This window comes from Massilia endophytica, assembly GCF_021165955.1.
GTDB classification, from domain to species: Bacteria; Pseudomonadota; Gammaproteobacteria; order Burkholderiales; family Burkholderiaceae_D; genus Rugamonas; species Rugamonas endophytica.
The window spans coordinates 3,671,185-3,896,137 of record NZ_CP088952.1; the positions used below are offsets into that span (position 1 = coordinate 3,671,185).

At 64.7% G+C, this 224,953-nt stretch carries 207 protein-coding genes, 3 tRNA genes and 2 pseudogenes (2 of these 212 running past the window's edge); 102 read left to right on the forward strand and 110 right to left on the reverse strand.

Annotated features, from left to right (window positions below):
• The 3 genes in view from LSQ66_RS16770 to LSQ66_RS16780 are tightly spaced (at most 25 nt apart) and all read right to left on the reverse strand, a layout consistent with a single transcriptional unit that may run on beyond the window.
• On the reverse strand, nt 1-1,670 hold the 5' portion of the coding sequence (locus LSQ66_RS16770) for an FtsX-like permease family protein (protein ID WP_231766333.1). Its footprint begins 772 nt before the window's first position; only the first 1,670 of its 2,442 coding nucleotides appear in the window; the start codon lies at nt 1,668-1,670; its stop codon lies beyond the left edge, outside the window.
• A gap of 7 nt (nt 1,671-1,677) precedes the next feature.
• Nucleotides 1,678-2,358 carry an ABC transporter ATP-binding protein gene (locus tag LSQ66_RS16775; RefSeq protein WP_231766334.1) on the reverse strand — a complete coding sequence of 227 codons (681 nt, stop codon included), beginning with the start codon at nt 2,356-2,358 and terminating at the stop codon, nt 1,678-1,680.
• Between the two features lie 25 nt (nt 2,359-2,383).
• Nucleotides 2,384-3,664 carry an efflux RND transporter periplasmic adaptor subunit gene (locus tag LSQ66_RS16780; RefSeq protein WP_231766335.1) on the reverse strand — a complete coding sequence of 427 codons (1,281 nt, stop codon included), beginning with the start codon at nt 3,662-3,664 and terminating at the stop codon, nt 2,384-2,386.
• A 172-nt stretch (nt 3,665-3,836) separates the two neighbouring features.
• Here LSQ66_RS16780 and LSQ66_RS16785 point away from each other — a divergent pair, with 172 nt between their 5' ends.
• A complete protein-coding gene (locus tag LSQ66_RS16785) occupies nt 3,837-5,162 on the forward strand; it encodes a sigma-54-dependent transcriptional regulator (RefSeq protein WP_231766336.1) in 1,326 nt (441 codons plus the stop codon).
• Nucleotides 5,152-6,354, forward strand: coding sequence for a sensor histidine kinase (locus LSQ66_RS16790; RefSeq protein ID WP_231766337.1), 1,203 nt, complete (start codon nt 5,152-5,154; stop codon nt 6,352-6,354). Before LSQ66_RS16785 ends, LSQ66_RS16790 begins: the two co-directional genes overlap by 11 nt.
• A gap of 937 nt (nt 6,355-7,291) precedes the next feature.
• Here the strand turns inward: LSQ66_RS16790 and LSQ66_RS16795 are convergent.
• The 4 genes from LSQ66_RS16795 to pepN form a co-directional block, all read right to left on the reverse strand.
• The gene (locus LSQ66_RS16795; RefSeq protein WP_231766338.1) at nt 7,292-8,608 is read right to left on the reverse strand and encodes an ATP-dependent Clp protease proteolytic subunit; all 1,317 of its coding nucleotides are present in this window, start codon (nt 8,606-8,608) and stop codon (nt 7,292-7,294) included.
• A gap of 140 nt (nt 8,609-8,748) precedes the next feature.
• A tRNA-Thr gene (locus tag LSQ66_RS16800) sits at nt 8,749-8,824 on the reverse strand.
• A 124-nt stretch (nt 8,825-8,948) separates the two neighbouring features.
• On the reverse strand, nt 8,949-9,950 hold the full coding sequence (locus LSQ66_RS16805; protein ID WP_231766339.1) for a class 1 fructose-bisphosphatase: 1,002 nt from the start codon (nt 9,948-9,950) through the stop codon (nt 8,949-8,951).
• A 30-nt stretch (nt 9,951-9,980) separates the two neighbouring features.
• Nucleotides 9,981-12,596, reverse strand: coding sequence for an aminopeptidase N (gene pepN, locus LSQ66_RS16810; RefSeq protein WP_231766340.1), 2,616 nt, complete (start codon nt 12,594-12,596; stop codon nt 9,981-9,983).
• 195 nt (nt 12,597-12,791) lie between these two features.
• Here pepN and LSQ66_RS16815 point away from each other — a divergent pair, with 195 nt between their 5' ends.
• From LSQ66_RS16815 to LSQ66_RS24820, 4 genes and pseudogenes are all read left to right on the forward strand, one after another.
• Nucleotides 12,792-13,448, forward strand: coding sequence for a DUF4136 domain-containing protein (locus LSQ66_RS16815; RefSeq protein ID WP_231766341.1), 657 nt, complete (start codon nt 12,792-12,794; stop codon nt 13,446-13,448).
• A 162-nt stretch (nt 13,449-13,610) separates the two neighbouring features.
• Nucleotides 13,611-14,105, forward strand: a pseudogene (locus LSQ66_RS16820) (Hcp family type VI secretion system effector).
• A 9-nt stretch (nt 14,106-14,114) separates the two neighbouring features.
• The gene (locus LSQ66_RS16825) at nt 14,115-14,531 is read left to right on the forward strand and encodes a BPSL0067 family protein (RefSeq protein WP_231766342.1); all 417 of its coding nucleotides are present in this window, start codon (nt 14,115-14,117) and stop codon (nt 14,529-14,531) included.
• Nucleotides 14,528-14,965 carry an STY0301 family protein gene (locus LSQ66_RS24820; protein WP_407659532.1) on the forward strand — a complete coding sequence of 146 codons (438 nt, stop codon included), beginning with the start codon at nt 14,528-14,530 and terminating at the stop codon, nt 14,963-14,965. The genes LSQ66_RS16825 and LSQ66_RS24820 overlap by 4 nt, the downstream gene beginning before the upstream one ends.
• Nucleotides 14,966-15,119: 154 nt before the next feature.
• On the opposite strand, the gene LSQ66_RS16830 is transcribed toward LSQ66_RS24820, so the two are convergent.
• From LSQ66_RS16830 to LSQ66_RS16850, 6 genes are all read right to left on the reverse strand, one after another.
• On the reverse strand, nt 15,120-16,061 hold the full coding sequence (locus tag LSQ66_RS16830) for an RES domain-containing protein (RefSeq protein ID WP_231766343.1): 942 nt from the start codon (nt 16,059-16,061) through the stop codon (nt 15,120-15,122).
• A 141-nt stretch (nt 16,062-16,202) separates the two neighbouring features.
• Entirely contained in the window at nt 16,203-17,687 is a 1,485-nt protein-coding gene (locus LSQ66_RS16835; protein ID WP_231766344.1) for a S41 family peptidase, read from the reverse strand.
• Complete coding sequence (locus LSQ66_RS24730; RefSeq protein WP_269449094.1) at nt 17,684-17,812, reverse strand: hypothetical protein; 129 nt, start codon at nt 17,810-17,812, stop codon at nt 17,684-17,686. The genes LSQ66_RS16835 and LSQ66_RS24730 overlap by 4 nt, the downstream gene beginning before the upstream one ends.
• A 2-nt stretch (nt 17,813-17,814) precedes the next feature.
• A complete protein-coding gene (locus LSQ66_RS16840; protein ID WP_231766345.1) occupies nt 17,815-18,792 on the reverse strand; it encodes a quinone oxidoreductase family protein in 978 nt (325 codons plus the stop codon).
• 10 nt (nt 18,793-18,802) lie between these two features.
• Nucleotides 18,803-19,192 (reverse strand): methylglyoxal synthase, encoded by a 390-nt coding sequence (locus LSQ66_RS16845; RefSeq protein WP_231766346.1) that lies wholly within the window; start codon nt 19,190-19,192, stop codon nt 18,803-18,805.
• Nucleotides 19,189-20,115 (reverse strand): DMT family transporter, encoded by a 927-nt coding sequence (locus LSQ66_RS16850; RefSeq protein WP_231766347.1) that lies wholly within the window; start codon nt 20,113-20,115, stop codon nt 19,189-19,191. Before LSQ66_RS16850 ends, LSQ66_RS16845 begins: the two co-directional genes overlap by 4 nt.
• A gap of 167 nt (nt 20,116-20,282) precedes the next feature.
• On the opposite strand from LSQ66_RS16850, the gene LSQ66_RS16855 reads away from it, so the two are divergent.
• The 15 genes from LSQ66_RS16855 (at nt 20,283) to LSQ66_RS16925 (ending at nt 33,334) form a co-directional block, all read left to right on the forward strand.
• Nucleotides 20,283-21,167 (forward strand): DUF4214 domain-containing protein, encoded by an 885-nt coding sequence (locus tag LSQ66_RS16855; RefSeq protein ID WP_269449096.1) that lies wholly within the window; start codon nt 20,283-20,285, stop codon nt 21,165-21,167.
• Between the two features lie 85 nt (nt 21,168-21,252).
• Nucleotides 21,253-21,978: a YebC/PmpR family DNA-binding transcriptional regulator gene (locus LSQ66_RS16860; RefSeq protein ID WP_231766349.1), complete on the forward strand. Its 726-nt coding sequence runs from the start codon at nt 21,253-21,255 to the stop codon at nt 21,976-21,978.
• 24 nt (nt 21,979-22,002) lie between these two features.
• The gene (purD, locus tag LSQ66_RS16865; RefSeq protein WP_231766350.1) at nt 22,003-23,271 is read left to right on the forward strand and encodes a phosphoribosylamine--glycine ligase; all 1,269 of its coding nucleotides are present in this window, start codon (nt 22,003-22,005) and stop codon (nt 23,269-23,271) included.
• 5 nt (nt 23,272-23,276) lie between these two features.
• Nucleotides 23,277-24,185, forward strand: a complete 909-nt coding sequence (gene hemF / locus LSQ66_RS16870; RefSeq protein ID WP_231766351.1) for an oxygen-dependent coproporphyrinogen oxidase — start codon at nt 23,277-23,279, stop codon at nt 24,183-24,185.
• Complete coding sequence (gene nadD / locus LSQ66_RS16875) at nt 24,182-24,829, forward strand: nicotinate-nucleotide adenylyltransferase (protein WP_231766352.1); 648 nt, start codon at nt 24,182-24,184, stop codon at nt 24,827-24,829. The genes hemF and nadD overlap by 4 nt, the downstream gene beginning before the upstream one ends.
• The gene (gene rsfS, locus LSQ66_RS16880) at nt 24,830-25,546 is read left to right on the forward strand and encodes a ribosome silencing factor (RefSeq protein WP_231766353.1); all 717 of its coding nucleotides are present in this window, start codon (nt 24,830-24,832) and stop codon (nt 25,544-25,546) included.
• Nucleotides 25,547-26,017, forward strand: coding sequence for a 23S rRNA (pseudouridine(1915)-N(3))-methyltransferase RlmH (gene rlmH, locus LSQ66_RS16885; RefSeq protein WP_231766354.1), 471 nt, complete (start codon nt 25,547-25,549; stop codon nt 26,015-26,017).
• 21 nt (nt 26,018-26,038) lie between these two features.
• A complete protein-coding gene (locus LSQ66_RS16890) occupies nt 26,039-26,656 on the forward strand; it encodes a Maf family protein (protein WP_231770137.1) in 618 nt (205 codons plus the stop codon).
• The gene (gene rng / locus LSQ66_RS16895) at nt 26,653-28,116 is read left to right on the forward strand and encodes a ribonuclease G (protein ID WP_231766355.1); all 1,464 of its coding nucleotides are present in this window, start codon (nt 26,653-26,655) and stop codon (nt 28,114-28,116) included. The genes LSQ66_RS16890 and rng overlap by 4 nt, the downstream gene beginning before the upstream one ends.
• A 73-nt stretch (nt 28,117-28,189) precedes the next feature.
• Nucleotides 28,190-28,948 (forward strand): c-type cytochrome, encoded by a 759-nt coding sequence (locus LSQ66_RS16900; RefSeq protein WP_407659533.1) that lies wholly within the window; start codon nt 28,190-28,192, stop codon nt 28,946-28,948.
• A 10-nt stretch (nt 28,949-28,958) separates the two neighbouring features.
• Nucleotides 28,959-30,200: a c-type cytochrome gene (locus LSQ66_RS16905; RefSeq protein ID WP_231766356.1), complete on the forward strand. Its 1,242-nt coding sequence runs from the start codon at nt 28,959-28,961 to the stop codon at nt 30,198-30,200.
• Nucleotides 30,201-30,208: 8 nt separating this feature from the next.
• Complete coding sequence (locus LSQ66_RS16910) at nt 30,209-30,382, forward strand: hypothetical protein (protein WP_231766357.1); 174 nt, start codon at nt 30,209-30,211, stop codon at nt 30,380-30,382.
• A gap of 3 nt (nt 30,383-30,385) precedes the next feature.
• Nucleotides 30,386-30,934: a cupredoxin domain-containing protein gene (locus LSQ66_RS16915; protein WP_231766358.1), complete on the forward strand. Its 549-nt coding sequence runs from the start codon at nt 30,386-30,388 to the stop codon at nt 30,932-30,934.
• Nucleotides 30,935-30,947: 13 nt separating this feature from the next.
• Nucleotides 30,948-32,549, forward strand: a complete 1,602-nt coding sequence (locus LSQ66_RS16920) for a cbb3-type cytochrome c oxidase subunit I (RefSeq protein WP_231770139.1) — start codon at nt 30,948-30,950, stop codon at nt 32,547-32,549.
• Entirely contained in the window at nt 32,546-33,334 is a 789-nt protein-coding gene (locus LSQ66_RS16925) for a c-type cytochrome (protein ID WP_231766359.1), read from the forward strand. Before LSQ66_RS16920 ends, LSQ66_RS16925 begins: the two co-directional genes overlap by 4 nt.
• On the opposite strand, the gene waaF is transcribed toward LSQ66_RS16925, so the two are convergent.
• Nucleotides 33,331-34,371, reverse strand: a complete 1,041-nt coding sequence (gene waaF / locus LSQ66_RS16930) for a lipopolysaccharide heptosyltransferase II (RefSeq protein ID WP_231766360.1) — start codon at nt 34,369-34,371, stop codon at nt 33,331-33,333. The two genes, LSQ66_RS16925 and waaF, sit on opposite strands and share 4 nt — an antisense overlap.
• A complete protein-coding gene (locus LSQ66_RS16935; protein WP_231766361.1) occupies nt 34,361-35,608 on the reverse strand; it encodes an O-antigen ligase family protein in 1,248 nt (415 codons plus the stop codon). The genes waaF and LSQ66_RS16935 overlap by 11 nt, the downstream gene beginning before the upstream one ends.
• A 52-nt stretch (nt 35,609-35,660) precedes the next feature.
• On the opposite strand from LSQ66_RS16935, the gene LSQ66_RS16940 reads away from it, so the two are divergent.
• Nucleotides 35,661-36,506, forward strand: a complete 846-nt coding sequence (locus tag LSQ66_RS16940; protein ID WP_231766362.1) for a glycosyltransferase family 2 protein — start codon at nt 35,661-35,663, stop codon at nt 36,504-36,506.
• 124 nt (nt 36,507-36,630) lie between these two features.
• Nucleotides 36,631-36,861, forward strand: a complete 231-nt coding sequence (locus tag LSQ66_RS16945; protein ID WP_231766363.1) for a DUF6139 family protein — start codon at nt 36,631-36,633, stop codon at nt 36,859-36,861.
• Between the two features lie 6 nt (nt 36,862-36,867).
• Here the strand turns inward: LSQ66_RS16945 and LSQ66_RS16950 are convergent, their stop codons facing one another.
• The 5 genes from LSQ66_RS16950 to LSQ66_RS16980 all read right to left on the reverse strand — a co-directional run bounded on the left by LSQ66_RS16950 (nt 36,868) and on the right by LSQ66_RS16980 (nt 44,912).
• Nucleotides 36,868-38,211 (reverse strand): DUF4214 domain-containing protein, encoded by a 1,344-nt coding sequence (locus LSQ66_RS16950; RefSeq protein ID WP_231766364.1) that lies wholly within the window; start codon nt 38,209-38,211, stop codon nt 36,868-36,870.
• A gap of 61 nt (nt 38,212-38,272) precedes the next feature.
• Nucleotides 38,273-39,613 (reverse strand): DUF4214 domain-containing protein, encoded by a 1,341-nt coding sequence (locus LSQ66_RS24735; RefSeq protein WP_269449097.1) that lies wholly within the window; start codon nt 39,611-39,613, stop codon nt 38,273-38,275.
• Nucleotides 39,614-39,728: 115 nt separating this feature from the next.
• The gene (gene dnaE / locus LSQ66_RS16970) at nt 39,729-43,271 is read right to left on the reverse strand and encodes a DNA polymerase III subunit alpha (protein WP_407659534.1); all 3,543 of its coding nucleotides are present in this window, start codon (nt 43,269-43,271) and stop codon (nt 39,729-39,731) included.
• 48 nt (nt 43,272-43,319) lie between these two features.
• Nucleotides 43,320-43,604 (reverse strand): colicin immunity domain-containing protein, encoded by a 285-nt coding sequence (locus LSQ66_RS16975; RefSeq protein ID WP_231766366.1) that lies wholly within the window; start codon nt 43,602-43,604, stop codon nt 43,320-43,322.
• Between the two features lie 213 nt (nt 43,605-43,817).
• On the reverse strand, nt 43,818-44,912 hold the full coding sequence (locus tag LSQ66_RS16980; RefSeq protein WP_231766367.1) for an acyltransferase family protein: 1,095 nt from the start codon (nt 44,910-44,912) through the stop codon (nt 43,818-43,820).
• Nucleotides 44,913-44,992: 80 nt separating this feature from the next.
• Between LSQ66_RS16980 and LSQ66_RS16985 the strand changes: the two genes are divergently transcribed.
• Nucleotides 44,993-45,841 carry a sulfurtransferase gene (locus LSQ66_RS16985; protein ID WP_231766368.1) on the forward strand — a complete coding sequence of 283 codons (849 nt, stop codon included), beginning with the start codon at nt 44,993-44,995 and terminating at the stop codon, nt 45,839-45,841.
• Nucleotides 45,841-46,941 (forward strand): acyltransferase family protein, encoded by a 1,101-nt coding sequence (locus tag LSQ66_RS16990; protein ID WP_231766369.1) that lies wholly within the window; start codon nt 45,841-45,843, stop codon nt 46,939-46,941. The genes LSQ66_RS16985 and LSQ66_RS16990 overlap by 1 nt, the downstream gene beginning before the upstream one ends.
• Nucleotides 46,942-46,948: 7 nt before the next feature.
• Here the strand turns inward: LSQ66_RS16990 and LSQ66_RS16995 are convergent, their stop codons facing one another.
• From LSQ66_RS16995 to LSQ66_RS17020, 6 genes are all read right to left on the reverse strand, one after another.
• Nucleotides 46,949-48,310 carry a TolC family outer membrane protein gene (locus tag LSQ66_RS16995; RefSeq protein WP_231766370.1) on the reverse strand — a complete coding sequence of 454 codons (1,362 nt, stop codon included), beginning with the start codon at nt 48,308-48,310 and terminating at the stop codon, nt 46,949-46,951.
• 2 nt (nt 48,311-48,312) lie between these two features.
• The gene (locus LSQ66_RS17000; protein WP_231766371.1) at nt 48,313-49,677 is read right to left on the reverse strand and encodes an HlyD family type I secretion periplasmic adaptor subunit; all 1,365 of its coding nucleotides are present in this window, start codon (nt 49,675-49,677) and stop codon (nt 48,313-48,315) included.
• Nucleotides 49,674-51,464 carry a type I secretion system permease/ATPase gene (locus LSQ66_RS17005; protein WP_231766372.1) on the reverse strand — a complete coding sequence of 597 codons (1,791 nt, stop codon included), beginning with the start codon at nt 51,462-51,464 and terminating at the stop codon, nt 49,674-49,676. Before LSQ66_RS17005 ends, LSQ66_RS17000 begins: the two co-directional genes overlap by 4 nt.
• A gap of 135 nt (nt 51,465-51,599) precedes the next feature.
• On the reverse strand, nt 51,600-53,138 hold the full coding sequence (locus LSQ66_RS17010; RefSeq protein WP_231766373.1) for a class I SAM-dependent methyltransferase: 1,539 nt from the start codon (nt 53,136-53,138) through the stop codon (nt 51,600-51,602).
• A gap of 157 nt (nt 53,139-53,295) precedes the next feature.
• Nucleotides 53,296-56,565 carry a DUF4214 domain-containing protein gene (locus tag LSQ66_RS17015; RefSeq protein ID WP_231766374.1) on the reverse strand — a complete coding sequence of 1,090 codons (3,270 nt, stop codon included), beginning with the start codon at nt 56,563-56,565 and terminating at the stop codon, nt 53,296-53,298.
• Between the two features lie 345 nt (nt 56,566-56,910).
• The gene (locus LSQ66_RS17020) at nt 56,911-58,275 is read right to left on the reverse strand and encodes a FecR family protein (protein ID WP_231766375.1); all 1,365 of its coding nucleotides are present in this window, start codon (nt 58,273-58,275) and stop codon (nt 56,911-56,913) included.
• 298 nt (nt 58,276-58,573) lie between these two features.
• Here LSQ66_RS17020 and LSQ66_RS17025 point away from each other — a divergent pair, with 298 nt between their 5' ends.
• The 15 genes from LSQ66_RS17025 (at nt 58,574) to LSQ66_RS17095 (ending at nt 77,285) form a co-directional block, all read left to right on the forward strand.
• Entirely contained in the window at nt 58,574-60,445 is a 1,872-nt protein-coding gene (locus LSQ66_RS17025; protein ID WP_231766376.1) for a CHASE2 domain-containing protein, read from the forward strand.
• Nucleotides 60,442-61,656 (forward strand): tetratricopeptide repeat protein, encoded by a 1,215-nt coding sequence (locus LSQ66_RS17030; RefSeq protein WP_231766377.1) that lies wholly within the window; start codon nt 60,442-60,444, stop codon nt 61,654-61,656. The genes LSQ66_RS17025 and LSQ66_RS17030 overlap by 4 nt, the downstream gene beginning before the upstream one ends.
• A gap of 36 nt (nt 61,657-61,692) precedes the next feature.
• Complete coding sequence (locus tag LSQ66_RS17035; protein WP_231766378.1) at nt 61,693-61,998, forward strand: hypothetical protein; 306 nt, start codon at nt 61,693-61,695, stop codon at nt 61,996-61,998.
• A 34-nt stretch (nt 61,999-62,032) separates the two neighbouring features.
• Nucleotides 62,033-62,788: a Crp/Fnr family transcriptional regulator gene (locus tag LSQ66_RS17040; protein WP_231766379.1), complete on the forward strand. Its 756-nt coding sequence runs from the start codon at nt 62,033-62,035 to the stop codon at nt 62,786-62,788.
• 133 nt (nt 62,789-62,921) lie between these two features.
• A complete protein-coding gene (locus LSQ66_RS17045) occupies nt 62,922-63,722 on the forward strand; it encodes an ABC transporter permease (RefSeq protein WP_231766380.1) in 801 nt (266 codons plus the stop codon).
• Entirely contained in the window at nt 63,719-64,954 is a 1,236-nt protein-coding gene (locus LSQ66_RS17050) for an ABC transporter ATP-binding protein (protein WP_231766381.1), read from the forward strand. Before LSQ66_RS17045 ends, LSQ66_RS17050 begins: the two co-directional genes overlap by 4 nt.
• A complete protein-coding gene (locus LSQ66_RS17055; RefSeq protein WP_231766382.1) occupies nt 64,951-66,252 on the forward strand; it encodes an FkbM family methyltransferase in 1,302 nt (433 codons plus the stop codon). The genes LSQ66_RS17050 and LSQ66_RS17055 overlap by 4 nt, the downstream gene beginning before the upstream one ends.
• A 22-nt stretch (nt 66,253-66,274) precedes the next feature.
• Nucleotides 66,275-69,292 carry a glycosyltransferase gene (locus LSQ66_RS17060; RefSeq protein WP_231766383.1) on the forward strand — a complete coding sequence of 1,006 codons (3,018 nt, stop codon included), beginning with the start codon at nt 66,275-66,277 and terminating at the stop codon, nt 69,290-69,292.
• Nucleotides 69,282-70,454 carry a glycosyltransferase gene (locus tag LSQ66_RS17065; protein WP_231766384.1) on the forward strand — a complete coding sequence of 391 codons (1,173 nt, stop codon included), beginning with the start codon at nt 69,282-69,284 and terminating at the stop codon, nt 70,452-70,454. The genes LSQ66_RS17060 and LSQ66_RS17065 overlap by 11 nt, the downstream gene beginning before the upstream one ends.
• Nucleotides 70,455-70,579: 125 nt before the next feature.
• Nucleotides 70,580-72,616 carry a hypothetical protein gene (locus LSQ66_RS17070; RefSeq protein ID WP_231766385.1) on the forward strand — a complete coding sequence of 679 codons (2,037 nt, stop codon included), beginning with the start codon at nt 70,580-70,582 and terminating at the stop codon, nt 72,614-72,616.
• 11 nt (nt 72,617-72,627) lie between these two features.
• Nucleotides 72,628-73,605, forward strand: coding sequence for a glycosyltransferase family 2 protein (locus LSQ66_RS17075; RefSeq protein WP_231766386.1), 978 nt, complete (start codon nt 72,628-72,630; stop codon nt 73,603-73,605).
• 10 nt (nt 73,606-73,615) lie between these two features.
• Complete coding sequence (locus LSQ66_RS17080; RefSeq protein WP_231766387.1) at nt 73,616-74,338, forward strand: GNAT family N-acetyltransferase; 723 nt, start codon at nt 73,616-73,618, stop codon at nt 74,336-74,338.
• A 3-nt stretch (nt 74,339-74,341) separates the two neighbouring features.
• The gene (locus LSQ66_RS17085) at nt 74,342-74,704 is read left to right on the forward strand and encodes an EamA family transporter (RefSeq protein ID WP_231766388.1); all 363 of its coding nucleotides are present in this window, start codon (nt 74,342-74,344) and stop codon (nt 74,702-74,704) included.
• A gap of 5 nt (nt 74,705-74,709) precedes the next feature.
• Entirely contained in the window at nt 74,710-75,837 is a 1,128-nt protein-coding gene (gene rffA / locus LSQ66_RS17090; RefSeq protein ID WP_231766389.1) for a dTDP-4-amino-4,6-dideoxygalactose transaminase, read from the forward strand.
• A complete protein-coding gene (locus tag LSQ66_RS17095) occupies nt 75,834-77,285 on the forward strand; it encodes a UbiA family prenyltransferase (protein ID WP_231766390.1) in 1,452 nt (483 codons plus the stop codon). Before rffA ends, LSQ66_RS17095 begins: the two co-directional genes overlap by 4 nt.
• Nucleotide 77,286: 1 nt before the next feature.
• Here LSQ66_RS17095 and LSQ66_RS17100 read toward each other — a convergent pair whose 3' ends face one another.
• From LSQ66_RS17100 to LSQ66_RS17120, 5 genes are read right to left on the reverse strand one after another with little or no spacing between them, the layout of a single operon-like run.
• Nucleotides 77,287-78,807: a hypothetical protein gene (locus tag LSQ66_RS17100; RefSeq protein WP_231766391.1), complete on the reverse strand. Its 1,521-nt coding sequence runs from the start codon at nt 78,805-78,807 to the stop codon at nt 77,287-77,289.
• Nucleotides 78,808-78,809: 2 nt separating this feature from the next.
• Nucleotides 78,810-79,547 carry an SDR family oxidoreductase gene (locus tag LSQ66_RS17105; protein WP_231766392.1) on the reverse strand — a complete coding sequence of 246 codons (738 nt, stop codon included), beginning with the start codon at nt 79,545-79,547 and terminating at the stop codon, nt 78,810-78,812.
• 2 nt (nt 79,548-79,549) lie between these two features.
• A complete protein-coding gene (locus tag LSQ66_RS17110) occupies nt 79,550-80,854 on the reverse strand; it encodes an FAD-binding oxidoreductase (RefSeq protein WP_231766393.1) in 1,305 nt (434 codons plus the stop codon).
• Complete coding sequence (locus LSQ66_RS17115) at nt 80,851-81,252, reverse strand: GtrA family protein (RefSeq protein WP_231766394.1); 402 nt, start codon at nt 81,250-81,252, stop codon at nt 80,851-80,853. The genes LSQ66_RS17110 and LSQ66_RS17115 overlap by 4 nt, the downstream gene beginning before the upstream one ends.
• 17 nt (nt 81,253-81,269) lie before the next feature.
• Complete coding sequence (locus LSQ66_RS17120; protein ID WP_231766395.1) at nt 81,270-82,739, reverse strand: DEAD/DEAH box helicase; 1,470 nt, start codon at nt 82,737-82,739, stop codon at nt 81,270-81,272.
• Nucleotides 82,740-82,881: 142 nt separating this feature from the next.
• Between LSQ66_RS17120 and LSQ66_RS17125 the strand changes: the two genes are divergently transcribed.
• The 5 genes from LSQ66_RS17125 (at nt 82,882) to LSQ66_RS17145 (ending at nt 88,584) form a co-directional block, all read left to right on the forward strand.
• The gene (locus LSQ66_RS17125; protein WP_231766396.1) at nt 82,882-85,974 is read left to right on the forward strand and encodes a ligand-binding sensor domain-containing diguanylate cyclase; all 3,093 of its coding nucleotides are present in this window, start codon (nt 82,882-82,884) and stop codon (nt 85,972-85,974) included.
• A complete protein-coding gene (locus LSQ66_RS17130) occupies nt 85,967-86,140 on the forward strand; it encodes an oxidoreductase-like domain-containing protein (RefSeq protein ID WP_231766397.1) in 174 nt (57 codons plus the stop codon). The genes LSQ66_RS17125 and LSQ66_RS17130 overlap by 8 nt, the downstream gene beginning before the upstream one ends.
• Before the next feature lie 47 nt (nt 86,141-86,187).
• On the forward strand, nt 86,188-87,495 hold the full coding sequence (locus LSQ66_RS17135; RefSeq protein ID WP_231766398.1) for an NRAMP family divalent metal transporter: 1,308 nt from the start codon (nt 86,188-86,190) through the stop codon (nt 87,493-87,495).
• Between the two features lie 28 nt (nt 87,496-87,523).
• A complete protein-coding gene (locus tag LSQ66_RS17140; RefSeq protein WP_231766399.1) occupies nt 87,524-87,844 on the forward strand; it encodes a hypothetical protein in 321 nt (106 codons plus the stop codon).
• An 89-nt stretch (nt 87,845-87,933) separates the two neighbouring features.
• On the forward strand, nt 87,934-88,584 hold the full coding sequence (locus tag LSQ66_RS17145) for a PEP-CTERM sorting domain-containing protein (RefSeq protein ID WP_231766400.1): 651 nt from the start codon (nt 87,934-87,936) through the stop codon (nt 88,582-88,584).
• Here the strand turns inward: LSQ66_RS17145 and lpxO are convergent.
• Nucleotides 88,575-89,474, reverse strand: a complete 900-nt coding sequence (gene lpxO, locus LSQ66_RS17150; RefSeq protein WP_231766401.1) for a lipid A hydroxylase LpxO — start codon at nt 89,472-89,474, stop codon at nt 88,575-88,577. The genes LSQ66_RS17145 and lpxO overlap by 10 nt on opposite strands.
• A 196-nt stretch (nt 89,475-89,670) precedes the next feature.
• On the opposite strand from lpxO, the gene LSQ66_RS17155 reads away from it, so the two are divergent.
• Nucleotides 89,671-90,597: a PLP-dependent cysteine synthase family protein gene (locus LSQ66_RS17155; RefSeq protein ID WP_231766402.1), complete on the forward strand. Its 927-nt coding sequence runs from the start codon at nt 89,671-89,673 to the stop codon at nt 90,595-90,597.
• A 3-nt stretch (nt 90,598-90,600) separates the two neighbouring features.
• Here the strand turns inward: LSQ66_RS17155 and LSQ66_RS17160 are convergent, their stop codons facing one another.
• The 3 genes from LSQ66_RS17160 to LSQ66_RS17170 all read right to left on the reverse strand — a co-directional run bounded on the left by LSQ66_RS17160 (nt 90,601) and on the right by LSQ66_RS17170 (nt 93,068).
• Nucleotides 90,601-91,101, reverse strand: coding sequence for a methyl-accepting chemotaxis protein (locus LSQ66_RS17160; RefSeq protein ID WP_231766403.1), 501 nt, complete (start codon nt 91,099-91,101; stop codon nt 90,601-90,603).
• Complete coding sequence (locus LSQ66_RS17165) at nt 90,986-92,011, reverse strand: MCP four helix bundle domain-containing protein (protein WP_231766404.1); 1,026 nt, start codon at nt 92,009-92,011, stop codon at nt 90,986-90,988. The genes LSQ66_RS17160 and LSQ66_RS17165 overlap by 116 nt, the downstream gene beginning before the upstream one ends.
• A gap of 103 nt (nt 92,012-92,114) precedes the next feature.
• Complete coding sequence (locus LSQ66_RS17170; protein ID WP_231766405.1) at nt 92,115-93,068, reverse strand: alpha/beta fold hydrolase; 954 nt, start codon at nt 93,066-93,068, stop codon at nt 92,115-92,117.
• A 135-nt stretch (nt 93,069-93,203) separates the two neighbouring features.
• Between LSQ66_RS17170 and LSQ66_RS17175 the strand changes: the two genes are divergently transcribed.
• The 4 genes from LSQ66_RS17175 to LSQ66_RS17190 all read left to right on the forward strand — a co-directional run bounded on the left by LSQ66_RS17175 (nt 93,204) and on the right by LSQ66_RS17190 (nt 95,820).
• Nucleotides 93,204-94,028, forward strand: coding sequence for a helix-turn-helix domain-containing protein (locus LSQ66_RS17175; RefSeq protein WP_231766406.1), 825 nt, complete (start codon nt 93,204-93,206; stop codon nt 94,026-94,028).
• A gap of 2 nt (nt 94,029-94,030) precedes the next feature.
• Nucleotides 94,031-94,954: an alginate lyase family protein gene (locus LSQ66_RS17180; RefSeq protein ID WP_231766407.1), complete on the forward strand. Its 924-nt coding sequence runs from the start codon at nt 94,031-94,033 to the stop codon at nt 94,952-94,954.
• A complete protein-coding gene (locus LSQ66_RS17185; RefSeq protein WP_231766408.1) occupies nt 94,951-95,406 on the forward strand; it encodes a GNAT family N-acetyltransferase in 456 nt (151 codons plus the stop codon). Before LSQ66_RS17180 ends, LSQ66_RS17185 begins: the two co-directional genes overlap by 4 nt.
• Nucleotides 95,407-95,553: 147 nt before the next feature.
• Nucleotides 95,554-95,820 carry a hypothetical protein gene (locus LSQ66_RS17190; protein ID WP_231766409.1) on the forward strand — a complete coding sequence of 89 codons (267 nt, stop codon included), beginning with the start codon at nt 95,554-95,556 and terminating at the stop codon, nt 95,818-95,820.
• A gap of 15 nt (nt 95,821-95,835) precedes the next feature.
• On the opposite strand, the gene LSQ66_RS17195 is transcribed toward LSQ66_RS17190, so the two are convergent.
• On the reverse strand, nt 95,836-96,987 hold the full coding sequence (locus LSQ66_RS17195) for an alpha/beta hydrolase (protein ID WP_231766410.1): 1,152 nt from the start codon (nt 96,985-96,987) through the stop codon (nt 95,836-95,838).
• A gap of 132 nt (nt 96,988-97,119) precedes the next feature.
• Here LSQ66_RS17195 and LSQ66_RS17200 point away from each other — a divergent pair, with 132 nt between their 5' ends.
• Nucleotides 97,120-97,443 carry an ArsR/SmtB family transcription factor gene (locus LSQ66_RS17200; RefSeq protein WP_231766411.1) on the forward strand — a complete coding sequence of 108 codons (324 nt, stop codon included), beginning with the start codon at nt 97,120-97,122 and terminating at the stop codon, nt 97,441-97,443.
• Here the strand turns inward: LSQ66_RS17200 and LSQ66_RS17205 are convergent.
• A complete protein-coding gene (locus LSQ66_RS17205) occupies nt 97,424-98,503 on the reverse strand; it encodes an RNA-guided endonuclease InsQ/TnpB family protein (protein ID WP_231766412.1) in 1,080 nt (359 codons plus the stop codon). The genes LSQ66_RS17200 and LSQ66_RS17205 overlap by 20 nt on opposite strands.
• Nucleotides 98,504-98,610: 107 nt before the next feature.
• Between LSQ66_RS17205 and LSQ66_RS17210 the strand changes: the two genes are divergently transcribed.
• The 5 genes from LSQ66_RS17210 to LSQ66_RS17230 all read left to right on the forward strand — a co-directional run bounded on the left by LSQ66_RS17210 (nt 98,611) and on the right by LSQ66_RS17230 (nt 105,097).
• On the forward strand, nt 98,611-99,051 hold the full coding sequence (locus tag LSQ66_RS17210; RefSeq protein WP_231766413.1) for an SRPBCC family protein: 441 nt from the start codon (nt 98,611-98,613) through the stop codon (nt 99,049-99,051).
• Nucleotides 99,052-99,095: 44 nt separating this feature from the next.
• Nucleotides 99,096-99,692: a DJ-1/PfpI family protein gene (locus tag LSQ66_RS17215; RefSeq protein WP_231766414.1), complete on the forward strand. Its 597-nt coding sequence runs from the start codon at nt 99,096-99,098 to the stop codon at nt 99,690-99,692.
• Nucleotides 99,693-99,885: 193 nt separating this feature from the next.
• Entirely contained in the window at nt 99,886-102,654 is a 2,769-nt protein-coding gene (locus tag LSQ66_RS17220; protein WP_231766415.1) for a TonB-dependent receptor, read from the forward strand.
• 377 nt (nt 102,655-103,031) lie between these two features.
• Entirely contained in the window at nt 103,032-103,685 is a 654-nt protein-coding gene (locus tag LSQ66_RS17225; protein ID WP_231766416.1) for a response regulator, read from the forward strand.
• Between the two features lie 8 nt (nt 103,686-103,693).
• Nucleotides 103,694-105,097 carry a sensor histidine kinase gene (locus LSQ66_RS17230; RefSeq protein WP_231766417.1) on the forward strand — a complete coding sequence of 468 codons (1,404 nt, stop codon included), beginning with the start codon at nt 103,694-103,696 and terminating at the stop codon, nt 105,095-105,097.
• On the opposite strand, the gene LSQ66_RS17235 is transcribed toward LSQ66_RS17230, so the two are convergent.
• Nucleotides 105,070-105,537: a hypothetical protein gene (locus LSQ66_RS17235; RefSeq protein WP_231766418.1), complete on the reverse strand. Its 468-nt coding sequence runs from the start codon at nt 105,535-105,537 to the stop codon at nt 105,070-105,072. The genes LSQ66_RS17230 and LSQ66_RS17235 overlap by 28 nt on opposite strands.
• Nucleotides 105,538-105,663: 126 nt before the next feature.
• Here LSQ66_RS17235 and LSQ66_RS17240 point away from each other — a divergent pair, with 126 nt between their 5' ends.
• Entirely contained in the window at nt 105,664-106,452 is a 789-nt protein-coding gene (locus LSQ66_RS17240; RefSeq protein ID WP_231766419.1) for an AraC family transcriptional regulator, read from the forward strand.
• On the opposite strand, the gene LSQ66_RS17245 is transcribed toward LSQ66_RS17240, so the two are convergent.
• The 4 genes from LSQ66_RS17245 to LSQ66_RS17260 form a co-directional block, all read right to left on the reverse strand.
• Nucleotides 106,449-107,333 carry a DMT family transporter gene (locus LSQ66_RS17245; protein ID WP_231766420.1) on the reverse strand — a complete coding sequence of 295 codons (885 nt, stop codon included), beginning with the start codon at nt 107,331-107,333 and terminating at the stop codon, nt 106,449-106,451. The genes LSQ66_RS17240 and LSQ66_RS17245 overlap by 4 nt on opposite strands.
• A 63-nt stretch (nt 107,334-107,396) precedes the next feature.
• Entirely contained in the window at nt 107,397-107,858 is a 462-nt protein-coding gene (locus LSQ66_RS17250; RefSeq protein WP_231766421.1) for an SRPBCC family protein, read from the reverse strand.
• 56 nt (nt 107,859-107,914) lie between these two features.
• The gene (gene aac(3), locus LSQ66_RS17255; protein WP_231766422.1) at nt 107,915-108,730 is read right to left on the reverse strand and encodes an aminoglycoside 3-N-acetyltransferase; all 816 of its coding nucleotides are present in this window, start codon (nt 108,728-108,730) and stop codon (nt 107,915-107,917) included.
• 16 nt (nt 108,731-108,746) lie between these two features.
• Nucleotides 108,747-109,070, reverse strand: coding sequence for a winged helix-turn-helix transcriptional regulator (locus LSQ66_RS17260; RefSeq protein ID WP_231766423.1), 324 nt, complete (start codon nt 109,068-109,070; stop codon nt 108,747-108,749).
• 102 nt (nt 109,071-109,172) lie between these two features.
• Here LSQ66_RS17260 and LSQ66_RS17265 point away from each other — a divergent pair, with 102 nt between their 5' ends.
• Genes LSQ66_RS17265 through LSQ66_RS17275 form a run of 3 tightly spaced genes read left to right on the forward strand, consistent with a single transcriptional unit; the run spans nt 109,173 to nt 111,157 of the window.
• The gene (locus LSQ66_RS17265; protein WP_269449183.1) at nt 109,173-110,048 is read left to right on the forward strand and encodes an NAD(P)-dependent oxidoreductase; all 876 of its coding nucleotides are present in this window, start codon (nt 109,173-109,175) and stop codon (nt 110,046-110,048) included.
• Between the two features lie 60 nt (nt 110,049-110,108).
• Nucleotides 110,109-110,585 carry a DUF3016 domain-containing protein gene (locus LSQ66_RS17270; RefSeq protein ID WP_231766425.1) on the forward strand — a complete coding sequence of 159 codons (477 nt, stop codon included), beginning with the start codon at nt 110,109-110,111 and terminating at the stop codon, nt 110,583-110,585.
• Nucleotides 110,586-110,602: 17 nt separating this feature from the next.
• Nucleotides 110,603-111,157 carry a dihydrofolate reductase family protein gene (locus LSQ66_RS17275; protein WP_231766426.1) on the forward strand — a complete coding sequence of 185 codons (555 nt, stop codon included), beginning with the start codon at nt 110,603-110,605 and terminating at the stop codon, nt 111,155-111,157.
• 18 nt (nt 111,158-111,175) lie between these two features.
• Here LSQ66_RS17275 and LSQ66_RS17280 read toward each other — a convergent pair whose 3' ends face one another.
• From LSQ66_RS17280 to ybiB, 8 genes are all read right to left on the reverse strand, one after another.
• The gene (locus LSQ66_RS17280; protein WP_231766427.1) at nt 111,176-111,895 is read right to left on the reverse strand and encodes an NYN domain-containing protein; all 720 of its coding nucleotides are present in this window, start codon (nt 111,893-111,895) and stop codon (nt 111,176-111,178) included.
• A gap of 140 nt (nt 111,896-112,035) precedes the next feature.
• Nucleotides 112,036-112,114 (reverse strand) — tRNA-Ile (locus LSQ66_RS17285).
• A 44-nt stretch (nt 112,115-112,158) separates the two neighbouring features.
• Entirely contained in the window at nt 112,159-114,390 is a 2,232-nt protein-coding gene (gene rpoD, locus LSQ66_RS17290) for an RNA polymerase sigma factor RpoD (RefSeq protein ID WP_231766428.1), read from the reverse strand.
• Nucleotides 114,391-114,806: 416 nt separating this feature from the next.
• Complete coding sequence (gene dnaG / locus LSQ66_RS17295) at nt 114,807-116,603, reverse strand: DNA primase (protein WP_231766429.1); 1,797 nt, start codon at nt 116,601-116,603, stop codon at nt 114,807-114,809.
• Between the two features lie 85 nt (nt 116,604-116,688).
• A complete protein-coding gene (locus tag LSQ66_RS17300) occupies nt 116,689-117,138 on the reverse strand; it encodes a GatB/YqeY domain-containing protein (protein ID WP_231766430.1) in 450 nt (149 codons plus the stop codon).
• A 124-nt stretch (nt 117,139-117,262) separates the two neighbouring features.
• Nucleotides 117,263-117,475, reverse strand: coding sequence for a 30S ribosomal protein S21 (gene rpsU, locus LSQ66_RS17305; RefSeq protein WP_005665410.1), 213 nt, complete (start codon nt 117,473-117,475; stop codon nt 117,263-117,265).
• A 178-nt stretch (nt 117,476-117,653) separates the two neighbouring features.
• Entirely contained in the window at nt 117,654-118,862 is a 1,209-nt protein-coding gene (locus tag LSQ66_RS17310; protein WP_231766431.1) for a BaiN/RdsA family NAD(P)/FAD-dependent oxidoreductase, read from the reverse strand.
• Between the two features lie 162 nt (nt 118,863-119,024).
• Entirely contained in the window at nt 119,025-119,990 is a 966-nt protein-coding gene (gene ybiB, locus LSQ66_RS17315; protein ID WP_231766432.1) for a DNA-binding protein YbiB, read from the reverse strand.
• A 65-nt stretch (nt 119,991-120,055) separates the two neighbouring features.
• On the opposite strand from ybiB, the gene LSQ66_RS17320 reads away from it, so the two are divergent.
• A complete protein-coding gene (locus tag LSQ66_RS17320; protein WP_231766433.1) occupies nt 120,056-121,114 on the forward strand; it encodes a 3-deoxy-7-phosphoheptulonate synthase in 1,059 nt (352 codons plus the stop codon).
• A gap of 98 nt (nt 121,115-121,212) precedes the next feature.
• On the forward strand, nt 121,213-122,238 hold the full coding sequence (gene tsaD, locus LSQ66_RS17325) for a tRNA (adenosine(37)-N6)-threonylcarbamoyltransferase complex transferase subunit TsaD (RefSeq protein WP_231766434.1): 1,026 nt from the start codon (nt 121,213-121,215) through the stop codon (nt 122,236-122,238).
• Here the strand turns inward: tsaD and LSQ66_RS17330 are convergent, their stop codons facing one another.
• The 3 genes from LSQ66_RS17330 to LSQ66_RS17340 all read right to left on the reverse strand — a co-directional run bounded on the left by LSQ66_RS17330 (nt 122,239) and on the right by LSQ66_RS17340 (nt 124,332).
• A complete protein-coding gene (locus LSQ66_RS17330) occupies nt 122,239-122,433 on the reverse strand; it encodes a hypothetical protein (RefSeq protein WP_231766435.1) in 195 nt (64 codons plus the stop codon).
• Nucleotides 122,434-122,514: 81 nt separating this feature from the next.
• Nucleotides 122,515-123,414 (reverse strand): LysR family transcriptional regulator, encoded by a 900-nt coding sequence (locus LSQ66_RS17335; protein ID WP_231766436.1) that lies wholly within the window; start codon nt 123,412-123,414, stop codon nt 122,515-122,517.
• Nucleotides 123,415-124,332: a LysR family transcriptional regulator gene (locus LSQ66_RS17340; protein WP_231766437.1), complete on the reverse strand. Its 918-nt coding sequence runs from the start codon at nt 124,330-124,332 to the stop codon at nt 123,415-123,417.
• A 109-nt stretch (nt 124,333-124,441) separates the two neighbouring features.
• Here LSQ66_RS17340 and LSQ66_RS17345 point away from each other — a divergent pair, with 109 nt between their 5' ends.
• Complete coding sequence (locus LSQ66_RS17345; RefSeq protein ID WP_231766438.1) at nt 124,442-125,290, forward strand: oxidoreductase; 849 nt, start codon at nt 124,442-124,444, stop codon at nt 125,288-125,290.
• Here LSQ66_RS17345 and LSQ66_RS17350 read toward each other — a convergent pair.
• From LSQ66_RS17350 to ybaK, 7 genes are all read right to left on the reverse strand, one after another.
• On the reverse strand, nt 125,287-126,192 hold the full coding sequence (locus LSQ66_RS17350) for an ion transporter (protein ID WP_231766439.1): 906 nt from the start codon (nt 126,190-126,192) through the stop codon (nt 125,287-125,289). The two genes, LSQ66_RS17345 and LSQ66_RS17350, sit on opposite strands and share 4 nt — an antisense overlap.
• Nucleotides 126,193-126,201: 9 nt before the next feature.
• Nucleotides 126,202-127,434 carry a metal-dependent hydrolase gene (locus LSQ66_RS17355; RefSeq protein ID WP_231766440.1) on the reverse strand — a complete coding sequence of 411 codons (1,233 nt, stop codon included), beginning with the start codon at nt 127,432-127,434 and terminating at the stop codon, nt 126,202-126,204.
• 15 nt (nt 127,435-127,449) lie between these two features.
• A complete protein-coding gene (locus LSQ66_RS17360; protein WP_231766441.1) occupies nt 127,450-127,740 on the reverse strand; it encodes a DUF427 domain-containing protein in 291 nt (96 codons plus the stop codon).
• 20 nt (nt 127,741-127,760) lie between these two features.
• A complete protein-coding gene (locus tag LSQ66_RS17365; protein ID WP_231766442.1) occupies nt 127,761-128,801 on the reverse strand; it encodes a sensor domain-containing diguanylate cyclase in 1,041 nt (346 codons plus the stop codon).
• Between the two features lie 82 nt (nt 128,802-128,883).
• On the reverse strand, nt 128,884-129,531 hold the full coding sequence (locus tag LSQ66_RS17370) for a DsbA family oxidoreductase (protein WP_231766443.1): 648 nt from the start codon (nt 129,529-129,531) through the stop codon (nt 128,884-128,886).
• Between the two features lie 10 nt (nt 129,532-129,541).
• Nucleotides 129,542-130,162 carry a glycerol-3-phosphate 1-O-acyltransferase PlsY gene (gene plsY, locus LSQ66_RS17375; RefSeq protein ID WP_231766444.1) on the reverse strand — a complete coding sequence of 207 codons (621 nt, stop codon included), beginning with the start codon at nt 130,160-130,162 and terminating at the stop codon, nt 129,542-129,544.
• Nucleotides 130,163-130,190: 28 nt separating this feature from the next.
• Complete coding sequence (ybaK, locus tag LSQ66_RS17380) at nt 130,191-130,682, reverse strand: Cys-tRNA(Pro) deacylase (protein WP_231766445.1); 492 nt, start codon at nt 130,680-130,682, stop codon at nt 130,191-130,193.
• Between the two features lie 39 nt (nt 130,683-130,721).
• Here ybaK and LSQ66_RS17385 point away from each other — a divergent pair, with 39 nt between their 5' ends.
• Nucleotides 130,722-131,681, forward strand: a complete 960-nt coding sequence (locus LSQ66_RS17385) for an endonuclease/exonuclease/phosphatase family protein (protein WP_231766446.1) — start codon at nt 130,722-130,724, stop codon at nt 131,679-131,681.
• On the opposite strand, the gene LSQ66_RS17390 is transcribed toward LSQ66_RS17385, so the two are convergent.
• From LSQ66_RS17390 to LSQ66_RS17420, 7 genes are all read right to left on the reverse strand, one after another.
• Entirely contained in the window at nt 131,678-134,131 is a 2,454-nt protein-coding gene (locus LSQ66_RS17390) for a sensor domain-containing protein (RefSeq protein ID WP_231766447.1), read from the reverse strand. The genes LSQ66_RS17385 and LSQ66_RS17390 overlap by 4 nt on opposite strands.
• 84 nt (nt 134,132-134,215) lie before the next feature.
• Nucleotides 134,216-134,398, reverse strand: coding sequence for a hypothetical protein (locus tag LSQ66_RS17395; protein WP_231766448.1), 183 nt, complete (start codon nt 134,396-134,398; stop codon nt 134,216-134,218).
• A gap of 54 nt (nt 134,399-134,452) precedes the next feature.
• Nucleotides 134,453-135,355 (reverse strand): site-specific tyrosine recombinase XerD, encoded by a 903-nt coding sequence (gene xerD, locus LSQ66_RS17400; RefSeq protein WP_231766449.1) that lies wholly within the window; start codon nt 135,353-135,355, stop codon nt 134,453-134,455.
• Nucleotides 135,331-135,855, reverse strand: coding sequence for a methylated-DNA--[protein]-cysteine S-methyltransferase (locus LSQ66_RS17405; RefSeq protein WP_231766450.1), 525 nt, complete (start codon nt 135,853-135,855; stop codon nt 135,331-135,333). Before LSQ66_RS17405 ends, xerD begins: the two co-directional genes overlap by 25 nt.
• Nucleotides 135,856-136,213: 358 nt before the next feature.
• Nucleotides 136,214-137,494: a TRAP transporter large permease gene (locus tag LSQ66_RS17410; RefSeq protein ID WP_231766451.1), complete on the reverse strand. Its 1,281-nt coding sequence runs from the start codon at nt 137,492-137,494 to the stop codon at nt 136,214-136,216.
• Nucleotides 137,491-138,060, reverse strand: coding sequence for a TRAP transporter small permease (locus LSQ66_RS17415; RefSeq protein WP_231766452.1), 570 nt, complete (start codon nt 138,058-138,060; stop codon nt 137,491-137,493). The genes LSQ66_RS17410 and LSQ66_RS17415 overlap by 4 nt, the downstream gene beginning before the upstream one ends.
• Before the next feature lie 73 nt (nt 138,061-138,133).
• The gene (locus LSQ66_RS17420) at nt 138,134-139,126 is read right to left on the reverse strand and encodes a TRAP transporter substrate-binding protein (protein WP_231766453.1); all 993 of its coding nucleotides are present in this window, start codon (nt 139,124-139,126) and stop codon (nt 138,134-138,136) included.
• A gap of 122 nt (nt 139,127-139,248) precedes the next feature.
• On the opposite strand from LSQ66_RS17420, the gene LSQ66_RS17425 reads away from it, so the two are divergent.
• From LSQ66_RS17425 to LSQ66_RS17445, 5 genes are read left to right on the forward strand one after another with little or no spacing between them, the layout of a single operon-like run.
• Nucleotides 139,249-141,255, forward strand: coding sequence for a sensor histidine kinase (locus LSQ66_RS17425; RefSeq protein ID WP_231766454.1), 2,007 nt, complete (start codon nt 139,249-139,251; stop codon nt 141,253-141,255).
• Nucleotides 141,256-141,269: 14 nt separating this feature from the next.
• Entirely contained in the window at nt 141,270-141,857 is a 588-nt protein-coding gene (locus tag LSQ66_RS17430) for a response regulator transcription factor (RefSeq protein WP_231766455.1), read from the forward strand.
• An 8-nt stretch (nt 141,858-141,865) separates the two neighbouring features.
• Nucleotides 141,866-142,240 carry a DUF3052 family protein gene (locus tag LSQ66_RS17435; RefSeq protein ID WP_231766456.1) on the forward strand — a complete coding sequence of 125 codons (375 nt, stop codon included), beginning with the start codon at nt 141,866-141,868 and terminating at the stop codon, nt 142,238-142,240.
• A 33-nt stretch (nt 142,241-142,273) separates the two neighbouring features.
• Nucleotides 142,274-142,744 (forward strand): MarR family winged helix-turn-helix transcriptional regulator, encoded by a 471-nt coding sequence (locus LSQ66_RS17440; protein WP_231766457.1) that lies wholly within the window; start codon nt 142,274-142,276, stop codon nt 142,742-142,744.
• 8 nt (nt 142,745-142,752) lie between these two features.
• Nucleotides 142,753-143,601, forward strand: coding sequence for a CPBP family intramembrane glutamic endopeptidase (locus tag LSQ66_RS17445; protein ID WP_231766458.1), 849 nt, complete (start codon nt 142,753-142,755; stop codon nt 143,599-143,601).
• On the opposite strand, the gene queG is transcribed toward LSQ66_RS17445, so the two are convergent.
• Nucleotides 143,554-144,645 (reverse strand): tRNA epoxyqueuosine(34) reductase QueG, encoded by a 1,092-nt coding sequence (gene queG, locus LSQ66_RS17450; RefSeq protein ID WP_231766459.1) that lies wholly within the window; start codon nt 144,643-144,645, stop codon nt 143,554-143,556. The two genes, LSQ66_RS17445 and queG, sit on opposite strands and share 48 nt — an antisense overlap.
• Nucleotides 144,646-144,685: 40 nt before the next feature.
• Between queG and tsaE the strand changes: the two genes are divergently transcribed.
• Genes tsaE through LSQ66_RS17465 form a run of 3 tightly spaced genes read left to right on the forward strand, consistent with a single transcriptional unit; the run spans nt 144,686 to nt 147,307 of the window.
• Complete coding sequence (tsaE, locus tag LSQ66_RS17455) at nt 144,686-145,171, forward strand: tRNA (adenosine(37)-N6)-threonylcarbamoyltransferase complex ATPase subunit type 1 TsaE (protein WP_231766460.1); 486 nt, start codon at nt 144,686-144,688, stop codon at nt 145,169-145,171.
• A complete protein-coding gene (locus LSQ66_RS17460; protein WP_231766461.1) occupies nt 145,135-146,496 on the forward strand; it encodes an N-acetylmuramoyl-L-alanine amidase in 1,362 nt (453 codons plus the stop codon). The genes tsaE and LSQ66_RS17460 overlap by 37 nt, the downstream gene beginning before the upstream one ends.
• Before the next feature lie 13 nt (nt 146,497-146,509).
• Nucleotides 146,510-147,307, forward strand: coding sequence for a D-hexose-6-phosphate mutarotase (locus tag LSQ66_RS17465; protein ID WP_231766462.1), 798 nt, complete (start codon nt 146,510-146,512; stop codon nt 147,305-147,307).
• Here the strand turns inward: LSQ66_RS17465 and LSQ66_RS17470 are convergent.
• Nucleotides 147,291-148,340 carry a carbonic anhydrase gene (locus LSQ66_RS17470; RefSeq protein ID WP_231766463.1) on the reverse strand — a complete coding sequence of 350 codons (1,050 nt, stop codon included), beginning with the start codon at nt 148,338-148,340 and terminating at the stop codon, nt 147,291-147,293. The two genes, LSQ66_RS17465 and LSQ66_RS17470, sit on opposite strands and share 17 nt — an antisense overlap.
• A gap of 66 nt (nt 148,341-148,406) precedes the next feature.
• Nucleotides 148,407-149,051, reverse strand: a complete 645-nt coding sequence (locus LSQ66_RS17475) for a VTT domain-containing protein (protein ID WP_231766464.1) — start codon at nt 149,049-149,051, stop codon at nt 148,407-148,409.
• 137 nt (nt 149,052-149,188) lie between these two features.
• On the opposite strand from LSQ66_RS17475, the gene LSQ66_RS17480 reads away from it, so the two are divergent.
• From LSQ66_RS17480 to LSQ66_RS17525, 10 genes are all read left to right on the forward strand, one after another.
• On the forward strand, nt 149,189-150,091 hold the full coding sequence (locus LSQ66_RS17480) for a peptidylprolyl isomerase (protein ID WP_231766465.1): 903 nt from the start codon (nt 149,189-149,191) through the stop codon (nt 150,089-150,091).
• Between the two features lie 20 nt (nt 150,092-150,111).
• Nucleotides 150,112-152,007, forward strand: coding sequence for a DNA mismatch repair endonuclease MutL (gene mutL / locus LSQ66_RS17485; RefSeq protein ID WP_231766466.1), 1,896 nt, complete (start codon nt 150,112-150,114; stop codon nt 152,005-152,007).
• A 6-nt stretch (nt 152,008-152,013) separates the two neighbouring features.
• A complete protein-coding gene (miaA, locus tag LSQ66_RS17490; RefSeq protein WP_231766467.1) occupies nt 152,014-152,958 on the forward strand; it encodes a tRNA (adenosine(37)-N6)-dimethylallyltransferase MiaA in 945 nt (314 codons plus the stop codon).
• Nucleotides 152,959-153,035: 77 nt separating this feature from the next.
• Nucleotides 153,036-153,112, forward strand: a tRNA-Met gene (locus LSQ66_RS17495).
• Nucleotides 153,113-153,479: 367 nt separating this feature from the next.
• Complete coding sequence (locus LSQ66_RS17500; RefSeq protein ID WP_231766468.1) at nt 153,480-154,466, forward strand: LacI family DNA-binding transcriptional regulator; 987 nt, start codon at nt 153,480-153,482, stop codon at nt 154,464-154,466.
• Nucleotides 154,467-154,490: 24 nt separating this feature from the next.
• Entirely contained in the window at nt 154,491-155,708 is a 1,218-nt protein-coding gene (locus LSQ66_RS17505) for an AGE family epimerase/isomerase (protein ID WP_231766469.1), read from the forward strand.
• Nucleotides 155,701-156,624: a carbohydrate kinase family protein gene (locus LSQ66_RS17510; RefSeq protein ID WP_231766470.1), complete on the forward strand. Its 924-nt coding sequence runs from the start codon at nt 155,701-155,703 to the stop codon at nt 156,622-156,624. Before LSQ66_RS17505 ends, LSQ66_RS17510 begins: the two co-directional genes overlap by 8 nt.
• A gap of 30 nt (nt 156,625-156,654) precedes the next feature.
• Nucleotides 156,655-157,920, forward strand: a complete 1,266-nt coding sequence (locus LSQ66_RS17515; protein WP_231766471.1) for a sugar MFS transporter — start codon at nt 156,655-156,657, stop codon at nt 157,918-157,920.
• 11 nt (nt 157,921-157,931) lie between these two features.
• The gene (locus LSQ66_RS17520) at nt 157,932-160,430 is read left to right on the forward strand and encodes a TonB-dependent receptor (protein ID WP_231766472.1); all 2,499 of its coding nucleotides are present in this window, start codon (nt 157,932-157,934) and stop codon (nt 160,428-160,430) included.
• A gap of 26 nt (nt 160,431-160,456) precedes the next feature.
• Nucleotides 160,457-161,605 (forward strand): ElyC/SanA/YdcF family protein, encoded by a 1,149-nt coding sequence (locus LSQ66_RS17525; protein WP_231766473.1) that lies wholly within the window; start codon nt 160,457-160,459, stop codon nt 161,603-161,605.
• A 49-nt stretch (nt 161,606-161,654) separates the two neighbouring features.
• Here LSQ66_RS17525 and LSQ66_RS17530 read toward each other — a convergent pair whose 3' ends face one another.
• Complete coding sequence (locus LSQ66_RS17530) at nt 161,655-162,359, reverse strand: aspartate/glutamate racemase family protein (protein ID WP_231766474.1); 705 nt, start codon at nt 162,357-162,359, stop codon at nt 161,655-161,657.
• A 90-nt stretch (nt 162,360-162,449) separates the two neighbouring features.
• Here LSQ66_RS17530 and LSQ66_RS17535 point away from each other — a divergent pair, with 90 nt between their 5' ends.
• Nucleotides 162,450-162,842 carry a VOC family protein gene (locus LSQ66_RS17535; protein ID WP_231766475.1) on the forward strand — a complete coding sequence of 131 codons (393 nt, stop codon included), beginning with the start codon at nt 162,450-162,452 and terminating at the stop codon, nt 162,840-162,842.
• Between the two features lie 6 nt (nt 162,843-162,848).
• Here the strand turns inward: LSQ66_RS17535 and LSQ66_RS17540 are convergent, their stop codons facing one another.
• The 10 genes from LSQ66_RS17540 to LSQ66_RS17585 form a co-directional block, all read right to left on the reverse strand.
• Nucleotides 162,849-163,220: a hypothetical protein gene (locus LSQ66_RS17540; protein WP_231766476.1), complete on the reverse strand. Its 372-nt coding sequence runs from the start codon at nt 163,218-163,220 to the stop codon at nt 162,849-162,851.
• Nucleotides 163,217-163,726 carry a penicillin-insensitive murein endopeptidase gene (locus tag LSQ66_RS17545; protein WP_231766477.1) on the reverse strand — a complete coding sequence of 170 codons (510 nt, stop codon included), beginning with the start codon at nt 163,724-163,726 and terminating at the stop codon, nt 163,217-163,219. Before LSQ66_RS17545 ends, LSQ66_RS17540 begins: the two co-directional genes overlap by 4 nt.
• A gap of 11 nt (nt 163,727-163,737) precedes the next feature.
• Complete coding sequence (locus LSQ66_RS17550; protein WP_231766478.1) at nt 163,738-164,229, reverse strand: Hcp family type VI secretion system effector; 492 nt, start codon at nt 164,227-164,229, stop codon at nt 163,738-163,740.
• A 92-nt stretch (nt 164,230-164,321) separates the two neighbouring features.
• Nucleotides 164,322-166,148: an amidohydrolase gene (locus LSQ66_RS17555; protein ID WP_231766479.1), complete on the reverse strand. Its 1,827-nt coding sequence runs from the start codon at nt 166,146-166,148 to the stop codon at nt 164,322-164,324.
• Nucleotides 166,149-166,235: 87 nt separating this feature from the next.
• Entirely contained in the window at nt 166,236-166,556 is a 321-nt protein-coding gene (locus LSQ66_RS17560; protein WP_231766480.1) for a thioredoxin family protein, read from the reverse strand.
• 80 nt (nt 166,557-166,636) lie between these two features.
• Nucleotides 166,637-168,478 (reverse strand): glycoside hydrolase family 28 protein, encoded by a 1,842-nt coding sequence (locus tag LSQ66_RS17565; protein WP_231766481.1) that lies wholly within the window; start codon nt 168,476-168,478, stop codon nt 166,637-166,639.
• Nucleotides 168,479-168,490: 12 nt separating this feature from the next.
• Complete coding sequence (locus LSQ66_RS17570; RefSeq protein WP_231766482.1) at nt 168,491-171,118, reverse strand: pectinesterase family protein; 2,628 nt, start codon at nt 171,116-171,118, stop codon at nt 168,491-168,493.
• Complete coding sequence (locus LSQ66_RS17575; RefSeq protein ID WP_231766483.1) at nt 171,115-171,897, reverse strand: rhamnogalacturonan acetylesterase; 783 nt, start codon at nt 171,895-171,897, stop codon at nt 171,115-171,117. Before LSQ66_RS17575 ends, LSQ66_RS17570 begins: the two co-directional genes overlap by 4 nt.
• 49 nt (nt 171,898-171,946) lie before the next feature.
• Entirely contained in the window at nt 171,947-174,646 is a 2,700-nt protein-coding gene (locus LSQ66_RS17580) for a TonB-dependent receptor (protein ID WP_231766484.1), read from the reverse strand.
• A 129-nt stretch (nt 174,647-174,775) separates the two neighbouring features.
• Nucleotides 174,776-175,468, reverse strand: coding sequence for a FadR/GntR family transcriptional regulator (locus tag LSQ66_RS17585; protein WP_231766485.1), 693 nt, complete (start codon nt 175,466-175,468; stop codon nt 174,776-174,778).
• Between the two features lie 144 nt (nt 175,469-175,612).
• Between LSQ66_RS17585 and garD the strand changes: the two genes are divergently transcribed.
• Both garD and LSQ66_RS17595 read left to right on the forward strand, forming a co-directional pair.
• Entirely contained in the window at nt 175,613-177,172 is a 1,560-nt protein-coding gene (gene garD, locus LSQ66_RS17590; RefSeq protein WP_231766486.1) for a galactarate dehydratase, read from the forward strand.
• Nucleotides 177,173-177,189: 17 nt separating this feature from the next.
• Nucleotides 177,190-177,996, forward strand: coding sequence for an NAD-dependent epimerase/dehydratase family protein (locus tag LSQ66_RS17595; protein ID WP_231766487.1), 807 nt, complete (start codon nt 177,190-177,192; stop codon nt 177,994-177,996).
• Here the strand turns inward: LSQ66_RS17595 and LSQ66_RS17600 are convergent, their stop codons facing one another.
• The gene (locus LSQ66_RS17600) at nt 177,997-178,815 is read right to left on the reverse strand and encodes a ChaN family lipoprotein (RefSeq protein WP_231766488.1); all 819 of its coding nucleotides are present in this window, start codon (nt 178,813-178,815) and stop codon (nt 177,997-177,999) included. It abuts the gene before it with no gap.
• Between the two features lie 69 nt (nt 178,816-178,884).
• On the opposite strand from LSQ66_RS17600, the gene LSQ66_RS17605 reads away from it, so the two are divergent.
• Entirely contained in the window at nt 178,885-179,397 is a 513-nt protein-coding gene (locus LSQ66_RS17605) for a hypothetical protein (RefSeq protein WP_231766489.1), read from the forward strand.
• Between the two features lie 364 nt (nt 179,398-179,761).
• On the opposite strand, the gene LSQ66_RS17610 is transcribed toward LSQ66_RS17605, so the two are convergent.
• The 3 genes and pseudogenes from LSQ66_RS17610 to LSQ66_RS17620 form a co-directional block, all read right to left on the reverse strand.
• Nucleotides 179,762-180,238, reverse strand: coding sequence for a penicillin-insensitive murein endopeptidase (locus LSQ66_RS17610; RefSeq protein WP_231766490.1), 477 nt, complete (start codon nt 180,236-180,238; stop codon nt 179,762-179,764).
• An 11-nt stretch (nt 180,239-180,249) separates the two neighbouring features.
• Nucleotides 180,250-180,741, reverse strand: a pseudogene (locus tag LSQ66_RS17615) (Hcp family type VI secretion system effector).
• A 161-nt stretch (nt 180,742-180,902) separates the two neighbouring features.
• A complete protein-coding gene (locus LSQ66_RS17620; protein ID WP_231766491.1) occupies nt 180,903-181,817 on the reverse strand; it encodes a LysR family transcriptional regulator in 915 nt (304 codons plus the stop codon).
• A 104-nt stretch (nt 181,818-181,921) separates the two neighbouring features.
• Between LSQ66_RS17620 and LSQ66_RS17625 the strand changes: the two genes are divergently transcribed.
• Complete coding sequence (locus tag LSQ66_RS17625; RefSeq protein ID WP_231766492.1) at nt 181,922-182,662, forward strand: SDR family NAD(P)-dependent oxidoreductase; 741 nt, start codon at nt 181,922-181,924, stop codon at nt 182,660-182,662.
• 11 nt (nt 182,663-182,673) lie between these two features.
• On the forward strand, nt 182,674-182,883 hold the full coding sequence (locus tag LSQ66_RS17630) for a 2-hydroxymuconate tautomerase family protein (protein WP_231766493.1): 210 nt from the start codon (nt 182,674-182,676) through the stop codon (nt 182,881-182,883).
• A 3-nt stretch (nt 182,884-182,886) separates the two neighbouring features.
• Here the strand turns inward: LSQ66_RS17630 and LSQ66_RS17635 are convergent, their stop codons facing one another.
• From LSQ66_RS17635 to LSQ66_RS17650, 4 genes are all read right to left on the reverse strand, one after another.
• Entirely contained in the window at nt 182,887-183,057 is a 171-nt protein-coding gene (locus tag LSQ66_RS17635) for a hypothetical protein (protein WP_231766494.1), read from the reverse strand.
• A gap of 35 nt (nt 183,058-183,092) precedes the next feature.
• Entirely contained in the window at nt 183,093-183,491 is a 399-nt protein-coding gene (locus LSQ66_RS17640; RefSeq protein ID WP_231766495.1) for a DUF3224 domain-containing protein, read from the reverse strand.
• A 16-nt stretch (nt 183,492-183,507) separates the two neighbouring features.
• Nucleotides 183,508-184,056: a DUF1697 domain-containing protein gene (locus tag LSQ66_RS17645; protein WP_231766496.1), complete on the reverse strand. Its 549-nt coding sequence runs from the start codon at nt 184,054-184,056 to the stop codon at nt 183,508-183,510.
• A gap of 67 nt (nt 184,057-184,123) precedes the next feature.
• Nucleotides 184,124-185,707: a sensor histidine kinase gene (locus LSQ66_RS17650; protein WP_231766497.1), complete on the reverse strand. Its 1,584-nt coding sequence runs from the start codon at nt 185,705-185,707 to the stop codon at nt 184,124-184,126.
• Nucleotides 185,708-185,952: 245 nt separating this feature from the next.
• Between LSQ66_RS17650 and LSQ66_RS17655 the strand changes: the two genes are divergently transcribed.
• Both LSQ66_RS17655 and LSQ66_RS17660 read left to right on the forward strand, forming a co-directional pair.
• Nucleotides 185,953-186,201: a hypothetical protein gene (locus LSQ66_RS17655; RefSeq protein ID WP_231766498.1), complete on the forward strand. Its 249-nt coding sequence runs from the start codon at nt 185,953-185,955 to the stop codon at nt 186,199-186,201.
• Nucleotides 186,198-187,043: an HDOD domain-containing protein gene (locus LSQ66_RS17660; protein ID WP_231766499.1), complete on the forward strand. Its 846-nt coding sequence runs from the start codon at nt 186,198-186,200 to the stop codon at nt 187,041-187,043. Before LSQ66_RS17655 ends, LSQ66_RS17660 begins: the two co-directional genes overlap by 4 nt.
• A gap of 21 nt (nt 187,044-187,064) precedes the next feature.
• Here the strand turns inward: LSQ66_RS17660 and LSQ66_RS17665 are convergent, their stop codons facing one another.
• On the reverse strand, nt 187,065-187,442 hold the full coding sequence (locus LSQ66_RS17665) for a hypothetical protein (protein WP_231766500.1): 378 nt from the start codon (nt 187,440-187,442) through the stop codon (nt 187,065-187,067).
• A 419-nt stretch (nt 187,443-187,861) separates the two neighbouring features.
• Here LSQ66_RS17665 and miaB point away from each other — a divergent pair, with 419 nt between their 5' ends.
• From miaB to LSQ66_RS17715, 10 genes are all read left to right on the forward strand, one after another.
• A complete protein-coding gene (gene miaB, locus LSQ66_RS17670; RefSeq protein WP_231766501.1) occupies nt 187,862-189,208 on the forward strand; it encodes a tRNA (N6-isopentenyl adenosine(37)-C2)-methylthiotransferase MiaB in 1,347 nt (448 codons plus the stop codon).
• Nucleotides 189,209-189,211: 3 nt separating this feature from the next.
• On the forward strand, nt 189,212-190,276 hold the full coding sequence (locus tag LSQ66_RS17675) for a PhoH family protein (RefSeq protein ID WP_231766502.1): 1,065 nt from the start codon (nt 189,212-189,214) through the stop codon (nt 190,274-190,276).
• A complete protein-coding gene (ybeY, locus tag LSQ66_RS17680; protein WP_231766503.1) occupies nt 190,257-190,721 on the forward strand; it encodes an rRNA maturation RNase YbeY in 465 nt (154 codons plus the stop codon). The genes LSQ66_RS17675 and ybeY overlap by 20 nt, the downstream gene beginning before the upstream one ends.
• A gap of 68 nt (nt 190,722-190,789) precedes the next feature.
• Nucleotides 190,790-191,668, forward strand: coding sequence for an HlyC/CorC family transporter (locus tag LSQ66_RS17685; protein ID WP_231766504.1), 879 nt, complete (start codon nt 190,790-190,792; stop codon nt 191,666-191,668).
• A complete protein-coding gene (gene lnt / locus LSQ66_RS17690) occupies nt 191,668-193,230 on the forward strand; it encodes an apolipoprotein N-acyltransferase (protein ID WP_231766505.1) in 1,563 nt (520 codons plus the stop codon). Before LSQ66_RS17685 ends, lnt begins: the two co-directional genes overlap by 1 nt.
• 60 nt (nt 193,231-193,290) lie before the next feature.
• Entirely contained in the window at nt 193,291-194,190 is a 900-nt protein-coding gene (glyQ, locus tag LSQ66_RS17695) for a glycine--tRNA ligase subunit alpha (RefSeq protein WP_231766506.1), read from the forward strand.
• Nucleotides 194,191-194,202: 12 nt separating this feature from the next.
• Complete coding sequence (gene glyS / locus LSQ66_RS17700) at nt 194,203-196,305, forward strand: glycine--tRNA ligase subunit beta (RefSeq protein ID WP_231766507.1); 2,103 nt, start codon at nt 194,203-194,205, stop codon at nt 196,303-196,305.
• 10 nt (nt 196,306-196,315) lie between these two features.
• Nucleotides 196,316-196,873 carry a D-glycero-beta-D-manno-heptose 1,7-bisphosphate 7-phosphatase gene (gene gmhB / locus LSQ66_RS17705; protein WP_231770141.1) on the forward strand — a complete coding sequence of 186 codons (558 nt, stop codon included), beginning with the start codon at nt 196,316-196,318 and terminating at the stop codon, nt 196,871-196,873.
• A gap of 18 nt (nt 196,874-196,891) precedes the next feature.
• A complete protein-coding gene (locus LSQ66_RS17710; protein ID WP_231766508.1) occupies nt 196,892-197,632 on the forward strand; it encodes a lysophospholipid acyltransferase family protein in 741 nt (246 codons plus the stop codon).
• 20 nt (nt 197,633-197,652) lie between these two features.
• Nucleotides 197,653-198,579 (forward strand): M48 family metallopeptidase, encoded by a 927-nt coding sequence (locus LSQ66_RS17715; protein ID WP_231766509.1) that lies wholly within the window; start codon nt 197,653-197,655, stop codon nt 198,577-198,579.
• On the opposite strand, the gene LSQ66_RS17720 is transcribed toward LSQ66_RS17715, so the two are convergent.
• The 12 genes from LSQ66_RS17720 to rfbB form a co-directional block, all read right to left on the reverse strand.
• Complete coding sequence (locus LSQ66_RS17720; protein ID WP_231766510.1) at nt 198,576-199,181, reverse strand: response regulator transcription factor; 606 nt, start codon at nt 199,179-199,181, stop codon at nt 198,576-198,578. The genes LSQ66_RS17715 and LSQ66_RS17720 overlap by 4 nt on opposite strands.
• Nucleotides 199,178-200,284, reverse strand: a complete 1,107-nt coding sequence (locus LSQ66_RS17725; RefSeq protein WP_231766511.1) for a sensor histidine kinase — start codon at nt 200,282-200,284, stop codon at nt 199,178-199,180. Before LSQ66_RS17725 ends, LSQ66_RS17720 begins: the two co-directional genes overlap by 4 nt.
• Nucleotides 200,285-200,294: 10 nt before the next feature.
• Nucleotides 200,295-202,088, reverse strand: a complete 1,794-nt coding sequence (locus LSQ66_RS17730) for a CIA30 family protein (protein ID WP_231766512.1) — start codon at nt 202,086-202,088, stop codon at nt 200,295-200,297.
• Between the two features lie 89 nt (nt 202,089-202,177).
• Nucleotides 202,178-203,455: a lipid IV(A) 3-deoxy-D-manno-octulosonic acid transferase gene (gene waaA, locus LSQ66_RS17735; protein ID WP_231766513.1), complete on the reverse strand. Its 1,278-nt coding sequence runs from the start codon at nt 203,453-203,455 to the stop codon at nt 202,178-202,180.
• 2 nt (nt 203,456-203,457) lie between these two features.
• Nucleotides 203,458-204,426, reverse strand: a complete 969-nt coding sequence (waaC, locus tag LSQ66_RS17740; RefSeq protein WP_231766514.1) for a lipopolysaccharide heptosyltransferase I — start codon at nt 204,424-204,426, stop codon at nt 203,458-203,460.
• 7 nt (nt 204,427-204,433) lie between these two features.
• The gene (locus LSQ66_RS17745) at nt 204,434-205,816 is read right to left on the reverse strand and encodes a phosphomannomutase/phosphoglucomutase (RefSeq protein WP_231766515.1); all 1,383 of its coding nucleotides are present in this window, start codon (nt 205,814-205,816) and stop codon (nt 204,434-204,436) included.
• 108 nt (nt 205,817-205,924) lie between these two features.
• Nucleotides 205,925-206,230: an H-NS histone family protein gene (locus LSQ66_RS17750; RefSeq protein ID WP_231766516.1), complete on the reverse strand. Its 306-nt coding sequence runs from the start codon at nt 206,228-206,230 to the stop codon at nt 205,925-205,927.
• A 65-nt stretch (nt 206,231-206,295) separates the two neighbouring features.
• A complete protein-coding gene (locus tag LSQ66_RS17755) occupies nt 206,296-207,390 on the reverse strand; it encodes a glycosyltransferase family 4 protein (protein ID WP_231766517.1) in 1,095 nt (364 codons plus the stop codon).
• A gap of 114 nt (nt 207,391-207,504) precedes the next feature.
• The gene (gene rfbD / locus LSQ66_RS17760; protein ID WP_231766518.1) at nt 207,505-208,362 is read right to left on the reverse strand and encodes a dTDP-4-dehydrorhamnose reductase; all 858 of its coding nucleotides are present in this window, start codon (nt 208,360-208,362) and stop codon (nt 207,505-207,507) included.
• A complete protein-coding gene (gene rfbC, locus LSQ66_RS17765) occupies nt 208,359-208,904 on the reverse strand; it encodes a dTDP-4-dehydrorhamnose 3,5-epimerase (protein ID WP_231766519.1) in 546 nt (181 codons plus the stop codon). The genes rfbD and rfbC overlap by 4 nt, the downstream gene beginning before the upstream one ends.
• A complete protein-coding gene (gene rfbA / locus LSQ66_RS17770) occupies nt 208,901-209,794 on the reverse strand; it encodes a glucose-1-phosphate thymidylyltransferase RfbA (protein ID WP_231766520.1) in 894 nt (297 codons plus the stop codon). The genes rfbC and rfbA overlap by 4 nt, the downstream gene beginning before the upstream one ends.
• Complete coding sequence (rfbB, locus tag LSQ66_RS17775; RefSeq protein ID WP_231766521.1) at nt 209,794-210,864, reverse strand: dTDP-glucose 4,6-dehydratase; 1,071 nt, start codon at nt 210,862-210,864, stop codon at nt 209,794-209,796. The genes rfbA and rfbB overlap by 1 nt, the downstream gene beginning before the upstream one ends.
• 101 nt (nt 210,865-210,965) lie before the next feature.
• On the opposite strand from rfbB, the gene LSQ66_RS17780 reads away from it, so the two are divergent.
• Entirely contained in the window at nt 210,966-211,820 is an 855-nt protein-coding gene (locus LSQ66_RS17780; protein ID WP_231766522.1) for a symmetrical bis(5'-nucleosyl)-tetraphosphatase, read from the forward strand.
• 46 nt (nt 211,821-211,866) lie between these two features.
• Here the strand turns inward: LSQ66_RS17780 and LSQ66_RS17785 are convergent, their stop codons facing one another.
• From LSQ66_RS17785 to LSQ66_RS17810, 6 genes are read right to left on the reverse strand one after another with little or no spacing between them, the layout of a single operon-like run.
• On the reverse strand, nt 211,867-212,631 hold the full coding sequence (locus tag LSQ66_RS17785) for a lysophospholipid acyltransferase family protein (protein ID WP_231766523.1): 765 nt from the start codon (nt 212,629-212,631) through the stop codon (nt 211,867-211,869).
• 1 nt (nt 212,632) lies between these two features.
• On the reverse strand, nt 212,633-213,934 hold the full coding sequence (locus LSQ66_RS17790; protein ID WP_231766524.1) for a dihydroorotase: 1,302 nt from the start codon (nt 213,932-213,934) through the stop codon (nt 212,633-212,635).
• Nucleotides 213,931-214,896, reverse strand: coding sequence for an aspartate carbamoyltransferase catalytic subunit (locus LSQ66_RS17795; RefSeq protein ID WP_231766525.1), 966 nt, complete (start codon nt 214,894-214,896; stop codon nt 213,931-213,933). Before LSQ66_RS17795 ends, LSQ66_RS17790 begins: the two co-directional genes overlap by 4 nt.
• Nucleotides 214,889-215,410: a bifunctional pyr operon transcriptional regulator/uracil phosphoribosyltransferase PyrR gene (gene pyrR, locus LSQ66_RS17800; RefSeq protein WP_231766526.1), complete on the reverse strand. Its 522-nt coding sequence runs from the start codon at nt 215,408-215,410 to the stop codon at nt 214,889-214,891. Before pyrR ends, LSQ66_RS17795 begins: the two co-directional genes overlap by 8 nt.
• Nucleotides 215,397-215,795, reverse strand: coding sequence for a Holliday junction resolvase RuvX (gene ruvX, locus LSQ66_RS17805; protein ID WP_231766527.1), 399 nt, complete (start codon nt 215,793-215,795; stop codon nt 215,397-215,399). Before ruvX ends, pyrR begins: the two co-directional genes overlap by 14 nt.
• Complete coding sequence (locus LSQ66_RS17810; protein WP_231770142.1) at nt 215,788-216,402, reverse strand: YqgE/AlgH family protein; 615 nt, start codon at nt 216,400-216,402, stop codon at nt 215,788-215,790. Before LSQ66_RS17810 ends, ruvX begins: the two co-directional genes overlap by 8 nt.
• A 227-nt stretch (nt 216,403-216,629) precedes the next feature.
• Between LSQ66_RS17810 and LSQ66_RS17815 the strand changes: the two genes are divergently transcribed.
• A complete protein-coding gene (locus LSQ66_RS17815) occupies nt 216,630-218,072 on the forward strand; it encodes a cryptochrome/photolyase family protein (RefSeq protein ID WP_231766528.1) in 1,443 nt (480 codons plus the stop codon).
• Here the strand turns inward: LSQ66_RS17815 and LSQ66_RS17820 are convergent.
• Nucleotides 218,059-223,449 (reverse strand): hybrid sensor histidine kinase/response regulator, encoded by a 5,391-nt coding sequence (locus LSQ66_RS17820; protein ID WP_231766529.1) that lies wholly within the window; start codon nt 223,447-223,449, stop codon nt 218,059-218,061. The genes LSQ66_RS17815 and LSQ66_RS17820 overlap by 14 nt on opposite strands.
• 7 nt (nt 223,450-223,456) lie before the next feature.
• Nucleotides 223,457-224,953: the 3' portion of a methyl-accepting chemotaxis protein gene (locus LSQ66_RS17825; protein WP_231766530.1), read on the reverse strand. 765 nt of this gene lie beyond the right edge of the window; 1,497 of the gene's 2,262 nt are visible here — the last part of the coding sequence; the start codon falls outside the window, past its right edge; it ends in the stop codon at nt 223,457-223,459.

A 224,953-nucleotide genomic window follows, 5' to 3' on the forward strand; every position in this document is an offset into this window, starting at 1 on the left:
AGCGGCGCCACGCCGTAAAGGGTAAAGAAGTTGGCGCTGACGGACTTCATGTCCATGACCGCGCTGGCGCCTCCGGGACGCTTCAGGTCACGCACCCAGGAGGTCTTCTGGCGGCCTACCGCGTCCTCCGATATCGCCACTCCCTCGATGCCCGGCTGCGCCCGCAATGCAGCCATGAATCCCTGCGCTGTCTTGCTGTAGCGGACTGCCTCCGGCAGGTCCACGATCAGAAGCCTGGAAGGATCGAATCCGGGCGACGCCTTCAGTGCAAAGGCTGTCTGCCAGACCACCGCCATTGTCACGCCTGCGAGGCCCATTGCCGCAGCCGTCTGGAACACCGTCAGGCTGCGCCGCAAGGATGCACTGTGCGCCATCTCCGCATCCGCCTTGCCCGCCAGCGCCTGCGCGGGCCGAACGCGCAGCGCCAGCCAAGCGGGATAGATAGCGGTGGCAGCGCCGAGCAGAAGTCCAAGGGCGAGTGCGAGGCCAAGGTTCCAGGGAGTCAGCATGCTTTCCAGTTCGCGGTCCATCAGCCGGGCAAACACCGGCGAAGCTGCCCAGGCGAGGAGCAGGCCCGATACCGCGGCGAACATCGCGACGAGCATGGACTCCGCCAGCAGTTGCAGCACGATCTGCCGCACGCTCGCCCCAAGCACCTTGCGCATGGCGATTTCCCGCTGCCGCCGCAGCAGCCTCACTGCAGCCAGATTCGCATAATTGATCGCCGCCAGAACAAGAATCAGCAGGCCCACCGCTCCCAGGCCCGCGACGACGGCGCGGTTGCCGCGCGGACCAGGCTGCGAAATGTAATTGCCGCCGACCTGCTGGTCGAAGTAGGCCTCGCGCAGCGGGGACAGCACCACATCGAGCACTTTGCGCCCCGCGAGCCGCTGCATGACCTCCGGCGGGTGGGTATGCTGCGATGGGTGCCGGTCTACCGCTGCCTGCAAGGCATCGGCGACGGGCTGCAAGGGTGCGTCCGGCCGCGTGCGGACCAGCAGCTTGCCCCACCAGCCTTGTTCACCGGTCACGATTTGCTTGCGCACCTCCTCATCGACGATAAGGGAATTCACCCCTGTGAGCATTTCGAAGGGCACTGTGGTGTTGGACGCTGGTGTTTCGACTATCGCCATCACCTGCAGCAGCTTGCCTTCGACCTGCATGGTGGCGCCCTGTGCATCTACGGTGCCGAACAGGCGCCGCGCCGCTGCTTCCGTCACGGCGATGCCTTCCGGCTTCGCCAGCGCCTCTTCCAGGTCGCCACGGACCGTCCTCAACCCCAGCATCGTTGCGAAGCCAGGCAGCACGGTCAGTCCATTCAGGCGCGAGAGCTGGGCGCCCACCCGTACCGTCAAGCCCATCGCGTCGGGCCGCGCGGGGAGATAGGCGGTGGCGGCCTCGACACCCGGCGTTGCAGCCGCCACTTCCCGCAGGAAGAGCGGAGCCTGGTCGAACCACGGCGACAGCGAATCGACGTTGTAGCGCTGCTTGATGACATAGACCCGGTCCACATCCGGCACCTGTGCGTTGTAGCCCCAGGAGTAGCGCACATAGCTGAAAAGCAGCAGCGCCGCCGCGAGGCCGATGCTCAGCCCTCCCAGCACCACAAGGGAATACACCGGCTCTCCTGCCAGCATGCGCCAGCCAAAACGGAAGTCACGCAGTTTCATGCCCACCTCACGCGGCCTGCAAGGCATCGACGAGGATGCGGCCATCGAGCAGGCGCAAGGTGCGCGAGGCCTGGGCGGCATGCGATGGGGAGTGCGTCACCATGACGATGGTGGTTCCCTCGCCATTGATCTGCCGCAGGATGCGCATGACCTCATCGCCGTGCGCGGAATCGAGGTTGCCGGTCGGTTCGTCCGCCAGCAGCACCGCAGGGCTGGCCACCAATGCGCGCGCAATGGCCACGCGCTGCTGCTGGCCGCCGGAGAGTTGCGATGGCCGGTGTTTCGCGCGGTGGGCGATGCCGAGCTTCTCCAGCATGGCGGCTGCGCGGGCACGGCGCTCCTTCGCCGTCACATCCATGTACTCCAGCGCCAGCTCCACGTTCTCGGTGACGGTCAGTTCGTCGATCAGGTTGAAGTTCTGGAAGATGAAGCCGAGCCGTCCGCGCCGCAGCAGGTTCAGTTCCGGCTCGCGCATGCCCGCCAGGTTGCGGCCCTCGAACCAGTATTCGCCTGTATCTGGAATGTCGAGCAGGCCGAGGATGGAGAGCAGCGTCGACTTGCCGCAGCCGGACGGTCCGGTCACGGCCACGTACTCGCCCGCGTCGACCTCCAGGTCGATGCCGTCCAGCGCACGGGTACGCACCTCCCCTCCCTCGAAGGTCTTGCCGACGTTTTTCAGTTTAAGCATGCCATCTCCTTTTTCAGTCATTGTGTCATTTTCCGGTGAGTTCGATGCGGTCGTTTTTGCCGAAGGCCGCGTACGAGGAAACGATCACGCGTTCGCCCGCGCGCAATCCCTCCAGCACTTCCACCTGCCGGTGGCTGCGGCGTCCAAGCCGGATATTCCTGCGCACGGCCTGTCCCGCCTGCACAACATAGGCGGACGTGCCTCCCGTATCGTTGACGAAGGCGTCATTGGGCAGGACCAGCGCCTGCGCAGGTTCCCCAAGCGTGATGGAAACGTCCACGCTCTGGCCGGGGTGTAGCCCCTGCGGCAGAACATCGGCGAAGGTGAGCTCGGCGTTGAACTTGCCGTCACGGATCTGCGGGAAGATGCGGCTGACGGTAAGCGCATACGTCCGTCCGCCCATCTGCGCACGCGCGGCGCGGCCCGCGACGATGCGGTTCAGGTAGTATTCGTCGATCTGGGCCGTGAGCTTGTAGCGCTCCATGTCGTCAATGCGGCCCAGATGCTGGTCCGCCCTCACCGCCTCTCCCAGCTGGAGGGAGAAGTCGGTCAGCCTGCCGTCAGCGGGCGCACGGACCGCCAGCGCGTCGACCGATTCGCGCACCAGGCGCAAACCGGCGGCCAGCCGCGCCGTCGCCTGCTCCATCTGCTCGATGGCATTGCGCTGGATGCCCGCTTCCACACGGTTGCTCTCCCGCGCCAGATCGAAGAGCCGCTGCTGCTGCACCACGCGGTCCGCCGCTTCCTCCAGAGCACTGGCCGACACAAAACCCTTCGCTGCAAGTGCCCGCTGGCGCTCGTGCTGTTTCCTGGCCTGTTCCAGCGCAAAAGCCAGCTCGGATGCACGGCGCTGCCGTTCCGTGTTCGCCGCTTCGAGCGTAACGCGCATGTTGGTCAGGTTCGAGATCTGCTGCGCATGCTCCGATTCGCGCGCCAGCATTTCGAGCCGCCTTTGCGGATTCGAGAGACGGAAGAGCGCATCGCCCTTCTTCACTTTGGCGCCGTCGCGCACGAAGACCTCCTCCACGCGGCCCGACTCCACAGCATCCAGCATCACCGAATGCAGCGGTGCGGCTGTTGCGCGCACGACGGCATCGTCGCGGAATACGCCTTGCTCCACCACCGCGATCCTAACCTCAGCCAGCGGCACCCGCAGGCCCCTGGGCATGAGACTCCAGGCCAGCATGGCCGCTGCAGCCATCGCCGCCACGGCGGCGATCCATTTCAGCCGCCCGCCACGCCACCTGCGCCGCGGCAGCGCCTGGTCCATGGAATTGCCGGAAATGTTTGCGTTCGAATGTGTCATGCCCGGTATTCAGCAACAAGCGTGCCACCGCCGCCGCAACGGCTACGGCAGGAACCTGGCAATACCGCGCGACCGCTATCGCACACCTGGGTGTCCGATTCCGGACACTTGACCGTGCAGCGAGCTCCGGAGATTGCCCGCGATGAAGCGCCGCTGCTAGAATCGGCCGATCATGCAAGCCCACATTCTCATCCTGGAAGACGACGCCGATGTGGCCTACGCCGCGCAGCTTTCGCTGCGCCGCACAGGCGCGCGCATCACAACGCTGGCGCACCCCGGCCAGCTTGCGAATGCCTTGCAGGAGAGCGCGCCCGATGTCGTGCTCCTCGACCTCAATTTCCAGGCGGGCCGCACGGACGGCAGCGAGGGCATGCAGGCTCTTGCACGCCTGCGCGCGTTGACGAATCCACCCCAGGTCATCGTCATGACAGCCTACGCCGATGTGGCGCTGGCGGTGGAGGCGATGAAGTGCGGCGCCGCCGACTTCATCACCAAGCCATGGGACAACGCGCGCCTTGCCGCCGCCGTCGATGAGGCGATGATCCAACGCACGACGTCCGCCGCGCCGACGCAAAACAGCGCCCTGATGGGTGACTCGCCGCCAATGAAACAGCTGCGCAGGCTGATCGCCAGCGTGGCGCCGACCGAGGCCAATGTACTGGTGCTGGGCGAGAACGGTGTGGGCAAGGAGCTGGCTGCGCGCGCCATTCACGAAGCGTCGCGCCGCGCCACGGGCCAGTTCCTGGCGGTGGACATGGGCAGCCTTCCCGAAACAACGCTGGAGAGCGAGCTTTTCGGCCACCGCAAGGGTTCCTTCACCGATGCGCGCAATGATCGCGCGGGACGCTTCCTGGCTGCCTCCGGCGGCACGCTCTTCCTCGACGAAATCGGCAACATGCCGCTGCCAGCGCAGGCCAAGCTGCTGACCGCACTGGAACGCCGCGAAGTGACGCCGCTCGGCGCCGACCGTCCGCAAACGATCGACGTGCGCATCGTGAGCGCCACCAATCTGGCGGAAGCGTCGCTGTACGACCCGCAGCACTTCCGGCCGGACCTGCTGTTCCGGCTCAACACCATTGTGCTGCGCGTGCCGCCGCTGCGCGAGCGCAGGGAAGACATTCCCCTGCTGCTGAACCACTACCTCGCCCATTACCAGCGGCAGTACGGCAAGCCTGCCCGCCAGCTTTCCCCTTCCGCGCTCGACGCCTTGTGCAGCAACCCATGGCAGGGCAATGTGCGCGCCCTGCGGCACGCCTGCGAGCGCGCCGTGATCCTCTGCGATGGCGAGAACTACGCGCTTGCCGATTTCGGCATGGCGCAGCCGGAAATGGCGCCTGCTGTGAACCGTGCAGCCGACACGATACGCCTGGACGCATTGGAACGCGACGCCATCGCTGCGGCCCTCGCCCAGGTACAGGGCAATATCAGCCGCGCCGCGCGCCTGCTTGGCGTAAGCCGCGCCGCCCTCTACCGCAAGCTGGGCAAATATGGCCTCTGAGGGCGCACCGGCACGCAAGGCCGCCTCTGGTACGCTGCTGCTCGCCGCGGCTTCTGCAGCCGCTGGCATCGGCTGGCATGCTGGCGAGGCTCCCCTGCTTGCCGGCGGAGCGCTTGGCGCCGTCCTCGGCGCAGCGCTGCTGCGGGGAGCAATCCGGCGCTTGCAGGTCAATGCAGAAACGCTGCCGCTGGAAGTGCCGGTTGGCCTGCCGCGCGAGCTCGGAGAGCTGTCCTCCCGCGCCTTGCACTTCGAGACCCAGCTTGAACATGCTCCGGTCGCCATCTTCAGCGCCAACGCACGGGGAGAAGTGACCACGCTGAACACGCGCGCACGCCGCCTGCTCGCGCCCGGCCGCATCATCGAGACAAAGACTTTTCATTCGGTGCTGGCCAGCCTCCCGGTTGGCCAGCGCAAGATCGTCGAGTACGAAACGGAAGCCGGCCCTGAGCGTGCGCTCGCCACATCGAACGCGGTCACGCTCGATGGCGAGCCCCAGCGCCTGATTGCCCTGATACCGGTGGAGGACGAGCTGGAAGCGGAAGCCATGCGCGCCTGGCAGAAGCTGGTACACGTGCTGACCCACGAAATGATGAACTCCCTCACCCCGGTCGCCTCGCTGTCGCAGACGGCCCGCGAGATGCTGCGGGACGCGGAACTGCCTGCCGACCTGCGTGGCGATCTGGGCACAGCCATGGATGCCATCGGCCGCCGCGCGGAAAGCCTGACGCATTTCGTCAGCGGCTACCGCACCCTGGCAAGCGTGCCCGAAGCGCGGCCCCAGCGCATCGTGCTGAGCGAAATGTTCGCGCGGCTGCGCGCCCTGTTCGCCAACGCATCTTTCAGCGTCGAACCGGATTCGCTGGAACTGATGGCCGATTCCGGCCAGCTGGAACAGGCCCTCGTCAATCTGCTGCACAACGCCGAGGAAGCGACAGCGAACGTTTCCCAGCCAATGATCTCGGTGACAGCGCGCCTCACACGCGGCGCCCGCCTGCGCATCGAGGTCTGCGACAATGGCCCCGGTGTACCCGATCACCTGCTGGCCAACATCTTCACGCCCTTCTTCAGCACCAAGGCCAGAGGCAGCGGCATCGGCCTCGCCATGGTCCGCCAGCTCGTCCACCGCAACGGCGGCGCCGTACGCTACGCGAAGTTCGTAGGCCCAGGCGCCTGTTTTGCTATCACTTTGTAGCAGCGCCATCTCGAACGCGCTTCGGTTCGGCGTGACTTATGACAGCAGGTACTTATGGCCACTGCCATAATTGCAACCGATAAGACCTATTGTCTCTTGAGCGTTGGCGCTCCAAAGATATCTGCGAAGTGTCGTACAATCAGCTTTCCTCCTACACGTCTCTTGCTCGATGCTCAAGACAGCGAACACCTCCGCAGACACATACATTCACCTTCGCGCGTTAGCGCGAGAAATGACGCTGCCGCACATTGCGTCGATTGCACCTGAGGGGGTAAGATTGACCGACTTATCGGATGAGGCATTGGCACAAGCGGATACCTGGGGAGGGTTTGAGTGGGGCTACATAGCGCGGAAATTCCGCCGTCGTCCTCGTAGGGTAGAATTGGCTATCTGGCATGGCGACGAACTATGCGGACTTGCTTGTGGGCGAGTGAGTAATCGCCGGGTTGTCGCCTCAATCCATTATCTGGAGGGGAACCCAAGAGCACATCCACTAAAAGGATTGGTTGCTGCGATTGCTACTCGCTTTCTCGACACCTTTGCCATCTTGGCAGAATGCAGTGAGACATCCATACAGAATCCGGTCCAACCACTCGTTTCGATGTACAAGCAGCTGGGCTATGTGAATGAGGTCGTGAAAGGACGTAAAGTCGTACGCCTTCACAAAAAACTGGGGAATCCATGATCGTGTACACTACGGAGTACATAGGAGTGAACATGAAAGTCGCTAAGCATGCCAAGGTTGTTTCGCTAACCAGGAACCATAGCTCGGCTGGGAAACAGAAGACTAGCGTTGTCGCGTCCAAGGCCGCGGTCACGCGAGCAGAGAACTTTCTTTCTGCATCGCAGTCTGACTTTGTTGCAGTTGTGCAGCGGAACAAGCCTTCACTGATAAAAAACGAGGCGGGCATGCTCGCGGGGAAGCCCATCCCTCGATCTAAGCTTCGTTGACTTTTCGTCGGCCTCGTTTCACCTGAGGTGGTTGGAGTTTGGACTTCAACCAATCGCGCAGGGATTCAACAACATTCTCTCCTGGGACTTCATCAATTAGGCCAAGGACTTGCGCGTCCGTGGGGGTAATTTTGTGCTCCCCATTGAACAATTCTCTGCACAATAGGACGCAAAACTGCCAAAACATTTTCCCGCTCGGGAGCGCACGAGCTAACGCATGCCTCTTAGCTTCCTCATCTTTTCCATTTAATGCCCTTAGCGCGTCCCCTGAGAAGAAAATCTCTTTATGCTTGGTGAGGAAACCGATCGTACTGCGTAGATGTCGTGGATCGTCAATGGATCTAATCATTTTAAAATCATCCGACACGACATCTAACAATTTTGCCATCGGCATAGGGCGACCGACGTTTGCACGAGTAGCGTTTGCGACTAGCAATGAGATTACCAACTTCATGTCGGCTTCACTCGCGCTCCATACATCAGATGAATCGGCTATTTTCGTAGCCCTGCTGATAGTTTCGAAGAGTTTCTTGGGGCCGTCCAAAAGACCGGGCCGCGAATGGCGCCCTTTTTGCCTGTAATCTGGGAAGGATTTGGCGAGATTCGTCATAATCCCCCAGTTGTGCAGGTGGCGCATAGCGTTGAGCACTAGACACTCATTTTCCCGAGACACGTTCACCCAAAGACATGTTGCAAAGCTCGCCAGATCAACGCCGTTCTCGCCATCATAGACGGCCTTGCATGCGGCTATAGTTTTGGCGAACTGCGAGTGAACCTTGTCATTTTGCGCAACAATCCCTTCGAAGTCGCCAATGAAGTGAATATAGTTCCAGACGAGGCGACTGAAAATCTGATCAGCTAGTTGTAAGGAGAACGTTTCATTTATCTCCTGTAGTTGACTCACGGCGACTTTGGCGCTGGCCGGTGTGACATCTTCCATGCCGCCATACCTGACATCGTGAAAAAGGATATCCGTGTGTGGCAAAGCCACAGAATAAGAGCTAGAAGCAAGAAGCACGGCCGCAGCGCTATATGCACGCTCAGTAACAACTGCGACAGTTTTGCCTTCTATTCCGTCCTGATCCGGCCCAGTGAGCAACCCAACCAAGGTCTCCATTGCAGAGATAGAACCGCCGGCGCTATTTATGGCGATGGTGATCGGCTGACTGCTTTCCGATCGCAGACGCAGTATTTGAGGCGTGAGTATACGAACCAATTCTTCGTCAATTGTCTGATCCACATAAATACAGCGATTCCAATTTGCTGTTCTATCCTCGACATCTGACTGATGTACGTCGACCATCTTTTTCTCCACAGTTTTTACCACTCTACCAGAAGATTCATACAAATAATCATCTCGACTAGAGCCCAGAGCTGTATCGTCAATTGATCAATTAAAACAAAAAGCCCGCATGCTTGCACATGCGGGCTTTTGCTTGAATCTGGTGCCGGAGATAGGAGTCGAACCTACGACCTTCGCATTACGAATGCGCTGCTCTACCAACTGAGCTACACCGGCAAAGAGCAATATTCTAACAAACAATTCCTGCCGCGGTCTAGTACCCGATGCGTCATTCCCGCGCAGGCGGGAATCCAGGGGTGTATTGGCACACTCCTGGGTTCCCGCCTGCGCGGGAACGACGTTAGGCGTGGTGGTAGCCGGTCACCACCGCCACCTCGTCACGAGAGCCGAGGAAGACCGGGATGCGCTGGTGGAGTTTTTCGGGCTGGATGTCCAGGATGCGGTGCTTGCCGTCCGTGGCCATGCCGCCCGCCTGTTCCACGATGAAGGCCATGGGGTTGGCTTCGTACATGAGGCGCAGCTTGCCCGGCTTGGAGGTGTCGCGCAGGTCGGCCGGGTACATGAAGACGCCGCCGCGGTTCAGGATGCGGTGCACGTCCGCCACCATGGAGGCGATCCAGCGCATGTTGAAATCCGTGCCGCGCGGGCCGGTGCTGCCTGCCAGCAGTTCGTCGATGTAGCGGCGCACAGGCGGGTGCCAGTGGCGCTGGTTGGACATGTTGATGGCGAATTCCTTCGTCTTCGGCGGAATCTGCATATTGCGCTGGGTGAGCACCCAGGAGCCCATTTCGCGGTCCAGGGTGAAGCAGTTGACGCCATTGCCCGTGGTGAGCACCAGCATGGTCTGCGGGCCGTACACGGCGTAGCCTGCGGCCACCTGCTTGCTGCCCGCCTGCATGAAGTCCTTCTCGGTGGGCACGGCCATGCCTTCGGGGGCCTTCAGCACGGAGAAGATGGTGCCGATGGAGACGTTCACGTCGATGTTCGAGGAGCCGTCCAGCGGATCGAAGAGCAGCATGTATTCGCCCTTCGGGTAGCGGTTGGGAATCGGGTGGATGGATTCCATTTCTTCCGATGCCATGGCCGCCAGGTGGCCGCCCCATTCGTTCGCTTCGAGCAGGATCTCGTTGGAGATCACGTCCAGCTTCTTCTGCACTTCGCCCTGCACATTCTCGGATTCGAGCGCGCCCAGCACGTCGCCCAGGGCGCCCTTGCCTACCGAGTGGCTGATGGTCTTGCAGGCGCGCGCCACCACTTCGATCAGCAGCCGCAGCTCGGCGGGGATGTTGTGGTGGAGGCGTTGTTCTTCGACGAGGTGTTGGGTGAGGCTGATGCGTTTCATGAAGTTCCTGTAGTAGTTGTAATCTGTGACTTAGTTCGAGAGCGCCTTGCTGACGACTTCCGTGACGTCGTTGGACAGCGGCGTGGCGGCGGCGACGCGTTCAAGCGCGTGGCGCATGTGCACCTGCAGCTCCGGCGAATAGCGGCGCCAGCGGTCCATGCTGCGCGCCAGGCGCGCGGCGACCTGCGGATTGATCGCGTCGAGCTTGATCACGTGCTCGGCCCAGAAGTCGTAGGCGCTGCCATCCTTCGCATGGAACTGGGCGGGATTGCCGTTGCAGAAGCTGAAGATCAGGCTGCGCGCCCGGTTCGGGTTCTTCAGCGTGAAAGCGGGGTGCCGCATAAGGTCTCGCACAGCTCGCACATCGGTCGACGGCGCCATTGCCTGTATAGAAAACCACTTATCAACGACCAGTGCTTCGCTCTTGAATTCCTGGTAGAAGGCGTCCAGGATACGACTGGGACTCCCGCCGCTGTGCACCAGCGCAATCAGCGCGGCGGAGCGGTCGGTCATGTTGGTGGCTTCGTTGAACTGGCGCTCGGCGAGCTCCAGGGCTTCCGCCTCGCCGCCCAGGGCGAGGTAAGACAGGGCCAGGTTCTTCAGTCCGCGCTTCCCCGCCGACACGGCGTCCGGGCTGTAGGCGCCCGGCGTGGCGTTGGCGCGGTAGGTGTTCAGCAGTTCACTGCGCAGCACCGTGGCAATGGTCTTGCGCATGAACTGGCGCGCGGCGTGGATGGCCTGGGGATCGGCCACTTCCATGTTCTCCGCCACCACGGTCTCCGATGGCAGCATGAGCGCCTGCTCGCGGAAGGCGGCGTCCAGGGACTCGTCCAGCAGCAGGGCGCGCTGGGCGGCGATGAAGGTGTAGTCCAGCTCCAGTTCCTCGCCTGCCTGCACGGCGGCGGTGAGCTTGAGCAGGCGCTCCATGGCCAGGCGCTGGCCGGCTTCCCAGCGGTTCACGGGATCGGAGTCGTGGCGGAACAGGTGGAGCAGTTCTTCGTCCGTGTAGGCATATTCCAGCACCACGGGCGCGGAGAAATCGCGCAGCAGGGATGGCACAGGTTTGGCGGCGATGCCTTCGAAGCGGAAGGTCTGTTCGGCTTCCGTCAGTTCCAGCACGCGCGTGGGAATCAGGTCGCGGCCTTCCGCATCGAGCAGGCCCACGGCCACCGGAATGTGGAAGGGCAGCTTCTTCGCCTGGCCCGGCGTGGCGGGGCAGCGCTGGCTCAGGGTCAGCTCGAACAGCTTCGCCTTCTCGTCGTAGCGCGTGCGCGCCGTGACGATGGGCGTGCCGGCCTGGCTGTACCAGCGTTCGAACTGGCTTAGATCGCGCTGGTTGGCGTCCGCCATGGCGGCGCGGAAGTCGTCGCAGGTCACGGCCTGGCCGTCGTGGCGGGCGAAGTAGAGGTCCATGCCCTTGCGGAAGCCTTCGCGGCCCAGGAGGGTCTGGTACATGCGCACCACCTCGGCGCCCTTTTCGTACACGGTGAGCGTGTAGAAGTTGTTGATCTCCACAAAGGAGTCGGGACGCACGGGGTGGGCCATCGGGCCCGCATCCTCGGGGAACTGGGCCTGGCGCAAGGTGCGCACCTGGTCGATGCGCGTGACAGCGCGGCCCGTATCGGTGCCGATCATGTCGGCCGAGAATTCCTGGTCGCGGAACACCGTGAGGCCTTCCTTCAGCGAGAGCTGGAACCAGTCGCGGCAGGTCACGCGGTTGCCGGTCCAGTTGTGGAAGTACTCGTGGCCCACCACGGCTTCAATGCCCGCGTAGTCGATGTCCGTCGCCACGCGCGGGTTGGCCAGCACGAACTTGGTATTGAAGATGTTCAGGCCCTTGTTTTCCATGGCGCCCATATTGAAGTCGCCCACGGCCACGATCATGAAGCGGTCCAGGTCCAGCTCCAGGCCCCAGCGCTCCTCGTCCCAGCGGATGGAGTTCTTCAGGGACTGCATGGCGTAGTCGGTCTTGTCCAGGTTGCCCTCTTCCACCCATACCTGCAGCAGGGCTTCGCGGCCGGACTGCAGGGTAATGGTCTCTTCCTGGCACACGAGTCGCGCCGCCACCAGGGCGAAGAGGTAGGACGGCTTCTTGAACGGGTCTTCCCACTTGGCGTAGTGGCGGCCGTCCGGCAGCTCGCCCTCTTCCACCAGGTTGCCGTTGGAGAGCAGCACGGGGTACTTGGCCTTGTCCGCGCGCAGCATCACCGTGTACCTGGCCATCACGTCCGGGCGGTCCGGGAAGTAGGTGATGCGGCGGAAGCCTTCGGCCTCGCACTGGGTAAAGAAGTTGCCGTTGGAAACGTAGAGGCCCGAGAGGCTGGTGTTCTTCTCCGGGGCGCACAGGGTCTCGATTTCCAGCACGGCGTTCAGCGGCGCCTTGCGGATGGTGAGCGTGTTGGCGCCCAGAACATACTGGCCTTCGTCCAGGGCCACGCCGTTCAGGCGCAGGGCCACCAGTTCGATTTCCTCCCCCTGCAGCACCAGGTCGCGGTTCTTGCTGTCCGGATTGTGGCGCAGCGTGAGCCGGCTGGACACAATGGTGCGCGCAGGATCGAGGTCGAAGCCGAGTTCAACAGTCTCCACGAGGTAGCTGGGAGGGGTGTAGTCTTTACGATAAATCGTCTGGGGGCTGTCGGTACGCATGGCAGGAGGTGTGGTAAAGACGAAAACCTTATTTTACCAACACGGCCCCTGCCGAGGGGCCGCACCGTAGCGGAACAGGGGGTGAAAGTTTCTGCTGCCACAGCTGCCGTAACATTCTGTAATATTCATGCGTACGAGGAGTGCCAGTCCTAAACTGATGGACAGGAAATACCAATTCAATGTAGGAGCAGAATCATGAGAGCCTTAGCCATCCTTGCTGCCGCAGCCACGCTGCTGCTCGGCGGGTGTGCGACCACCCTGCGCAGCGATGTCACCGTCTTCCATCAGTGGCCGCCGGAGCTGCAGGACAAATCGTATGTCTTCGAGACCCCGCCCCCGGCCGAGGACACCCTGGAATACCGCAGCTACCAGAACCTGGTGAGCGGCGAGCTGGCCAAGCTGGGCTTTACCCAGGCCGGCAGCCCGGACCAGGCCAAGCTGCGCGTGGGCATGCAGTTCAGCACCATCGACCGCCCTACCCGCGTGCTGGAAGCGGCCGATCCCTTCTACATGGGTCCTTACTGGGGTCCCTACGGCTTCGCCCGCTACCACTACTATCCGGGCCGCTACCGCTATCGTTACTACGGCTTCCGTCCGTACTACGATCCCTGGATGTACGGGCCGATGCAGTTCCGCGAGGTCATCCAGCATAACTACGAGCGCAATCTGCGGGTGACGATCAACAATATGTCCGGCAAGAAGCTGTTCGACGTTACGGTGAACAACACCAGCCGCAAGCAGTCCACGCCACTGGTCATGCCCGCCCTGGTGCAGAGCGCCTTCACGGGATTCCCTGGCGAGAGCGGGAAGGCGAAGCGGGTGGAGCTGGAGCTGAAGCCCCAGCAGCAGTAGGCAAAGGAACTCCGATGAAATGCCGTTCAATTAGTTCTGAACGGCATTTTTATTTTGACCGGCGTACCGCTTTGCAGCCTGGGTTAGTTGACGCCCATCAATTCACCGAAAGTCGACCATCACGACAATGGTCTCTCAACCGATTTCTTTGGGGGACACATCATGGCCGTTGACGCATACCTGCAAATTGAGGGCATCAAGGGAGAATCGACCGATGAGAGGCACAGGGACTGGATCGAAATTTCCCATGTTGTCTAGGCTGTCCATCAACCGCGGGCCACGACGATATCGACGGCAGGTGGCCACACCAGTGGCCGTGCCGAGCTTGCCAACATCAAGTTCGACAAGCTTGCGGACCTGGCCTCGCCGATCCTGCTCCAGACCTGCGCCGCTGGCAAGACAATTGCCAAAGCTGTATTCGAGTTCATGCGAGCAGATGGCGACGGCAAACCTATCCCCTATTTTCGAGTGGAGCTGGAGCACGTGATGATTTCGGACGTGGCACCGAATAGTGCTGACGGGGGCATTATCACGGAGCATGTCCAACTGGCGTATTCAAAGATCAAGTGGGCCTATACGAAGCAAAGCATCCAGGGTGGGGTACAAGGTAGCACTACCGGCGGTTGGGATTGCGCGGCTAACAAAATCGCTGCGTGAGGTGCAGGTATGCCATACGTGTACAGCGACGTGAGAAAGTTACAGGACAAACCCAAGGTGGACGGCGGTGAATGCGTCCGGCTGGTGCAGCACTACACTAACGTCGGCCACACCACAACTTGGCGGCAGGGAGAGCGGGTATTGGATGCGACAATCATTGCACCGGGAACCGTGATCGCCAACTTTACAAGAGAAGGGCGTTGGCCGGGCAAGACGAAAGGTAATCACGCTGCATTTTTCGTCGAATTCGGGCCGAGGGGTCCTGACGGCAAACCTACCTCTATCGTGATGATGGACCAATGGACCGGCGATCGGAAAAAGGCCATCAGCGTCCGCAGCGTTCCGCGCCGGGGACAAAAGATGCACAGCGAGGGCAACATCTATGACGACTCCGACAACGCAGAGCATTTCTACGTGGTGAAATGAAAACTATCCTGACTGTGACTGCCATCGCATCTATACCACTTGCAGCTCTCGGGGCCGAATTGCGCATGCAATGTCCTGAACGCTACCTGACCCGAGTTGTGAAACTTGCCGAAGTGCCGCAGGAGTGGCAAGGCGCCATAGCAACTGTTCGACCGGAACTGCTGCTTTCAGGCGGCGGTATGGTGGGAGGCCCCGTCGAACTCTATCCACCGGCAGACCTGCGTGGCAGCGATGTAAAGTCCAAGGTTGGCTGGAGCGAAACGCGATACCCGGTTGGTTCCGACGGGGAGAGCTGGGTCTATTGCGCCTACGGACAGGGCGGCGAAATTCAACTATTCCGTCGTATCGACGGGACCGGAGTGCGAGAGTGCTCGGTAAGAACTTCGCTACCAAAGGCACCAGCGCCGCCGGTGGTCGAGATCGTGTGCAGGTAGTTGCTAAACATCGCACATCAAGGCAGGTATCCCCATACGTACCTTAATTTGTACTGGCTCGAACTTGACCTGACCCACGGCCCGATAACTGGATACATCCGTACCCGTTGCCGCCGTTCGACGGCATCGTAACTATGGCTTTGCCGCGCCCAAATTAAGGCAGCCAGATTATGTTCTCGCCATCCACTATGCCATTGCCGAGACATTGAAGCGAATATCCAAATTCTTCGCTTGTATCCACAACCCTGTACGCCGATGCGGCGACGTAGGTGAGTTTTTCAATAACTGCTTTCGGCTTCAGTGCAACATTGGGGAATTGCTCAGACTTCGTTGATTGATAAAGTATCCCATCGAGAATGGGCGTTGCCAAGAAATCTCTCGCAAGCGCCGACGTAACATCGTATAGCCCCGGCTTTTCTCTGCCATCATTGTCGATGACAGGCGCACATAGAAGCGTGTCCATGAAGTCGTCGCACAAGTGAATTGCGCTCATAGCGACGGGATCAGTCTGTTCGCAAAGAAATTGATGAATCGCCCTGAACGACGGATGCAGGCTAAAAGGAACCGGAACGCCACGCTTGAAATAAGCCATGATACCAATTGGTATTACGTGAAGCGCTCCTGCATGGTCACGGCGAGTTGTCGAGTAAAGGAAATTTACGACATCGCCTGTAACCGCGTTGATCTCTGCCAAAACGGCACTGACACTAGCGCTCTGCGTATCAAGGCTTGCATAGAAAACCGGCTCCTTCGCCGCATTTAACCGTCCCTGCGGAGCACGGTGCGCGAGATCTTCCGGGATATATGAAAGACGTGAGGTCGTTCTATAGAAGCGTCCGTTGTCGCCTTCCGAGTACTTCACGCCTCTTGTGAAATGTGTGTTTGATTCTAGTGGTATGGATACCGGAACCCCAAGAGTGAACCTGGTCAGCTTGCTGACAAGGTCAGCAATTCTCGACTCATCAACCTTTGTTCGCCCATCAACGTGCGCGTCCAACTCTCCCACGATAGCTTGAACGGTTGACAAATGTTCTGAAGCACAACGATTGAGTTCCTGTGCTTTGTGAAGAAGCGCCTTTTTGATATTCCCGTGCATGTTTCGTCCGTTCCGAGAAGGAGCGCGTCAAGGGTTAGGAGGCCGCAAATGATGCCGCCCCCCTCTGCCCAGGGCAATTGCATAGGACTCTAACTTCTCCGGCGTTGATGTCAGGTCTGTCTGGGCTGCTACACTTAACTGTCATTTTCCGGCCAGGTCGCGTTCGACGGTTCTCAGGAAGGTGGACGTGGACCAGTCCACATCCCTCACCATGATGGCGGGCGCATAGCCCACGCCGTTGCCGCGTGGGCGGCCCACGTAGACCTTGTTCGGAATGATGGCGCCCGCCAAGCCCGATTCCAGCATAACGAGGCGCACTTCCATGTAGGTGGAGTCGGCCGAACTGGGCGCGCCGATCAGCTTCGTGTTCGGGAAGCGGGTGAACACGTCCAGCGCGTCGAGGCAGGCGCTTGCGCACTGGCCCGGCACGATGACGTACACCGGCTTCGTGAACGCAGGCGGATCGCCCGCCACGTCCGCCTCGGGATTGGGCACGGGCTTGCCGTCGTCCTCGTCGCGCTTGACCCAGAACTTGTCGCCCTTGGCCAGGGCCGCCTGCATGCCCTTGGAGATGCCGCGCGCCCAGGCTTCCGTGTCCGGCTGCTTCTCGGCGACCATGCGCTCGGCCAGCTCGCCGAAATAGGCGGTGTTGCCGGGCGAGGCGCGATACCAGGTTTCGGTTTTCGCAAAGTAGGCGTCCATGCGGCGCTTGACACGGCCCTCGCCCCACAGCGCCGCCGCAAAATTCCTGCTCCAGGTGGAGGAACCGCCCTGGTTGTGGCGCAGGTCGATCACCACGGCATCCGCGTCGAGGAAGCGGTCGCGCTTCGCGGCCACCTCCCGATTCATGGCGGCGTAGGCGTCGCGGTCGGCCGCTTCCGGAGTGAATGTGGGCATGGCGGCCCAGAACAGCTTCGGACGCGGCTCCGTCAGGCCCACGGGCAGGCGGTCGCCGTTGATGGCTTCGTTGCGCCACTTCACGTACTGGTCGGTCCGCTCCTGCCAGGCCAGCTGCCGCGTGCTGCGCTTGCCTTCGCTCAGGAATTCGCAGCGCTGGGGCAGCTGGATGAAGGGATTGTGGCGGTCCGTAAACAGCCAGCGGCTCATGGACCACCACTGGCCCGGCTCGTCGATGCGGCCGAGGAAGCTGAACAGATTGTCCCGCATCAGCTGCTCTACGGACTTTCCGTCGCAGGACAAAATCTGCGCGCCGCGCGCCGGGCCGCCCGGCTCGGAGGCGTACACATAGATGCCGTCGCCACGCCATACGGCAACGAAGCCGGGCCAGCGCTCCGGCTTGAGATAGGAATCCACTTTCCAGAACAGGCCCGCATGGCCGTCACGCACCAGCACGGTAAAACGCTGGATGGCGGCGGCATAGCCCGCGGCGTCTTCCACCTTGCCGGACAGCGCCAGCGCGCCGTCGCGGGCGGCCTGCAGGTGCTTGAGGAAATCCGTGTTGTGCACATCATGCACGCCGGGGTGGTTCTCCAGGGTGAGCTGGTAGCCCGCCTCGATATCGCGCTGGAGGGCGGCGCGCCATTGCTCGGGCGTTTGCGGTGCGGCGGCATGCGCGCCGCCAGCCGCGCCCAGGACGAGCGCGGCGGCAAGGATACGTCGTGTCATGAAAAATATTTTTCGCTGGCGAAAGTGATGAGGCCCACCAGGGCCACGGCGCAGAGCAGAACGATGAGCAGCCGTCCGAACTTCGGGCTGCCGTCGTCATCGTCCTGCGAATGAGGTTCAGTCATGTTCAGTGCGGTAAAAGGATGGACGAACCGGTGGTCTTGCGCGACTCCAGATCGGTGTGGGCCTGTCCCACATCGGCCAGATTATAGCGTTGATTGATTGCAATTTTGACCTCGCCGCTGGCCACCACGCCGAACAGGGATTTAGCTGACGCTTCCAGGTCTTCGCGTTTGGCCACATAGTGGCCCAGCGTGGGCCGCGTCACGTACAGCGAACCGCGGGACTGCAGCTCGGAAGGCGAGAAGGCGGGCGCTGGTCCGGAGGAATTGCCGAAGCTCACCATCAGGCCCAGGGGCGAGAGGCAGTCCAGGGAGCCGAAGAAGGTGTCCTGGCCGATGGAGTCGTAGACCACGGAAACGCCCTTGCCCTCCGTGAGCTCCTTCACCTTCTCCACGAAATTCTCGCGCTTGTAGTTGATGGCGTGCGCCGCGCCGTTCTCGATGGCGAGGGCCGCCTTCTCTTCCGAACTCACGGTGCCGATCAGGTTCACGCCCATCACGCGCGCCCACTGGCAGGCAATGAGGCCGACGCCGCCCGCGGCAGCATGGAAGAGAATCGTGTCGCCCGGCTTCAGCTGGGCCGTGCGGTGCAGCAGGTACTGCACGGTCATGCCCTGCAGCATCATCGCGGCGGCGGTATCGAAGGCGATCTGCTTTGGCAGTACCACCAGGATGTTCGCAGGCATATTGCGCAGCTGCGCGTAGGCGCCGTTGGGCCGGGCGGCGTAGGCCACGCGGTCGCCTACCTTCACCTCGGTGACCCCTTCGCCCACCGCCTCCACCACGCCCGCACCTTCCTGGCCCAGGCCGTTCGGCAGGGGCTGGGGATAGAGGCCGGTGCGGAAGTAGACGTCGATGAAGTTCACGCCGATGGCCTCGTTGCGCACGGTGGCTTCGCCGGGGCCGGGCGGCCCCACGTCCACGTCCACATACTCCATCACCTCCGGACCGCCGGTCCGGGACATGCGGATTGCCTTGCTCATGGCAGCCTCCTTACTGTTGGGTTGCGAAGCGCGCGCGCAGCTGGTCCAGCACCAGGTGGGCCGTGGCGACGTTGGTGGCGCAAGCCACATTGTGCACGTCGCAGGCGCGCACCAGGGCGTTGATGTCCGGTTCGTGCGGCTGCGGCGTCATGGGGTCGCGCAGGAAGATCACGGCGTCGATCTGGTCCTCCACCAGCAGGGAGCCGATCTGCAGGTCGCCGCCCAGCGGCCCGGAATGCTTGCGGTCCACCGCCAGGCCCAGCTCGTTGGCCAGGCGGCCGCCCGTGGTGCCGGTGGCGGTCAGGGTGCACTGGCGCAGGAACTCCACGTATTCGCCCGCCAGGGCAATCATGTCGTCTTTCTTCTTGTCGTGGGCAATGAGGGCGATACGGGGCTTCATGGACGTAGTTCTCTCTTGGCGTTGGAAAGCAGGTAGATGCCGGACATGACGAGCGCGGTGCCCGCCAGCTGCCAGGCGCTCACGGGTTCGGCCAGTATGACGGCCCCCAGCAGCAGTGTCGACACGGGGCCGATCATTCCTGCCTGGGAAGCCACGCCCGCGCCGATGCGCTGCACGGCGATCATGGTCATGAAGACGGGCATCACGGTGCACAGCAGGCCGTTCATCAGCGAGAGCCAGTAGACGGGCATGGGCTGGACCAGCATGCCTGCTGGCCGCAGCAGGAAGAACTGGCCGATGCAGGCGGCGCTGGACACGCACATGGCATAGGCGACCAGGCGCAGCGAGCCGATGCGCTTGACCATCTCGCCCGAGCCCAGCAGGTACAGGCCATAGCTGACGGCCGAGCCCAGCACCAGCAGCGAGCCCACCAGCACATTGCGGTTGCCGCCCTCCAGGTCATGCAGGAAGACGAGCACGATGCCGCCGTAGGAAACGAACAGCGCCAGCCATTGGGCGCGGCTGATGTGCTTCTTCAGCACCGAAGCGGAAATGAGCAGCACGAAGCTGGGCGTGAGGAAGAGGATCAGGCGCTCCAGGCCCACGGTGATGTATTGCAGACCCAGGAAGTCGAGGAAGCTGGAAAGATAGTAGCCCACCAGGCCCAGGCCCACGATGCGCCAGCGGTCGGCGTTCGACAGCGGCGGGCCGCTGCGCATCTTCCACACGGCCACGGCGGCAAACACGGGCAGGGAAAACAGCATGCGGAAGGCAAGCACCGTGACCGCATCCATGTGATACCGGTACATCAGCTTGGCCAGCACGGCCTTGGTGGAAAACAGCACCGCGCCCCCGATGGCGATCGCGAGCCCGCTCAGATAGGTGGCCCGCGCGGCGGCGGCATCCCTTGTGCTTGTGGTCATTCCTTCATTGTAAGAGAAACAGGCTTTTCCCGCTGGCGGGGCCCATTTTCCAATCTGAAATGTTGCCGCGCGAAATTGCTTGCGCAGACGCGACAGCTCGTCTTTTTAGGCGTACTCTTTCGTTATAAAAATTACATTCTTTTTCGGCAACAAAAAGGAGTGGAATCATGGCGGACACACTCATTTTGGGAGGCACCAACGGGAACGACACACTGACCGGCGGTGATGGTAATGATTACATTTATGGCAATGGAGGAGCAGATATTATGAGTGGTGGAAACGGCGACGATCGTCTGTACAGCGGTGAAATCTATCGTGAGGGCGGCAACCTTCCCGACACTGTTGGCGATGTGTTCCATGGGGGAGCAGGCAACGACATCATGTTCGGCGGCGATGGCAACGACCGCATGGATGGCGAAGCCGGCAACGATCAGGTAAATGGGGGTAAAGGCCACGACTGGCTCGCCGGCGGTCCTGGCAACGATACCCTGGACGGTGGCGCAGGCTTCGACACGGCGGTGTTTGCCGGCGTGCGGGCGGACTACACCGTCGGGCGCGATCCGGCCACAGGCATGCCGGTGGGGGTGCTCACGAGCGCCAGTGGGGAGTCGGATACCCTGGTCGGCATCGAGCGGGTGCAGTTCGCCGACACGGCCGTGGCCTACGACATCAGCGGCGACGCGGGCCAGATCTACCGCCTCTACCAGGCGGTGTTCAACCGCCAGCCCGACCAGGCAGGCATGGGCTTCTGGCTCAGCGTGGCGGAAGACCGGGGCTGGAGCATGCGCGACATCGCCTCCGGCTTCTTCAACAGCGACGAGTTCCGCACCATGTATGCCAGCAATTCGGACGCGGACTTCCTGGCCAAGCTGTACCTGAACGCCCTGCACCGGCCCTATGACCAGGCAGGCCTGGACTCCTGGCTGCATGCCATCAGCCTGGGCGTGACGCGCGAGGAAATCCTGCTGGGCTTTGCGGAAAGCGCGGAGAACCAGGCGCAGGTCATTGGCAGCATCCAGAACGGCATCACCTACACGCCGTTTATCGCCTGAGGCTTCCCCGGCGGGCGCGCAATCCGAGGGGGGCGGTATGCTAGAATACCGCCCTCGATTGCATACCGTCTAAGGAAGACCGAACATGGCTGGACACAGCAAATGGGCCAATATCAAGCATAAAAAGGCTGCAACGGACGCCAAGCGCGGCAAGATCTGGACGCGCCTGATCAAGGAAATCACGGTCGCGGCCCGCATGGGCGGCGGCGACATCAACGCCAACCCCCGCCTGCGTCTGGCGGTGGACAAGGCAGCCGACGCCAACATGCCGAAGGATAACGTGCAACGCGCGATCACGCGCGGCACCGGCGGCGACGAGGGCGCCAACTACGAAGAAGTACGCTACGAGGGCTACGGCATCGGCGGCGCGGCCATTATCGTGGACTGCATGACGGACAACCGCGTGCGCACGGTGGCCGAAGTTCGCCACGCTTTCAGCAAATACGGCGGCAATATGGGCGCCGAGAACAGCGTGTCCTTCCTGTTCAAGCACTGCGGCCAGTTCCTGTTCGCCCCCGGCACCGACGAGGCCAAGCTGATGGACGCGGCCCTGGAGGCGGGCGCCGAGGACGTGGTCGCGGACGAGGAAGGCGGCTTCGAAGTGCTGTGCGCGCCGAACGATTTCGCCGCCGTGAAGGATGCGCTGGAAGCGGCGGGCTTCAAGGCCGAAGTGGCGGAAGTGATCATGAAGCCGTCCACCGAGACCGTGTTCACGGGGGACGACGCCATCAAGATGCAGAAGCTGCTGGACGCGCTGGAAAACCTGGACGACACCCAGGAAGTCTATACCAACGCCGTCATCGAAGACTAAGCTCAACCCACCTCACAAGTCCTTATGAAAATTCTGGTAGTCGGCTCGGGCGGCCGCGAACATGCACTGGCCTGGAAACTGGCGCAATCCGAACGCGTGCAGATGGTGTACGTTGCACCGGGCAACGGCGGCACGGCGCGCGACGTGCGCCTGCAGAATGTCGCCATCACCGACCTGGAACAGCTGGCGGACTTCGTGGTGCAGGAGCATATCGCGCTGACGGTGGTGGGTCCAGAAACCCCGCTGGCGGGCGGCATCGTGGACCTGTTCCGTGCGCGCGGCCTGAAGATCTTCGGCCCCACGAAGGCGGCCGCGCAGCTCGAATCGTCCAAGGATTTCGCCAAGGCCTTCATGAAGCGCCACGGCATTCCCACGGCGGAGTACGAAACCTTCTCCGACGTGCAGAAGGCCCACGACTACGTGAACGCCAAGGGCGCGCCCATCGTGATCAAGGCCGACGGCCTGGCCGCGGGCAAGGGCGTGGTGGTGGCGATGACGCTGGACGAAGCGCACCAGGCAGTGGACCACATGCTGGCCGATAACCGCTTCGGCGACGCGGGCGCGCGCATCGTGATCGAAGAATTCCTGGCGGGCGAAGAAGCCTCCTTCATCGTCATGTGCGACGGGAAGAACGTGCTGCCCCTGGCCACGAGCCAGGACCACAAGCGCCTGCTGGACAACGACCAGGGCCCGAACACGGGCGGCATGGGCGCGTACTCCCCTGCTCCGATCGTGACCCCGGCCATGCATGCGCGCGTGATGCGCGAGATCATCAACCCCACCATCCAGGGCATGGGCAAGGACGGCATTCCCTTCACCGGCTTCCTGTACGCGGGCCTGATGATCGACGCGGCGGGCAATCCGAAGACGCTGGAATTCAACTGCCGCATGGGCGACCCTGAAACCCAGCCCATCATGTCGCGCCTGAAGACGGACCTGGTGGGCGTGATGGAGCACGCCGTGAACGGCACGCTGGACGCCGTGGAACTGGAATGGGACCGCCGCACCGCCGTGGGCGTGGTGCTGGCCGCCGCGGGCTATCCGGACAATCCGGCCAAGGGCGCCGTGATCGAAGGCATTCCGGCCGAAACGCCGGAGTCGGTGACCTTCCACGCGGGCACCACGGAAAAGGACGGCCAGCTGCTGACCAGCGGCGGCCGCGTGCTCTGCGTGGTGGGCCTGGGCGACAGCGTGAAGATGGCGCAGAAGCAGGCTTACGAGACCGTGGACAAGATCTCCTTCGAAGGCATGCAGTACCGCCGCGACATCGGCTGGCGGGGCCTCAAGCACTGAGCTCCATGCAGCCGAATCCGGAACAAGTCAAAGCCTACCTCCTCGGCCTGCAGGAGCGCATCGTGGGTGCGCTGGAGCAGGCCGACGGTTCGCCATTCCTGCGCGATGCCTGGGAACGCCCCGAGGGCGGCGGCGGCATTTCGCGCCTGATCGAGGAAGGCAATGTGCTGGAACGCGGCGGCTGCAATTTCTCGCACGTGACGGGCGCGAAGCTGCCCGCTTCGGCTGCGGCGCATCGCCCCGGCATCGGCGGGCGCGCGTGGGAGGCCATGGGCGTGTCGCTGGTGCTCCATCCGCGCAACCCGTATGCGCCCACGGTGCACATGAACGTGCGCTTCTTCACCACCACCACGGAAGACGGCACGCCGGTGTGGTGGTTCGGCGGAGGCATGGACTTGACGCCCTATTACGGCAACAAGGACGACGCGCGCCACTTCCACCAGAGCTGCCGCGATGCCCTGCAGCCTTTCGGCGAAGAGCTGCACCCGCGCTTCAAGCAGTGGTGCGACGAGTACTTCTACCTGAAGCACCGCAAGGAAGCGCGTGGCGTGGGCGGCATTTTCTTCGACGACTTCAATGCGCTGTGCTTCGAGCAAAGCTTCGCCATGATGCGCAGCGTGGGCGATGCTTTCCTCACCGCCTACCTGCCGATCCTGAACGCGCGCAAGGACACCCCATACGGTGAACGCGAGCGCGATTTCCAGGCCTACCGGCGCGGCCGCTACGTCGAATTCAACCTGGTGTTCGACCGCGGCACGCTCTTCGGCCTGCAATCCGGCGGACGCACCGAGGCGATCCTCATGTCGATGCCGCCAGTCGTCAAATGGCGCTACGACTGGCATCCGGAAGACGGCACGCCGGAAGCGGCGCTGTACACCGACTTCCTTCCGCACCGCGACTGGCTGATTCCGTGACGGCCTGTATCGCACTGCTGGGAGGCAGTTTCGATCCGGTCCACAACGGTCATATCGCGCTCGCGGCGCATTTTGTCCAGTTGCTGCACGCGGACCGGCTGCGCGTGATACCGACCCTGCCCTGGCAGAAGTCGGCCCTCGTGGCCACGCCGGAGCAGCGGGCGGAGATGGCGCGCCTGGCCTTCGCGGGCCAGCCCTTCGCGGCCGAGATCGACCGCCAGGAGATCGAGCGCAACAAGCCGACCTACACCGTCGATACGCTGCGCGCCCTGCGCGCGGAGCTGGGCGAAGCCACCTCGCTCTGCTTCCTGATGGGGGCGGACCAGCTGGAACGTTTCGACACATGGCACGACTGGCAGTCGCTCTTCGGGCTGGCCAACTTCTGCGTGGCGGCGCGGCCCGGCTTCACGCTGGACGGGCCGCAGGTGCCGCGCGCCGTGGCCGCCGAGTTCCGCCAGCGGCTGGCGCCGCCCCATACGGTGCGCGCCACCCCGGCAGGACTGGCCTGCCTGGCGCCGGATCTGGCGGTGGACATCTCGGCCACCCGCATCCGGGCAGCGCTTCAGCAGGGGGGCGAGGCAAACTCGCTTGTCCCGCAGGTAGTGCTAGACTATATTGAACAACACAATCTTTATAAGAACTAAATGGATATCAAAAAACTGCAAGCCCTCGTCGTCGATGCCCTGGAAGACGTGAAAGGCCAGGACATCGTCCTCTTCGACACGACGGGCTTGACCAGCCTGTTCGACCGCATCTGCATCGTTTCCGGCACCTCCAACCGCCAGACCCGCGCCCTCGCCTCGTCCGTACGCGACAAGGTGAAGGAAGCCGGCGGCGACGTGGTGGGCATCGAAGGCGAAGACACCGGCGAATGGGTGCTGGTGGACCTGGGCGACATGATCGTGCACATCATGCAGCAGCCCATCCGCGCCTACTACCGCCTGGAAGAGATCTGGGGCGAGAAGCCCGTGAAGCTGGGCGCGGCCAAGCGCAAGTCCTCGGCCGAAGGCAAGGCCGCCGCCGAGGCGGAAGCGGCGCCGAAGAAGAAGTCCGGCCACCTGGCTGCCTCCAAGGCCGCCAAGGAAGCCGATGCCGTGGTCGAGAAAAAGGCGCCGGCGCGCAAGCCGGGCACCGTGAAGGCCGCCGCCGCCGCGGGCGCCGTGGCCAAGAAGGCCGCCGCGAAGAAAGCCGCACCGGCCATCGAAGCGCCGGAAGGCAAGAAGGTGAAGGTTGCCGCCTCCAAGTCCTCCGTGGCCTCGGCCAAGGCGGCCAAGGAAGCGAAGGCCAAGTCTGCCGCCAAGGCAGCCGAAGCCCCGGCCAAGACCGTCATCAAGCGCATCAAGAAGCCAGCTGCCGAGTAAATGCAGCTGATCATCGCTGCGGTCGGGCACAAGATGCCCGGCTGGATCGAAACCGGCTTCGCCGAATACGTGAAGCGCATGCCGCCGGAGCTGCGCATCGTGCTCAAGGAAATCAAGCCTGTCGAGCGCTCCGGCAGCAAGACCGCCGCCACCGCCATGGCGCTCGAGAAGGAGCGCATCGAGGCGGCCCTGCCCAAGTCCGTGCGCATCATCGCCCTCGACGAGCGCGGCAAGGACCTCACCAGCGTCGGACTTTCCCAGCAATTGCAGCTCTGGCAGCAGGACGGCCGGGATACCGCCTTCCTCATCGGCGGCGCCGACGGCCTCGATCCCGAACTCAAGGCCCGCGCCGAGGGAATGATTCGCATTTCCAGCATGACCCTGCCGCACGGCATGGTGCGCGTGCTGCTGGCGGAACAGTTATACAGGGCGTGGACAATAACGCAGAATCACCCGTATCATCGCGTGTAACAATTCAACCGAACCATGGCGATGAAACCGGTCGACAAGAAAATCTACCTCGCTTCCAAGAGCCCGCGGCGGCGCGAACTGCTGCGGCAGATTGGCGTCGACTTCGAACTGCTGCTGCTGCGCAGCGACGGTCCGCGCGGGCCGGATGTCACCGAGGAAGTGCTGCCCGGCGAAGCGCCAGTGGACTACGTGGCCCGCGTGGCCAATGAAAAGGCGGATTTCGCCTTCGACCTGGTGCACAAGCGCCGCCTCACCCAGCGCGCCGTGCTCTCGGCCGACACCACGGTGGCCATCGGCAGCGAGATTCTCGGCAAGCCCGCCACCAATGCCGAAGCGGTGGCCATGCTGGAAAAGCTCTCGGGCCGCACGCATGAAGTCATGACCGCCATCGCCGTGCGCTACCAGGACTTCTCCGAGCACATTACGCAGGTTTCCGAGGTGCGTTTCGCGGACCTGTCGCCTGCCGCCATCAAGGCCTACTGCGCCACGCAGGAACCGTACGACAAGGCGGGCGGCTACGGCATACAGGGCCTGGCCGCGGTCTTCATCGAGCATATCGAAGGCAGCCACTCGGGCATCATGGGCCTGCCCCTGTTCGAGACAGCGCAGCTCCTGCGCCGGGCAGGCGTGCTGCCATGAACGAAGATATCCTCATCAACATCACGCCCCAGGAAACGCGCGTTGCACTGATACTGCAAGGCGCGGTGCAGGAGCTGCACATCGAGCGCACGCTCACGCGCGGCCTGGCGGGCAACGTCTATTCGGGCAAGGTGGTGCGCGTGCTGCCGGGCATGCAGTCTGCCTTCATCGACATCGGCCTGGAACGCGCAGCCTTCCTGCACGTGGCCGACATCTGGGAAGCGCGCCCGCACGACGGCCAGAACACCAATCCCACCCCCATCGAGAAGCTGCTCTTCGACGGCCAGGTGCTCACCGTGCAGGTGATCAAGGACCCCATCGGCACCAAGGGCGCGCGCCTGTCCACGCAGATCTCCATTGCGGGCCGCATGCTGGTCTACCTGCCGCAGGATTCGCACATTGGCATCTCGCAGAAGATCGAGAAGGAATCGGAGCGCGAGGCGCTGCGCGCCCGCATGCAAAGCCTGCTGCCGCCGGAAGAGAAAGGCGGCTACATCGTGCGCACGCAGGCGGAGGACGCGAGCGACTCCGACCTGCAGGCCGACATCGAATACCTGCGCAAGACCTGGAGCGCCATCTGCCACGGCGCGCGCACGCGGCCGCCCGCCAGCCTGCTGCACCAGGACCTGAGCCTGGCGCAGCGCGTGCTGCGCGACTTCGTCTGCGACGATACGGCCACCATTCAGGTCGACTCGCGCGAGAACTTCCTGAGCCTGACCGAATTCGCGCAGGTCTACACGCCCAGCGTGCAGACCCGCCTGCAGCACTACACGGGAGAGCGCCCCCTCTTCGACCTGTACGGCGTGGAGGAGGAGATCCAGCGCGCGCTGGGGCGCCGCGTCGACCTGAAGTCCGGCGGCTACCTGATTGTGGACCAGACCGAGGCCATGACCACCATCGACGTCAACACGGGCGGCTATGTGGGCGGGCGCAATTTCGCGGACACGATCTTCAAGACCAATCTCGAAGCGGCCCATGCGATTGCAAGGCAGCTGCGGCTGCGCAACCTGGGCGGCATCATCATCCTCGACTTCATCGACATGGAGAACGGGGAGCACCGCAATGCCGTGCTGGCGGAACTGAAGAAGGCCCTGGCGCGCGACCGCACCAAGGTGTCCGTGAGCGGCTTCTCGGCGCTGGGCCTGGTGGAGATGACGCGCAAGCGCACGCGCGAGTCGCTGGCGCATATCCTGTGCGAGCCCTGCCCCGCATGCCAGGGCAAGGGCCAGGTGAAGACCTCGCGCACCATCTGCTACGAGATCCTGCGGGAGCTGCTGCGCGAAGCGAAGCAGTTCAACCCGCGCGAGTTCCGCATCCTCGCCTCGCAGGAAGTGGTGGACATGTTCCTTGAAGAGGAATCGCAGCATCTCGCCATGCTTGGCGACTTCATCGGCAAGAAGATCTCGCTTCAGGTCGAGACCGCCTACCATCAGGAACAGTACGACGTCATCCTGATGTAAGCCGCGCCATTCGTACGCCGTCCGGCGCAGGCGCGTGCTATCGTAGGCCCAACCATTCACGCCAGCTTCAGCAATGGCACCGCCCGGTGCCTGGGGAAGGAGTCGCCGTTTGCGCCGCGTCCATTCGACAGTTGCCAGCTCGCTTGCCCTCGGCGCCGCCCTGCTCGGCGCTCCCTGCGCTCGTGCGCAGGCTCCCGGCGCCGACAGGATCCCCGACACGATGGAGGAGCGCGTGCGCGCCTGCATCGGCTGCCATGGCGTGCAGGGCCGCGGTGTCGAAAACGTCTATTTCCCGCGCCTGGCAGGCAAGCCGGCTGGCTACCTGTACAACCAGCTCGTGGCTTTCCGCGACGGCCGCCGCAAATACCTGCCCATGAACTACATGCTGGCCTACCTGCCGGACGCCTACCTGATGAAGATGGCCCAGCATTTCGCCGAGCTCGACCCGCCGCCCCTGCAGCAGCCCGCCGTCAACCGGCCTGCGCAGCAGCTGATGGAAGGGCGCCGCCTCGTCTTCGAGGGCGTTCCGGCACGCAAGATTCCTGCCTGCGTGCACTGCCATGGCCAGGGCCTGGCGGGCCGCGAGCCCGGCATTCCCGGCCTGCTGGGCCTGCGGGCCGACTACGTGAGCGCGCAGCTGGGCGCCTGGCGCTACGGCCTGCGCACGGCCGTGGCGCCGGACTGCATGCAGGTGATCGCCTCCAGCCTCACCGAGCCGGAGGTGGCGGCCGTGTCGGCATGGCTGGCCTCGCTGCCGGTGGACCCCGGGGTGCGGCCGGCCAAGGAATCCGGCGCCAAGCTGCCGATGGCCTGCGGCAGCCAGGGCCGATAGGGACAATGCCATGCGCCTCGCCTATCTTCCTGTCCTCCTGCTTCCCGTGGCCGCCGTGCTGGCGCAGCCGCGTCCGGCCGCCCAGGCTTCCCTGGTGGAAAGGGGCAAGTACCTGGCGCAGGCGGGCGACTGCATTGCCTGCCACACGGTGCCGGGCGCGAAGATCTTCTCCGGCAACCGGGCCATGCCCACACCCTTCGGCACCCTGTACGCGCCGAATATCACACCCGATCCCGAAACGGGCATTGGCCGCTGGAGCGCGGACGATTTCTACAAGATGATGCACACGGGCCGCGGGCGCGACGGCAAGCTGCTTTATCCAGCCATGCCCTTCGCCAGCTATACCAAGGTGACGCGGGCCGACTGCGACGCCATCTTCGCCTACCTGCGCTCGGTGCCGCCGGTGCGCCAGAAAACGCGCGAGCACGACCTGCGCTTCCCCTACAACAACCGCAACCTGCTGATCGGCTGGCGCACGCTCTACTTCGAGGAGGGCGAGTACCAGCCGGACAAGAGCAAGTCGGCGGAATGGAACCGCGGCGCCTACCTGGTGGCAGGCCTTGGCCACTGCGCCATGTGCCACACCCCCATCAACGCCCTGGGCGGCTCGTCCGAGGCGGAGGCCTTCCGCGGCGGCCTGATTCCCATGCAGAACTGGTACGCCCCTTCGCTCACGTCCAACAAGGAGGCGGGCCTGGGCACATGGCGCATCGAGGACATCATGGCCCTGCTGCAGACCGGCGTGTCGAACCGGGGCACGGTCTACGGGCCCATGGCCGAGGTGACCTATAACAGCCTGCAGTACATGTCCGACGAGGACATCCGCGCCATGGCGGTCTACCTGAAAAGCCTGCCCAGCGACCAGCCGGTGCAGGCCACGCCGCCGAATGCGCCGCAGCGCGCGGACGTGGCCAGGCTGTTCAGCGAAGGCCAGGGCATCTATGCCAGGCAGTGCGCGAGCTGCCACGGCGCGGAGGGGCGCGGCAAGCTGCCCCACTACCCGCCGCTGGCGAACAACCAGTCCATCACCATGACCTCCGCCGTGAACCCGATCCGCATGGTGCTGAACGGCGGCTACCCGCCCGGCACGCGAAAGAATCCCATGCCCTACGGAATGCCGCCTTTCGCGCAGGAGCTGACGGACGCGCAGATTGCGGCCGTTGTCACCTATATCCGGAACGCCTGGGGCAACCGTGCAGGCGCAGTGAACAACCGCGAGGTGAACGCGCTGCGTTCCGCCTCCCTCGACTAGGAGAGCCCATGTTCGCCGAACCCGATGACAGCGACGATCCCGGCCTCCAGACGCGGATCGAAACGATCGTGGCGCAAGGACCGGGCGGCGCCTTCGCCGTGGCCGGAGCCGCCGTCGCGGCGGTGCTGGCGATCTGGCTTGCCTTCTACCTGCTGGTGTTTCTTGCGCGGGGAGGCGCCTGAGCCATGGAAGCGGACGTCCATACCTCCGCAGTGCGGGCCGAGCGGCGCTGGGCGCTGATCGTGGGCGGCATCATCGTCTTCCTGACGGGGATGGTGGTGTATATGAGCCTGCACTGGGCCGCGATGCCGCCGCTGCGCATGGAAACCATCGATCCCGCCACCTTGCACCTCTCCGGCGAGTTCGTGGAATCGAACCTGGGATCGGCCCGCGAGGCGGACGGCTCGGTCACCGTTCGCCTGCTCGGCAGCCAGTATGCCTTCACGCCCCAGTGCGTGCTGGTGCCGCGCGACACGCCTGTGCTGATCCGCGGCACGAGCTCCGACGTCATGCACGGCTTCTCGGTATCGGACACCAACGTCAACGTGATGCTGGCGCCCGGCTATATCTCGCAGTTCCGCACCCGCTTTGCCCGCGCCGGCGAGCACGTGATGCCCTGCCACGAATTCTGCGGCATCGGGCATGCCGCGATGTGGGCGCGGGTGAAGGTGGTGGAGCCGGAAGAATTCGACCGCGCCGCCGCGAACGGGAGGGCAAACTGTGTCAAGCGCTGAGACCCGCCGCCTCGTGCTGTGGCATTTCTGGATCGCCTTCGCGGCCTTCTTCGCGGCCCTGCTGCTGGGAGAATGGCAGATGTACATCCGCAGCCCCCTGCGCGACTGGATCGGCAATCCGGAGCTCTACTACCGCTCCGTCACCGCCCACGGTTCGGCCATGGGCTATGTCTTTCCGACGCTGGTGGCCATGGGCTTCGGCTATGCGATCGTGGAGCTTTCGCTCAAGCAGGCGCTGATCGGCAAGCGCTGGGCATGGGCGGGCCTCGGCCTCGTCGTGCTGGGAACCGTCACCGCGATGGCGCCCGTGTCGATGGGGCTGGCCTCGGTGCTCTACACCTTCTATCCGCCCCTCATCGGCAATGCCTTCTACTATATCGGCATCGTCCTGGTCGTCGTGGGTTCCTGGATCTGGGTGGCGCTGATGTCGGTGAACCTGCATGCGTGGCGCAAGGCGCATCCGGGCGGCGTGGTGCCCCTGCCCATGTTCGCCAACGTGGCGGGCGCCTATCTGTGGGCATGGACCTCGCTCGGCGCCGCCATCGAGCTGCTGTTCCAGATCATTCCCGTGGCGCTGGGCCTGAGGCAGACCATCGATGCGGGCCTCGCGCGCGTGTTCTTCTCCTGGACGCTGCACGCCATCGTGTACTTCTGGCTCATGCCTGCCTATATCGCCTTCTATACCCTGGTGCCGCGCGCCATCGGCGGAAGGCTGTACAGCGACACCATGGCGCGCCTGTCCTTCATCCTCTTCCTGGTGTTCTCCATGCCCATCGGCGTGCACCACCTGTTCCAGGACCCGCAGGTAGGCTCCGGCGTGAAGTTCATGCACGCCGTGTTTACCGGCCTGGTGTCCGTGCCCACCCTGCTCACCATCTTCACCATCACCGCTTCCGTGGAGATTGCGGGCCGCCTGCGCGGCGGCACGGGCGTCCTGGGCTGGGTGAAGCGCCTGCCCTGGCACAACCCCATGATGCTGGCCGTGGCTTTCTCCTTCATCCTCCTCGGCTTCGGGGGCGCGGGCGGCTTGATCAACATGAGCTACCAGCTGGACTTCGCCGTGCACAACACGCAGTGGATCACGGGCCACTTCCACCTGATCTTCGGCGGCGCCATCGTCATCATGTACTTCGCCCTGGCCTACGACCTGTGGCCTCACCTGACGGGCCGCGCGCTGAAGAACGGGCGCGCCATGCGCTGGCAGCTGTGGCTGTGGTTCGTTGGCATGATCGTGCTCACCTTCCCCTGGCACGTGGTCGGCATCATGGGCATGCCGCGCCGCATGGCCTACTTCGATTACAGCGACCCTGCGGTTGCGCCGCAGGCCATTACCGTCATCATCACCTTCATCGGGGGCCTGCTGCTGGTGGTCTCCGGCCTGTTGTTCCTGCTGGTGCTGGCGCGCGGCCACCGCGCGGAGCAGATCAATCTGCCGGAGTTCACCTTCAGCCAGACGGTGCATGCGGAGCGCACGCCTCTGGCCCTCAACGGCTACGGGCTCTGGCTCGCGCTCATGATCGGGCTCTCCGTCGTCAACTACGGCTATCCCATCAGCCAGCTGATCGCATTGCCGCAGACCTCCGTACCCGCCGTGCCCATAGGGAGCCAGCCATGAACGGCGAAAGACTGTTCTCGCTGAAGAACCGCTGGTTCACAGGCAGCGTGCTTGCATTGGCTTGCATCGCCATTGTGGCGGCGCTGATCGGCTTTGTCTGGATACCACGCGCCCATGCGCGGGAGGCGATAGCCAGCCTGTGGGAGTCGATCTGCCGCGCGGCAGGAGCCCCGGGAGCCTATTACAGCGCCGGCCTCGATGTGGATACCGGCAATCGCTCGAGCGACGTGATCGTGATGGCGCAGATGATGGCCACGGCGGACAGCGCCTCAATCGGCCGGGGCGCCACCCTGGCGCTGCGCTGCACCATGTGCCACGGCGCGCGCGGCATGAGCCCCGCCGGTTCGCCCCACCTGGCTGGGCAGGCCGCCAGCGCCACCTACAAGCAGCTGCGCGACTTCCAGACTGGGCACCGTCCGAGCGCCATCATGCAGCCGCTGATGGACGGCCTGTCGGACCAGGACATGCGCGACCTGGCAAGCTACTACGCCTACCTGCCGCGCGAGCGCCTCACCGACCGGATGAACCGTTCCACGCCCCGCCTGGTGCGCAACGGCGCGCCCATGCGAAACATCGGCGCCTGCGCGTCCTGCCATACGCTTGAAATCCACAAGCCCGCCACGCCCTGGCTGGATGGCCTGCCCGAATCCTACCTGCACCAGCAGCTGCTCGCCTTCCGCGACGGAACGCGGCGCAACGACCTGCATGCGCAAATGCGCAATGCGGCGCGCCATCTGACGGATCAGGAAGTGAAGGAGCTGGCCCAGTACTACGCGAGCCGTTAGCGGGCGGCGGGCTGCAGCATGGGCTGCAAGGTCTGCCACACGCTTTGCGGCTCCAGCTGCCGCATGCAAAGGTGATGACCCAGCGGGCATTCGCGCTGGCGGCAGGGCGAGCATTCCAGGCGCAGCGACAGCGCTGCAGCGATATCCGAGAACGGCGGCGCATGGTCCGGGTCCGTAGGCCCATAGATCGCGATCACGGGCCGATTCAGGGCCGAGGCCACGTGCAGCAGGCCGGAATCGTTGCTGACCACCGCCGCGGCCTGGCCGATCAGGGCCACCGCTTCATCCAGTTTGGTACGTCCCGCCAGATTGTGAATGGATGCGGCAGCCGTACCCGCCGCAGCCTGCACTTCTTCGCATACAGGAGCATCCTTCGGGCCGCCAAGCAGTGCGATTCGCGCATCGGGCAGCTGCGCCAGCACCTGAGCTGCAAGCGCAGCAAAGTGCTCAGGCGGCCAGCGCTTGGCGGAACCGAATTCCGCGCCCGGCGCAAACACCACCAGCGGCACGCCGGCAGGCACGCCGGCCTTCCCGCACGCTGCGCGCATCTGCTCCTCGCTGACGGACAGGCGCGGGCGCGGCACGTCTTTTCGCAAAGGCGCGGAAGGTTCGTCCGCCAGCGCGGCATAGAAGGGAACCATGGGCCTCGGCGGCACGTCGTCGTGATGCATGACGTTGACCAGACCATAGCGCGACTCGCCCTTGTAGCCCACCCGGTGACGGATGCCGGCAAGCCATGGGATCAGCGCGTACTTGATGGTGTTGGGCAGCACGTAGGAGCGCGCGTAGCCGCGCCGCCTGAGCATGCGCGCATAGCGCCAGCGCTCCTTGAGCTGCAAGGCGCCGTGCCGGAACGGCGTTTCCAGCACATCGCTCACCTCCGCCATCTGGCGCCACACCGGCGCGGCGGAGGGGGGCGCCAGCACGTCGATGGGCGAAGCGGGATAGCGCTGGCGCAGCAGCTGCAGCAGTGGCTGCGCCATCACCGCATCGCCGATCCAGTTGGGAGAGATGACGAGGATGCGTTCAGCGGCCATCGGTCTCTTTCGCGTTCAGGCAGAAGCCCATGAGAACGAAGAGCATGAGCGCATAGAACATGGCGCTGCGCACGGACCAGAAGATGACTTCGGAGAGCCCGAAACTGAAGTAGCTGAGCACCAGCAGCATGCCCGCCAGCGCGGGCGCAATGAGCCCCGCCCCCGCCGACTCGTGCCGGTTCAGCACGCGCAGGAAGAAGAGGAAGGGCAGCAGCAGCGTCATGAACCAGAGCAGCGCGCCGGGGATGCCGTTGAAGACAACGGCCTGCAGCAGGTCGTTATGGAAGTGCTCGGACTCCAGCACGAAGGGCTGGAGCTGGCCTTCCGCCACCAGCTGCTGCAGCTCGCGCGTGACCTGCTGCGGGCTGGAAGGCGTCCAGGGATGGCGGGCCGAGAGCATGAGCGCGCCCTTCCACAGCTCCAGGCGCACGCCCACATTGGTGAAGGCGCCCGCGCCCTGGTAGTAGGTGCGCACATCGCTCACGCCCTGGTGCAGGCGCTGCTGCACCCCGGTCTGGGGAATGAGGTAGGCGGCGATCATCAGCACGGCCACCAAGGCGGCCGCGCTCTTGGCGAACTTGCCGCGCAGGTAGTGGCCGTATTTCAGGAAGAGCAGCGCGGAGAAAACGATGGCGATCCAGCCGCCGCGCGTGCCGGTGGCCACAGTGCCTACCAGGCCCGCCACGGTGCCAAGCGCGGGAATCAGGCGCTCGCGCCCGCGGAAGTCGAGCACGCCCGCCAGCGACATGAGGCCCATGCAGAGGAGGATGTCGCCAAAGGTAATGGCGTTCATCATGCCGCCGGGACGGTCCACGCCTTCGAACCAGCGCTGGTAGACGGCCACGCAGGCTCCGGCCACCACGCCCGCGACCAGGCCCAGCCAGAAGGCGCGGCGGCTCGGGCGGCAGGCCAGCATGGCGGCCAGGGCCGTGGCGGCGATGAGCATGCGGCTGGGCTTTTCCCAGCCGCGCAGGGTGACTTCACCGCTCAGCAGCACCACCAGTCCGGCGAAGATGAAATAAGCGCCGAAGGCTATCAAAACGCCCCGGATATCGCTAAGATGACGCCGGAACAGAGGCATGCTCTGCTTGCTGCACCAGAGCGCCGCCAGCAGAAAGCCGAAGCTGCACAGGCCCACGCCGATCTTGCTGATCAGGGCCAGGAAGGGCAGGAGGAAAACCAGGCTGGTGACAACAACGGTCTTGGGGTCGGCGTTCTTGGCTAAAGTATTATTCATTCATTGTTTTTGTAGCTTTCTTGCAAAAATCAACAGGTATCTCATCGAATTCATGCAAAAAGCGTCAAAAATCTCCGTTATCGTCACGACCTATAACCGCCCCGACGCGCTAGCTGCTGTAGTCGAAGCTTTGTTCGCGCAGGATGACAGGAATTTCGAAATCATTATCGCCGATGATGGTTCCTCGAACAACACGCGTAATTGCGTAGAGGAACTGCAAAAACGCACACCCGTTCCGCTACTCCACGTCTGGCAGGAGGACCTGGGTTTCCGGGCGGCGCGGGTGCGCAATCTGGGCACCCTGGCGGCGAGCGGCGACTACATCGTTTTCCTGGATGGCGATTGTATTCCCGGACGCAATTTCGTGTCCCAGCATCGCAAGCTGGCCCGCCCCGGCTTCCTGGTCTCGGGCAGCCGCGTGCTGCTCAGCCCCGACTACACCCGCCGGCTGCTGGACCAGCACCTCGACCTGAACGGCCTGGGCTGGCTGCAGCGGCTGCGCCTGCGCCTTGCGGGCCATTTCAACAAGTTCCTGCAAACGGTGCTGGTGCTGCCCGACCTGGGCCGCGAGCGTAAACGCTTCAGCTGGCGCCGCATCAAGAGCTGCAACCTGGCCGTCTGGCGCCGCGACCTGGAGCTGGTGAACGGCTTCGACCAGAGTTTCCTGGGATGGGGCCATGAGGACTCCGACCTGGTGGTGCGCCTGTTTAACGCGGGCGTGCTGCGCAAGGACGGCGCCTTCGCCACCGAGGTTTACCACCTGTGGCACAAGGAAAACCAGCGCGACCAGGAGAGCAGCAACCGCGCCGTGGTGCTGAAACGGGCCGAAGACCGCACCGTGCAGGCCGTGACGGGCCTGCGCGACATCGACCCGCAGGAAGCGCGCGCCCTGGCCTGAGTTGCGCTCCTTTCCCGGTGGAAGAGTAGAATCGGTTCCTGGACCGTGCGCCAGCGAACGGAGTTGTGGCGCACGGGCTGCCAAGCTGTGGCCTGGAGCCGATCAACCCTCTGGAGGAACCGCAATGCGCCTGGACATTTACCGACGACCCGAACACGACGGCATTTTTTCCTACTTGGCAGTGCCGGAAGGCAAGCCGATTCCCCAGGAAGCCATCAATACCGACTGGGAGCCCACCGCCCGCGCCATGGAAGTCGATGACGACGCCGAAGAGCTGCCGGACTTCCACATCGAGCACCTGCCCGAGCAGATCGGCAGCAAGGGCTACGCGATCACGGGCCTGAAGGACATGTAAGGCCGCTCAGGCCTGGTACGGAAGGTATTCCACGCCGTTCTGCATCAGGCCAACAAGCTGGGCCTGGTTTTCCGCGCTCTCGCTGAAAATCATCAGCACCTCCGCCTTGCTCACGCCGCGCGCGAACTCGCGCAGGAAGTGGTCGTAGCCTGCCTGGTCGGGCGCACGGTGCAGCACGTTGTCATACAGGTTCGTCAGGAAGCGTCCGCTCTCCGGGTCCGGTCCGCCGTACACGGTGGTGAATTCCGGGCTGCCCATGAAGCCTTGCGCCACGCTGAGCAGGCTCTGGCCGCCGTCCATGCGCGCGAGCCAGAAGCCGAAGCCTGGCAGGTCGGGCTCACGGTCGAACGCCGCCTTGTACAGCCGGTATGCCTGGCCAGCAACGCCATCGACATCGAGCGCCACCCCTTTGTCTTCGAAGAGGATGCGCTCGTCGTTCAGCAGCAGGTCTTCACCGGACATCGAATCCGGCCCCTTCACCCTGAACCCCTGCTCCGCTTTGCTGATCACATAGCCCGCGCGCGCGTCGCCATACAGCACGGTGTCGATGCCGGTGCCGCCATCCAGGGAGTCGTTGCCCGGGCCGCCGAACAAGAGGTCGTCGCCGTTGCCTCCTTTGAGAAGATCCGCTTCGAGTGAACCGAACAGGACCTGGCCACCTCCTGCCGAATTGATGCCCAGCTCCCCGCCCAGCCCGTCGCCTCCATACAGCCAGGCCAGCGCCGCGTAGTCGTAGTAGCCGAAGGCATCATACGGCCCGCCCTCGAAGGTATAGGACATGAGCGTGTGTGCCGTATTGTCTTCCGCCTGCGGCAGGGTGATATCGCCTGCGAAACTGTGCTTCAGGCCCAGCATATGACCCAGCTCGTGCAGCAGGACCTGGTAGCCCCCGCTGCCGGGCGTCAGATCGGCGTTGTAGGTGCCATATCGCCCGCTGTCGAGGTAGATCCATGCATTGGCTTCGTACTCCAGGATATTGAAAGAGCCGTCATACCGGTAGTGGGTATTCCAGGTGCAGTAGCCCGCGCTTTCCTCGTTCGTCAGGTCGCCGCTCCAGAGGTGAACCTGCGCCTCTGCGCTCACCGAGGTTTCCACAAAGTTGATACCCGTGATGTCGCTGATGTAGGACATGGCGTCCCGCGCGATGGCACGCTGGGATGCGCTGAGCATGCCTGCGGAGCCGGCAATGGCCTCGCTTTCCCGCGCATTGCTGCGGTCTACGGCGAAGGTGTAGTAGATCGTATTGTTGCCAGAGGTCAGGTAATTCCAGCCGGGACCATTGTCGAGCAGGGCGTCGACATAGTAGCGGCCGGAAAGCGGCGCGTGCGTCACTTCATTTACGGTGGGCATAACTTAATTGCTTATTGGAAAATGATAGTATTTTCGTCAATAAGCAAAAAGTCAACTGCCCCTATGCGTTGTAGAGCAGGTATTCCACTCCGTTCTGCATGGCGCCGATCAGCTGAGCGCGGTTCTCCTCGCTTTCGCTGAAGATGGCCAGCACCTCCGCCTTGCTGACCCCACGGGCGAACTCGCGCAGGAAATGTTCGTAGCCGGGCTGGTCCGGGGCGCGGTGCAGCACATTGCTGTACAGCCGGGTGAGGAAGGCGCCAGGCTCGGGATCGGCGCTGCCGTAGAGCCCCGCGAATTCCGGACTGGCCATGAAGCCAGCAGCTGCCCCGTGCAGGCTCATGCCGTCGTCCATCTTCGCGATCCAGAAGCCGAGCCCTAAATGATCCGGCTGGCGGTTCAGGGCCGCCTGGTAAAGCCGGTAGGCCTGGCCGCCTACGCCATCGATATCGAGCGCCACATGCAGGTCGCCGAAGGCAATGCGCTCGCTATTGAGCAGGGTGTCGCTGTGCTGCGCGTTTCGGGCCGTGACGGTGAAGCCTTCCGCCGTGCGGCCGATCGAATGGTCCGCGCGGCTGCCGCCATAGCGCACCGTGTCCAATCCGGCGCCGCCGTTCAGCACATCGCCGCCGTACCATCCCTCCAGGATGTCGTTGCCCGCCCCGCCCTCCAGCAGGTCGCCCGCGCTCCCGCCCACCAGCAGGTCGTTGCGGGAGGTGCCGCTCAGGTAATGAGCGCCGGTGGCGGAATTGAGGCCGCGCGCGCCGCCCAGGCCATCGCCTCCGTAGAGCCAGTTCAGCGCCGCCACGTCGTATTCGCTGTATGCGGAGGCGGGACGCCCCTTGGTGGTATAGGACATGACCGTGAGCGTGGAGTTGTCGTCCTCCGCAGGCAACTGGATGCCGCCCTCGAAGGAATGCTTGAGGCCGAGCATATGGCCCATCTCGTGCAACAGGGTCTGGTAGCCGCGCGTGCCGGGGTTCAGGGTCGCGTTCTGTGCGCCGAAATCATGGTCGTCCATGTAGATCCATGCGCGGGCGCTGTAGCTTGCCACCTCGCCTCCGGCGCCGTAGCGGATATCGTCTGTCGCGGTGCACAGGGCGCCGATGCCGCGCTGCAGGTCGCCGCTCCACAGATGGACTTGCGCCGTATCGGAAGTCTCCACGAACTGGATGCCTGTGATGGCGCTGGCGTGGGCGAAGGCCTGGCGCACGTTCGCCTGCTGCGTTTCGCTCATCTCGTGCACCACCCCTTCGACATATTCCGCGCGGTTCGGGTCGAAGCTGTTGAGGGAGAAGGAATAAGTGATGGTGTTGCCGCGCTGGTAGTTCCAGTGCGGCCCCTCGGCCAGCAAGGCATCGACATAGTTGCGGCCGGAAAGGGGGACTTGTAGTTGTGCCACTGTCTTCACCATTTCTATCGAATGGAAAAGCACAGTATTTTCTTCGCCATGGGCGAAGTCTGTCGCCCATGTTCAGTGAATTTGTAATGAGGTGTGGCGCCTTCGCGCCACAACCTCAATATTCGACGGCGATGTCCTTCGCGCCCAGCACCTGCTCCAGGGCCGTGCGCAGTTCATCCGAAGGCGCCACGCGCCAGTCGTCCCCCAGCTGCAGCACGCATTCGATACCCTGCGGCTTGATGCGCATCTGGATCGGCAGGCCGTAGTCGTCGCGGTGCGGCGCCAGCACTTCCTGCAGCTTGGCGGGCGCAATGGCCTGCGGCTGCAGCCATCCCAGCTGGCGGCCGTACTGCAGGCGCGCGCTGGTGATGTCGTGCACCTTCTCGGCCGAGATACGCAGGCCGCCCGTGAAGCGGTCTTCCGACACCTTGCCCGTCACGCACAGGAACTCGTCTTCCTTGAAGCACTTCTTGTTCGCCTCGAAGACTTCGTTGTAGACCGTGACCTCCACCACCGCGCTCTTGTCGTCCAGCGTGACGATGAGGATCTTGCCGCGCTGGGTCATCTGGGTGCGGATGCCGGTGATGACGCCGCACATCATGCGCTGGTCGCGCGAGGGCTCCAGCTCGGAGAGCTTGGTGCGCGCGAAGCGCCGGGCTTCCGCCTGGTAGGCGTCGAACATGTGGCCGGACAGGTAGTAGCCCAGCGCGATCTTTTCCTCGGCCAGCTTCTGGCGGTCGGTCCAGGGCATGGCCTGCACGTATTCCGGCGGGGCCACCAGGTCGCTGTCGTCGCCGCCGAACAGGCTGACCTGGTTCGCGGCGCGCGCTTCCTGCTCGGCGCATTCCATGGCGAAGCCCACGGATGCGAAGAGCACGGCGCGGTCCACGCCGAAGCTGTCGAAGGCGCCGCTGCGGATCAGCGCTTCGATGGTGCGGCGGTTGATCTGCTTCTTGTCCACCCGCTTGCAGAAGTCGAACAGGCTGGTGAAAGGACCGCCCGCCTCGCGCGCGGCGATGATCGCTTCGATGGCGTTCTGGCCGGCGCCCTTCACGCCGCCCAGGCCGTAGCGGATGGCCGTGACCTTCTTGCCCGTGACCGAAGGCGCAGGGCCGTCGGGACGGAAGCGGTAAGCGGAGAGATTGACGTCCGGCGGCAGGATCTTCAGGCCGCAGACCTCGATCGCATCCTCCACCAGGATCTTCACCTTCTCGGTGTCGTCCATGGTCAGCGACATGTTGGCTGCCATGAACGCTGCGGTGTGGTGGTGCTTCAGGTAGGCAGTGTGATAGGACAGCAGCGCGTAGGCGGCGGCGTGCGACTTGTTGAAGCCGTAGCCCGCGAACTTTTCCATCAGGTCGAAGATCTCGTCGGCCTTCTCGGTGGTGAGCCCGCGCTCGCCCGCGCCCTTGCGGAAGATTTCGCGGTGCTCGGCCATCTCCTCGGCCTTCTTCTTGCCCATCGCGCGGCGCAGCATGTCCGCGCCGCCGAGCGAGTAGCCGCCGATGATCTGCGCCATCTGCATCACCTGCTCCTGATACACCATGATGCCGTAGGTTTCGGACAGGATGCCTTCGGTGCGGGGATCGGGATAGTCGAACTTCTCGCCGTGCTTGCGCTTGCAGAAGTCGGGAATCAGGTCCATCGGGCCCGGACGGTAGAGCGCCACCAGCGCGATGATGTCCTCGAAGCGGTCGGGACGCGCATCTTTCAGCATGCCCTGCATGCCGCGCGATTCAAGCTGGAACACGGCCACCGTTTTGGCCTTGGTCAGCAGCTCGTAGGTGGGGCGGTCGGTGAGCGGCACCGTGGCCAGGTCGAAGTCCTTGTCGGCCGGGTCCAGCTCGCGGATGTAGTTGACGGCGCGGTCCAGGATGGTGAGCGTGGTCAGGCCCAGGAAGTCGAACTTCACCAGGCCCACGGCTTCCACGTCGTCCTTGTCGTACTGCGACACCACGCCCGAGTCGCCGGACTGGGTGTACAGCGGGCAGAAGTCGGTGAGCTTGCCCGGCGCGATCAGCACGCCGCCAGCGTGCATGCCGATGTTACGGGTAATGCCTTCCACCTGCTGGGCGAGGTCCAGCAGCTGCTTCACCTCCTCCTCGTTTTCCAGGCGTTCCTTGAGCAGCGGCTCCTCCTCGATCGCCTCGGCGATGGAGACCGGCTTGCCGGGCTTGAAGGGAATGAGCTTCGAGATGCCGTCGCAGAAGTTGTAGCCGAAGTCCAGCACGCGGCCCACGTCGCGGATGGCGCCTTTCGCCGCCATTGTGCCGAAGGTGGCGATCTGGGACACGGCGTCGCGGCCGTACAGGTCCTTCACGTGCTGGATCACCAGTTCGCGCTTCTCCTGGCAGAAGTCAATGTCGAAGTCGGGCATCGACACACGCTCCGGGTTCAGGAAACGCTCGAACAGCAGGTTGTATTTCAGCGGATCGAGGTCGGTAATCTTCAGGCAGTAGGCCACCAGCGAGCCCGCACCCGAGCCACGGCCCGGACCGATCGGCACGCCATTGTTCTTGCCCCACTGGATAAATTCCGCCACGATCAGGAAGTAGCCCGGGAACTTCATCTTGATGATGGTCTCGTTCTCGAAGGCCAGGCGTTCCTCGTAGCGCGGGCGCTGCTTCTCGCGCTCCTCCGGATTCGGGAACAGGTGCACCAGGCGCTCTTCCAGGCCCTTCTTCGTTTCGGCGACCAGGAACTCGTCGATGGTCATGCCCGGCGTGGGGAAGTTTGGCAGCTGCGGCTTGCCCAGCGTGAGCGTGAGGTTGCAGCGCTTGGCGATTTCCACGGAGTTCTGCAGCGCGGCAGGCAGGTCGGCGAAGAGCTCGCGCATTTCGGCCTGCGAGAGGAAGCGCATCTGCTCATTGAAGCGCTTCACGCGCTTGGCATTGGCGATCATCTCGCCTTCGGCGATACAGATGCGGGCCTCGTGGGCGATGAACTCTTCCTGCGACATGAACTGCACCGGATGCGTCGCCACCACGGGCAGGCGCAGCTTGGCCGCCAGCGCCACGGAATGGCGCACCTGCGCCTCCTGGTTGGCCTGGCCCGCGCGCTGGATCTCGATGTAGAAGTGGCCGGGGAAGATGGAGGCCCACTTCGCCGCATTCGCCTCGGCGAGCTCCAGGTTGCCGTTGTCGATGGCCTGGCCGATGTCACCGAACTGTGCGCCGGAGAGCGCGATCAGGCCATTGGCGCCGCTTTCGCCGGGCAGCAGCTCGTAGGTTTTCGACGCCAGCTCCGCCAGCCACTCGGTGCGGATCTCGGCCCGCCCCTTGTACTGGTTCGTGAGCCACGCGAGCGACAGCAGTTCGCACAGCTGCAGGTAGCCCATTCGGTTCTTCGCGAACAGCATGATGCGGAAGGGTTTTTCGCGGTTTTCGTCGTTCTGGATCCAGACATCGCAGCCCACGATGGGCTTCACGCCCTTGCCGCGCGCGGCCTTGTAGAACTTGACCATGCCGAACAGGTTGGCCAGGTCGGTGACGGCGAGGGCCGCCTGCCTGTCCTTGGCGGCCGCTTTCACCAGGTCGTCGATACGCACCAGGCCATCGACGATGGAGTACTCGGAGTGCACCCGCAGGTGGACGAAATCGGGTCCCGCTGGCACGGCTGCCGCCGCGCCCTCTTCCTGTTCTGCTACTGCCATGTTCATCTGATGTCGCCCGCTGAATCGAATTCAGCTATTTTACCGCGCCGAGCCCTACGGCAGAAGTTTCCCGATGCGCTCCGCTGCGCTTGCAACCTGCTTCCGCAGTGCAGCCTCATCCAGATAAAAATCGGGCATCTCTGCTCTCAGCACGGGATCGCCAGACCAGGCATCAGCGTCGCCGAACAGCTCATCGAGCAGAGCGTACTCGGTTTCGTTCATGGCCCGCTTCTCTTTTTTGAAACGGCCAATGAACGCATCTTGAAAACCCTCCGTCGACATCTTCCCATCGAGATATTGCAGCATTAGTTGCCAATATGATTCAAGGATGCTCGTCATCGTCCACCTCCGAGTTTTCCGGACCGCAGCAGATGCAAACGCTGCATCTCGCTCAACTTCCAACCACTCAGGAATTCGCCACTGCAGCCGCCGCTTGCTGAAGGTAATGGTCCTGGAAATAAGTGCAGGCATCCCATCAGCATGTCATATCGTCTACGCCATTTCATGATACGCCACAAGCCAGGGCAAACAACGTGTTCACCTGTTCCTTTTTTAGTTAGGTGTACCCTCGCGGCCGTAGCGGCGGCGCATGCGCAGGAAGGGCTCCTCGATAGTGTTGTAGCTGAGCGTCGCCAGGGCCCAGGTGGCGCCGTAGACGATGGCGCCCAAGGCCAGCGCATTGGCCAGGGGCTGCTCGAGCAGTTGCGGCAGGCCCACGTTGCGGCCAAGGCTGTGGATGACGGCCGCATGCAGCAGGTAGAAGGAAAAACTGACTTTCCCGCCGTGGCAGAGGGCCTTCTCCAGCCAGTGCGGCAGGCGGCGCTCGAAGGAGACCCAGCCCAGGATCAGCACCGCCCACACGGCGCTCTCCTGCAGCGACCAGAAGATCCAGAAGGCCGACTTGGGCGAAGCATTGAAAGGCGCGATGGAGGCCTGAAGGGCGCTGTTCCCCAGCGCCAGAGCCAGCGCCGCGGGGGCCAGCCAGAGCGCGTGGCGCCGCAGCCAGCCGTGGCAGCGCACAAACAGCTCGGCCGCCAGCATCCCCACCAGGAACTGGTCGAAGCGGCCGACGAAGGTGCTGAAGTACATGAGCGTACTGCGCTCGCTCTCCGCATAGGCCGCCGCCTTGAAGAACAGCATGAGCGCGATGAGCTTGAGCAGATAGCGCGGCCCCTGCTCCAGCGCGAAGCGGGCAATGAAGGGGAACACCAGGTAGAACATGAACTCCAGCGAAATGCACCACGCCGCCCCGGTGACCACGCTGCGCGAGGTGGGCGAGTCGCCCAGGTTGGTGGCGAAGATGTAGAACAGGTCCTGCGGCTGGAAGCGGTCGCGCTGGATGGAGGTGGCCAGCAGGAAGATCACGAAGAACAGCGGGAAGATGCGCAGCATGCGGTTGCGCAGGAAGTCGCGGTACTGGATTTCCCCCTTGCCCTGGGCGATGCGCATGAACAGGAAGCCCGATAGCGTGAAGAAGAGCCCCACGCCCGTGTGCCCCTCGGTCACAATGCCCCACCAGGGACTGCCAATGGCGGCGCCGCCCGCCGCGCGGTATTCGATATAAAAGTGGAAGAGGAAAACGATCAGCGCCGCCAGCCAGCGCAGCTGGTCGATCCGTGGGTTGTAGGCGATATTCAGTGATTTCATAGGCTGGCGTTGGGGCGGGCGCCGTCTTCGGCGGACGGGTCCTGCTTTATAATGTCAGCATTCCACTGTACTGAAATATCATGTCCAACGCTACACCCTTCGTTAACATCGCCGCTTATAAATTTATTACGTTTGACGATACGGCAACGCAGCGCCCCCGCTACCAGGAGATTTGCGCGCGCCTGGATCTGAAAGGCACCATCCTCCTGACGCCCGAGGGCATCAACATGTTCCTCTCCGGTACCCGTGCCAATATCGACGAATACCTGGCCTGGCTGCGCCAGGACCCGCGCTTCGCGGATATTGAAGTGAAGGAGAGCCTGTCGTCCGAACAGTCGCACAAGCGCATGCTGGTCAAACTGAAAAGCGAGATCATCACCATGCGCATGCCCCTCATCAAGCCGGAAGAAGGCCGCGCGCCGTTCGTGGAAGCGAAGACCCTCAAGCGCTGGCTGGACCAGGGCCACGACGACGATGGCAAACCGGTGGTGATGGTGGACACCCGCAACGATTTCGAAGTGGACGTGGGCACTTTCGAGAACACGGTGGACTACCGCATCAAGAAGTTCACCGAGTTCCCCGCAGTGATCGAAGAACACAAGGCCGATTTCAGCGGCAAGACCGTGGTCACCTTCTGCACAGGCGGCATCCGCTGCGAAAAGGCGGCTATCCACATGCAGAACATCGGCTATGAGAACGTGTACCAGCTCGAAGGCGGCATCCTGAAGTACTTCGAGGAAGTAGGCGGCGACCACTACACGGGCGACTGCTTCGTGTTCGACTACCGCACCGCGCTCAATCCGAAGCTGGAGCCTACGGAAACCGTGCAGTGCTTCGCCTGCCGCGCCGTGGTCACTCCGCGCCAGCAGCTCTCGCCGGACTATGTGTACGGCGTATCCTGCCCGGCCTGCGTGAAGCAGCCGGCTTGATGGACAAATTCATCTTCGCCAACCAGCTGCGCGGCATCGCCGCCATGCTGGTGGTGATGACGCACTATTTCGGCACCTACTTTGCCGAACAGTCCCTGCTCGCGGCGCGCACCTTCTCGCCCGAGCTGCACTTCAAGCCCGGCGCCTGGGTGCGCATGTTCGAGCTGCCCTACCAGGGCCCTTTCGGCGTCGCCATCTTCTTCCTGATCAGCGGCTTCGTTATCCCCTTCAGCCTGCGCAAGGCCAGCGTGCCGGGCTTCCTCGTGCACCGCGCCCTGCGCATCTTCCCCACCTATGCAGCCTGCCTCGCCATCGGCACCTTCGCCATCTGGTGCAGCGCGCGCTACTGGGGACAGGCCTTCAGCTACGACCTGGGCGTGCTGGCCGCGAATGCGCTGCTGGTGCATAACGTGCTGGGTGTGCCGTCCATGGATGCCGTCAACTGGACGCTCGCCATCGAGATCAAGTTCTACCTGCTGGCCGCCCTGTTCAGCACCCTCTTCTACCGCCGCACCCCATGGCTGCTGGGCCTCGTCGCGCTGGCCGCCTACGGCACCTGGAAATTCGCCACCACGCCCGGCCTCGCGCCCATCCTGACGACGGTCACCATGGAGCTCAATTACATTGTCTTCATGGTGACGGGCATCCAGTTCTACCAGCATGTGACGGGCCTGATCTCCACGCGCGCCCTCGTCGTGCGCTCGCTGCTGGTGGTGGGCGCCTTCAGCTTCACCTGGTCCATCGGCCCGCAGCAGGGCCAGTTCCCCTGGGTGACGGTGTGGTACTACTGCGCCTACCTCGTGTTCGGCGCCTGCTACTTCCTGCGCGAGCGCTTCCGCGCCTCGCGCGTGCTCGATTTCTTTGCGGCCGTCAGCTATCCGCTGTACTGCGTCCACAGCCTGATGGGGTACTGCCTTTTGAAAGTGCTGATGGCGAACGGCCTGCCCTTCGGCGCCGCCGTGCTGGTCGCCCTGCCCTGCGCCATTGCGGCCGCGTATGCGGTGCACGTGGCGGTGGAAGAGCCGACCAACCAGGCCGGCCGCTATCTGTCGCGGGTATTGAGCGGGAAGCGGCTGCGGACGGAGCCGTCCGCAGCCTGAGGAGGGGTCAGCGGAAGTAGCTGGCGACTTCGCGGACGTCGTCGAAGGTCAGCATACCGGCAGCGGCACGCAGCCGAAGGCCGCTAACCAAATAGTTGTAGCGCGCCCGCGCCAGGTCGCGCTGGTTCGTATACAACTGCTGCTGCGCATTCAGCAGGTCGAGATTGATGCGCACACCGCCCAGAATGCTCTGCTGAGTAGCTTTTACCAGCAGTTTGCTGGACTCCACCGCCTTGTCCAGCGCCTGCAGCCGCTGCACGCTGCTCATCACCGTACCATACTGCTTGCGCAGTTCGACGGTGATCTTGTCGATCCGAGCTTGCAGTTCGGCGCGTGCCCGCTCCTGCCCTGCCACTGCCTGGCGTGTCACGGCGTTCACGTAACCACCCGAATACAGCGGCACCGTTAGCTGGATACCCACCGAGCGCTGCGTGGAGTCCTGGGTGTACGTATTCAGCGTTTCGGAATCATTCTTGCTGTAAGTCGCAACAAAATCGAGCTTGGGGGTATGCCCCGCGCGGCTCTTGTTCACTTCCTGGTGCGCCACTTCGATTGCGCTGCGCTGGGCTTCGAGCTCGGGATTGTTGTCCAGCGCAGACTTGAGCCATTCTTCGAATGAGCCGTACTTCACAGGCTGCATGCGGAACTCAGGCACGAGTTCATCGAGCGAGGTCACCTCCTCGCCGACGATACCCGACAGGGTCGCCAGATTGGTGCGCAGGGCGTCCTGCGCCTCCAGCACTTCCGCCTCGGCGATATCGAGCTTGGCCTGGGTCTCCAGCATGTCAGTCTTCGTGCCTTCACCTTTCTGGAACAGGCGATCGTTCACCTTGCGCTGCTCGCGCAAGGTTTCACGCTGCGCCGTGGCCAGCTTCAGCTGCTCATTACTGAACAGTGCGTCGATATAGGCCGAGGTGACACGCAGCGCCAGTTCCTGTCCTTGGGCGTCGAACTGATGGCTTGCCACTTCGGTCTGCGCCTTGCCTTGCTTGTAGCGCGCCAGTGCATCGAAATTGATCAGCGTTTGCCTGAGCTGGACATTGCCCACGCGGCTGACATACTTCGGGTGGGTGAGCGTTTCCCGATTAAGGATATCCCTACCCTCCACGTCCGCACGCACCTTGCTGGCCGCGTAGTTCGCCGAGAGGTTGGGCAGAAGTCCGGCGCGGCCAATGTTCTTGTACTCCAGGCCCGCCTCGTACTCCGCCTGAGCGACCCGGTAGGTCGGATCGTTCTTCAGAGCGGTTTGATACGCCTGCATCAGGCCAATCGCGGATGCACTGCCCGCATGGCTTAGGGCCAGCACGGCCATGGCGCCGCACACAGCACGCGCGGCCCGGCTTTTTAGAATTGCTCCTTGGGCCTTCATGCTTACTCCTCGGACAGAGCGGAACGCGCGCGGTCGAACACCGGCTTCAGCAGATAGCTCATCAGCGTACGCTCGCCGGTCTTCACTTGCATCTCCACCGGCATACCCGGCTGAATCTCCAGCTTCTTAGCAGTGATGACCTTCCGGCCTTCGTCCGATACCTTGGCGCGCACCTTGTAGAAGGCATTGCCAGTGCGTTCGTCCACCGTGCGGTCTGCAGAGACCTGCGTCACGATACCCGGAATATGCGGTGTGCGATTGGTGTTAAAGGCGGAGAAGATCAGCTCCACCGGCAAGCCGACGTGAACGCGGTCGATCAGGTTGACTGGCAGTTGGCCTTCCACCACCAGGGGGTCATTGGCCGGCACGATATCCATCATGCGCGCTCCCGCACCCACCACACCGCCACGAGTGAATACCGTCGAGCCAACCACCACGCCGTCCGCAGGAGACCGGACTTCGGAGTTGGCCAGTTCGTAGTCCTGGGCGGCAATCTTGCTAGCCAGCGCTTCCGCCTCGCGCTGCGTATCCGACAGCTGCGTGCGCACTTCCTTCTGAAAGTCCTGCAGGCGCTGGGCACGGCGCAGGCCCAGCTCGATGATCTGACGCTTCGAGCGGCCGATATTGCCGATATCTTCGGAAATGGCGCCATTCACTTGCGCGTAAGTGCGCTCGACGTCAAGCAAGCGGCTGCGCGCAATATACCCTTCTTTCGCGAGGTCGCGCATGTTCTCCAGCTGCTCCTTGAGGATGCTCTGCTGGGCCTTTTTACTCTCACGCGACTCCTCCAGCCCTTTCACTTGAAGCTTGAGGCCTTCGATATTCTCTGCCACTGCAGCCTGCTCGCTCTCCAGCGACAGACGGCGCGAAGAGAACAACTGCTGCTGCAAAGCGAAACCGGTGATGACGCGCGGGTCATCCTTGTAAGATTCCAGCGCGGCCGGGAAACTGATGGATTTCAGGCCGTCGCGCTCCGCCAGCAGCCTCGCTTCCTGCAGGCGCGCAGTGATGTACTGCGCACGGGTGGTCTCCGCCTGTGACTTGGCGACCACGCTGTTCATCCGCACCAGTACCTGGCCTTTCTTCACCACATCGCCATCGTGAACAAGGATGTCCTCAATGGTGCCGCCCCCAAGGTGCTGCACCTGTTTGCGGTTGCCTTCCTTGGCGACAAAACCGGGCATGGGCACGCCCTTGTCGAGCGGTGCGAAGCTGGCCCAGATGATAAAGCCAAGCACTCCGACCAGTACAACGATCCAGCCGACCCGCGCGTAGGCGCGGGCATCGGTATTGACCGTAATCGGCGTCACGTCGTGCGAGATGACCTCGACCGGCGCGTCGTTCTTCTTGGTGGGCAGAAAACTCATGGTTGCTCCGTTTCGGTGGTGGCGGCAGGCTTGTCCGCGGCAGCGGCGGCACGCGCCTGCTGCTGGGCCTGAGCTGCGGCCTGCTGTTGCTGCAGTTGCTTCTGATTGGCCTCGCCCAGCGCCTGAAGCACATCGCGGGTGGGACCGAACATCTGCACCACGCCGTCGCGCAGTACCAGAAGCTTGTTCGTGGCGGCAATCGCGCTGGTGCGGTGGGTGATCAGCACAATGGTCTTGCCGCGCTGACGCAGGTCGTTGACAGCCTGGAGCAGCGCAGCCTCGCCAGCCTCGTCGAGGTTCGAGTTGGGCTCGTCGAGGACGATCAGCGAAGGATCGCCATACATGGCGCGCGCCAGGCCCAGACGCTGCTTCTGGCCACCGGAGAGACCGGCGCCGCCGTCACCCAGCACTGTGTCGTAGCCTTTCGGCAAATGCAGGATCATGTCGTGCACCCCGGCGCGCTTGGCCGCCAGCACAACCTTCTCCGCATCCACCTCGCCGAACCGGGCGATATTCTCGCTGACGGTCCCGCTGAACAGCTCTATCTCCTGCGGCAGATAGCCGATATACGGGCCCAGTTCGGCCTTGTTCCACTGGAAGATGTCGGCGCCATCCAGGCGTACCTTGCCAGCCACAGAAGGCCAGATGCCGACCAGCAGGCGGGCCAGCGTCGATTTGCCGCAGCCACTTGGACCCACAATTGCCAGCGCCTCGCCGGGCGACAGAGCGAAGCTCACGCCGCGCAGCACTGGAGCTTGCAGACCCGGTGGAGCCGCGGTGACGCCCTCCACTGCGAGGGCGCCCACTGGTCGTGGCAGTTCCATGCCAGCCGTACGCTCAGGATTGTCGGCGAGCAGGGCCGTCAGCCGCTCATAGGCGCTGCGGGTGCTGGCGAAGGATTTCCAGACGCCGATCAGCTGCTGCACCGGTTGCAGCGCGCGGCCGACGAGAATGGAAGCAGCGATCATCATGCCCGGCGTGATCTTGCCTTCCACCGCCAGCAGCGCACCGAAACCGAGCACCAGCGATTGCAGCGAAACCTGCACGAATTTGGTTGCAGCATTCACCAAGCCCGCTTTTTCGCTGGCATCGGCCTGCAGGCGCAGGAACTGGCCGTGCACCTTGAACCAGCGGCCCATCAGATTGGGCAGCATGCCCATCGACTCGATCACTTCCGCATTGCGCAGATTGTTGCTGGCCAGCGTGGACGAAGCAATTGCCATCGTATTCGCATCGCCCAGCGGCTTGTGGGTGACACGTTCGTTGATATATGCCAGCGCCACCAGCACGGCCGTGCCACACAGCGCGAAGACGCCCAGCGACGGCTCGAACAGGAAGATGACAATCAAGTAGACGGGGAACCAGGGCGCATCGAAAAAGGCAAACAGCGCGTTCCCGGTGAGGAACTGACGAATGGAGGTGAGGTCCTGAAGGGCCTGGCCGGCGTTGCCGCCGCGGCGGCGCAGGTTCTGTTCGAATGCGGCGGTGTATACCCGCTTATTCAGGTCCATGTCAAAGCGCGCACCGACACGGATCAGCACGTAGCTGCGCACCAGTTCCAAGGCGCTCATGAACAGATAAGCGCCCAGCATCATCAGGGTCAGCATCAGGAGCGTCAGCTCGTTGCGGCTGGGGAGTACCCGGTCATAGACCTGCAGCATATACAGGGAGGGCACGAGCATCAGCAGGTTGCTGACCGCGCTGAAGCTGCCGACGGTGAAGAAGGTCCGCTTGAACGACAGCAGAACTTTTTCGATCTCGTTCTTTGGAGAGTAGGTTTTTTTCATTGAATGCATAACAGTGCAAAAAATAATGGCGCGCCCGCACAGTGCGGCGACGCGCCATTATCGCTCAATTCCTGCGCGAAATGTGATGTTCGTCACATTTTTTACAGTTTGGTGCGACGAATTCAGAAAAACTTGCTACGAAGTAATTCCCATCGACTTCAGGATCGGGATGATCTTATCATTGAAGGCGGTAGCCTGGACGGTCAGCTCACGCACTTCCTCTTCCACATCATCCACCGTTTTGCCATCCCTCAGCATCCGCTGACCTTGGGCAGTCAGGACCGAGGACGCATATTTCGCCCAGTCGCCCGGCGTCTTGTGGCCGAGTTTTCGTGCCAGAAGGAAGAGCTGCCCAAATCGGCCCAGCGTGAAACCGCCACCGGTGACTGGCGAGGCGACGACATTGATGTCGCCCGTACTGCGTGCCATATCCCAGAGGTAGGCGTTCAGGCGGTCGGTAACCGGCCGAGCCTTTGCGATTACTGCATCCGGCTGCGCCAGGAAGACGTGGTGTGCACCAATCATTACGAACAGCGCCTGGACAACCTGCGGGAACTTGATCCCACGCTCGGCAACAGCCTTCTCGACCTGGCCAAACGTCTTGATCTTATTGTCTGCCAGCGCGTCCAGAATCGGACCGTAGACGGACTCCTGCAGGTTAGCGTCCGCAATGCCTGCCTTGATGGTCAGCGGCACGTCCTGACGCGGCGTGGTCATGATCACACGCTGCTCGCGCAATTGTTCAGCACGCGCGAAATCAGGCAACTTGCGCAGGCCGCGGACCCAGTAGTCCCGGCGGAACTGCTGATTAACCATGAAATCGCGCACGGTTTCGCGGAACATGCGGTCAGGCACTTCTTTGAGCAGAGCCATCTGTTCCGGGCTCATATTGATCGATTCGATGTGGTCGAAGTAGTGCGTCGAGCAAGCGAAGTCAAGCTTGGCAGGCGCGAGCCACTCGGCCATTTTCGCGAATGGCATCGGGTGCCAGTCGCGATTGAAGTACTCGTGGGCCAGGTAACTACGATTCTGGCCTTTCATCGCCTTCAGGCGGTCATTGATCAACGGATTGGCGCGAGCATACATCGGATTAGTCGCCATTAACTTCTCGGCAAACTCCAGTGCTGCATCGATACGCGGCACGATGCCAACGCCCTGTGCCCCCATGACTTCGCTGTGCTCGGTCAGCAGAGCACGCATCGGCACCATGGATGCCCAGCCGGGCTGAGTGTTGTAGCTGATGTAGAGCACGCCGCCCACCTTCAGCTTGCGGCGAACGAAGTCCACGATGATGTGGCGGTTTTCATCGGAAATCCAGCTCCAGATGCCGTGCAGGCCGATGCTATCGAACTGGGGCAGGTCATCGCGGGTGCAGAACTCAGCGAAGGATTCGTCGTAGAGCTTAACGTTGGAGCGCGCTACACCGGCCAGCTCCTGCGCAAAGCCTGCCTGAGCGGGGTTGAAGTCGGTACCGTGCCATTCGGTGACGGAGGCGGCCGCGTGCATATTGATACTGATGCCCTGCCCATAACCGAGTTCGCAGGCCGTGCCTACCTCGGGAAAGACCAGTCCAGCATTCAGGAACGCAAGCTGGATCCGCATCGGATTCAGCTCACTATAGTACCCAAAGGTATAGCCGATGTCGGCAACATAGCCGGCGGACCAGTCAGACATTGGAACTCCTTACAATAAGCAAAACCGCAACCTTAGCAGTTTTTCCCGGCCCCGCCCAGCTCCGCAGACGTAAAAAAACCCCGTCTCCTCGAAAGGAGCCGGGGTTTTTGCGTCTTCGCAACAGGGAGCCGCTTGCGCAGCTCCCCCGCTTCCGGAATTAACCGAAGGCGACGTCGCCCAGAACGATGGAGGTGATACCAACCAGCTTGATCACAGCGTCGGCGCCAGCAGTGTAGTTGCCGTCGCCGTTAGCGTCGATGAACAGGTAGCTGTTCGCGCCAGCGGTCACCAGCGACAGGCCGCGGTTAGCGACGCCGTCGTTGAAGAAGCCGGTGCCGGTGCCGATTGCAGTTTCCAGCGCTACAGCGGTATCAGCCGTTGCAGTATGCAGGGTGATCGCGCCGCGGGTCGAGCCGGTTGCCAGATGCAGGCCGGACAGGTCCAGCACGTCGTTAGCGCCCGAGGCGAAGCTGCTGATCGAGTCGAAGCCGGACATAGCGTCAGCCTTGCCGTCGCCGGTCTTGTCGGTCAGGGTCAGCACGGAGTCGGTCGCCACGGTCAGCGCCACGGTGTCCTTACCACCAGCCAGGGTGATCACGTCAGCACCGGCGTTACCGGCGATGATGTCGCCCTTGCCCGAAGCGGTGTAGGTGTCAACACCCGAACCACCCAGGTAGGAAACAGCGTTCTTGGCCGCGCCGCCGCTGGCATCCTGAACAGCGGTCACGGTCACGTCGCCGCTGGCGCCGGTCGCGTCGATCTTGGTCAGGGCGTCGGACTGCAGAGCGCTCACTTTCACGCTGGCTTCACCAGTGAACACCACGGTCTTGGCCTTGTCGGCGGTCAGCGTGGAGATCGTGTTGGTGTAGTCAGCTGCGGTCAGGGACTCGTCGTCTTCCGTGGTGTCTTCGTCGTCAGCATCGACGGTCGAAGCAGCGGAAACCACATTCACGGTCTCGATGCTAGCAGCGATCAGTTTGGTCACGGTCACGATACCGTTGGCCACGCCATTGTCGTTGCCGTCGATAGCGGTCAGGGTCACGGTCATCGCGTCAGCGGAACCGGTAGCATCCTTCAGCGCGTAGGTCAGGTTCTGGCCGGTGGTCAGGTTGGTCTTCGCGGTGGCGGTGATACCCAGGGTGGTGCCAGCAGCAGCGTTAGCGATGGTCGCAGCAGCAGCCAGTGCGGTGCCGGTCAGGGTCACGTCGGTCAGGCCCAGGATGGACATGTCGTAGGAACCTTGGCCGCCAGCCACTTCCAGAACTTCGAAGCCGCTGTACACTTTGGCGGCAGCCGAGTTGATCAGCGAGCCGTCCTTCACTGCCAGGGCGTCGGTGCCGTCGCCGCCAGCCACCAGTGCGCCAGCAGCAGCAGCGGTGTCGAAGCGGTACACGTCGTTGCCTGCGCCCAGATCCACGGTGCTCTTGGCATCCAGTGCGCCCACGGTGGTCAGGTCGTCCACGCCGGAGCCGCCCTTGATGACAGCTTCAGCCACGGTGCCGTCCACCTTCACGGTGTGCTTGCCGGTACCAGCGGTCATGTCCAGGCTGGTCAGGCTTGCCACGCCGGAGAAGTCAGCGGAGAGGCTGCCAGCGCCAGCCACGGTCACGGTTTCCAGCTTGTCAGCAGCAGCCAGAGCGGTGGTGGTCAGGGTCAGGGCAGCACCGGTGGTGATGTTCAGGGTGTCAGCGACGTTGGTGGTCAGGTTGATGTCCGACTTGGTGGTGGACTTGGCGCCGGTGGCGGTCAGGTTCACGGTGGTAGCAGCTGCGTCGGTGATGGCGGCGGCGCCGGTCACAGCGTTCACGGTCAGGTTCAGCGTGTGCTTCACGGTCGCGTTCACGATGTTGGCTGCGGCGGAGGTGTTAGCCAGCGTCACGGAGGTCAGCTTGTCGCCGGTCAGGGTTGCCAGACCGGTGTGGCCGTCGGCGCTCACGGAGGTCAGGCTGTCTTCGCCGTCGTCGGTGATGTCAACGGTGGTGCCGCCCACGGTCTTAGCGGTGGTCAGGCCACCGGTGCCGGTGATCTTGATCGCGCCAGCGTGGTTGTTGGTCAGAGCAGCGTCGGCAGCGGTCTTGGCGTTGTCGGCGGCGGTCTTGGCGGTTGCAGCAGCGGTTGCAGCAGCGGCGTTCGCGGTCTTGATGTCGTTGATCACAGCCAACAGGCCTGCGTCGGTCTGGCCAACAGCAGCCTTCGCGGTCGACACGGTGGTCTTGTCAGCAGCGGACACGCCAACGGTACCGTTGAACGCGGTCTCGATCGCGGCCAGGTCGTTGCTGCCGCCGTCGCCGGCTTCAGCAGCCACAGCAGCAGCGGCAGCGGTGTCGGTTGCGGTCTTCAGGTTGTCAGCGGTGGTCTTGGCGGTTGCAGCAGCGGTTGCAGCAGTTGCAGCAGCGGTTGCAGCAGCGGCCAGGCCAGCAGCAGCAGCGCCGCCCTTGGCAACAGCAGTAGCGCCGGAAGCAACGGTAGCGCTCGAGCCGCCGTTCACGGTCACGCCGCCGTCGGTGTTGTTCACGGTCACAGCGGTGGTGTCAGCTGCGGTGATGGTCTGCACAGCGCCGCCCTTCACGTCGAAACGTGCGGAGGTCAGGCCGGTCCAGGCGGACACGTCAGCAGCGTCGTTCACCAGCTTGGAAGCGGTGGCGGTCACGGTCAGGGTCTCGATGTTCTTGATCGAGGTTGGCAGCGACAGGTCGACAGGAGCAGGGGCGCCGTCTTTGTCCACGCCGAACACGGTCAGGCTGTCGGTGCCAGCACCACCGTCCAGCTGGTCCAGAGCGGACAGCGTGGAAGCATTGCCGATGAAGGCGTCAGCACCGGCACCGCCGGTGAATGCGCCGCCAGCGTCAACGCCGGTGGTCAGGGTGTGCGAGGTTGGAACGTTCACTTCGCCGTCGCGTGCGGCAGCAGCGTCAGCGGCAACTGCGTCCAGGGCAGCAGGAGCGATGGCGGAAGCCAGGGTGGTGGCGTCGACCACTTTGGACAGCCAGGTGCGGGCCACGGCATTGGCCTTGTCGCCGGAGTAGCCAGCGATTTCAGCGGTGGTGGTCAGCGAGGTGGTGAAAGCGGCAGCAGCAGCGATCTTGGAGTCGATTGCCACTTTGTCAGCGTTCTGTGCCGAATTGGCGATGGTCAGCGCGATGGAGCCGAAGGTTTCGGTCTTTGCGGTCAGCTTGCCAGCCCAGTACAGCAGACCTTCCGGCTCAGGATCACGGCCGAACAGGTTGTTGTAAATAGCGCGCACTTGCTGGATTGGATCTTCGTCAGGGTACTGTGCGTGGTATTCGTCGGATTGCGAGAAACCTGCTGCAACGGCGGCGATGCTGGTTGCATTCGCTTTGTCGAGCCAGAATTGCAGACCAAGCTTGTCAGCTGGACGGTTGAAATAAGCAACGTAAAGTTGCTGGATTTCGTTAGCGGTAGCCATTAAAACATTCTCCTAGAGATTAATAAGCTGCTTGCGGGACACGCCTTGCAGTACTACGGCGCCATGATGGCAGAGACCAACCCCCTTTTATGTGACGATCGTCACATAACACGGCGTTTGTCGCTTTTTTTCACAAAAAAACTTGCAAAAAAGATCCGCGCCACATTATGGGTGGAACTTATGGCGAAATCAATACTCCAGTTACGCCATCAATTAAGTCGCACGTCGTCTTCGCACGGCAAAACGATAATTATATCGGTTTACTGCGCCGATCAAGCTCTGTTAACTGTGCGCCAACAAAAAAGGCGCTGCCACAGCAGCGCCTTTAAAAATAGAGAGAGGTGCTTACTTTCTGGTCCAGTAGGTCACGCCTTGTGCCGTCCGGTCCTGGCCAATCCGGCCGGTAAATATATAGGCGGCGTCATTCTTGCTGCCAACTGCACCGCTGACGGACAGATTATCAGTCGGCACAAAACGGTCGATGGAGGAAAATGCGCCATCTGCAGACATCCTGCCGTTGGACTGGAAGCGGTAGCTCTCGCTCCCCGCCTGCAGATCAAAGCCGGTCGCAAACGTCCGCGCGCCAAAATCGACGGTTAATTGGCCATTGTTCAGAGTGGCGGGGGACAGGGCGAGTGTCGCATTGTTCTGGACAACCGCCTCGCTCTGGGCCAACTGGAATCCTACACTTCCGGATTGCGGCATCTCGAATTCCCCCTTCGTCCGGTACACGGAATAATAAGGGCCGGTGGCCAGCAGCTTCGCCTGTTCGCTATTAAGCTTTGCCGCATCCAGGTTTGCCGCTTTTGCCCCAACCGGCGCCCAGCGCCCCCAAGCCAGCTCACTGACCACCCGCGGCGGGCTGACGACAGGCGGCTCCGAGGGACCAGTAACGACTGGTGGCAGTTCCGGCGCCGGAGGCTGGACGGTAGGACGAACGGTCAGGCCCTGCTGAAGGACAGCAGTCGCCTTGCGAGGATCCAGAACCGGGTCGGTCGACGTCACAGGCGAACCGCCCTCTTTCGGCGGCTCGTCACCACGCGGCGGCGCCACGGTGTCGGGCGCGCTGTTGCTGCTGCCGCTGGAGAGCAGGCGCGGTTCGGCCTGGCCGCGGCGCACCTGCATCATCTGGCCCGGCTTGGCCGCAGTCAGTTCGCGGCTGCTGCCCGTTTCGCAGGGGCCCATGCCGCCCGGCTGGCAGGCGCCGCCGAAGCCGCTCACCACGATGGCGCCCGAGAGCACCGTCACGTTCGAGGTTTCCTGGTCGGTAAACACCGTGAAGTCGGTGCCGCGCACGCCGATGGCGGCCACGGGGGTGTTGAAGCGGAAGTTCTGGCGCGCGGCCTTCACGCCCGAGCCGGACACGCTGCGCGCCACGCCGGAGAGCAGCTCCAGCTTCACGCGGGTGTTGGACGGGTTGGCGCTATCTATATGATAGGCGGCAATGCGGGCGCGGCTGGATGGACGCAGGATCAGCAGGCCGCTGTCGATGGTCTTCAGGTAGACGTAGCCGTCCTTGCCGGTTTTCAGCTCGTCGCCTTCCTGCACCGCATCGTTCAGGGCCACGCGGCCCTTGGCGTTCTGCACGTCGCCGCTCACGAATACGATGCGCCCCGCTTCTCCCGCCTGGGCCAGGCCCGCGCAGGCGAGCAGAGCCAGGATTCCCAGGCTCTGGCGCAGGGCCGGCAGTGTAACGATTCGAGACAACATGGCAGTACTCCTATAATTCATATCTATTGTCCGCTGATGCTCAGCAATTTCTGTGACGTAGGTCACAAATCACCTTGCAGTGCACAACCACGTAGAAATTTTCGCGAACGGTACACGAACTGTATCCTTCCGTTTGCCACACTCCTAATACTGTTACCAATTCTCACGCTTTCTTGTCGGGTGGCTGCCACAGAAGTGTATTGCCGAGAGTACAATTTTTTTTCCTGACGCCCTCGGCAAGGCGCTATACTCGTAGGTTATACGCAACTTCTTTACTTGTCTTTTTTCGCTTTTTTACATGGGGTTTCCGCTACCGATCCGCGCCAAGGCGTCCCTGGCGCCGCTGGCACGGCTGCTGGTGGCGCTGGCGGCTGTCGCCTTGACGGCCTGGGCGCAGTGGCAGGCCGGTTCCGGCACGCCCCCGTCCGGCGAGGAAAGGCTGCGCGACGCCCTGGTGCGCGCCCAGGCAGACCAGACGCCGGAAGAACGCCTGGTGGTGATCGATGTGGATGAAGCCAGCCTGCGCCGCATCGGCCCCTGGCCCTGGCCGCGCGACCGTCTGGCCCACATGCTGGAAAACCTGATCGGTCCCTATGGCGCCAGCGGCGTGGGCCTGGACATCGTGCTGCCCGAACCGGCCGATGCGGCGGGCGACCAGCGCCTTGCCTTGCTGGCCCAGTTCGGCCCCCTCGTGCTGCCCCAGTCCTTTGTGTTCGACGGCAATGCCGGCCTGCAGGTGGGCCGCCTGGTGGGCGGCCGCCGCGCGCCGCTGGGCGACGCGGTGGAGGCGCGCGGCTATGTCGCCAACCATGCCGGGCTGGCCAAGGCTGCCCATATCGGCAATATCGGCTTCATTCCGGACGGCGACGGCATGCTGCGCCGCCTGCCCATGCAAACCTGGTACCAGGGCCGCCGCTTCCCGGCGCTGTCCCTGGCCCTGCTGGAGTGCTGCGCCAAGCCCGTGAAGGCGGCTAGCGGCCCCACGGGCGGCCTGGCCAGCGGCGACGGCCTGCGCCGCCTGCCCTACAGCCGCGCCTGGGAAGCCTATCTGGTGGTGCCCGCCGCCGACATCCTGGAGCAGACGGTGCCGCAGGAGTGGCTGTCGGGCAAGCTGGTGCTGGTGGGCTCTTCCGCCCTCGGCCTCTCGGACCGCGTGGCCACTCCGCTCAGCCCGAATACCAGCGGCCTGCTGGTGCACGCGGCCGCCCTCACGGCCCAGCTCGATGCGCGGGAAGGCCTGGCGCCCGCCCCCTGGCCCGGCCGCAGCATCGCCATCGCCTACGCCATCCTGCTGGCTGCGCTCAGCAGCTACACCCTGAGCCGCCTGTCCGCCTGGGTCAATATCGCCCTGCTGGGCGGGGCAGCCGTAGCGTGGCTGGCCCTGTCCTGGTTCATGGTGCGGCACGACGCCCTGTTCGCCGTCACCGGCCCCCTGTTCTCCTGCCTCTTCCTGCTGGCGGCCGGGGTGCCCCTGGCCTGGCAGCTGGCCCAGCGCCATTCGCGTCGCCTGCTGGGCACGCTGCGCCAGTACGTGGCGGACGCGGTGGTCGACGAGCTGCTGCGCAGCAACCTGTCGGATCCGCTGGCGCCCATCCGCTGCGACGTGACCACCCTCATCGCCGACATGCAGGGCTACACCACCCACGTGGCCTCCCTGCCCGTGGAGCAGGCGGCCCAGCTGACCCGCGAATTCCTGAACTGCCTCACCGAACCCGTGCTGGCCTGCCGCGGCACCCTGGACAAGTTCACGGGCGACGGCCTGGTGGCCTTCTGGGGCGCGCCCCTGCCGGTGGACGACCACGCGGACCAGGCCCTGGACGCCGCCCTCGGCATCATGGCGGCCATGGAGCAATTCAACGCGGCGCGCGCCGCCCGGGGCGCCGCGCCCATCCGCGTGCGCATCGGCATCGAAAGCGGCGAAGCCATGGCCGGCGATTTCGGTTCCACGGCCAGAAGCATTTATACTGCCGTCGGCGACAGCGTGAACGTTGCGTCGCGGCTAGAAACTGCGGCGCGCGACGTACCCTTCAATGTGGTGGTGGGACCCGGCACGGCCGCGAAGGCGCGGCGCCATGCCCTGTCGCAGATCGGCCAGACCCGGCTGCGCGGACGCGACACCGACACCACCCTGTACACGCTGAGCGCCCTGGCGCCCAAAGGAAACACTTGAAGACTGCATTACTTGCCCTTCTACTGCTGTGCGGCGCGGCCTGCGCCCAGGAGGTAAAGCCCGAAGCGGCGGCGCCCGACCTGTACATGGAAGCCATGCGCGCCCTGGGCGAGGGCCGGGCCGACGAGGCCGACCTGCTGCTGCAGCGCATGATCACGGAAGGCCCCCGCAATCCCGGCGAATGGCTGGACCTGGCGCTCCTGCAGTGCGCCCTGGGCCATGCGAAGGAAGCCGAAACGCTGTTCCAGGACATCGAAACGAACTTCGATCCGCCCCCCAGCGTGGCCGACATCATCCGCCAGCAGCGCGTGCAGGGCTGCCGCAGCTGGCGCAATGCGGCCCAGCAGTGGTCCGTCCAGGTCCAGCGCGGCTACGACACCAACGTCAACCAGGGCGCCAGCAATTCCGAGCTGAAGGCGGGCGACGGCACGCCCCTGGAACTGCTGCCCGAATACCTGCCGCATGCCGACCATTTCACCACCGTGTCGGCCGACTACCTGCGCGAGGTCAGCGCGCGCGGCGACCTGGCCTTCCTCCAGTTCCATGCCCGCGAGCACGACCGGGAAGAGCAGTACGACACCATGTCCCTCTTCGCGGGCTATGAGCGGCCCTGGCGCTGGGGCAAGTGGCGCATGCGCGGCGTGCTCATGGGCAGCCTGCTGACCCTGGGCGGCAAGCTCTACCAGGAGCAGGGCCAGCTGCAGCTGCGGGCGCGCGCCCCCCTCCCCCTGCCCGAGCAGTACGACCTGAGTTTGGTGGGCAGCTCGGCCTGGTCGCACTACCGCACCCTCACCAATTTCGACGCCACCACCCTGGAAGTGCGCGCCGTGCTGTCCTACCGCGGCAGCAGCGCCTCGGCCCAGGCCAGCGCGGGGGTGCAGGACGACGAGGCGCGCAGCAACCGTCCGGGCGGCGACCGCGAGGGCTGGAATGTGCGCCTGATGACCCATGCCCGCCTGGGCGAGAGGCTGGAAGGCGAGCTGGACTGGAGCCGCCAGAACTGGCGCGGCGCCCAGACCTATGCGCCCGGCCTGGTCGACGTGAGCCGCCGCCAGTCCAGCAGCACGGCGCGCGCCGCCCTGCTCTGGCCCATCAGCCCCGGCCAGCAGCTGCAGCTGGAGCTGCGGCGGGTGCGCAACAAGGAAAACATCTCGATCTTCGAGTACGACAGCCGCCAGATCTCCCTCAGCTGGCGTTATGAATCGCGCTGAGCGCCTTACATTTGCTTACTTTGAGCGCTTGAGTGCATGAGCCTGGAAGTGTTACTGTTCGGCGGCATGCTGCTGGGCGTGCTGCTGGGCTGCCTGCTGCCGAACCGCTGGCTGCCGCCCCTGCCGAACGACAAGCTGCTGCATGCCCTGGCCTTCGCCGCCCTGACGGCGCTGGCGCCGCGCGGCCCCACGCTTGCCGCCTGCCTGGGCCTGTTCCTGCTGGGCTGGCTGATCGAATGCCTGCAGGCCCTGGTGCCGGACCGCGGCTTCAGCTGGGGCGACCTGGCCGCCAACGGCGCGGGCATTGCCGGCGCGGCCCTGGCCCTGGAACTGCTGCGTTAGGCGGCACTCCGGCAATTTTTTGTAAAATACCACCATGAGCACCGCAGCTGAACAAACCAAAGCAGCGCCTGCCGGCCTGAGCCCCGGGGGGGCCGAGCCTGCCCCGACGCAGAATGTGCAGGTGCACCTGCGCAAGATTCCGCTGCTGGCCGACCTCAGCGACGAGGACATGGCCCGCATCAAGCCCGAACTGCGCTTCCGCCAGTACGCCAAGCGCGACGTCGTGCTGCAGAAAGGCGGCGCGGGGGACGGCCTGCTCTTCCTGCTCTCGGGCCAGATGCAGGTGATCGACGTGACCGAGGACGGCCGCGCCATCGGCCTGCGCATGCTGGCGCCCGGCGACTTCTTCGGCGAAATCGCCGTCATCAACAATTCCGTGCGCACCGCCTCCGTGGTGGCCATGAGCCCCGTGCTGGTGGCCTTCCTGCCCGCTCCGGCGGCCCTGCACCTGTTCTCGCACTCGCCGTCCGTGGCCAACAAGATGCTGCGCCACCTGGCCGAGAAGATCCAGCGCGACTCGGAGTTCCGCTCCCTGCTCAGCATCAACAACACGACGCGCCGCATCTACACCTTCCTGGTGCAGATGAAAAAGACCCAGCCCGGCCAGCCGGACGTGGTGGAGAACCTGCCCACCCACCAGGACATTGCCAACATGATCAACACCAGCCGGGAAACCGTCACGCGCGCCCTGCTCACGCTGGCCCAGAAAGGCATCGTGCAGAAGGATACGCACCGCCTCATCATCCTCAAGCCGCAGGACCTCCAGGCGCTCGTCGAGGGCAACGCCTGATCGGGGCGGCCGGCCCAGGCGGGCTCGGCCGCTGCGGTATAATCGCGCGCTTTGGCGGCGCGCGCCTCTCAACAGAAGAAGAACAGAACATGACAGCTCTCCCCCTGCTTCGACCCTGCGCCGGAGCCTGCCCATGATTGTGCTCGGGCGCCTGCAGAACATCGCCAACTACCGCGGCTTCATCGCGGGCAGCGTAAAGCGCGAATTCCAGTCCAAGTACCGCAACTCCCTGCTGGGCGCGGCCTGGACCATCCTCAATCCCCTGGCCATGATCGTGGTCTACACCGTGATCTTCTCGCAGGTGATGCGCAACCGCCTGCCGGGCGCCGATTCCAGCTTCGCCTACAGCATCTACCTGTGCGCGGGCGTGCTCACCTGGAACCTGTTCGCCGAAATCACCACCAAGGGGCAGAGCGTCTTCATCGACAACGCGGGCCTGATCAAGAAGCTCAATTTCCCGCGCCTCTGCCTGCCCATCATCGTGGTGCTCAACGCGCTGCTCAATTTCGCCATCATCTTCGGCCTGTTTACCGCCTTCCTTCTGGTCTCGGGCAACTTCCCCGGCTGGAGCTTCTTCGCCCTCTTCCCCGTGCTGGCCCTGCAGATCGTGTTCGCCATCGGCCTGGGCATGGTGCTGGGCATCCTGAACGTGTTCTTCCGCGACGTGGGCCAGTTCTTCAATATCCTGCTGCAGTTCTGGTTCTGGTTCACGCCCGTGGTCTATCCCGCCACCGTGCTGCCCGCCGAAGTGCGCGGCCTGCTGGTGTGGAATCCCATGGCGCCCGTCATCATGGCCTACCAGGACATTCTCGTGCACCGCCAGCTGCCGCACTGGGGCAGCCTGCTGCCCGTGGCCGTGCTGGGCGTGCTGCTGTGCGCCCTGGGCATGCATCTGTTCCGCCGCCGCGCGGGGGAAATGGTGGACGAACTGTGAACGGACAAATTCAGGTCAGGGGCCTGGGCAAGGCCTACAAGCGCTATCCCAATCACCGCGCCCGCCTGCTGGAATGGATGCTGCCGGGCGCCCCGCGCCACCAGCTGATCCACGTGCTGCAGGACGTGAACTTCATCGTCGATCCCGGCCAGGCGCTGGGCATCATCGGCATCAACGGCGCAGGCAAGAGCACCCTGCTCAAGCTCATTACCGGCACCGCCGCGCCTTCGAGCGGCTCGGTGAGCATCGGCGGCCGCGTGGCCGCCCTGCTGGAGCTGGGCATGGGCTTCCATCCCGATTTCACGGGGCGCCAGAACGTCTACATGGCGGGCCAGCTGCTGGGCCTGAGCATGGACGAATTGAATACCCTCATGCCCGAGATCGAGGCCTTCGCGGAAATCGGCGAATATATCGACCAGCCGGTGCGCGTCTATTCGAGCGGCATGCAGATGCGCCTGGCCTTCAGCGTGGCCACCGCGCGCCGCCCGGATGTGCTGATCGTGGACGAAGCCCTGTCCGTGGGCGACGCCTACTTCCAGCACAAGAGCTTCGAGCGCATTCGCGCCTTCCGCCAGCAGGGCACTACCCTGCTGATCGTTTCGCACGACAAGGGCGCCATCCAGTCGGTGTGCGACCGCGCCATCCTGCTGGACGGGGGCCGCGTGGTGAAGGAAGGCGCGCCCGAAGAGATCATGGACTACTACAACGCCATGCTGGCCGACCGCGAAGGCGAGAGCGTGCGCCAGGAGGCCCACGAGAACGGCAAGATGCAAACCATCTCGGGCACGGGTGAGGCCACGGTGGCCTCCATCGCCCTGCTCGACGCCGCAGGCCAGCCTGCCGAAGTGCACGGCACGGGCAATGCGGTCACCTTGCGCATCGAGGTGGCGGTACATGCAGACCTGGAGGAAATGACCCTCGGCTACCGCATCAAGGACCGCCTGGGCCAGAACATCTTCGGCACCAACACCTTCCACAAGGGCCTGTCGCAGCGCAATCTGAAAGCGGGCCAGCGCCTCGTGTTCGATTTCGCCTTCCCACTCAACCTGGGCCCAGGCAGCTATTCGGTGGCGACCGCGCTGCACAGCTCGGACAACCACCTCACCGCCAACTACGAATGGCGCGACCTGGCCCTGGTATTCGAAGTGATGAACCTGAAGCACAGCTATTTTGAAGGCTGCACCTGGCTCGACCCGCAGGTCGTGCTGCACGCCGGCGGAGTCCAACCATGAGCTTTACTTCCTACGCCCAGAACTTCGAAGACGTGCTGCTGATGCGCGCCCTGCGCGAAGTGGACCAGGGCTTCTACGTCGATGTGGGCGCGGGCGATCCGCGCCGCCACTCCGTGACCCAGGCCTTCTACGAGCGCGGCTGGCGCGGCATCAACCTCGAACCCGCGCCCAGCCTGCAGCGCCGCCTGCGCATCGAGCGTCCCGCCGACATCAACCTGCCGCTGGCCGCCGCGGCGGAGGCGGGCGAACGCACGCTGTACGAAGTGCCTGGCGCCCTGCTCTCCACTCTCGATGAAGCACGCGGCCGCGAACTCGGCGCGCAAGGCAACGAGGTGATACTGCGCCAGGTGAAGGCCGCAAGCCTCGACGCCATCTGCACCGAGCACGCCGCCCCGGTAATCCACTTCCTGAAGATCGACACCGGCGGCGGTGAAGAGCAGGTATTGCAGGGTTTCGATCTCGCCCGCTGGCAGCCCTGGATACTCGTCGTGACGCCCGGCTGCCGCGCTATGGCGGAGGCCGCAGGCTATGAGCTGGCGCACGAGGACGGCCTCAATCTCTTCTACACCGCTCCGGGCAAGCCGGAACTGAAGGCTGCGCTTGCACTGCCGCCCCACCCGGCGGACGGCTTCGTGCTGTGCGAGGACCACGAGTACAGCCATCCCCTGCGCGAGTGGCGCGAGCGCACTGCCGCAGCCGAAGCGGCGGCGGACGAGGCGCGCACCTGGGCCAAGAACCACGTGAAGGAATGGCAGGAGAAGCACGCCCTGCTCACGAAGCAGGAAAAGCTGACCCAGAAGGCCGAGGCGGAACTGGCCGTGATGACGCAGCGCGCCGCCGCCGCCGAGGGACAGATCCCGCCGCTCACAGCTCGCGCCACGCACGCGGGCATCGTGGAGCTGGAGCTGAAGAAAGCCTACGAGCAGATCGAGGCCCTGAACAACAGCCTGTCCTGGCGCATCACCAAGCCCCTGCGCGACGGCAAGGCCTTTGTGGAACGCATCAAGGGCGGCGTGCGCCGCCGGCTCGCGCGGGTGCGCGCCCTGCTGGTGCGCATCGTGAAAGGCCTGCTGCGCCGGGCCATCCAGTTCGTGCTGTCCCGTCCCGCGCTGGCCTTCTTCGTGCGCCGCCAGATCGCGCGCTTCCCGCGCCTGGTGCAGGTGGCGCGCCGCCTGCTCATGCGCGGCAGCCAGCAAGGCGCCGCGGCGCCGGAACCGCTGGTGATGGCCGCCGGCCTGGAAGACCTGCCGGAAGGCGCCCGCCAGGTCTGGCAAGACCTGCAGCGCGGCCGCCGCTAACGCTTACCGAACACAGGACCTTATGCGTATCGTCTTAGACCTGCAAGCCTGCCAGGGCTCCAGCACCCACCGCGGCATCGGCCGCTATTCGATGGCCCTCACCCTGGGCATGCTGCGCCAGGGCCCGCAGCACGATTTCCGCATTGCCGTCAACGGCCGCTTCCCGGACAGCGTGGCGAACCTGCGCAAGACCTTCGACGGCCTGGTGCCGCAGAAGCATATCAACGCCTACGAGCTGCCCACCGCCATCTGGGAGCACCAGGTCGCCAACAGCTGGCGCGTGCGCGCCGCCGAGCAGGTGCGCGAGCACTACCTGGCCAGCCAGCAGGCGGACATTGTGCACGTATCGAGCCTGTTCGAAGGCCTGGGCGAGGACGCCAGCGTGTCCGTCATGCACAGCCGGAACCGCGTGAACACGGCTGTCACCCTGTACGACCTGATCCCGCTGGTCCGCAAGGAGACCTACCTCACCGACCCGCATGTGGCGAACTGGTACCATCGCAAGCTGCAAAGCCTGAAGAACGCCCAGCTGCTGCTGGCCATCTCCGGCCACTCGCGGCGCGAGGCGATCGATGCCCTGCAGCTGCCGGAAGACCAGGTGGTAAACATCTCCTCCGCCGTGGACACCATCTTCCAGCCGCGCGCACTGAGCCCGGAACAGTCGCAGGCGCTGAAGGACAAGTACAAGCTGCACCGCAAGTTCATCATGTACACGGGCGGCATCGACTACCGCAAGAACATCGAAGGCCTGATCGAGGCCTACTCCCTGCTGCCGGGCGCCCTGCGCGAAGAGCACCAGCTGGCCATCGTGTGCAGCGTGCCGGACCACGAGCGCCAGCGCCTGCTGGCCCTGGCCTCCGGCTTCCGCATTCCGGACGGCGACCTGGTGCTGACCGGCTTCGTGCCGGACGACGACCTCGTTTCCCTCTACAACAGCGCCGAGCTTTTCGTCTTCCCTTCCCTGCAGGAAGGCTTCGGTCTGCCAGCCCTGGAGGCCATGTCCTGCGGCATCGCGACCATCGGCTCCAACAACAGCAGCATTCCCGAGGTGATCGGCCGCAGCGACGCGCTGTTCGACCCCACCCGCATCCAGGACATTACCGCACGCATGCAGCAAGCGCTGACGGACCGCGACTTCCACGCCAGCCTGCGCGCCCACGGCCTGGTGCAGGCCAAGGAGTTCTCCTGGGACGCCAGCGCACGCAAGACCCTGGACGCCTTCGAAGCCCTGCACGACAAACGCCAGCAGGCGCAGCGCATCAGTGTTCCCGCCACGCCCGCGCGCCGTCCGCGCCTGGCCTATATCTCGCCGCTGCCGCCAGAGCGCACCGGCATCGCGGATACCAGCGGCGAAATGCTGCCGGAACTGGCGCGCTACTACGACATCGACATCGTGGTGCACCAGCCCTCGGAAGTGAGCGAGCGCTGGCTGCTGGCCAACTTCACCCAGCGCACAGTGGAATGGTTCGAACAGAACAGCCAGCGCTACGACCGCATCCTCTACCACTTCGGCAATTCGTCCTTCCACTCGCACATGTTCGACATGCTGCGCCGCCATCCCGGCGTGGTGGCCCTGCACGACTTCTACCTGAGCGGCGCCCTGCACTACATCTCGGCGGCGGGCGGCAAGACGCACGCCTACAGCGAAGCCCTGTACGGCTCGCACGGCTACCGCGCCCTCGTGCATGAACGCGACAGCGGACGCGAAGCCTCCTACTACGAATACCCCTGCAACAAGTCGGTGCTGGATCACGCGGCGGGCATCATCGTGCATTCCTCGCACTCGAAGGAGCTGGCCGAACGCTGGTACGGTCCCGGCACTGGCGACGACTGGCGCCTGGTCGCCCTTCCGCGCCTGCTGCCCGGCCCCTTCGACCGCGCCGCCGCGCGCGTGCGCCTGGGCATGGGCGCGAACGACTTCCTGGTGTGCTCCTTCGGCCTGATCTCCATCACCAAATGCAATGAGCGCATCCTGGAAGCCTGGCTCGAATCGCCCCTGCACCAGGACGCCAGCTGCCACCTCGTCTTCGTGGGCGAGAACAATGTGGGCGCCTTCGGCACCGCGCTGTCGGCGCGCATGGCGGGCCACCCGCGCATCCGCATCACCGGCTTTGCCACCCAGGAGCTTTACCGAACCTACCTGGCCGCCGCCGATGTGGCCGTGCAGCTGCGCACCCGCACGCGCGGGGAGACTTCGGGCACCATCCTGGACTGCCTCTCCTACAGCGTGCCGACCATCATCAACCGCCACGGCTCGGCCGCCGAAATGCCGGACGGGGTGGCCGTGCGCCTGCCGGACGATTTCTCGTCCACCGAACTGGCAATGGCCATGACCAAGCTGCGCCGCGAGCCGGAGTTCGCGCGCGAAATCGGCGATGCGGGCTACCGCTACATGTCCACCGAGCACCACCCCGCACGCGTGGCGCGCCTGTACCACGAGTCCATTGAAGCCTTCGCGCACGATCACCGCGCCACGCACTACCGCAACCTGCTGGACGGCCTGTCCGCCATCGACACGGGCTTCGCGCCGACCGAGCAGGACTGGCTGCAGGTGGCCGCCGCCATCGCCGCCAATGCTCCTGCGGGCAGCACCCGCCAGCTGCTGGTGGACGTGACGGAACTCGCGGCGCAGGAAGCGGCGCAGCGCGACCCGGCCGCCCTGGCCCTCGTGCTCAAGCTGATCGAACATGCGGCGCCCGGCTTCCGCGTCGAACCGGTGCGCCTGGACGATGGCCGCTACCGCTATGCGCGCCGCTTCGCACTGGGCCTGATCGGCCGCCCCGAACTGCCGCTGGACGACGGCGTGGCCTCGCTCTGGCCGCAGGACGTGCTGCTCCAGCTGGGCGGCGCCGAGCCGCTGCCGGCCAGCCAGTCCGTCGCCAACCGCGGCGTATTGCAGCTGACTGCAATGCTGGCGAGGCCCGCCACGGAAGACAGCGCGGGCCGCGCCATGCTGGCCGCCCACCTGCCCGCCGAACTGATGGCCGCGCTGGACGGCGTGGCCTGCGAGCCGAACGAAGGCGCAGCCCATGTCCGCTGACGCGCAGCTGCTGCTCGACCTCTCGGAGCTGGTGCGCACCGACGCGCGCTCGGGCATCCAGCGCGTGGCGCGCGGCGTACTCGCCGCGCTGCTGGCAGATCCGCCGGCCGGCTACCGCGTGGCGCCCGTGTACGACGCGGGCGGCTTCTACGCCTACGTGCCGGATGCCGTGGCCCTGAAGCCCGCGCCGCAAGGCGAGGAAGAGCCGATTGCCGTGCGCGCGGGCGACGTGTTCTTTGGCGTGGACCTGGCGCCGGAGCAGGTGCCGCGCAACCTGGCTGTGCTGGCGGGCCTGAAGGCGCACGGCGTGCGCCTCTACTTTGCCGTCTACGACCTGCTGCCCCTGCAGCACCCCGAATGGTTCTTCGCGGGCGCCCAGCCCTGGTTCGAACGCTGGCTCTCCAGCGCCGCCACGGTGGCGGACGGGCTGCTCTGCAACGCCCGCGCCATTGCGGACGAACTGCTGGAATGGCTGGACCAGCATCCCCCGCGCCGCCACGGAATGCTGCAGGTGGGCTATGCCCCCCTTGGCGCCGACCTGCAGACCGCGCGCGCGGCGGACGATACCGATGCCGCCGCCGATCTGCCCGCCGAACTGCGCCAGCGTCCCACGCTGCTGATGGTGGGCACCCTGGAACCGCGCAAGATGCATTCGGAAGTGCTGCAGGCCTGCGAACAGCTGTGGGAGCGCGGTGTGGAAGTGAACCTCGCCATCGTCGGCAAGCAGGGCTGGAACACGGCGCGCCTCGCCGAGCGCCTGCAGCAGCATCCCGAAAACGGGCGCCGCCTGTTCTGGATGCAGCAGGCCAGCGACAGCACCCTGCTCGCCCTCTACGCCAGCGCCAGCGCCCTGCTGGCCGCATCCGGCGGCGAAGGCTTCGGCCTGCCCCTGATCGAAGCCGCCCAGCACGGCCTGCCCGTGATCGCGCGCGACCTTCCCGTCTTCCGCGAGGTAGGCGGCGAACACGCGTGGTATTTCGGCGGCGTGACGCCGGGCGAAATCGCGGACGACATCGAAACCTGGCTGGCCCTGCACGCCGAAGGCAAGGCTCCCGCCTCGGCTGCCATGTCCTATCTCAGCTGGGCCGGGAGCGCCCGCCGCATGCTGGACGTCATCCTCGGCGGGCAATGGCACGGCGCCGCCGCCACGCGCCTCCCCTAGCGGCGAAGCAGCCTTACAAATTGTTGCAAGAACCGCCTCCCCGGGGCGGCCCGCTTCATTGTGTTTTTCACAAGCAACGCTTATACTCGGCGGTTACTCATCGTCCGCAGAAAGCGTTCCGTTCCATGCCGCCTCTTTTTTCCGACCATGGCGTCGCAAGCCGGCGCATCCTGCCGCTTCTGCTGTGCTGCAACCTCGCGCTGCTGCTGTTCTTCCTCACCTTCGACTACCAGCTGATCTTCCATTCCGACGCCGCGGTCAAGAACCTGCTGGCGCAGGAGATCTACGAAACGGGGCGCTTCTTCCCGCGCGACTGGAACTACGTTAACAAGGACCTGTGGGTTTTCGGCACCCAGGCCTTCATCGTTCCCCTGCTGGCCTTCCTGCCCAACGGGATCGGTGTCCATATCCTCTCGGACTGCCTGTCGGCAGTGCTCATCATCTGGAGCGCCTGGCTGTTCACGGCCCTGCTGGACGTGTCGCGCGCCGCCCGCCTGGCCGGGCTGCTGGTGATCACGGCGGGCATCTCCCTCATCATGGCCGAACACGTGTTCGGCCAGGCCGCCTACGGCACGCTGTTCTATCTCGCCTCCTTCCTGCTCTACTGCTACTGGCGCCAGCTGCACGCCACGGGCAGGGACTACTGGTGGTGGTCGCTGGGCAGCATGCTGGTGTCGCTGCAGGTGTTCTGGACCAACCCCCAGCGTGCCGCTGTGTTCTACCTGCTGCCGCTGGCCGCCGCCGCCTTCGCGCTCAAGCTGAACGAGCTGCGCCAGCAGCGCGCCCACCTTCCGGTGAAACGCCTGCGCCACTGGCGCAGCTTCGGGCTGTTCGTGCTGGCCGGAGTGCTGGGCGTGCTCCTGAACGGCTACACCATGCGCCACGTGCACAATGCTCCCGGCCTGACGGAGCTGGCCTGGCTGGACTTCGACGGCATGCGGCGCCAGCTCGCAGCGGTGATCCAGGGCCTGCTGATCCTCTTCGACGCCCTTCCCCGCCTGGGCACGGACGTGGTCCATCCGGCAGGGGCCTACCGCATCCTGCGCCTGCTGACGGGACTGGCCATGCTCTACCTGCTGCCCGTGGCCATGCTGCGCATTCTCGGGCCGAAGCACCCGGGGCGCCTGTTCTGCGCCGCCTTCACGGCCGCCGCGCTGTGCCTGAACCTGATCATGATGCTCACCACCACCGTGGCCGATGCGGGCAGCCCCGATGGCGCCATCCGCTACCTGGTGCCCACGGTGCTGAACATGCTGATGATCCTGGCCGCGCTGTCGGTGGACGGCCTGCACCTGGGCCTGAAGGAGCGTGTCGCCGGACTGGCGGTGGTGGCGGTGCTGTCGCTGAGCGCCGCGCCGACCTATCTCTTCCCCTACTACCTGCATTTCGCCGGACTGCCGCCCTCCCTCAAGCTGCCCACCGATCCGATGCGCCTCGTGCACTTCCTGCACGAGCAGAACCTGAAGTACGGCTATGCGAGCTTCTGGCAGGCCGGGAAGTTCACGGTACTGAGTTCGCATACCATCAAGATCCGCCAGGTCAATTTCGAACAGGGCGTGCCGGTGCCGATGCGGGTGCTGGCGTCGAACCGCTGGTTCGAGCCCGCGGCCTGGGAGGGTGAAACCTTCCTGCTGCTGAACGATGCGGAACTGGCCACCGTGGACCGCGCCTACCTGGCCCGCCACCTCGGCGAGCCGGTACGCACGCTGCGCTTCGAGACCTGGAACATCCTGGTGTACGGCAGCAACATGGCTACGCTGCCGATGTGGGACGAGATGCTGCGCAGCCCTGTCAGCTACCCGATCAACGACAAGACGCCGCACCAGATCGGGGCACTGCGCGGCGGCGCGCTGGCCGCCGGACCCGGCGCCGAGGGCGCCCTGTACTACGGCCCCTTCCGCAAACTGGCGCCCGGGCGCTACCGCGTTAGCTTCGATGTCGAGGCGAAGGGCGAAGCGGAAGCAGGCTTCGGCCATGTGGACGTGTCGTCCAGCGCGGGCCAGGCGGTGCACGGCAAGACCCCGATTGCGCAGGCGGGACGCCAGCGCCTGGAGGTGGACTTCGATACCGCGGAGCCGCTCAAGCTGGTCGAATTCCGTGCCTTCAGCAATGGCAAGGGCGAGCTGGTCCTGCACGGCATCGATGCCGTGCGCCTGCAATAGTTGGAGAAAGAATGGAACAAGCCAATCCCCTCATCTCGGTCGTGATCCCTGTCTATCGCGCCGAAAAAATGCTCGACGAGCTGTATGCGCGCCTGAAGGCCGCGCTCGAAACGGTCTCGCCGCGCTTTGAAATCGTGCTGGTCGAAGACTGCGGGCCGGACCGCTCATGGCAGGTGATCGAGCGCCTGTCGGCCGCCGATCCGCGCGTGGTGGGCCTGCAGTTCAGCCGCAACTTCGGCCAGCATTACGGCATCACGGCGGGCCTGGACATCTGCAAGGGCGACTGGGTGGTGGTGATGGACTGCGACCTGCAGGACGCGCCGGAAGAGATTCCCCGCCTCTACCACAAGGCCCAGGAAGGCTACGACGTGGTGCTGGCCCTGCGCGGCAAGCGCCAGGACCCGCTGCTCAAGCGCGCCACCTCGTGGCTCTACTACCGCCTCTTCAGCTACCTGGCCGATATCGACATCGACGGCGACAGCGGCAACTTCCGCATCATGTCGCGCAAGGTGGTGGTGAACTTCACGCGCATGCGCGAGCAGCTGCGCTTCTTCGGCGGCCATGTCCAGTGGATGGGCTTCCCCACCACCGGCCTGCAGGTGCAGCACGCCGAGCGCCTGGAAGGCACATCGAGCTACACCTTCGCCAAGCTGTGGAAGCTGGCCACCGATACCATCATCGCCTACTCGGACAAGCCGCTGCGTTTGGCCGCCCAGCTGGGACTCACCATGGCGGCCGTGTCCTTCCTGTTCGGCAGCTTCATCCTGGGCCGCGCCCTGCTCCAGGGATCGCCCGTTCCCGGCTGGAGCAGCCTGATCGTCTCGCTCTACTTCATCGGCGGCCTGATCATCGGCATCCTGGGTATCATCGGCATCTACCTCAGCAAGACCTTCGACGAGGCGAAGAAGCGGCCGCTGTACATCGTGCGCCGCGCCACGGACAGCGCCCGCTACGACGCCCGCGCCGCCCGCAACGAACATCTCCATTGAAAGGCTGCAGATGAAGATCGACTTATCGGCACTGGACCAGCAACGCTTCGGCATCGTCACCGCCAAGGCCAATCTCGAAGCGGAGGACAGCGCGGCGGCCGTGAAGGCATGGTGCGCCCAGAATGGTGTGCGCATGCTCATCGCCCGCTGCTCCACCAGCCACCTCGCGCTCGTGCAGCAGCTGGAGCAGGCAGGCGCCTTCCTGACGGACACGCTGGTGTACTACCGCCGCCGCGAGATCGCGGCCCAGCAAGTTGCGCTGCCGCCGGGCTACCGCTGGCGCCTTGCGCAGCCGGGCGATGCGGAGGCCGTGGAAATTCTTGCGGGCCGCACTTTCGAGGGCTACTTCGGCCACTACCACAGCGATCCGAAGCTGAACCGTGCAGACGCCGACGCCGTCTACGCCCAGTGGGCGGGCAATTCCTGCCGCAGCACGGCGGTGGCCAGCGCCGTGCTGCTGATCGAGCATGACAGCGGCATCGTGGCCTTCGCCACCCTGAAGGACCTGGGCCAGCAGGAGTTCGAGGGCGTGCTGTTCGGCGTGCATCCCGAGCACCAGGGCCAGCGCCTGTACCACGCGCTGATGCAGCTGGCGCAGAACTGGGCCGCCGAACGCGATTTCCGCAGCATGGTGGTGTCCACCCAGATCAACAACCTGTCGGTGCAGAAGGTCTGGTGCCGCCAGGGCTTCGAGCCTTCGTCCAGCTACTACACCTTCCACCAGTGGTTTTGAGCCATGAACTATCTCTATATCGCACTGACCATTTTCCTGACCGTCTTCGGCCAGATCGCCATCAAGATGCAGGTGGCCCAGGCGGGCGCGCTGCCTGCCGATCCGGCCGACAAGCTGGCCTTCCTCATGCGCCTGCTGCTCAACCCCTGGATCATTGCCGCCTTCGCCGCCGCCTTCCTCGCTTCCGTGTCCTGGATGGGCGCCATGACCAAGTTCCAGCTGAGCCATGCCTACCCGTTCATGAGCCTCAACTTCGTGATCGTGCTGCTCCTGAGCGCATGGCTGTTTCACGAACCCCTCTCGACCGCCCGAGTCGTGGGCGTCGCGCTGATCTGCCTCGGCACCGTCATCGCCTCACAAGGATAAACACCATGCAAAACATCCCCTTCAACAAGCCCTATATGACCGGCCGCGAACTGTGGCACATCGCCCAGGCGCACCAGAACGGCCACCTGTCCGGCGACGGCAGCTTCACGAAGAAATGCCACACCTGGCTGGAGCAGAGCACGGGTTCGAAGCGCGCCCTGCTGACGCATTCCTGCACGGCGGCGCTGGAGATGGCGGCGCTGCTGGCCGAGGTGAAGGAAGGCGACGAGGTCATCATGCCCTCCTTCACCTTCGTTTCCACCGCCAACGCCTTCGTGATGCGCGGCGCGGTGCCGGTGTTCGTGGATATCCGCCCCGACACGCTGAACATCGACGAAACGAAAATCGAGGCGGCCATCACCCCGCGCACCAAGGTCATTCTGCCCGTGCACTACGCGGGCGTGGCCTGCGAGATGGACACCATCATGGACATCGCGCGCCGCCACAATCTGATCGTGGTGGAAGACGCGGCGCAGGGCATCTTCGGCACCTACAAGGGCCGTCCGCTGGGCAGCATCGGCCACATGGGCGCCTACTCCTTCCACGAGACCAAGAACATCATCGCGGGCGAAGGCGGTGCGCTGCTGGTGAACGATCCGGTGTTCGCCGAGCGGGCCGAAATCATCCGCGAGAAGGGCACCAACCGCAGCCAGTTCTTCCGCGGCCAGGTGGACAAGTACACCTGGGTCGATATCGGCTCCTCCTACCTGCCGGGCGAGGTGATCGCCGCTTTCCTCTGGGCGCAGCTGGAAGAAGGCCGCGGCATCATCGACCGCCGCATCGCCATCTGGGACCAGTACCACGAGGCGCTCGCCCCGCTGGAGGCAGCGGGAAAGCTGCGCCGCCCGGTCGTGCCGGAAGGCTGCGTGCATAACGCCCACATGTACTACATCCTGCTCGATTCGCTGGAACACCGCACCCAGACCATCGCCAACCTGAAACGCCAGCAGATTCAAAGCGTGTTCCACTATGTGCCGCTGCACAGCGCACCGGCGGGCGTGCGCTTCAGCCGCACGCACGGCAGCATGGAGAATACGGACAAGCTGTCCGAGCGCCTGCTGCGCCTGCCCCTGTGGGTGGGGCTGGACGAGCACCTGCCGAAGGTGGTGGCAGGCCTGAACGAAGCGGTATGAGCGCCGCGGACGGCGCCGGCCCCGCGGTACAGCCTCCCCTGGTCATCGACCTGGATGGAACGCTGCTGCGCTCCGACCTGCTTCTCGAGTCGGCGCTGGGCTTCGCGCGCAGCCGCCCCTTCTCGCTGGCTCCCTTGGGCTGGCTGGCCAGCGGCAAGGCGGTGCTGAAGGCGCGGCTCGCGCAAAGCGTTCCGCTGGACGCCGCCGCCCTCCCTTACGACCCGCAGGTACTGGCCCTGATCGAGCGCGAACGGGCCACGGGCCGCCGGATCGTTCTGGCCACGGCCAGCCACCAGCTTTATGCGGAGCAGGTCGCCCAGCATCTCAAGCTCTTCGATCTTGTTCTCGCCACCGGCGACGGCGTCAACCTCTCGGCCCACCGCAAGCGCGAACGCCTGGTGCAGCTCTTCGGCCACCAGGGTTTCGATTACGCTGGGAACTCGCTGGACGACATCGCCGTATGGGGCGCCGCGCGCCAGGCCTATGTCGTCAATGCCAGCCCGCTGGTGCGGGCCCGGGCCGCGGGCCTGGGCAACGTGGTGCAGGAACTGCGCCAGCAGGACAGCCTCCTGCCCAACCTGCTGCGCGCAATGCGGCCGCACCAGTGGGTGAAGAACCTGCTGCTCTTTGTGCCGCTGATGGCGGCGCATCTCGCGCTGCAGCCCGAAAGCCTGCTTGCGGGCCTGCTTGCCTTCCTCTGCTTCGGCCTGTGCGCCTCCAGCGTCTACCTGCTGAACGACCTGCTGGACGTGGCGGACGACCGCCATCACCACAGCAAGCGCCGCCGCCCCTTTGCGTCGGGCGCGCTGCCGCTGCATTACGGCTTGCTTGGTGCTCCCCTGCTGCTGGCGGCGGCCTTCGGGCTGGCGGCGACGCTCCTGCCCTGGCAATTCGGCGCCGCGCTCGGCGCCTACTACGTGCTGACGCTCGCCTATTCCCTGCGCTTCAAGCGCGTGATGGCGCTGGATACCATCACCCTCGCCCTGCTCTACACGCTGCGCCTGATCGCCGGCGCCTTCGCTTTCGCCGTGCCGCTGACCTCATGGCTGCTGGCGTTCTCGATGTTCATCTTCCTCAGCCTTGCCCTGGTCAAGCGCTTCGCGGAGCTGAAGCGCCAGCTCGGGCGCGGCACGCGCCACGAGAGAGCGCGCGGGCGCGGGTACACCACCGGAGACCTCGACATGCTGTCATCGCTGGGCGCGGCGTCGGGCTACCTGTCCGTGATGGTGCTGGCCCTGTACATCAACGACAGCGCCACCGCCGCCATGTACCGCAGGCCCCAGCTGATCTGGCTGGCCTGCCCCCTGCTTCTCCACTGGATCACGCGCACCTGGCTGATCACGCACCGCGGCAATATGCACGACGATCCCGTGGTATTCGCCATGAAGGACCGCACCAGCCTGATGGTGGGCGGCCTGTTCGCCGCCATCTTCTGGCTGGCCGCCTGAATCAGGGCAGCTTCAGCGCCGCGCGCGGGTACACCAGCACCCGCAGCATGCCGCATTCGGCCTGCGCCGCCGGTTCGCCGTTCAGCCTGCGCAGCGCCGCTTCCTCCGGCTGGTCTGCCGCCGCAGCATCGCGCGGCACCAGCGCGAAGTCGTAGGCGGACTGGAAATTGCGCCCCGTGGTGATCCAGCGGTTCGGTTCCAGCGTGGCGGTCACGGGAGCGACACGGATGCCGGACTGGCTCAGCATCGTAATGCGCGAGGCTTCCCAGTAGCCCGCGATGCCATGCACAGCGCCGTAGGGACGCAGGGCGCGGTCGATGCAGGCCACCTCCTCCGGATAAGGCGCGCCCTGCACGGCGCGCGGCTCGCCGCGGGCGAGCGATACCAGCTGCCACAGGGCCGCCAGCAGCGCCAGCCAGGCCAGCGGGAGCAGCGCACGCCGCGCGCGTTCCGGCAGGGCGGCATGCAGCATGGGCATCGCCAGCGCGAGCGGCAGCCAGAAGACGGGAATAAAGTAGCGGATGGTGACTGGCGCGCGCGAGAGCAGCATCACGAGCAGCAGGCCGCCAAAGCTGGCCAGGCTGCTCACCGCCAGCAGCGCAGTGCCGCGCTCCTCGATGCGCCAGCCGCGCCCGCGCAGGGTGCCGGGCAGGAGCGCCAGCAAAGCGGCGTACCAGCCCAGCGTCACGGTCGCCGCGAGCGGGCTGAATTGCCACAACCCGCCCCACAGGGCGGCGATATCGCGCGCATTGCGCGCCAGTTCCTTCACCGTGAACTTCCACGGCAGCCCCACTGGATTTGCCACAAGAAGCTTGTGCAGCAGCGCGCCTGCGACGCAGCCTGCCAGCAGGGCGCCCGCCAACACCAGCAGATTGCGCCGGACCGGCTGCCAGCGGCGGCGCATCAGCACAAAGGCCGCCAATACCGCCAGCACATGGTGCAGCACATAGAGCTTGTCCGACATCACGGCCAGCGTGGCCGCCGCGAACAGGCCGGCGGGCAGCGTTGGCGGCAGAGGGCCGTCCTTGCGCAGGGCCTGCACCAGCAGCGCCAGCGAGAGCAGCGAAAGAAGGAACTCGCCCACGTGGTATGCGCTCAGCAGCAGGTAGACGTAGGGATACGCGCCCTGCGCACCCAGCAGAGCGATGAACAGCGTTACCGCGGCGGCGCTGGTGGAGGCCACGGCGCCGGGTGCGAGCAGGCGGCCAAGCAGGTACAGCGCGCCGCACAGCAGAACCGCCTGGAAGACGAAATAGGCCGCCACTGCGTGCCAGGCCTGGGCGAACAGGCCGTTCGCGGCAAAGTACAGCGGCCAGTCGGGGAAGAAGTACGGCGCTGGCGTCAGGAACCATTGCGACAGGCGTCCGCCGCGCTGCACGATATCCTGGTACAGCGACGGCAGGTAGAGCGCGTCGGAATTGAAGAAGAGCAGAAGATTGATCTTGTGCTGCAGGTAGGCCAGCACCAGCGCAGCCAGGCCTGCGGCCAGCGCGCCGAATGGCAGATATTTCAGGACTTTCATGATCAGAGGCTGAGCTTCTTGAACACGCTCTCGGGCACTGCCTTGATGATGGCCATGATGCCGCGCCAGAAGAAGGGGGTATACAGCACGTCGCTGCCCCGCGCGATGGCTTTCACGATATCCGCCGCCACGGCATCCGGCGCGGCCCACAGGGCGCCCTTCGTGAAAGAAGCGGTCATGGGCGTGTCCACGAAGCCCGGCTTGATGGTGAGAACCTGCACGCCTGCCTTCTGCAGGCGGTTGCGCAGGCCCTGGAGGAAAATGGCCAGCATGCCCTTCGCCGCACCGTAGACGTAGTTGGACTGGCGTCCCCGGTCGCCAGCCACGGAGCCAATCACCGCCAGCGTGCCGTGGCGCTGGGCCTCGAAGCGGTTGGCGAGAATCGTCAGCAGCGAGATCACGCTCAGTGCGTTGGTCTTCAGCTCATTCAGCGTCAATCCCACGTCGCGCTGGCAGGCCTGCTGGTCGCTCAGCGTGCCGTGCGCGATCAGCACCGTGTCGATACCGTCCATGGCTGCGGAAGCCTGTTCGATGGCGGCACCGTGGCCTTCGAAATCGTTCGCATCGAAGATGGCATGGGCCACGTGCGCGGCGCCGCGGATGCGCAGGTCCTGCTGCAGGGCCTCCAGGCGTTCGGCATTGCGGGCCAGCAGAAAGAGTGCCGCCCCCTGGCCGGCGTAGCGGCGCGCAACGGCTTCCGCGATGGCGGAGGTAGCGCCAACGATCAGTATTTTTTTCATTGTCAGATGTCCAGTCTTCGGGATTGATGCGAGGCGAATCGCCCCGCTGCGCCGTACTCGCGCAGTACGCCGCGGAAGGCGTCAAGGCGCGGATAGCCGGCGCGGAAGGTGGCGGCGCTCATGCGGCTGTCCTTGGCCAGATAGAGCCGCCCGCCCAGCGCGAGCACCATGGCGTCCAGCTCTTCCAGCAGTTCGAAGAGGCCGGGCGAAACCTTGAAGTCCAGCGCCAGCGTGTAGCCTTCGAGCGGAAAGGAAAGGTGATTGCCGTTCTCGGGTCCGAGCAGCTTGAGCACAGCGAGGAAGGAGCCGCGCTGCGAGGCGCCGATGCGCTCCAGGATCGCGCCCAGCCCCTGTACACCCGCCGCACGCGGCACCACCATCTGGTACTGCACGAAGCCCGGCTTGCCGTACAGGCGGTTCCAGCCGCGTATGCCGTCCAGCGGATAGAAGTAAGGTTCGTAATGCACGCGCTCCACCTGCCACACGCGCCGCACGCGATGGTAGTAGAGGGCATTGAAGGCGCGGATGGCGTGCCGGTTCAGGAGCAGCTGCGGCGCGTCCACCGGCACGGCGAGGCGCGCGGGGCGGCCCGCTTCCAGGCTCCCTTCTTCCGCGTGGCGCCCCAGCATGAGCAGCGAGCGGCCCATGGCGCGGCCCGTGCTCAGGCAGTCGATCCAGGCCACGGAATACGGCGCGCCGCGGTGCTCCTCCATCAGCGCCGCCACTTCCGCAAGCGATCCCGCCTTCAGCGTGGTCTGCTCGATCCAGGCGCTGGCGATGCGCTTCAGGCGCAATTGCGCGCTGAGGATGATGCCGGTCAGCCCCATGCCGCCGCAGGTGGCGTGGAACAGGGGCGCGTGCTCCTGCGGCGAGCAGCGCAGCACGCGGCCGTCGCCCAGCAGCAGTTCAATTTCATCGACGAAGGCGCTGAAGCAGCCTTCTCCATGGTGGTTCTTGCCGTGCACGTCGCTGGCGATGGCGCCTGCGACAGTCACGAACTTGGTGCCCGGCGTGACAGGCAGGAACCAGCCCTGCGGCACCAGGAAGCCGAGCAGGTCCGCCAGCGTCACACCGCCCTGGCAGCGCAGGATGCCCGCGCCGCGGTCGAAGTCCAGCAGGAGCTGGCGCCGTTCGCTGCCCAGCACTTCATCGGCCAGGGCGCTGTCGCCGTAGCTGCGGCCCATGCCGCGTGCGATCAGGGGCTGGGCCGACTGCGCCAGCAGGCGCGCGGCATCGCCATTCGTGGCGGGATGCTGGATGCGGGCTTCGGCCCAGGGATAACGCCCCCAGCCGCTGATGCGCGTCATGAGGCGCTCCGTGCGAACACGAAGCGCTTGTCCAGCTGGTACTTGCAGAGGTAGCCGATGCCCAGGCCCAGGATGGCGCCTGCGTAGCGCGCCTGCTTGCTGCCGAAGAGGTGGTCGAAACCGAATTCGAAGCCCCAGAAGATGGCAGTGGTTACGAGGCCCGCTGCCGTATAGAGGGCGAAGACGCGGCTGTCGTGGCCGAGGTTATCGGCACGGAAGCGGAAGATGTAGCGCTTGTCCAGCGCGTACTTGACGAGCAGGCCGCCCGCCGTGCCAACCAGCACCGAGGCGGCCACCTGGAAGGCGCCCGCGTAAAGCTGGAGGGTGATGTCCTGCAGCCCGATGTTGACGAGTGTCGCGATCAGGGCCAGCAGGAGGTAGGTGAGGGCCAGGCGCATCCGGGGCGCAGCGGCCTTCAGGGCTTGGGCAGGCCGCCCAGCAGCGCGGCCACGCGCGGCTTGGCCTTGGTGATGCTGCCCGACGCCGGAGCGGGAGCCGGCGCGGCGCTGCCGCTGCGGCTCGGCTCATAGGGCTTGAGGAACCAGGGGTCGACCTTCTCGCGGCGGGGGGAGGGACCGGCGGGGCGGGCGCTCCGCTCGGCGGGACGGCCACGCTCGGCGCCCCGGTCGGTGTCGGCGCCGCGGCGGGCCGCCCGGCGGTCGCCATGGCGCTCTTCGCTGCGGCCGGAAGGCACGAAGCCTTCCAGTTCGCCGCGCTTGATGGTCTGCTTGATCAGCTTCTCGATATCGGCCAGCAGGCGCTCGTCCTTGTCCGAATAGATGGAGATGGCGTCGCCCGAGGCGCCCGCGCGGCCGGTGCGGCCGATGCGGTGCACATAGTCTTCCGCGTTATACGGCAGGTCGTAGTTGATGACGCAGGGCAGGTCGGAAATATCCAGGCCGCGCGCCGCCACGTCGGTGGCTACCAGCACGTCGATCTCGTATTTCTTGAACGCTTCCAGCGCGGCCATGCGCTCCTGCTGCGTCTTGTCGCCGTGGATGGCGGCGGCCTTCATGCCCTCCTGCTCCAGGCTGCGCGCCAGGCGCGAGGCGCCGATCTTGGTGTTCGAGAACACGATCACCTGCTTGGCGTCGCGCTGGCGCAGGATATGGGCCACGGCGTCGCGCTTGTGTTCTTCGCCCACCTTGTACACCACCTGGGTCACCTTGTCGGCGGTGGCGTTGCTGCGCGCCACCTCGATCAGCACCGGGTCCTTCAGGAAGCTGTTCGCCAGCCTCTTGATCTCGGGCGAGAAGGTGGCCGAGAACATGAGGTTCTGGCGCTGCTTGGGCAGCAGGTTGATGATGCGCTGCAGGTCGGGCAGGAAGCCCATGTCCAGCATGCGGTCCGCCTCGTCCATCACCAGCATCTGCACCTGGCCCAGGGACACGCTCTTCTGCTCCACGTGGTCCAGCAGGCGGCCCGGCGTGGCGATCACGATCTCGACGCCGTTGCGCAGGATGGCCGTCTGCGGCTTCATGTCCATGCCGCCGAAGACCACGGTCGAACGCAGCGGGGTGTGCTTGCAGTAGGCGGCCACGTTCTCGGCCACCTGCACGGCCAGTTCGCGGGTGGGCACCAGCACCAGGGCGCGCACGGGGTGGCGCGCCGGGCTCATGCTCGCGCTGGCGTGCGGCAGCAGCATCTGGATGATGGGCAGGGAGAAGCTGGCGGTCTTGCCCGTGCCGGTCTGGGCCGCGCCCATGACGTCGCGTCCCTGCAACACCACGGGAATGGCCTTGGCCTGGATGGGCGTGGGGTATTCGTAGCCCTGGTCGTCCAGTGCGCGCTGGATGGCCGGCGACAGGCCGAAGTCGGCAAAACGCACCTGGGCGGGTGCGGCGGGCGCTTCGCCAGTGGCGGCGGTGGTTTCAATCTCGGACATAAATTTCTTCGTTAATACAACAGGGTGCGCGGACAGCGGCCAGAGCGGCCAACCCCGGATGATACCCGTTTCGGCGCCAAACCGCACAGAAAGCACCGTTTCCGGGTGATTTTATTGCCTAAGCGGAAGGTATAATCGGCCCATGCCGACGACCCTCTCCCTGCTGCGCCGCCTGCTGCGCGCCCTGCTGCCCGTGGTTTTGCTGCTGAGCCTGGCCGATGCCGCCCTGGCCCAGTCCGCCGCGCCGCCCACCCTGCGCTTCAAGAAGCTGGGGCCGCTGGGCATCGACGAGCCCTCCATGCTCTCGCTCATGCAGGACCGCCAGGGCTTCATCTGGATCGGCACCCATGTGAACGGCCTGTACCGCTACAACGGCTACCAGGCCGTCAAGTACGTGAACAAGCCCACCGACCCGAAGAGCCTGCCGCACGACCGCGTCTCCGCCCTCTACGAGGACAAGCAGGGCCGCATCTGGGCCGGCACCCAGAACGGCCTGGCCCGCTTCAACCCCGTCAGCAACGACTTCACCGTTTTCGTGCCCAACGAGGGCCCGAACAACCGCCGCATTATCAAAAGCATCATTTCCGACGGCAAGAACGGCATGTGGATCGCCACCTGGGGCGGCCTGCAGCACTTCGACCCGGACACGGGCAAGTTCGTGCTCTACGTGCACGACCCGGCCAATCCCAGGAGCCTGGGCAACAACGACCTGAACGCGCTGGCCCTCGATCCCAGGGGCGGGCTGTGGATCGCCACCTGGCCGGGCGGCCTGGACTACCTGGCGCCCGGCGCCTCCACCTTCGTCCACCACCAGGTGGATACGGCCGAGCGCCCCGACCCGCGCCGCAATATCGTGCGCGCCCTGCAGTTCGACAGCCGCGGCACCCTGTGGGTGGGCACGGAAACGGGCGCGGTGAGCTGGAACAGCCGCCGTCCCTGGTCCGAGCGCAAGTGGGAGAGCACACCCAACAGCCGCGTCACCAACTTCTATATCGACCGCAGCGGCACACTGTGGGCCACCACCCTCTCGGCCGGCCTGCTGCGCTGGAACGCGAAGGACGGCCGCTTCCAGCAGTTCGTGCACAACGCCAACGACCCCTACTCCCTGCCCGGCGACAACCTGCGCGCCATGGTGCAGGACCGCAGCGGCATGCTGTGGATCGCCTCCTTCACGGACGGCATCAGCCTCGTGAACCTGAACAGCACGGGCTTCACCCGCTACGTGCCCCACTACTTCGACAACAACAGCCTGCCCATGTCCAACGCCGTGCTCGCCATTGCGACGGCGCCGGGCGGCAAGCTCTGGCTGGGCGGCAATGTGGGCATCAGCCTCTTCGACCCGGCCTCGAACACGGTGCTCAAGCGCTATGTGTCCGACCCGCAGAAGCCGGGCAGCCTGAGCCAGAACATCGTCTACTCGCTCTACCAGGGGCCGGAGGGGCCGCTGTGGGCGGGCACCTCGAACGGCCTGAACCGGCTGGACGATCCGGACGGCAGCTTCCGCACCATCCATTTCGGCAACACGGCCAGCGACTACATCAACGCCATCGCACCCGGCCGGGGCGGGGTGCTGTGGCTGGCCACGGGCAACAGCCTGATCCGCTACCACATCGAGAGCGACAGCTTCCGCATCTACAGCAGCGACTCGGCCAATCCGGACAGCCGCAGCGTGAACGGCACCTCCTCCGTGCTGGAGGACCGCAACGGCCGTGTGTGGATGGGCTCGGAGTGGAACGGCGGCGGCCTCGACCTGCTCGACCCGAAAACCGGCAAGTTCCGCCACTTCCGCTACAGCATGAGCGACAAGGACGGCCTGGCCGACGACAACGTCTCCAGCCTGCACGAAGACTCCCTGGGCCGCATCTGGATCGGCACCGGCAAGGGCCTGCAGCAGGTGGTGCAGGGGCCGAACGACACCATCACCTTCCGCTCCTTCGAGGCCGTGAACGGCGCCAAGATCCTGGCCATCCGCAGCGACCTGGACGACCAGGTCTGGGCCAGCACCATCGTCGGCCTCTACCGCCTGGACCCGGCCACGGGCAAGGCCGTGCTCTACACCGCCTCGGACGGCATGACGGAAGGCTTCACCGTCAACTCCTCCACGCCCGGCCCGAACGGCATGCTCTACTTCGGCGGCGTGCACGGCATGACAGCCGTGATGCCGCGCGAGGTGCGCAGCCAGTCCGCCCCGCCCCAGGTGGCCATTACGGACGTGAAAGTCTACAACCACTCCCTGAGCGACGGCGTGCCGCACCGGGGCGTGACCCTGGAAGGCTCGGTCACGGCGCCCGTGTCCCTGACGCTCTCTTCCGAAGCCTCCGCCTTTTCGCTCGAGTTCGCCGCCCTGCACTACACGGAGCCCGCGCTCAACCGCTACGCCTACAAGCTGGAAGGCTTCGACGAGGACTGGGTGGAAACGGACGCCGCCCACCGCGCCGCCACCTACACCAACCTCAATCCCGGCAAGTATGTGTTCCGGGTCAAGGCCTCCAACCACCGCGGCCAGTGGAACGAGGTGCCCGCCTCGCTCAACATCACCATCACCCCGCCCTTCTGGCGCACCTGGTGGTTCGGCATCCTCGCGGGCGGCCTGACCTTCCTCCTGCTGTGGGGCACCTACCGCTGGCGCGTGCGCCGGCTCACCCGCCTCAAGCGCGCCCTGGAGCAGGTGGTGGCCGCCCGCACCGCCGAGCTGGAGGAATCGAACCGCAAGCTGGCCGCGCTCAGCACCACCGACGGCCTGACGGGCGTGACCAACCGGCGCGGCTTCGACGCCCAGCTGGAGCTGGAATGGCGGCGCGCCGCGCGCACGGGCCAGCCCCTCGCACTGTCCATGCTGGACGTGGACTACTTCAAGAAGTACAACGACCGCTACGGCCATGTGGCGGGCGACGCCTGCCTGCGCACGGTGGCGGGCCTCATCACCAAGTACGGCCGCCGCACCACGGACCTCGTGGCGCGCTACGGCGGCGAGGAGTTCGCCCTGCTCTCGGCCTCCACGGATGCGGCCGACGCGCTCACGACGGCCCAGGCCATCGTGGCCGAACTGGCCCGCCTCGCCCTGCCGCACGACGAATCGCCTTTCGGCAAGGTGACCATCAGCATCGGCGTCGTGTCCATGGTGCCGTCCGAAGGCAGCACGCCGGACATGCTGGTGTCCCAGGCCGACCAGGCCCTGTACCGGGCCAAGATCCGCGGCCGCAACCAGGCGCTGCTGGCCCAGGGCGATGCCTGATCCGGAGGACCCGCGCCCCGAGCCGCCTGCGGCGCCCAAGCCGGGCGACTGCTGCGGCAGCGGCTGCGTGCACTGCGTTTACGACCTCTACGAAGAGGCGATGGAGCGCTACCGCGAAGCGCTGGCGGCCTGGGAAGCGCGGCACGGTCAACAGCGTTCACCGTGAGTTCGTCACCGCACTGAAACAGCCGAGCGCGGCGCTTACCATGGGGCATGGACCCATCCGAATCCCTTCATGACACGGCGGCCGAATCGGCCACCGTGCCGCCCTCGGGGCAATCCTGGCTGAGCAAGCTGGGCCCCGGCCTGATTACGGGCGCAGCGGACGACGACCCCTCCGGCATCGCCACCTATTCCCAGGCGGGCGCCCAGTTCGGCTTCGGCCTGCTCTGGACCATGCTGCTGACCTTCCCCATGATGGCGGCCATCCAGATCATCAGCGCCCGCATCGGCCGCGTCACGGGGCGTGGGCTCGCCACCAATATCCGTCACCATTCGCCGCCCTGGCTGCTCTACAGCCTCGTGAGCCTGCTGCTGGTGGCCAACACCATCAACATCGCCGCCGACATCGCGGCGATGGGCGACGCGGTGCGCCTGATCGCGGGCGGCAGGCCGCACTGGTATGCCCTGGCTTTCGGCATCCTCTCACTCCTGCTGCAGGTTTTCATTCCCTACCGGCGCTACGTCCACATCCTGAAATGGCTGACCCTGGCGCTGCTGGCCTATGTGGCAACCGTGCTGGTGGTGAACGTGCCCTGGCGCGAAGCCCTGCATGCGACCCTTGTGCCGCACCTGTCCTGGCGCCCCGAATACCTGACGACGGTGGTGGCTGTGTTCGGCACCACCATCAGCCCCTATCTCTTCTTCTGGCAGGCCGCGCAGGAGGTGGAAGAACTGCGCGCCGATCCGCAGGCCGAACCGCTCAAATGCGACCCCGCCCAGGCCCCCGAGCAGTATCAGCGCATCAAGCTGGATACCGTGGTCGGCATGGGCTTCTCCAACCTGGTGGCCTTCTTCATCATGCTGACCACGGCGGTCACGCTCCATGCCCACGGCATCACGGACATCGGCTCCTCGGCGCAGGCCGCCTCGGCCCTGAAACCCATCGCGGGCGAATTCGCCTTCGTGCTCTTCACGCTGGGTATAGTCGGCACCGGCCTGCTCGCCATTCCCGTGCTGGCGGGATCGGCGGCCTATGCCATGGCGGGCACTTTCCGCTGGAAGAACAGCCTGGAGCTGCAGTTCTCGGCCGCGCGCAAGTTCTATCTCATCATCATCGCCTCGACCATGGCGGGCGTCGGCATCGGCTTCCTGCCCATCGACCCGATCAAGGCCCTGTTCTGGGCGGCGGTAATCAACGGCGTGATCGCGGTGCCCATCATGGCGGTGATGATGGCGTTGGCCAGCAAGGCCGACGTGATGGGCGGGCTGCCCATTTCGCGGCGCCTGCGCATCCTGGGCTGGATCTGCACGGCAGTGATGGGGCTGGCAGTGATCGCCATGTTCGCCACCATGCGGTAAGCTAAGGCTTTCCTTTCCCGGAGCCGCCATGTCCCGCCGCCACCTGATGCTTGCCCTGATCGGCTGTGCCGCCGTGCTGGCCCTGCCCGCGCGGGCCCAGCAGGAGCGCGAGTTTCCCGCCAACGCCAAGCGCGGCCGCATGGCGCCCGGCTACTTCCCCGAGCTCACCCTGGACGGCAAGGTGCGCCGCCTCTCGCCCTCGGGCCGCATCTTCAACCAGGAAAACCTGGTGGAACCGATGGCCTCCCTGCGCGGCAGCTACGTGGTCAACTACACGGAAGACGCCAACGGCGACATCGACCGCATCTGGATTCTCACCCCCGAAGAAGCGCGCCGCAAGCCCAGGTAGCCCAATTAGCTAACAAGAAAGTATCAATTTACCGGGACTTTCGGTAGGATACCTCATTGTTGAAATAATTGTCTCCGACGCAACACCTGATGTTGAAAATGAAACACAAGCTGCTGGCCGCGCTGGCGCTCGCCGCCGCCCAGGCCCAGGCCGGGTCGGCAGGTCAACTGACGGTGGACGACGCCAGCCTCGGCGGCACTGGTCCCGCCTTCTGGTCGGACGATACGGTGTATTCGGGCGTCAATCCGATGCGCAGCACCTCCGGCTTCGCGGGCGAGTTCGCCCCCACCGGCACCGGTTCCTGGACCTCGCTGGAACGGATCAGCCAGAGCGGCGCGATCCGGGACCAGAGCAGCACCTTCAACTTCACCTTCGCCTTCGACAACGCCGCGCACACGAGCGGCAGCTGGACGATTACCAACGCCACGGCCAACAAGGTGCAGATCGACCTCGTGCTGGCCATGCACGCCGCGAACGGCGGCGGCTCCTTCCTGTTCGATAATCAGGTGATCGATGCGCGCCAGACCCTGGCGGGCCGCTGGAAGATCGACTGGCTGAACGACGGCGGCAACATCCCCGGCTTCTCCAACCTGGTGTTGTATGGGCGCGACCAGCGCACCATTCTCGCCCCCGCCCCGGAACCCGAGACCTGGGCCATGCTGGCCACGGGCCTGCTGGCCATCGGCCTCACCGCGCGCCGCCGCCGCAAGGACAGCGTCGCCATCCGGCCTCAGATGTAATAGATCAGCGCCGCCAGACCGATGATCAGGGCCACCTTGGTGACCTTGTACACGTTCTTGTTCCAGGCCTTGAAGCGGCGGCGGTACTGGCCCGCATAGAAGGAAATACGGAAGAGTTTGCTCACCAGGCCCACCTGGTCGCCCGTTTCGTTCGGCGAGGCGGCGGCCGTCATCATGGTCTTGCCGAGGAAGCGGTTGATGGCCTGGGCCCAGCGGAAGCGCATGGGGCGCTCCACGTCGCAGAACAGGATGATGCGGTTGCTCTCGCTGCCGTTGATGGCCCAGTGGATATAGGTCTCGTCGAACATCACCCCTTCCCCGTCGCGCCAGCTGTGGCGCTCCCCGTCCACGTCGATGAAGCAGCGGTCGTCGTTGGGCGTGGCAAGGCCCAGGTGATAGCGCAGGGAACCGGCGAAGGGATCGCGGTGGGGATTGAGCTTGCCGCCGGGCGGCAGCTCGGCGAACATGGCCGCCTTCACGGATGGGATGCTCTTCAGCAGCGCATAGGTCTGCGGGCAGAGCTGCTCGGCCGAAGGATGGCTGGCGTCGTACCACTTCAGGTAGAAGCGCTTCCAGCCTGCCTTGAAGAAGGAATTGAAGCCCGCGTCGTCGTTCTTTTCCGAAGCCTTGATCTTCTGCAGGCGAATCAGGTTCTCCGCCTCATCGCGGATGGTCTGCCAGTTCTGCTGCAGGGGCGCCAGCTCGCGGAAATCGGCCACGTTCAGGTAGGGCGTGGACGGCACGCGCGAGAACCAGTGCATGAAGATATTGATGGGAGCCATGAAGGACGAGTGGTCGAACAGCTGGCGCCCGATCGGCAGCCGCACGCGGCCACGGAAGTGGATGTGCAGAACGGCCAGGATGTAGAAACCGACAATCGCCCATTTCATCGCGCTACCTCAATCAAAAATATTGCTTAAAGGGGTCTGTCCCCTTTTAAGAAATCTTGCTTAAATGGGGACAAACCCTTTTAGGCAATTCCGGAAACCTGCCATTTTACCGCAGCCCAATGTCAATCGCGCGCTGTCCCCAAATCGACCGTGCTAGCCTTTCTGTTAATAATAAGCAATACGCATGGAGGCCGGCATGATGTCCGAACATATTTCTCAAATCCGTGGTTCCGTAATGGAGGCCATCGGCAATACCCCCGTGGTGATGCTCTCGCGGCTGTTTCGTAATGCCGAGGTGGTGGCCAAACTGGAATTCATGAATCCGGGCGGCAGCATCAAGGACCGCATGGTGCGCCATATGCTGCGCCAGTCCCCGCCCAATCTGGAACGCGTGGTGGAAAGCTCGTCCGGCAACACCGGCGCGGCGCTGGCCATGGCCAGCGCGGTCTACGGGCTGCAGTGCGATATCACGGTGCCGGACCGCACCAGCATCGAAAAGGTGAGACGCATCCAGGCCTATGGGGCCGAGGTGCATGTGTGCGTTGCCGACGTGCCGGAATCGCATGAGCGCAGCTACCACTCGGTGGCCGAGCGCATTGCCGCCGACACGGGCGCCTACCATCTCGACCAGTACCGCTCGGAGATGAACCGCCAGGCCCACTATTCGGATACCGCGCCCGAGCTGTGGTTCCAGCTGAACTGCCAGCTCGACTATTTCGTATGCGGCATCGGCTCCGGCGGCACGATCTCGGGCATTGGCCGCTACCTGAAGGACCAGAACCCGAACATCAAGGTGATCGGCGTGGAGCCCGTGAATTCGGCTTACCGCAGGATGGTGACGAGCACCGAGAACGAAGGCGAGTACGAAACCGTGATGGAGGGCGTGGGCAAGCGCTCACCGTCCGCCAGCTTCGATGCCAGCGTGGTGGACGATGTGATCCAGGTGACGGACGAGGAGGCGCTGGACTACTGCCGCCGCCTCGCACGCCAGGAGGGCATTCTGGCGGGCGGCTCGAGCGGCTGCGTCACCGCCGGCATCGCCAAGCTGCTGCCCCGCCTGAGCGGGCGCATCGCGACGATCTTCCCCGACTCGGGCGCCTTCTATCTCTCCAAGTACTTCTGACGTTCAGGCCGCGCGCTGAAGCGTGCGCGCGGCGCGCTGCATGCGGGCCTGCGGCTGCCTGTGCAGCACGGCGACCTGGGCGGCCGGGCGGCGCTCGTCCGCCAGACGGAACTTGCTGACCGATTCCGACAGCCGCAGCGCCTCCTCCTCCAGCGAATGCGTCGCCGCGGCGGCCTGCTCCACCAGGGCCGCGTTCTGCTGCGTCGCCACGTCCATCTGCACCACCGCCTCGTTGATCTGCTCGACGCCTGCGGCCTGTTCGCCGCTCGCGGTGGTGACTTCGGAGATGAGGTCGGACACCTGCTGCACGCTCGTCACCACGCGCGCCATGGTTTCCCCCGCACGCACCGCGAGAGCGCTGCCTTGCGCCACCTGGCTCACCGAACTTTCAATGAGCGACTTGATCTCCCTGGCCGCGCTGGCGGAACGGCCGGCCAGATTGCGTACCTCGCTGGCCACCACGGCAAAGCCGCGTCCCTGCTCGCCCGCCCTTGCCGCTTCCACCGCGGCATTGAGTGCGAGGATATTTCTCCGTGCGGCCGGACAGGTCGGACACGCCGCCCGCAATTTCCCGCGACGCGTGCAGCACGCGGTCGGTGCCGGAGCGCACCTCGCCCACAATGCCTGCCAGGCTGTCGCGCATCTGGGCGATGCTGAACAGCAGGCTGCTGCGGTCGCCCGCGCGCAGCGTCACAGGCTGCGACAGGTCGCCTGCCGCTATGCGCGCCGTCACTTCCGCCGCGTAGGCCGGCTCGCCTCCCAGCTGGCGCAGCAGGGAACGCGCGATGGCGTAGCCCATCCCGGCTGCCACCACAATCGCCAGCAGCGAAGCGTAAGTCACCGCTTGCGCCGTGTGCCCGCTCAGGACCTTGATGTCTTCGCCGCTGCGGTTGATCAGCTGCTGCTGATAGCGCACCAGTTTGTCCAGGCTCGCCATATAGCCGCTCGCCTGGCTGGCCAGCTCCGTATCGAAGAAGCGGTTGGCCTGTTCCACGTTACCGGCCTGCTTCTGTTTGAAGGCCGCCGCCCGCGCCTCGCGGTAGGCGGCCCGCCGCTGATGGACTTCTTCAAAAAGCTTCTTCGCCTCGCCATCGGGCAGCCGCTCGCCGATGGTCTTCTGCAGCGCGGTCGCCCGGGCCGAAGCCTGCGCAATGGCTTCTTCGAACTGCTTCTGCACCGCCGGATCGCTGGCCTTGGCCGCGGCAACGGAACGAACGAGATTGACTTCGATAACGCCATGCCATTCCTTGAGCATGCGCTCGGTCTGCAGCGCCTGCTCAAGCACGACAACCGTTTCGTCCCTGGTCTCGTTCATGGCCAGCACGCTCAGGGAGCCCAGGCCCATCAGCAGGGCCACCATCACTGCAAAGCCTGCTGCCAGGCGGGTGCCAACCTTCCAGTCCGAGAATTTCATGCGGAGCTCCGTAACAGTTGATGGTCAGAAAATCTATCATGGGCTTCCTTTCGGCAACAACGCATCCTCGACCAAGGTTTGATATTTCTAAAGCTCCTGTCCCTTACACCTTGATGTTCCAGAGGGCCTGGGCCTCGGCGGCGATCAGCTGCGGGCGCTCCTCCGGCCAGAACAGCTTGGCGCCCGGAATGCGCAGCACGCCGCGCGGATTGCCGAAGGCCTGGTCGAAATAGTCCGCATTGGAAGGCGAGAAGATCGTATCGCCCATCCCCCACAGCACGCGCACCGGCACCTTGCTCGATTTCAACGCCGGCCCGATCTCCGCCAGCCAGTTGCGCTCCAGCGCGATGGCATAGGCGTGCATGGCGGCCTTGCGGCGCGGCGTGCTCACCAGCGGACCCAGATAGCACTCCAGCGCCTCATCGCTCGGATGCGCCGGATCGGCGTAGCACATGCCTCCCAAGCCCTGGGCCGAACGCGCGAGCGTCTTGTCCCTCAGCCAGGGCACGAACCATTCGTCGGCGAATACGCCGGCCTTGGCCATGTCGATCACGGGCTTCAGGGCGGGCGGCGGGCAATCGTGCTCGCTGTCGCAGTTCGTCAGCAGCACGCTGCGCACGCGCTCGGGATAGCGCACCATGAACATCTGCGCTACCGCGCCGCCGCTGTCGTTGGCGATGATATCGACGGTGCGGACGGAGAGCTTGTCCAGCAGCGCGGCCAGCATGGCCACCTGCGCGTCCGGCGCCACGCTCGCGCCATCGGCCACCTCGGTGTAGCCCAGGCCCAGGAAGTCCGGCGCGATGCAGCGGCGGTACGGCGACAGGCGCTCGATCACGCCGCGCCACTGGAAGCTGTTAAGCGGGAAACCGTGCAGCATGAGCACCGCGTCGCCGCGGCCACGGTCGATATAGGCGACGCGGCCCGCATCCAGGGCCATGTAGCGGCGGGCGGCGTGGAATGCCTGGGCATCCATGGCGTGCGCGCCTGCATGGCTGAACGGCAGTGCGCTGGCGGCGGTGGCGGCGGCGAGATGGAGGAAAGTGCGGCGTTGCATGATGGCTCCTTGTGTCGTTTGATCGTGCTGCCATTATTCGATTTCGGCCGTATCGGATCAATGAAGCGGGACGTCATATCTTCATGACCTCCGAGGTCATGGAAAGAAAATCCCGGCCGGAGTTAAGATATACGCATGAACATGCATGCATCCGGCGCCATCGCGCCCTCCCAAGTCGGCGCGCTGCTGCGCGAATGGCGCGCCGCGCGCCGTCTGAGCCAGCTCGATCTGGCGCTGGACGCGGGCCTCTCCGCCCGCCACCTGAGCTGCATCGAGACCGGCAAGGCGCAGCCAAGCCGCGACGTGCTGGCACGGCTGGCGGACACCCTCGAAATGTCGCTGCGGGAGCGCAACGCGCTGCTGGTGGCGGCGGGCTATGCGCCGCGCTACCCCGAATCCGAGCTGGGTACGCCCGAGCTCTCGCAGGTGCGGCAGGCCATCGACTTCATCCTGCACCAGCAGGAGCCCTATCCCGCCTTTTTGCTGAACCGGCACTGGGATATCGTGGGAGCCAACGAAGCCGCCGTGCGCTTCACCGGCGCCATGCTGGGAGGCCGCGCCAGCCCCCACCGCAACATGCTGCGCCACGTCTTCGATCCGGACGACCTGCGCGCTTCGCTCGCGAACTGGGAAGAAGTGGCTGGGCACCTGATCAGCCACCTGCACGCCCTGGTCGCCCGTTCGCCATTGGACGCCACGGCGCGCGCGCTGCTCGATGAGGTGCTGGCCTACCCTGGCGTACCTGCCCATTGGCGGCTGCGCGACCTGTCCTCAGTGCCCGGCCCCCTGCTGACAACGACCTTCAACCACGAAGGACAGACCTTCAGCTTCTTCTCCACCATCACCACCTTCGGCACGCCGCGCGACATCACCATCGACGAGCTGCACATCGAATCGTGCTTCCCGATGGACGAAGCGACAGCCGCCTTCTGCCGCGCGCTCGCGCAACAGGAAGCATAAGGATGCGTCCAGTTCTGGCGCTGGCCCTCGCCCTGGCCGCAGTCAATGCCGCCGCAGCCTGCCCGGCGCCGCCGCAGGCCGTGATCGACATCGACGCCAACAGCTACTACACGGACAAGCATCATTCCGTGATCGACCCCGTGCTCCGCGCGCGCAATATCGCCAACACAAAGCCGATCGAAGACTATCTCTCCGCCGTGTCGAAGAACGCTGGCAGCACCCGCGCGGACGACCGGCGCTGCGCCCTGGACTGGATGGCGGCATGGGCCGGACGGCGGGCCATGCTCGGCAAAATGAGCACCGAACAGTCCTGGTACCAGCGCAAGTGGACGCTGGCCGGCCTGGCGCTCAGCTACGCCCGCGTCAAGAGCGAGGCGTCCCCCGAGCAGAAGCAGGTCATCGAAGCCTGGTTCAAGTCCCTTGCCGACGAAACGATGGCGCATTCGGATGCCAGGAAGGGTGTGCGCAATAACCACTACTACTGGGAGGGCCTCGCTGTCGCGGCAGCAGGCGCGGTGGTTGGCGACGAACGCCAGCTCGCGTGGGGACGCAAGGTATTCGACCACGCCATGTCGCAGGTCGCCGGCGACGGCTCGCTCCCTCTCGAGATGGCGCGCGCCAGCAAGGCGCTGCACTACCACGTGTTCTCCGTCCAGCCGCTGGTGCTGCTCGCCTCCATCCTGGACGTACAATCGCCCAAGCTGGACCAGCTGGTGCGCTTTACCGTGAATGGCGCCAGGGACAGCAGCGGCATCGCCAAGACCACCGGCTTCGAGCAGGAAGCTGTCAAGCCGGGCAACATGTCGTGGCTGATGATCTACACGCGCCATGGGGGCAAAGCCGAATTCCCGATCACCTCTCCTGGCGTGCAGACGCGCATGGGCGGCGACCTGGCCGTCGCCAATCCACTGGAGCACCTGCATTGAGCGATATCCGCATCCGCCTGGCCAGCGCAGCAGACGCTCCCGCGCTGGTGGACCTGATGGAAGCCTTCTATGCGGAGTCGCACTACCCGCTGGACCGGGACTGGGCACTGCAGGCTTTTCGCACGCTGATCTCCCAGCCAGCGCTGGGCGCCGTGTGGGTCGCGGACAATGGAGCCCTGATCGGCCACGCCGTCCTCACCGTGCGCTACGCGATGGAATTCGGTGCGCTCAGCGCCATCATCGACGACCTTTTCGTCAGCGCACCGCATCGGCAGCGCGGCATTGCCCGCCGGCTGCTGGAAGCCCTGTTGGAGGACAGCCGCTCACGCGGCTGCAAATCAGTGCATGTGGAAGTGGGCGCAAGCAATCCCGCCGCACGCCAGCTCTACGCCAGTCTCGGCCTGCTTCCCTATGACGACGACCGCCTCACGCTCCACCGGGAATTCGATTGACATCAAAGGAATAATCGCACGAAGACGACCGGCATTGACGAATGCCGAAACTTAGGCTGCCTACAACAATTACCTTCGATAGGACCAAATCAGCACCTTTCAGCACGCCCCCCCAAGAACGCGCAGCACCCTTCCATAGCTGGCCCCATGAAAACACAATTCAGACTTGTCGCCTTAACACTTCTAATTGCCGCCTTTACGTTAGCCTGGGCCAGCAGGATTCAGGGATTCTGCCTATCAATGGCACTCGCACTCGAGCTCTACGCGTTAACCGAACTGGAAATCAACTGGCGCGAGCAAATCGAACTACGGAAACTTAAAGCATTTTTTATGCGGCACAACAATAGTTCAATTTCGGGCGTTGTGGCGCAGATTGCAGCTTTCCTGCTGCTAGTAGCCTTTTTTTTGTTATAGGCGATCTAAACTACCCTATCGGCTTTCCTCTGCCCTTAGCCAATTAAGCTTCCTGAGCTGGTCGGCGAAGTATTTCTGTCGCGGGTGCCTCTGCTCCGTCGCCAGCGCAACTGCCCGTTCGGCGGCGCGCCGGGCTGCAGGCCAGTCTTTCACTTCCTTGTAGGCGTCGGCCAATCCATCGAACGCATTGGCGGACTGCGGATGGTCCTTCGCATTTCGCTTGAACAGCTCAATCGCCTCCACCAGCTTGCCCGCAGCCATCGCTTCATATGCGAGCGTGTTCACCACTTCCTCCGGAACCGGGAGCTCCCAGCCCACCTGCTTCGACACCTCAGCGAAGTGCTGCTCCGCGTAGCCGATTCCCTTCGGCGCCATGTCGTTGTGGAAGCGGTAGCCCTTGTACAGGGCGCGCAAGGCATCGATGTGGGCCAGCAGGGGTATCGTGCCATGCGTCTCCTGCGGGAAGGGCTGGCTGTGCCAGCGGAAGCCTGCGGGCTGCCGCGCCTTGAGCGTGTCAACCAGTTTGTCGTAGTCCTCCAGCGCTCTTCCGGCATCGTCGGAACGGGCGACGTAGAGGAAGGCGGGCACACGCGGGGCAGAAGCGAGGAAGGCGTCGAGTGAACGCTGGGGCAGATTGTTGTCCCAATCCAGGCTTGGGCTGATCGCGAAGTAGGCCCGGAACAGCGACGGCTCCGCGGTCAAGGCGTACAGCGCGAACTGGCCGCCCGCGGAATGGCCGGACAGGATGCGGAAGCCGTCTGCACGGTACTTGCGCTCGATCTCGGGGATCAATTCGGAAGACAGAAAACGCAGGAAGTTTCCTGCACCGCCACCGCCCACCCAGGCCGTGCGCCAGTCGGTCTGCGTGAAATCGCGGATGCGCACCGTGCTGTCCAGCCCCACCACAATCATCTCGGGAATATCTCCCTGGCGCGCCAGATACGCCACCATCGGCGCGGTGTAAGCGAAATGCGATTGGGCGTCGAGCAGGTACAGAACGGGATAGCGCCGCTCCTTGTCCCAGCCATAGCTGGCCGGAAGCTGCACGCGGTACTGCCTTTCTTCCTTGAGGACCTTCGACTTGATATGCACGGGCTCCGCCGCATGCGATGCCGCGAGCGAGAAAAAGGCCAGCCATACGGCGAGGAGAAAGCGCGCAATGATCATTTTTGGCAGCTCATCAGGTTGTAAAGCCACTAGCCTACCGCATCAGCGCCGCTTGACAACTCATAACCATATGGTTATTGTTAACGCACTGGCCTTGTCGCCCCGATCGATTCATTCATGTGAGTTGCCAACGTGTCCGCAGAACCGACCTTAGTTTTCAAAGCACTGTCCGACCCTACGCGGCGTGCGCTGTTCGAACGCCTCAGTCAGGACGGGGAATTGACCGTGCACGCGCTCACGGATTCGTCTGGCGTTTCCCAGCCAGCCGTTTCCAAGCACCTTGGCCAGCTGAAAGTTGCCGGTCTGGTGAACGACCGCCGCCAGGGCCGTGAGACTTACTACGCCGCCAATCCGAAAGGGCTCGCGCCCATGATGGACTGGTTTCATTTCTACGCCGTCTTCTGGGATCAGAAGTTCGATCGCCTCGAAGACCTACTCAATAGGATGGACCATTGACGTTCTCTCCGCCCTTAAGGATGGAGATTCCTGCTTCCAGCGTCGCACGTCCGCGACGGAGAATATTCATCGCAGCATTGACATCACGATCATGTACCGCGCCACAATCACTGCAAGTCCATTCTCTTATTCCAAGGCCTGCGATACCTTTCGGCCGCGAATCGGGCAGCACGCCACAAGTCGAGCAGGTTTGGGTGGTAAAGCGTTCGTCCACTTCCACATACCGTACGCCATGCCTAATGGCCTTGTACATCAGCATCTTGCGGAAGGTCGACCAGCCAGCGTCAAGTACGGATTTGGCCAGGCTGGTTTGGGCCAAACCACTAGCATTGATATTGCCCACGGCGATATGGTCAAACGCACGCACGAGCTCCGCAGAGTGCTTGTTCAGAAAGTCCAACCTCCGCCGTGCCACGCGCATGTGAATCGCCTTGATCCTGCGCCACTTGTGCGCCCGCTGCGCTACCGCCAGCGCCGCTTCCGCCTTGCGGTAAAAGCCAGGGGCATGGATACGTTCCTGATTGGACAGCACGGCAAGGTCTTTCAGTCCCAAGTCGATGCCGACACCGTGACTAAGCGGACGTGCGGGAGGCTCGGCGACTTCGATCACAATATTGAGAAACCAATTTCCACGCCGGTCTTGCGCAAAGCAGGAACCGTCCCTGATCTTCCCATCAGGCAGAGGGCGCGAATAAAACACGCGGAAGGTGTTGCCAGCAAAGCGGAACGCATTACCTTTTCGATGGAGGTCGCGTCCCTTCATCGGAACCCAACCGAGCGACTTGCGGCCTCGGTAGCGCAGGTAAGGCCGACGGTGCTGCACGCGGGACCTGGCGAACTGTTCGCACACAGCATTGATGACGCCCGAATGCAGATTCAGTTCTTTACTGCTGCCCGCCGTCAGTTTATTCAGGTCAAAGCCGGTCAACCATGGACGGCTAAAACGCAAGGCGTCCTTTTGCCGATCATTGCAATAGTTCCAGACGAAATTCACCGTGCGGGCCTGTTGTTGCAGCAGTCCGGTCAGCGACTTTACCCGGTAACGATAGACGAGCAGCATACTGTAATTTTATACAGTATTTTGTAAAACTCAAGGAGATCGGCTGCTTCGCAGTCACCTCTTTTCACCCTCCCCGTCTTACGGACGGGATTTTTCGGAGCAAACCTATGAACAATGCAGCAGAAACCCGCACCGTCGTCATCGAACGCTTCATGCCGCACCCCGCCGAAAAGGTATGGCGCGCACTCACCCAGCAGCCCCTCATCGAAGAGTGGCTGATGAAGAACGACTTCGAGCCCGTGAAAGGCCGCCACTTCTCCCTGCACACCCAGCCGCAGCCAGGCTGGGATGGCCGCATCGACTGCGAAGTGCTGGCGGCGGAACCTCACCGCCTGCTTACCTACACCTGGAACGCCTCGGTGCCCGGCGTATCCGACGACCTGCGCACGGTCGTGACCTTCACGCTCGACCCGACCGATGGCGGCGTGAACCTGCGCATGGAGCAATCCGGCTTCCGTCCAAGCGAGGAACGCGCCTACCAGGGCGCCCAGTACGGCTGGCAGCACTTCTTCGGCAAGCTGGAAACCACGCTCGGGAAGATTGCTTGATGCTGAGGTAAGATGGACGTCACTTCCACTCCACGGGCCAGGCCATGCACATCGCCATCCTGACTTTTGACGGCTTCAACGAGCTCGATTCCATCGTGGCTCTCGGTATTCTCAACCGGATCAGGAAGCCTGACTGGAAGGTGAGCCTGTGCTGTCCACAGGAGGAAGTGACGTCGATGAACGGCGTTACCGTGCGCGCGCAAACGCTGCTGGAAGAGGTGCGCCGCGCCGATGCGGTGATCGTTGGCAGCGGCATCAGGACACGGGAAGTGGTCGCCGATGCCGCGCTCATGTCCCGGCTGGCGCTGGACCCGGCAAGGCAACTGATCGCCGCCCAGTGTTCCGGCACGCTGATCCTTGCGAAGCTTGGCCTGCTTGGCAGCGTGCCCGCCTGCACCGACCTCACCACCAAGCCATGGGTTCAGGAAGCAGGCGTGGAGGTGCTGAACCAGCCGTTCTACGCTAACGGCAATGTCGCCACCGCAGGCGGCTGCCTGGCTTCGCCGTATCTCGCCGCGTGGGTGATCGCGAAAACGGAAGGCCTGGACGCGGCGGCTTCTGCGCTGCATTACGTGGCTGCGGTGGGCGAGAAGGAGCAGTACGTGGAGAACGCCCTGAAGCACATCACTCCGTATATCTGAGGCCGATGGGTATTGTCCGCCGCGCTGGAAGCGCACGAATGGCGCACCTGCCTTGCCCTGTGGCTGCGACCCTCGCCGACTCGCCCCCTCACCGCGGCCTTTAGCCAGTCTTAGGCTTTCCCTTAGCCGAGCTTCAGTTGTGATCCCGAGAATGTGGTCGCCGTATCCACTATAACAACCCGAGGGATCAAACATGTTGAAACGCCGTACCCTGGCCCGTGCCGTCGCACTGGCTGTCGCAGCTCCCGCCACGCTTGCCGTCCACGCCCAGGATTCCAGTCCTGTGCAGCGCGTTGAGATCACAGGATCGAGCATCAAGCGCGCGCAGGCCGAAACCGCCTCCCCCGTCCAGGTCATCAGCCGCGAGGACCTCGCCAGGTCCGGCAAGGGTACGGTGGCCGAATACCTGCAGACGCTGACCTCCGATGGCGCCGGTTCGCTGCCGACTGGCTTCGTGAACGGCTTCGCCGCAGGTTCCACCGCCATCTCGCTGCGCGGCCTCGGCGCCACCTCGACCCTGGTGCTGCTTAATGGCCGCCGCATGGCGCCCTTCGCCCGCGCCGACGACGGCCAAAAAACATTCACCGACCTCTCCACGGTGCCGATGGAGGCAGTGGAACGGATCGAGGTGCTGAAGGACGGCGCCTCCTCCATCTACGGCGCGGATGCCATTGCCGGGGTGGTGAACATCATCCTGCGCAAGGACCTGGAGGGCACCATCCTCAAGGCGACCATCGGACAGGCGCTTCAATACAACGACAGCGAGAGCGCGAAGGCTTCCCTCACCTGGGGCCGCGGCAAAGTGGACGACGATGGCTACAACGTGCTGCTGAATGCAGAGGTCTACAGCAACAAGGAGCTGTTCAACCGCGACCGCGCCAGCCGCGCGTGGATCGGCCATGGCGACCTGCGGCCCTGGGGCTATTCGGTGGCCACCCAGTTTGCCACCGGCGATCTGCGTGGCGGCGTGCCCGGCGCGACGCCGGTGGGCGCGCTGCGCAATCCGGCCAACAATCAATATGTCTACCTGCCTGGATGCGCCCAGCTCTCGAGAAGCGTGCAGACCGATCCGACCCAGTGCGTGGCGCACCAGGACCAGTGGCGCAGCATGCAGCCGAAGATCGACGGCGTGAACCTGTATGCGCGCGGAACGTGGAGAGTGTCGGAGGACATGCAGGCCTATGCGGAAGCAAGCTACTCCAAGCGCGACACCTCCTCGCACCTGGCGCCGCCCACCATCACGCCAACCGTGGCATTCCCGCCCAACGGCGCCAACCCGACCGGCGTGATCAGCTATGGCTCCGGCGCGGGCACGATACTGGTGGCGCCGAGCCACCCGCAGAATCCCTTTGGCGCCCCCGCGCGCGTGCGCTACGGCGCAGTGGACGTGGACAACCTGCGCGAGGCCAACAACACCTTTTCCCGCGTCGTGGCGGGCCTGCGCGGGCAGATCGGCGGCTGGGATATCGACGCCGGGATCCTGCATTCCCAATCGGCGCTCGACCTGCGCGCCACAGCCCTCAACATGCCGGTGCTGAAGGCAGCGCTGAGCGATCCCGCCAGTCCCTACTTCCCCTACTACATGGGCGCCCAGGCCAGCAAGAATCCTGCGTCGCTGTACGCGGCCATGGTGCGCACCGCCACGTCCGATTCCACGACCAAGCTCGATGTGATCGATGCCAAGGCTTCGCGCGAGCTGATGCCCCTGGCCGGCGGCATGCTGGGCCTCGCCGTCGGCGCCGAGCACCGCCGCGAGAAAGTGGATAACCCTTCGCTCTCCGGATCGGAGAATGGCAGCATCAACCAGTCCTACGTGGCGGCCAAAGGGGACGAGAAGATCACGGCGGCCTACGCCGAACTGGCAGCGCCTATCCTGAAGGGCCTGGAGCTTTCCGCGGCCGTGCGCCAGGACCACTACCGCGCCTTCCACTCCACCACGCCGAAAGCGGGTTTCAAGTGGACGCCACTGCGCAATTTCGCGCTGCGCGGCACCTACGCTGAAGGCTTCCGCGCCCCCGGACCAGCCGAGTCGGGACGAGAATCGCAGTCCACGGGCACGGCCTCGGCGCAGGACCCGGTGCGCTGCCCCAATGGCACGCCGCGTCCGGGCGCTTCCGCCAACGACTGTGCAGCCGCCATCACGGCCATCAAGGTGGGCGATCCGAACCTCAAGCCGGAAACCTCGCGTGGTGTGACCCTGGGCATGGTGTGGGACCCCCTGCAGGATGTATCGGTCGCCGTGGATGCGTGGCGCATCCGCCGCGAGAACGAAATCAACCCGATGGCCTATAACGAGGCCGCGGCACTGCCCACCGCCATCCGTTCGGACAACAACCTCAAGGATGCTGCAGGTAACGTCATCCCCAACACCGGCACGCTGCTGATCACTTACGCGCCCTACCGCAACTCGAGCCATACGGAAGTGCGCGGCATCGACCTGGACGTGAAGAAGCGCCTGCGCCTGGGCGACTACGGACGCTTGACCTCGGGCCTGACCTGGACGCATATCTCCTCCTGGCTGCGCGTCGAGTCGCCCACCGTCCAGTACCAGTACGCCGGCACGCACGGCAACTGCGACACCTCCAACTGCGCCGGCACGCCGAAGAACAAGGGCAGCCTGACCGTAAGCTGGGACCGCGCGGACTGGAACGTGACCACGACGGCGAACTACCGCTCCGGCATGGAAAACCGCTACTTCGCCGGCGACGGCTGCGCGTCCAGGAAAGCGGACAACTCGCCCGCCCCGAACGAGGAGTGCCGCCTCGCCTCCTTCACCACGGTCGACCTGTCAGTGCGCTACAACGCGAGCAAGCAGCTCCAGTTATTCGGCTCGGTGAGCAATGTGCTGGACAAGATCGCTCCGCTCGATCCGCTGACCTACGGCGCCATGAGCTACAACCCGATGGATTCGAGCGGCGCCATTGGCCGCTACCTGAAGCTCGGAGCGCGGTATTCCTTCTGAGAGGCTGTGACGCGGCGCCCGTTCGGCGCCGTTTTTTTTTTGCACGGCTGGAGGCGCCCTGCAAGCGGCTGGAACGGATTGAAGGCTCGGCGCGCGCAACGCGCCGTTCGAAGCAGGGGTGCGCGGTTCGCGCGTGTACTGGATGCGACACATGCGGCGCTGGCGTCCGCTGGCGGGCACAACCTTTAGCAAATCTTAACCGAACAGAGTTAGACTCGGAAAAGAAGCCCGGCGCGACTGACGCCGGCCGGGCGAACGGGTGCATTCAATGACATCCTAAAAGCGGCGTAGGGCCACGCCGCAAGAAGAGTATGCGCTGCCGCCGCTTAAGGATGGCTTTGCGCCAGCTTCAGGCCAGCTCAATGTGGAGGCGGCAGGTGCGTATTTGTTTGATCGAAGATGATCTCGAACTGGGGCAGGCCCTGCATGTGGCATTGGGCGAAGATCATGATGCAGTCTGGGTGCGCCGTGCCGTCGACGGGGAGCGGATCATTCGTGAGCAGCGTTTCGACGTCGGCCTGCTGGACCTGGGCCTGGCCGACGGCGACGGACTGGATCTGCTGGCTCGCCTGCGCGCCGATGGCGTCGAGCTGCCCATCGTCATCGTCACGGCGCGCGACGCGCTGGACGTCAGGCTGCGCGGCCTGGACCTGGGCGCAGACGATTTCCTGGTCAAGCCTTTCGCCACCAGCGAGCTTCTGGCACGCATGCGCGCCGTGGCGCGCCGCGCCAATGGCTGGGCAAGCGGCAAGGAAAGCACCTGGACTGTGCGCGGCCTCACGCTGGATGAAAGCCGCATGGCGGCCACGCGCGATGGTACGCCGCTGGCATTGTCGCCCACTGAATTCACGCTATTGCGTTCCCTGATGCGGCGCGTAAACCGCGTCATCACCCGGCGCCAGCTCGAAGCCTGGGCGACTCCCAACAGCGACGCCCAGACGCTGGACGTCCACATGTCCAACCTGCGGAAAAAGATCGGCGGCAATTACATCCGCACCGTGCGCGGGGTCGGCTACGTCATCGAAAAATAGGATAGGCAATGAAGTTCACACTGCGCTCCCTGGCCGCGCGCCTGGTACTTTCCTTCATGCTGTGCATTCTCGCGCTCTGGGTCGTGATGCTGGCGGCGATGCTCCTGGATGCTGCCGGAGCAAGCCGCGCGCGCCAGCAGCAGGAACTTGCCGTACTCGCCCGCATGGCGGCCCACTCGCTGGCTCCCGAAGCCGGGAGCGGCGGACCCGGTGGCAAGGGCCTGCGCTTCATGGAGCTGGAGAAGGAGCTGCGTACCGTCTACTACGCCGATTGCGCGGGTCCCATCGCGTTCCAGGTATGGAAGGACGGGCGGGAGATCTTCAACGACAAAGGGCTGCCACAAGGCCTGCCCACCCCGGGTATGCAGCAGCTCAAGGTAGACGGCAGCACCTGGCTGGCGGCCACCGCCGAGGACAGCACTGGTCTGGTGGTGCGCCTGGCGACCGAAGACACTCTCAGTTTCCTGGTCCGGAAATCGAATCCGACTTACGTCTTCCTGCCGTTGGTGATCAGTCTTCCGCTGCTTCTCATTCCAGTACTCATCGCGGTGCGCATCGGTTTGCGCCCCGTCCGGGAGATCATCGATGCAGTGCGCAGCCGGGATAGCGCGGACCTGTCGCCATTGCCGCCCGCGCGCCACAGCGAGCTCGAAGCGATGGTTGGCGCCATCAATGCTCTGATGGCCCGCCTCAACGAACGTATCGGCCGCGAGCGCGAACTTCTTGCCGACGCCGCACACGAACTGAAGACGCCGATGGCCATCATCCAGGCCAATGCGGACAACCTGCTTGCGGCAGGCGACAGCAGCCAGCGCACGGCGGCGCACAACGGCCTTGTGCATGGCCTGCGCCGGGGCGCCCACACGGTACACCAGCTGCTGGCCTACGCCCGTTCCGGCGCCAACGCACGCGACCTGAAACGCGAGGAGATCGACCTGAGCGAACTGCTCGTCGAGCGGGCCGCTGCCTTCGCCACGCTGGGCCTCGGCCGGCGCATTGACGTGGAACTCGAATGCCAGCCCGGTGTTGTGCTGCCGCTGCACCGTGAGAGCGTCGTTCATGCCCTCGACAACATCCTCGATAACGCCGTCAAGTACACGCAGGCCGGCACCACCGTGTTCGTGAAGCTGTCCACCTCCGGCAACCGCGCCACGCTGGAAGTAGCGGACCAGGGGCCGGGCATTGCGCCGGAGCTGAGAGCCAGGGTATTCGAACGCTTCTACCGGATTCCCGGCAGCGCAGCGTCGGGAAGCGGCCTCGGGCTGTCGATCGTTGCGCGGGCCGTCGCGCACATGGAGGGCAGCATCGTTCTCGGCGAGGCGCCGGGCGGCGGCTTAAGCGTACGCATCACGCTGCCGCTGAGCCAAGTCTCCGAGCACGGCACTCAGGCGGCGGGGCTGGCCGCCGTTTGAAAGCTGTCGCGTGCCATCCATGCAAGGCACAGGCCCACGCAGATCATGTGGCTGAACACCACGTTGTAGCTGACCCACCACAAATTGAATTTTGGGTGTACGGCATTCGACAGCGGGACAACGACCATGTTCATCACGATGTAGACGGCGAGCCCGAAGAGTGCGCCCATCCGGTAGGGATACAGCTCGAAGTATGGGCTGCGCGCAGCCCAGCGTCCGAAGATGGCCGCGATGACCACGGCCATCAGCAGGTGCAGCACGCCGCCCAGGAGCGCCGCAGGCTGGCCCCAGCTGAAGGCGGAAGGTCCCAGCAATCCAGCCGCCACGCTCTGCAGGATGCGTTCCGGCGGCATGCCGCGCAAGGCATACCAGAACACCATGGCGCTGAGGATGTCGAGTATGCCGATCACAATACCGGCGCGCAGGGCAAAACGGAGCATGGCAAGCCTTCCAGGAACACGATGAATGCCCGCATGGTATCGCCGAACGGCGGCGCCTTTCTAAGCGGTGGCTAAAGATCGGGCCCAAGCCACACAAGCGGCAGGCTATCGGGCATTATTGAGCCCATGAGTGCGTCCCGCGACTTCCAGATTGTTTCCCGCCACCCCGGCATCGACGTGGTGCACGGCCATTCTGCGCGCAGCTTCCCCGCCCATATGCATGACCAATACGGGATTGGCCTGCTGCAGTCCGGCGGCCAGCGCTCGCGCAGCCGCCGCGGCATGGTGGAGGCGCTGCCGGGCAACCTGATCAACGTGGTGCCGGGCGAGGTTCACGACGGCCACGCCCTGGGCGGCGAAGCGCGCCGCTGGACCATGCTCTATCTTGACCCTGAACTCGTCGCAGACCTTGCAGCCGACCTCACGGAGGGCGCCCGGCGCGAGGCCGATCTCAAGGGACCGGTCGTCAGCGACCAGCGCGTGAAGACGCTCTTTGCGCGCGCCGCCATGGCCGCATCTGGAGAGGGTGGCCTTGACGAGGCGCTTCTGCCGCTGCTTGCCTTTCTCTCCGGCGGGGCAAAGGGCGGCCCGCCGCCCCTTGAGCGCCTCGTGCAGGTACGCGAACGCATCGACGACATGCCTGCCGATGCCCACCCTCTTGAGGAATTGGCGGACGACGCTGGCGTCAGCAAGTTCCAGCTGCTGCGCGGCTTCGCCGCGATGACGGGCCTTACACCGCATGCCTATGTGCTGCAGCGGCGCCTGCATCTCGCCCGACGCCTGCTGGCGGCAGGGCAGCCGCCCTCCACCGCCGCCGCAACGGCTGGATTCGCCGACCAGAGCCACCTGACCCGCATATTCGTGCGCACTTTTGGAATCGCTCCCGGCGCCTATGCACGCAGGCTGCTCCGCTAGCTCCGCCTGGGCTGTGGCGCGCGCGCCATCAGCAGGCCCATGGCGGCAAGCACGCAGGCCAGCCCGGCCCCTTCGCGCCAGCCCGGCTGCTCGCCAAGCACCAGCATCGCCAGCACGAGCGTGGAGGCAGGCGCTATCGCCGTCAGCACCGCCGCCTCCGTCCCGCTGACGCGGCGCGCCCCCGCATACCACAGCACGAAGCCCACCACGGTCGGTCCGGCGGCATAGTAAGCCAGCGCCTGGAGCGCCTGCGGCTCGAAACGCGACGCGCCCGTTTCTCCCAGGGCCAGCACGGCGGACGACAGCAGCGCCGTGCCGGACAGGATGGTGGACAGCGCCAGCGGCTCGATGTCCTTCCTCAGGCGCCGCTGCAGCAGCAAAAACAGCGCCTCGCACAGCACGGCGCCGCCGACCAGCAGGTTGCCAGCAATGGAACTGCCGCCGCTGCCCCCGTTGCGCAGGGCGATCAGCGCGACTCCGGCCCCCGCCACCAGCACAGCCATCACCAAGCGCGCGTCCGGCCGTTCCTTCAGCAGCACCACGGCGCAAAGTGCCGATACGACCGGCAACATGCCGATGATGAGCCCCGCGTCGCTGGCCGAGGCGTAACGCAGGCCGTACATCAGCAGCACGGTGTAGCCCACGCTGCCGGCGAGACATTGCGTCAGCAGCACCGGCAAGTCCTCCGCGCCGATGCGAGGGAAGCGTGTGCCGCTTATCCACATCAGCAACAGGAACAGCGGGGTGGCGATGGCAAAGCGGATGGCGGTCGCCGTCATCGGCTGGATCGCCGCAATCGACAGCTTGCTGGCCACGACGGTGCTGCCGACCAGCGCCATCGCGCCCGTCAGATAGAGATAACCTCGGGTTCGTTCGTTCATGTGATCCTCCTTTCACCCCAAGATAGGGACAAAGCAGGAACTGGTCTTGAACGAAATTGCAGCTCAGGCAGCGGCGCAGCGCTTCTGAAGCCCGGCCATCTCCAGCTTCAGGTAATCCTCGTTGAGGCGGCCGATCAGGCGATTCATGAACTTCGCAAAAGGGCCGCGCAGCTCGACCGATAGCGTCACCAGCGAATGCATGCCGCCCGAGGCATCCGGCAGCGCCTCCACGGCATGGTGCGCATGAGCCACCACCCCAAGGCCTCCGGTACGCCACGCGAAGCTGCGCCCCTGCTCGAGGGCCGAAACCACCCATACGGCAGTGGGAAGGCGCGGCTGCCGGATGCGCACGCAAGTGCCGATGGCAAGCCTGGGCTCGTCCAGAAAACTGACTTGGCCCATGGTGGGTGTCCACTCCGGCCAGGCGGCGACGTCGGCCAGCACGGCCCACACGGCGGGCGGCGGCGCAGCCACCTGCTCCCGGATGCGGTAATTCACCGCCCCGTGTTCTATGGTTCTATGCACGTGGAAACTCATCCACCCATTCTGGCATCGAACGGGCGGCTGTCGCTAAAGGCAAGCTAAAGGGCGCGCCGGTGACGCTGTTCGAGCCAGGCGATGCCGAAGCCGACGATGGCGTTTGCATCGATCAGCCGCGTGCGGGCGCGGCCGACCAGCCCCTCCTTGTGCACGCCCAGGGCGAGATAGTCGCGGGCGATGCGCTCCACTGCATCGGGCTTCTCCTCGACGGCGTATTCGTCCAGGATGCCGTTGGAATCCCAATCGGAAGCGCTTATCCATTCGCGCGTGCCAGAGTGGAGCAAGGGCATGGAGTACGTGACGCGGCGCTTGCCCGGAATGTCCGCAAGCGCCTCCGCAAAGTGCAGCACGGTGACTGCATCTTCGCCCGCCCCGATGGACAGGACTTTGCCGCCAAGCTTCAGGAAGCGCTCGATAGGCGAGCCGGGTCCGTAGGCGCTGCCCATCTCGTGAGGCCACACGAGCCACTCTGCATCACGGCCGATGGCAACCATCGACGAATCGGGATGAGCGCTTCTGCGCGCGCCGGGGTATGTGCGGATGAACTCATTGAGCGCGCCATAGCCGGGATAGGACGGCGCCGTTTCGGGATCGAAGGCCGGCCAGCGTTCACGCACCTCCTCGGGAACAACTTCATGCCCCAGTGTTTCCTCGTATGGGGACTCGTTCCACGAAACGAGGGCCATCAAATTCCCCTCCGGCCCTACCCGTTCCAGAATGGCTTCAACTAGCGTCACCGGCCCATTCGCCAACGGGCCCACGGCACGAAGGGAAGCGTGCACCATGACGGTGTCGCCCCGCTCCACGCCCAGTAGTTCCAGCTGGCGCACGATGCTGGCCTTGTCCGAGGGGTGCATTCCGATTCTCCTTCCGTCAGCGGGCTGGCCGCAGCTTGGCGTAGCGCGTGCCCCAATCGGCAATCGGCCCCAACGCCTTGTTGAGTTCAGCGCCGAGGGACGTGAGCGAATACTCGACGCGCGGCGGCACTTCCGGATACGCGACCCGCGTTACCAGGCCATCCGCCTCCATTTCCCGCAACTGCTGGATCAGCATCTTCTCCGTGATGCCGCCCAGCAGGCGGCGCAGTTCGCCCGTGCGCACGGGCCGCTCATGCAGCTCGTACAGGATCACGGCCTTCCACTTGCCGCCGATGACTTCGAAGGCGGGGCCGATTCCGCAATTGAAAGGCTGTTCCATGACTCTCCAAAACTTACCGAATGAGTAGTACCTGACAAAATTGTGCGTACTTGACGATGTTTATGGTACATCAGGATACTGGCGCCTCCAACTTTACAGGAGATCGTCATGCAAAAAATTGCCGTCATTGGTCTGGGCCAGATGGGGACCACGCTTGCCCGCCTGCTGCTGCAAGCGGGAATGACCGTGCACGTATGGAACCGCACGCCGGGCCGGGCCGATGCCCTTGCCGCAGCAGGCGCGGTGGTTGCGGCGCAGGCATCGGAGGCCATCCAGCCCGCCGACATCGTCGTGATGAGCGTCCACGACGACGCCGCTGCGGCGCAGGTGCTGGCGGCGGAAGGTGTATCCGCCGCGCTGCGGGACAAGACCCTGGTGCAACTGACCACCACCAGCCCAGAGGAAGCGCGCAAGGCCGCCGAGGGTATCGCTGCACTCGGTGGCGGCTATGTCGCCGGCGCGCTCCAGGTGGCGCCGGACCAGATGGGGATGCCGGACACGACGATCCTCGTCTCCGGCGCGGCGGATCACTACGACCGCGTACGCAGTGTGCTCGCCGTCTTTGGCGGCAATGCCGTGTATCTCGGCGAAGATCCGGGCGCCGCATCCACTATGGATCTTGCAACCCTGAGCTACATCTACGGTGCGGCCGCGGGCTTCTTCCAGGGCATGGCGCTGGCGGAGCGCGAAGGGCTGGACCTGCGGGCCTATGGGGACATCACGCAGGCCGTGGCGCCGTCCTTCGGCGCCTTCCTGCGGCATGAAGCAGAGGCTGTCGCCGCCAACGACTTCTCCATCACGCAGAGCCCCTTGTCAATCTCAGTGGATGCAACGCGCCGCATCGAGCATGCGATGCGCGCGAAGGGCCTGAACGCAGAGCTGCCCGCCCAGATCGCGAAGTTATTGCGCCAAGCGGAAGAAGCGGGATACGCGCGCGAAGAGTTCGCGGCCGTGGTGAAGGTGCTGCGGCAGGGGTGACACAGCGGACCGGTCTCCGGGGAATGGCGTATATTGAGCTTCTTCGAAGAGGAGTGCATCATGAAAAAGCTTATTTGTACGCTCGGCTTGCTGGCGCTTGCGGCTGTGGGCAGCGCGGCAGCCGCCGTGACCGTGACCTTCGCCGCCCCGGAGAAAATGACCGACGTCCCACGCTATCCACCGGACCGGGAATGGATGGAAACCCAGCTCCGCGAGCACCTCGGCAAGCTGGCCGAGAAGCTCCCTGCAGGCCAGGAGCTCACGGTGGAATTCCTCGATATCGACATGGCGGGGGATGTATTCCCGCGCGTGGCGGTACGCGATGTCCGCGTGATGAAGGGCGACGTAGACTGGCCCCGCATGCACCTGCGCTACGCCATCACGCGGGATGGGAAGGTAATCAGCCAGGGTGAAAGCAAGATATCCGACTCGAACTACCTGATGAGTGGGAACCGGTACGACGGCGAGATGTACCGTTACGAGATGGAGTTGCTCGATGACTGGTTCAAGAAGGAAGTGCTGAAGAAAACCCGCTAAGCCAACAAGGAGCATCCATGCGCACTCTCAAATATTCGATCAACGTCACCCTGGACGGATGCTGCGACCACAATGCCATGATTGCGGACGAGGAGCTGCACCGCCGCGCCGCCGAGAGCATCGCGCAGGCGGACGCCCTTCTCTTCGGCCGGGCGACCTATGAAATGATGGAGAGCGCATGGCGCCCGCGTGACGGCGTGTTCCCTGATTGGATGGACGACTGGATGATACCTTTCGCCCGCACCATCGACGGCGCGAAGAAGTATGTGGTGTCGAGCACTCTGCCGCAGGTGGACTGGAACGCCGAGCTTCTGCGTGGCGACCTGGAGCAGTCGGTCCGGCGGCTCAAGGAGGAGCCGGGCAAGAGCCTGTTCGTGGGCGGCGTCACGCTCCCGCAGGCCCTGGCGGAACTGGGCTTGATCGACGAATACGAATTCGTCGTGCATCCCCGGATCGCCGGCCACGGCCGGACCCTGTTCGCAGGCCTGACGAAGTATGTCGACCTCAAGCTCGTAGACAGGATCGAATACGGCTCTGGCGCTGTGGCCTTACGCTATGAGCCGAAGAGGTAGGCGCAACTGGAAAACCAACTACCAATGTGATGGCTTATGAATCGGCTTTTTCTTCGTAGGAACCATTTCTGGTAACTGCGCCTCGAATAACTGTTCATCATGAAGGCTGGCGACAGTCCAATCAGCGTACTTCCCAAGGGACCCACTTACCCGACGGTGCACTTGCGCCCCCGTCGCATGTGGAGGGAGAGGTACCACAATTCCGATCAATAGGTGGGGAAAGTCCTGACGAATTGCTTCCAAAGCTGGCTCTGCATCGCTGTCATTGGAAACCAGAATGATTCGATCATACGAACCCCGGCATGCATCCCGATACATGCAAAGCGCAAGATTTACGTCAGTCTTCTTTTCCTCCAATTTCCAGACCCGCACCCGATCAGTCCGGTCAAACGGTCGCCCACGCGCAAACCTCGGAAGCAAGGTGCCACTCTTGTCATATGAGTGATTGCCGTAGGTCACTTCGAACCGGTCGCCGTACTTTGCCTTCAATGCTCGATGGTACGCCGACTGCGCCTCTACGGATGCTGCCCCATGTGTCGCGAACTTTGCGAGCGCCGGGGCGGTGAACAATCTTAGTTTGTCCAATGCCTCATTCTGATCTCGGCGTGCCAGCAAGATATCAAACAGATGGACAAGGTCTAACCATTTGAAGTTGGTTCCCCGCAGCCTACCGTAGTAAAGGTTATAACCGTCAACATAGACGACGGTTCGCTTTGGCGGTTTCGGATTGGTCGGCACGACTGACTCCTTTCCTCCAAATGTGAAAAAGCCGCCCAGGAGAGCGGCTTTTTCGTCCCGAGAGGAGCCAGGCAAGTGACACTTCAAGGGATGAGTGGTATGGCTAGTTTGACGCTTTCTGACGGTGCAGTCAAATGTATTGGTAGGCCTCCCCGGAGTCGAACCGGGCACCAACGGATTATGAGTCCGCTGCTCTAACCAAGCATGAGCTAGAGGCCCTGAGGACTCGGCAGGATAGGGCCCCGCAGGGCCCCCGTCAAGTCTTAGTTACCTTCGAGGAAGCTCTTCAGCTTGTCCGAGCGGGAAGGATGGCGCAGCTTGCGCAGGGCCTTCGCTTCGATCTGGCGAATGCGCTCGCGCGTCACGTCGAACTGTTTGCCGACCTCTTCCAGCGTATGGTCGGTGGACATTTCGATGCCGAAGCGCATGCGCAGCACCTTCGCTTCGCGCGGGGTCAGCGAGTCCAGCACATCCTTGACCACGCCGCGCATGGAGGCGTGCAGGGCCGCGTCGGACGGCGCCAGGGTGTTGTTGTCCTCGATGAAGTCGCCCAGATGCGAATCGTCGTCGTCGCCGATCGGCGTTTCCATCGAGATCGGCTCCTTCGCGATCTTCATGATCTTGCGAATCTTGTCTTCCGGCATTTCCATCTTGATGGCAAGCGTGGCCGGATCCGGTTCCGCGCCCGTTTCCTGCAGGATCTGGCGCGAGATGCGGTTCATCTTGTTGATGGTCTCGATCATGTGCACCGGAATACGGATGGTGCGCGCTTGGTCCGCGATGGAGCGGGTGATGGCCTGGCGGATCCACCACGTGGCATACGTGGAGAACTTGTAGCCGCGGCGGTATTCGAACTTGTCCACCGCCTTCATCAGGCCGATGTTGCCTTCCTGGATCAGGTCCAGGAACTGCAGGCCGCGGTTGGTGTACTTCTTCGCAATCGAGATCACCAGACGCAGGTTGGCCTCGGTCATTTCGCGCTTGGCCTTGCGCGCCTTCATTTCACCGGCCGCCATCTGGCGGTTGATGTTACGCAGGTCCGGCAGCGGCAGCACCACGCGCGCCTGCAGGTCGATCAGGCGCTGCTGCAGTTCCTTGATGGTCGGGATGTTGCGGCCCAGGATGGCGCTGTAAGCATGGCCCGCGGCCACTTCGCCGTCCACCCATTCCAGGTTCGTTTCGTTGCCCGGGAAGACCTTGATGAAATGGGCGCGCGGCATGCCGCACTTGTTCACCGCCACGTCCAGGATCTGCTTCTCGATGTGGCGCACTTCGTCCACCTGGCCGCGCAGGGTGTCGCACAGCTTCTCGACCACCTTGGCCGTGAAGCGGATGCCCAGCAGCTCCTGCGAGATGCATTCCTGGGCCTTCACATAGGCCTTGGAGTTGTAGCCGTCCTTCTCGAAGGCGCGGCGCATGCGGTCGAACTGGTCGGCGATGCTGTCGAATTTTTCGAGGGATTCCTGCTTCATCGCTTCCAGCTGCTCGGCTGAATAGCCGGCGGCGGCGCCCGAAGGGCTGGCTTCCTCTTCTTCCTCTTCGTCCTCTTCCTCGGCGTCCTCGTCCTCTTCCTCTTCGTCCGAGCCCACCTGGGCCGAGGCGTCTTCATCCTCGTTCACCAGGCCGTCCACCACCTCGTCGATCTTGATCTCGTCCAGGCGGATGCGGTCGGACATGGCGATGATTTCGGCAATCGTCACCGGGCAGGCGGAGATGGCCTGGATCATGTCCTTCAGGCCGTCCTCGATGCGCTTGGCGATCTCGATCTCGCCTTCGCGGGTCAGCAGCTCGACCGAGCCCATTTCGCGCATGTACATGCGCACGGGGTCGGTGGTGCGGCCGAAATCGGAGTCGACGGTGGAGAGTGCCGCTTCGGCGGCCGCTTCCGCCTCGTCGTCGCTGGTCACGGTGGCGACGTTGTCGGACAGCAGCAGGGTCTCGGCATCGGGCGCGTGCTCGTACACGGCGATCCCCATGTCGTTGAAGGTGCCGATAATGCCTTCGATCGCCTCCGGATCGACGATATTGTCCGGCAGGTGGTCGTTGATCTCGGCGTAGGTGAGGAAGCCGCGCTCCTTGCCGAACTTGATCAGCGTCTTGAGCTTCTGGCGGCGGCGTTCCAGTTCCTCTTCCGTCGCTTCCGTGTCGGAAGAGAAGGCGTCCTTGAGCAGGGCCTTTTCCTTGGCCTTGCGGTCCTTGGCCTTGGCCTTGTCCACGGCTTTCAGCTCGGCGCGCTCGACGGCATTCAGCGCGGCGACTTCGTCGTTCTCCGGCTGGAATTCCTTCGGCTTGCGGCCGCGCCGTCCCGGCACCTTGACGGTGGGGAGCACGTAGCCCGAAGTGTCGATGGCGGCCAGCGCCGCCGCATCCGTGGTCTGGCTGACCGCCGGCGGCGCCTTGGCGCGGGTCTCCGTTTTATCGGCCGTCTTGGCGGCCTTGGCGGTCACTTTGCTGGGCTTTGCAGCCGCTTTGGTTTCAGGTTTCTTTGCTGGCACAGGCGCTTTCGATGTCACAACGACTTGCTTAACGGTTTAGGATGATGCCGATAATCCACCCCGGCACTGCTAAAACTGCTACTGCGGTCAGGCTCCATTCCACGCAACAGCATGCTCTGCCTTGCGTGGCAGAAATAATACTGTACGGCAGCGCGCGGGGGCTAGAGCCATGGAGGTGAGGACGCGGGGCCGGCCCGCTCGGCGACAAGAAACTCGCGCCGTCTCAACCCAAGTCCGGCTCTGGCCGCCGACGCCCCATTGCACGCCGATCAAGAGCCTAACTTACTGAAAACAAACACAAATTCTGAACTGAAAAACCATGCCAAAGTATTGAAATACTTAGCGTTTTATTATAGCACGCCACTTTACAATTGCCAGAAGTGCAGCCCCCGCTGTCCCCTGGCATCTTGTTGCAATTAGCGCGGCGCCCTCGCCGCCTCGTCCTCCCGCATCAGCTGGTTCTGCTTCGAGGTGATTTCCCGGTAACGCACACCCAGTTCGTCCGATGACAGGCCCGCCGCAAACAGCTGGTTGAGCTCGGTTTTCAGGGCATCCAGCTTCAGGTGGCGGATGGTGGCGGACAGCCACACCCGCTCGCTTTCCACATCCGGCTCCGGCGCGGCGGCGATTTCGCCGATCAGTGCATCGTACTCGCCGCCCTCCTCCTTCAGGTGCTGCACCAGGGCGGCAAAGGTGGCGTGCGGCCCCAGGGCCTGGGACAGGGCCACCAGCTGCACCAGGCGCTCGCAGGCGTCCTGGCCGAGCTGGAGGCAGGCTTCCAGCGCATCCTCGTCGATGTCCTGGGCCAGCGCCGGGTGCGTAATCAGCGCCCGGATGATCTTCAGCTCCAGCCCCACCGGCTCCTGCCGTTTGCTCTTCGGCGGGGCCTTGCGCGCCACGGACACCGGCTTGGCCAGCTCGAACAGGGCCTCGATCTCAGCTGGCGAGCTCTGCGTCATGGACGCCAGGCCGCGCACGATCTGCAGCCGCAGGGCGGACGGGGCCATCGCCTGCAGCATGGGCTTGGCGTCGAACTGGGTGCGGGCCCGGCCTTCGGGCTCGTCCAGGTCATGGTCGCCCGCCGCCTCGCGCAGCAGGAACTGGGACAGCGGCATCGCCTCGTGCACCTGCTGCTCGAAGGCCTCCGTGCCGTACTCGCGGATATAGCTGTCCGGGTCGTGCTCCTGCGGCAGGAACAGGAACTTGATGGTCTTGTCGTCCGACACATGCGGCAGGCAGGCTTCCAGGGCGCGGCGGGCGGCCTTGCGGCCGGCGCGGTCGCCGTCGAAACTGAAAATCACCGTGTCGGTTTGGCGCAACAGTTTCTGCACATGGGTCGTGGTGCAGGCCGTGCCGAGGGTGGCCACCGCCTGGGGGAAGCCCATCTGGGCCAGCGCCACCACGTCCATATACCCTTCCGTCACCAGCACATAGCCCGCATCGCGAATCGCCTGGCGCGCCTCGAACAGGCCGTACAGCTCGGAACCCTTTGAAAATAAAGGCGTTTCCGGGGAATTCAAGTACTTTGGCTCGCCCTGTTCCATGATGCGGCCGCCGAAGGCGATCACCTGGCCCTTGGTGTTGCGAATTGGAAACATCACACGCTCGCGGAAGCGGTCGTAACGCTTGATGTGGCGGCCCTGCTCGTCCACCTTGTCGATCACCAGCCCGGCCTCGACCAGGGCGTGGGCGTCGTACTTGGGGAAGACGGCGCGCAGGTTGTCCCAGCCGCCGGGAGCGTAGCCGAGGGCGAAGCGGGCTGCGATCTCGCCCGTCAGGCCGCGCTTTTTCAGGTAGGCGATGGCCTCGGGCGCCTTGCGCAGCTCGGCCTTGTAGTAGTCGGCCGCCGTGCTCATGGCCTCGGACAGGGCCATGGACTGGGCCTGCTGGGCGGCGCGCTGGGCGGGCGGAATCTTGTCGTCCGCCTCGGGCACGATCATGCCCACGTTCTGGGCCAGCTCCTTCACGGCATCCACGAAGCCCATGCCGGAATATTCGATCAGGAAGCCGATGGAGGTGCCGTGGGCGCCGCAGCCGAAGCAGTGGTAGAACTGCTTGGTGGGGCTCACCGTGAAGCTGGGCGACTTCTCGTTATGGAAGGGGCACAGCCCCTGGTAGTTCGCCCCGCCCTTTTTCAGCTGCACGTAGCGGCCCACCACGTCCACGATATCGACGCGATTGAGCAGATCGGCAATGAAAGACTGTGGAATCACGTGGGCTGGGAAGCTTGTTGCAGATCAGACTATACCGCACGGCCGAGCAGGGGCTTGACCCTGCTCAAGCGTGCGGACGGAACCATCAACCCTGGGTCAGGGCCTTCTTCACCATGGCGGACACCACGGTCATGTCGGCGCGGCCGCTCAGCTTCGCCTTCGCCAGGCCCATGACCTTGCCCATGTCCTGCGGGCCGGTGGCGCCTGCTTCGGCGACGATGGCCTTCAGTTCGGCGGCCACTTCCTCCTCGGAGAGCTGGGCGGGCATATAGGCCTGCAGCACGGCCATTTCGGCCTTTTCCTGCTCCGCCAGGTCCTGGCGGCCGGCGGCTTCGTATTGGGAGATCGAATCCTTGCGCTGCTTGATCATCTTTTCGATGATGCCCACCACGCGGGTATCGTCCAGCTCGATGCGCTCGTCCACTTCCCGGTTCTTGATCTCGGACTGCAGCAGGCGGATGGTGCCCAGCTTCAGGGTGTCCTTGGCGCGCATGGCGGCTTTCATGTCATCGGAAATCTGGGCTTTCAGGCTCATGGCAACCTCAAAAAGGATAGCTAAAAAAGGAAAACCCGCTGCGGTAAACCGGAGCGGGTGAACGCTTGCGCAATCGGGCCCGGGGCGCAGACGCCAACGCCAGGCCCGCCATGCGGCAGCGGAATTAGTACAGCTTCTTCGGCAGCTGCTGGCTGCGGATGCGCTTGTAGTGACGCTTCACGGCAGCGGCCAGCTTGCGCTTGCGCTCTGCGGTTGGCTTTTCGTAGAACTCGCGAGCGCGCAGTTCGGTCAGCAGACCCGTTTTTTCGATCGTGCGCTTGAAGCGGCGCATAGCGACTTCGAACGGCTCGTTTTCTTTAAGGCGAATAGTGGTCATGTAAAAATTCAAACCGTTAGGGTTTCAGAGAGACAGCGATATTAGCAGCTTTTTTCCAGAAATGGAAGAGGAGCGCATGTCTTGTGCCGCCTGGAGTGTGTGGCTAGTGACAACTCAGGCTGATGTGTACTGCTGGCTTGGACAGAGATTGAAACCCCAAGCCGGGATCGCCATGATATCAGATTGCCAGCCCGGCCGCTACCCCCGAAGCCCAGGCCCACTGGAAGTTGTAGCCGCCCAGCCAGCCGGTCACGTCCACGGTCTCGCCGATGAAGTAGAGGCCGGGCACCCTGTTCGCCATCATCGACTGCTGGGACAGCTCCCTGGTATCCACCCCGCCCCGGGTCACTTCCGCCTTGCGGTAGCCTTCCGAGCCGTTGGGCGTGATGGTCCACTGGTTCAGGGCCTGGCCCAGCTTGCGCAGCTGGGCGTCCGGCATGTCGGCCAGGCGGGCGTCGGCATTGAAGCCATGCGCCAGCAGCAGGCCTTCGGCCAGGCGGGCGGGCAGCCACTGGGACAGCACATTGCCCAGGTGCTTCCTGATGGTGGACTTGCCCTCGATCAGGGCCTGGGCCACATCCATTTCCGGCAGCAGGTTGAGGGTGATTGGCGTGCCCGGCTGCCAGAAGCTCGAAATCTGCAGGATGGCGGGACCGGACAGGCCGCGATGGGTGAAGAGCAGATCCTCGCGGAAGCGGGCGCCGGTGGGGTTGCGGCCCTTGAGCGAACCGGTTTCCACGTCCACCTCCAGCGAAATCCCCGCCAGGGGGACAAAGGGCGCCCAGGACGCCTCGTCGAAGGTCAGCGGCACGAGGGCCGGGCGCGGCTCAACCAGCTTCAGGCCGAACTGTTTGGCGATGCGGTAGCCGAAATCGGTGGCGCCGATCTTCGGGATGGACAGGCCGCCGGTGGCGATCACGAGGGCGGTGGCGGCGAGATCGCCCGAATCCGTCGCGAGCAGGAAGCCCTGCTCCGTCTGCGCAACGCTCTCCACCTTGGACGGCATACGCCAATGCACATCGCCAGCGGCGCACTCCGCCTTGAGCATATTGATGATCTGCTCGGCGGAATCGTCGCAGAACAGCTGGCCCTTGTGCTTCTCGTGGTAAGCGATGCGGTGCTTGCGCACGAGGGCGAGGAAATCCTGCGGGGTATAGCGCGACAGGGCGCTCTTGGCGAAATGGGGATTCTCCGACAGAAAATTGGCGGGCCCGGCGTTGATATTCGTGAAATTGCAGCGGCCGCCGCCGGAGATGCGGATCTTCTCGGCGAGCTTCTCGGCGTGGTCGATGAGCACCACGCGCTTGCCGCGCTGTGCTGCGGTGGCCGCGCACATCATCCCCGCCGCGCCCGCGCCTACCACTGCCACATCAAACACTTTCGCCATGCCGCCCCCGAATCAAACCCGGCATTCTACGCGAACCAACAGCCCAGCCCGTGTCCACTTCTGGTGCCAGGGAAGATTTTTGGACACGAAGTCAGCTGTAGCGACACATAGTGTCGAGTTCGTGTCCACTTTTCTTCCCTGGCACCAGAAGTGGACACGAGGTCAGCTGTGGCGCTGGCGGAGGGTGCGGGAGATGGCGAGGCAGTGGGAGACTTGCTGGGCGATGGAGTCGGGCACCGGAACGTCGCCGCGCAGCACCGCGCTGATCCAGGCGGCCGTGGCCGCCGCGCTTTTGTCTTCGGGGAGCGCGGGCAGCGTTTCCACCAGCGTCTGCTTTTCGACCAGCACCGTGCGCTGGCCTTCGTGGAACCAGTCGATCTTCTGCGCCTTGTTGGCGTTCGCTACCGTCTCGCCTTCCGTGCCGCGCATCAGGAAGGCGTCGCCGCGCTCGTGCGGCGCCGCCGCCGTGAAATACTCGCCCAGCGTTTCGAGATATTCGGGATGGGTGTAGGACACGAGCCGCAGCGCAGCGCCTGCAAACGGCTGCATGATCTTGACCAGCGTATGCGTGGAGTTGCGCACGCCCAGCACCTGCCTCAGCGCGAGCATGTAGGCCAGCTTCGGCGCCAGCGCGCCGATGGTGATGAAGCTGGCCTTGCCTGCACTCAGCGCTGCTTCGGCTTCGGCATGATTCGCCGCGGCCTTCACGCCCAGCTCGGCGAACACTTCGGCCGTCGCCACCCGGCCGGGGTCGTGCGCCACGCCGTGCACCAGCACAGGCACGCCTTCGCGCGCGAGCAGCAGCGCCAGCAGCGCAGTCAGGTTGGCCATCTTGCGGGCGCCGTTGTAGCTGGGGATGAGCACCGGCGCATACTCGCCATCCGGCGCGCGCAGCGGGGCGAAAGAGGCTTCGGCGGCGTCGAGGAAACCGGCGAGCTCCTCCACCGATTCGCCCTTGATGCGCATCGACAGCAGGATGGCGCCCAGCTCCAGGTCGCTCACCCGCCCGTCCAGCATGGCTTCGTACAATGCCCGTGCATCGTCGCGGTTCATGGCGCGGGCGCCGTGCGCGCCGCGGCCGATCTCCTTGATGAAGGGCGCGGCCTTGAAGGGTTCCTTGGTCGTCATTCAAACAGCTTACCGCATTTCGCGCTACACTATCAGGTCCCCCTAATGAAACAAGCAGCCGCATCATGATTGCCCAAGACCTCGAGAATATTAACGTCACCTCCTTCGCTTCGATGCCGACGCCCGAAGCGCTGCACGCGAAACTGCCGCTGACGGACAAGGCGTCCGATACCGTGACCAAGGGCCGCGAAGACCTGCGCGCCATCCTGGACCGCAAGGACAAGCGCCTCTTCGTCGTGGTCGGCCCCTGCTCCATCCACGATCCCGTCGCGGGCCTGGACTATGCACGCCGCCTGAAGGCGCTGCAGGAAGAGGTGAAGGACACCATGCTGCTGGTGATGCGCGTGTATTTCGAGAAGCCGCGCACGACCACCGGCTGGAAGGGCTATATCAACGATCCCTTCATGGACGATTCCTTCCGCGTGGACGTGGGCATGGAGAAGGCCCGCCAGTTCCTGCTGGACGTGTGCGAACTGGGCCTGCCCACCGCCACCGAGGCCCTGGACCCGATCTCGCCGCAATACCTGGGCGACCTGATCGCCTGGACCGCCATCGGCGCCCGCACCACGGAATCGCAGACGCACCGCGAAATGTCTTCCGGCCTTTCGACGCCCGTGGGCTTCAAGAACGGCACGGACGGCGATATCGGCATCGCCATCAACGCCATCCTGTCTGCGGCGAACCCGCACGCCTTCCTGGGCATTAACAGCCAGGGCAACGTGTCCATCGTACGCACGCGCGGCAATGCCTACGGCCACGTGGTGCTGCGCGGCGGCGACGGCCGCCCGAACTACGATTCCGTGTCGGTAGCGATTGCCGAACAGTCGCTGGCCAAGGCCAAGCTGCCCGCCAATATCGTGGTGGACTGCTCGCACGCCAACAGCTACAAGAAGCCCGAGCTGCAGCCCCTCGTGATGACGGACGTGGTGAACCAGATCGTGCACGGCAACGAGTCGCTGGTGGGCGTGATGATCGAGTCGAACATCGTGGGCGGCAACCAGAAGATCCCGGCCGACCTCTCCGAGCTGAAATACGGTTGCTCCGTGACCGACGGCTGCATCGACTGGGACACCACGGCGCAGATGCTGCGCCAGGCCCACGCCGAGCTGCTGGACCGTCCCTAAGCCCCCTTCCCCGCCAGCGGCCCGGCCGCTGGCACCATGAAGCCGCGTCCGCTTTCCATTACAATGGCGGATTCCCCTTTTGATTTCTGCGGCATTTCATGATCGTTCTCGGCGTCGAATCCTCCTGTGACGAAACCGGCCTGGCTCTGTACGACACGGAGCGCGGCCTGCTCTCGCACGCCCTGCATTCGCAGGTGGCCATGCATGAGGAATACGGCGGTGTGGTGCCAGAGCTGGCGTCGCGCGACCATATCCGCCGTGCGATCCCGCTGCTCGAACAGGTGCTGGATAAGGCGCAGACGCGCGCCGCCGATATCGACGCCATCGCCTACACGCAAGGCCCGGGCCTCGCAGGCGCGCTGCTGGTGGGTTCCTCCATTGCCTGCAGCCTTGGCCTCGCGCTGGAGAAGCCGGTGCTGGGCGTGCACCACCTGGAAGGCCACCTGCTCTCTCCCCTGCTCGCGAGCGATCCGCCCGAATTCCCCTTCGTGGCGCTGCTGGTCTCGGGCGGCCACACGCAGCTGATGCGCGTGGACGGTGTGGGCCAGTACGAGCTGCTGGGCGAAACCCTCGACGATGCGGCGGGCGAGGCCTTCGACAAGTCGGCCAAGCTGCTGGGCCTTGGCTATCCGGGCGGCCCGGCCATTTCACGCATGGCGGAATTCGGCGATCCGGAAGCGTACAAGCTGCCGCGCCCCATGCTGCATTCGAAGGACCTGAACTTCAGCTTCTCCGGCCTGAAGACGGCCGTGCTGACGGTGGTGAAAAACCAGAGCAATGTCTGCGACCAGGACAAGGCCAACATCGCGCGCGGCTTCGTGGATGCCATCGTGGATGTGCTGACGGCCAAATGCCTGGCCGCGCTGAAGCAGACCGGCCTGAAACGGCTGGTGATTGCGGGCGGCGTAGGCGCGAACAGCCAGCTGCGCGCTGCGCTGAATGCGGCGGCCGCGAAGAAGCGCTTCAGGGTCTACTACCCGGAACTGGAGTTTTGTACCGACAACGGCGCGATGATCGCCTTTGCGGGCGCGATGCGGCTGCGGATCAATCCGCAGGCGGCGCAGCGCGACTATTCCTTCAATGTCCGCCCGCGCTGGCCGCTGGACGAATTGCGCACCGTCTGATCAGCCCAGCAGCACTGCTGCAAGACCCACCAGCGCCAGCAGGCCGCCGGCGGCGTAGGTGCCCGTACGTACATTCTTCTTGCGCAAGTCCACACCGCGCGCGGCCATGCGTTCACTGCGCAGCGGCTTGGTGCCCGCTGCCTGCGCTGCACCCGCTTTCTGCTGGGCCATCGCAGTGTTGCTGCTGTCGTTCATGATGAATCTCCTGATTTGTATATACCAGCATAGCAGCAACGAAGGTTTCCTTACCACCCTCTTGAACACGCCTGTGGACAACTAGGCAAGAGCGGGATCGCCGCGCAGGCGTTCCGCGAGCAGGTCGATGAAGGCCCGCACGCGCGCCGAACCCCGCCGCCCATCGCGGTGAACGATGTTCACGGGGACCGCTGGCAGCTCGAATTCCGTTAGCACCGGCACAAGATCTCCGCTCGCCAGCCAGGGCGCGGCCTGATAGGACAGCAAGCGCGTGAGACCCAGTCCGCGCCGCGTCGCTTCGATGGCCGCGTCGATGCTGCTGACCGTCAGGCGGGGGTGGACGCGGTAGGCGTTTACCCCGTTTTTCTCTATGAAACGCCACTCCGGCTGCACGCTGGCGCCGGTGTTCACGATCAGCGTGTGGCGCTCCAGTTCGGACGGGCTGGCGGGCTGGCCGTTGGCAGCGATGTAAGCCGGCGCCGCGCAGATCATGCGCCGCACCTGGCCCACGCGCAGGGCACGCAGGCTGGAGTCCGGGAGTTCGCCGATGCGCACTCCCACGTCCAGCCCTTCCTCAATCAAATTGGTCACCCTGTCAACAAAAACGGCAGACACTTCGGTGCCAGGGTAGCGTTGTAAATAGTCCACAATCCCCGGCATCACGTACATGCGGCCGAACAGCACAGGCGCCGTCACGGCCAGCAGGCCGCGCGGCGCGGCGTTGATGCCTGCCGCCGCTTCGTCCGCCTCGTCGGCGGCGGCGATGATGCGCCGCGTGTCCTCCAGATAGCGCTGGCCCGCTTCGGTAAGGCGCACATGCCGCGTGGTGCGCTCCAGCAGGCGCACGCCCAGCTTCTCCTCCAGCGCCGCAATGGCGCGCGTCACGGCGGGCGGCGACATGCCGAGGCGGCGCGCTCCCGCCGCAAAGCCGCCTTCCTCGGCCACGGCCACGAAAACGCTCATCAGGTAAAAGCGGTCCATCTAGTTCCTCCTGCGCGCTGCGGTGAAGGCGCCTTGCGAGGCCGCGATCACGTGGTCGATGAAGTGGCGCACGCGCAGCGGCATGCGGTTGCGCTGCTGGTAGTACATGTACACGCCCGCGTTGCTGGTGTCGAGCTCCGGCAGCAGGTGCACAAGCCTGCCCTGCGCCACGTCGCCGCCCAGCATGTAGGTGGCCAGCTGGCCGATTCCCATGCCCGCGCGCACGGCCTCCACCTCCGCTTCGGCGGTGCTGAAGGTGGCCACGCAGGGCACGTCCATGTAGACGGTGCCGCCCTCTCCGCGCAGCTCCCAGGGTACAAGGCGTCCCGTATTCGGCTGGCGGAAGCCGGTGCAGCGGTGCTGCAGCAGTTCCTGCGCCGTGCGGGGCGCTCCGTGCCGTTCGATGTAGGACGGCGCGGCGCAGATCTGCAGGGTGATGTCGCCGATGTGGCGCGATACCAGGTTGCGCTCCGGCGGATGTCCGGCGCGGAAGCCGACGTCTATCCTGCCCTCGATCAGGTCCTGGAACTGGTCGCTCAGCTGAAGGTCGAAGCTGGCGCCGGGATACTGCTGCTGGAAGCTGCACAGCAGCGGCGCGAGGAAGTGGGTGCCGAAGCTGGTGGGCGCAGCGATGCGGATCAGGCCATCGACTTCGCGGCGGCTGTTCTGCACCTGGTCGAATGCTTCATCCAGCAGCCGCAGGCCGGGGTTGGCCAGTTCGAACAGGCGCTGGCCCTCGTCGGTGAGGCTCAGGCTGCGCGTGGTGCGGTGGAAAAGGCGCACACCGAGATGGTCCTCCAGCTGGCGCACGGCCTTGCTCACCGCCTGCGGCGTGAGCCCCGCCTCCACAGCCGCCTGGCTGAAGCTGCGGGCGCGCACCACGCCGATGAAGAGGGTCATGACCCTGGCCTTGTCCATATCGATTTACAACCAGAAGATGAAAATGAATCATCTTTACATGATCTAGTGTAACACCGTGCGGATGCCTACACTTTGCTCCATCAAACACCTCGAAAGGAAAAGAATCATGAGCAAAGTCTGGATGATCACTGGCGCCTCCCGCGGCTTCGGCCAACTCATCGCCCGCGAGGCCCTGGCCCGTGGCGACAAGGTGGTGGCCACCGCGCGCAACCCGCAAGCCGTCATCGACGCGCTGGGCGAGCACCAAAACCTGCTGGCCCTTGCGCTGGACGTGGCGAAGGAAGCCGCATCCATCGTCGCGGCAAGCAAGGCGGTGGAACGCTTCGGCCGCATCGATATCCTGGTCAACAACGCGGGCTTCGGCCTCCTTGGCGCAGTGGAGGAATCCTCGGCCGAGGAAGTGCGGCGCGTGTTCGAGACCAATGTCTTCGGTGTCCTGAACGTGAGCCGCGCCGTGCTGCCGCAGATGCGCAGCCAGCGCAGCGGCCATATCATCAACATCTCCTCGGTGGGCGGCTATTCGAGCTATCACGGCTGGGGCGTCTACTGCTCCACCAAGTTCGCCGTGGAGGGCCTGAGCGAGGCCATGTCGCAGGAACTGGCCTCGCTGGGCGTGCATGTCACGGTGGTGGAGCCGGGCTTCTTCCGCACGGACTTCCTGGATGCGAGCTCGCTGGTCGAAACGGCCGCCCGCATCGGCGACTATGCGGAGACCGTGGGCGCAATGCGCGAATTCGCCTCGGGCGTCAGCCACAAGCAGCCCGGCGACCCGGCCAAGCTCGCGAAAGCCATGCTGGTGCTGGCCGACGCGCCCAGGCCGCCGGTGCGCCTGCAGCTGGGCAGCGACACGGTGGCGCGGGTGCGCGAGAAGAACGCCTTTGTGGAGAAGGAGCTGGGCGAATGGCTGGAGACCGCCCTTTCGACCGACTTCGCTGCGGACAAACTGGCCGCCTAAGGCAGGGCGGGAAGCTCCTTGCCGCAGCTGCGGCAGAAGCGTGCGCTGGCTTCATGGTCTTCAGCCAGGCAGCCGGTGCACGTTCGGCGCGGCCGCAGGTGCTGGCCGCGCTGATGCGTGATCTCCGAGCTGATGATACCGGTCGGCACCGCGAGAATGCCCCAGCCAAGCAGCATCATGATGGAGGCGATGGCGCGGCCGATATCCGTCTTCGGCACCAGGTCGCCGAAGCCCACCGTCGTCATGGTGCTGATGGCCCAGTACACCGCCGTCGGAATACTGGTGAAGCCGTGGGCCGGGCCTTCCACCAGATACATCACGGTCCCCAGCAGGAACACGATCAGCATCACCACCGAGAGGAAGACCATGATCTTGCGCCGGCTCGCCATGAGCGCGTGCCCCAGCATGCTGTATTCCTGGATATAGAGCGTGAGCTTGAGGATGCGGAACATGCGCAGCAGGCGCAGGATGCGCACGTCCAGCAGCACGTGGGCGCCGGGAATGAAGAGCGATACATAGCTCGGCAGGATGGACAGCAGGTCGATCACGCCGAAGAAGCTGGTCGCATAGCGCAGCGGCCTTTGCACGCACAGGCAGCGCGCCACGTATTCCACCGTGAACAGGACGGTGAAGAACCACTCCGCCCCGATCAGCCATTCGCCGTACTCCTTGGCCACCGGCGCCATGCTGGTCAGCACCACGCAGGTCACGCTCAGCAGGATGGCGACGATCAGCCCCAGGTCGAAAGCGCGGCCCTTCTTCGTGTCGGATTCAAAAATGATGGCGTAGAGCTGCGCGCGCCAGCCGCCGGAGGGCTTGCCGAAGCGCTGGTGCGGATCGGAGGATCTGGAGGAAGGTGCAGGCGCGCCCTCGGCGCGCGGCGCGGAATCAGGGGCGTTCATGGCAGCCCATCATAGCGCCGGGGCGAGCAGGTCGGCGCGCGGATAGCCCCATGGGGGCACATGGCCGGGACAGCTCTCATGCTCCCCGCCCGCCACTTCCAGCGTCGTGAAGTTGCCGCGCGGCGTGGCGGCAAAGCGCATATCGCTGCCCCTGTCGCCGTCCAGCGCGGGCGCTCGTGCAAAGCGCAGCCACGCGTTGACGTGGCAGTCGCGCGCGGCCAGTTCGCGCAGCATGGGCAGGCTGCCCTGCCATTCGGAATACAGCTGGAGGCGGCCTTCTGCATCGGCAAACCGGGCCGGATCGCGGAAAGCCTGCGGGCATTCGCGTGCATGCATCCAGGACGGGGCAAGGCTCAGCAGGCCGCGCCGCAGGCGGTAGCTGCCCGCCGCTTCATCGCTCTCCACCGACACGAAGGACCAGCACAGGGGCTGGGCCGGGAAGGCCGTCATGGCCACATCCAGCACGCGCGACTGCGGATCCATGGCCTGCAAAGCCTGTTCGATGCGCTGGCGTCCCAGGCGGGATGCCGCGCCCTGCACCGCCACGAAGCCCACGCACACCAGCAGTGCCAGCGCCAGGGCGCGCCTGCTTTCCATGTGCAGCAGGCGCAATGCAGCGAGGGCCGCGCCCAGAACGAGCAGGCCGGCCAGCGAGCCGGGACCGAGATAGCCCTTGCCGCTGAAGTAGACGAGCGTTCCCGCCAGCACCGCCAGCGCCAGCCAGCGCACGGCGGACCAGCCGATCGTCAGCGCCAGGGGCACGCCGAAGGCCACCCAGAATACGGGCTCGACGATGAAGACCATGTCTCCGTAGAACCAGCCATTGTTCAGTGGATAGAAGGGATGCACGCCGTAGGAATTCAGGAAGTCCATCGTCAGGTGCAGGGCGAAGCCTGCGGCGATGGCGACCGCCAGCCCCAGCCGGGCGTGGCGGCTCTCGCGCAGCAGGGCCCGCGCATTCGGCCACAGCAGCCACAGCAGCGCGAACAGCAGCAGGGCCTGGGGCAGCGCGAAAAGGATGGTATGGGTATGGCCCCGGTGGTGCAGCAGATAGCCCAGGGGCGCGGGCAGCAGCCGGGTCAGGAAAAGGTCGAGGTCGGGGAAATTGCTGGCGGCGGCGCAGGCCGTGAGCAGCAGCCGGTGCCGGGTGCGCTGCCGCGCCGGTTCGGCCTCCGGCGGCAGCGAGCGCTGCACCAGCTCCCCAACGCCGAGGCCGGCGAAGGAATGGGTGAGGTTGTCCACGCGCCGGGCCGAGCCTTAGTGGCTCACCTCGACGCCGTGCCAGAAGGCAATACGGTTGCGGATGGCCTTGGCGGCCTCGCTCGGCGTGGGATAGTACCAGGCCGCGTTCCTGTTCAGCTGGCCGTCCACTTCCACGTCGTAGTAGCTGGCCACGCCCTTCCACGGGCAGAGGGTGGTGTGGCTGCTGCTCTTCAGGTATTCCTGCTTGACCCGCTCGCGCGGGAAATAGACATTGTGCTCGACGATCTCGACTTCGTCCGGCGCCGCTTCCGCGATCACAACGCCGTTCCAGATTGCAGTAGGCATTTAAACGTTTCTCTCCATATTCAGCTGGCGACGCCGTTGCGTCCCTGGGCCTTGGCGCGGTCCAGCGCCTCTCCGGCGGCGCGCAGCAGGCTGTCGGCATCCTTCACCTGCATGTCGTCGAACAGGCCGACACCCAGGCTGGCCGTCACCGTGATGCGGCGCGCGCCCTCGTAGTGTACTTGGGCTTCGATCTTCGCGCGCAGGTTCTCGGCCAGTTTGTGCGCGCCTTCGCGCGGGGTATTCGGCAGCAGCACGCACAGTTCCGCGCCGCCCAGGCGGCCGGGAATGTCGATCACGCGCACGTTCTCGCGGATCAGGCGCCCCACTTCGCCCAGCACCTTGTCGCCCAGGCTGTGGCCGTGCTCCTCGTTGAGCTGGCTGAAATGATCGAGGTCGATCATCAGGGCCGTAAGCGGCGTGCGGAAGCGGCGCGCGCGGGCGATCTCGAACTGCAGGCGGTGCAGCAGCGAACGGCGCTTGTGCATGCCGGTCAGTTCGTCCGTGGTGGCCAGCAGCTCCAGCTCCTTCTGCGCCAGGCGCAGGGCTTTCTGGTGGGCGCGCGCCTCGATCAGGCGCATGGCCTGGCGCGCCAGGCCTGCCAGCAGGTTGCGCTGCTCCGCGCCCAGGCGGCCCGGCGCCGTATCCATCACGCACAGGGTGCCGATGGCATGGCCGTCCGCGCTCATCAGCGGCATGGCGCTGTACATGCGCATGCCCGGCTCCTCCACCGTCATCGGCATGTGCATGGTGCGGGCGTCGCGCTGCAGGTCGGGGATTTCGGTGGGCTCGCCATCCAGCACGGCCAGGGAGCAGTAGCTCTGGCCGCGCGGCAGGGAATCGTGGGACTGGCCGTGGCTGGCGTTGAACCAGGTGCGGTCGCCGTCCACCAGGGTCAGGAAGGCATAGGGCGTGCCGCACAGCCGGGAAGCCAGTTCGGCCAGGAAGTCGAAGTCGGGCCCGCAGGCTTCGTCCAGCGCCTCGTAGCGGTGCAGGGCCGCCAGGCGGTGCACTTCGTCCGCGGGCTGCGGAAAGCTGGGATATAACTGTTCTGCCGCTGCCATGAACTCTCTCCGGGATGCTCGTTTATGGGCTGTACCGGCCAGTGTAGCGCAATCCGCAGAGGTTGTAACCAGGATAAGAGTTTTACTTTTCCGACACTATTTGCCGCAGGGCCTGCTCAAACACTTCCGGCGGCTGGCCGCCGGAGATCAGGTGGCGTTCGTTGATGATGATGGCGGGCACGGAATGAATGCCGTTGCGCTGGTAGAACTGCTCCACATCCCTGACCTCCTGGGCGAAGCGGCCGGAGCTGAGGATATCGGCGGCCGCCTCCCGGTCCAGCCCCGCGGATTCGGCGGCAGCCAGCAGCACCTCGTGGGAGCCGGGATTTTCGCCGCGGGTGAAGTAGGCGGCCAGCAGGGCGTGCTTGAGCTCGCGCTGCCTGCCCTGCTGCTCGGCCCAGTGCAGCAGCCGGTGGGCGTCGAAGGTGTTGTAGATGCGGCTGCGCTTGTCCATGGCGAACTCGAAGCCGAGGGCGGCGCCGCGCTGCCGGATCATTTCCTGCGACTGCGCCAGCTGGGCGGGCGCGGCGCCGTATTTGCGGCCCAGGTGCTCGGCGATGTCCTCGCCCTCCGGCCCCATGTCGGGATTGAGTTCGAAAGGCTGGATGTGGAGCTCGGCCTCCACCTCCCCTTCCAGCCGCTTGAGCGCGGTTTCCAGCGATTTCAGGCCGATGGCGCACCAGGGGCAGACTACATCCGAAACAAAGTCGATACGCACAGGGGCGGCCATGGCAGGTCCTTTACTTTTTGCGGGCGGCGGCGCTCTTGCTGCCGATGCGGCTTTCCTTGCCGGCCATGAGGTTGGCGATGTTCTTGCCATGGCGCCAGATCAGCAGGCCGCTCATCACGAGCACGGCGAACAGCTGGGGCTCCACGCCGAACAGCAGGCCGTAGTAGAAGGGCGCGAACACCGACGCGATCAGTGCCGCCAGCGAGGAATAGCGGAAGGCATAGGCTACCACCAGCCAGGTCACCAGTGTCGCCACGCCAAGCCAGACGTTCAGCGCCAGCAGCACGCCCAACGCGGTGGCCACGCCCTTGCCGCCCACGAAGCGGAAGAATACGGGCCAGAGGTGGCCGACGAACACGGCCAGCGCCACCAGGGCAATGGCGGTGTCGTCCACGCCCAGGCGTTCCTGGAAGTAGGTGGTCAGCCACACCGCCAGCCAGCCCTTGAAGGCGTCGCCCACCAGGGTCCAGATGGCGGCGCCCTTGTTGCCGCTGCGCAGCACGTTGGTGGCGCCGGGGTTCCCCGAGCCGTAGGTGCGCGGATCGGCCAGGCCGTAGACCTTGCTCACCACGACGGCGAAGGAAATGGAGCCGATCAGATAGGCGGCAATGACGAGCAGTACAGTATTCATATCCCCTTGTTTCCTTTGTTAGTTTTCTTTATTCCGCCAGCGCGCAGTTCACGGGCTTCGCGGCCAGCACCTCGGTCAGCACCTGAGGGCGGATCGAGACCAGGAAGCCGCGCCGCCCGCCATTGATATAAATGGTTTCCAGCCCGAGAATGCTTTCCTCCACATAGACAGGCATCGCCTTCTTGGTGCCGAAGGGCGAGGTGCCACCCACCATGAAGCCGGTGTGGCGCTGCGCCACTTCCGGCCTGCAAGGCTCCACCGATTTGCAGCCGATATTGCGGGCCAGGTTCTTGGTCGAGACCTTGCAGTCGCCGTGCATCAGCACGATCAGCGGCTTGGCTGCTTCGTCCTGCATGACCAGGGTCTTCACCACATGGTGCTCGTCCACGCCGAGCTCGCGCGCGGAAACGGTGGTGCCGCCATGTTCTTCGTACTCGTAAGGATGCTCGGTGAACGGCACCTTGTGCTTGCGCAGCAGTGCCGTCGCGGGCGTTTCTGAAATGTGCTCTTTCCTGGCCATGCCGTGATACGCTAATCGTATATAAAGGAGTTTCTCATTATGCAGCAAGAAATTCGCTTTGCCACCTTCAATGTCTGCAACCTCGCCCCGGCGGGCGCGAAATTGTACGACAACCTGCTGCCCCTGAGCGAGGCGGAGTACGAGGCCAAGGCGAATTGGACCGCGCAGCAGATCGACGAGCTGGATGCGGACGTCATCGGCTTCCAGGAGATCTTTTCCCAGGCCGCGCTGCTGGACGTGCTCTCCCGCACCCGCAAATACCGCGAGGCGACCCATGCGGGCTTCGATCCCGATCCCCACGCGGACCGCCTCACGCCCAATGTGGCCCTGGTATCGCGCCTGCCGCTGGCGGCCGAACCGGCGGTCTACGCCAATTTCCCGGAAGACGTGCCCTGCGACTCGGGCAACCCGGACTCGGACCGCTTCGCCCGCGCGCCCCTGCACGCCCAGGTGGCCCTGCCCGGAGGGCGCGTGGTGGATGTGGTGGTGGTGCACCTGAAATCGCGCCGCCCCGACTACCGCAACGGCGACAACGGCGAAGACCCGCTGGTGTACGCCATGGCCAGCCTGCGTTCCCTGGTCTGGCGCGGCACCGAGGCTGTAGCGCTGCGCGTTTTGCTGAGCAAGATGATGCGCGAATCGCGCCGTCCCTGCATCGTGCTCGGGGACTTCAACGACACGGCCGATGCAGTCACCACCACCATCGTCCTGGGCAACGGCAATATGCAGGGAGGCGAGGAGCGGCGCGGCCGCCTTTACGACTCGCACCAGATCCAGCTGCGGCAGGACCGCCTGCGCAATGTGGGCTACACCAGCATCCACGAAGGCCACTACTCCACCATCGACCATGTGCTGGTATCGGAGGAATTCAACCGGGAGTCGCCGCGCGCCATCGGCGAGGTGGTGGACGTGAACTACTTCAACGACCACCTGCAGCAGGAAAGGCCGGAAGCTTCCGACCACGGGCAGGTGCTGGTGCGCCTGCGCCTCTACAGCTAGTGGAGCAGGCGTGACAGGCCGCTGGCCTGCACCTGGCGGTCGGCGTAGTGGCCCTGGTACTGGTCGCAGTCGTGGCGGCGCAGGAACTCCAGCTGCTCGGCGGTCTCCACCCCTTCCGCAATCACCTTCATGTGCATGCTGCGCGCCATCGCGATGATGGTGCGGATGGCCGTGGCGTCGCCGCCGTTGCGCATGAAGGCCTGGGCGATCTTCAGCTTGTCGATGGGGTAGTCCTTCAGCTGGTCCAGGCGCGAATAGCCGGTGCCGAAATCGTCGATGGAAAGCCGGATGCCGAGGCCGCGCAGTGCGGACAGCGTATCGGCCACCGTGTGCCCGCCCTTCATGATCAGGCCTTCCGTCAGCTCCAGCTCCAGGTAGTGCGGCTGCAGGCCTGACTCCGACAGCGCCTCGCGCACCGTGCGCGCCAGGTCCTTGTGCATGAACTGCGCCAGCGAGAGGTTCACCGCCACCACCAGCGGATGCCCGGCATCGTGCCAGCCCCGCGCGCGGCGGCAGGCGCGGCGCAGCACCCAGCTCCCTATGCCCTGCATCAGGCCCGCCTCTTCCGCGATGGCGATGAAGCGCTCCGGCAGCAGCAGGCCCAGTTCGGGGTGGCGCCAGCGGATCAGGGCCTCCACGCCGATCAGCGCCCCGCTGCGGATATCGAGCTCCGGCTGGAACACCAGCTCGAACTGCTGCTCCTCCAGCGCGCGCCGCAGCCCGTTCTCGAAGCTGGTGCGCTCCACGATGCGCTCGTTCATTTCGCCGCTGAAGAACTGGAAGTTGTTACGCCCGCCCTGCTTGGCGTGGTACATGGCGGTATCGGCGTTCTTGATGAGGGTATCGATGTCGTCGCCGTCGCTGGGGTAGATCGCCACGCCGATGGAGGTGGAGATATTGAGCTCGTGCTCGCCCAGATGATAGGGCTGGGTGATGGCATGGCGCACCGTTTCGGCCACGTGGGCCGCATGGTCGATGCCGCCGATGTCGGCCAGGATGATCACGAATTCGTCCCCGCCCTGGCGGCTCACGGTGTCCACCTTGCGCACGCATTTGAGCAGGCGGGCCGCCACCTCCTTGAGCAGCAGGTCGCCCACCTGGTGGCCGAGGGTGTCGTTGATCTCCTTGAAGCGGTCCAGGTCCAGGAAAAGGATGGCCAGCATGGTGCTGTTGCGGCGGGCGGCAGTGAGGGCGAGGCTCAGGCGGTCCAGCAGCAGCACGCGGTTGGGCAGGTCGGTAAGGAAGTCGTGTTCCGCGAGGTGGCGGGTGTGCTCCTCCGAACGCTTGCGCTCCGTGATGTCCGACAGGATGCCCATATAGTTGCTGATCCGGTCGTGGCTGTCGCGGATCGCCGTCAGCGCCAGCCAGGCGGGAAACAGCTCGCCGCTGCGGCGGCGCGCCCAGATCTCGCCCTGCCAGTGGTCGGTGGCGTCGATCTGGTTCCATATCTCGCGGTAGAAGGACTCGTCCTCCCCGCCCGAGCGGTACACGCTCAGGGGCTCGCCCACCATTTCGTCCGCCGTGCAGCCCGTGATCTCCGTATAGGCGCGGTTGATGGCGATGATGCGGCGGTTCCGGTCGCTGAGCAGGATGGCGTCGCGGCTGTTCTCGAAGACCTGGGCCGCCAGATACAGCGCGCGCTCGGCATTCTTGCGCGAGGAGATATCGCGCACCACCACGTAGAACAGGTGCTCGTGGTTCAGGGTGATCGCCGTCAGCAGCACCTCGCCCCAGAACAGGTTGCCGTCGCAATCGAGATAGCGCCAGTCGAAGCGGCAGTTGCCCTGCTCGTGCGCCTGCTTTTCCAGCTGCGCCAGCGCGGGCGCGGAGAGGCCGCCGGCCGGCTGCTGCAGGGGCGAAAAATCGGCCAGCCCCCTGCCCTGCAGGCGCGTGACCTCGGGGCACTTGAACAGGCGCAGGGCCGAAGGGTTGGCGTCCTCGATCAGGCCATTGCGCAGCAGGAGAATGGCGTCGCCCGAGCGCAGGAACATCTGGCGGAAATTGGCGCCCGCCGCGAGCAGGGCGCTTTCCTCGCGCTTGCGGGCGGTGACGTCGACGTCCATGCAGAAAATCTGCTTGACGGCGCCATCCTGGAAAATGGGCACGCGGGTGGAATAGAGCCAGACGTCGCTGCCGCTCAAGGTGTGCACCAGCCAGTCGCCGGAGGGGCTGGGACGCCCGCTGCGCCAGACTTCGGCCACCACGGCCTCGTACTCGGCCTGGCGTTCGCCATAGGAGAGCAGCTGCCGCACGGGCAGGCCGATGGCCTCCTGGGGACTGAGGCCGCACAATTCGGCGCAGCTGCGGTTGCAGAAGCGCACCACGCCTGCGCTGTCGACGCTGTGGACCGCGACCAGCGGCGCCGATTCGATGGCCGCCACCATGCGGCCGATCATTTCACGCGCGGCGTAGGTGGGCAGTTCGGCGACATGGTAATCGGACGGGTTCATGCCCCCATTCTTGCCGCCCGCGCCCGCGTTCCGATTGAGTTCGCGCAAGCCTTGCCGCGCTAAACCGGGTTTGTTTGACGCGCGCTAGACGGCCCCGTCCGCCTCCATGGGGCTCGCTTCCGGGGTCTCGAAGCCCGCCTCGTCGGCCTGCTGTTCGCCGGCCGGCCGGTGCTTGGCCTCCAGCTTGCGCCTGGCCTTCTCCTCCGCCTTGCGCTTCTTCTCCAGCTCGCGCTGGCGCTTTTCGTACTGGAAATTCGTCTTTGCCATGATCGCGCCCCCTTTCCGTACCATTATGCCGGAGCTTCAGCTTCGCAGATTTTTTCAGCCGCGCGGATGATGTACCGCATGCAGCTGCTTCAGGCGCTCGCGCGCAACGTGCGTATAGATCTGGGTGGTGGAAATATCGGCGTGGCCAAGCAGGAGCTGCACCACGCGCAGGTCGGCGCCATGGTTCAATAAATGGGTGGCGAAGGCGTGGCGCAGGGTGTGGGGCGAGAGCGGCCCGTCGATGCCCGCCCTGGCCGCGCATTTTTTGACGATGACCCAGAACATCTGCCGCGTCATCGGCCCGCCCCTGCCCGTGATGAAGAGGGCATCGTCCTGCTGGCCGTTGAGGATGGCGCCGCGCGCCTCCTTCACATAGCGCTCGATCCAGTGCCGCGCCTGGGCGCCGAAGGGCACGAGCCGGGTCTTGGAGCCCTTGCCGGTAATGCGCAGCACCCCGTCGTTCAGGCTCAGTTCCAGGGATTTCAGGGCCACCAGCTCGGACACCCGCAAGCCGCTCGCGTACATCAGCTCCAGCATGGTGCGGTCGCGCACGCCCAGCGGCTCGCGTACGTCGGGAGCAGAGAGCAGCGCCTCCACCTGCGCTTCGCTCAATGTATGGACGAAGCGTGCGGGCTGCTTGGCGGAGATGAGCTTGAGGCAGGGATCTTCCGCGATGCGCCGCTGGCGCAGCGCCAGCTGGTAGAAGCGCTTGAGCACGGAGCGGCGGCGGTTGGCGGAACTGGGCTTGCTCTCCGGGTGCCGCGCAGAGAAATAGGCATGGATGTCGGCCGCGCTGACCGCATGCAGGTCCGCCACCTCCGGCCGCACGGTCTCCAGCCAGTGCGCGAAAAGGCGCATGTCGCGCCGGTAGGCGTCCAGGGAGTTCTTCGACAGGCCGTCCTCCAGCCACAGGCTGTCGCAGAACTCGTCGATCAGAGCAAGGTTGCCTGCTGCCATGCGTATTCGCGGTGTCCTTCGTGCGCCAGCAGCCAGCGCTTGACGCTGAGGGTGAAGCCGGTCTGGTTGTCGTCGCCCGCGAAGCCGCCCAGGCCCTGGGTGCCGGTCACACGGTGGCAGGGCACCACCAGCGGGAAGGCGTTCGCCCGGCAGGCCTGGCCGACGGCGCGCGCCACGGAGCCCAGGTGCTTCGCCAGCTCGCCATAGGTGCGCACCTGGCCGCGCGGAATGCTGCAGAGCTCGTCCCACACCCTGCGCTGGTACTCGCTGCCGACGCGGGCCAGCGGCAGGTCGAAGGGGAAGTCGGCATCCGCGCAGTAGCGCAGCACCTGCTCGGCGGCGCGCTCGGCGACGGGGTCGGTGGGGGCCTTCTCGCCGGCGCTGGCGGGAAGATAGAACATTTCCGTCACCAGCCCGCCTGCCGTGCGCACGCCCACGGCGCCAAAGGGGGCATGGACGATGGCGGAAAAAATATCTTGCGCCTGTTGTATTTTGGACACGCTTGCACTCCTGATACCTGTGGCAACGATGCTACACCACCGCCCCCGCACAGGCAAAAAAAAACGCACCGTCCGGTGCGTTTTGAATTATTACTTGGCGCGGCCCCGGTCGTTTGGTCCCGTCCCGGCAGCTTGTGGCCGCCGCTGGACGGTGATGCCAACAACATCGTTGGGCCGCGGGTCTCCTCGATTTATCCGCGGTATGGCTACCGTTTTCTTATTTGCACTCCCCACTAAATTCCGTGTCCTTGCTACTTTGGTGCATAAGCTTATTTGTTGCACCAATCAGGAGCGGATGAATCATAACTGATCCTTTTCCGTTTTTCTCCTGTTTCTTTCAAGGAAGTAAAAATTTAGTTTACGAGTAAATCAAGTTGGGCAGCCACAGCGAAATTTGTGGTACGTAGGTCACCAGCAGCAGGAAGCCGAGCATGGTGAGCAGCCACGGCATCACTGCCACGGTCAGCTCGGAAATGCCCATCTTCGTGATGCCCGAGGCCACATACAGGTTCAGGCCCACCGGCGGGTGGCACATGCCCACTTCCATGTTCACCACGATCAGGATGCCGAAGTGGATCGGGTCGATGCCCAGCGCCACGGCCACCGGGAACAGGATGGGCGCCATGATCAGCACGATCGAGGACGGTTCCATCACATTGCCCGCCAACAGCAGCAGCACGTTCACCACCAGCAGGAAGGTCACGGTGCCCAGGCCCTGGCCGGTCAGCCAGGTCGCCATGGCCTGCGGGATCTGCTCGCTCGTCATGAGGAAGGAGAACAGCACGGCGTTGGTGATGATGTACAGCAGCATGGCCGACATCGACGCCGAATCCAGCAGCACCTTGCCCACCTGCTTGAGCTTCAGGTCCTTGTAGACGAAGACGGCGATGATGAAGGCGTAGACCGCCGCCATGGCCGCCGCTTCCGTCGGCGTAAACATGCCGGTATAGATGCCGCCCATCACGATCACGATCAGGAACAGGCCCCAGGCGCTGCGGCGGAAGGCTGTGAAGCGCTCGCCCCAGGTGGCCTTCGGCAGGCGCGGGTAGTTGTGCTTCTTCGCCAGCACCCAGGTGGTCAGGCCCAGCAGGAAGGCCAGCATAATGCCCGGCACCACGCCTGCCATGAAGAGCTTGCCCACGGAGGTGTTGGTGGTCACCGAATACATCACCATCACGATGGACGGCGGGATCAGGATGCCCAGCGCGCCCGAGGTGGTGATGACGCCCGCGCCGAAGCGCTTCGGATAGCCCTGCTTGACCATGGCCGGCAGGATGATGGAGCCGATCGCCACCACGGTGGCCGGGCTGGAGCCCGACACCGCCGCGAACAGGGCGCAGGCGAGCACGCCCGCCAGCGCCAGGCCGCCGTGCCAGTGGCCCACGCAGGAGCTGGCGAAGTTGATCATGCGCCGCGCCACGCCGCCGTGGGTGAGCAGGTTGCCCGCCAAAATGAAGAAGGGGATCGCCATGATCTCGAACTTCTCGATGCCGGTGAACAGCTTCAGGGCCACCGACTCGATGGGCACCTGGGTCATGGTGAAGAGGAAGGTCAGCACCGTCAGGCCGAGCGAGATGGAGATCGGCATGCCGGTCAGCATCAGCGCCAGCAGGAGGACGAAGATAATCAGCGCGTTCATGCTTTGGCTCCTTTTTCGGCAGCCAGCTCTTCGTCCAGGCCTTCAACGTGGGAATGGTCGTGCTTCGGCAGTTCGCCGGTGCGGATAAAGGCCACCATCACCTGCAGGAAACGGAAGCACATCAGATAGGAACCGAGCGGCACGGCGAGGTACACCAGCCACATCGGCATTTCCAGGTCGGCCGAGGTCTGGTCGGTATGGGCGATTTCCCACACGAAGCTCGCGCCCAGGGTGCCGACAATGCCGGTAAACAGGGCGCCCGCCAGCAGGCCGAAGATGATGAACTTGTTGCGCCATTTGTCGTCCATGCGGTTGATCAGCACGTCGACCCCGACGTGGATGCCGGTGCGCACGCCATAGGCCGCGCCGAACTTGGCCATCCACACGAACATGTAGATGCACAGCTCCTGCGCCCAGCTCGTGTTGATCTGGATGAGTTCGTCCTGCAGCCAGGGAATGGGCAGGCCGGACAGGTAGCGGTGCACCACCGCCATGAAGATGATGAGAGTGGCTGCGCCCATGAGGGTCGCAATGAGCCACTCTTCCAGGTGGTCCAGGAATTTCATGATGTTCTTTCAGGAGAAAGAGTTGGGGATGTTAAAACGGGACGGCAGAACACCGTCCCGTGGGTGAGGCGAATTACTTCGCGCCTTCCTTGTTGATCGCGTTGATCAGGTCGGCGCCGATACGGCTTTCCATCTGCTTGTGCACGGGCAGCAGGGCCTTGCGCCATGCGGCCTGGTCTTGAGCGCTCAGGGTGTAGAACTCAGTCTTGCCGGCCTTCTTCATGGCGTCCAGGGCCATGTCGTTGTCGCGCTGGGCGATCGCCTTCTCGTAGGTGGTGGCTTCACGCATTGCGCCTTCCAGGGCGGTGCGGATATCGGCCGGCAGGCCGTCCCAGAACTTCTTGTTCACGATGACTGCATAGCCCAGGTAGCCGTGGTTCGACACCGTGGCGTACTTCTGCACTTCGTGCATTTTCTGGGTGTACATGTTCGACGGCGGGTTCTCGGTGCCGTCCACCACGCCGGTCTGCAGCGCCTGGTAGACCTCGGAGAAGGCCAGCACCTGCGGGTTGGCGCCCAGGGCGCGCATCTGCGCGTCCAGCACCTTGGAGGACTGGATGCGCATCTTCAGGCCCTTGAAGTCGGCCGGCTGCTTCAGCGGCTTGTTGGCCGACATGATCTTGAAGCCGTTGTCCCAGTAGGCCAGGCCGGTGATGCCCTTGCTTTCCAGTTTCTTCAGCAGGCCCTTGCCGATGGGGCCTTCGGTCACGTTGTACAGCGCGGTCTTGTTCGGGAAGGCGTACGGCAGGTCGAATACTTCGAACTCCTTCACGCCCAGCGGACCGAACTTGGCCAGCGACGGGGCCAGCATCTGGACGGCGCCCAGCTGCAGGGCTTCCAGCTCTTCCTTGTCCTTGTACAGCTGGCTGTTCGGGTAGACCTCGACCTTCACGCGGCCGTTGGTGGCTTTCTCGGCCAGCTGCTTGAAGCGCTCGGCGGCCTGGCCTTTCGGCGTGTCCGTCGCCACAACGTGGCTGAACTTGATGACGATGGGCGCCTGGGCGAAGGCGTTGGTGGTGAGGCAGGCGGCCGCGCTCAGCGCGACCAGGATGGTCTTCAGCTTCATGAGTGTCCCCAAAATAAAGATGGATTATTATTCTTGCCATACCATTGTGGACAAAGCCATGTTGCGGGACAACTGTGGAAAACCACAATACCTCCCGATGGCGGATTCGTTACCCTCAGCCAATGACCAAGCAGCCCCTTCTTACCCGTCCGCGCTTCCCCGCCCCGCTGCGCTGGCTGCTGCCCATCGTGCTGGTGCTGTTTTTCCTGGCCATCCTGATCTGGCTGCCCTGGCAGGCGCGCCAGATGGAAAGCAGCGAGCGCCAGGAGCAGTTGATTGCCGATACCCTGTGGGTGGAACAGACCATCCGCTTCCAGATGGGACGGCATGAGGAAGACGTGCGCAGCCTGGCCAACGAGATCCTGTCCGGCCAGCTGCAGGACCGGAAGCTGCACGTGCGCATGGAGAGCATGCTCAAGATCGGCCCCGAACTGAAGCGGCTGATGTGGGTGACGCCGGAAGGCAAGGTGATCGCCTCCAGCGACGCCGTGCTGCCCGTGCTGGCGGGCCTCTCGCCCGGATCGCTGGCGGCGGCCGAGCGCGCGGTGCGCAGCCACAACCCCGTCTACAGCCAGCCGGACGCCGAGTCGCGCAATCCGGCGGGCGCGCCGGGGGCCGTCACCATGGACTACCACTATCCCCTGTTCCGCGGCGCGGACTATATCGGCAGCCTGGTCGCCACCTATCAGCTGAGCACCATCCTGGAAGAGATGGTGCCGTGGTGGTTCGCCCAGGACAACCAGATCACCCTCCTCGACCGCGACGACAAGGTGCTGGCGCGGCGCACCGCCGCCGGTCCCGGCCACGGCGTGTATACCCACAAGCGGGGGCTGGACCTGCCCGGCGCCTCCATTACCCTCATGACGGACAGCGTGAAGAGCGAGCCGAAGCTGCTGCCCAACCTCCTGGTGGGTTCCGTGATCGCGCTCTCCCTCGGCCTGCTCTGGAGCCTGCTGGCCCTGTGGGGCCACATCTCGCGCCGCCTTGCCGCCGAAAACGCCCTGCGCCAGCAGATGGCCTTCCGCACGGCGATGGAGAACTCCCTGGTCACCGGCCTGCGCGCGCGCGACCTCGAAGGGCGCATCACCTACGTCAATCCCGCCTTCTGCCAGATGGTGGGCTACCCCGAGGAAGAGCTGGTGGGCCGCTCGCCGCCCATGCCCTACTGGGCGCCGGAAGTGATGGCCGAATACCAGCACCGCCTGGCCAATGTGCTGGCCGGGACGGTGACGCCGCAGTTCGAAACCATTTTCCAGCGCCCGGACGGCACGCGTATTCCCGTGCTGATCTTCGAGGCGCCGCTGGTGGACAACGAAGGCCGCCACACGGGCTGGATGGGTTCCATCCTCGACATCTCGGACCGCAAGCGCATCGAGGAACTGAACCGCGAGCACCAGGAAAAGCTGCAGGCCAGCGCGCGCCTGGCGACGATGGGCGAGATCGCCTCCATGCTCGCGCATGAACTGAACCAGCCCCTGGCCGCCATTTCCAGCTACACCACGGGCGCCCTGAATGTGCTGACGCGGGCAGGCGGCAACGGCCAGTCCGTGGACGCGGGCATGCTCAAGCCCGCGCTGGAACAGGCAGGCGCCCAGGCGCGCCGCGCGGGCCAGATCATCCGCAGCGTGCACGAATTCGTGAAGAAGCGCGAGGCGGAGCGGCAGGACGTGGCCGTGGCGTCGATGCTGGACAGCATACGCGCCCTGATCGAGCTGCAGGCCCACCAGCACCAGGTGAGCCTGCAGACCGCCATTCCGCCTACCCTGCCCCTGGTGCGCGCCGACCGCATGATGATCGAGCAGGTGCTGCTCAACCTCACGCGCAACGGCATCGAAGCCATGGCCAACCTGCCGCCGTCGCGGCGCGTGCTGCGCGTCGAGGCGGAGCGCGATGCGGCGTCCGGCATGGTGGCGGTCTCCGTCATCGACCAGGGACACGGCATTCCGGCCGAAGTGGCCGAGCGCCTGTTCTCGCCCTTCTTCTCGACCAAGGCCGAAGGCATGGGCATGGGGCTCAACATCTGCCGCACCGCCATCGAATTCCATGGCGGCACACTCACGCACCGCGACAATCCGCAAGGCGGTACTATATTCACATTCACGCTGCCGGCATCCGGCGCCAACGCATAAGACGGAGACAAACCATGCTGCATATCGTGGACGATGAAGAAGTGGTGCGCGACTCGCTCTCGTGGCTGGCCTCCTCGCGCTCCATCGCCGCCACCAGCTACGAGCGCGCGGCGCATTTCCTGGCCTATGTGGAGGCGGGCCAGTTCGATCCGCAAGGCGACTGCGTTCTGCTCGACGTGCGCATGCCGGACATGAACGGCGTGGCCGTCTTCGACCAGCTGGCGGCGCGCGGCCTGACGCAGCGCCTGCCCGTGATCTTCCTCACCGGCCATGGGGATGTGCCCATGGCTGTGGATACCCTGAAGCGCGGCGCCTTCGACTTCTTCGAGAAGCCCTTCAACGACAACGAGCTGATGGACCGCGTGCAGGAAGGCCTGGAGAAATCGAAGCACGCTTCCGCCTCGGCCGCCGTGCATGCGCGCCTGGCCACGCTCTCGACCCGCGAGCGCGAAGTGCTCGACCTGATCCTGGCGGGCAAGATGAACAAGGTGGTGGCGGACGAACTGGGCATCAGCATGCGCACCGTCGAAGTCCACCGCGCCCACATCTTCGACAAGATGCAGGTCAAAACCGCCGTCGAACTCGCCGGCCTGCTGAAATAGGTGCCCACTTGAGTGAAAAAACTGTCGCAGACAAACTCTTTGCGGCCAAGGCGAAGGCCATTGCCGTCATCAATGCCGGGGCGGCGAATGCCGGGCTGGTGGCGCAGCTGCCGCAGGAGAAGCTGGCCGCCAAGGGCGCGGCGGACCTGATCCTGCTCTTTGCCGACAGCGAGGCCGAGCTCGAACGGGAGCTGCCGAAGGCGAAGACGCGGCTGGAACCGAAAGGCGCCCTGTGGGTGTGCTACGTGAAGGGCACCTCGAAACTGCACACCGGCCTTCACCGCGACCGCATCAATGCCTATGCCGAGAGCATCGGCCTTACCGCCGTTGCCATGATCTCCATCGACCAGGACTGGTCCGCCCTCCGCCTCAAAATTAGTTAAGCGCTTATGTAATTATGTGCTAGCATGGGGTCCATGAAACCTGGACTCGGCACTCAATTGCGCCATCTGATCGAACTGCTGGACGGCGCCGTGGGCGAAGCCTACGACGCGGCGGGACTCGACTACCGCCCCCGCTACACCCCTGTCATGCGCGCCCTCGCCGAGGGCAGGCCGCTGACGCTCGGCCAGATCGCCGAACGCGCCCGCATTACCCAGCCCGCCGCCACGCAGACGGTGAATCTCATGCTGAAGGCCGACCTGGTCGTCAGCACGCCCGGCACGCTGGACGCGCGCCAGAAGCTGGTGAGCCTCAGCCCCCACGGCAAGGCCATGCTGCCCAAGCTCCAGCGCTGCTGGGCCGCCACCAAGGGCGCAGCCGACTCGCTGGACGCCGACATGTCCCATCCCCTTTCCGAGGCGCTGGCCGAAGCCATTGCGGCCCTGGAGCAGCAGCCTTTCGGCGAGCGTATCCGCGCCGCCATGACCGCGAATAAAAAACGATAAGGAGAATCATGGACACTTCCATCGCCGCCAGTCCCGCTCCGCTGCGCAAGCGGCTGCTCGCCAATCCCGTCGTCCGCATCCTGCTCGCCGCGCTGGCTTCGCTGGGCACGATGGCGCTGGTGCTCCTGCTGTCGGAACTTGTGCCGAAGCCCATGCGCACCGCCTGGCCCGTGCTGCTGGCCGCCGTGGGCTGCATGCTGGGCTACCGCTTCTACGTGCGCAAGGTGGAACAGCGCGCGCCGCTGGAGGCGTCCGGGCCCGGCGTGCTGCACGAGCTGGGCGCGGGCATCGGTATCGGCGCCGCCCTGGCCATCGGCGTGGCGGGCGTGCTCCTGCTGTGCGGCGCCATGCAGGTGCAGGGCGTGGGCGACTGGCGCGCCATCCTCAAGCCGCTGCCCGAACAGGTGCTGGTGGCGACGTTCGAAGAGCTGGTGTTCCGCGCTATCCTGTTCCGCATCGCCGAACAATATTGGGGCCTGCGCACGGCCGTCATATCCAACGTGCTGCTCTTCGCCCTGGCCCACGTGCCGAACGAGCATGTGACCGTGCTGGCCATCGTCGCCACGGCGGTGGCGGGTGCGGGGCTGCTGGCCGTTTATCTCGTCACGCGGCGCGTGTGGATCGCCATCGGCATGCACTTCGCGTGGAACTATCTGTTCGATGCCTTCCTGACCGTGCCGGTGTCGGGCCATCCTGCACGCGGCTGGATACAGGTAGTCCCTGCCGGTCCCGAATGGCTGAGCGGCGGCGCCTATGGCGTGGAAGGTTCGCTGGTGACGGTACTGGCCTGGGGCGCGGCGGCTTACGTGCTAGGCCGCGTGGCGCGCCAGCGCCCACAGAACGTGCTCGCGCACTAGCTCAGAAGGATGCCCGCGGCGCGCCTCCAGCGCCGCGACAATCGCCGCATCGCCGCGCGCGCCAAGCGCGGCGGCATTCCCCAGCCCCACCGCAAGATTGCGCAGCCAGCGCTCATGGCCGATGCGCCGGATCGGGCTTCCCTCCATGCGGCGGTTGAACTCCTCCTCGCTCCAGCCGAACAGCTCCACCATGCCCGCCGTGCCAAGGCCATGGCGCTCGTCGAAATCCGGCAGGGTGGCGCGCTGGGCGAACTTGTTCCAGGGGCAGGCGGTCTGGCAATCGTCGCAGCCGTAGACCCGGTTCCCGATCAGTGGCCGCAGCTCCTCCGGTATCGCGCCTTTGAGCTCGATGGTGAGATAGGAGATGCAGCGCCGCGCATCCAGCCTGCCCGGGCCCAGAATGGCCTGGGTAGGGCAGACATCAATGCAGGCGGAGCACTGGCCGCAGTGCGCTTCCGTGGATTCGTCCACCGGCAGCGGCAGGTCAACGAGAATCTCGCCCATGAAGAACATGGACCCGGCGCTGCGGTTGATGAGCAGCGTGTGCTTGCCGCGCCAGCCCAGCCCCGATTTTTCGGCCAGCGGCAGCTCCATCACCGGCGCGGAATCCGTGAACACGCGGTAGCCGAATTCGCCCGTGGCGGCGCGGATGCGGTCCGCCAGCTGCTGCAGGCGGGCGCGCAGCACCTTGTGGTAGTCGCGGCCCCGTGCGTAGACGGAGATCACGGCGGCCGAGGGATCGGCCAGGCGCGCGCGTTCGCGTTCGCGCCAATCCTCGTCCAGCGATGCGGGCAGATAGTTCATGCGCGCCGTGATGACGCGCACCGTGCCCGGCACCAGCTCGGCGGGCCGCGCGCGCTTCATGCCGTGGCTTGCCATATAATCCATCTCGCCGTGCATGCCCGCGTCGAGCCAGGCCTGCAGGCCCGCTTCGGCGGCCGACAGGTCGATATCCGCGATCCGCACTTCCGCAAAGCCGAGTTCTCGCCCCCATGCCTTGATGGCATCGGCAAGTTCGGCAAGCTGGGAGGTGGAGAGGGACATCGGCACGGCATCAACAGGATTCAGGCAGCCATTTTATTCGATGCAGCACTTCACAGCCCACCTTCGCGACGAACAGGCCACCAGCGCACTGGGCGCCGCCCTCGCCCGCGCGCTTGCGCCCGGCCTCGTCATCTACCTGCACGGGGACCTCGGCGCGGGCAAGACCGCCCTCACCCGCGCACTGATCCAGGCCGCGGGACATCGCGGCAATGTCAAAAGCCCAACCTATACGCTCTCCGAACCCTACCGCGTGCAGCTGGAGGGGACAGCCGTGGACATCATCCACTACGACCTGTACCGCATGAGCAGCCCGGAGGAGTTCCTGGACGCGGGCTTCCGCGAGGATTTCAATGGTCACAACATCTGCATCGTGGAATGGCCGCAAAAGGGAGAACCGGTGCTGCCGAAGGCCGATATCGACATTTTCCTGACGATTTCGGGCGCGGGACGTGATGTAGAATTGCATGCGTCCTCAGCTATAGGTCAGTCATGCCTGCAACGCCTCCAATTCCAGCCGAACCCATAGCCCGCCGCCGCCGCACCGTGCTCAAGGCGGGCGGCACGCTGCTGCTTTCCGTCTTCGCGCCGCTGCCTGCGCGCGCCGCCCAGATCCTTGCCGTGCGCGTCTGGCCCGCCGAGGATTACACCCGCGTCACGCTGGAAAACGATTCGGACCTGAAGGCCACCCACTTCATCGTGAAGGACCCGGAGCGCCTGGTGGTGGACATCGAAGGCCTGGAGCTCAATCCCACGCTGAAAACGCTGGTTGCCAAGATCCAGTCCAACGACCCCTACATCCAGCAGGTGCGCGTGGGGCAGAACCGCCCGAACGTGGTGCGCCTCGTGTTCGACCTGAAGGCGGAGATCAAGCCGCAGGTGTTCACGCTGCCGCCGGTAGGCGTGTACAAGCACCGCCTGATCTTCGACCTCTATCCGGTGCAGGAGATCGACCCCATCGCGGCCATGATCGAAAAGGGCGAATGGTCGAAGGACGGCACGCCCGTGGGCCAGGAGCCCGCGCCGAAAGACGTGCTGCCCCTGCCGGACAACAAGATCGCCTCGCCCGGCGTGCCGTCCGAAGCGGCGCCGCGTCCGGATATTCCGCAGAAGACTGAACCCAAGGTTCCGGCCCGCAAGCTCACGCGCATGCTGACCATTGCGCTGGACCCCGGCCATGGCGGCGAGGACCCGGGCGCCATCGGCGCGCGGGGCAGCCGCGAGAAGGACATCGTGCTGGCCATTGCCAAGCGCCTGAAGTTCAAGATTGAAGAGCACCCGAACATGCGCGTGATGCTCACGCGCGACGGCGACTTCTTCGTGCCCCTCCCCCAGCGCGTGGAGAAGGCGCGCAAGGTGGACGCGGACCTTTTCGTGTCCATCCACGCGGACGCCTTCGTGCAGCCCAGCGCGCGCGGCGCCTCCGTCTTCGTGCTGTCCGAGAAGGGCGCCAGCTCCTCCGCCGCGCGCTGGCTGGCGAACAAGGAGAACACGGCCGACCTGATCGGCGGCGCCAATACCCGGGCTGCCGACAAGCACTTGGCCAGCGTGCTGTTCGACCTTTCCACCACCGCCCAGATCAACGACAGCCTGAAAGTGGGCAAGGCCGTGCTGACGGAAATCGGCGGCATCGCCAAGCTGCACAAGGGCTCCGTCGAACAGGCGGGCTTCGTGGTGCTGAAGGCGCCCGATATTCCGTCCATCCTGGTCGAAACGGCCTTTATTTCGAACCCGGAAGAAGAGGCGCGCCTGCTGGACAACGGCTACCAGGACCAGATTGCGGACGCCATCGTGAAAGGCATCCGCCGCTACTTCGCCAAGAACCCGCCGCTGGCCAAGAACCGCCTGACATAACAAGGAAAGACGCATGAACGAAATGCTCGCCGTGGGCGAACTGCCCGCCGTCCGCATCGCATCGGCAGACGGCGCCGAAGCCACCATCGCCCTCTATGGCGCCCACCTCGTGTCGTGGAAGTCCGCGGACGGGAAGGAGCGCCTGTTCATGAGCCGCCAGTCGCCGCTGGACGGCAGCGCCGCCATCCGTGGCGGCGTGCCCGTGATCTTCCCCCAGTTCTCCACGCGCGGCACGGGCCAGCGCCATGGCGTGGCACGCCTTTCCACCTGGACGCTGGCCGCCATCGGCAGCGCGGACAACGGCGACGCCTGGGCCGAATTCGCACTGACGGAAGCGAACGTGCCGCCCGCGCTGGCACAGGGCTGGCCGCACAAGTTCGCCCTGCTGCTGCGCTTCACCCTGCGCGGCAACGCCATCGAGATGCGCTTCAACGTGCGCAACACGGATACGGAGGACTGGGACTTCGCCTGCGCCCTGCACACCTACTACGCCGTGAAGGCCTTCACGGAAAGCGCGCTGGAAGGCCTGCCTGACGGCCGCATCGCCTTCGGCCCGAAGCTGGACAACATCTACGCCGCGCCCCCGGAACTCACCCTGCACACGGGCGCGAACGGCCTGCGCCTGCAGCAGCAGGGCTTTACGGAATTCGTGGTGTGGAATCCGGGCGCGGAAGGCGCCGCGGCATTGGCGGACATGGCGGACGAGGAATGGCAGCAGTTCGTCTGCATCGAGCCTGCGCGGGTGGACAAGAAAGCGCTGGCGGCCGGCGCCGAGTGGACCGGCCTTCACACCATTACTGCGATTCCTTGATCATGCGGCCGGCGGCGGCCTGCACGGGGCGCGCGTTCAGCGGATAGAGGCGGCTGAACAGCGCCAGCTGCGCAGGCGACGCCTGCACGGTTTCCTTCATCACCAGATACAGCACGCCCTCGGTGCAGGGCGGCTCGCTGAGCGAACCCATATAGGTGTAGTAGTCGCGCCGCTCCGGCAGCAGGTCGTTCGGATCGAGCACGATGGAGGGCGTGAAGGTGTCGCGCTTCTCCAGCGGCAGGTTGTTCCAGATGGTCTGCACCGCGGGCTGGGGACGGCCGCGCTCCAGCATCAGCGCCAGCACGGCGATCTTGCCTTCCACGTCCTTGTGCACGAGATGGATGCCCATCTCGTAGCTGCGGCCGTTCACGCGCTCTTCCGCCGGACGGTGGAAGTGCAGCTGCTGCAGCTCGAACATGCGTCCCGCCACATTCAGGTAATTGCCGCCGCCGACCTGCACCTGCACGGTGTGGCCGTTGTCCGTGACGCTGAAGGCGGAAGGACGGTAGTCGAAGGCGATCTGCTCCAGGTCGACCTTGATGCCGTCGCGGATATCGATGGGGGACTGGCGCGTGCCGCCATTGCACTTGGCCCAGTCGGAATTGATCTTGCTCCAGTTGGCCGGGCCGAACTCGCCCTCGTAGGTCCAGTAGGTGCCCGTCGCGCGCGGCGGCGGCGCCGAGGCGGCGGCCAGGCGGGCCTTGGCTTCGCGCGCCTCGCGTTCCTTCTTGGCCTTGGCGGCAGCGGCAATGCGGGCCGCCTGGTTGGCGCGCATCTCGGCCAGGCGCTCGGCGATCTTGGCGGAGAGCTCAGCCTCCGCCTGCTCTTCCTGCTGGCGCGGAGTGAGCTTGCGGGCGGGCTTGACCACGGGCTTGATGGCCGGCAGCGCCGGTGCGCTGGCGGCCGGCGCGGACGCCGCCGCCGAGGCGGCGCTGGCTGCGCCCGCACCCTTGGCCGCGGAGGCCGGGGCGTCTTTGGCGCTCGCAGTCCCGACGAGGAGACAGCTGGCAGTCAGGGCGATGAGGGTACGCATGGCAATCCGGAAAGAGAAGAAGCATTATTCCGGTTAACGGATGCGCTGGGGAAAAACTTGAGCCTTTCAGCGCCCCAGAACTTTGCGGCCGATCTTCCAGGCCGCGCCCAATGCCATAGGGACAACGGCGACGCCGACGCCGAACAGCACGATGGCCGTCAGGTGGTCGCGCACCATGGGAATATTGCCGAAGAAGTAGCCCGCCACGGTGAGCGACACCACCCACAGCAGGGCGCCCGTCACGTTATAGAGCTGGAAACGCACCAGTGTCATGTCGGACACGCCCGCCACAAAGGGAGCGAAGGTGCGCACCACGGGCACGAAGCGGGCCAGGATGATGGTCTTGCCGCCGTGCTTTTCGAAGAAGTTATGGGTGCGCTGCAGCGCATCCTTGTTGATCCAGCGGTAATCGTGGGTAAACATGCGTTGCCCGATGGCCTCGCCTATCCAGTAATTGGTGGTATTGCCGAGAATGGCCGCCGTGACCAGGAGGAAGATCAGCAGGCCGAGATGCAGTTCACCCGTCGCGCAGAAGGCGCCCGCAATGAAGAGCAAGGTATCGCCGGGGAAGAAGAACAGCACGACCAGACCCGTCTCGGCGAAGATGATGAAAAACAATACCGCGTAGATCAGGGTGCCGTACTGCGCAATCAGCTGGCCCAGCGCCTTGTCGACGTGAACCAGCATGTCCAGCAATTGAACGAAATCCATAAATATCCCAAAAGGTTGCGGCGGGAATCATACACCAGCGGGCAGGCGGGGGCGGGAGTTTCCAAACCGTTCACGTTCCAGTTTACAATTCTTCGACTTTGCCCAGCAAGCGGCCCACCCTCGAAGGAGATTCCTGGATGCAAGTTTTGAAAGCCCTGCCCGCCGCGCTCGCGCTGCTCGCCCTGCCCCTGTCTGCCGCCGAATTGCCGCCCAAGCCCTCGGTTGGCGACGTGATCAAGGCTTCCAAGCCTTCCGAATGGCGCCCGCTGGACGCCGAAAACACCCTTTACATGGAAGTGCCGGGCGGACGCATCGTTATCGAACTCTCCCCCGTTTTCGCCCCCAACCATGTGGCGAATATCAAAACCATGGCTCGGGAGAACTATTTCGACGGCCTGGCCATCCTGCGCTCCCAGGACAATTTCGTGGCCCAGTGGGGCGACCCGAACGAGGACAAGCCGAAACCGCTGAAAACGGCCAAGGAGAAGCTGGAAGGCGAATTCACCGTTCCCCTGAAGAACGACAGGCAGTTCACCCGCCTGCCGGACAAGGACGGCTACGCGCCCCAGGTCGGCCATTCGAACGGCTTCCCCTCCGCGCGCGACCCGAAGAGCGGCCAAGCCTGGCTCACCCACTGCTACGGCATGGTGGGCGTGGGACGCGGCAACGAGTCCGACAGCGGCAACGGCGGCGCCCTGTACGCCGTGATCGGCAATGCCCCGCGCCAGCTGGACCGCAATATCACCGTCGTCGGCCGCGTGGTCGAAGGCATGCCCCTGCTCTCCACCCTGCCGCGCGGCCCGGCCCCCATGGGCTTCTACGACAAGCCGGAGAAAATGGTGGCCATCAAGTCCGTGCGGGTGGCGGCGGATGTGCCAGAGGCCGAGCGCAGCAAGCTGGAAGTGATGCGCACCGACTCGGCCAGCTTCAAGGCCATTGCCGAAGCCCAGCGCAACCGCGGCGGTCCCTGGACCAAGGTGGCCGCAGGCCATGTGGATCTTTGCAACGTGACCATCCCGGTTCGCGAGCAAGGCAAATAGCCAAGTTATAATCACGCCCCATGAACGCCCCGACCCCGCCGCGCCCGATCCGCGCCCTGCCCGACCAGCTGATTTCGCAGATTGCCGCGGGCGAGGTCGTTGAACGCCCCTCCGCCGTCGTCAAGGAACTGCTGGAAAACGCGCTCGATGCGGGTTCCACCCAGATCACCGTGCGGCTGGAGGAAGGCGGCGTCAAACGCATCTGCATCACCGACAACGGCCGGGGCATCCCGCCGGACCAGATGCCCCTCGCCCTGGCGCGCCACGCCACCTCCAAGATCGCCTCGCTGGACGACCTGGAGAACGTGGGCACCCTCGGCTTCCGGGGCGAGGCGCTGGCCTCCATCGCCTCCGTTGCCGCCGTCACCCTGACCTCTCGCACCGCCGACGCGGCCCACGCCTGGGAAATCGAAGGCTCGCACCTTGGCACCGTGGTGCCCTCCTCCGGTTCGCAGGGCACCACGGTCGATGTGCGCGACCTGTATTTCAATACGCCCGCGCGCCGCAAGTTCCTGAAATCCGAGCAGACGGAATTCGGACACTGCGCCGAAGTCGTGCGCCGCATTGCGCTGGCGCGGCCGGACGTCGCCTTCACCCTCTCGCACAACGGCCGCACCGTGGACCACTGGATGGTGAGCGACATGGCCAAGCGCAGCGCCCAGATCCTGGGCGAGACCTTCGCCGAAGCGCGCCTGGCCATCGACGAAGGCTCGGGCGTGCTGCGCCTGCACGGCTTCGCGGGCCTGCCTACCGCATCCAAGGCGCGCGCCGACTGCCAGTACTTCTACGTCAACGGCCGCTTCGTGCGCGACAAGCTGCTGGTGCACGCCGTACGCGCCGCCTATGAAGACGTGCTGCACGGCGACCGCTTCCCCTCCTACGTGCTGGCGCTCGATCTCGACCCGGCCCTGGTGGACGTGAACGTGCACCCCTCCAAGATCGAAGTGCGCTTCCGCGACAGCCGCGCGGTGCACCAGTTCGTGTTCCATGCTGTGCAGCGCGCACTGGCGCAGACCTCGGCCACCGCCCACGGCAGCGTGCCCTCGCCCCTGCCCGCGGCGGATACGCTCGGCGGCGGCCCCGTATGGCGTCCGCAGGAGCAGACCTCCTTCGGCTCCATCCTGAAGCCGGACTACACGCCCACCTTCTCGCCATCGCCCTTCGCGCGCAATGGCAGCGGCGCCGGCGTGGCCCAGAGCACGGAGCGCTACGGCGCCCTGTTCGCCGCGCAGCCGGACGGCGAAGCCGCGCCGCGCCGCGAATACGCCATGCCGGAGGCGGCGCCCTATGTGGCTTCCTCCTCCGCCATGTCGCAGGACGAATTCCCGCTCGGCTTCGCGCTGGCCCAGCTGCACGGCATCTATATCCTTGCCCAGAACAGCAAGGGCCTGGTGCTGGTGGACATGCATGCCGCGCACGAACGCATCCTGTACGAGCAGCTGAAGAACGCGCTCGACGCGCAGATCGCGGGCACGGACATGCAGGTGCAGTCCCTGCTGATTCCCGTCACCTTCTATGCCGATGCGGTGGAAGTGGGCACCGTGCAGGAACACGGGGAAACGCTCACCACGCTCGGCTTCGATATCGCGGTGCTCTCGCCGACCACGCTGGCCGTGCGCTCCGTTCCCGCCCTGCTGAAGAACGCCGACGCCCAGACCCTGGCGCGCGACGTGCTGCGCGATGTGCGCGAATACGGCGGCTCGCGCATCCTGATCGAACGGCGTAACGAGCTGCTTGGCACGCTGGCCTGCCACACGGCGGTGCGCGCCAACCGCATCCTCACCCAGCCCGAAATGAACGCCCTGCTGCGCCAGATGGAAGACACCGAGCGTGCCGACCAGTGCAATCACGGACGCCCGACCTGGGTGCAGGTGGAGATCAGCGCGCTGGACAAGCTTTTCCTGCGCGGCCAGTAAATCCTTATGAAGCAGTCATCGCGTCCGCTGGCGGTCGCCATCATGGGGCCGACCGCCTCCGGCAAGACGGCAGCGGCGCTGGCAATTGCCGAACGCATTCCCGCCGAGATCATCTCCGTCGATTCCGCCCTGGTCTACCGGGGTATGGATATCGGCACGGCCAAGCCCACGCGCGAGGAACTGGCGGCCGTGCCGCACCACCTCATCGACATCATCGACCCGCTCGAGAGCTATTCGGTGGCGCAGTTCCGCGATGCCACCCTGCGCCTGGTGGACGAAATCGTCGCGCGCGGGAAGCTGCCGCTGCTGGTCGGCGGCACCATGCTGTACTACAAAGGCCTGCAGGACGGGCTGGACGACCTGCCGGGCGCCGATCCCGCACTGCGCGTGGCGCTGGAACAGGAGGCGGCGCAGCGGGGCTGGCCCGCGCTGCACGCAAGGCTGGCGCAGCTCGACCCCGCCACGGCGGCGCGCCTGAAGCCCAACGACGCGCAGCGCATCCAGCGCGCGCTGGAAATCATTGAACTGAGCGGGCGGCCCATGTCCGAACTGCTGGCGAAGCGCGAGAAGAGCGAGCTGCCCTTCGAGCTGCTGTCGCTCGCGCTGGAGCCTTCGGACCGCGCCGTGCTGCACGAGCGCATCGCGCGCCGCTTCGACATCATGCTGGAGAACGATGCGCTGATCCGCGAAGTGGAAGGCCTGCGGGCGCGCGGCGACCTCGATCCCGGCCTGCCTTCGATGCGCTGCGTGGGCTACCGCCAGGTGTGGGAATACCTGGACGGGAAGATCGACTACGCGCAGATGCGCGAAACGGGCATCATCGCCACGCGCCAGCTGGCCAAGCGCCAGCTCACCTGGCTGCGCGCCATGCCCGAGCGGACGGTCATTGACTGCCTGGCGCCCGATGCCACGGCGCAGATCCTGGACCAGTGCATGCAAAAACTTCAATAAGCACCAGAAAAGTTCAAAAAATGTCGTTGCGCTTTCTTGACAAGGTCCGGATCAGCGACGATAATAATGCCTCTCGCGGTGATATAGCTCAGTTGGTTAGAGCATAGCATTCATAATGCTAGGGTCGGTGGTTCAAGTCCACCTATCACCACCAAGAATTCGGAAGCCGTTGATTCAGCTGAATCAACGGCTTTTTTGTTATGGCGCCGGCGCTGCGCTGTACTTCCTCCCTGCCCCCTCCCCATCACGAGAAACAACGCGAGTCCTGCGCAAGATGCCAGTTCGCGACATCGTTGTTTACTAAACAGACTAAAAACAGACCCTTTCCTCATCCTTAATTGACTCTGTCAAAAGGGCACTGTTATAAAAGAACCCAGCAGGAACGCGCCAAGCAAGGCGGCACGCATTCCGCGAAACGCAGCCATAGGCGTTTATTAAAACCGATAACGGAGACTCTGCATGCAATTGAATTCCATGCATGGCACACCTGGCAGCCAGCTGTATTCCAAGGGGGCGCAGGCATGAGCCAGGCGACCCTGCGCGGTATCGCGAATGCGACCGGACTGTCGATCGGCACCGTGTCGCGCGCGCTGAAGAATCAGGTTGGCATGACCGAGGAAACGCGCGCCAAGGTGCGCGACGCCGCTCTCCGGCTGGGCTATGACTTCTCGCAGTTGAAGAAGGGCCGGATCCGGCGCATCGCCTTCCTGCTGCACAGCCAGCACAACACCCTCTCCTCCAGTCCCTTTTTCTCGCCCGTGCTGCAAGGGGCGGAAGAAGCCTGCCGGCACCAGGGCATTGCCCTCTCCTTCATTGCCGTCAGCGCCGCAGATCCAGTGCTGGCCCAAATCCGTTTGCATCAGCCTGACGCAATCGTTTGCGCCGGTTTCGTCGAACCGGAGGTCCTGGCCGCGCTGCAGCAGTTCGGCCGCCCGATCGTGCTCGTGGACATGCACCAGCGCGGCTTCACCTCGGTCAACCCGGACAATATGCGCGGCGGCTACCTGGCCACCCAGCACCTGCTGCGCAGCGGCCGGCGGCGCATCGCCATGCTGTCCGGATCGCTGGCCCATTACAGTATCCAGCAGCGCAACCGGGGCTTCCGGCAGGCCTTGTTCGATGCCAAGGTTTACGCCGACCCTGACCTGGAAGTGTGCGTGTCCGCCATGGGCGAGGGCGATGCCGGTGTGGCCGAAGCGATGCGCAGCCTGCTCAGCCTGCCAGAGCCCGCCGATGCCGTGTTCTGCTACAACGACAGCGCCGCACTGGCCGCCCTCAAGTACTGCCGGAACGCCGGCGTGAAGGTGCCGCAGGATCTTGCCGTTGTCGGCTTCGATGACATCGCCGCCGCCGCCGCGGCCATCCCCCCGCTGAGCACCGTTCGCGTAGGGAAGGAGGCGCTGGGCCGCGCTGGCGTCGAGCTGCTCCTGAACCCGCCGGAAGAGAATCCGTCCCACATCACCGCCCCCGTCGAGCTCATCGTCCGCGCCAGCAGCGGCGAACACTGAAGACGGCTCCAAAACGAAAACCGTATGCGCAAACTCCCGAACTTCCGTAGTCCCTCCGTCCTGCTCGACCATGCGCGGCACACCATGTGCTTCTACCATCCGCGCGCGATCGATCCGTCCGGCGGCCTCTATCACTACTTCATGGACGACGGCACCGTCTACGACACCCGCCACCGCCACCTGGTCAGCAGCACACGGTTCGTCTTCACCTACGCCATGGCCTACCGCCATTTCAGCTATCCGGCCTACCGCGAAGGAACCGCCCATGCGCTGCGTTTCCTGCGCGACGTGCACCGCAACGCCGACGGCAGCGGCTACGCCTGGACACTGGAAGGGCATGAGGTGGCGGACGGCACGCAGCACGCCTACGGCCTGGCCTTCGTGCTGCTCGCCTATGCCCATGCCAGCATGGCAGGGCTGGACGAGGCCCGGCCATGGATCGGCGAGACCTTCGAGCTGATGGAAGCGCGTTTCTGGGATGCCCAGGCGGGCCTGTACGCGGACGAAGCGAGCCAGGACTGGAGCTTGCTGTCCCCCTACCGCGGCCAGAACGCCAATATGCACGCCTGCGAGGCCCTGCAGGCGGCCTACCAGGCGACCGGCGAACGGCGCTATCTGGAGCGCGCCTACACCGTCGCCAGCCACATCACCCAACGGCAGGCCGCGCGCTGCGGCGGCCTGGTCTGGGAGCACTACGACGCGCAATGGCAGCCCGACTGGAGCTTCAATATCGACGATCCGGAAAACCTGTTCCGTCCCTGGGGCTACCAGCCGGGCCACTTCACGGAATGGGCCAAGCTGCTGGTGCAGCTGGAAGCGCGCGCCCGGGGCGTGCTTGAGCATGACCTGGGCTGGCTGCTGCCGACCGCGGAACGGCTGTTCGCGGTGGCGGTGGACAAGGCCTGGGATGCCGAGTACGGCGGCCTGTGCTATTCGCTGGCGCCGGACCTGAGCGTGTGCGACGGCCACAAGTATTTCTGGGTGCAGGCCGAGAGCGCGGCCGCGGCCGCCCTGCTGGCGCAGCGCACGGGCAATGCGGCCTACTGGGACTGGTACCAGCGCCTGTGGGCATACAGCTGGACCCACTTCGTCGACCACGAGTACGGCGCCTGGTTCCGCATCCTGGACCGGGAGAACCGCAAGCTGAGCGAAGAGAAGAGCCCGGCCGGCAAGGTGGACTACCACACCATGGGCGCCTGCTACGACATCGTGGCCGCGCTGGAGCAGGCCGGCCATGCGTGACGCACCGGCGATGCTGTGCGCCGGCGAGGCGCTGACCGACCTGATCAACCAGGGCGGCGAACAGTGGGTCAGCCGCGTGGGCGGCTCGGGCTGGAACGTGGCGCGCGCCCTCGCCGTGCTGGGCGAGCCGGCCGCCTTCGCCGGCGCCATCAGCTGCGACCGCTTCGGCGACGCGCTGTGGGCCGCCAGCGAAGAGGTGGGCCTGGACCTGCGCCTGCTGCAGCGCGTACCGCATTCGCCGCTGCTGGCCGTGGTGGAACGCAGCGAACCCCCGAGCTATTTCTTCATCGGCGACGACAGCGCCGACCTGCACTTCGATCCCGCCGCGCTGCCCGACGGCTGGTCGCTGGCCTTGCGCTGGGCCCATTTCGGCGGCATCAGCCTGGTGCGCGAGCCGCTGGCCTCGAAGCTGGTCTCGCTGGCGCAGCAGCTGAAGGCGCAGGGCGTGCGGATCAGCTACGACCCGAACTACCGCAAGGTGATGGACGAGCGCCACGCGCCCACGCTGCAGCGCATGGCCACGCTGGCCGACGTGATCAAGGTCTCCGACGAGGACCTGCGCGGGCTGTTCCCCAGCCTCGGGCCGGAGGTGGCGCTGCAGCGGCTGCGCACCTTCAACCCCGCCGCCTGCTGCCTGCTGACGCGCGGCGGCCAGGGCGCCAGCCTCTTCCTCGGCTCGCAGTGCTGCGACGCGGCCGCGCCCAGGGTCGCCGTGGCCGACACGGTCGGCGCGGGCGACGCCAGCGTGGCCGGCCTGCTGCACAGCCTTGCCCGCCATCCCGGCCGCTCCCTGCAAGCCCACCTGCATGCCGCGCTCGCTGCCGGTTCCGCTGCCTGCCTGCAGGCCGGCGCGACGCCCCCGCGCCCGGCCGACATGCAGCGGCTGTTCGACGAACTCGAAGCAGGCCTGGCCTGATCCGCTCAACACCCGACAGGAAACCATCGCATGGAACACATATCGCAATACCCGCCACGGCAGCCGGAGCAGGCTGCGGCCGGCGCCACCGGCCCGCTCGTCATCGTCACGACCCTCTTCTTCATGTGGGGGCTGCTCACCGCCCTGAACGACGTGCTGATCCCGCACCTGAAGGCGCTCTATGCGCTGAGCTACAGCCAGGCCATGCTGGTGCAGTTCTGCTTCTTCGGCGCCTACTTCCTCGTTTCCCTGCCGGCAGGGATGCTGATCAGGAAGATCGGTTACCAGTACGGCGCCGTGACCGGACTGGCGGTCGCGGCGGCGGGCTGCGCCCTGTTCTACCCGGCCGCGACCGGCGGCTATGGGCTCTTCCTGTTCGGCTTCTTCGTGCTGGCTGCGGGCATCACGATCCTACAGGTGGCGGCCAATCCCTATGTGGCGGCGCTCGGCGCGCCGAAGACGGCGTCCAGCCGGCTCACGCTGACGCAGGCCTTCAACTCCCTGGGCACCACGATTGCGCCCGCGCTGGGCGGCATCCTGATCCTGTCGGGGACGCTCGCGGGCGATGCGGCGGGCCAGGCGGCCAGCGTACAGCTGCCCTACCTGGTGCTCGCCACTGCCCTCCTCCTGCTGGCGTGCCTGTTCGCAGTGGCCCGGCTGCCCATAATCGAGCATGCCGACGATGCGGCCCTGCCGCGCCATGGCGCGCGCTCCCTGCTGGCCCACCGGAACCTGGTGCTGGGAGTACTGGGCATTTTCCTGTACGTGGGCGCGGAAGTGAGCATCGGCAGCTTCCTCATCAATTTCCTCGAGATGCCGGCGATCGCCGCCCTGAACCCGGCCGACGCGGCGCATTACGTCAGCTACTACTGGGGCGGCGCCATGGTCGGGCGCTTCATCGGCTTTGCCGTCATGCGCTCCGTGAGCCCCGGCAAGGCGCTCGCGTTCACCGCGGCCAGCGCCATTGCGCTGGTGCTGGCCGCCGTCTTCGGCCACGGCCGGGCTGCCATGTGGGCCATCCTGGCAGTCGGCCTGTGCAATTCGATCATGTTCCCCACCATTTTCAGCATGGCGCTGCACCGGGTAGGGACACTGACGGGGCAGGCGTCCGGCATCTTGTGCATGGCGATCGTCGGCGGTGCGCTGGTGCCGTTCGCCCAGGGCGTGCTGGCCGATGCCGTCGGCCTGCAGCACTCGTTCCTGGTGCCGGCGGCGTGTTACGCCTTCATCCTGTTTTTCGGTTTGAAGTTTTCTGGGCTGTACCACAAGGACGAAGTCGGTCCGCATATCAATTAGGGAGAACAAAAATGAACACCTCTAGAACAACTCTGGCTTGCGCGATCGGCGCACTGTACGCGCTGTCCACGCCCGTCTTTGCCCAGGCCACGTCGGCCGAGACGCCGGTGGCGGAACAGGCGGCCGAGACCCCCGATTCGCAGGTCGTGGTGGTGACCGGCTCGGCGCGCCCGCAACGCCGCTTCGACGTGTCCTATGCGGTCAATGCGCTGTCGCAGGCCAATGTGCAGAAGCTCGCGCCCCTGAACATGGCCGACCTGCTCGGCAAGCTGCCGGGCATCCAGGTGGAAGCGACCGGCGGCGAAGTGCAGAACGTGACGCGGGTGCGCGGCATTCCCACCGACGACGGCTACGCCCTGTTCCAGCAGGACGGCCTGCCGCTGATGACGGAGATTAACGGCTACTTCTTCCGCGGCGACAGCATGAACCGCTACGACCTGATGACGAAGACGCTGGAAGTGGTGCGCGGCGGCCCGGCGCCGATCTACGCCAGCCAGGCCGCGGCCATCATCAACAGCACCACGGTGACGGGCGGTAACAAGACCCAGGGCAAGGCCCAGGTGTCGCTCGGTACCACCGGCCTCAAGCGTATTGACGCGGTCCAGTCCGGCAAGATCGACGACCGCACCTTCTACGCCATCGGCGGCTTCGTGCGCGAAGACGACGGCCACCGCGACCCCGGCTTCCCCAACGACCGCGGCGGCCAGATCCGCGCCAACATCAAGCACCTGACGGATGCGGGCACCTGGAAGCTGAGCGCCAACTTCCTGAACGACCACAATGTGTTCTACCTGCCGATTCCGGTATCCGATCCGCGCAACCCTGCCCAGTCGCTCGACGGCTACATCGACTACTTCAAGGGCACGATGAATTCGCCGGCCCTGCGCAATGTCCCCATGAAAAACCAGGAAGGCAACGGCGCGCAGCGCACCGACCAGCGCGACCTGGCCAACGGCCGCCACCTGAAGTTCGGCAATATCGGCCTGCAGTTCGAAGGCGCCGTGGGCGAATGGGAACTGTCGGCCAAGGCCGGCTTCACCAAGGGCAAGCTGGACTTCGACGCCTTCTATTCGACCTCCAACCCCGCCACCGCGACGACCTTCGCCAACGGCTTCCTGGCCGCCGCCAGGACCGCCTTCGGCGCCGTGGACCATCTCGGCTATGCCCTCTCCGGCACCAATGGCGCGCAGGCATACGATCCGGCTGCGGCAGGCGGCCTCGTGATGCAAGGCCAATTCCGCAACCTGCAGGCGGACTTCTATTCGCATCAGACCGACATCAATTTCACGCGCAGTGTCCAAACCGGTTTGGGCAAGCATGACGTGAAAGTGGGCTTCTACGGCAGCATTTACGGCTCCACCAGCCGCTCCCAGTACAACGACATGCTGATCGAGCTGCACAACCAGCCGCGCACCCTCGACCTGATCGCCTACTCCGCCACCGGCGCGGTGCTCGGCTCCGTCACGGACAAGGGCGTGCTGCGCTACACCACCACCCTGAACCAGGGCGACGTGGATGCCAAGATGGCGGCGCTGTACGTGAACGACACCTGGGAGGTGAGCGACAGGCTGCGCCTCGACGCGGGCGTGCGTACCGAGCGCTACAACTATGACGGCTGGGCCCTGCTGACCAAGCAGGTGGACCTGGGGGACAAGGCCACCCTGGCCGACAACGCGACGCGCGCCTTCACGGGCGAGCGCCAGAACAATGTCATCAAGCCGCACACCACCAACTGGACGGTAGGCGCCAACTACGACTTCTCCAGCATGTTCGGCGGCTATGTGCGCGCCTCGCACCTGGAGGTGCCGCCGACCATGCAGAACGCCTCGTCGGTCTCGGCACTGATCCTGACCACCAAGGCCAACCAGTACGAGGTAGGCTTCAAGACGACCTTTGGCGCCTCCTACCTGTACATCACCGGCTTCCGTGCCCAGTTCAAGCCGCTGAACAGCTCCTTCATCGCCTTCAATCCGCAGACCGGCCGCAACGACCAGACCCTGCCCTTCTTCGGCGAAGCCACCATCAATGGCGCCGAAATCGACGGCGCCTGGCATCTGGCCAAGGGCCTGGTCCTGAGCGGTTCGGTGACGGTGCAGGATCCGAAGTACAAGAACTTCGTGAACGCCTCCGGCGCCGATCCGTCGCGCGTGGTCGGCAACCAGATCGTGCGGGAGCCAAAAGTGTTCGGCAATATCCGCCCGAGCTACAGCTTCACCGCCGGCGACAAGGTGGTGGACGTGTTCGGCAGCTATTCCTTCACCGGCAAGCGCTATGTCGACCTGTTCAACACCACCGTGCTGCCGTCCTACCACACGATCGGCGCCGGCATCTCCGTGACGCGCGGCGACTGGCAGGTGCTGCTCACCGGCGACAACCTGACCAACGCCAAGGGCCTTACCGAAGGCAATCCGCGTACCGATGCGCTAGCCGGCCAGGGCAGCAACACGGCCATCTACGGCCGCCCCGTGTTCGGCCGCAGCGCACGCCTGGTCGTGAGCAAGGCATGGTAAGGACCTCAACCAAGGATCGATTTCACATGAAAAAGCATTTTCTGTTCGCGATGGCGCTGGCCATCGCCCTTCCCTCGCAAGCCGCCGTGCGCGACAAGCACTGGAGCCTGATGGCGGAACGCATGTTCCCGGCGGTATCGAGCCTGCAGGCAGGCAAGGTGCCCGAGCGCCTGGCCGCCGTGCTGGACACGCGGAAGAAACGCATCGACGCCTGCCAGCAGGCGTCCAAGTGCCTGTTCCTGGCATCCACCTGGAACGACGAGGAAATGGATGCGGTGGCGGGCGCCGTGGCCGCCCTGCCGGCCACGCCCGGCAAGCGGCCCGTCGTGTTCGACGACGGGGCCAAGGCCCAGGTCGTGCGCGAGCTGCGCGGCCTGAACGCCATCCTGCAGACCTACGGCTTCGGCAACGAAACGCGCTACCCCATGATCGACGGCCCGGTGGAAAAGCCCGGCAGCGAGGAGTTCAAGGTGCTCGTGGCGGACGCCCTCTGGCTGGCCGATGCCGGACGCAACGACCCGGGTGTCAACCTGGATCCGAGCATTCCGCTGGCCATTGCGCTCATCGACGTGAACGAGCGCAACGACGCCGTGCAGTTCGAGCCGCTCGACAAGGGCCTGAACACCGCGCCGTTCGCGCTTGCGCGTACTATCGACTGGAAGCGCTACAAGTACACGGCGATCATCATCCCCGGCGTGGGACCGGAAAACCCGGCCATCTCGATGAGCGCACGCGGCAAGCTGCACATGAAGGTCGCGGCCAACCGCTTCGCCGAGGGCAATACGGCCTTCATCGTCGTCAGCGGCGCGGCGGTGCATCCTAAAGGCTCGCACTTCGTGGAAGCCGTGGAAATGCGCAAGCAGCTGATCGAACGCTACAACGTGCCGGCGGACCGCATCGTCATCGAGCCGTATGCGCGCCATACGACCACCAACCTGCGCAACGTGACGCGCGAGCTGGCGGCCATGGGCGCGCCGATCGACAAGCCGACCCTGATCGTGGCCAACCCGAGCCAGAGCCGCTACATCGAAAGCCCGGAGTTCGCGGCGCGTAACCCGGCCGAGCTGGGCTACCACCCCGGCGTTGTCGGCCCCCGCCTGTCGCCGTTTGAACTGGAGTTCAGGCCGTCCCTGAAGTCCCTGCGTGTCGATCCCTGGGACCCGCTCGATCCCTGATCCGGCATAGGAAAAAAGCCGCTGTTCCGCAAGGACAGCGGCTTTTTCCTTATGGCCTGTGCTCTGCAAGCGCCTCCTCCGCGGCGGCCCGGGCGTGGATGGCCGTCGTGTCGAACAGGGGAACGTCCGCGTCCTGCTGGCTCACCAGAAGCGAAATCTCCGTGCACCCCAGGATGATCGCCTGGGCGCCCTGCTTGACCAGTCCCTGCATGATCTTCCGATACTCCGTCCGCGACTCAGCTTTCACCACACCCAGGCAGAGCTCTTCGTAGATGATGCGGTGCACGGTCTCGCGGTCCTGCGTTTCCGGCACAAGCACCCGCAATCCATGGCGTTCGCGCAGCCTGTCGCGATAGAAGGCCTGCTCCATGGTGAAGCGCGTGCCGAGCAGGCCCACGGCGCTGTATCCTGCCTGCCGTATTCCGGCTCCGGTCGGATCGGCGATATGCAGCAAGGGAATGGCGACGGCGGCTTCAATAGCCTGGGCGACCTTGTGCATCGTATTCGTGCAGAGCACCAGGAACTCCGCGCCCGCAGCCTCGAGCGAACGTGCGGCCCTCGCCAGAATGTCGCCTGCCGCGTCCCAGTCACCGTCACGCTGAAGCTGTTCTATCTCGTGGAAGTCGACGCTGTAAAGAACGAGCCTGGCCGAATGCAGGCCGCCCAACCGTTCCTTGATCGTTTCATTGATCTGGCGATAGTAGGGCACGGTGGATTCCCAGCTCATGCCGCCGATTAGGCCTATAGTCTTCAAGGGAGCTCCATGTGAGTATCAACCCGGACAACTTTAGCACGCGCGGCTTTTTGTTTATCATGGGGTTCTGTCATCGACCGGGAGAACGCCATGGCTATCGAACTGGATCACACCATTGTCCCGTCGCGGCACAAGGCCGAATCGGCCCGGCTGCTGGCCGAACTGCTGGGCGTGCACTGGACGCCGCAGAGCCTTGGGCCCTTCGCGGCGGTCTACGTCAATAACGGCCTCACGCTGGACTTCATCGATACGGACGAGGACTTCCCCGTCTACCACTTCTGCTTCCGCCTGAGCGATACGGAGTTCGACGCCACCCTGGAACGCCTGAAGGCGCGCGGCATTCCCTACCGCAGCGCCGTGCACGGCCCGGTTGACCTGAAGATCAACACGGACTACGGCGGCAAGATGGTCTATTGGAACGAGCCCGATGGGCACCAGTGGGAGATGCTGACGGTGAGCTATGCCCGCCCGCCAGCATCATGATGTGCTCTAGCAGATGACGCCATAAGTGCTTTTGCCTGTCGGGACATCCAGGCCGAAGTAGCACAGATACCCATCTTCATCGCGGGTGCAGACGAGGTGTCCCCTCCGCCTTTCGCGGTAGCCTGTGGCCGCGCTGCACGCGTCCTTCGCGTCCGGACCGATCTGGTTGAACAGGTCTTTTGCCAGCGGCCCCTTGAACATGAATGCCACCTTACGGTCTCTAGCAGTGGGTGCCTGCATCTCGGACAAGGTGCCGCCGTAGATCTGGTAATCACCGCTCAGGGCCTTCGGAGGCGAGCCCTCCTCCTTCCTCTCGGTGGCGTGAGCGAGGGAAAACAGCGCAAGTGCGCTAGCAATGCAAATGCGATACCAATTCATGGGCGCTCCCAGATTTCGACGTGAAAGTGGTCATCATGGCCGGGCCATGACCTTACACGACTGCCAAGCGCGTGCTGCACTTTGTCATCGTTGAAGTAGACAATTCGGACCATCGGATGATCTACAAACAGTCGAATGAGCTTCGTGGTTGCGGTCCGGTCATACACTGCATCGTTCAATGAAACCCGCGCGGCCTGGCCAATCATCCCGTCCTTCCGGACGGGACGGCAATCCATCTCTATGCCCTTCTTGTGGCTAGCATGTTTGTCATACTTGCCCCCACCAGCCACACAGATGTTACCAATGCCGAACTTCCGATCATCGATAGCCTGCCACTCGCGCTCGATATAGAAGATCAAGGACATCAGGTTCGGATGGGCATACTGAGCCAAGTGACCGGTGTTAGGCCGGTTGCCTATCATTCCGTACACGTAGTAGCCAGCGTCTTCTGGCGCCTGGGGCAACATGAAGTAGCCGCGCGAGTCCTTCGGTTGGACTTCAAGCATTACCGGCTCCGCTACGCGCACTTGCAGCCAGCAAGATCCCAGCCGCCAGTTGTGTTGCCACCTATGCCGCCACCAATCCTCTGCTGTGTGTACCTCCATTTGACTTTCGAGAAGCGGAGGCCAATATCGTCTTGAAGAAGACCGCTATCCCCGAGCATCTGGTCCATGCTGGAGATCATTACGTTCTCCAGCTCCACCTCGTAATACTTGACGGGCCTCCCTTCACCATCGGCACGCATGAATTCAAGCTTGGCTTTCGGGATAGTCCGCCCCGTCGAGCAGGTCTGCATGAGAATCGGTGAGGAAAGGTCCGTGATCTTCGATAGCGACAGCGTCCGGTGTTCGCAACGTTCAGCGGTATGCCCTCCACCTGTCGACGCGGTTGCGCTCCTCGGCTGCGTTACGCCCCAATGAGCAGAAGTCACCTCGATCCACCCCTGGTGAGCCGAATCAGCCGATTCGCCCCGAATACCGTCGATCTGCAGATACACATCCAGCGCCATGGAGCCTCCGAACGATTGGGGAAATTCGAAAGCATTGTTGCTCGACCACAAAAAGGACGAGTTGGGGCATATCAAGCATCTGGCTCGAGGGATCAGAAGGCGAAGCAGCTGCAGCCGAAAGCGCCCCAGAAACCGGAGTAGTCGGAAACAGGCACCTTCGAACGCCGCGCGACGTCATGCGCGTGGCTGTGCACCGCGCAGGGTCCGCTGCACTGGTGCTGTACCGCGGCAGCCGGACGGTAGTGGCCCGGCACCTTCGCTACCGGCGACCAGTCGGGCAGGACGGGAAGAGGCGGCGGCGCCAGCGGCGTGAACTCGGCCGCGCCGTACACGATCTTTCCGCCGACGATGGTCAGCACGGACTCGATGGATTTGATCGCCTCCTCCTCCACGCTGAAGAAGTCGGCGGACAGCACGCAGAGGTCGGCCAGCATGCCTTCCTTGATGCGGCCCTTCTTCCCCTGCTCATTGGAGAACCAGGCGCTGCCTGCGGTCCAGAGCTCGAGCGCCGTTGCGCGATCGAGCTTGCTGCCCGCGTCGTAGAGGCGCAGACCGCCGACCGTGCGTCCGGATACGAGCCAGTACAAGGCTGTCCACGGGTTGTAGCTCGCCACCCGGGTGGCGTCTGTGCCCGCGCCGACAGGCACGCCGTTCTCCAGCATGCGCTTGATGGGCGGCGTGGCGGCTGCGGCTTCCGCGCCGTAGCGCTCCACGAAGTATTCGCCCTGGAAGGCCATGCGGTGCTGGATGGCGATGCCGCCGCCCAGCGCCTTGACGCGATCGATATTGCGCGGGCTGATGGTCTCTGCGTGATCGAACATCCAGTGCAGGCCATTGAAGGGAATGTCGCGGTCCACCTTCTCGAACACGTCCAGCATGCGGCTGATGGACTCGTCGTAGGTGGCGTGCAGGCGGAAGGGCCAGCGCTTTTCGACCAGGTGCCGCACCACCTTCTCCAGCTCGGCCTCCATGGATGGCGCGAGCTCGGGGCGCGGCTCCAGGAAATCTTCGAAGTCGGCGGCCGAGAACACCAGCATTTCGCCCGCGCCGTTGTGGCGGTAATAGTCGCTGCCCTGCCCCGGCGAGACCATGGCCGTCCACTTTTCGAAGTCCTGCAGCTCCTGCCCCTTGTTCTGCGTGAAGAGATTGTAGGCGATGCGGATGGTGAGCTGGTCCTGCGCGGCCAGCTGTTCGACGACCTGGTAGTCCTCGGGGTAGTTCTGGAAGCCGCCGCCCGCATCGATGGCGCTCGTGACGCCCAGGCGGTTCAGCTCACGCATGAACTGGCGCGTGGAGTTGATCTGCTGTTCCAGCGGCAGCTTCGGTCCTTTGGCCAGGGTGGCGTAGAGGATCATGGCATTGGGCCGCGCGATCAGCATGCCGGTGGGGTTGCCGGATGCATCGCGCTGGATTTCGCCGCCTGGCGGATTGGGCGTGTCCTTCGTGTAGCCGACCTGGCGCAACGCGGCGCGGTTAAGCAGGGCACGGTCGTAGAGGTGCAGCACGAAAACGGGCGTGTCCGGTGCGGCGGCGTTGATCTCGTCCAGCGTGGGCATGCGCTTTTCGGCGAACTGGAATTCGGTCCAGCCGCCCACCACGCGCACCCATTGCGGGCTGGGCGTACGCAGGGCCTGTTCCTTCAGCATGCGCAGCGCATCCGCCAGCGAGGGCATGCCTTCCCAGCGCAGTTCGAGGTTGTAATTCAGGCCGCCACGGATCAGGTGAAGATGGGAATCGTTCAGGCCGGGGATAACGGTGCGGCCGTTCAGGTCCACCACCTGCGCGTCCGGCGTGCGGTGGCGCATCACCTCTTCCGTGCTGCCTACGGCGAGGAATTTTCCCTGGTCGATTGCCACGGCCGTGGCAACAGGTTTGCTCCGGTCCACGGTGTGGAACCGGCCGTTCGTAAGTATCAACATCGCAGCCCTCGTGCGTCGTTCCCGCGAAGGCGGGAACCCAGGGGTGTATCGTACACTCCTGGATTCCCGCCTGCGCGGGAATGACTCTCATCCGGCGATCTGCGCGAAGCCCTCGCGGATTTCCTGGGCGCTGGCGGGACGCACCACGCGCGCCACTTCCTTGCCGTCCTTGAGGAAGATCATGGTGGGCCAGAGCTTGACCTTGAAGGAGCGGCCGAGAACCCGTCCCGGTCCATCTTCCACCTTATAGTGCGGCACCTCATCCTTGCCTGCATACGCTTCCGCCAGCAGCGGCTGGGCAGCGCGGCAGTAGCCGCACCAGTTGGTGCCGAATTCGAGCAGCGCCGGGCCGCTGAGCGCATCGATCTCGGCGCGCGAGGGCGCCCTTTCCTGATAAGTCCTTTCCATCGTGCGGTCTCCGAAGTGCAGGTTGACGCCTACACCTTACCACGGGCGAGCGGCCGAAGCCGCACGATGGCCTTTTACGCTCAGGCGGAAAGCGTGGTGCTGTAGTCCTTGCCGCCCACACGCACGCGATCGAGCTTGAGGCCCTTCACGTTGTACAGGTAGAAGGGCTGTTCGGCATTCACCGGCGTGCCGAAATCGCAGTCGCTGATCGTCACGTTCGTGACAGGCAGCACCTGCGGCATCGGCTGCGGACCGTTGTAGTCCGAAGCCACCGGGCCGAGGATCACGATGGCCTGGAAGCAGGATACCTGCCTGCCCCTGGAGTCCACATTGCCGACGGTGATGTTCGAGATCTGCACGTTGTCCACCATCGGCGGGCGTGTGCGGACCGTATCTGCAGTGGGTGTGTAGTCGCAGTCGAAGGTCACGACCGCTCCTGCCGCCGTGGCCACCGTGCGCGAGGCAATCGGCGAGCCGGGAAGCGAGGCGTAGAACGACGGCGTAGTCTGCACGCCGTTGGGGATCTTCACGTTGCGTACGTAGAAATTACGCAGGTATCCGCCGCGGTTCATATTCGTCTTCAGGCGGATAGCCGTGTTCAGCGGGTCGGTCTTCCAGTGGATGTTCTCGAAGAGCAGGTTCTGGGCGTACACGTTCTGTATGCCTCCCGCCATCTCGCTGCCCAGGGTCACAGCGCCATGGCCGCTCTGCATGATGCAGTCCTGGATCACGATGTTCTGGGATGGCCCATACTGCGTATCCAGGTCCTTGCCCGCCTTGATGGCGATGCAGTCGTCGCCGGTATCGAAGGTGCAGCCTTCCACCAGCACCTGGTCGCAGGCTTCGGGATCGAAACCATCGCTGTTCGGGCCCGCGCTGTTGGCGTGCACCTTCCGGATCACCACGTTGCGGCAATGGACGGGATGGTGCTGCCAGAACGGCGTATGCATCACCTGGTAGCCTTCCATCAGCACATTGGTGCAGCTGATGAACTGGATCATGGGCGGGCGCAGGTAGTGGCCCAGGCCGAACACGCGCTTCGCCGTCGGAACGCCCGCTTCGGAGAGCGCGGGCAGATACTGCTCGTCCGCGCGCCAGCGCTGGCCTTCGCCCTGGATCAGCAGGCGCTCTTCTTCCGTGAGATTCGGCGCCACTTCGGCCAGCGATTTCGGGTTCAGCGGGTTGGGATCGCGCTGCGATATCTTGCCTTCCTTGTAGCCCGGCGTGTTGGCCTGCGAAGCGGGGTTAAGCGTGCGGTTCCGGCCCTTCCAGGTCCACCAGCAGTCCCCTTCGGCACTGAATGGCACGCCGCCCTGCCCGTTCAGGATGGAGGTCCAGTCGTCGCCGGTCAGGGCGATATTGTCCTGGCCATAGGCGTAGACCATGGGCGAGAAGTTCAGGCAGTCGTTGCTCTGCCAGCGCGAGATCACCAGCTTGCCGTTCCTGCCGCAATCGAAGTCGCCGTACTTCGCATAGTCTTCCGGCTTGTTGCTGAAGTAGATGTGGGCGCCTTTTTCCAGGTGAACATTCACATTCGACAGCAGCACAATGGGGCCCGCGCAGTACCAGTTCCCGGCGGGGATCAGCACACGGCCGCCGCCCGCAGCGTGGCAGGCCTTGATGGCCGATGCGATGGCCTGGTAGCAGTCCGGCGAGTTCGGCGCGGCGGTGGCAATGGTCTCCTGATTGTCGTGCGAGATCCAGGCTTTCACCTTCATGAGCTGGCAGGTCTTTGCGCCGAATTTCGTGATGGGGAAATCCTGCTTGCGGAAGCTGGGGCGGCGCGACAGGCGCTTGACAATGGCTTCCGCTTCCAGCCACGGATCGGGCGCGGTGGCGGCCTGCGCGAGGCTTGCGCCGCCCGCTGCCGCGAGGCCGGTGGCCTTGATCAGGGTGCGGCGCGCCTGGTTTACGTTTTGCATTGCTGTGATCCTTTATTCCGCTGAATTGTTGAACTCTGCCAGATAAATGTCGGCCGGTTCAGGCTTCCGGCTGTAGCCGAGATCCTTCACCGGGTCGATACCGGCTTTCTGCAGGTTGTTCCAGAAATCGTCCGAAGTGAACTGCGCCGGACGGTAAGGGAGCGTGCCGTTGCGGTTCCAGTCGGACCATGGGTGGGTGCGGTGGATGTGGGAACCGATGCTCGAATTGAGGATGGCCACCTTGCCGACAGTTTCCAGTACGGTCGGCGTAATGGTGCCTTTCGGCGCCTTGTACACGCTCTCCGTGCCCAGCGTGCAGCTGTAGCCCTCTACCGGAACCGTGCCGTAAGGCGTGCAGCGGCTGTTGTGAAACCACTGGCGCGCCAGATAGAACTTTCCTTCGCGCGCGTTCGGGGAATTGTCGTGTGTGAAGCGGCAGGTATCGAACACCAGCCCGTACTTCGTTTTCCAGTTGGTGTTGGGCGCGGCCACATAGGACGTGCTGCGGTCGCCCAGGGATTTGATCTCGCTCTGGTAGAAGAAGGCGGTGGTGTCGCCGAAGATGAAGTCCACATCGCCTTCGATATAGGACTTGTTGAAGAAGCTGCGCGACGTCACACGAGCTTCGGACGACTTCAGATAGAGCGTGTCCTGGAAACCTATCAGGCGGACATTCTCGAACTGCGCCTTGTCCGCGCCTTCCACCAGCAGGGCCACCGCCTGATGGTGCACCTTGTTCATCTGCGCATCGACAGCCTGGTTGCCACAGGACCGTTCGCCGCATTCCTCGCGCGCATTGCCGGTAGCCTTGTTGTACGAGTTCTCGAAGGTGATATTGCGCGCCTGGAAGCCGTTGTTGCGTACCCAGACCGTCATCGAGCCGCTGGTGGAAATGTTCGGGCGGTCCTTGATCAGGGCATGCATCTCCTGAATCGAAGGATGAGCCTTTGCAAACTGTGCACTGAAGTCCTCGGCATAGCTGGCGCCCTTCACTGCCGCATCCAGCCCGGCGCTGATGCGCGTAGCAGCAGCGTCCTTGCCTTCGCCATACAGCGTGATCGGCGCGCTCGCGGCCGGAATGTAGACCAGTTCACGGTAGGCGCCGGGCTTCACCAGTATGTAGATGCGCTCCATGCGTCCAGCCATATCGGCCACCGCGCGGCTCACTGCCGCCTGCACGCTGCGGAAGCGCCTCAGCCCATCCTCCGGCGCGGAGGCGTCGACCGTGTAGTCCGGCTTGAACACCGCGCCCTTGGCGAGGGGATCGGCCAGCGGATCCCATGGGTCCACCCGTTCTTCGCCCGCGCGGCCCACATACTTCAGCACTTCGCGATAGTCGTAGCGTTTCGCATCGGCGAGGCTGAGCTGCGGACGCACGCTTGGCGGAGCCGTTTCCGGGAACGGTGCGAACCGCCCTTCGCAGGCGGGAGCGCCATCACCCATCCAGCTGCCGTCGATGGCCGCATGCTCGATCTGCATGGCGCTGGACGGCAACGACACATTGCGCAGCACTGCGCGGACAGGATGCGCCGCATCGTAGCCGCCCACGATAATCCGGCCGGGCGTCAGGCTGCGCACGCCGTCCAGCACTATATTGGTGTACGAGGGGATCAGGGAGCCCTTGGCCTTGTCGTTGTAGCGCGTGGCGAAGTCGATGGGCGCCTTGATGTTGCGCAGGCAGACATTGCGGTACACCACGCCATCCACGGCGCCGCCACGCGACACATCGCTCTTGATGCGCAGGCCGGATGTCGCGCCGTCCATGCTCAGGTTCTCGACCAGCACCCGGCGCACGCCGCCGTTGGTCTCGCTGCCGATGGACATGCCATGGCCGTTGTAGAAATGGTTGTTCAGCACCGAGATGTTCTCGGTGGGGCCGTTGTTGCCCGCCTTGATGGCGATATTGTCGTCGCCCGTGCGCAGGAAGCTGTGCGCGATGGTCACGTTGCGCGAGGAGATGGGGTCGATGCCGTCCGTATTGCGTGCGGTAGCGGGTGTATCGAGGCGCACGCCCCAGGCGGTGAAGCCGTCTACCTTGTTGAGGGTGACGTGGAAGTTTGGGGAGTTGCGCAGCGTGACTTTATGCAGGGTGATGCCCTGCGAGTCCGTCACCTCGATCAGGCGCGGCACGTTCTGGCGTGCGTCCTCCTTCTGTGCACGGCGCGCCAGCTGCCACCAGGATTCGGCCAGACCTTTCACAACACGGCCGCCCTGCCCTTCGATCACGCCTTCTCCGTAGATGCCGCTGCCCTTTGCCTTGGCTATCGTGATGAAGGGTCTGCAGCCCTTGCCGTTCTGGTCGATGGTGCCGCAGGTGTTGGCGCCACGGTCGTAGCCTTTCGGATCGTTCACAGCGATCAGGGTGACGCCGGAATCGATCAGCAGGCTCACGCCGCTGCGCAAGGTGAGCGCGCCCGCCGTGAAGCTTGCGTTTCCTTCCGAGGCGCTCAGGCGCACGGCCTGCCCTGCCGGGCACCGGCCGATGGCCGACTGGATGCGCTGGGTGTCGTCAGCCGCCGCTTGCGCGGCAAGCGTCACGCAGGCCTGCGGTGGAACCGGTTCGGTGACGCGGCGGCTGTCCTGGGCATGCAGCGGCGCGGAGGCCAGCAGCAGCGCCACGGCGGCGGGTCGGAGCATCATGGCGCCTCCGGACGGAATTCGCTGGCGATGCCGGGCACTGCAGTCTTCAGCTCCTTCTCCACCATGCGCGCAAAGAGGGAAGCTCCCTTGGGCCCGACATGGGTGTAGTCGAAGGCGCTCCTGGGTGCGCCCTGGGGTTCGGCGGCGGCGCCGCTCGCGGGCGCCGCAGGCGCTGCGGGCCTGGGTTCCACGGCGAGGGTATCCGCCTCGTCCGGTCCCATGGCCTGCACTGCCGCGTAGCTGTCGGCGTTCAGGTCGAGCAGCGGCACGTTCTTTGCGGCTGCCGTCTTGCGGATCACCTCCGCCCAGGGGGCGAGATTGTTTTCCAGTACGCCGTTCCTGAAGCTGCGGCGTGTCAGCGGCGTCACGAGCACGGGATTGCCGCCCAGGGCGCGCACTTCGTCGACATAGCGCGCCATGTTGACGGGGAATTCGGTCGCCAGGTCGGTGGAGCGTCCGGGCTTGCCCGGCTGGTCGTTGTGGCCGAACTGGATCAGCACATAGGTGCTGCGGTAGGCCGCGCTGCCGCGCAGCAGGCCCTGCACCTCGTCCCAGCGGCCTTCGGCGCGGAAGCTGCCGGAGCTGCGGCCGCCCTTGGCGAGATTCAGGCAGGTGTCGGCGCGGATCACGCGCGCGCAGAAGGCGTCGCCGTAGCCGCTGGCGTTGGCCATGGTGGAGTCGCCCACCAGGATGAAGCGTACCGGCCGCGCGTCGGGAGCGGCGGCCAGCGCGGCGGCGGCCGAGATCATGGACAGCGCCGCGGCAAACATTCGTTTCATATGCTTTCCCGTAAACGAAAAGCGGGCGCCGGAGCGCCCGCAGGTTTCATCAGAAGGTGTAGGTCGCACGCAGATTGTACGAGCGTCCGATCGGGCTGGCCGCGCTGCTCAGGTAGCCGAAGGAATAGCCGCTGTGGTTCGTCACCGGCGGGTTCGTGTCGAACACGTTGGTGATGCCTGCCACGATCTGGATATTCTTGAAGCCCTTGTAGCCCACGGTCAGGTTCCACGGCTTGTAGGAATTGATGTCGCGCCAGTACTGCTGCGCCACCAGATTCTGGTCTTCGTACTTCGAGTTGTAGTTCTGCGTTGCCTGCGCGGTCCAGTCACCCTTGCTCCAGTTCAGGCGCAGGGTGTGCTTCCAGCGGTAGGTGATGATCGGGAAGCTGGAGGTGGTGCCGTTGCTGGCATTGCCGAAGCGGCCGATGTTCGAAACCCATTCCTCGCCCGGGAAGAGCTGGTTGTCGAACCGGGTCAGGTAGGTGCCGTCCAGCTGGACGCGGAAGTCGCCGTAGCTGGTGCGCGGGAAGCTGTAGCTGGCCGACACGTCGATACCGGCTGCCTTCTGGCCGCCCAGGTTCATGGTGGTGTTGTTGAAGTAGGCCAGGGTGCCGTCCGGATTGCGCACGAAGAGCGAAGCGTACTTCGCCGGATTCAGGAAGTACACCTGTTCGGGCAAGTTCGCCAGCATGTCCTTCATGCGGATGTTCCAGTAATCGAAGGACAGGGTCAGCGACTTGGTCGGCTCGATCACGGTGCCCAGAGTGAAGCCGCGCGATTCCTCAGGCTTCAGGTTCGGGTTGGAACCCACCTGCTTCGGCAGCTGCACGTTGCAGACCTCGGACTGCACATAGCCCGGCAGCGGCTTGCCCGTGCCAGCCACGCCTGGCGTGCCGCCAGGGCACAGGACCGGATCGTCCCAGCGGCCCGAGCTCTTGCCCGTGGCGCCGGGCAGGCGGTAGCCGTAGGCGTCGAACAGGGTCGGTGCGCGGAAGCCGGTGTTGGCCGAACCGCGGAACATGATGGCCTTGCTCGGCTCCCAGCGGAAGCTGGCCTTCGGATTGAAGGTGTTGCCGAAGTCGCTGAAGTAGTCGTCGCGGCCCGCCACGTTGATGGTCAGGGTCTTGGTCAGCGGAATATCCAGTTCGGCGTAAATGGCGGCCACGTTGCGCGCGCCTTCGCCGTGCGAGGAAGTGCTGTTCAGGTAAGTCACCTGGTTCTGGATCGGCAGCTTGTCGTCGCGCGTGGTGTCGCGGTGCAGGTCGGCGCCGATGGCCAGGGCCATGGAGCCGCCCTGCAGCTCCATCAGCGAGCGGCTGGCGGTGAAGTCGATGCCCTTGTAGGTGCTGCGGGAATCGCGGTTCTTCTGGCCATCCACCGAAATGGTCTTCAGGTAGTCGCGGCCCGCCTGGTCCTGCAGGCCGAATGGGTTCAGCGCGCCGGATTTCAGCCCGTCCAGCAGCCCCTGGCCGGTGACGAAGCCGGTGTCATAGTAGTTTTCGCGGTCGCTCAGGCCGATCACCAGGCCGGTGCGGTAGTCCCAGGCGCCCCACTTGCCTTCGTCGACGAAGGCAAGGCGCTGGTTGATCTGCTTGTCCTTCTGGATGGCGACGCCCAGGTCGGCCACGGACCAGGTCACGGTCAGCGGTTCGCCCTTCAGGCCGGCGACGGCAGGCACGCCGCCGCTGCCGCCCGGATACCACTTGGAGCTGGAGGGCAGGATGGCGTTCACGCCGTTCACGGCGACCGCATTGGTGGGGTTGCGCGCGGCCAGGATATGCTCCTGGCCGCGGGTGTACTCGACCTGGAAGGTGTGGTCTTCGCTGATCTGCTTCGTGGCGCGGGCGTAGAAGCTCACCTGCTGGTTCTCGTGCAGGGCGGTGCCGTACTCGTTGCTGTTCAGGATACAGGTGTTCTTCGCGCCGATCTTCGAGTATGGCGGCGAGCACTTGCCCGCGTAGGGGTTCTGCGCAGTCTTGTTGGTGGAGGTGGTGAAGTTGGCCGGCATGGCGTTGCCGCCGCTGCCCAGGGTGGGCGCACGGCCGATGCTGGTGAGCAGTTCATCCGAGCTCAGTTCCGCGCGGTCCTTCGAGGCCAGGCGGCTGCGGTCGTGGAAGTCGATGGTGGCGTAGGCGGCCCAGCCGTCCTTCGCCAGACTGCCCTTGCCGAAGGTCAGGGTGGCGCGGCGCTCGTCGCCGCCGCCCGATTTCTCGGGAGTCACCACCTGGCCCGTGATCTGGGCGCCTTCGAACTCGCGCTTGGTGATGAAGTTCACCACGCCGCCGATGGCGTCCGAACCGTAGATGGAGGAGGCGCCATCGCGCAGGATCTCCACGCGCTGCAGGGCGCTGAAGGGAATCGTGTCCAGGTTGGCGTAGCCGTCGGCGATGGCCTCGTTGGCGAGGCGGCGGCCGTTCAGCAGAACCAGGGTGCGGTTCACGCCCAGGCCGCGCAGGTTGATGTTGGTGCCGGAACCGGCATTGGACGGCGCCAGCGATGCCGACTGCGGCAGCGCCATCATCACGTCCGCCAGCGTGGTCATGCCGCGCTGGGTGAATTCTTCCGCCTTGATGGTGGTGACAGGCAGGGCCTCTTCGCTGGCCATGCGCTTGATGCTGGAGCCGGTCACCTCCACGCGCGCCATCGACGCCTCGTTCTGTGCCGCCGCCTGATTGGCCACTGCCATTACCGCCATCGCGATCGAGGTCAGTACAAAACGTTTGGCCCCTGGGTTTTCGCGCTTGTTCATGCTTCAGTCTCCTTAGTTGTTCAGATGGTGCTGCGGGTGGAACACCTCGCGTGTTCCGTGCCGCTGAAACGAGGGCCAGGGGCCGAGGTTGCAGGCGGTCGATAATCTGTTGCGCTCTCCGGCGCCTGTTTATCCGCGCGAGAAAGTCCTCGTCACGCGTTCGAGGTGGGCGCGCATCGCCTTGCGGGCAGCCGCCGGGTCGTGCGCCGCAATCGCTTCCAGGATGCGGCGGTGGTCCTTCAGGGTTTCCTGGCGCAGTTCCTCTGTCTGGAAATGCTCCTTCAGCTTGTGCCACAGGCGGCCGCGCTGGCTCCACAGGTAGTCGAGGGTGCCCACCAGGGCGCTGTTGCCGGTGGCGCGGGCAATCGCCAGATGGAAGTTGCGGTCGGCCTGTTCGTTGCTGGACTTGTTGGCGTGGTGCGCCTCCATTTCCACTACGGCCTTCAGGATGCCGTCGATGGCGGCATCGGTTGCGGAGCGGGCCGCGATGGCCGCGATTTCCGCCTCGATCAGGCGGCGCGCGGAAAGCACCTCGAAAGGTCCCGGCCCCGCCGCTTCGGCCAGCGCATCCGCCGCATCGGGCAGTTCGCTGACATAGACGCCGGAGCCGCCCCGCACCTCGATCACACCGCCCAGTTCCAGCGCAATGAGAGCCTCGCGCAGGGAAGCGCGGCTCACATTCAGCTTGGCCGCCAGCTCGCGTTCGGCGGGCAGGCGCGAGCCGGGCGCAATGCCTTCCTCGCGGATCAGCTGCTGGATGCGGTCGGCCACGACACGGTAAAGCCGTGGTTCGTGCGCCAGCGCTTCGTGCTTCTTGATCATTGAACTGTGTCTCCGGTAGGCCAGTATTGTTTTGCTATCTGGTCAGGCCATTCTAAAGCGGTCAGACCAAATTAGCAATGTGGACTAGCCAAATTTTTTTACATCTGTCATACTCGGACCACGAACCCAGCGAAGGAAGCAACGATGACAGCCAACACCCCGCGCCGCATCCTGATGCACGCGAACGACAATGTCGCCATCGTGGTAAACGATGGCGGCCTGCCCGCGGGCTCCGTATTCGAGGACGGTTTGACGCTGGTGGAAGGCGTGCCCCAGGGGCACAAGGTCGCGCTGCAGGACATCGCCAAGGGACAGCCCATCGTGCGCTACAACGTCACCATCGGCCGCGCCGCGCGCGATATCGCCCGCGGCAGCTGGGTTTCCGAGGCGCTGGTGGAAATGCCGCCCGCGCGCGAACTGTCGAACCTCCCCATCGCAACGGTGGCGCCGCCGCCTGCGGAGCCGCTGGAAGGCTATACCTTCATGGGCTACCGCAATGAGGACGGCTCGGTGGGCACCCGCAATATCCTGGCCATCACCACCACCGTGCAGTGCGTATCCGGCGTGGTGGAATTCGCCGTGAAGCGCATCAAGGCCGAGCTGCTGCCGAAGTATCCCAATGTGGACGACGTGGTGGGCCTGGAGCACACCTACGGCTGCGGCGTGGCGATCGATGCGCCCAACGCCATGGTGCCGATCCGCACCCTGCACAACATCAGTAAGAACCCGAATTTCGGCGGCCAGGCCATGGTCGTCAGCCTGGGCTGCGAGAAGCTGCAGCCCACCCGCCTGTTCCCGGCGGGCTCCATTCCCATTCGCCGCGCAGACGGCAGCACCACGGCCGAACCGCCGGTGGTCTGCCTGCAGGACGCGGGCCATGTGGGCTTCATGTCGATGATCGAGTCGATCATGGGCACGGCCGAAGAACAGCTGAAGGTGCTGAATGCCCGCCAGCGCGTGCCCTGCCCCGCCTCCGACCTGGTGGTGGGCGTGCAGTGCGGCGGCAGCGACGCCTTCTCCGGCGTCACCGCCAACCCCGCAGTGGGCTTCGCCACCGACCTGCTGGTGCGCGCGGGCGCCACCGTGATGTTCTCGGAAGTGACCGAGGTGCGCGACGGCATCGACCAGCTCACCTCCCGCGCCGTGAATGCCGACGTGGCCGCGGCCATGATCCGCGAGATGGAGTGGTACGACAGCTACCTGAAGCGCGGCGGCGTGGACCGCAGCGCCAATACCACGCCGGGCAACAAGAAAGGCGGCCTCTCGAATATCGTCGAGAAGGCGATGGGCTCCATCGTGAAATCGGGCAGCGCCCCCATCTCCGGCGTGCTGTCGCCTGGCGAGAAGCTGGCGCAGAAAGGCCTGATCTACGCGGCCACGCCCGCGAGCGACTTCATTTGCGGTACATTGCAGCTGGCAGCAGGCATGAACCTGCACGTGTTCACCACCGGCCGCGGCACCCCATACGGCCTGGCCGAAGTCCCGGTGATCAAGGTCGCCACGCGCAATGATCTTGCGCGCCGCTGGCATGACCTGATGGATGTGAACGCGGGCCGCATCGCCAGCGGCGAGGCGAGTATCGAAGACGTGGGCTGGGAGCTCTTCAAGCTGATGCTGGACGTCGCAAGCGGCAAGAAGACGTGGGCCGAACACTGGAAACTGCATAATGCACTGGTGCTGTTCAACCCTGCGCCAGTGACCTGAAACCAAAGAGAGTCAACATGAGCAAACCATTCAAACGCCTGCTGCTGACCGGCGCGGCCGGCGGCCTGGGCAAGATCCTGCGCGAACGCATCAAGCCGTGGGCGGATGTTGTGCGCCTGAGCGATATCGGCGACATGGGCGCCGCCCAGGAAGGCGAAGAAATCGTGCAGTGCGACCTCGCGGACAAGGCGGCCGTGCTGCAGCTGCTGGAAGGCGTGGACGCGGTGCTGCACTTCGGCGGCATCTCGACCGAGAACACCTTCGAGGCGATCATGCACGCCAATATCCAGGGCACCTACAACGTCTACGAGGCAGCCCACCGCCACGGCGTGAAGCGCATTGTGTTCGCCAGCTCGAACCATGCCGTGGGCTTCTACAAGCAGAGCGAATATATCGACGCGGACGCTCCGACGCGGCCGGACAGCATGTACGGCATCAGCAAGGTGTTCGGTGAGCAGCTCTCGCGCTACTACTGGGACCGCGCAGGCATCGAGACCGTATGCATCCGCATCGGCTCCTCCTTCCCGGAACCGGCCAACCTGCGCATGATGGCGAGCTGGCTGAGCTACGACGACCTGGTGGAGGCGCTGCGCGTGTCGCTCTTCACGCCGCGCGTGGGCCACACCATCCTGTTCGGCACCTCGGACAACGCGGTGAAATGGTGGGACAACCGCAAGGCCTCCCATCTCGGCTTCCGCCCGAAGGACAGCTCCTCGCAGTTCAGCCACCTGTTCCCGGACAGCGGCGCCTATCCGCCTGAGGACGACCCTGTATCGCTGTATGTGGGCGGCAAGTTCGTCTTCGACGGGCCGATGTACAAGTAACTACTTCCTGAATTTGCCGCAGGGGTCCTCGCGTTTCGCGGCGGGGATCTCGCGCACCTCGTCGTACTTCCCCTTCCCCTTCGGCTCCAGGTAGCCGATGCTGCGCACCGTCAGCGCGGGCTGCACGGCGTTCAGCCAGTAAGGCACGCCCAGGTCCTTGCGCACATGGCCGTTCCCGGCGATGAGGACAACGTCGCGCGGCTGCTGGTCGCGGATCAGCTTCGCCATCCACACGTCGCGCGCCATCTGGGCATCCACCATCCCCGGCAGCATCATGTCGGGCAGCATATTGCAGTGGCCTTCGCGGATTTCGTTCTCCTGCGCCTTGCGGAAGTCCGCCGATACGGGCTCGTTCAGGCGGTAGGCGGCGCGCGTTTTTTCGTCGAAGCCCGAGGCCAGGCCGTCGCGTACGGTCTTCGATGCTTCGGCACGCGACAGGTTGACGGCAATGAGGGGCAGCTGGTGGTCCAGCGCCAGCTGAATGATGCCGTAGTACTGCTGCCAGTCCCAGCCCGGCTTCTTCATCAGGCGGATGACACAGGCGGCATCCACGCAGCCCTTCTGGGCGTCGTTCAGCAGGTCCTGCTGGTCGCGGTCGAACTGCTCCATGGCGATGGCGGGACGCCAGCCCGCTTCGACGCGCTTGCGCAGCTCCTCATAGCGCAGCTTGTGGCCCTGGGGATTGTCGTGGACCTCGCCGAGCAGCAGCACCTGCGGGTTTGCGCTTGCAGGGCGGGCGTCCGCGTTCTTTTTCTTCATGCCGCCGCAGCCCGCGAGCACGGCGCCTGCCAGGAACAGCGCAAAAGTGGATGGCTTCATGTGCCTCGGAAGATGACTGTCGAGGCGACAGTCTAACGCAAACCCGGCAATCGGCTTTATAGTAGGGCCATGAGAGTGATCGCCATCCTGTCCACGATGCTGTCCGCCGCTGCGGCAGCTGCCGATCCTGCCGGCGAGGCGTTAGCAGCGGCCTATCCCGGCGCCAGAGTACTCGCCCGCTGCGAAGCCGCCTTCGGCACTGCGGGCGTACAGGAGCTGGCTGCCGTGGTGAAGGACGCCGCGGGAGCCGTGCGGCGCGTCGCTGTCCTGCGCACGCCCGGCGGCTGGGAACCGCATGACCTCGACCGGGAGATCCTGCGCGACGCGCGCCTCAGCCGCCAGGGTTCCGACTGGAACAGGTCTGGCGGGACGGATGCCTTCAAATGCAACCCGGCCCTGCCCGGAGACAAGGACCTGAGCGACAAGGGGCGCATGCTGGACCGGCCGCCCTTCTTCCAGCGCGGCAGCCGCGCGGTGGTCTGCTTCGGCACCAGCGACACCTACAACAACTGGGACTGCCTGGCCTTCCGCCCGGAGCAGAACAGCTTCCGGCTCTGGTACCAGCAGGTCTTTGCCGACTAACAGCTCGCGCCGGGAATGCTATCGCCCGTCCGCAGGTCGAACCCAAGATAGCATCTGTATCCTTCGTCAGGATGGTAGCTGCACCACAGGTTCTTCTTACGGCGGAGCCGCTCACCCTTCTCGTCGCTACATCTTACTGATGCATCGGGATAAATCGAATCGAAGATTTCCTTCGCCGCCTGGCCCGCTATTTCCACTGCCAGCTTCCGATCTGACTTTGTCGGCGCCCGCTCATTGCCAATCTCCCCCGCATATATCGAATATTCGGCTTTCAATGATTTTGTTGGCACCGGCTGCGCAGACCGCTCCTGGGCATGAGCGCAAGTGAGAGCGAGGGTGATACAGGTCATCAGAATGTAGTTTCTCATTTCGTCACCGCTCGCAGACCCACATGGAAGTGGTCATCGTGTCCGGGCCAGGGCCGCACACCATGTATCGCAATGTCATTGAAGAGGATAAGCCTCACGGAAGGGTAGGCGAGGAAGATCGAGATGAGTTTAGCAGTTGAATCCTGATCATATTGATGGTCGAAGCGGCTTACCGCAAGATGCTGGCCATCCTTTCGCAAGGCGCGGATATCGATCTGCAAACCATTCTTGTGGCTGTCGTGTTTCTTGTACTTCCCGCCGTTCTCAAGGCTGATATTCCCAACGCCGAATTTCCTCGCTTCCGTGGCTTGCCATTCCCGTTCGACGAAGTTGACCATGGACAGGAGCGCAGAATGGGCAAACTGCCCTGCTCCTCCAGCAGGCGTACCATAAACGTAATACCCTGCTTCTTCCGGCGCCTGCGGAAGCATGAAGTAGCCTCGCGCGTCTTTCGGTTGGACTTCGAGCACCATATTCGGCCTCCTCACGCGATCCTGTTGCTGGCCAGATCCCATCCGCCTGCCGTGTTGCCGCCCGCTCCGCCTGCTATTTTCTGCTGGGTTTATTTCCATTTGACTCTTGAGAACTTCAGGGCCACGGATTCATGAAGGACGTCCCCTTCGTGTACCGTCTGATTGACGCTGCCGATCAGTACATTCTCAAGCTCGACCTCGTAGTACTTCACGCGCTCGCCCTGTCCGTCTGCACGAAGGAACTCCAGCCTGGCGCGGGGAATCGTTTTTCCGGCCGCGCAGGTCTGCATGAGGATCGGCGACGATAGATCGGCAAGCTTGGTGATTGCTATGCTTCTGTGCTCGCAGCGTTCCGCTGTGTGGCCGCCAGCCGTCGAAGCGGTAGCACTTCGCGGCTGGTTCACTCCGAGCTGGGCGGAGGTGACTTCGATCCATCCCTGGTGAGCAGAGTCGGTGGATTCCCCCTTAATGCCATCAATCTGCAGATAGACGTCGATTGCCATCGATGCACTCCAAAGTCGTTGGCGAGTGCTAATTCTTTCCTGAATGCACACGGATGGAGTTGCGTAACATTAAAGTGGCCAGGCATCGGGAAGGGGCCACTGCTATATCTTTGTCAGGGATCAGAGAAAGGTGCTGCGCGTTAGCCTGGCGTACAAAAGAGCTATTCAGGCTTGCGCCTACCGGTCAGGAAGTCGACAAAGGTTCGTACGCGCAGCGAGAGATGGCGCGCATGCGGATACAGGAGGAAGAAGGGCCGCGATGTGCCGCCCAGCGCAGGCAGCAGTTCCACGAGCGTACCGCGCGCCAGGTCTTCCTCCACGATGAAGCGGTAGGTCTGCACCATGCCGGCGCCGCTGCGCGCGAGGGTGGCCAGGCCAAGATAGTCCTCCGAAACCGTATAGCTGCCCGAGGTGTAGACCTCGATGACGGCGCCCTTGTCCATCAGCAGCCAGGGAATCTTGCGGCCCGTGCTGGGCAGCTCGAACTGGAGGCAGTCATGCTTCTCCAGATCGGCCAGCGTTTTCGGCTTCCCCGCGCGCTTCAGATAGGACGGCGAAGCCACCATCACCAGTTCCGCCTCCTCCAGCTTGCGCGCCACCAGGCTCGAATCGGAAGGGTCGCGGCCGCGTATCGCCAGGTCATAGCCTTCACCAGCAAAGTCGATATTGCGGTTGCTGACGTGGACTTCCACCTGCACGTCCGGATAGAGCTTGCGGAACTGCGGCAGAAGCGGCAGCAGCCGGGAATGCGCATAAGGCGTGGGAGCGCTGATGCGCAGCAGGCCTGAGGGCGCCGTCTGCCCTCCCGTGACTTCGCGCTCGGCTTCGACCAGCTGTGCGAGCGCTTCCCGGCATTGGGCGAAGTAGGCCGCGCCGCTGTCGGTGAGGCGTATCTGCCGCGTGGTGCGCACGAAGAGCCGCACGCCCAGCCTTTCCTCCAGCCGCGACACGGAACGGCTCACGGCCGCAGGCGTCACGCCCGCCACCGCGGCGGCCGCGGTGAAGCTGGCCAGCTCCGCCGCCAGCACGAAGAGCTCGATGCTTCCCAATTGCAGATCGTCGAAATGCCGCTTCATTCGTTACACCATGTATCAAGTGAATTGCGAAAAACCGGATTTATCGACTTCCGGCGCATCAGTATAGTCCATCCATCGCAAGCAACCTTAGGAAGGATCTGAAAATGAGCACGAACAAAACCGTCATCGTCACCGGCGCATCCAGCGGCCTCGGTTTCACTATCGCGAAAAGCTATCTGGCACGCGGCTACAATGTGGTGGGCAATGCGCGCACCATGGACCGCCTGCTGGCGGCGGCGGACAAGCTGGGAAATCCGGCCAACTTCCTGCCCGTGGCGGGCGACATCGCGCTGCCCGCCACGGCAAAGGCCCTCTTCGAACAGGCCATCGCCCGCTTCGGCAAGGTGGACATCCTGGTGAACAACGCGGGCATCTTCATCGCCAAGCCGACCGTCGATTACAGCGAGGACGAACTGGAAGCCATCGTGGCCACCAACCTCAAAGGCTTCTTCTATCCCTCGCAGCAGGCAGCAGCGCACATGGCGGCCAACAAGTCCGGCCATATCGTGACCATTACCGCGAGCCTGGGTTCGCAGCCGACCGTGAGGGTCCCCACCCTGCTGCCTTCGCTGATCAAGGGCGGCCTGAACCAGGCAACGCGCGCGCTGGCGGTGGAACTGGCGGCATCGAACGTGAAGGTGAACGCGGTGGCGCCCGGCATCATCGACACGCCTTTGCACAGCACGGACGAAGGCACGCAGAACTTCCTGCGCGGCCTGAGCCCCATGGGCGTCATGGGCAAGGCGCAGGATGTGGCGGACGCCGTGCTTTACCTGACCGAGTCGGAATTCACGACGGGCGCGATCCTGCCGGTGGACGGCGGCGCGGCTGCGGGCAGCCTGTAAGGAGAAACGCCATGCCCTACGTGAATATCAAGGTGACGAACGAAGGCGTCACGCCACGGCAGAAGCTGGAACTGATCGAAGGCGCCACCGACCTTCTGAGCCGCGTGCTCGGGAAGGACCCGGCCACGACTTTCGTCATCATCGACGAGGTGGAGACGGACAACTGGGGGCTGAACCGGGAGAACATCACCACGCGCCGCCAGCGCGAGGCGGCAGGCTAGCGTTTAAAGGCCGCAGACGCTGTGAATGTTGGTGATGGAGACTCCGCTGGCAACGGCGCGGCCGACGCAGGTAAGCTTGTGCCAGCCGTCCTCCGAGAGGAGGATGGCGCCTGCGGCCAGCACCACCACAACGGCGATGACGATGGCCGCGCCCTTGAGCAGATCCTTGTTCATGGTCCGGAACGCGAAAAAGGCGGCATTGTAGCCGATCAGGCTCCGCCCAGCGTGTAGTCGAAATCGTAGAAATGCTTGCCGCCGTCCCTGCGGATATCGATCTTGCCGGAGAGGCCTTCCAGCTCGCCCGTGCCCGAATCGGGCACCACGATGATGCGCAGGCCGTCGTAGGGGCCGCCCATGACGCCGCCGTGCTGCAGAGCGAAGCTGCCCTTGCGCCCTTCCAGCACGCCTTCCACCACCTCCATGGCCACGTAGGCGGCGGCGGTGGGCACGCTGCTGCGGTAGGCGAGGAACTCGCCCTTGCCCACGGCGTCCAGCGGACCGGTATAGCGCTTGTCGAGGGTCATGCGGCCGATGCCGCTGTTTTCCGTGAGGGCGGCCAGAGGCTCGGCCGCCATCTTCACCTCGAATTCGCCGCTGATGAGAGGCATCCTGTTCTCCTTGTTCTTATCCAGGCTCACGCGCCAATGCGTGCAGCTTGGTGATGGTACTCCAGTTGCGGGTGGTGACGGCATCGCCCAGCACGGAACCCACGGCCGCCGCCGTGCGGCTGGCCAGCACGCCGTCCGCGCACCAGAGATAGGCCGCCCAGCGGCCCAGCGCGAAAGCCTCCGGCTTCCATTCCTGGTGGGCCAGCGCTTCGAGCTTGCTGCGGTCGGCCGGATTGCTCAGCACCGCCACCATCAGGCGCGAGGGATCGTCGGCCACCCCGCGCAGGGAATTGTCCTGCACCACCTCATCCAGCTGGGCCGCATCGAGCACGATCACGCGCGCGGCCACGCCCAGCTTCAGCACCATGGCTTCCTCGATGCGCGTGCCCGACTGCGCGGCCTGGCGCGCGCTGCAGTCGAACACCACGTTGCCGCTGTTGAGCAGGGTGCGCACGCCGGTGAAGCCCAGATCGCCCAGCAGCTTGCGCAAGTCGGCCATGGCGACGCGTTTGGCGCGGCCCACGTTGATGCCGCGCAGCAGGGCAATCTGCCGCTTTACACTCATCGTTTCATTTCCTCCATGCCCGTAAAGTATGCGTCAGGCGCGCCAAAGCAAGCGCCCGGCAGGGCCTTCAGGCGTGCAGCCGGGTGTCCGCCTGCGGCACTTCCGGCTCCTCGCCGGGCGTGATGCGGGGAATGCGCAGCACGAAGCTGGCGCCGTGTCCCAGCACGCTGCTGACCGTGATCGAGCCCCCGAACTGCTTGGCGATCAGGTTGTAGACGATGTTCAGGCCCAGGCCCGTGCCGCCCTGCCCGCGCCGGGTGGTCACGAAGGGGTCGAAGACCTTGTCGATCATGTCCGGCGGGATGCCCTTGCCGTTGTCCACCACCTGCATCTCCACCCATTCGCCGTCCGAGAGCACATTGATGGCGATGCGCCCCGCGCAGTCCGGGTCGAAGGCGTGGTCCACGCAGTTCAGGGTGAGGTTGGTGATGACCTGGGCCAGGGCGCCGGGGTAGCTGTCGAGCATGATGTCCGGCGGGCAGTTGATGTCGACCACGATAAGGGTCTTCTTCAGCTTTGGCTGCAGGCTGGAGACGACTTCCTCAATATATTCGCGCAGCTCGAAACGGCGGCGCGCCTCGCTTACCTGGTCCACGGCGATCTGCTTGAAGCTGTGGATCAGGTGGGCCGCGCGGTAGGCATTGTTCATGATGAGGCGCGCGCTTTCGCCCGCCGTGGCAATGTACTTGAGGATTTCGGACTTCTTCACCGTGCCGCTGGTGACGGTCTTGTGTATCTCCTCCGTGGCCTCGGCCAGCACCGAGGCGCTGGTGAGCGCAATGCCCACCGGCGTATTGATCTCGTGCGCCACGCCCGCCACCAGGCCGCCCAGGGAGGCCAGGCGCTCGGCCTGCAGCAGGGACTCCTGCGTTTCGCGCAGATTGTCCAGGGCCTGGGCCGTTTCCTCGGCCGAGCGGCGCGCCGCGTCCTCGGCCTGGCGCGCGCGGCCCAGCACAGCCTTCACGCGGCGCTGGATGGCGTTGAAGCCGCGGATCACGTCGCCCAGTTCGTCCTTGCGCTTTTCCGGCAGCTCCACCACCTCGTCGCTGCCGCGCGTGGCCATTTCGAACAGGCCGTCGCGCAGCTTGCGGATGGGATCGAACACGATGCGCAGGCTGAAGGCCAGGGCCACCACCAGGATCAGGTCGAGCAGCAGCACCTCCACCACCTTGCGCCGGATCTCGGCGGCGAGGGTGGCCTCGATCTGGTCGCGGCTGAAATTGACGACGACGCGGCCCACGATCACGGGCCGCAGGCTGCCCGTGGCCGAACCGGCGTCGCGGTAGCCCAGGTCGGCCACCACGGGCGTGCCGCCCACGGCGTCGTCGCCGCCCACATTGGCCACGGTGCCATCCGGGCGGCGCTGCTTGCCGGTGAAGAGGCCGACGGAAGTGTCGTAGACGCGGATGGCCACCAGCTCGGGCGGCAGCATCTCGGCGGTGACGATATTGTCCACCTTGGCCTTGTCCAGGTCCCAGAGGGCGGAAGGCAGACTGGTCTGCAGGCGCGTGAGCACGCCGTCGCGCAGGCGCTGGTTGTTCACCTCCAGCTCATGCTGCAGGCCATATTGCGCATACGTGCCGGAGATGCCGAGCACCACGGTCACGATCACCACGAACAGGCAAGTCAGCCGCGCCTGAATCCCGAACATCCCATGCTCCTAGCCGCCTGAGTCAGACATTCAATGTAAGTGAAATGGTGCTGATTAGCAAGAATACGGATGGGTAGATCTGCCACAAACTACCTCACTTCCAAATAGCAACTTTCCGCCTAGCAATGATAAGATGGTCTCCTGAACGGGAGACGAAGATGAGTGCTGCTTTCCGACATTTGCCCCTGTCCGATGTGCAGGCGGGCATGGTCCTTTCGGCCGACTTGCTTGATTCACAAGGACACATGCTGCTGCCTCAGGGTACGGTCCTGACCGAGACCATGCTCGGCCTCATGCCGCGCCACGGCATTGCCAACCTGCCGGTGGAGGCGCCGGCTCTCAGTCCCGAGGAGCAGGCGGCCTTGAACGCCCGCATCCGCGAACGCATTGCCTACCTCTTCCGCCACCTGTCGCCCGAGCGCGAAGAGGATCACGCCGCCGGGGTGCTGCGTGAAATGGTCTCGATCTACCGCCTGGGACGGGAGGCCGCATGAACCCGCAGCTGAGCTACGACGACGTGGTACGCACCCTGGAAGACCTGCCCTCCCTGCCTGCGGTGGTGATGGAACTGCTGAACAGCATCGACCAGGACGATGTGGACATTTCCGTGCTGGCGCGCAAGGTCTCGCACGACACGGCCCTGACGGCGAAAACGCTGCGCCTGGCCAATTCCTCCGTGTACGGGCTGCAGGTAAAGGTCACCACCATCCAGCAGGCGATCACCTACCTCGGCTTCCAGAGCACGCGCAATCTCATTACGGCAGCGGCCGTTACCGGCTGCTTCGCCGAGAGCGCCTGCCCGGGCTTCGACCACAAGGCCTTCTGGCGCCACTCCATTGCCAGCGCCTGCTGCGCCAAGGTGCTGGCGCGCCACATGCGCTTCAATCAGGATTATGCCTTCACGGCCGCCCTGCTGCACGATATCGGCCGTCTGGTGCTGGCGGCCTGCTTCCCCCAGCAATACGCGGAGGTGCTGGCCCTGCGCTCATCGCGGGATTGCCAGTTGCTGGAAGCGGAAAGGGAAGTGCTGGGGGTGGACCACGTGGAGGCAGGCCTGGCGCTGGCGGAGCACTGGAATTTCTCGGACACAATGCGCCTGGCCATCGGCGGCCACCATGCGCCCGAAGCGCCGGGCGCGGGTTTCCTGGCGACGATTATCCACGTCGCCGATGCGATGGTGCATGCGCTGGACCTGGCCCAGCAGCCGGACGACCTGGCGCCGCCGCTGTCCAACGTCGCCTGGCAGGCGCTGCGCCTGGACGAACAATTCTGCATGCAACTGTTCCGCGAGACCGAACTGCAATTCGAAGAGATCTCGCTGGTGCTGCTGGCCTGAGCGAAGCCCAGGCCCGGCCCGTCAGTGGGCGTAGTTGCCGCCGTTGCCGCCTTCCGTTTTTTGCTGCTGAGGCTGCTGAGCCTGGGAGGCTGCTGCCTGGGCCTGCTTGTCTTCCGGCTTCGGACGGCCTTGCGCGTCGGACAGGCGGTATTTGGTGCGGCGGTCGCCCATCAGGTCGCGCAGGTCGCGGATGCTCATGCCGGTCACTTCATGCATGCGGATCAGCAGCGAGGCGCCTACCGGCAGGCGGTGGTGGCGGATCTTGCTGATCACCGGAGGAGCCACCTCCAGCAGGCGCGACAGGGCAGCGTCGTTTTTCAGCTGCATCTTGCCGAGCAAGATATCCAGCAAATGATTCGGGTTATAGCTTTCTTGAGAAGCGAGAGCGTGGTGTGCCATGATTGATCCTCGTCGATATAGTTGATGTGAAGATGCTGCTCCGAACACTAGGAAAGACTTGTCATTTCCAAATAAGTTCCGAACGTGTACGCCACTGTGGTGACGCATGGGCCGGCCGCCTTCAGGTCCAACTTATCAATACAGCAACAGTTTAAACCCAAAAAAGCCCGCTCCGACTTTGCGACTCCATGCAAGGTTGACTAACGTCAAGCATTTGCTGAAATCTTGACAACAATGTTATTTCAACACATGGGGGCGCTGTGTGGCGCACGCAAGAACTTTTGGGAAATTGTTACAAACGGCAGTTTTTCGTCCAAATAACGTTTATTAACGTTCATTTCCCCGAAGATATGAAAACCTTGCCAAGGGCGGCCAGCGCCGGCCAGGGATAAGGGGGCCGTTTACGGTAAACTCCCGCAATGCAGAAAAAAGTATTTATCAAGACCTTCGGCTGCCAGATGAACGAGTACGACTCGGACAAGATGGCCGATTTGCTCGGCGCCAGCGATGGGCTGGTGCGCACCGAAACGCCCGAAGAAGCGGACGTCATTCTCCTCAACACCTGTTCCGTGCGCGAAAAGGCGCAGGAAAAAGTGTTCTCCGACCTGGGCGTGTTCCGCAAGCTCAAACAGAACAATCCGGAACTGCTGATCGGCGTGGGCGGCTGCGTGGCCTCGCAGGAAGGCGAAGCCATCGTCAAGCGCGCGCCGCACGTGGACATGGTGTTCGGCCCGCAGACCCTGCACCGCCTGCCCAGGATGATCGAGCTGCGCCGCCACAGCGGCAAGCCGCAGGTGGACATCAGCTTCCCCGAGATCGAGAAGTTCGACCACCTGCCGCCGGCGCGCGTGGAAGGCGCTTTTGCCTATGTCTCCATCATGGAAGGCTGCAGCAAGTACTGCTCCTATTGCGTGGTGCCCTATACACGCGGCGAGGAAGTGTCGCGCCGCTTCGAGGACGTGCTGACCGAAGTGGCGGGCCTCGCGGCCCAGGGCGTGAAGGAAGTGATGCTGCTCGGGCAGAACGTGAACGCCTTCCGCGGCGCCATGGACGGAGGCCAGGTGGCGGACTTCGCCATGCTGATCGAATATGTGGCGGCCATTCCCGGCATCGAACGCATCCGCTTCGTCACCAGCCATCCCAAGGAATTCACCCAGCGCCTAATCGACTGCTATGCGAAGATCCCGCAGCTGGCGGACCATCTCTACCTGCCCGCGCAGCACGGCTCCGACCGTGTTCTGGGGGCCATGAAGCGCGGCTACACGGCGCTGGAGTACAAGTCCATCATCCGCAAGGTGCGCGCAGTGCGGCCGAACGTCACCATCGCTTCCGACTTCATCGTCGGCTTCCCCGGCGAGACCGAGGAGGACTTCGAAGCGATGATGAAGCTGGTGGAGGACGTGGACTTCGACAACAGCTTCAGCTTCATCTTCAGCAAGCGTCCCGGCACCCCGGCCGCGAACCTGGCCGACGACACGCCGCACGAAGTGAAGCTGGCGCGCCTGCAGCGCCTGCAGGCCCTCATCGACCGCCAGACGAAACGGCACAGCGAAGCCATGGTGGGCCAGGTGATGCAGGTGCTGGTGGAAGGCCCGTCGAAGCAAGGCGGCAGCGAACTGCAGGGACGCGCAGGCAATACCCGCACGGTGCTCTTCGATGGTGGCGACGCGGCAGCCGCCATGCATGGCAAGATGGTAGCCGTGCGCATTACCGAAAGCCTCTCCTACTCCCTGCGCGGCGAGCTGGCCGCGCCCCTGAATGGATAAGCGTTGAAAACGAAGACACCTGTACAGCCGCATTACTTCACCCCTGAACCACTGGACAACACGCGCCTGGCGAATCTCTGCGGTCCATTGGACGAGAACCTGCGCCAGATTGCCGCCGCCCTCGACGTGACCATCTTCCGCCGCGGCGAGAAATTCATCGTGAGCGGCGAGAACGGCGAGCGCGCCGTGCAGATCCTGGAAAAATTCTATGCCGTGGCCGACAAGTCCATCGCCGTGGAAGAGGTGCAGCTCGCCCTTGTCGAGCAGCGCACCAGCGCCGCGCCGGAAGAAGACGGCGAAGCCCACGAAGAGCCGCCCTTCAACGATCCCGATGTCACCAGCCCCGCGCTGAAGACGCGCCGCAGCGACCTGCGCGGCCGCACGCCGCACCAGATCCGCTACCTGCGCAATATCCTGGAACACGACATCAGCTTCGGCGTCGGCCCTGCGGGCACGGGCAAGACTTACCTGGCCGTGGCCTGCGCGGTGGATGCGCTGGAGCGCGACGCCGTACAGCGCATCATCCTCACCCGCCCTGCCGTGGAGGCGGGCGAGCGGCTCGGCTTCCTGCCGGGCGACATGGCGCAGAAGGTCGATCCCTACCTGCGGCCCCTGTACGACGCGCTCTACGACCTGCTGGGCTTCGACCGCACGCAGAAGCTCTTCGAGAAGCAGACCATCGAAATTGCGCCGCTGGCCTATATGCGCGGCCGCACGCTGAACCACGCCTTCGTGATCCTGGATGAAGCGCAGAACACGACGGTCGAACAGATGAAGATGTTCCTCACCCGCATAGGCTTCGGCAGCAAGGCCGTGGTGACGGGCGACGTGACCCAGGTCGACCTGCAGAAGCACCAGAAATCCGGCCTGGTGGACGCCGTGCAGGTGCTGCGCGATGTGCGCGGCATCGCCTTCAGCCAGTTCACCAGCACCGACGTTGTGCGCCACCCGCTGGTGGGGCGCATCGTGGACGCCTACGACAAGGCGCATCAGGGCACGGCCGACATCGCGCCGCTGCTCAAACCCGTCAAAACAACAACAGCACGCAATGTCCGAACAAAAAAATAAGCTGGCCCTGTCGGTGCAGTACGCCGATCCCCGCCTGCAGGAAAGCATTACCCGTCCCATGATCCGCAAGTGGGTGAAGGCCGCCCTCTTCGCCCCCGCCGAGCTCACCATCCGCTTCGTCGATGCCGAGGAAGGCCAGTCCCTGAACCGCGAATACCGCGGCAAGGACTATGCCACCAATGTGCTTACTTTCGCCTACAACGAAGGCGAAGAGATCGCCGAGGACGAGCCGACGCGCGCCGACATCATCCTTTGCACGGACGTGCTGCAGCGCGAAGCGGGCGAACAAAAAAAGAGCGTGGAAGAGCACACGGCCCACCTCATCGTCCACGGCGTGCTGCACGCGCAAGGCTACGACCACGAGGACGACGAGGAGGCCGCCGAAATGGAAGCCCTCGAAACTGAGCTGCTCGGGGAGCTCGGCTACGCAGACCCCTACGCCTGAAGGAAACGGCTCGGGTCCGGCATTTGGTGTATCCTATATAACTTCGAAACAAATGGCTCACGCCTACTATGCAAGAGCACTCTAGTAGCGTCAGGAATGACGCTAAACCACATCGATCGCTCCTGGAGCGACTCACCGCACTGATTTCCCCTGAGCCCGAGAACCGCTCGGAGCTGCTTGAAGTTCTGCACGAAGCCCATGAACGCAACCTGATCGACGCCGATGCGCTGTCCATGATCGAGGGCGTGTTCCAGGTGTCCGACCTGTCGGCGCGCGATATCATGATCCCGCGCTCGCAGATGGACGTGATCGACATCTCCAAGCCCATCGAGGAATGGATGCCCCTGGTGCTGGAGACGGCCCACTCGCGCTTCCCTGCCATCGAGGGCGGCCGCGACAAGGTGGTGGGCATCCTCCTGGCCAAGGACCTGCTGCGCTACTACGCCGAAGAATCCTTCGACGTGCGCGACATGCTGCGCCCCGCAATCTTCATTCCTGAATCGAAGCGGCTGAACGTGCTGCTGCGCGATTTCCGCGCCAACCACAATCACATGGCCATTGTCGTCGACGAGTACAGCGGCGTGGCGGGCCTCATCACCATCGAGGATGTACTGGAGCAGATCGTCGGCGATATCGAGGACGAATACGATTTCGACGAAGAAGAGGACAACATCATCTCGATCAAGGAGGGCCAGCTGGGCCCGCGCTGGCGCGTGAAGGCGCTCACCGAGATCAGCCAGTTCAACGAGGAACTGGACACCGACCTCTCCGACGAGGATGTGGACACCATCGGCGGCCTGGTCGCCAAGCATCTCGCCCGCATGCCGCATAAAGGGGACGAGTTCGACATCGGCAACCTGCGCTTCGAAGTGCTGCGCGCCGACGCCCGCCAGATCCACGTGCTGACCGTCGAGAAGCTGCCTCCCTCCATCGACGAGCAGGACTGATGCGCTTTCGCCGCGCCCAACCCGGCGAGCCGCCACCACCCGAACGCAGTCTCCGCAGCAGGATGATCATCGCCGCGCTGGCCGGTGCGGCCAGCGTGTTTTCCTTCGCGCCCTTCGGCTGGTGGCCGCTCCAGCTGCTCTGCCTCGCCGTGCTGTTCTACCAGGTGCTGCGCGCTTCCTCCGTGCGCGCTGGTGCGCTGATCGGCTGGGCCTTCGGCTTCGCCTGGTGCTTCGCGGGCGTGCACTGGCTCTACGTGGCGCTGAACCGCTTCGGCGGACTGGCCGCGCCCCTGGCCGCGGTCTCCATCGCCCTGCTGGCCCTCTTCATGGGCAGCTATGCCGCCATGGCCATGGGCGGCGCGGCCTGGCTGCGCAAGCGCTTCGCCATGTCGCTGCCCACCGCCAACCTGCTCCTCCTGCCTGCCGTGTGGACCCTGGCCGAGTGGCTGCGCGGCTGGCTGTTCACCGGCTTCTCCTGGGCTTCCGCAGGCTATGCGCACAATGTGTCTCCCTTGTCCGGCTATGCGCCGCTGCTGGGCGTCTACGGAATCGGCTGGCTCGTTGCGCTGAGCGCGGGCGCCCTGCTCCTGCTGATGCACCGCAGCCGCCCCATGGCGCTGGCGACTCTGGCCCTGGTCTGGCTGGGCGGCTTCGGGCTGCAGTTCATCGAATGGACGCATGCCGAAGGCAAGCCTCTTTCAGTGCGCCTCGTGCAGGGCAATATCGCGCTGCAGGCCAAGTTCGACCCGAACCACATGCAGTCCACGCTGCGCCAGTACCAGCAGGCCGTGATGGCCGCTCCGGCGGACCTGATCGCCACGCCGGAAACGGCCGTGCCGCTCTTCCCCTATCAGCTGCCCGCGGGCTACCTGGACAGCTTCGGCCAGTACGCCCGCAAGACCGGCAGCGCCATCGTGCTGGGCATCCCGCTCATGGACAGCCCCTCGCAGTACTCGAACAGCGTGATCGGCCTAGCCCCGGCGCTGGCTTCGAAGCCCTACCGCTACGACAAGCACCACCTCGTGCCCTTCGGCGAATTCATTCCGCCCGGCTTCCGCTGGTTCACGAACCTGATGCAGATTCCCCTGGGCGACCAGACGCGCGGCGCCGTGCTCCAGCCCTCCTTCCGCGTGAAGGACCAGCGCGTGCTGCCCAATATCTGCTACGAGAACCTGTTCGGCGAGGAGATCGCGGAACAGCTGGCGGGCGATGCCGCCCCGGCCACCATCCTGCTGAACGTTTCCGAACTGGCCTGGTACGGCGAGTCGCTGGCCATTCCCCAGCACCTGCAGATTTCCCAGATGCGCACCCTGGAGACAGGACGCCCCATGCTGAGCGCCACCAACAGCGGCGCGACGGTGATGATCGACAGCCGCGGCATCGTCCGCGCCAGCCTGCCCTACTACCAGCCGGGCGTGCTGAATGCCACTGTGCAGGGCATGGGGGGCTCCACGCCCTACATCCTGCTGCAGAACCGCCTGATCCTGGCGCTGGCGATACTGGCCTTGATCGCGGCCTGTCTGGGGTCCAAATCTCTACAAGTCCGCGCTAAAAACCGCTAAAATGAGCCGTTTTGGCGAACCGATAACGCTCGCGCCTGTGCGCGCCACCGAACGACTACGATGCTGACATTCCAACAAATTATCCTGACCCTGCAATCCTACTGGGACAAGCAGGGCTGCGCGCTGCTCCAGCCCTATGACATGGAAGTGGGAGCGGGCACCTTCCACACCGGCACCTTCCTGCGCGCGATCGGCCCCGAGCCATGGCGCGCGGCCTATGTCCAGCCATCGCGCCGTCCGAAGGATGGCCGCTACGGCGAGAACCCGAACCGAGGCCAGCACTACTACCAGTACCAGGTGGTGCTCAAGCCCGCGCCGGAGAACATCCTGGACCTGTATCTCGGTTCGCTGGAAGCCCTGGGCCTGGACCTGAAGCAGAACGACGTGCGCTTCGTGGAAGACGACTGGGAAAGCCCGACCCTGGGCGCCTGGGGCCTGGGCTGGGAAGTCTGGCTGAACGGCATGGAAGTGACCCAGTTCACCTACTTCCAGCAGGTGGGCGGCCTCGATTGCAAGCCCGTGCTGGGCGAGATCACCTACGGCATCGAGCGCCTGGCCATGTACCTGCAGGGCGTGGAGAACATGTACGACCTGGTATGGACCGAGCTGGAAGAAAACGGCGTGAAGAAGAAGTTCACCTACGGCGACGTGTTCCACCAGAACGAGGTGGAGCAGTCGGCCTACAACTTCGAGCACTCGAACACCGAGCTGCTGTTCTCGCAGTTCGCCAACCACGAGGCGGAAGCGAAGCGCCTGATCGAACTGCAGCTCACGCTGCCCGCCTATGAGCAGATCATGAAGGCCTCGCACAGCTTCAACCTGCTGGATGCGCGCGGCGCCATCTCCGTGACCGAGCGCGCCGCCTACATCGGCCGTGTGCGCGCCCTCTCCCGCATGGTGGCCCAGGCCTACTACGAATCCCGCGAACGCCTCGGCTTCCCGATGCTTGGCAACGCTTAAAGATACAAGAACATGAATCAGACCCTGCTCATCGAACTGCTGACCGAAGAACTGCCGCCGAAGGCGCTGGCCAAGCTGGGCGCGGCCTTCAGCGCCGGCATCGTCAACGGCCTGAAATCGCGCGACTTCCTGGAAGACGGCAGCGAAGCCACCACCTATGCCACCCCGCGCCGCCTGGCGGTGTCGATCACCAGGGTGCGCGCCACCTCGCCGGACAAGTCTATCCGCGAGAAGGTGCTGCCGGTCGCCGTGGCGCTGGATGCGAACGGCAACCCCACCGCGCCGCTGGCCAAGAAGCTTGCCGCGCTGGGCTTCCCCGACCTGAAGGTAAGCGATCTGGAACGCGCCCAGGACGGCAAGGCCGAAAGCTTCTTCTACACCTATACCGCGCCGGGCTCGCAGCTGCAAAGCGGCCTGCAGGCCGCGCTGGAGGAATCCGTGGCCAAGCTGCCGATTCCGAAGGTGATGAGCTACCAGCGTCCGGACGGCGAGACCGTGCAGTTCGTGCGTCCCGCCCACAGCCTGATCGCCCTGCACGGCGAAACGGTGCTGCCATTGACCCTGCTGGGCCTGACCGCCTCGCGCACCACGGACGGCCACCGCTTCCTGACCGCGCCGGGCCAGCGCGCCGTGACGGTGCCGCATGCGGACGCCTACGCCGCCACGCTGCTGGAAAAGGCCAAGGTCGTTCCGAGCTTTGAGGAGCGCAAGGAAAAGATCCGTTCCTCCCTGCTGCAGAAGGCGGGCGCCGACAAGGTGCTGATGCCCGAAGCCCTGCTCGACGAAGTGACCTCGCTGGTCGAATGGCCGGTGGTGTACGAGTGCCACTTCGAGGAACAGTATCTGTCCGTGCCGCAGGAATGCCTGATCCTGACGATGCAGACCAACCAGAAATACTTCGCGCTGACGGATGCGAACGGCAAGCTGCGCTCGCGCTTCCTCATCGTGTCCAACATCGAGACCGCGACGCCGGGCGCCATCATCGGCGGCAACGAGCGCGTGGTGCGCCCCCGCCTGTCCGACGCCAAATTCTTCTTCGAGCAGGACAAGAAGAAGACCCTGGAATCGCGCCTGCCCCTGCTGAAGAACGTGGTCTACCACAACAAGCTGGGCACCCAGGCCGAGCGCAGCGAGCGCGTGACCGCGCTGGCTACCGCCATCGCCGCCAAACTGGGCGCCGACGTGAAGCTGGCCGAACGCGGTGCGCGCCTGTCCAAGGCCGACCTGCTGACGGACATGGTGGGCGAGTTCCCCGAACTGCAAGGCATCATGGGCACCTACTACGCCCGCCATGACGGCGAGCCGGAAGAAGTGGCGCTGGCCGCCTCCGAGCACTATCAGCCGCGCTTCGCAGGCGACGCCCTGCCTTCGACCAGCACCGGCACCGCCGTGGCACTCGCCGACAAGCTGGAGACCCTGGTCGGCATCTGGGCCATCGGCCTGCAGCCTACGGGCGACAAGGACCCCTTCGCGCTGCGCCGCCACGCGCTGGGCGTGCTGCGCATGCTGGTCGAGAAGCGCCTGCCGCTGACCATCAGCGGCCTGCTGGCCGATGCGGCGAAGCAGTTCGCCCCGGTGCCGAACTTCAAGGATCCAAGCGCGGAGGTCAATGCCTTCATGCTCGACCGCCTGCGCGGCATCCTGCGCGAGCGCAATTTCACGCCGAACGAGATCGAAGCGGTAGTGGCCCAGAACCCGGACCGCCTGGACGATATCGTGCAGCGCCTGGAGGCCGTACAGGCCTTCGCCGCCCTGCCGGAAAGCGCCTCGCTGGCCGCGGCCAACAAGCGCATCACCAACATCCTGAAGAAGAACGAGGAAGCGCTGGCCCAGGCTTCCACCGTCAACCCCGCCCTGCTGCAGGACACGGCCGAGAAGAACCTCGCCGCCGCCGTCACGCGCGTGCAGCCGGAAGTCGATGCCGCCTTCGCGCGCGGCGACTTCACCGGCACGCTCAAGACCCTGGCCCAGCTGCGCGACGACGTGGATGCCTTCTTCAACGACGTGATGGTGATGGCGGACGATATCGCCCTGCGCAATAACCGCCTTGCCCTGCTCTCTTCCCTGCACGGCATGATGAACCGCGTGGCGGACATCTCCAAGCTGGCCGCCTGACATGCCTGCGCTGAAGCTCGTTATTCTCGACCGGGACGGCGTGATCAACCACGACTCGCCGGACTTCATCAAGTCGCCCGAGGAGTGGATTCCCGTTCCCGGTTCGCTGGAAGCCATTGCGCGCCTGAACCAGGCGGGCTACCGCGTGGTGGTCGCGTCCAACCAGTCCGGCATTGCGCGCCAGTTCTTCGATATCACCACCCTGAACGCCATCCACGCCAAGATGCACCGGCTGGCGCAGCAGGTGGGAGCGGATATCGACGCCGTGTTCTTCTGCCCGCACGCGGCGGCGGACAACTGCGACTGCCGCAAGCCCAAGGCAGGCATGTACGTGGAAATCGCCAAGCGCTACCAGGTGAGCCTGAAAGGCGTACCCACCATCGGCGATTCGCTGCGCGACCTGCAGGCAGGCTTCATCGTCGGCTGCGTGCCCTATCTGGTGCTGACGGGGAAAGGCGAGAAGACAGCGGCCACGGGCGGCCTGCCGCCCGGTACAATGACCTTTCCCGACCTCGCTGCGACGGTGCAGCACATCCTGAAGCGCGCCGCCACGCCAGCCGTCAACTGATTCCGATGGAGATTCTCTTTGCGTAACGCCGCCCTGTTTCTGCGCTCGCTGCTGTTCACGCTCGTGATGGTGATTGCAACGGTCATCTGGTCCTTCGTCTGCATGCTTGCGGCGCCGCTCCCTTACAACAAGCGCTACTACATCACCTCGCGCTGGAATGTGTTCGTGATCTGGTGTGCAAAGACGATCTGCGGCATCGAATACGAATTCAAGGGCTACGAAAACTTCCCGGATGGTCCCGCTGTGGTATTGGCGAAACACCAGTCGGCATGGGAAACCATCTTCCTGCTGGCGAACCTGCCGCGGCCCCTGGTGTTCGTTTTCAAGAAGGAGATCCTCTATATTCCCTTCTTCGGCTGGGGCATTGCGCTCCTGCGCATGATTCCCATCGACCGCAAGCAGGGCAAGAACGCGTTCAAGCAGGTGGTGGCGCACGGAAAACGCCGCCTGAAAGACGGCCAATGGATTATCATGTTCCCCGAGGGGACACGCATTCCGGTCGGCCAGGCCGGAAAGTACAAGAGCGGCGGCACGCGCCTGGCGGTGGAAACGAATACGCCGGTGGTGCCCATAGCGCTCAACTCCGGTGAATGCTGGCCGAAGAACTCCTTTATCAAGCGCCCTGGCAAGATCACCGTATCGGTTGGCAAACCGATATCGCCGGAGGGCCAGAGCGCCGATAGCATGATGGAACAGGTGGAACAGTGGATAGAATCAGAAATGCGCGTCATTTCGCCCCACGCCTACAACGCTGGCTAGACGATCTGGCCACAGCGAAAATGGCGCCGGCGCAGGAAGGCGAGCACCAGCTCGACCTGTTCGCCGGCGCCCCGCCCGCCGACACGGCGCCTGCATCACCAGCATCCGCATCGCCCTCTTCCTCCTTCCCCGTTCCGGGGCCTGCTACCGTCAACCTGCTGCGCCCTCCCGTGCAATTGCGCCGTCCGGACCCCGTGCTTGCTCCGCCGGTTCCCGGCGAGACCCGGCGCCAGCTGCTGGCGGGTGAATTCGTGCTCGAATACGTGCTGCGGCGCTCCACGCGCCGCTCCATCGGCTTCATGATCGACGACGACGGCCTGCGCGTCACGGCGCCCAAGCGCTGCTCGCTGGCCGATATCGACAACGCCATCCGCGCGAAGCAGAACTGGATTCTCACCAAGCTCGATGAGCGCCGCCAGCGGCGCGCCGCGCGGCTGGAGAAGCCGAAGGTTTCGTGGGACGACGGCGCGCGCATCCCCTACCTGGGCGGCGAGGTGACGCTGCGCCTGTACCATGCGCCCCGCAACCGCACCGACTACAACCCTGCCACGCAGGAACTCTCCATGGGCCTGGTGCAGGGCGCCACGGAGCAGCTGGTGAGGGAACGTTTCAAGAACTGGATCAGGCAGCAGGCGGAAGGCCTGTTCGCGCAGCGCCTCGATCTCTACGCCGCGCGCCTGGGGGTGCAGTACGCTGGCTTCTCGCTATCGTCGGCGGACACGCGCTGGGGCTCCTGCACCGTGGAGCGCAACATCCGCCTGAACTGGAAGCTGATGCACTTCTCGCTGCCGCTGATCGACTATGTGGTGGCGCACGAACTGGCGCATATCCTGGAAATGAACCACAGCGCACGCTTTTGGGCCAACGTGGGCCGCATCTATCCGCAGTACGAGGAAGCCAAGCAGCTCCTGCGCAAGCGCGCGCAGGAAATGCCCGTGCTCTATTAAAGCCAGCCTGCGTCGCGCGCCAGCCGGAAGGCCTCGACGCGGTTGCCCGCATTGAGCTTGCTGATCGCCTCGGACAGGTAGTTGCGTACCGTGCCTTCCGACAGGGCGAGCTGCCTCGCAATCTCTGCGCCGCTGCGCCCTTCTCCTGCCAGCCGCAGCACCTGCCGTTCGCGTTCGCTGAGCGGATCTTCGCCGCCGCTCCAGCTTTCCAGCGCCAGTTCGGGCGCGATCGCCCTGCCGCCGGCGTGGACGGTGCGGATGGCGGCAGCCAGCGATTCGGATGGCGCATCCTTCAGCAGATAGCCGCGCACGCCCGCCGCCATGGCCCGCCGCAGGTAGCCCGCGCGCGCGAAGGTGGTCACGATGACGACCCGCGCCGGGCAACCATGTTCGGCCAGCGCGGCGGCCAGTTCAAGGCCGGTCATCAGGGGCATCTCGATATCGGTGAGCACCACGTCCGGACGCAGTGCGGCGCACAGTGCCAGCGCTTCCTGGCCGTTGCGCGCCTGACCCACCACATCCAGGTCGCCTTCCAGCTTCAGCAGGGCCGCGAGCGCGCCCAGCACCAGCGCCTGGTCTTCGGCGATCAGCACGCGGATCATGCTGCGGCTCCAACCGGCAGGCGCAGCTCCAGCGACAGGCCGCGCGCCACCTCCAGCCTCAGCTGTCCGCCCAGCGCCACCACGCGTTCCTGCATGCCGCGCAGGCCGTTGCCCCGCTCGATGGCGGCAGCAGTTGCCAGCCGCTCGCCGTCGTCGCGGATGCGGCAGCTCAGCACCCCGTTTTCCAGCGCGATATTGATTTCGCAGCGGCGCGCGTCCGCATGGCGCAGGATGTTGGTGACGGCTTCGCGCAGCGCCAGCGACAGCACGCTCTCCGCCGTGGCAGGGATAGCGAAGGACGCCACCTGCGCGTCCAGGGTCACATTGGCAGCGGCAAGCGCGGTGCGCGCCTGCGCCAGTTCGTGCTGCAATCCCGTCTGGCGGTAGCCGCTGACGGCGCTGCGCACTTCGGCCAGCGCCTGGCGCGCGTTGGTCTCGATATCCCGGATCTCGCGCAGGCTGGCGCCGGGATCGCGTTCCAGCAGCCGGCCAGCCAGTTCCGCTTTCAGCGTAATGAGCGAAAGCGTATGCCCGAGCAGGTCGTGCATGTCGCGCGAAATGCGCTCCCGTTCCGTGATCCGCGCCAGATGCTCCACTTCCTCCTGCTTGCGCAGGAGCTGCATCTGCTTGCAGCGCACCGTGGCGTCCATCACCGAGGCGATGCCGACGGGCGTGCCGACGGCCAGGGTAGGCATCAGGAAGCTGAGCGGCAGGTCCACCACCAAGGCGATCAGCGAGGCGCCGATGAGGATGGCGGCGATCGACGCATAGGCGGCGCGGCGGTTCTCGATTCCCGCGCACATTGCGGCGGCAAAAATGAAGAAGGTACAGGCGCCGAAATTGAATGGCGCCCAGGCCAGGCCGAGCGCGAAGGTCGCCAGCAGCACCGGCACAAGCTTCCGGTTGCGCAGCCAGTAGCTGGCGAAGTACATGGGCACGAAGACCAGTACCGTCAGCACCAGCAGGAGCACTTCCAGCGCCGTGGGCGGAGTATAGAAGAACTTCCAGATGAAGAAGTTAAGGGACAGGAGCCATAGATACGGCGCCTTGCCCACGGCAGGCGGGACCCACGGGCCTGCGAGCAATTGCCGTATCTTCCTCATGCCGTTCTCCTTATTGGTCGGTCAGCCGCACGTCGGCGATGCGGAAGCGGTACGCGCCCGGTTTAGGGCCTGCGTTGAACGCTATCATGGTGAGCGCCGCAGCGTCTACCCCCTTGAATGCGGAGAGCGGGAAACTCACCTCGCTCCATTCCTCGCCCGCCGTGAAGGGCAGGCTGACAGGGATTGTTCCTCCCTTGGACATCATGGCCACCGCATAGCGCTGGCCATCGCCGCGCACGCGGAAGCGCAGCACTGTCGCGGCACTGAGATCGGCGGCCTGCATCGGCCCGGAGCCGGGAGCGAAGACAATGCCTGCCCAGGGGTAGGCGAAGCCCTGCTGAACGCTGGCCCGGACCTCGGCGGCCGGTGTTCCGTCGTCATCCGCATAGGCCAGTTCCACGGCCGATTTGCCGCCCATGAAGCTGTCCGTGGACGGCTGCCAGCCCATGCCGAAGGGACTTCCCAGCTTTCCCGCGCTGAACAGGCCGATACGTCCATCCGCGGGCAGGACGACCTGCGCGCCCTGCCGCACGGCCGCCTCCCCGGCCACTTTCGCCATCTGCGCCTTGCGCAGCGGCGAAACGGGCTCGCCGTCCTTCCACACCTCCACGATGCGGCGCGTCGCGCGTATATCGCTTGCCGGGTCGCCCTCCACCAGCAGCAGGTCGGCCTTGTAGCCTTTCGCGACACGGCCCCGCATGCCGAGGCGGAAAACTTCGGCTGGCGTACTGGTGGCCGCCGCCAGCACCTCGATGGGGCTCATGCCGGACTGGGTGAGCGAGAGCAGTTCGTGGTGCATGCTGGCGCCATACTGGGTTCCGACATTCCCTGCGTCGGTACCGGCCAGAAGTTTCACGCCCGCGCCGCGCAGCGCCTTCACCACGGCGCGCGGCGCCGCCAGCTTTCCGGGCTGGTGCGAGGTGCCGTGGCTGCCCTTCAGGGGCTGCACCTGCTCCTTCAGTAGGAGCGAAGTCATGCTGCTGTCGTCCAGCACATCCTGCTCCTGGACGCCTGCGATGCTCTCCATCACGCTGAAGGTGGGAATGACAAAGGCCTTGCGGCTGCGCGCAAGCTTCGCGAAGGCCGCCAGATCCTCCTTGCCGATCGACTCGCCCACGAAGAGGTGCACCAGGCCGTCCGCGCCCGCCTCCAGCGCGGCGCGCGCGTTCGCCAGCGTGGCGATATGGACGACCGCCAGCTTGCCGCACTTGTGCGCAGCGTCCACCAGCGCCTTCACGGTAGGCAGGTCCAGGCTCGCAACGGGATGGCTTTCGCTGCCGCTCTCCAGCACGATCTTGATGAAGTGGGACCCTTCCGCGATACGCGCATCAACCCAGGCCTGCGCCTCGTCCGGACGGGTCAGGGTCGGGATGGGAATGCCGTACTCGGTGCCATGGCCTTGCGGTGCCGTAGCGAGCGTGCCCGCCGAAAACAGGTCTGCGCGGTCGCGGTTCTCTCCACGCGCCATCCGTGCGCTCATATCCTGCATGATGGGCACTGCGGTGAACATGTCCACCTGCGTGGTCACGCCGAACAGCAGCGGCAGGTCCAGGTAGCGGTAGGCATGCACGTGCGAGTCGATCAGCCCGGGCAGGAGCGTGCGCCCCTTGCCATCGACCACCGTGGCGGGACCTGCCGCCCCCTTGTAGTCCGCGTCGGCGATCCTGCCGTCTTCGATCAGCACATTCCTGTGCTCATGCATCCGCTGGCCGTCGAAAACGCGGACATCGCGGATCAGCGTTGAAGCCGCAAACGCGGGCAAGGCCGCAGCCAGCGCGGCTGCGGTGAGCAGTGGTTTCAGCATGGTCTTCTCCCTGAGGTTGATGAGAGAAGTATGGGATGTGCGGACTGCCCCAGCCAGAGCAAAATGCCATCAATCCGGCATGACAAATGTCAGAGGCCGGGAGGCAGCAGCGCGAGGGTGCGGGCGGTGGCGCCGCGGTGCTGGTTGGCGAAGCTTAGTGCATTCCGCCCCATCGCTTCGCGTGCAGCGCTGTCCTGTAGCAGGGCCGCGGCGGTGCGCATCAATTCGTCCGCATCGGCCACGCGGCGCGCGCCGCCGGCTGCGAGCGCATCTTCGGTCGCCTGTGCAAAGTTGAAGGTGTGCTGCCCCACCAGCACCGGCTTGCCCAGCGCCGCCGGTTCGATCAGGTTCTGCCCGCCCAGGGGCTGAAGGCTGCCGCCGATGAAGGCGATATCGCAGGCGGAGTAGTAAGCAAACATTTCGCCCATCGAGTCGCCGAGCAGCACCCGCGTTGCCCCCTCCACCACAGCGCCGGGCTCGCGCAGTGCCGAGCGGCGCTGAACGGCGAAGCCACGTTCGTGCACCATGGCTTCCACCGCATCGAAGCGCTGCGGGTGGCGCGGCACCAGGAGCAGCAGTGTGCCTTCGGGGAGCGCGGCGCGGGCGAAGGCATCGAGAATCAATTCCTCCTCGCCTTCGCGTGTGCTGGCACACAGCAGCACGGGGCGCTGGCCGATCTGCTGGCGCAGCTGGGCGCCCAGCGCCAGCGCGGCAGGAGGCACCACGACGTCGAACTTGATGCTGCCCGTGACGTCGACCTTCGGCGCGCCAAGGCTGCGGATGCGCTCTGCATCGGCTTCGGTCTGTGCCGCCACATGTCCGATGCCCTGCGCCGCTTCCCGCATGATGCCGCCGAAACGCTGTGCTTTGCGCAGCGAGCGTTCGCTGAGCCGCGCATTCGCCAGCATGACAGGCACCTTGCGGCGGCCGCATTCGGCGATGAGATTCGGCCAGACCTCCGTTTCCATCAGAATGCAGATGCGCGGTTCGAAGTGGCGGACGAAGCGGCCCACCAGCGATGGCATGTCATAAGGCAGATAGGACTGCACAAGGCGCGCGCCGTGCTTGCCGAACAGGGACTTGCCCGTAGCGCGGCCGGTCGGCGTCATGTGCGTGAGCACAATGCGGCTCAGCGGATACTGCTTGAGCAGGGCGTCGACCAGGGGCTCCGCAGCGCGCGTTTCGCCGACGGAGACGGCATGCACCCAGATGGTATGCGGCTCGTCGTTCGCGGCGCGGCGGCCGTAGATGCCGAGGCGTTCGTTCCAGTGCTGGCGGTAGCCCGGCTCCTGCCGTCCGCGCAGCCACAGGCGCAGCAGCACCAGGGGCAGGGACAGCCACCACACCAGGGTATAGAGGCGGAGCATGGTCAGGCGAGCAGGGTTCGGGCGGCGGCCAGCACTTCGGCCACCGGCGGCGGCGAACCGGCGTCGCCCAGGTTGATGATTTTTGGCGACCAGTTGCCTTCCGTTTTCCAGCGCGGCGAATCGCAGTAGATTTCAACCACAGGCCGCGTGAAGGCGGCCGCGATATGCGTCAGGCCTGTATCCACGCCAACCGCCAGCCCCGCGTGGCGCGCCAGCAGCACGGCATCGGCCATGGAGAGCTTCGGCAGCACGCGCGCATTGGGCAGCGCGGCGGCCAAAGTTTCGGCCTCCTGCTTCTCTTTCTCCGAGCCCCAGGGCAGCAGGATGGTCATGGGCGCAAGCGCCTTGCCCAACTCGATCCAGTTGGCGGGCGCCCATTTCTTCGTGTCGCGCGCCGTGCCGTGGAAGAAGACTACGTAAGGCTCGGCAGGCATCCATTCGGGACGCGGATCCGATGGCGAGACATCTGGCAGGCCGAAGTCCGCCGGGGTATCGACCGTGTAGCCCAGCACCGCGCCCACCACGAGGCGGCCGCGCGCCACGGCATGCGTGCGCGGATCGAGCGGAATGCTTTTCGTGTGGAAGATGCGCGAAATGCCTTCGTAGCCAGAGCCTTCGCTGCCGTTGGCCAGGCCCACCTTGAAGCGGCCGCGCGCGGCGCCCATGATGATGCCGGTCTTGAGCAGGCCCTGGGTGTCGAAGACGTAGTCGTATTCCTGCTGGCGCAGGCTGCGGAAAAAGGCGCCGATCTCGGCGCGGGTGGCCTTGTCGCCAAGGCTCTTGCGCCAGCGCCGCAGCGCGAAGGGAATGATGTTGCGCACTTGGCTGTTCAGGCGCACCAGGCTCACATAGCCCTCCTCCACCACCCAGTCGATGTTCGCATGGGGGAAGTGGCGCCTGATGTCCGCCACAATGGGCATGTTGTGCAGCACGTCCCCCAGCGAGGAGACGCGCACCAGCAGGATATTCATGCGCTGCTTAGAAAGGCAGCTCGGCGTCCGGCTTGGCAGCCAGGATCACCTGCTTGAACTGGCCCTGGATGCGTTCCAGCGCGGCCGGGGTCTCGGCTTCGAAACGCAGCACGATCACCGGCGTGGTGTTCGAGGAGCGCGCCAGGCCGAAACCGTCCGGATACTCCACGCGCAGGCCGTCGATGGTGATGATCTGTTCATTGCCGGGGAACTTCGCATCGCTGCGCAGCTTGTCCATCAGAGCGAAGTTCTCGCCTTCCTTCAGGTGCAGGTGCAGCTCGGGCGTGCTGTCCGACTGCGGCAGGGAATTGAGCAGGGCGGAGGGATCTTTCTCGCGCGTGAGAATCTCCAGCATGCGCGCCCCGGCGTACAGGCCATCGTCGAAGCCGTACCAGCGGTCCTTGAAGAAGATATGGCCGCTCATCTCGCCGCCCAGCGGAGCGCCGGTTTCCTTCAGCTTGGCCTTCACCAGCGAGTGGCCGGTCTTGTACATGAGGGGCTTGCCGCCCGCCTTGGTGATATAGGGCGCGAGGTGGCGGGTGCACTTCACGTCGTAGAGAATCTGCTCGCCGGGATGGCGGCTCAGCACATCGGCCGCGAACAGCATCATCTGGCGGTCCGGGTAGATGATCTGGCCGTCCTTGGTGACGATGCCCAGGCGGTCGCCGTCGCCGTCGAAGGCCAGGCCGATTTCGGCGTCGGTCTCCTGCAGGCAGCGGATCAGATCCTGCAGGTTTTCGGGATGCGCGGGGTCCGGGTGGTGGTTGGGGAAGTTGCCATCCACTTCGCAGAACAGTTCAATCACTTCGCAGCCCATGCCGCGATACAGGTCGCCCGCGAAGGCGCCCGCCACGCCGTTGCCGCAATCGACGGCGATCTTGATGGGGCGCGCGATCTTCACATCGCCGATGATGCGCTCCAGGTAGGCGGCACGGATATCGTGGGTGCGGTAGCTGCCCGGCTTTTCGGCCAGCTTGTCCGCGTTGTCGAGAATGCTCTGGTACAGGCCCGTGATGGCTTCACCATGGATCGCCTCGCCCGCCAGCACCATCTTGAAGCCGTTGTAATCGGGGGGGTTATGGCTGCCGGTCACCATGATGCCGGACTTCGTTTCCAGCACATTGGTGCCGAAGTAGACCATGGGGGTGGCCACCACGCCCAGGTCGATCACGTTCACGCCCGCCGACTGCAGGCCCTCGGCCAGCGCCTTCGCCAGCTCGGGTCCGGACAGGCGGCCGTCGCGGCCGATGACCACCGCCCCCTCTCCCCTGGCCAGCGCCGCCAGCCCGAAAGCGTGGCCGATCTGGCGGGCTACTCCCGCGTCCAGCGTTTTGCCGATGATGCCGCGGATGTCATAAGCTTTGAAAATCGATTTGGAGAGGGAAACCATAAGGAATAGGAAGAGGCGAAGCCGCAGGCTTGCGAGGTTGGAAACAAGCAGTATGGTAAGTGCGATGCTGGCGGCAGGCAAGTGCTGCCGCCAGGCGGGCGGAGGGTGTTAAATGCGCAGGTCGTCCATCGATTTGCCGGAATCGAGCCATTCCCGCACCCATTTGGGCTGGCGGCCGCGTCCGGTCCACTGCTGGGATGGATCCTTCGGATTATGGTAGCGCGGCGCCACCGTGCCGCCTTTATTGCGGCCGTTGGCAACCAGGTCTTTCAGCGGAAGGCCCACGCTTTGTGCGATGGCGAAAATCTGCTCGCGCGCCTTTTGCAGGTCCTGCGATTCACGTTTTTTCAATTCGCGCTTGATCTGCTCCTGCAGATTGCGCAAATCGGAAGCCGACATATTCGACAGATCCATTTGTCATATCCCTTTAAGTTAATAAAGTGTCTCTTGCTGGCGCAATATACACCATTATCGGGATATCAGTTTTTCCGGTGACGTATCATCCAGCGCGGCGCCTTGAACCGCACTATCCGGACATAAAGCCAGACATAACTGCTGATAAACAGAAGCAGGAAACAGATCAGGACCCAGGTATGGCGCCAGAATACCGTGGCTGGAATCACGGCCATCAGGGAAAACATCCAGAGATAGGGCGAGGTGAGGGAGTTGCGGCGCATGAGCGCGCGCGCATCCTTGCGGCCCACGGCCCACTGCACCACGCGGCGGAAGATGAGGCTGTGCAGGTGGATACCGTCCGGCATGGCCGGAGATTTTCCGCGAATAAACATTCGTCGATACACGGAAAATAAAGTTTCAAAAGTAGGATAAATTAACAGCAAGGCCGCATACCACGTAGAAACTTCCGGATTACGCATTACCAGCAGCAGGGCCAGTTCGCCCAGCATAAAGCCGATAAAGTAAGCGCCGCCGTCGCCCAGGAATATCAGGCCGGCGGGATAATTCCAGATCAGGAAACCCGCGGTCGCGCCCGCCACCATGAGGGCGGCCACCAGCACGAACATATCGCTGACCTGCAAGGCGACATAACCCAGGGACAGCAGCATGCAGATAGTAACCACGCTGGCCAGTCCATTGAATCCATCGATAATATTAATGGCGTTGGCAATGCCCGCCACGGCCAATACCGTCAATGGCAGGGTCAGCCAGATATAAGGCAGGGACCAGACCATATTGATCCAGTCCAGGCGGTCGATGCGTGCATCGAGCAGGAAATAGCCCAGCAGGGCCGCGATCATGGTCAGGATCAGGCGGCGCGCGGCGCTCACCCGGCCGGTATAGTCCTCCACGATGCCGCCCACGAAGGCGCAGCTGGCGCAGGAAAGGAGGGACAGCATCCAGGTCGTCATGGCAGGCACCCGCCAGATGGAGATGCAGGCGCTGAGCGACACGGCGAGGAAAATGGAGAGCCCGCCAATACGGGCCACGGAATGGGCGTGGACTTTCTGGACGCCGTGAAAATCCGCATCCAGCGCGGGCCCGTGCAATCTCGCCTCCTTGATGACCAGCAGGGTCAGCAGGGCGGAAGCGACAAAGCTTACTAGAAAAGAAAACATCGGTTTTTATGGGGTTGGGGCCTGAGCGCTAACCGGCGATTGTACCGGATTAATGCTGAGTAAAAGAATAATCGCTCAGGGCGCGGCATTCTAGCAAACGCCGCGCTTTCCCACTCAGTTCATGCAGAGGCGCAGGGCCTCCTCCCACGAAGGAAGGGAGCAGAAACGGTCCAGCAGGCGCTGGGACGACATGACGGAGTAATGCGGACGGCGGGCAGGAACCGGATATTCCGCCGAGGTGATGGGCACCAGCCTGCACTCGATGCCGGCCTGCTCCAGGATGGCGCGGGTGAAATCGAACCAGGTGGTCTGGCCCTGGCTGCTCAGGTGGTAGATGCCGCCGTTCTCGCGCCACCAGCCCTCCCCGCCCTGCGCCGCCTGCGCCAGCACCAGGGCCGTGGTGTCGGCGATGGTGCGGCTCCAGGTGGGGGCGCCGTGCTGGTCGGCGACGATGCGCAGCTCCTCGCGCTCCTTCGCCAGGCGCAGCATGGTGAGCAGGAAGTTCTTGCCGCGCATGCCATACACCCAGCTGGTGCGGAAAATGAGGTGGCGGACGCCGGAAGCGGCGATGGCCTGCTCGCCCGCCAGCTTGCTGGCGCCATAGACGTTGATGGGCGCGGTGGCATCGTCCTCGCTGCGGGGAGCGGGATCGTCGCCGGGGAAGACGTAGTCGGTGGAGTAGTGCACCAGGGCCGCGCCCAGGGCTTTCGCCTCCTCCGCCATCACCCGCGGGGCCTCGGCATTGATGCGGTGCGCCAGTCCGGGCTCGCTTTCGGCCTTGTCCACCGCCGTGTAGGCGGCAGGGTTGACGATGAGGCCCGGACGTTCGGCGCGGATCACGGCGCGCACCTGGTCCAGGTCGGAAAGGTCCATGCGGCTGCGGTCCACCGCCACCACCTGGCCCAGGCCCTGCAGGCTGCGTTCCAGCTCATAGCCTACCTGGCCGGTGCAGCCGGTCAGCAGGATCTTCATTCGAACACTTCCGCAGCGGCGAGCAGCAGGCCCTTCTGGTCCTTGCCGGACAGGAGAGGCTCGCCGTCCAGCGGCCATTCGATGCCCAGCGCGGGGTCGTTCCACAGGATGGCGCGCTCATGCTCGGGGGCGTAGTAGTCCGTGGTCTTGTACAGGAATTCGGCGTGTTCGCTGGTAACGAGGAAGCCATGGGCAAAGCCGGGCGGGATCCAGAGCTGGCGCTTGTTCTCGGCGGACAGTTCGAGGCCGTACCACTGGCCGAAGGTCGACGAGCTCTTGCGCAAGTCGACGGCCACGTCGAACACGCTGCCCGCAGTGACGCGCACCAGCTTGCCCTGGGCCTGCTGGATCTGGTAGTGCAGGCCGCGCAGCACCTTGCGCGCCGAGCGGGAGTGGTTATCCTGCACGAACTCCGCGCGAACTCCCGTCAATTCACGGAAACGGCGCTCGTTATAGCTTTCGAAGAAGAAGCCCCGGTCATCGCCGAAGACCGTGGGTTCAATCACCAGCAGACCGTCGATCGCGGTCGGAATCACTTTCATCGGGGGATTACCTTGTCTTCCAAAATCTGCAGCAGATACTGGCCGTAGCCGTTTTTCTTCAGGGGCTCCGCCAGCCGCGCCAGCTGGGCCGCATCGATGTAGCCCTTGCGGAAAGCGATCTCCTCGGGGCAGGCCACCTTCAGGCCTTGGCGGCGCTCGATGGTGGCGATGAACTGGGAGGCGTCCAGCAGGGATTCGTGAGTGCCGGTATCGAGCCAGGCCATGCCGCGGCCCATGAGCTCCACCTTCAGCTGCTTCGCTTCCAGGTAGGCCTTGTTCACGTCCGTAATCTCCAGCTCGCCCCGTGCGGACGGCTTGATGCTGGCGGCGATATCGCAGACCTGGTTGTCGTAGAAATACAGGCCGGTGACCGCGTAGTTGGACTTGGGCTGCTTCGGCTTTTCCTCGATGCTCACCGCCTGGCGGTCGGCATTGAATTCCACCACGCCATAGCGCTCCGGGTCGTGCACATGGTAGGCGAAGACCGTGGCCCCTTCCGTGCGGCGGGCCGCGTTGTTCAGGAGCGCGTCCAGGTCGTTGCCGTAGTAGATGTTGTCGCCCAGGATCAGGGCGGAGGGGGAATTGCCCACGAACTCGCGGCCGATCAGGAAGGCCTGGGCCAGCCCGTCCGGCGAAGGCTGCACGGCATAGCTCAGTTTCAGGCCCCATTGGCTGCCATCGCCCAGCAACTCCTTGAAACGTGGCGTGTCCTGGGGCGTGGAGATGATGAGGATCTCGCGCATGCCCGCCAGCATCAGCGTGGTGAGCGGGTGGTAGATCATGGGCTTGTCGTAGATCGGCAGCAGCTGCTTGGACACGCTCATGGTGACCGGATACAGGCGGGTGCCGGAGCCCCCGGCGAGGATAATGCCTTTGCGGTTCGAGTTCATCAGGCGACTTCCCGGTTGAAGTAATTGGTTTCCATCCACTTGGCATAGGCGCCGGACTGCACGTCGCGCACCCAGTCCTGGTTATCCAGATACCAGCGCACGGTCTTGCGGATGCCGGTCTGGAAGGTCTCGGCCGGTTTCCAGCCCAGCTCGCGTTCCAGCTTGCGTGCATCGATGGCGTAGCGGCGGTCGTGCCCCGGGCGGTCCTTCACATAGGTGATCTGGCTGCGGTAGCTGCTGCCGTCGGCCTTGGGCTTGAGCGAGTCCAGGATGTCGCACAGCACATGCACCACATCCAGGTTGGCCATCTCGTTCCAGCCTCCCACATTATAGGTCTCGCCCAGGCGGCCGTCCTGCAGCACGCGGCGGATGGCGGCGCAGTGGTCGCTCACATACAGCCAGTCGCGGATCTGCTGGCCGTCACCGTAGATGGGCAGGGGCTTGCCCGCCTGGGCGTTGGCGATCATCAGCGGAATCAGCTTTTCCGGGAAGTGGTAGGGGCCGTAGTTGTTGGAGCAGTTGGTGGTCAGCGTGGGGAAGCCGTAGGTATGGTGGTAGGAGCGCACCAGGTGGTCGGAAGCCGCCTTGGACGCCGAATACGGGCTGTTCGGCGCATAGGGCGTGGTCTCGCTGAAGGGAGGATCCTCCGGGCCGAGAGTGCCGTAGACTTCGTCGGTGGACACGTGCAGGAAGCGGAAGTCCGCCTTCTCCGCCTCGGGCAGGCCGCTCCAGTAAGCGCGGGCCGCTTCGAGCAGGCTGAAGGTGCCGTTGATATTGGTGTTGATGAACTCGCCGGGACCGTGGATGGAGCGGTCCACATGGCTTTCCGCCGCGAAGTGGACGATGGCGCGCGGCTTGTGTTCCTTGAGCAGGCTTTCCACCTGTTCGCGGTCGCAGATATCGCCGCGCACGAAGATATGGCGCGCATCGCCCTTGAGCGAGGCCAGGTTGTTCAGGTTGCCTGCGTAGGTCAGCTTATCGAAGTTGAGAACAGGCTCGTCCGACTGCTGGAGCCAGTCGAGGACGAAGTTAGAGCCGATAAAACCAGCACCGCCAGTCACGAAAATCATTTAGTATCCCAGTCCAGCAAGTTGATGAAGTTGTAACCGCGATTGTATGTGAAAGCGCCGCCGTCCCGCTGAAAAAATGCAATCGTGCTTCAGGGAACAATATGCCTACCTATGTGATTGGCGACCTCCAGGGTTGTCATGGAGAAACCGTTTCATTAGTTGAGCGCATCCTGGCGCGCGAGGCAGAACGTGGCGGCGAGCCCCCTTCCATCCTCTTCTGCGGCGACCTGATCAATCGCGGGCCCGACTCCCTCTCCACCCTGCGCTACGTGCAGGCCCTGGCGCAAGGCAGCGCCGGGCGCATCGATGCCGTGCTGGGCAACCACGACCTGCATCTGCTGGCGGTGGCCAACGGGATCCGTCCCGAATCGGGTTCCGACACGCTCGACACCATCCTGCGCGCGCCCGACCGCGAAGCCCTGCTGCACTGGCTGCGGCACCGCCCCATGGCCATTCTGCGCGCCGGCCACCTGCTGGTGCACGGCGGCGTGCTGCCCCAGTGGACGGCGGCCCAGACCATGGCCCTGGCGGGCGAAGTCGAGGCGGCGCTGCGCAGCGAACACTGGACCGGCTTTCTCGCCGAAATGTACGGCAACCAGCCCGACCGCTGGGACGACGACTTGCGGGGTGCGGCGCGGCTGCGCTGCATCGTCAATGCGCTGACCCGCATGCGCTTCTGCACGGCGGAAGGCGTCATGGACTTCAAGATGAAGGAAAGCGCGCATGCCGACCCGGCCACGGGGCTGATGCCCTGGTTCGAAGTGCCCGGCCGCCGCACGGCGGACGTGACGGTGGTCTTCGGCCACTGGTCGGCTCTAGGCCTGCAGGTCAAGCCCGGCATTATCGCCCTGGACAGCGGCTGCGTCTGGGGCGGCCAGCTCTCGGCCGTCTGCCTGGACGACCACAGCCTCCTCCAAATCCCCTGCACCCAATACCGCCAAGCAAAAATTTCTTAAAGGGGACAGACCCCTTTAAGAAATTTCTTAAAGGGGTCTGTCCCCTTTAAGAAATATCGGCGTTGTCGGGTGGGTCGCTTTCAGGGATGCGCAGGGCGGTGCGGATGGTTTTTTCGGCGGCGGCGGCGAGGTCGCGGCGGTGCGAGCCGGCGCTCTGGATCGCGGGAAGGATGGTCACGCGCGCGCGGATCGGGCCGCCCTTGAGGATGGCCATCATGCTTTGCACGAAGGTCATGTCGCCGATGAAGTCGACCGAGGGGTGCGGCTTCAGGCGGTCGTCGACGTAGGTGATCGCGTAGGGCTGCACCCGCGCTTTCGAATCGATGGCGGCTTCGAAGAGGTTGGCGTGGAAGGGCAGCAGCGTGCCTTGCGGGGCCGTGGTCCCTTCGGGGAAGAAGGCTACGCGCTGACCTGACTTGAGCGTGTCCACCAGGCCCTTGAAGATGTGCCGCAGGTCGCGCCGGTTGCCGCGCGCGATGAAGACGGTGCCCGCCTTCTCCACCAGCCAGCCCGCCAGCGGCCAGGAGCGGATTTCGGCCTTGGCCACGAAACGGCATGGGTACAGCGCGTTGATGACGAAGATGTCCAGCCAGGATACGTGATTCGCCACCACCAGCGCGCATTGGCGCGGCGCAGCGCTGCCCGCCGTGATCTGCACGCTGACATCGCAGATGGCGAGCAGGTGCCGCGACCAGCGCCGGATGTGGATGTCCCGCGCTTCCGCCCCGATGAAGGGGAAGACCAGCGCGCAGACGGCCATGCCGCGGAACAGGTGCGCGATCACGCGCACCAGGCGTATTGCTACAGCCATGTCAGCGCGCGTTCCTTTCGAAGGCCACGCGGCCTGCAACGATGGTGGCCATCACCTGCCCCGGCATTTCGTAGCCGAGGAAGGGCGTGTGCTTGCCCTGGCTGGCCAGCGCCGACGCCTTCACTTCCCAGCGCGCAGCCGGGTCGAACAGCACCACGTCCGCAGCCTTGCCGACGCCCAGCGTGCCCGCGTCCAGGCCCGCCACGCGGGCCGCTTCGCAGGTGACGCGCGCCAGCGCGCGGGACAGGGCGCCTGCGCCCTGCTGCGCGGCGGCATAGTCGTCCGCCCATTTCACGGCCAGCGAGAGCAGCAGTTCGAGGCCTGTGGCGCCGGGCGACGCTTCGCCGAAGGGCAGCAGTTTCTCGTCGTCGTCCACCGGGGTGTGGTCGGAGCACAGGGCATCGACCGTGCCGTCCAGCAGGCCGGCGCGGATGGCCTCGCGGTCGCGCTGAGTGCGGAAGGGGGGCGTCACGCGCGCATTGGAATCGAAGAAGTTGATGTCGGTGTCCGTCAGGTGCACATGGTGGGCGCCAACGTCGCAGCTGACCGGCAGGCCCTCGGCCTTGGCAGCACGCACCAGTTCCAGGCCCGCCGCGGAGGAGATGCGGCAGAGGTGGACGCGCGCGCCGCTGGCGCGCATCAGTTCGAAGATCGTGTGCAGGGCGATGGTCTCGGCCATCACCGGCACGCCGGACAGGCCGAGACGCGAGGCCAGGGGGCCGCTGTGCGCCACGCCGCCACGCCCGATGTAGGCGTCCTGGGGACGCAGCCACACGGTATAGCCGAAGGTCTTCGCGTACTGCATGGCGCGCAGCAGCACCGTGGTATCCGTCACCGGTTCTTCGGCTTGCGAGAAACCGACGCAGCCTGCTTCCGTGAGCTCGGCCATCTCGGTCAGCGCCACGCCTTTCAGGCCGATGGTAAGCGCGCCCAATGGATGCACATTGGCCTGGTTGCGGCCTTTGGCGCGGTGCTTGAGCATTTCGACCAGGCCCGGCTCGTCGAGCACCGGGTCGGTGTCCGGCGGGCAGACCAGGCTCGTGACGCCGCCCTGCATGGCGGCCTGCATTTCCGATTCCAGCGTGGCTTTGTATTCGTAGCCCGGTTCGCGCAGGCGGGCCGAAAGGTCCACCAGTCCCGGCGCCACCACGAGACCTTGCGCGTCGATGGTGCGGTCGGCCACGAAGCCTGCGGGCGCCGCGCCCACGGCGGCGACCTTGCCGTCCGCGATGTAGAGGTCCTGCTGGCCGTCGATCTGGTTGGCCGGATCGATCAGTCGGCCATTCTTGATATGAAGTTTCATCCCTGGTTTCCTGCCAAAATGCTCATCACCGCCATGCGGACCGCAATGCCGAAGGTCACCTGCGGCAGGATCACGGCCTGCGGCCCGTCCGCCACCGCCGAATCGATTTCCACGCCGCGGTTCATGGGACCGGGGTGCATGACGATGGCGTCCGGCTTGGCCAGCGCCAGGCGTTCCGGCGTGAGGCCGTAGCTCTTGAAGTATTCCTGCGCCGATGGCAGCAGCGCGCCGCTCATGCGCTCGTTCTGCAGGCGCAGCATGATGATCACGTCCACGCCTTTCAGGCCTTCGTCCATGTTGGTGAAGGTGCGCACGCCCAATTGATCGAGGCCGCCCGGCAGCAGCGTGTGCGGGCCGATGGCGCGGATCTCGGGAACGCCCAGCGTGGTGAGCGCGTGGATGTCCGAGCGCGCGACGCGGCTGTGCAGGATGTCGCCGACGATCGCCACCGTCAGGTTGGTGAAGTCCTTCTTGTAGTGGCGGATGGTGTACATGTCCAGCAGGCCCTGCGTGGGGTGGGCGTGACGGCCGTCGCCCGCGTTCACCACGTGCACGTGGTTCTGCTTCGTGTCGTGCAGGTGCTTGGCGATCAGGTAGGGCGCGCCGGACTGCGAGTGGCGCACCACGAACATGTCCGCGTGCATGGCGGAGAGATTGTCGATGGTGTCCAGCAGCGACTCGCCCTTGGTGGTCGAGGAAGCCTGGATATTCAGGTTGATGACGTCCGCCGACAGGCGCTTCGAGGCGATCTCGAAGGTGGTGCGGGTGCGCGTGGAGTTCTCGAAGAACAGGTTGAACACGCTCTTCCCGCGCATCAGCGGCACTTTCTTCACTTCGCGGTCGGACACGCTCACGAAGGAGGAGGCGGTGTCGAGAATCTGGTTGACGATGGCCTTGGGCAGGCCTTCCGTCGTCAGCAGATGCTGCAGCTCGCCGTGTTTGTTCAGTTGCGGATTAAGCATGGTCTTGTTCGATGGTCAGAGTGAATTGTCCCGCGCTGTCCTGCTTCAGGCGCAGCGCCTGGCCCGGCTCCACCTGCGTGGTGGCGGCCACGAAGTCGGCGGCCACCGGCAGCTGGCGTCCGCCACGGTCCACCAGCGCGGCGAGCAGGATGCGCGCCGGGCGGCCATAGTCGAACAGCTCGTTGATCGCGGCGCGCGTGGTGCGGCCGGTATAGAGCACATCGTCCACCAGCAGGATGGTGGCGCCGCTCACGTCGAAATTGATGGAGGTGGGCTTCACCTCGGCAGGCAGGCCTTTCTTCGCATAGTCGTCGCGGTAGAAGGACACATCGAGCACGCCGAAACGCGCCCCCAGGCCCAGATCGCGCGCCAGGCGCTCGGCGATCCACGCGCCGCCGGAATGGATGCCGACGATGGCCGGTTCGCTGGCGCCCGCCAGGCCGGTCTTGACCTGTTCGAGCAGGCTGGCGTAGAGCCGTTCTGCATCGAGGCCGGAAGGATTATTGAGGGACATATTCGTCAAAGTATTGTTGCAGGATGATGGAGGCGGCCCGGTCGTCGATCACTTCGCCCCGTTTGGCCTGGATAACGGCCGAGGAGTAGCGTTCATCGACCAGCACCACCGGAATATTGAAGCGCCCGTGCAGCTGGTTGGCGAAGCGGCGGCAGCGCGCCGTCATTTCGTGTTCGGCGCCGTCAGGGTGCAGGGGCAGGCCGACCACGAAGCGGGTCGGGCCCCATTTCTCGATCAGGGCCCGGATATCGGCAAAGCGCGCATCGTTGCCGACCGATGTAATAACGGCCAGCGGTGCTGCCTGGCCGATCATTGTGTTCCCCATTGCGACTCCGATACGCTTGAGGCCGAAGTCGAAGCCGAATACCGTTTCAGGACTATGCATGGCCCGCTTCGGAGGTGAGCATCAGCGGGTCGATGCCCAGCAGCTTCATGGCGGCGACATAGCGTTCTTCGATCGGCATGTCGAACAGGATGCGCGGGTCGGCAGTGACAGTGAGCCAGCCGTTGCGGCTGATTTCGTCCTCCAGCTGTCCTGGGCTCCAGCCCGAGTAGCCGATGGACACCAGCATGCGCTCCGGGCCATTGCCCTTGGCCACCGCTTCCAGCACGTCGATGGAGGTGGTGAAGGCCACGTCGTTGGTCACGGTGAGCGAGGAGGAGTAGCGCGCGCCGGGGGTATGCAGCACGAAGCCGCGGTCGTCCTGCACCGGGCCGCCGAACATGATGGGCGCCGATTCCAGATAGCGGCCGCCCTGCGCCTCCACTTCGAGGTCGATGCGCTCGAAGAGCACGTCCATGGTCATGTCGGTGGGCTTGTTGATGACCACGCCCAGCACGCCGTTCTCGTTGTGCTCGCACACATAGACGACGGTGCCGCCGAAGACGGGGTCCTGCATGGAAGGCATGGCGATGAGGAAGTGGTTGGCCAGGTTCAGCGCAGGCGAAATGGACGCTTCGGCGCTCTGCAAGGGATCGCCGCTTTCTTGCATCATGCCGGGCACAGCTAGAGGTTTGCTGACTTTGCTTTTCTTCATACGCGGTGCTCTCTGCTGGCAATCTCTTGATATTTCTTCACTATTCCAGCGGAATCTTGTGGAATATGCCGACAGTTTACTATGAATTGCCGTTTCAGCCACCCGCGCGGGCCAGCAAGACAGCCTTTCGGCATGATTCTCGGCAATAATAGCTGCTCTTTTTTTTGTCCTGGACATTTCACATGAGTACTGGTCTCGTCTGGTTCCGCCGCGACCTGCGCAGCTTCGATCACGCCGCCCTGCACCACGCGCTCCGGTCCTGCGGCCGCGTTTACTGTGTTTTCGTTTTCGATACGGCGATCCTCGCCGCCCTGCCCCGCGTCGACCGCCGGGTTGAGTTCATCCATGCCAGCGTGGCCGAGCTGGCGCGGGAGCTGGAAGTCCTGGGCGGCCACCTCATCGTACGCCATGCCGAGGCAGCCACCGCCATCCCGGCCCTGGCGGAGGAGCTGGGCGCCGATACCGTGTTTGCCAACGGCGACTACGAACCGCGGGCGATTGCGCGCGACGAGGCCGTGGCACAGGCGCTCGCCGCGAAAGGCCGCGCGCTGCGCCTGTTCAAGGACCAGGTGATCTTCGAGAAGTCCGAAGTGTTGTCCCTATCCCGCACGCCCTTTTCCGTATTCACGCCATACAAGAGGGCGTGGCTGAAGAAGCTCGAATGGGATCCATCGGTGCTCGCGCCCTGGCGGATCGAGCCTTTCGCGTCCCGGCTGGCGCCCGGCCGCAGCGGCCTGCCTTCGCTAGAGGCGCTCGGCTTCGAACGCAGCGGCCTGCGGGAGCTCGGCATCCAGACGGGCATGAGCGGCGGAGCGGGGCTGCTCGAAGCATTCCTGCCCCATCTCGCCGACTATGGCGTGGCGCGGGACTTCCCGGCCCGGCGCGGCACCTCGGGCCTCTCGGTGCACCTGCGCTTCGGCACTGTGTCCATCCGCCACCTGGTGCGGACGGCGGCGGAACTGTCGGCACGCGGCCAGTCGGGCGCCGGGGGCGAGGTATGGCTCTCGGAACTCGTGTGGCGCGAGTTCTACCAGATGATCCTCTTCCATCATCCCCATGCCGCAGGCGCCTCTTTCCGGCCCGCCTATGACCGCATCGAATGGGAAAGCGGGCCGGAGGCGGATGAGACCTTTGCCGCGTGGTGCGAAGGGCGTACCGGCTATCCGCTGGTGGATGCCGCCATGCTGCAGCTGAACCGCACGGGCTTCATGCACAACCGGCTGCGCATGGTCACGGCGAGCTTCCTGGTGAAGGACCTGGGCATCAGCTGGCAGCGCGGCGAAGCGTATTTTGCACTGCGGCTGAACGACTTCGATCTCGCCGCAAATAACGGAGGCTGGCAATGGGCCGCATCGTCCGGCTGCGACGCCCAGCCCTGGTTCCGCATCTTCAACCCTGTCACCCAGTCGCAGAAGTTCGATGGCGCGGGTGAATTCATCCGGGCCTGGCTACCGCAGCTGCGCGGGCTGCAGGACAAGGAGATCCACGCGCCCTGGCTCCTGCCGCAGGAGCTGCTGGCGCAGCGCGGCGTCGTGCTGGGCCGGGACTATCCCCTGCCCATCGTGCAACACGAGGAGGCGCGCCGCCGCACGCTGGAACGCTACGCCGTCGTCAAGGCTGCTTAGGCAGCAGGCCCGCAATGGCGCCCAGCAGAATCGGCTCCTGGAAGGGCTTGCCGAAATAGGCGTTCACGCCGAGCTGCATGGCATAGTTGCGGTGCTTGTCCGCGCTGCGCGAGGTAATCATGATGATGGGGATGTCCTTCGTGGCCTCGCCGCCGCGAATGTGGCGGGTGAGGTCGAAACCGTCCATGCGCGGCATTTCGATATCCACCAGCATGAGGTCCGGCTTGCGGTCCTGGATCTGTTCCAGTGCATCCACACCATCCTTCGCCAGCATGACGGCATAGCCCTCGCGTTCCAGCAGGCGCTGGGTGACCTTGCGCACGGTGACCGAATCGTCCACCACCATGATCAGGCCCTCCGCCTGCACCGGCGGCAGCGCCGAAGGCGCGGCGCGGCCGGGCTGCTGGGCCAGCGCCACGGGGTTCAGTATCAGCACGATCTCGCCGGAGCCGAGCACCGTGGCCCCCGCAATGCCGGGCACGCGCGCCAGCTGCGGGCCGATATTCTTGATCACCACTTCGCGGTTGCCGAGAATCTCGTCCACGTGCAGGGCCTGGCGGTCCGCGCCGCTGCGCAGCAGGAGCACGGGCGTCGAGCGCTGCGCCAATGGGCGCGCGGCGCTGTCGCCCAGAAGGGCTGGCAGGTAGTGCAGCGCTGCGCTCTGGCCCTGCATGGTGAGCATACCGGACGCCGACGCCTCGGCCAGCGCGCCCTCCTTCATCTGCAACACCTGCTCCACCAGCACGGCGGGAATGGCGTAGGTCTTCCCTCCCGCAGCCAGCAGCACCACCTGCGTGACGGCGAGGGTGAGCGGCAGATGGATGGTGAAGCGCGTACCCTTCCCGCGTTCGGTCCAGATTTCCACCCGGCCGCCCAGCGCCGACGCTTCAGCACGCACGATATCCATGCCCACGCCGCGTCCCGCCAATTCGGTCAGCGTGTCCGCCGTGGAGAAGCCGGGCTCGAAGATCAACTGCGCAGTGTCGGCATCGCCCAGTTCCGCATCGCCGCTCAGGCCACGCTCGCGGGCGCGGGCGCGAATGCGGTCCAGGTCCAGGCCTGCACCATCGTCGCTGAACTCCAGGATCACTTCATTGCCTTGCTGGCTTACCTCCACCAGCAGTTCCCCGGTCTCCTGCTTGCCGTGGGCGCTGCGCTCTTCGCGCGATTCGATACCGTGCACGATGGCGTTGCGCAGAAGGTGTTCGAAGGGCGCGGACATGCGCTCCAGCACACCGCGGTCCATCTCCACGGCGCCGCCCCGGATATCGAGGTTGACCCGCTTGTCCATTTCCTTCGCGCCCTGGCGGGCGATGCGGAAGAGGCGCTCTGCGATGCTGGCAAAGGGCACCATGCGCACGCGCATCAGGTCGCGCTGGAGCTCGCGCGTCATGCGGGCCTGCTGGGCGAGATCGTCGCTCGCGCTGTCCACAGAGCGGATCAGGCCTTCGTGGAAGGCGGCGACGTCGTTGACGCTTTCCGCCATCATGCGGGTCAGTTCCTGCAGGCGGGTGAAGCGATCGAACTCCAGCGGATCGAACTCGCGTTCGCCCGCGATGGAGAGGCGCGATGCAATCTGGGTTTCGGCCTGCATTTCCACTTCGCGCAGGTGGCGGCGCAGGCGGGCCAGGTTGTCCTGGAAGTCCGCCAGCGAGGTGCGCAGCACGCCCACCTCGTTTTCCAGGCGCGAACGGGTGATGGCCACTTCACCTGCCTGGTTGACAAGGCGGTCCAGCAGGTCGGCACGGACGCGGACCAGAGGCTGCCGCGCGGCGGCATCGGCGGCCTCGCCTGCCTCGGCCTCCGGCTGTTCTTCGGCCTGCGGCGCTTCGACTGGCGATGGATTCTGCAGCTGTTCGAACAGCAGCAGGGCATGGTCGTAATGGGCCATGAGCTCGTCGAAGGCCTGCTGCGGCACGCTGCCCGCGTGGACCATGTTCTCGACGTGCGTTTCGATTTCGTGCGCGTGCTGGCCCAGGCGCATCGCCCCGGCCATGCGCGCGCTGCCTTTCACCGTGTGCAGGATGCGCTGCAGGGTGTGGGCGTGGGCCGTGTCGGCCGGGGCGTTGTGCCAGGCGCGCAGGGTTTCGCCCACCTGCGGCAGCAGGTCGGCGCCCTCTTCCAGGAACACGGGCAGCAGGTCGGGGTCGATATCGTCCCCGATGGCGGAGGGCGCAGTTTCCGACAGGGTTGCTTCGGCGGCGGGCAGCGCGAGCAGCTCGATCTCCGGATCGGGCTCGGCGGCGACCAGTTCGGGCGCGGCAGCGTAATCGGGTTCAGGGGCCGATGGCGGCTCAAGGCCGAGCGCTTCGAGCGGGCCGGGCGGAGGCTCCGGCGCTGCCGGAACCGCGACCGGCGGTATGGCGACCGGCTGCTGTGGCAGCGGCGGAGGGGCGACCTGCGTCAGCGGCGGCTCGGCGAAGGCGTCATCGAAGGCTGCGTTGAACAGGTCGTCGATATGCTCGTCCTGCTTCGCCAGCTGCGGCGTGGGACGAAGCTCGCTGCCCCGCTCCGGCAGGGGAGGCGGATTGGCGATCAGCGCATGGTAGGTGTCCGTGAACAGGGCGTCCAGGCGCGCCGCGAGATCGTCTTCCGTGACGGGCGCAGGTGCGCTCGCCGCGTCGGCGAACATGCTGTCCAGCCGCGCATTCAGCTCGCCTTGCGCGCGCGGCGCGGCCACTTCCTCACGCATCGCATCCAGTGCGGCAATGAGCTCGGGCTGCTCATCCGGCATTTCGCCCGCCCGGAAGCTTTCCAGCATCTGGCGGATGCGGGCGACCGCGAAATCCAGCAGATCGTGCTGCGCCGGGTCCAGCTGCGGTGCGGGCGCCGACAGGGCCTGCATGCTCGTTTCAAGCGCGTGGGCGAGCTCGCGCAATGCCTTGAAACCAACCGTGCCCGAAATGCCGGTCAGCGTGTGCACGGCATGCAGTGCTTCCGTGTTGACGGGCCGCTGCGCGGCCTGGCGCCATTCGGCGAAATCTTCCGCCAGCAGGCGCACCAGGCCGTCCGCCTCCGACACATAGATGTTGTAGAGCGGGAGCGGTATCGCGAGGCGGCCGACAAATTTGACGTTGTCGCCTGTGGCTTCCGGTTCCTCCGGCTCGGCCACCGCGATATCCGGCGTCGCTTCCGCTTCCAGGTCCTCCACCGGCTCGGCCGGCAATTCGAAGCCATAGCCCGCCTGCACCTGCGACGCAGCCTGCATGACGGGAGCGGCCTGGCGCGGCGACATGCCATGGGCGACGATCTCGCCGACCCACACATCCAGCTCTGCGCGCGCCCAGTCGAGCAGCGCCAGCAGGTGTTCATCCGCCGCGCGTTCGTCGGCAAGGCGCACATTCAGCACTCTTTCGATGGCGGCTGCCGCGTCGGCGAATTCCGTGAGCCCCACCATGCGCCCGCTACCCTTCAGCGTGTGGAAGGAGCGGCGCAGCACGGTCAGTCCATCCACCGTCTGCAGCTCAGGGCGCGCCGGGCCAAGCTTCTCGCCAATCAGTCCCAGGACTTCCTGCGCTTCGGCGATGAACACTTCGAGCAGCTCGGCGTCCGCCGCCTCGTCCGCCACTGTCTCAGCGGCAGCTGGCGATAGCGGCGGCGGCGCGGGCACTTTCTCGTCCAGCACCGGAATCGATTCGGGACCAGCGATCTTACGGAACGGCACCGCACGGAAGCTGCCTTGCGCCTCGTCGAATACGAAGCGCTCGCGCGCTCCTGCGGCGTTCTGGGCCAGCATGTCCACGAAAAAGCCCATGGCTCCGACGTTCTGCGCAATCTCGTCCAGCTGTCTGGCGTTGTCGCCGCTGTCCTGCGCCAGGGTCGCAACGGCGCTGCGCACGTGCGCTGCCGCACGCATGGCGTCGTCCTGGTCCAGCACCGAGAGCGCGCCTTCCAGCTGGTGCAGCACAGGGTCGAGGCCGGTGAGCTCGGAACGGCGCGACGCATCGGAGTAAAACTCGTCCAGCACCTTCTCCACCTGGCGCAGCGCGGCCCGCATTTCGGCGGCGAGCGCCGCCACCGTGTCGTCCTGCTGCAGCTGCTGGGCCAGCGCCTCCTGCCACTGCGCGGGCGCAGGCGGCGTGTCGCCCGCCAGAAGGGCCTGGAGGCGCGCGCCGATGGTATCGGCATAGGCGGTAAAACCGTCCGGCAGGCGTCGAATCTGCGCCAGCGCATGCTCCGCAAACAGAAGCGCGCCCGCCATTTCCAGCCCCAGTTCCTCGCTTCGCCCTACAGCCAGCGCGCCATCGGCTACGCTGGACAGCTGGCGCATCAGCGCTGCCAGCGGCGCGAGACCCAGCTTGCCCGCCTCTCCGGCCAGTTGCGACAGGGCGGCAGTGAACTCGCTGTGTACTTGCGGATCGGGGTCGGCCTGCTCGATGCGGTGCCAGGCCGCCTTGGCCTGTGCCAGCGCATTCCCGGCGCGGGCCAGCGCCTGCTCGTCCAGCTGGCCGTAGCGGCGTTCATCGTAGTTCTGCGGCACCATGCCGTCCAGGGCATAGGCGCTGCGCAGTTGTAGCGCCAGGGGGCTGAGCTGCGATTCGTCCGCCGCTGCGACAAAGAACAGCGCGTCGCGCAGCATCGCTTCCGGGAGTTGCGGCGCGGCTTGCGACAGAAGGCGGATCTGCATATTGATCATGCCGAACAGCTGCTTTACATACAGGCTGTTGGGCAACTGGCCCGACGCCACCAGTTCCGCGAAGGCCTGCATGGTGCGCCAGAAGACGCGCAGGCGGCGGTCGGCCTGCGTGTCCGCCACCGCCGCCACGGCATCGCGCAGGGCGGCGGCCGATGCCGCCTGTGCAGCGGCGTCGGCCGCTTTCAGGAAAGGCAGGAGCGCGCGTTCGAAACGCTGGCGCAGCGCAGCGAAGTCCGGCACACCGGCGTCCGGCGTTGCAGGCAGCTCGGGCCATTGCGAGAAATCGGGGAAGAACAGGTCCGCCGGATGCACGCGCTCCGCGCCCAGCATGCGCTGCATGTCGCGGAAATAGGGGAAGAGGCGCACCGGCTGGAAGGGCGCACCGTCCACCAGTTCCTGCAGGTATTCCGCGAGCGCCTGATAGAGGTTGGCCACCACCTGCACATTGTCCGCATTCACCTTCAGGCTGCCGTCCTTGAAGCGGTCCAGCGCCTGCTCGGCCAGGCCGGTGACCAGCACCACGCCGTCCACGTCCACCATCTGCAGCGCGCCATGCGCCTGGTGCAGGTGGGATTTCGCATGCTGCAGCGCCGTGGCCTGGTCTTCGGGATCGCGGCCGCCCGCCTCGAACAGCGCCGTCTTCGAACGCGCCAGCGCCTCGCGGATTTCGCCCATGACCCATGAAAGCGGGCCCGGATCGAAAGGCGGCGTGGACGAAGTCGGCAGATCAGCTTTGTTCATTGGGGCCTCAGTTGGTGATGCGGAAGCGCGATACCGAGTTTTTCAATTCCTGCGCCAGCACCGAGAGCTTGCGCACCGACTGCGCGGTCTGCTGCGTGCCGTCCTGCGCCTGTTCCGTCACCTGCAGGATATGCTGGATGTTCTGGGCCACGCCATTGGCGGACGTGGCCTGCATGCCGGTGGCCAGCGAAATGCCCTGGATCAGTTCAGCGAGGCGGTTCGACACCTGCGAGATATCCTCCAGCGCGGCGCCAGCGGCGTCCGACAGCCTGGCGCCTTCCACCACGCCCTGGGTAGAGCGCTCCATGGCGGCCACCGCGTCATGCGTATCGGTCTGGATGGTGCGCACCAGCGCGCCGATCTGCTTGGCCGCCTCCGCCGAGCGTTCGGCCAGGCGCTGCACCTCTTCGGCCACCACGGAGAAGCCGCGCCCCGCCTCCCCGGCGGATGCGGCCTGGATAGCCGCGTTCAGCGCCAGCACATTGGTCTGCTCCGTGATGTCGGAAATGAGCTCGGTGATCTCGCCGATCTCCTGCGAGGATTCGCCAAGGCGCTTGATACGCTTGGAGGTCTCCTGGATCTGGTCGCGGATCTCGTGCATGCCGCTGATGGCATTCTGCACCGCCGTTGCGCCCTGGCGCGCTGCAGCCACGGACTGGCGCGCCACGTCCGCCGATTCGGAAGCGGAGCGCGAAACGTCGGTAATCTCCTGCGCCATTTTCAGCACGGTGGCGCTGGCGTCCTGGATCTCGCGCGACTGCTGCTGCGATGCCAGCAGCAGGTCGCTGGAGATTCCCTGCGCGTGCGTGGAAGCCGCCGTGACCTGTTCGGCCGTTACGGTGACGCGGCCCACCAGGCCGCGCAGCTCTTCGACCGTGTAGTTCACGGAGTCGGCGATGGCGCCCGTGATGTCCTCGGAAACGGTGGCCTGCACCGTGAGGTCGCCGTCCGCCACTTCCTGCAGCTCGTTCATCAGGCGCAGGATCGCGGCCTGCGCCTTGTCGTGCTCCGCCTTCGCTTCTTCCTCTTTGCTCTGCGCCTGCAGGCGCTGGGCCTCGGCTTCCTTGCGCCGCCGTTCCGCGCCGCGCGCGCGATTGTGCGAGTCCTGCAGCAGCACGCGGCCGATGGCGGCGCCGGTCAGCAGGGTCAGCATGCCGCCCGCCACCATGAGCCAGAAAGTGTAGTCCAGCGAATCCTGCTCGTTGCGGTAGGACTCCAGCAGATCGGCAAGGCCCTGGCGCAGGCTTTCGTTCTGGCTGAAGATCAGCCGCTCCGCGCTGCGCGCGGCGATGAATTTGTCGGTGCGGTCGAGGATCTGCGCCGCCAGGGCCTGATAGTCCTCGAACTGGGTCTTGAGCGCAGTGAGCCGCTGGCGCAGCTCGGGGTCGCGCGCCGGGGCGATCTGCAGGGTATCGCTGCCGTTCAGGAAGGCGTCCACCGTGGTGCGGAACACGGTCACGTCGCGCCCCAGCTGGAAGGCGGTTTCCGAGCTGATGCCGCCCGC

Bases quoted from the DNA above. Each gene is read 5' to 3' on its own strand.
- LSQ66_RS16775 (WP_231766334.1), bottom strand. From the start codon at position 2,358: ATGCTTAAACTGAAAAACGTCGGCAAGACCTTCGAGGGAGGGGAGGTG.
- LSQ66_RS16780 (WP_231766335.1), bottom strand. From the start codon at position 3,664: ATGACACATTCGAACGCAAACATTTCCGGCAATTCCATGGACCAGGCG.
- LSQ66_RS16785 (WP_231766336.1), top strand. From the start codon at position 3,837: ATGCAAGCCCACATTCTCATCCTGGAAGACGACGCCGATGTGGCCTAC.
- LSQ66_RS16790 (WP_231766337.1), top strand. From the start codon at position 5,152: ATGGCCTCTGAGGGCGCACCGGCACGCAAGGCCGCCTCTGGTACGCTG.
- LSQ66_RS16795 (WP_231766338.1), bottom strand. From the start codon at position 8,608: ATGGTCGACGTACATCAGTCAGATGTCGAGGATAGAACAGCAAATTGG.
- LSQ66_RS16805 (WP_231766339.1), bottom strand. From the start codon at position 9,950: ATGAAACGCATCAGCCTCACCCAACACCTCGTCGAAGAACAACGCCTC.
- pepN (WP_231766340.1), bottom strand. From the start codon at position 12,596: ATGCGTACCGACAGCCCCCAGACGATTTATCGTAAAGACTACACCCCT.
- LSQ66_RS16815 (WP_231766341.1), top strand. From the start codon at position 12,792: ATGAGAGCCTTAGCCATCCTTGCTGCCGCAGCCACGCTGCTGCTCGGC.
- LSQ66_RS16825 (WP_231766342.1), top strand. From the start codon at position 14,115: ATGCCATACGTGTACAGCGACGTGAGAAAGTTACAGGACAAACCCAAG.
- LSQ66_RS24820 (WP_407659532.1), top strand. From the start codon at position 14,528: ATGAAAACTATCCTGACTGTGACTGCCATCGCATCTATACCACTTGCA.
- LSQ66_RS16830 (WP_231766343.1), bottom strand. From the start codon at position 16,061: ATGCACGGGAATATCAAAAAGGCGCTTCTTCACAAAGCACAGGAACTC.
- LSQ66_RS16835 (WP_231766344.1), bottom strand. From the start codon at position 17,687: ATGACACGACGTATCCTTGCCGCCGCGCTCGTCCTGGGCGCGGCTGGC.
- LSQ66_RS24730 (WP_269449094.1), bottom strand. From the start codon at position 17,812: ATGACTGAACCTCATTCGCAGGACGATGACGACGGCAGCCCGAAGTTC.
- LSQ66_RS16840 (WP_231766345.1), bottom strand. From the start codon at position 18,792: ATGAGCAAGGCAATCCGCATGTCCCGGACCGGCGGTCCGGAGGTGATG.
- LSQ66_RS16845 (WP_231766346.1), bottom strand. From the start codon at position 19,192: ATGAAGCCCCGTATCGCCCTCATTGCCCACGACAAGAAGAAAGACGAC.
- LSQ66_RS16850 (WP_231766347.1), bottom strand. From the start codon at position 20,115: ATGACCACAAGCACAAGGGATGCCGCCGCCGCGCGGGCCACCTATCTG.
- LSQ66_RS16855 (WP_269449096.1), top strand. From the start codon at position 20,283: ATGGCGGACACACTCATTTTGGGAGGCACCAACGGGAACGACACACTG.
- LSQ66_RS16860 (WP_231766349.1), top strand. From the start codon at position 21,253: ATGGCTGGACACAGCAAATGGGCCAATATCAAGCATAAAAAGGCTGCA.
- purD (WP_231766350.1), top strand. From the start codon at position 22,003: ATGAAAATTCTGGTAGTCGGCTCGGGCGGCCGCGAACATGCACTGGCC.
- hemF (WP_231766351.1), top strand. From the start codon at position 23,277: ATGCAGCCGAATCCGGAACAAGTCAAAGCCTACCTCCTCGGCCTGCAG.
- rsfS (WP_231766353.1), top strand. From the start codon at position 24,830: ATGGATATCAAAAAACTGCAAGCCCTCGTCGTCGATGCCCTGGAAGAC.
- rlmH (WP_231766354.1), top strand. From the start codon at position 25,547: ATGCAGCTGATCATCGCTGCGGTCGGGCACAAGATGCCCGGCTGGATC.
- LSQ66_RS16890 (WP_231770137.1), top strand. From the start codon at position 26,039: ATGAAACCGGTCGACAAGAAAATCTACCTCGCTTCCAAGAGCCCGCGG.
- rng (WP_231766355.1), top strand. From the start codon at position 26,653: ATGAACGAAGATATCCTCATCAACATCACGCCCCAGGAAACGCGCGTT.
- LSQ66_RS16900 (WP_407659533.1), top strand. From the start codon at position 28,190: ATGGCACCGCCCGGTGCCTGGGGAAGGAGTCGCCGTTTGCGCCGCGTC.
- LSQ66_RS16905 (WP_231766356.1), top strand. From the start codon at position 28,959: ATGCGCCTCGCCTATCTTCCTGTCCTCCTGCTTCCCGTGGCCGCCGTG.
- LSQ66_RS16910 (WP_231766357.1), top strand. From the start codon at position 30,209: ATGTTCGCCGAACCCGATGACAGCGACGATCCCGGCCTCCAGACGCGG.
- LSQ66_RS16915 (WP_231766358.1), top strand. From the start codon at position 30,386: ATGGAAGCGGACGTCCATACCTCCGCAGTGCGGGCCGAGCGGCGCTGG.
- LSQ66_RS16925 (WP_231766359.1), top strand. From the start codon at position 32,546: ATGAACGGCGAAAGACTGTTCTCGCTGAAGAACCGCTGGTTCACAGGC.
- waaF (WP_231766360.1), bottom strand. From the start codon at position 34,371: ATGGCCGCTGAACGCATCCTCGTCATCTCTCCCAACTGGATCGGCGAT.
- LSQ66_RS16935 (WP_231766361.1), bottom strand. From the start codon at position 35,608: ATGAATAATACTTTAGCCAAGAACGCCGACCCCAAGACCGTTGTTGTC.
- LSQ66_RS16940 (WP_231766362.1), top strand. From the start codon at position 35,661: ATGCAAAAAGCGTCAAAAATCTCCGTTATCGTCACGACCTATAACCGC.
- LSQ66_RS16945 (WP_231766363.1), top strand. From the start codon at position 36,631: ATGCGCCTGGACATTTACCGACGACCCGAACACGACGGCATTTTTTCC.
- LSQ66_RS16950 (WP_231766364.1), bottom strand. From the start codon at position 38,211: ATGCCCACCGTAAATGAAGTGACGCACGCGCCGCTTTCCGGCCGCTAC.
- dnaE (WP_407659534.1), bottom strand. From the start codon at position 43,271: ATGAACATGGCAGTAGCAGAACAGGAAGAGGGCGCGGCGGCAGCCGTG.
- LSQ66_RS16975 (WP_231766366.1), bottom strand. From the start codon at position 43,604: ATGACGAGCATCCTTGAATCATATTGGCAACTAATGCTGCAATATCTC.
- LSQ66_RS16980 (WP_231766367.1), bottom strand. From the start codon at position 44,912: ATGAAATCACTGAATATCGCCTACAACCCACGGATCGACCAGCTGCGC.
- LSQ66_RS16985 (WP_231766368.1), top strand. From the start codon at position 44,993: ATGTCCAACGCTACACCCTTCGTTAACATCGCCGCTTATAAATTTATT.
- LSQ66_RS16990 (WP_231766369.1), top strand. From the start codon at position 45,841: ATGGACAAATTCATCTTCGCCAACCAGCTGCGCGGCATCGCCGCCATG.
- LSQ66_RS16995 (WP_231766370.1), bottom strand. From the start codon at position 48,310: ATGAAGGCCCAAGGAGCAATTCTAAAAAGCCGGGCCGCGCGTGCTGTG.
- LSQ66_RS17000 (WP_231766371.1), bottom strand. From the start codon at position 49,677: ATGAGTTTTCTGCCCACCAAGAAGAACGACGCGCCGGTCGAGGTCATC.
- LSQ66_RS17005 (WP_231766372.1), bottom strand. From the start codon at position 51,464: ATGAAAAAAACCTACTCTCCAAAGAACGAGATCGAAAAAGTTCTGCTG.
- LSQ66_RS17010 (WP_231766373.1), bottom strand. From the start codon at position 53,138: ATGTCTGACTGGTCCGCCGGCTATGTTGCCGACATCGGCTATACCTTT.
- LSQ66_RS17015 (WP_231766374.1), bottom strand. From the start codon at position 56,565: ATGGCTACCGCTAACGAAATCCAGCAACTTTACGTTGCTTATTTCAAC.
- LSQ66_RS17020 (WP_231766375.1), bottom strand. From the start codon at position 58,275: ATGTTGTCTCGAATCGTTACACTGCCGGCCCTGCGCCAGAGCCTGGGA.
- LSQ66_RS17025 (WP_231766376.1), top strand. From the start codon at position 58,574: ATGGGGTTTCCGCTACCGATCCGCGCCAAGGCGTCCCTGGCGCCGCTG.
- LSQ66_RS17035 (WP_231766378.1), top strand. From the start codon at position 61,693: ATGAGCCTGGAAGTGTTACTGTTCGGCGGCATGCTGCTGGGCGTGCTG.
- LSQ66_RS17040 (WP_231766379.1), top strand. From the start codon at position 62,033: ATGAGCACCGCAGCTGAACAAACCAAAGCAGCGCCTGCCGGCCTGAGC.
- LSQ66_RS17045 (WP_231766380.1), top strand. From the start codon at position 62,922: ATGATTGTGCTCGGGCGCCTGCAGAACATCGCCAACTACCGCGGCTTC.
- LSQ66_RS17055 (WP_231766382.1), top strand. From the start codon at position 64,951: ATGAGCTTTACTTCCTACGCCCAGAACTTCGAAGACGTGCTGCTGATG.
- LSQ66_RS17060 (WP_231766383.1), top strand. From the start codon at position 66,275: ATGCGTATCGTCTTAGACCTGCAAGCCTGCCAGGGCTCCAGCACCCAC.
- LSQ66_RS17065 (WP_231766384.1), top strand. From the start codon at position 69,282: ATGTCCGCTGACGCGCAGCTGCTGCTCGACCTCTCGGAGCTGGTGCGC.
- LSQ66_RS17070 (WP_231766385.1), top strand. From the start codon at position 70,580: ATGCCGCCTCTTTTTTCCGACCATGGCGTCGCAAGCCGGCGCATCCTG.
- LSQ66_RS17075 (WP_231766386.1), top strand. From the start codon at position 72,628: ATGGAACAAGCCAATCCCCTCATCTCGGTCGTGATCCCTGTCTATCGC.
- LSQ66_RS17080 (WP_231766387.1), top strand. From the start codon at position 73,616: ATGAAGATCGACTTATCGGCACTGGACCAGCAACGCTTCGGCATCGTC.
- LSQ66_RS17085 (WP_231766388.1), top strand. From the start codon at position 74,342: ATGAACTATCTCTATATCGCACTGACCATTTTCCTGACCGTCTTCGGC.
- rffA (WP_231766389.1), top strand. From the start codon at position 74,710: ATGCAAAACATCCCCTTCAACAAGCCCTATATGACCGGCCGCGAACTG.
- LSQ66_RS17095 (WP_231766390.1), top strand. From the start codon at position 75,834: ATGAGCGCCGCGGACGGCGCCGGCCCCGCGGTACAGCCTCCCCTGGTC.
- LSQ66_RS17100 (WP_231766391.1), bottom strand. From the start codon at position 78,807: ATGAAAGTCCTGAAATATCTGCCATTCGGCGCGCTGGCCGCAGGCCTG.
- LSQ66_RS17105 (WP_231766392.1), bottom strand. From the start codon at position 79,547: ATGAAAAAAATACTGATCGTTGGCGCTACCTCCGCCATCGCGGAAGCC.
- LSQ66_RS17110 (WP_231766393.1), bottom strand. From the start codon at position 80,854: ATGACGCGCATCAGCGGCTGGGGGCGTTATCCCTGGGCCGAAGCCCGC.
- LSQ66_RS17115 (WP_231766394.1), bottom strand. From the start codon at position 81,252: ATGCGCCTGGCCCTCACCTACCTCCTGCTGGCCCTGATCGCGACACTC.
- LSQ66_RS17120 (WP_231766395.1), bottom strand. From the start codon at position 82,739: ATGTCCGAGATTGAAACCACCGCCGCCACTGGCGAAGCGCCCGCCGCA.
- LSQ66_RS17125 (WP_231766396.1), top strand. From the start codon at position 82,882: ATGCCGACGACCCTCTCCCTGCTGCGCCGCCTGCTGCGCGCCCTGCTG.
- LSQ66_RS17130 (WP_231766397.1), top strand. From the start codon at position 85,967: ATGCCTGATCCGGAGGACCCGCGCCCCGAGCCGCCTGCGGCGCCCAAG.
- LSQ66_RS17135 (WP_231766398.1), top strand. From the start codon at position 86,188: ATGGACCCATCCGAATCCCTTCATGACACGGCGGCCGAATCGGCCACC.
- LSQ66_RS17140 (WP_231766399.1), top strand. From the start codon at position 87,524: ATGTCCCGCCGCCACCTGATGCTTGCCCTGATCGGCTGTGCCGCCGTG.
- LSQ66_RS17145 (WP_231766400.1), top strand. From the start codon at position 87,934: ATGTTGAAAATGAAACACAAGCTGCTGGCCGCGCTGGCGCTCGCCGCC.
- lpxO (WP_231766401.1), bottom strand. From the start codon at position 89,474: ATGAAATGGGCGATTGTCGGTTTCTACATCCTGGCCGTTCTGCACATC.
- LSQ66_RS17155 (WP_231766402.1), top strand. From the start codon at position 89,671: ATGATGTCCGAACATATTTCTCAAATCCGTGGTTCCGTAATGGAGGCC.
- LSQ66_RS17165 (WP_231766404.1), bottom strand. From the start codon at position 92,011: ATGAAATTCTCGGACTGGAAGGTTGGCACCCGCCTGGCAGCAGGCTTT.
- LSQ66_RS17170 (WP_231766405.1), bottom strand. From the start codon at position 93,068: ATGCAACGCCGCACTTTCCTCCATCTCGCCGCCGCCACCGCCGCCAGC.
- LSQ66_RS17175 (WP_231766406.1), top strand. From the start codon at position 93,204: ATGAACATGCATGCATCCGGCGCCATCGCGCCCTCCCAAGTCGGCGCG.
- LSQ66_RS17180 (WP_231766407.1), top strand. From the start codon at position 94,031: ATGCGTCCAGTTCTGGCGCTGGCCCTCGCCCTGGCCGCAGTCAATGCC.
- LSQ66_RS17190 (WP_231766409.1), top strand. From the start codon at position 95,554: ATGAAAACACAATTCAGACTTGTCGCCTTAACACTTCTAATTGCCGCC.
- LSQ66_RS17195 (WP_231766410.1), bottom strand. From the start codon at position 96,987: ATGATCATTGCGCGCTTTCTCCTCGCCGTATGGCTGGCCTTTTTCTCG.
- LSQ66_RS17205 (WP_231766412.1), bottom strand. From the start codon at position 98,503: ATGCTGCTCGTCTATCGTTACCGGGTAAAGTCGCTGACCGGACTGCTG.
- LSQ66_RS17210 (WP_231766413.1), top strand. From the start codon at position 98,611: ATGAACAATGCAGCAGAAACCCGCACCGTCGTCATCGAACGCTTCATG.
- LSQ66_RS17215 (WP_231766414.1), top strand. From the start codon at position 99,096: ATGCACATCGCCATCCTGACTTTTGACGGCTTCAACGAGCTCGATTCC.
- LSQ66_RS17220 (WP_231766415.1), top strand. From the start codon at position 99,886: ATGTTGAAACGCCGTACCCTGGCCCGTGCCGTCGCACTGGCTGTCGCA.
- LSQ66_RS17230 (WP_231766417.1), top strand. From the start codon at position 103,694: ATGAAGTTCACACTGCGCTCCCTGGCCGCGCGCCTGGTACTTTCCTTC.
- LSQ66_RS17235 (WP_231766418.1), bottom strand. From the start codon at position 105,537: ATGCTCCGTTTTGCCCTGCGCGCCGGTATTGTGATCGGCATACTCGAC.
- LSQ66_RS17240 (WP_231766419.1), top strand. From the start codon at position 105,664: ATGAGTGCGTCCCGCGACTTCCAGATTGTTTCCCGCCACCCCGGCATC.
- LSQ66_RS17245 (WP_231766420.1), bottom strand. From the start codon at position 107,333: ATGAACGAACGAACCCGAGGTTATCTCTATCTGACGGGCGCGATGGCG.
- LSQ66_RS17260 (WP_231766423.1), bottom strand. From the start codon at position 109,070: ATGGAACAGCCTTTCAATTGCGGAATCGGCCCCGCCTTCGAAGTCATC.
- LSQ66_RS17270 (WP_231766425.1), top strand. From the start codon at position 110,109: ATGAAAAAGCTTATTTGTACGCTCGGCTTGCTGGCGCTTGCGGCTGTG.
- LSQ66_RS17275 (WP_231766426.1), top strand. From the start codon at position 110,603: ATGCGCACTCTCAAATATTCGATCAACGTCACCCTGGACGGATGCTGC.
- LSQ66_RS17300 (WP_231766430.1), bottom strand. From the start codon at position 117,138: ATGAGCCTGAAAGCCCAGATTTCCGATGACATGAAAGCCGCCATGCGC.
- rpsU (WP_005665410.1), bottom strand. From the start codon at position 117,475: ATGACCACTATTCGCCTTAAAGAAAACGAGCCGTTCGAAGTCGCTATG.
- LSQ66_RS17310 (WP_231766431.1), bottom strand. From the start codon at position 118,862: ATGGCGAAAGTGTTTGATGTGGCAGTGGTAGGCGCGGGCGCGGCGGGG.
- ybiB (WP_231766432.1), bottom strand. From the start codon at position 119,990: ATGACGACCAAGGAACCCTTCAAGGCCGCGCCCTTCATCAAGGAGATC.
- LSQ66_RS17320 (WP_231766433.1), top strand. From the start codon at position 120,056: ATGATTGCCCAAGACCTCGAGAATATTAACGTCACCTCCTTCGCTTCG.
- tsaD (WP_231766434.1), top strand. From the start codon at position 121,213: ATGATCGTTCTCGGCGTCGAATCCTCCTGTGACGAAACCGGCCTGGCT.
- LSQ66_RS17330 (WP_231766435.1), bottom strand. From the start codon at position 122,433: ATGAACGACAGCAGCAACACTGCGATGGCCCAGCAGAAAGCGGGTGCA.
- LSQ66_RS17335 (WP_231766436.1), bottom strand. From the start codon at position 123,414: ATGGACCGCTTTTACCTGATGAGCGTTTTCGTGGCCGTGGCCGAGGAA.
- LSQ66_RS17340 (WP_231766437.1), bottom strand. From the start codon at position 124,332: ATGGACAAGGCCAGGGTCATGACCCTCTTCATCGGCGTGGTGCGCGCC.
- LSQ66_RS17345 (WP_231766438.1), top strand. From the start codon at position 124,442: ATGAGCAAAGTCTGGATGATCACTGGCGCCTCCCGCGGCTTCGGCCAA.
- LSQ66_RS17350 (WP_231766439.1), bottom strand. From the start codon at position 126,192: ATGAACGCCCCTGATTCCGCGCCGCGCGCCGAGGGCGCGCCTGCACCT.
- LSQ66_RS17360 (WP_231766441.1), bottom strand. From the start codon at position 127,740: ATGCCTACTGCAATCTGGAACGGCGTTGTGATCGCGGAAGCGGCGCCG.
- LSQ66_RS17365 (WP_231766442.1), bottom strand. From the start codon at position 128,801: ATGGCAGCGGCAGAACAGTTATATCCCAGCTTTCCGCAGCCCGCGGAC.
- LSQ66_RS17370 (WP_231766443.1), bottom strand. From the start codon at position 129,531: ATGGCCGCCCCTGTGCGTATCGACTTTGTTTCGGATGTAGTCTGCCCC.
- plsY (WP_231766444.1), bottom strand. From the start codon at position 130,162: ATGAATACTGTACTGCTCGTCATTGCCGCCTATCTGATCGGCTCCATT.
- ybaK (WP_231766445.1), bottom strand. From the start codon at position 130,682: ATGGCCAGGAAAGAGCACATTTCAGAAACGCCCGCGACGGCACTGCTG.
- LSQ66_RS17385 (WP_231766446.1), top strand. From the start codon at position 130,722: ATGCAGCAAGAAATTCGCTTTGCCACCTTCAATGTCTGCAACCTCGCC.
- LSQ66_RS17390 (WP_231766447.1), bottom strand. From the start codon at position 134,131: ATGAACCCGTCCGATTACCATGTCGCCGAACTGCCCACCTACGCCGCG.
- LSQ66_RS17395 (WP_231766448.1), bottom strand. From the start codon at position 134,398: ATGGCAAAGACGAATTTCCAGTACGAAAAGCGCCAGCGCGAGCTGGAG.
- xerD (WP_231766449.1), bottom strand. From the start codon at position 135,355: ATGGCAGCAGGCAACCTTGCTCTGATCGACGAGTTCTGCGACAGCCTG.
- LSQ66_RS17410 (WP_231766451.1), bottom strand. From the start codon at position 137,494: ATGAACGCGCTGATTATCTTCGTCCTCCTGCTGGCGCTGATGCTGACC.
- LSQ66_RS17415 (WP_231766452.1), bottom strand. From the start codon at position 138,060: ATGAAATTCCTGGACCACCTGGAAGAGTGGCTCATTGCGACCCTCATG.
- LSQ66_RS17420 (WP_231766453.1), bottom strand. From the start codon at position 139,126: ATGAAGCTGAAGACCATCCTGGTCGCGCTGAGCGCGGCCGCCTGCCTC.
- LSQ66_RS17425 (WP_231766454.1), top strand. From the start codon at position 139,249: ATGACCAAGCAGCCCCTTCTTACCCGTCCGCGCTTCCCCGCCCCGCTG.
- LSQ66_RS17430 (WP_231766455.1), top strand. From the start codon at position 141,270: ATGCTGCATATCGTGGACGATGAAGAAGTGGTGCGCGACTCGCTCTCG.
- LSQ66_RS17440 (WP_231766457.1), top strand. From the start codon at position 142,274: ATGAAACCTGGACTCGGCACTCAATTGCGCCATCTGATCGAACTGCTG.
- LSQ66_RS17445 (WP_231766458.1), top strand. From the start codon at position 142,753: ATGGACACTTCCATCGCCGCCAGTCCCGCTCCGCTGCGCAAGCGGCTG.
- queG (WP_231766459.1), bottom strand. From the start codon at position 144,645: ATGTCCCTCTCCACCTCCCAGCTTGCCGAACTTGCCGATGCCATCAAG.
- tsaE (WP_231766460.1), top strand. From the start codon at position 144,686: ATGCAGCACTTCACAGCCCACCTTCGCGACGAACAGGCCACCAGCGCA.
- LSQ66_RS17460 (WP_231766461.1), top strand. From the start codon at position 145,135: ATGCCTGCAACGCCTCCAATTCCAGCCGAACCCATAGCCCGCCGCCGC.
- LSQ66_RS17465 (WP_231766462.1), top strand. From the start codon at position 146,510: ATGAACGAAATGCTCGCCGTGGGCGAACTGCCCGCCGTCCGCATCGCA.
- LSQ66_RS17470 (WP_231766463.1), bottom strand. From the start codon at position 148,340: ATGCGTACCCTCATCGCCCTGACTGCCAGCTGTCTCCTCGTCGGGACT.
- LSQ66_RS17475 (WP_231766464.1), bottom strand. From the start codon at position 149,051: ATGGATTTCGTTCAATTGCTGGACATGCTGGTTCACGTCGACAAGGCG.
- LSQ66_RS17480 (WP_231766465.1), top strand. From the start codon at position 149,189: ATGCAAGTTTTGAAAGCCCTGCCCGCCGCGCTCGCGCTGCTCGCCCTG.
- mutL (WP_231766466.1), top strand. From the start codon at position 150,112: ATGAACGCCCCGACCCCGCCGCGCCCGATCCGCGCCCTGCCCGACCAG.
- miaA (WP_231766467.1), top strand. From the start codon at position 152,014: ATGAAGCAGTCATCGCGTCCGCTGGCGGTCGCCATCATGGGGCCGACC.
- LSQ66_RS17500 (WP_231766468.1), top strand. From the start codon at position 153,480: ATGAGCCAGGCGACCCTGCGCGGTATCGCGAATGCGACCGGACTGTCG.
- LSQ66_RS17505 (WP_231766469.1), top strand. From the start codon at position 154,491: ATGCGCAAACTCCCGAACTTCCGTAGTCCCTCCGTCCTGCTCGACCAT.
- LSQ66_RS17510 (WP_231766470.1), top strand. From the start codon at position 155,701: ATGCGTGACGCACCGGCGATGCTGTGCGCCGGCGAGGCGCTGACCGAC.
- LSQ66_RS17515 (WP_231766471.1), top strand. From the start codon at position 156,655: ATGGAACACATATCGCAATACCCGCCACGGCAGCCGGAGCAGGCTGCG.
- LSQ66_RS17520 (WP_231766472.1), top strand. From the start codon at position 157,932: ATGAACACCTCTAGAACAACTCTGGCTTGCGCGATCGGCGCACTGTAC.
- LSQ66_RS17525 (WP_231766473.1), top strand. From the start codon at position 160,457: ATGAAAAAGCATTTTCTGTTCGCGATGGCGCTGGCCATCGCCCTTCCC.
- LSQ66_RS17535 (WP_231766475.1), top strand. From the start codon at position 162,450: ATGGCTATCGAACTGGATCACACCATTGTCCCGTCGCGGCACAAGGCC.
- LSQ66_RS17540 (WP_231766476.1), bottom strand. From the start codon at position 163,220: ATGAATTGGTATCGCATTTGCATTGCTAGCGCACTTGCGCTGTTTTCC.
- LSQ66_RS17545 (WP_231766477.1), bottom strand. From the start codon at position 163,726: ATGCTTGAAGTCCAACCGAAGGACTCGCGCGGCTACTTCATGTTGCCC.
- LSQ66_RS17550 (WP_231766478.1), bottom strand. From the start codon at position 164,229: ATGGCGCTGGATGTGTATCTGCAGATCGACGGTATTCGGGGCGAATCG.
- LSQ66_RS17555 (WP_231766479.1), bottom strand. From the start codon at position 166,148: ATGTTGATACTTACGAACGGCCGGTTCCACACCGTGGACCGGAGCAAA.
- LSQ66_RS17560 (WP_231766480.1), bottom strand. From the start codon at position 166,556: ATGGAAAGGACTTATCAGGAAAGGGCGCCCTCGCGCGCCGAGATCGAT.
- LSQ66_RS17565 (WP_231766481.1), bottom strand. From the start codon at position 168,478: ATGCAAAACGTAAACCAGGCGCGCCGCACCCTGATCAAGGCCACCGGC.
- LSQ66_RS17570 (WP_231766482.1), bottom strand. From the start codon at position 171,118: ATGATGCTCCGACCCGCCGCCGTGGCGCTGCTGCTGGCCTCCGCGCCG.
- LSQ66_RS17575 (WP_231766483.1), bottom strand. From the start codon at position 171,897: ATGAAACGAATGTTTGCCGCGGCGCTGTCCATGATCTCGGCCGCCGCC.
- LSQ66_RS17580 (WP_231766484.1), bottom strand. From the start codon at position 174,646: ATGAACAAGCGCGAAAACCCAGGGGCCAAACGTTTTGTACTGACCTCG.
- LSQ66_RS17585 (WP_231766485.1), bottom strand. From the start codon at position 175,468: ATGATCAAGAAGCACGAAGCGCTGGCGCACGAACCACGGCTTTACCGT.
- garD (WP_231766486.1), top strand. From the start codon at position 175,613: ATGACAGCCAACACCCCGCGCCGCATCCTGATGCACGCGAACGACAAT.
- LSQ66_RS17595 (WP_231766487.1), top strand. From the start codon at position 177,190: ATGAGCAAACCATTCAAACGCCTGCTGCTGACCGGCGCGGCCGGCGGC.
- LSQ66_RS17600 (WP_231766488.1), bottom strand. From the start codon at position 178,815: ATGAAGCCATCCACTTTTGCGCTGTTCCTGGCAGGCGCCGTGCTCGCG.
- LSQ66_RS17605 (WP_231766489.1), top strand. From the start codon at position 178,885: ATGAGAGTGATCGCCATCCTGTCCACGATGCTGTCCGCCGCTGCGGCA.
- LSQ66_RS17610 (WP_231766490.1), bottom strand. From the start codon at position 180,238: ATGGTGCTCGAAGTCCAACCGAAAGACGCGCGAGGCTACTTCATGCTT.
- LSQ66_RS17620 (WP_231766491.1), bottom strand. From the start codon at position 181,817: ATGAAGCGGCATTTCGACGATCTGCAATTGGGAAGCATCGAGCTCTTC.
- LSQ66_RS17625 (WP_231766492.1), top strand. From the start codon at position 181,922: ATGAGCACGAACAAAACCGTCATCGTCACCGGCGCATCCAGCGGCCTC.
- LSQ66_RS17630 (WP_231766493.1), top strand. From the start codon at position 182,674: ATGCCCTACGTGAATATCAAGGTGACGAACGAAGGCGTCACGCCACGG.
- LSQ66_RS17635 (WP_231766494.1), bottom strand. From the start codon at position 183,057: ATGAACAAGGATCTGCTCAAGGGCGCGGCCATCGTCATCGCCGTTGTG.
- LSQ66_RS17640 (WP_231766495.1), bottom strand. From the start codon at position 183,491: ATGCCTCTCATCAGCGGCGAATTCGAGGTGAAGATGGCGGCCGAGCCT.
- LSQ66_RS17645 (WP_231766496.1), bottom strand. From the start codon at position 184,056: ATGAGTGTAAAGCGGCAGATTGCCCTGCTGCGCGGCATCAACGTGGGC.
- LSQ66_RS17650 (WP_231766497.1), bottom strand. From the start codon at position 185,707: ATGTTCGGGATTCAGGCGCGGCTGACTTGCCTGTTCGTGGTGATCGTG.
- LSQ66_RS17655 (WP_231766498.1), top strand. From the start codon at position 185,953: ATGCTGCTGCCTCAGGGTACGGTCCTGACCGAGACCATGCTCGGCCTC.
- LSQ66_RS17660 (WP_231766499.1), top strand. From the start codon at position 186,198: ATGAACCCGCAGCTGAGCTACGACGACGTGGTACGCACCCTGGAAGAC.
- LSQ66_RS17665 (WP_231766500.1), bottom strand. From the start codon at position 187,442: ATGGCACACCACGCTCTCGCTTCTCAAGAAAGCTATAACCCGAATCAT.
- miaB (WP_231766501.1), top strand. From the start codon at position 187,862: ATGCAGAAAAAAGTATTTATCAAGACCTTCGGCTGCCAGATGAACGAG.
- ybeY (WP_231766503.1), top strand. From the start codon at position 190,257: ATGTCCGAACAAAAAAATAAGCTGGCCCTGTCGGTGCAGTACGCCGAT.
- LSQ66_RS17685 (WP_231766504.1), top strand. From the start codon at position 190,790: ATGCAAGAGCACTCTAGTAGCGTCAGGAATGACGCTAAACCACATCGA.
- lnt (WP_231766505.1), top strand. From the start codon at position 191,668: ATGCGCTTTCGCCGCGCCCAACCCGGCGAGCCGCCACCACCCGAACGC.
- glyQ (WP_231766506.1), top strand. From the start codon at position 193,291: ATGCTGACATTCCAACAAATTATCCTGACCCTGCAATCCTACTGGGAC.
- glyS (WP_231766507.1), top strand. From the start codon at position 194,203: ATGAATCAGACCCTGCTCATCGAACTGCTGACCGAAGAACTGCCGCCG.
- LSQ66_RS17715 (WP_231766509.1), top strand. From the start codon at position 197,653: ATGGCGCCGGCGCAGGAAGGCGAGCACCAGCTCGACCTGTTCGCCGGC.
- LSQ66_RS17720 (WP_231766510.1), bottom strand. From the start codon at position 199,181: ATGATCCGCGTGCTGATCGCCGAAGACCAGGCGCTGGTGCTGGGCGCG.
- LSQ66_RS17725 (WP_231766511.1), bottom strand. From the start codon at position 200,284: ATGAGGAAGATACGGCAATTGCTCGCAGGCCCGTGGGTCCCGCCTGCC.
- LSQ66_RS17730 (WP_231766512.1), bottom strand. From the start codon at position 202,088: ATGCTGAAACCACTGCTCACCGCAGCCGCGCTGGCTGCGGCCTTGCCC.
- waaA (WP_231766513.1), bottom strand. From the start codon at position 203,455: ATGCTCCGCCTCTATACCCTGGTGTGGTGGCTGTCCCTGCCCCTGGTG.
- waaC (WP_231766514.1), bottom strand. From the start codon at position 204,426: ATGAATATCCTGCTGGTGCGCGTCTCCTCGCTGGGGGACGTGCTGCAC.
- LSQ66_RS17745 (WP_231766515.1), bottom strand. From the start codon at position 205,816: ATGGTTTCCCTCTCCAAATCGATTTTCAAAGCTTATGACATCCGCGGC.
- LSQ66_RS17750 (WP_231766516.1), bottom strand. From the start codon at position 206,230: ATGGATCTGTCGAATATGTCGGCTTCCGATTTGCGCAATCTGCAGGAG.
- LSQ66_RS17755 (WP_231766517.1), bottom strand. From the start codon at position 207,390: ATGTTTTCTTTTCTAGTAAGCTTTGTCGCTTCCGCCCTGCTGACCCTG.
- rfbD (WP_231766518.1), bottom strand. From the start codon at position 208,362: ATGAAGATCCTGCTGACCGGCTGCACCGGCCAGGTAGGCTATGAGCTG.
- rfbC (WP_231766519.1), bottom strand. From the start codon at position 208,904: ATGAAAGTGATTCCGACCGCGATCGACGGTCTGCTGGTGATTGAACCC.
- rfbA (WP_231766520.1), bottom strand. From the start codon at position 209,794: ATGAACTCGAACCGCAAAGGCATTATCCTCGCCGGGGGCTCCGGCACC.
- rfbB (WP_231766521.1), bottom strand. From the start codon at position 210,864: ATGATTTTCGTGACTGGCGGTGCTGGTTTTATCGGCTCTAACTTCGTC.
- LSQ66_RS17780 (WP_231766522.1), top strand. From the start codon at position 210,966: ATGCCTACCTATGTGATTGGCGACCTCCAGGGTTGTCATGGAGAAACC.
- LSQ66_RS17785 (WP_231766523.1), bottom strand. From the start codon at position 212,631: ATGGCTGTAGCAATACGCCTGGTGCGCGTGATCGCGCACCTGTTCCGC.
- LSQ66_RS17790 (WP_231766524.1), bottom strand. From the start codon at position 213,934: ATGAAACTTCATATCAAGAATGGCCGACTGATCGATCCGGCCAACCAG.
- LSQ66_RS17795 (WP_231766525.1), bottom strand. From the start codon at position 214,896: ATGCTTAATCCGCAACTGAACAAACACGGCGAGCTGCAGCATCTGCTG.
- pyrR (WP_231766526.1), bottom strand. From the start codon at position 215,410: ATGTCCCTCAATAATCCTTCCGGCCTCGATGCAGAACGGCTCTACGCC.
- ruvX (WP_231766527.1), bottom strand. From the start codon at position 215,795: ATGCATAGTCCTGAAACGGTATTCGGCTTCGACTTCGGCCTCAAGCGT.
- LSQ66_RS17810 (WP_231770142.1), bottom strand. From the start codon at position 216,402: ATGCAAGAAAGCGGCGATCCCTTGCAGAGCGCCGAAGCGTCCATTTCG.
- LSQ66_RS17815 (WP_231766528.1), top strand. From the start codon at position 216,630: ATGAGTACTGGTCTCGTCTGGTTCCGCCGCGACCTGCGCAGCTTCGAT.
- LSQ66_RS17820 (WP_231766529.1), bottom strand. From the start codon at position 223,449: ATGAACAAAGCTGATCTGCCGACTTCGTCCACGCCGCCTTTCGATCCG.